Origin of the sequence: Mesorhizobium sp. WSM4306 (assembly GCF_007003975.1) — a bacterium.
GTDB lineage: Bacteria > Pseudomonadota > Alphaproteobacteria > Rhizobiales > Rhizobiaceae > Mesorhizobium.
This window is the reverse complement of the sequence record NZ_VFTC01000001.1, coordinates 166,378-391,058: the sequence shown is the minus strand read 5'-3', so window position 1 is coordinate 391,058 and position 224,681 is coordinate 166,378. Positions and strand designations below refer to the sequence as shown.

Below are 224,681 nucleotides of genomic sequence, written 5' to 3'. Positions count from 1 at the left end.
GGCGCCCGAGCCTGCGCCAAGCACCGAGGCCGCACCATCGGGTGGCAGAGTTATCATGCAGCTGGCACCACCTGCGCCAGCAGCCGATGCCGCGCGGGCAAGCCGTGTCCAGGGGACCGCCGAATCCAAGCTGGTGGCGCCGCAGCAGCCTTCCACGTTGCCGGCCGACCAGATTGCGCCGCAGGAGCCAAACCGCGACCGCGTCGAGGATTTCAAAACCAATCCGGTGCATGCAGCCCTTCAGGATCCGGTCTCGACCTTCTCGATCGACGTTGACACCGCTTCCTATTCCTTCGTGCGCGGCTCTCTGAAGCAGGGCTACCTGCCGCAGGCCGACACGGTGCGGGTCGAGGAGATGGTCAATTACTTCCCCTATGACTGGAAGGGTCCGGATTCGGCCTCGACGCCGTTCAACTCGACGGTCAGCGTCATGCCGACGCCGTGGAACGGGCACACCAAGCTGATGCACGTCGCCATCAAGGGTTTCGACATCAAGCCGGTCGAGCAGCCCAAGGCCAATCTGGTGTTCCTGATCGACGTCTCGGGCTCGATGGACGAGCCGGACAAGCTGCCGCTGCTCAAGTCGGCTTTCCGGCTGCTGGTCAGCAAGCTGAAGGCTGACGACACCATCTCGATCGTCACCTATGCCGGTGACGCCGGCACGGTGCTGATGCCGACCAAGGTCACCGAGAAGGACAAGATCCTCAATGCCATCGACAATCTGACGCCCGGCGGCTCGACGGCCGGCGAGGCGGGCATCAAGGAAGCCTACAAGCTTGCCCAGCAATCCTTCGTCAAGGACGGCATCAACCGTGTGATGCTGGCCACAGACGGCGACTTCAATGTCGGCCAGACTGATGACGAGGACCTGAAGCGGTTGATCGAGCAGGAGCGCAAGACCGGCGTCTTCCTGTCGGTGTTCGGCTTCGGCCGCGGCAATCTAAACGACCAGATGATGCAGACCATCGCCCAGAACGGCAACGGCACCGCCGCCTATATCGACACGTTGGCCGAGGCCGAGAAGGTTCTGGTCGAGGATGCCTCCTCGACGCTGTTCACCATCGCCAAGGACGTCAAGATCCAGGTCGAGTTCAACCCGAACAAGGTCTCGGAATACCGGCTGATCGGCTACGAAACCCGCGCCTTGAACCGTGAAGACTTCAACAATGATCGCGTCGATGCCGGCGATATCGGCTCCGGCCATTCGGTCACCGCCATCTATGAGATCACGCCGAAAGGCAGTGGCGGCGAGCAGATGGATCCGCTGCGCTACGGCCAGGCAACGGTCAACAATGGCGGCGTCGCCAATGCCGACGAATATGCCTTCGTCAAGATCCGCTACAAGCTGCCGAACGAAGATGTCTCGAAGCTGATCACCACGCCGGTGACGTCGGCCAACGAGGTCCAGTCCTTCGACCAGGCCAGCACCGACCAGCGCTTCTCCGTCGCTGTCGCCGCCTTCGGCCAGAAGCTGCGCGACGAGGATGCGACCGCGAAGTTCGGTTACGACAAGATCATGGAGATTGCCACCGCCGCCCGAGGAGCCGACCCGTTTGGGTACAGGTCCGAGTTCCTTTCGCTTGTGCGCCTTGCCTCGGCGCTGGGCGGTAACCGGTAGTGGCAATACAGCCGGTTCCTTTCAGACGGGGGTCGTTCTGATACGGGGGAACCGGCTACGGGCGGGTGAGGCAGGCCGGCGAGGGAAACCTTGCCGGCCTTTTTTCGGATCAATTGATATTCAGGTGATGCCGGCCTGCGAATGGAGGTTCCCTGCGCTTCCGGTGCTCACGTACTTCAAGTGCGCTCCGCTCCGGTTCTCGGGAACCACCATTCTCGGCTCGGCCTGACCTGAATCTCAACAGATCCTAACGATTGCTCGGTCGATCGTTAAATTGCGTTGCTATTCCAGAACGTGATCGCAATTCCCTTGATGCTATTCCATGGCTCGAGACTGGGCTTGAGGGGGCCGGAAATTGCAGATCATGAACATTGGCAACACGACGCCGGCGGTTAGAGACACGCAGGCGTCGGGATCGGCGGCGTTGTCGCCGGAATCCAGGCGCATCAGCGACGATGTCGCACAGGCCCGGAACACCGCCATGTCGGCGCTGAACAACGACCGCTTCCGCGTCATGCTGGAGCAGATCGGCAATCCGCAGTCATCGGGTGACCTGGTGACGATGGCCGGCAATGGCGACAGCAACGCACAGGATTTCAGGACCGCGCAGTCGCGCTACGCTGAAAACAGCGAATAAACTCCAGATATCAGGCTCGGCTGCGGCGACGTTCGCGGCGGGCTTCGCTGGTCTCGGCGGTGTTTTCCGTCGCCACCTTGTTGCGCATCGGGCCGATGCGCTCGACGATCGTCTCGACGGTTGGGCGTTCGGATTTGGTGTGCGCGTCGAGCGCCTTGCGCATGGCGGCAAGGTGCTGGAACGAGGTGCCGCAGCAGCCGCCGACGATCTTGGCGCCGGCATCGACCGCCAGCCTGACATAGTCTGCCATCAGTTCCGGCGTGCCGGAATAGTGGATCTCCGTGCCGCGGAATTCCGGGATGCCGCAGTTGCCCTTGACGATGACCGTCGCCTCCGGCTTGGCCTCGGTCATGTCGAGCAGCGACGCCAGGATGTCGGAGGCGCCGACACCGCAATTGGCGCCGACGCCGAGCGGGTTTTGCGACAGCCCGTCGATGACGCCATGGATATCCCTGGGCAACAGACCCATCATGGTGCGGCCGGCGGTGTCGAACGACCCGGTATAGGTGTAGGGCAGGCCGGCGCGGATGGCGGCTTCGGCGGCAGCGCGGATTTCATCCGGCGCCGACATGGTCTCGATCCAGGCGACTTCGGCGCCGCCTTCCTTCAGACCTTCGATCTGCTCGGCGAAGGCCTCGACCGCCTCGTCATAAGTCATGGCGCCGAGCGGCACCAGCAACTCGCCGGTCGGGCCGACCGAGCCAGCCACGATGACTTTTCTGCCGGCCTTGTCGGCGACAGCGCGGGCAATCTCGGCGGCGCGCTTGTTCAGCGCATGCACGCGGTCCTGGGCATGGTGCAGCTTCAGCCGGTGGCGGGTGCCGCCGAAGGAGTTGGTGAGGATGATGTCGGCGCCGGCATCGACAAAATTCTGGTGCAGGCTGGTGATGGTGTCAGGCGCTGACTCGTTGAGCAGCTCGGGCGCTTCGCCTGCCTCCAGTCCCATGGCGAACAGATTGGTGCCGGTGGCGCCGTCCGCCAGCAGCACGCCCTTTTCGGCCAGCAATGCGTCGATGGGATTGGTCGTGGTCATCGGATCGGCTTTCAAATCTTCGAATGGAATAAGGATATAAAGAAGTCTTTATGTCCAGTCAATGTGTTTGCGGCCCGCGGTCGCCGCGCTGCGAACCTTTCCGGGGCGTTGACGATCAGGCAGAACCCGACGGAAACGACGCGCCGGCCAGATTGCGCGCGAAGGCGGCTGCTTCGTGCGGGTTGACGTCGGCGGCGCGGATCAGATTGTCGAAATGCCGGGTCAGCGCCTGCACCGGCTGGGTGGCATTCAGCACCACATACATGTCGCCGACATAGATGGCGGCGCGGTAGGGACCGAAGATGGTCAGCGGGATCGAGTAGCGCATGCGGCCGTCATAGAGAAACAGGCGGAAGGTCGGGTAGAGATCGTCAAGCAGCGTCGCCATATGGGCGAGCTGCTGCCGCCGGTCTGCCTCGGGAAACCGATCCCAGACGCCGAGGCCGCGGGCAAAAATCTCCAGCGTGTGGCGCGGCATGCAGACCTCCATATCGGTCTCCGGGCGCCTGTTGTACTCGATGCGGTACTGGGTCTCGCTGGCCTGCGCCAGACGGCTGCGGTTGGTGATGTTGGCTTCGTAATCGACCAGCTGGCGTGTGCGCAGCAGGTCGGGAATGCCGGCCGGCACATAGCGGATCTTGGTGCCCGCGGCTTCCGCAAACCATTTGGCCAAGAGCGTGCGGTCGAAACCGTCGGGCGCCTCCTCGATCTCCAGGCTTTCGCGAATTTCGCCGGTGACGCCTTCGTCCTGGCTCAGCCCAAGCAGCCAATCCAGAGACACTTTGAATTCGGCGGCGATGTTGAGCAGCGTTTCGGCGCGCGGCAGCCGCGTCGAAGCGCCGGACATCAGTTGCGACAGCGCCGACCGATCGATGCCGACTGCTGACGCGAAGGCCGACTGGTTGAGGTCGGATCGTGTCAGGAGCAGCTTCAGACGCTCCCGAAAGATGCCCGACAGGTCCCGTTTGTCCACTGTTCGTTCTCCGCGCTCTTTGAGGAAAAATTTGCGCCAGAGCCGCCGAATCAGGGCTCCAGGCGTAAATGAATCCCTAAGGTTGTTTACAATGTGTAACATGTGCAGTCAAAAATGCGCAATCGCAACATTTTGTACACTTTGTCTCGTTGAGTGGAATCGCTTCTCCTGACACTATGCTGTCAGGAACCAATTGGGGTTCCGGCGACTGAAGGACAGTGGTCGATAGCATGGCAGGCAAGAGCATCAAGCGACGCAACGCAGCGGCCATCGAATGGCCGACCGTGATCCTCGCTTTCTTCTGTTACGGAACATGGCTTGCTGTCGGTCTGCTGTTCTGGCCCTCTTATCCAATCCTGGCTCTCATTCTCCTCGGCTTCATCCTGGCCTTGCAGTCGTCAATCATGCACGAAGTGCTGCATGGCCATCCGACGCGCAGCGCGCTGATCAATGAAGCCTTCGTCTTCCTGCCGATCGGCCTGGTCTGGCCGTTCCGTCGCTTCAAGACGCTTCACTTGCGCCACCACGCCGACGAGCGACTGACCGATCCGCTCGACGATCCCGAGAGCTATTACCAGGCGCTGTGGATGCATGACGATCTGCCGCCGACGATGAAATTCCTGCTCAAGATCAACAACACCATGGTCGGCCGTTTCTTTCTCGGCCCATGGCTGTCCTGCATCGGTTTCTTCATCGACGACGCCAAGCAAATGATTGCCGGCGACAAGGTGATCGGCAAGGCATGGCTGCTGCATGCGATCGGTCTCGCCATCGTGCTGCCGGTCGTGCAGTTCGGCTTCGGCATCCCCGTATGGCTCTACATTCTGGTGCCGGTCTGGCTCGGCCAGTCGCTGATCGCTGTCCGCACCTTCGCCGAGCATCAGTGGTCCGAGCACCCGGAGGGCCGCACGGTGATCATCGAGCGCTCGCCGCTGTCGTTCTTGTTCCTCAACAACAATCTGCACTTCGTCCATCACAAGACACCGACGGTTGCATGGTACAAGCTGCCGAAGCTGTTTCGTGACCGCCGCGACGAGTGGCTGCGGATGAACAATGGCTATGCCTACCCGAACTATTTTGCGCTGATCAAAGCCTACGCCTTCAAGGCCAAGGAGCCGATCGTTCACCCGGTGCTGCGCCGCCAGGCCGAGCCGGGCAGGGCGTTCAAGCCGCGCGTCAGGGCGCGCAGCATTAGCGGGCTCGGCAGCGCGCCGGTTCCCGCCGAGCCGCCCAAGGAATAATCCGGGGCATCCCAGGACCCGTGTCGGCCAATTCTGATTGGACGCCGCGTTTTTGCGATCCTTTCCTGTGACATGATGATTGAGTGTCGGCATGAGTGACTTGGTTGCGGCTTTGCCGATGTATGACTGGCCCGAAGTGCGCAACGAGGTCGATGCACAATGGGCCGGGTTGCGCGAGGCTTTCAGGCAAAAGGGCATCGATGCGCCGCAGGCCATCGTGCGCCGCAATGGTGACCTGCCGCCGGTGCCGGGCGGCATCCACGACGCCGAGGGCAGACTGATCGCGCCCGATCCGGCAACGCTGTCGCCGAACGAACTCGACCGTCACCAGCTCTGGCTGCATCCGGCGCTGCTGTTCGCGCAGACCTGCTGGGGGCCGATGGAACTGGGCCTGTCCAGGCAGGTGCAGGTGGTCGGGCAGCCGAGCTACGACGCTTGCGAGGGCGGTCAGGGCGAACTCTATTCGAGCGCGCTGGTGATGCGGACAGGCGAGGGGCCACAGGTTCGTTCGCCTACGGACGGCAAAGCCTTGCTGCCGCTCGATCTCATGCGTGGCAAGCGCTTCACCTTCAACAGTCTCGATTCGATGTCGGGCGTCATTGCGCTGACGCGAGACCTGCAAGCGGCCGACGAAAGTCTCGATATCTTTTCGTCGCGCAGCGAGAGTGGCGGCCATCGCGGTTCGATCATCGCGGTTGCCGAGGGCAAAGCGGACGTCGCCGCGATCGACTGCGAGAGCTGGGCGCTGGCGCAGCGTTTCGAGCCTGCCGCCCAGAAGGTGGCGGTTGTCGGCTGGACGGCGCGGCGCAAAGGCCTGCCATACATCACTGCCAGGACGACGCCGGAAAAAACAGTCAGGGCGCTGCGCGAAGCCCTGGCCGGTCTAGCCGAGCAGCCTCGCATCCAACGGGTAGGTTGAAAGCTGCTGGTTGCCGGGCGCAACCGTTCGCTAACTCTGCCCGTCGATAGACCCGGCCCGAGGCCGATCTTTACGCGACCATCACCATCTTCGTGCAGCCTGCACGGGACTTCGCCGGATGGTGCATATGGCCGCCGCAACTGTGCAGAGATGGACGTTCCGAGCCGTGTTGCTGGTCCTGGGACTGGCGGCCATACCGTGTCTGCTCTTTCCGCAGATGGCGATCGTCGCGGCGATGAGCATCGTCGGCATCCCGATCGCCATACTGATGGCGCTGATCCCACCGGTGTTTCTGTTCGTGCTGTTGACCTGGGCCATCAGCTTTCGCATTCCAGCTCGGCTGGCCTGGCTGACCAGCCCCTTGATTGCGGCGGCGCTGCTTGCCGTGCCACCTTTCCTGATCAATAGATCGATGGACCAGACCACGACGGCGCTGGTGTCGGGCGACCACGACCAGGTTCTGCGGCCTTTCCAGACCGGGACACTGGCGGTTCGTTCCGATCAATCCGTCTTCTGGACGAAAACCCAGACGCATTGCGACGATTTCTGCATGCGCGCGCTGCTGACCGGCAGCGTCCAGCGCATCATGGTGCTCGACTACGACAAGGACATGCCCGAGGTCGATTTTTCGGCCACTGCCAGGACCTTCCACATGGAGCACCGAGCTTCTTGTCCGCTGGTCGAACTCATCGATGCGCGTCTCCTCGATCTCGGTGGTCCCCGGGATTTCAAAGCGCCTAAAGCCTCGGAGCGCATGCGGATCGAGATTGCCAAGGGCAATTGCCTGATCGAGGCCGAGGCCCCGCTGTCGGAAGCCGATACCGTGGTCAGCACCAGGCAGGTCAAGCGCGGGCTGGACGACTATCAGGGGCTCGATCCGACGGCAGACACGATGTCGGTCTACCGCATCTCCGTGCAGAGCAAGGTGGGAGGCCGTTTTTCCGAAGTCTATCGATCGACCAGCGTTGCTTCCTATCGGCTGCTGCCGTTGCTCTTGCCAAGCTACGTGACGGGCTACCAGTTCGATATTCGCATCGGCTTCCCGCGATTGCTTCGGCTCACCCACCTCGACCGGTTCGGCCCACGACCCGACTGGAGCGGGTTCGTCGTCCACGCGCTCGGCATGAAGCTTGCGCTGCCGGCTGGTTCGGCGGATGCCGCCGTTGTCCTGGCTGCGAAGCTCGGTCAGCCTCAGCCGATCGACGCCGTCACCAATTCCCTCGCCGAGGATTTCTTCAGCAGGCTGGGTGACAATCGGACTGCGTCGCAGGACGATATCGATCTCGCCGTAGCCGTGCTCAACGACAGGCGGTTGGACATCCCAAGGCATGTCTACATGGCCGCCAGTCATGCGAAGGACGCGACGCCGCAGAGTATGGCGCGGCTTGCCGAAGTGCTCTTCGCGAGGCTGTTCGAGCTGGACATCAAGGTCGGCAAAGTCGGCAACATCGATGCACGGCAAGCCGGCGACCTGGCTCTCGCTATCCAACACCTGCCGGACGACGTGATTCCGGCGCATCGTGCCGACCTCGAAAGGTTGGCGAGGGATATGCCCCGGCGCGTGGCCGCCTATCGTGCCTTGACGAGGTTGTCGGCGCTCGGTGCCGATGCCATCCCGACGATGCTCTATCTGATCGACGACGCTGCGCTGCAGCCACGCGACAAGGGCAATTTTTGGCAGCATTCCTATCTGGCTGGCGTGCTGGGCCTTTGCCAACTTGGAGAGCGGGGCGCACCCGCCGTGGAGCCATTTCTGGGGCGTATCCGGGCGGGAACCATCCCGCTTTATGCCAGCTACGGCGACTTGGCGATCAACACGCTGGCCGGCATGGGTGCCGACAAGGAGCGGACCTGGCAGGCTGTCTCGGCCAAGGACCAGACCATTGGTCGGGGGCGGTTCGATAGCGTCTTCGACCGGGCAAAGCGCAAGATCGACTGCGATTACTGAGAGCTCCGCCGTCAGTCAGCCGAGCAGCCTCGCATCCAGCGGGTAGGTTGAGAGCTGCTCGTTGCCGGTCGCGGTGATCAGGATCTGCTCCTCGATCTTGACGCCCTCGTGTCCGCCAAGCCTGCCGATATAGCTTTCCGCGCACAGCACCATGCCCGGCTCCAGCACGCCGTCGGGCGTGCCTGGCGTCCAGTCGCTGGCATGCGGTAGTGTCGGATACTCGTCGGCCAGACCGACGCCGTGATAGAGCACGCCGTAGCGGGTCGGGAAGCAGTCTCCGGGCGGAACCACCGAGCGTTCGACGAGGTCGCGGAAGGACATGCCGGGCTGCATAAGCTCGGTGTTGTGGGCGATCTGATCGGCGGCGATGCGGAAGAGGTCGCGCTGCTCGTTCGACGGCCTTTCGTCGCCGCATAGCCAGGTGCGCGACAGGTCGGCGCAGAAGCCGTAGGGGCCGATCAGGTCGGTATCGAAGGCGACGAGGTCACTTGCTTCGATGACCCTCGATGAGCATTCCTGGAACCACGGATTGGTGCGCGGCCCTGACGCCAGCAGTCGGGTTTCGATCCATTCGCCGCCGCGCGCAACGTTGCCGCGATGCAGCTCGGCCCAGAGTTCGTTTTCGGAAATGCCCGGCTTCAGCGCCGCTTCCATCTCGCCCATCGCCGCCTCGCAGGCGACGATGGCGCGGCGCATGGCGAGGATCTCGTCGGGCGACTTGATCAGCCGCGCGTTTTCCATCACCGCTTCGCCATTGCCGATGGCAATACCAAGCCGGGCGAGCTCCTCGACGCCTTCGGGATTGATGTGGTCGACGGCGATGCGGCTGTTGCCGCCGCCATGCTCCCTGACCAGATCGGCGATGCCGGCGGCCCAGCGACGGACCTTCTGGTCGGTCAACTCGCCGCCATAGAGATACATCCACGACACCGCCGGCCGCACCTCGTCGACAACGCCGGAATGGTCGGAGAGATGCTCGCAGGAGAAATAGTCGAACAGCACCACAGGTCCTTCAGTGGCGACGAAGCAGTGGCGGGTCGGGTTGTGCGCGACCCACAGCTGCATGTTGGTCGAATCGGTGGCGTAGCGGATGTTGACGGGATCGTAGAGCAGGGCGCCGGCATAGCCACGGCGCTTCAGTTCGGCGCGGATGCGGCCGAGCCGGTATTGACGCATCGCGTCAAGGTCGGGTGCTGCGATGGCTGCCGCGGCCCACTCGGCCTCGGCCAGCGCGCCATAGCCCAGCACGTGCTGGTTCAGCGACGCCGCCTTCTGGCGCGAGGCATCGCGCAAGGCCTCGACCGAGCCGGGCTCGAACGGCATGATCTTGCGGTGACGACCGAACCCCTGCTTCTCCACCCGAGGCCTCCCTGCCGATGCTATTGTGGTGCTGCGCCTGCCGCGGCCGTTACCTTCTTCAACCGCGTGACCGTCACTATGCGGGTTGGCGGGTCGCTGCCGAACAGCTGCGGCACAGCAAGCTGCTGCGGCGGTCCATCTGCCACATAGCCAGCCTGATCCAGCAGCTCGAGGACGGCGCCGACATCTTCCTTGTCGTTCGTCGTGACAAGCACTGCCGGCTCTTTCAGCAGATGGCTGAAGTCCGGCAATTCCTCATCGAGGACGATGAGATCGGGATCGATCAGACGCAGATTTCCCAACCAGTGCCAGCTCGATACCGTTGTGCGGATCGGTCCGTTTGCCGTCAGCTGAGCGTAAAGCGCCGTGTAGTCCATGCGCACAACGCTGCCGCGGCTGTCACCGCCATAAAGATGCGCATACCAGGTCAATGGCAACACAAGGATGGCAAGCGTCGCGCCGACAAACACGGCGATGTCCTGCACCTTCCTGCCGCGGTCTCCCCTGGCGTCCATGTGTATGGCCAGTGCTGTGGGCAGCAGCACGAGTATGGGAAGCATCCAGCGATCGCGAAATTGCGTGGCGCCGCTCGCAAGGACGAGCACGATGGTGATGGCAAAGGCAAAAGCGATGGTGCGCCATACCAGCTTTTCGGCCCATGGCGGCGGTTGCAGGGATGGCGCCGGCCTGTTCCTTGCGATGAGAAAAGCCACCGCGAATATGCCGGCCGGCAGCCCGGCGAAATTCAGCATCGCCTTGCCGAGTCCCCATACTCCAGTGAGCGCCTTCTGGATCACACCATTTTCCCTTGCCATGCCGAAGCCGCCGGCGTGCGACAGCAGCTGGTCGGTGTGCGTCAGGCTCCAGTAGAATGTCGGCAGGCAAAGCAGCACAGCCACCGCCACGCTGATCAAAAACCTGCGATTCAGCACGACGCCGCGTGTTTCGCGCAGCGAAAGCGTCGACAGGATCAGCGCGGCGAGAAAAATCACATTGTTGTATTTCGACAGGATCGCGGCAGCGATAGCCACACCGAAAAGCACATAAGCTAACAGCGATCGGCGTTGCACAAGTTCGACGAGCGCAAGAAACAGCACCACTGAAAAACAGAAGGCGGCAATCGAGTGGGTGAGGGCATGCTGCATCTCCCACACCATCTGCGGAAACAACAACAGGCCGAACATGGCGGCGGCGCCAGCCCGGCTGGAATAGCCGAGACGGCGGACAGCGATGAAAGCGGACGCCAGCGCCACGCCGATCAGAAGATACTTCACGATCTTGAGCGCGAGTATGTTCGTCCCGAGCACGCCGGCGACCAGGCGGGCAAGCCACGTATAGAGAGGCGGCTGCGAGCCGCCATAGCCGGCCCAGAGGTAATGCATGTACATCAGCTGTTCGGAATCGTCGACGCCGACGCCGGTTCCCACGATGTGGGACAACAGCGCCATCACCACGATCTGGACGAGGCAATAGACCGCGAGACAGGCCAGCGCGGCGTTGAAAGGACCGACCTTGCCTTCGCACAGCCAGTCCGTCCATTTTTCTAGATACTGCAAGGGGATCGTCTTCTCATCGAGGGAAAAGCCTGCGGCCACTGCCGATGGCCCCTTACACGATCTCACACACGCTGTCGCCTTTTTAGGTCCGCATCTTCTCGCCGCTGGGGTCGAAGGGCGCCTCGACATTGATGCGGGCGGAACGCCGATGGCCGAGGATCTCGATCTCGAACAGGCCGGCACGTTCGTCCTCGGCCAGCGCTGCCGGCACATAGCCTTGCGCCATCGACTTCTGCACGGTGTGCGCATAGCCGCCCGAGGTGACCCAGCCGACCACGCGCCAGTCGCCATCGACGATGCCGCGTACGGCGGACGCGCCTTCCGCCGCCTTGGAGCCGCGGACCTCCTTGCCCGCTGTGTCGAAGCGCGGCGCGCCGTAACCATGCGGCTTTTCAACCGTGCCATAGTCCTTGCTGACCTTGGCCCAGATCGGCTCATCGCCCATCACATCGGCGTCGGTCGCATCGACGATGAAGGAGACGCGGCGCAGCTTCGGCCCTTCCGCCTGTTCCTTGGCGGCGGCCTCGCGGCCGATGAAGTCGTTCTTCTCGAGCTTGATGAAGCGGTCCATCGAGCCTTCGAACGGCCCGTAGATCGGGCGCAGCTCGCGGAACCAGGTCGGGAAGTTCTTTTCCAGGCGCATGGAGAGCAAAGCGCGCATGCCGAAATCGACCAGGCCGAACTCCTCGCCGGCGTCCTTGATGGCCTTGTAGACCAGACGCTGATAGGCCGGCGCCATCCAGATCTCGTAGCCGAGATCGCCGGTATAGGTGATGCGGTTGACCATGCAGGGGGCGCCGCCGACCGCCATTTCGCGGAAATCCATGAAGCGGAAGGCCTTGGTCGAAATGTCGACATCGACCAGCTTCTGCAGCAGGTCGCGCGATTTCGGACCAGCGATGGAGAGACCGACCAGCGTCTGGTCGAAGCGATGGATGCGCACCGATCCATCCCTAGGCAGGTGCTTTTCGAACCAGCGCATATGGTATTTCTGCGCCGCGGACGAGCCCCAGATCATGAAGCGGTCTTCACCGGCCTTGGCGATGGTGAAGTCGCCGATCAGCTTGCCGAATTCGTTGATCATCGGCGTCAGCACTATGCGGCCGATCTTCGGCATGCGGTTGGTCATCAGCCGGTTGAGGAAATCCTCAGCCGCAGGTCCCGACACTTCGTATTTGGCGAAGTTGGCGATTTCGGTGACGCCGACCTTCTCGCGTGTGGCGCGGACTTCCTCGCCGATAGGGCCGAAATCGTTGGAGCGGTGGAAGGAGACGATGTCCTTCGGCTCCTTGCCTTTTGGAGCAAACCACAACGGGGTTTCGAGGCCCCAGCTGTCGCCCATGACGGCGTTGTTGGCGAGCATGGTGTCGTAGAGTGGCGTCGTCTGTGCCGGGCGCGCCGCCGGCAGCTCTTCATTGGGGAAGCGGATGGAGAAGCGGCGCGAATAGTTTTCGCGCACCTTGGCGTTGGTGTAGCGCAGCCCAGCCCACTCGCCGAAGCGGGCGACATCCATGCCCCAGACGTCGAAGCCCGGATCGCCATGCACCATCCAGTTGGACAGTGCGAGGCCGACGCCGCCGCCCTGGCTGAAGCCGGCCATGACCGCGCAGGCGCACCAGAAATTGGTCAGGCCCTGCACCGGGCCGACCAGCGGGTTGCCGTCGAGCGCGAAGGTGAAGGGGCCGTTGATGATCTGCTTGATGCCGGCCTTCTCGATGCCGGGGAAATGCTTGAAGCCGATCTCCAGCGATGGCGCGATACGGTCGAGGTCCGGCGGCAGCAGTTCATGGCCGAAATCCCACGGCGTGTTGACCGGCGACCACGGCTTGCAGGCCTTTTCATAAGTGCCGAGCAGGATGCCGTTGCGCTCCTGGCGGGTGTAGATCTCGCCCTTGAAGTCGAGCACGCCGATCATTTCGCGGCCGGTCGACTTGTTGAACTCCTCGACCTCCGGCATCGGCTCGGTCAAGAGGTACATGTGCTCCATCGCCAGCACGGGCAGTTCGACGCCGACCATGCGGCCGATCTCGCGCGCCCACAGGCCGCCGCAGTTGACGACATGCTCGGCATGAACCGTGCCCTGTTCGGTGACGACGTTCCAGGTTCCGTCAGGCTGCTGCGTCAGGTCGACGACGCGGTTGCGCAGCACGATCTCGGCGCCAAGCTTCTTGGCCGCCTTGGAATAGGCGATGGTGGTGCCCGAGGGATCGAGATGGCCTTCGACCGGATCCCACATGGCGCCGACGAAATTTGTCTCGTCCATCAGCGGGAACATCGCCTTGGCTTCGGAGGGCGTGATCAGCTCGGTGTCCATGCCGAGATAGCGGCCCTTGGCGTGGGCCAGGCGCAGAAAATCCATGCGCTCGGGCGTATCGGCCATCATGACGCCGCCGGTCAAATGCAGCGAACAGGACTGGCCGGAGATCTCCTCGATCTCCTTGTAGAGCTGGACGGTGTAGGCCTGCAGCTTGGCCACGTTCGGGTCGCCGTTCAGTGTATGGAAGCCGCCCGCCGCATGCCACGACGAGCCGGAGGTGAGCTCCGAACGTTCGATCAGCATAATGTCGGTCCAGCCGGCCTTGGCCAGATGGTAAAGAACCGAGCAGCCAACGACGCCGCCACCGATAACAACCGCTTTGACGTGAGATTTCATGAAGATGGATCCGTTTTTAAAGAGACTGAATCGATTGATCGAGGCGTGAAAACAAAGCGCAGATCGGACGCGGTGGTGCTTTCGGCCAGCCTGCCATCAAGCGCGGCAAGGATGGTTTCACAGACGGAAGTACGGTGTTTCAGGACGTCATGGCTCCAGACACGCAGGATGGAATAGCCCTCGGTGCGCATGAAGTCGTCGCGGCGGCGATCATATGAGCTGTCAGCGTGTTGGTGACCATCGATCTCAACGACAAGCCAGTTTTCGCGGCAAGCGAAGTCTGCGTAAAACGGGCCGATGGAAAACTGACGTGTAAAGCGATAGCCGCCAAGCTTGCGTGACTTCAGTTCAAGCCAGAGCAATGCCTCCGCCTGGTTGCCCGCCTGTCTGAGAGTACGCGCTCGCTTCGTTGTTCCTGTTTTGCGGCGGCTGCGGGTTGCGCGGAGGGCTTCTCCCACTCCGTCGCCGCTTCGCGGCGCCACCTCTCCCCCCTCCGGAGGGAGAGGAAAGGAGCCAGCCTTCAGAAGCTCGCGCCCTTCCTCTCCCCCGTCGATCGGGGGGTCCGAAGGACGGGCGAGACCCGTGGCTCGCCCCGGCAGGGTGTCGAGCGAAGCTCGACGGAGTGGGGGTCGACTGTTCATCAAATCCATACGAATGGTCAGCACATCAAACCAGCACGCCAATCAGAAATCGGTCGGCGCGCCGCCTTCGGAGCGGCGTTTTTCGACGAAGTCGTTGAGCTCTTCGCGGATCGCCGGGTCCATGTAGGGTTCTTCGTAGGACGCCAGCCGTTCCTTCCAGACCTTGTTGGCCTTTTCCAGTGCGGTCGGCGAGCCGGCTTCGGCCCAGGTTTCGAAATTGCGCCAGTCGGAGAGGATGGGCGAGTAGAAGGCGTTCTTGTAGCGGTCCTGCGTGTGCTGGGTGCCGAAGAAATGGCCGCCTGGGCCGACCGACTGGATGGCGTCGAAGCCGAGCGCCTCTTCGGAAAGGTCGAGCGGGGTCAGGAACTCCGCCACCATCTGCAACAGGTCGATGTCGAGAATGGTCTTTTCGTAGGAGCAGCGCAGGCCGCCTTCGAGCCAGCCGGCGCCGTGCATCATCAGATTGCCGCCGCCCTGGATGGCGCCCCACAGCGAAAACACGCTTTCATAGGCGGCCTGCGCGTCGACCGTGTTGGCGGCGCAGGTGTTGGAGGTGCGGTAGGGGATCTTGTAGCGACGGGCAAGCTGGCCGCCGACCAGCTGCGCCTTCATGTATTCGGGCGTGCCGAAGGCCGGTGAGCCGGACTTCATGTCGACATTGGAGGTGAAGCCGCCATAGCCGACCGGCGCGCCTTTGCGCACCATCTGGGCAAAGGCGATGCCGGACAGCGCCTCGGCATTCTGCTGCACCAGCGCGCCGGCGATGGTGACGGGCGCCATCGCGCCCGACAGGGTGAAGGGCGTGACGACGACGACCTGGCCCTTGCTCGACATCTGGATGATGCCTTCCATCATCGGCACGTCGAGCTTCAGCGGCGAATTGGTGTTGATGATGGTGAAGACGGATGGCTCTTCCAGCATCTGCTCATGGCTGATGCCACGCGCGATGCGGGTGATCTCGATGCCGTCGACATTGCGTTCCTTGCCGAGCGAATAGATGTGGAACACCTTGTCGGTCAGCGTGGCGAGGTCGCGGATGCATTCGAGGTGACGCACCGACGGATGGATGTCGGTCGGCTCGACCGGATAGCCGCCGGTGCAGTTCAGGATGTTGTGCATCTGCGCCAGCCGCAGGAAATTGCGGTAGTCGGCCTGATTGCCCGGGCGGCGGCCGCGATCGAGGTCGGAACAGTTGGGCGCCGAGGCCATCATCGACAGGATCAGATTGTTGCCGCCGAAGCGCACATTGTGCGCCGGGTTGCGGGCATGCAGAGTAAACTCCGACGGGCAGTTCGAGATGAGATCGAGGATCATGTCGCTGTCGAAGCGGACCCGCTCGCTGCCCGCGGTCACGTCAGCGCCGTTTTCCTTCATGATGCGGCGGGCTTCGTCGTGCAGCACGTCGACGCCGATCTCCCGAAGCACGCGCAGCGAGGCGAGGTGGATCGATTCCAGCTCATCGTCGGAGACCAGCTTGGTCGGCGTCAGCGGGTTTCTCAACTGTCGAAAAGCCGGCTGTTCGAAGGCGGCCGAGCCGCCGGCGCGCTTGCCCGCACGGCCACCACGACGGGCGCGGTCGGTTGCCAAAGGCGGTTCGGCTGGATGCAGGGCGGCGGTCATGATGGTCCTCGTACGATGCGGGTAGCGGGCGGCATAATGAACCGGCGGCTGTCCGGCCATTGCGGAGGCGGCGACCACTAGGACGAGGGAAGCGACATCCCGGAACGGCAGTTGAATAGCTGACAACCTTGCGGAGGATTGGCGGACAGGACGCGCCCACCACGGCCCTTGGCGCAAGTTGATTTCATCCGCGGCCCTTCCTTTCCCTGAATCGAACCGCTAGCTCAAGTGATTTGCCGCAGGGCCGGCAATTCACTGGGAAGACAGCATGGCCGCGACCGGTTCGAGCGATGGCGAAGCGGAGACGCAATGGGCAGCGCTTGCCGGCGTCACTGCGGCACTGGCCATGTTCGGGGCGGCGCAAGGCCTAAGCTATCCGCTGTTTACGCTTTTGATGCAGCGCCAAGGTATGTCGCCGGCGTTGATCGGCCTTTCCGCGGCGATGATGCCGGTCGGCCTCATCCTGTCGGCGTCCTTCGTGCCGGCCGCGGTGCGGCTGTTCGGCGCCCGCAATCTCGCCGTAGGTTGTTCGCTGATCGGAGCGCTGTGCTTTCTAGGTATCGGCTATCTGCAGGACTGGGTCGCCTGGTTCGTCATCCGCTTTCTTGTCGGCGCGGTCATCAACCCGCTCTATGTGCTCGGCGAAGTGTGGGCGCTGTCGCTGGCACCGCCGTCGCGCCGCGGCCGGGTGATGGGGGTGTTCAATGCGCTGATGGGTGCCGGCTACGCGGCCGGGCCGCTGATCCTGATCACCGTGGGCGCCTCGGGATGGCCGCCTTTCATTGCCGCGATCGCCGGTTTTGGGCTCTGTGCGCTGATCCTGCGCGCGGTGTCCTCGAAGCTGACCGGTTTCGAGGATGACGGCCAGCCGGCCAGCGGCCTTTTCGGCTTTGCCACGCTGGCGCCGGCACTGCTTCTGGCGGTGCTGGTTTCAGCGGCGGTGCAGCAGAGCACCTATGCGCTGATCCCGGTGTTCGGCGCCGGCTATGCGCTTCCCGAGGCAAAGCTCGCGGCGCTGGTGACGGCGCTGTCGGCCGGCAACATCCTTCTGCAGATCCCGCTCGGGCTGATGGCCGAACGTTTCGGCGGCCGGGCGATGATCGTCTTTTGCGCACTGGCGACAGCAGCGTGCGCGCTGTCGCTGCCGGTACTCATCACCACGCCGCTGGTCTGGCCGGTGCTGGTGGTCATGGGTGCGGTCGGTTACGGCGTCTACACCATGGCGCTGGTCGAGCTCGGCAGCCGCTTCAAGGGAACAGTGCTGGTCGCCGGCAACGCCGCCTTCGCCTTGATGTGGGGCGCCGGCGGCATTGTCGGCCCGCTCGGCGCTGGTGCCTTGATGCAGGTCATCGGCCCGCTCGGCCTGCCGGTGGTCATCGCCGGCCTCGACGCACTGCTGGTGAGCTTCGCGCTCTACCGATCCTTCAAGCGCCAAAACTCCTGACAGGGGTTGTCTGGAGCAGGGGCTAACCCCCATCAGTCTCGATGACCCAACGTCACCATCTTGAATAAAACCGCCTGGGACGCGATGTAGGCAGGGCCGCCCGCCAATAGCTTGGAGACCATGCGTGACCCAATCGACGATAAAACGCCAGACCGAGACCGCCGCCGAGGATAATTTCCTCTGGCTGGAAGATCGGACCAGCAAGCAATCGCTCGACTGGGTGCATCGCCAGAACGAGGTCACGGTCGGCGAACTGCAGGGCGATCCGTCCTACCAGGCGGCGTTCGAGACGGCGCTCGACCTGATGACAGCGGAAGACAACATCGCCGTGGGCGCTGCGCTCAACGGCCACGTCTATAATTTCTGGCAGGACAAGACCAATGTGCTCGGTCTGTGGCGCCGCACCTCGGTCGCCTCCTACAAGACCGAGAAGCCCGACTGGGAGACGATCATCGACTTCGATGTCCTGTCCGCCAAGGAGGGTGTGAAATGGGTGTTCAGCGGCGCCAGCCGTCTCTATCCCGACTTCAATCTATGCCTGGTGGCGATGTCACCGGATGGCGGCGATGCCAGCGAGATGCGCGAATTCGACATTGAGGCCAAATCCTTTGTCGAGGCGGCTTCAGCGCCCCAGCCTCCAAATCCGGCTTTTCCTGGCTGGACAAGGACACCGTCCTTGTCTCGGCCGCCTTCGAGGAAGAGGACAAGACCCAGTCCGGCTATCCGCGCGTCGTCAAACTTTGGAAGCGCGGCAGCCGCCTGGAAGACGCGACGCCGATCTTCGAGGCGGAGAAACAGGATCTCGCGGCCGGCGTCGGGGTCGAATATGACGGCGACAGGCAGTATCTGTTTCTGGCCCGTGCGATCGCCTTCTTCTCCTCGCACAGTTTTCTGCGCCTGCCATCGGGCGAAAACCGGCGCGTCCCGCTGCCAGACGATGTCACCGATACGGCCTTGTTCAAGGGTCGGTTTGTATTCGGCGTGCGCAGCCCGTGGACGGCGCCCGATGGCACTGAATGCTTGCCGGACGGCCTCTATTCCCTGGATTTCGAACGCTGGATCGACACGGACGAACTAGGGCCTGTCGAAACCATGCTCGAGCCGGCGCATCGGGTGTCGATCGCGGGACTAACCCGCACGCAGGACCGACTGTTCATCAACCTGATGGACAATGTGCGCGGCAAGGTCATCGTCGCCGAGCGCAAGGGGGAAGGCTGGTCGATGAAGCCGGTGGCGCTGCCTGAAAACGGCAATGTCGGCATCGCGCACGCCGAGCATTTCGGCTCCAGCGTCTCCTTCTCCTTCACCGATTTCCTGACGCCGAGCTCGATCATCTGGTCGGACGACGATGGCGAGATGCTGACGACCGTGAAGTCGCAGCCAGCGCGTTTCGATGCCGCGCCCTTGGTCTCCGAACAGTTCGAGGCACGCTCGAAGGACGACACGATGGTCCCGTATTTCGTCGTCAGGCGACGCGACCAGAAGGGTCCGGTGCCGACGCTGCTTTATGCCTATGGCGGCTTCGAAGTGCCGCTGCTGCCCGGCTATGCCGGCGTGCGCGGCAGGCTGTGGCTGGAAAAGGGCAACGCCTATGTGCAAGCCTGCATCCGCGGTGGTGGCGAATTCGGCCCCGCTTGGCATCAGGCAGCGCTGAAGGGCAACCGCCAGAATGCCTTCGACGATTTCGCCGCGGTGGCGCAGGATGTCGTCGAACGTGGCATCGCAACAGCCGGTTCTCTCGGCATCCAGGGCGGTTCCAATGGTGGTCTGCTGACCGGCGTTTCCCTGACGCAGCATCCCGAGCTGTTCGGCGCCGTCATCATCGAAGTGCCGCTGCTCGACATGCTGCGCTACACCGAACTGCCGCCCGGCTCCTCGTGGATGGGCGAATATGGCGATCCGTCGAAACCGGAAGAGGCCAAGTGGCTGGCGGCTTACTCGCCCTATCAGCATGTCTCGGGCGACGCTGCCTATCCGCCGGTTCTGTTGACGACGTCGACCGCCGACGACCGCGTCCATCCCGGCCATGCGCGCAAGATGGCGGCGCGGCTGCAGGAAGCCGGCCACGACGGGACGCTGTTCTTCGAGGAGACCGAAGGCGGCCATGGCGGGCGCGGCGATCGCCGGCCGCAGGCGGCGCAGACGGCGATGAAGTATGTTTTCCTGCAAAAGGCGTTGTCCGCCAAGGCCTAGACCCCTCGTGGGCCAAGCAAAGGATGGTTCACCTCGACCAGCCTTTGCTCTAAGGTGCCGGCCATGGCTCTTGTCAGGATCTTGGTCAGCGCCTTTGGGGCTCGCGTATTTCGGGTCGCGGTGACACCGTCACCGCGCACGCTGCGCGCCGAGCTTTTGCGCCTGTGCGCCCGCATCGGCTATTCACCGCCTGCCGTCCTCTGACGAGTTCGCCCCGGCGCCGCCGGAATGATTTCAGAGGAAAGATCCAGACATGACCTATCAGAACTATTCGCTGAAGCAGCTTCAGCAGATCGACGCCGCGCATCATCTGCACCCCTTCACCGACCACAAGGAATTGCGCGTGAGCGGCTCGCGCATAATCACTCGCGCCAACGGCCCGTTCATCTACGATGCCGATGGCACCGAGATTCTCGACGGCATGGCCGGGCTGTGGTGCGTCAATGTCGGCTATGGCCGTGACGAGCTGGCCGACGCGGCCTATGCGCAGATGAAGGAACTGCCTTACTACAACTCCTTCTTCAAATGCTCGACGCCGACGCCGGTGCTGCTGTCGAAGAAGCTCGCCGAACTGGCGCCCAAGGGCATTGCCCAGGTGTTCTACGGCTCCTCCGGCTCGGAGGCCAACGACACGGCGCTGCGGCTGGTGCGCCACTATTGGGCACTGGAAGGCAAGCCGGAGAAGAACCGCATCATCTCGCGCAAGATGGGCTATCACGGCTCGACTGTCGCCGGCACATCGCTGGGCGGCATGGATCTGATGCACAAGCAGCTCGGCGGTGCTGTCCCCAACATCGTCCATGTGATGATGCCCTATGCCTATGAGCTGGCTCTGCCTGGCGAAAGCGACCATGATTTCGGCCTGCGCGCCGCCAAGGCGGTGGAGGACGCCATCCTCCAGGCCGGCGCCGACAAGGTTGCCGCCTTCATCGGCGAGCCGGTGATGGGGGCGGGCGGAGTGAAAATCCCGCCGATGAGCTACTGGCCGGAAGTGCAGCGCATCTGCCGCAAATACGATGTGCTGCTGATGCTGGACGAGGTCATCACCGGCTATGGCCGCACCGGCGAATGGTTCGCCGCGCAAACATTCGGCATCGAGCCCGACACCATCACCACGGCCAAAGCGCTGACCTCAGGCTATCAGCCGCTTTCGGCGCTGCTGGTCGGCGACCGCATCGCGGCGACGCTGGTCGAAAAGGGCGGCGAGTTCTATCACGGCTATACCTATTCGGGTCACCCGGTGGCCTGCGCGGTGGCGCTGAAGAACCTGGAAATCATGGAGCGGGAAGGCCTGGTCGATCGGGTCAAGAACGACACCGGACCTTACTTCGCCCAGGCGCTGCAGGAGCGCATTGCCGGCCACGATCTGGTCGGCGAGGTGCGTTCGATCGGCCTGATGGGAGCGATCGAGATCGTCAAGGACAAGACGACCAAGGAGCGCTTCCTGCCGGCGGGCAGTGCCGCGGTCACCGTCCGTGACCACGCGATCGCGCAAGGCATGATGCTGCGCGCCACCGGCGACACAATGATCCTGTCGCCGCCGCTGATCTGGACGCGCGACACGATCGACATGGCTTGCGAACGCATCGCCAGGGCGCTGGATCTGGCACAAGCCGATTTGCGCAAGAAGTAGGCGGAACGATCGCCGGGCGCCCTGCGGTCAGGGCGCTCCGGCAACTTCGTGATTTCAGGGAACGATAGCCGCCATCGCGCGTAGTGTCTGGGCCGGCAGGATCGGCTGCAGTTGAGGGGTTCATGAAAAAGATCACGAAGACACTGCGCACGCGAGGAGCGAGCGCCATAGGAGCCGACCTGATGCTGGCGCCACTGGTGATGGCCATGCGCCTGCCGCTGATGGCAGCCGACGCACAAAACGGCAGAGGCCTTGGCTCCGAGACTGCACGCGCCATCAATGAGAAAGCCGCGGCTGTTGCCGAAGGCGCGTTTGCCGCGCAAATGGCGCTGTTCCAATCGGCGGCGCGCTTCTGGCCGGAGGTTTTTTCCGGCCGCACGCCGTCGCTGTTCAACGGCATAGCCGTGGAACGGTCGATCAGCGCGGCGCTGAAGCCCGCCAGCCGCGCGGTGAAAGCGAATTTCCGCCGGCTGTCGTCAAAGGACTAATTGAGGCGAAACCGGTTTCCGGTTTTGCGGCGCCTGCGCTAGAATCCCGCAAGGCAGTCAATGCCGATGGGGGACATGATGGCCGTACAGCCGCTTAACCAGCCCGCTGAAATTCCACCCGAACTCGATCGCTGGAACTGGGGCGCGTTTTTCCTCAATTGGATCTGGGGCATCGGCAATAGCACCTTCATCGCGTTGCTGATGTTTGTCCCGCTGGTCAACATCGTCATGCTCTTCGTGCTGGGCGCCAAGGGCAGCCGTTGGGCTTGGCAGAATGTGTCCTGGCGCGATGCCGAGCATTTTCGAAGGGTGCAACGCAACTGGGCGATCGCCGGGTTCAGCCTGTTCGTGGTCTCGCTTCTCAGTATCGCGGCCGTAGCTCTCGTCGTTCCTCGCATGATGAAGAACAGCGACGCCTACCGGCTAACCATGGAGACGGTGCGCGCCGATGACCGCGTCAAGTCCGCACTGGGCGAAGATATTGACGCCGGCTATTGGGTGGTCGGCAGCGTTCAGGTCGTCGGAGACAGCTCGGGCGACGCGCAACTCAGCATTCCCGTCCACGGCAGCCATGGATGGGGCTGGGTGATGTCGCATGCCGTGCGCAGCGCGGGAAAATGGAACCTGCGCCTGCTTGTCATCATGGCCGGAGGGGCGCCGATGGTGCTCATTGACGAGGATCACATCGGCAGTCCTGGTGCGGCAACCAAAATATAATTGGAAGTCGCAGCAATAGTTCCCAGAAACGCAAAAACCGCGCCCCATCGGGAACGCGGCTTTGCCAGATACGCATGGCGTTTCGCTAACAATACACTTGCGAAACTTACGGGCTCCGGTACGCGAGACCTGATCCGGAGCGCCGGGCGGATGCGATATGTCCGCCTCGCTGTCCGTTGTATAGGCACATCGTTACCGTCGGGTTATCGAGAGCTTAAGCAAATCTAAATTTGCAATTTTTCTGCGCAATAAAAATCGAGAAAAACGTTGCAAAATTCGAAAGTTATAGAGAAGTGCCGCGAAGGAAATTTATGATGCCGGAAAAATCGGCGCCGCCATTTCCCTGGGCGTTGAACAACGCATAAAGCTGGGCTGCTTCGGCCCCCATCGGCGTCACCGCGCCGGCACTTTGGGCGGCTTCCTGCGACAGTTTCAGGTCCTTCAGCATGAGTGCCACGGCAAAGCCGGGCTTGTAATCCCGGTTGGCCGGCGATGCCGGCACCGGACCGGGCACCGGGCAGTAGGTGGTCAGCGACCAACACTGGCCCGACGAGGTCGAGGCGACGTCGAACAGCGCCTGATGCGAGAGGCCCAGCTTTTCGGCCAGCACGAAGGCCTCGGCAACGCCGATCATCGAAATGCCGAGCATCATGTTGTTGCAGATTTTTGCCGCCTGGCCGGCGCCGTCATCGCCGCAATGGACGATGCGGCCGGCCATCGGCTTCAGGATCGGTTCAGCCTTGGCAAAGGCGTCCTTGGCGCCGCCGGCCATGAAGGTGAGGGTGCCGGCGGCAGCACCGCCGGTACCGCCGGAGACCGGCGCGTCGACCGAATGCAGCCCATGCTTCTTGGCCACCGCATGGGCCTTGCGGGCAGAGTCGACGTCGATGGTCGAGGAATCGATGAACAACGCGCCTTGCTTAGCCTTGGGCGCGATATCGTCATAGACCGATAGTACGTGTTTGCCGGCCGGCAGCATGGTGATGACGACATCGGCGTCTTCCACCGCCGCCAAGGCATTTGCCATGACGGTGACACCATGCTCGCGCGCTACCGCAAGATTCTCCGGGATCAGGTCGAAGCCGTTCACAACATGCCCCGCCTTGACCAGATTGGCGGCCATTGGATTGCCCATGTTGCCGAGGCCGATGAAGGCGATGGTGGTCATAGCGGTGCTCCTTGATCTGGGTAAGGCAGTAGGCAGTAGGCAGTAGGCAGTAGGCAGTAGGCAGTAGGCAGTAGGCAGTAGGCAGTAGGCAGTAGGCAGTAGGGTGGTCTATTCAGGTGCGAGTTTGAGAATAAGTTGGCGAAGCATCTTTCCGATGGCTTCGGTAGCCAGCAGCAGGTGACCAGCTTCATCGTGCGTGGCAAGGCCAATACGTTCAGCAATCTGGAGATGCGTCTCGAACTCCTTCAGCGACCCTTGGGCTATCCTGAGAAATTGCTGATAGGAGCCTCGGTTGTCTCGGCCATAGCCCTCCGCGATGTTTGCAGGGATAGAAGTTGCTGAGCGGCGGATTTGACTGGTCAGTCCGTACAGTTCCTCTTTTGGCCACTTCTTAGTCAACGAGTAGGTGGCGACGGCCAAATCCATCGCTTGCTGCCATACGATAAGGTCCTTGTACGAATTGATCGCGCCGGTCATCTTTCGCTACTGCCTACTGCCTACTGCCTACTGCCTACTGCCTACTGCCTACTGCCTACTGCCTACTGCCTACTGCCTACTGCCTACTGGCTACCGGCCGATCAGTGCCCGCGCTATGATCACGCGCATGATCTCGTTGGTGCCTTCGAGGATCTGGTGGACGCGCAGGTCGCGGACCAGTTTTTCGATGCCGTAATCGTGCAGATAGCCATAGCCGCCATGCAGTTGCAGCGCCTCGTTGGCGACGTTGAAGCCGATATCGGTGACGAAGCGCTTGGCCATCGCCGACCATTTGCCGGCGTCCGCCGCCTTGCGGTCGAGTTTCGAGGCAGCGGCGTAGAGAAAGATGCGCGCTGCCTGCAATTCGGTCTCCATGTCGGCCAGCCGGAACTGCAGCGCCTGGAACTGGTTGATCTTGGAGCCGAAGGCCTTGCGCTCGCCTGTGTAGGCCAGCGCCTTGTCGAGCGCCGATTGCGCGCCGCCGAGCGAACAGGCCGCGATGTTGAGGCGGCCGCCGTCGAGCCCGGCCATGGCGATGCCGAAACCGGCGCCTTCACCCGACAGCAGATTTTCAGCCGGCACCTTGCAATCTTCGAAGATGACCTGGCGGGTCGACTGCATGTGCCAGCCCATCTTGTGCTCGTTGGCGCCGAAGGCGAGGCCGGGCGCATCCTTGGGCACGACGAAGGTGGAAATGCCCTTCGGACCATCGGCGCCGGTGCGCGCCATGACGACATAAAGGTCGCTGTCGCCGGCGCCGGAAATGAACTGCTTGGCGCCGTTGAGCACATAGTCGTCGCCGTTCTTCACCGCGCGCGTCTTCAGCGCCGCGGCGTCGGAGCCGGAGCCCGGTTCGGTCAGGCAGTAGCTTGCCAGCCATTCCATTGACGTCAGCTTCGGCAGGAAGCGCTGGCGCTGCTCGTCATTGCCGAAGCGGTCGATCATCGACGCCGCCATGTTGTGGATCGAGATGAAGGAGGAGAAGGCTGGATCGGCGTGCGCCAGCGCTTCGAAGATCAGCACGGCGTCGAGCCGGCCGAGTGCCGAACCGCCGACATCGTCCCTGACATAGATGCCGCCGAGGCCAAGCGGGCCTGTCTCGCGGATCACATCGGCGGGAAAGTGTTTTGCCCGGTCCCATTCGAGTGCATTGGGCGCGACGCGATCGGCGGCGAAGGCCTGCGCCATCTCCTGGATGGCGCGCTGCTCCTCGTTGAGTTCGAACTGGCTGGTGCTCGCATCGACCGCGGCGTCCATGGCGTGCTCCCTGTGTTTCCCATTGCTGGGGGTTGGCTTGCTGGCCTGTTGTTTTTGGCTTTGCGCGCCGCCCAATCTAGACCAATGATGCCGCCGCGCAACCCGGCCTGCCGCGCAGCGGCTGTGCATGAATGGATCAACGGAGCAGAGAGTGCCGACATATTTCGATGAACTGCTCGATCGCTTCCATGCCTATCTCCGGGGCGTGGACAATGCGCTGGTGCGGGACGCTGTCGCCCGAATCGACTGGACAATGCCGGCCCGTGCGCTCGAACCGCATAGACAGCCGTGCCTCGATCAGCTCGACCGAATCGCTGAACTGGCGCCGCCGGATGCGCAGCCTCTGGTGCGGCTACTGGCGGAGCACCGTAACGATCTCCGCTGGGGACAGACCTACAACGCAGCGGATTTCGGCGAGGCGTTCCTGCAGAAATATGGCTGGCTGGAGGTTTTTGGACTGCGCGGTCATTTCGCCAATGACGAAGTCGCGGCCGGCCTGCTGATCCTCGGACCTGATATTACCTATCCCGACCACCATCATATTGCCGAGGAGATCTACATTCCGCTGACCGGCGGCACCGAATGGCGGATGGGCGAGGGCGACTTTCATGTCCGACAGGCGGGCGAGGTGATCCATCACGCCTCCAATGTCAGCCATGCCATGCGCACCGGCGACGAGCCGCTGCTGGCGCTCTACATCTGGCGCGGCGGGCCGCTGGCACAGAAGTCGACCGTTCCCGGCGCGCAGGGCAGGGGCTGAGCCATGGCCAAAGCAATCATGCTGCAAGGCACCGGCTCGGATGTTGGCAAGACGGTGCTGGTGGCGGGGCTCTGCCGCGCGGCAAGGAATCGCGGGCTGAGGGTCAGGCCGTTCAAGCCGCAGAACATGTCGAACAACGCCGCCGTTGCCGACATTCCCAGCGACAACCGCGCCGGCGGCGGCGAGATTGGCCGTGGGCAATGGCTGCAAGCGCTGGCCTGTGGTGTGCAGCCGACCGTGCATATGAATCCGGTGCTGCTCAAACCCCAGAGCGACATCGGTTCGCAGGTGATCGTGCAGGGCAAGGTGTTCGGCGAGGCGCGAGCGCGCGACTACCAGACTATGAAAGCAGGGCTGATGGACGCCGTGCTGGGCTCCTGGGGCAAGGTCGGTGAGGGCGCCGATCTGGTCATCGTCGAAGGGGCGGGCTCGCCGGCCGAGATCAATCTGAGGGCCCGCGACATCGCCAATATGGGCTTTGCCACGCGCGCCAATGTGCCGGTGATCCTGGTCGGCGACATCGACCGCGGCGGCGTCATCGCCTCGGTCGCCGGTACGCATCTGATCCTGCCGGAGGAAGACCGGCGCATGATCGTCGGCTACCTCATCAACAAGTTTCGCGGCGACGTCTCGCTGTTCGACGACGGCATCAGGGCGATCGATCAATTCACCGGCTGGCGGTGTTTTGGCGTCGTGCCGTGGCTGAAGGCGGCGGCGCGATTGCCTTCGGAGGATTCCGTCGTGCTCGAACGTCTCGCGTCCGGCGAGAAGCGGGCGTTGAAAGTCGCCGTGCCGATGCTCGGCCGCATCGCCAATTTCGACGACCTCGATCCGCTCAATGCCGAGCCGCAGGTCGAAGTGGTGTTCGTGCCGCCGGGGCACCGCTTGCCGGAGGATGCCGGCCTGGTGGTCATTCCCGGCTCGAAATCGACGATCGGCGATCTCATAAAGTTCCGCGAGAATGGCTGGGATCGCGATCTCCTCGCGCATCGCAAACGCGGTGGCCATGTCGTTGGTATCTGCGGCGGCTTCCAGATGCTGGGCCGCATGGTGCGCGACCCCGACGGCATCGAAGGCAGCGTCACCGAGGCCGAAGGGCTCGGCCTGCTCGACATAGAGACGGTGATGGAGCCGGAAAAAACAGTGCGCAATGTCAGCGCCCGCTCGGTGCCGTTCGGCCTGCCGCTCGAAGGCTACGAAATCCATCTCGGCCGCACCACGGGGCCGGACACGGCGAGGCCGTCCGCCGTCATCAACGGCGCCGATGACGGCGCCATATCCGCCGACGGTAAGGTTTTCGGCACCTATCTGCACGGCCTATTTTCCGCCGACGCCTTCCGGGCCGCGTATCTTGCCGGCCTTGGCGTCAAGGGCGGCGGCATCGACTATCGCGCCGAGGTGGAAAAGGCGCTGGACGACATCGCAGCCGAGCTGGAGACCCATCTCGATTGTGATGCCATCTTCGGGCTGGCCAGGTAGGTGAGCAGCAAGCCGCATACCTTTGAGATTGAAGCTCTCCCATAGGTCGTCATCCACGGGCGGAGCAAGGAGCGTAGCGCCGCGGCGCAGACCCGAGGATCCATGCCGCGACAGATGAGCGCCGCTGCGGTGCAGAATTTTGCTCCGTTGCATTCCACGGTCAAGGTCACGGAATGGATCCCAGGGTCTCCGCGACGGAGCTTCGCTCCTGCTTCGCCCTGGGATGACGAAGTTCAAACTTCGGCGGCAAATCTCAGGTCCGCAGCGCTTCCGACTTACGCCTTCTCGCCGGCCTTCGGCCAATACGTGCCAAACGACCAGACATTGCCTTCCGGGTCGCGGCAGATGAATTCGCGGCTGCCGTAGTCGCGGTCGGTCAGTTCCTGGATGATCGTGGCACCGGCCTTTTTGGCCCGGGCATGGGCGGCGTCGGCATCATCGACGGCGACATAGATCGACTTGCCGCCGCCGGAGCCGGGCTCGCCGACCATCTTGCCGTAATCGTCGCTGCGCGCCGTGCCCAGCATGATCAGGGAGGAACCGAAAGTGAGTTCGGCGTGGTGCACGATGTCGCCCTCGCCATAGCGGGCGCGGACCTCGAAGCTGAAGGCCTCGCACAGCCAGTCGATCATTTTTCCTGCATTCTTGTAGCGCAGCGCCGGGTAGAGCCGGGGTGCTTCATTGGTGGCTGGCATGAAAATCTCCTTCAATCGGGTTGGTCGACAACCCACTCTGTTCGAAGGCGGCTCGCCGGTCTTGAAGAAATGTTACCTCAGCGCCGTTGGCGGATCGCCGGCGAGCTGGCGAAACTCGCGCACCAGATGCGCCTGGTCGGCATAGCCGCAATCGGCGGCGATATCGGCCCAGTCGCTTTGGTCCTGCCGAGACAGGCCGAGCGCCCGGTTGAAACGCACGATGCGCGACAGCGTCTTCGGCCTGATGCCGGTCGCATCGGAGAACTTGCCGGCGAGATGTTTGCGGCTCCAGCCCAGTTTCTCGGCGATGGTCGAAATGCGGGTCCGGCCGCCAGATGTGACGATGCGTTCATAGGCCCAGGCAATTTCAGGCGACGTATCGGCGGCATGCCCGAGACGGGTGGCGACGAAGGCCTCGGCAAGGTCGAAACGCGCCGCCCAATCCGATGCATTGCCAAGCCTTTCGCGCAGCGCCATGCCCTCGGGGCCAAGCACATCGTCGAGCGCGACCATGCTGTCGGTCAGCTCGCTCATAGGCAAGCCGAAGAAGCGGCGGGCGCCGAGCGGGGTGAAGTTGATCTGCACGCAGCAGCAGGCGCCGAAGGACTCGATCATTACCGGGCCGGCAAACAGGCCGGCGGCGAAACTGGCGAAACGGTCATTATCGCCGGGGTTGCGGCCGAGCCCGATGGCGAACGGCTCGGCGAAGCTAACCACCAGCGGCACGGTCAGCGAGGCATATTCGATGTTGCGGAAATGGCCGGGCGCGGTTTCGCGATAGCCGCAAATGTCCGACACAATGCCCTCGAGCGCGGGCGGCGGAGCCCGCCGGCGCATCTCGAACCGCCCGGCGATGGAGAGGTCCTGTTCCTTGCGGCGCTGCATCTCGATCGGCATAGGCCATCCTTTGCCGATCAAATCTAGCAGAGCCCCGATCCGAATCAAAAGGGGCCGGAATCAAAAGCGCCCGGCTTTTGGCCGGGCGCCTCGGTTACCTGAGAGTTGGATGCTCAGGCGCCGCGCATCATGCAGCCGGCGGCAAGCACGATGTAGGCGATGAGCATAATCCAGACCGATGCCACGGGAATAAACGCAAGAACGCCAAGCGCGGCGAGCACGCCGATGATGGCGATAACAAGGGAAATAATGAAAATAAGCTGAGTGGGTGCACTAAGATTCATGTGTGGTCCCTCCAACATGATTCGTACGACCACATTCTATCAGGGCGTGGGCTTATACACCAATTAGCTGGCGCAATGGGTTTGCCGGATCGGCCAGCAGCCTGATCGCCAGCGCCAGGCAGATGATCACCAGCAGCGGCTTGATCAGCCGTGCGCCGATGCGGATGGCAAGGCTGGCGCCGAGGCGCGCGCCAAGGAACTGGGCGACGCCCATCATCAGCCCGATCTTCCAGTATATGACGCCGGCCACGGCAAAGACGACGAAGCCGCCGATGTTGGAGGCGAAATTGAGCAGCTTGGTGTGTGCGGTTGCCTTCAGCACGCCGAAGCCGGCGAGGCTGACGAAGGCCAGCATGTAGAAGGAGCCGGCTCCCGGCCCGAACAGGCCGTCATAAAAGCCGACCAAAGGGGCAACGGTCAGTCCGAACAGAAAGGGCGACAGGCGCTCGGCGCGGTCGACATCGTTCATGTTGGGCTTCACGGCGAAGTAGATCGCGATGGCGATCAACAGCAGCGGCAGCAGCGCCCGCAAGAGGTCGCCCGGCACGAAGGCCGCCAGCAAGGCGCCCACGGCACTGCCGGCAAAGGCGAGAAGGGCTGACGGCAGCTGGCGCCGCAATTCGACATGGCCATTCAAGGCGTAGTGTATGGTCGCCGAGCCGGTGCCGAAAATGCCCTGCAGCTTGTTGGTTCCGAGTGCCGCGGCCGGCGGGAAACCGGCTAGCAGCAGCGCTGGAATGGTGATCAGGCCGCCGCCACCGGCTATCGAATCGACAAAGCCGGCTGCAAAGGCGGCGAAGGCGAGCATGACAACGGTCTGGGCAGCGAGGTCGATCATCGGGATTTTCTGAGCATTCCGGCGGGAAAGGTGGCGCCGCGCCTTCGACCACGGCAACCCGCTTTGCGCAAGGCCGATTTCGCGCTACCTCTATCAGGGCGCGTTGCGCTTGGATTTCCTGTGGTGCATGTCATTATCCCAAAGCCGCTGCGCAGTTTTGGGTCATATGCACTGGGGCGGGCTCGGGGAAGGGACACTGTTGGCGATGGCATTGCTCGATCAGATACGCTCGATCTTCGATGGCGACCCCGGCGTGCGCAAGGTGGCCGACGACCCGGTGCTGTCGGCGGAACTGCTGATGTTGTTTCGCATGATCCTCGCCGACGGCTCGGTGTCGGAGAGCGAGATGGTCGCCTTCCGGCGCATCTGCAAGGACGCTTTCGGCATCCCGGAAACCAGCATCGACGCGGTCATCGAATATCTCAACGAGTTCGGCTACGAGACCAACGGCTCGCAGGCCATCGCGCTGTTTCGTGATCTCGATGTCGAACGGCGCAAGCTTTTGGCACGCCACATGGCGGAAATCGCCAAGGCCGATTCGAAACTGGCCGAGAGCGAGGTGCGGCTGCTGCGCCGCACGCTCGACCTGCTCGACATCAGCCCGGTCGATATGGTGAAGCCGGAGGAGTAAGCCGGCCGCCTGGCCGCTAGCCTTGTTCCTGTAATCTCCGTGCAATCGCCCGATGCAAATCCGGGGCTGCCGCGACCAGCGCCTTGGCCGCCTCCGACTGCGGATGATCGAGCACGTCGCTCGTCTTGCCGCGCTCGACGATCCTGCCGTCATGCATGACCAGCACCTCGTCGGTGATGGCGCGGGCGACGGTCAGATCGTGGGTGATGAAGAGATAGGCGATGCCGAGCTTCTGATTGAGCTCGGCGAACAAATCGAGGATCTGGGCGCGGATCGAGACGTCGAGTGCCGAGACCGGCTCGTCGGCGACCACCAATTTCGGGCGTGTGATGATGGCGCGGGCGATCGACAGGCGCTGGCGCTGGCCGCCGGAGAATTCATGTGGATATTTGTCCATGTCGCTCACGCCGAGGCCGACTTCGTGAAGCGCATGCGCCACCATCTCGCGGCGCTCGGCAGGCGTCGGCTTTTTCTCCAGCACATGCAGCGGCTCGGCCACCAGTTTCTCGACCCTCAGGCGCGGGTCGAAGGAACCGTAAGGGTCCTGGAACACCACCTGCATGTCGCGCCGCGCTGCTTTGAGCTCCGCCTCGCTCCTGCCGGTGATGGTCTCGCCGCGAAAGCGGATCGTTCCCGATGTCGATTTGTCGAGCGCCAGGATCATGCGCGCGAGCGTTGACTTGCCGCAGCCGGAGCGTCCGACCAGCGCCACCGATTGACCGGGCGCCAACGACAGGGAGACGTCATCGACAGCGCGGATTGGCGTCGGGCGTTGGAACAGGGAAGTGCGCCGGCCGGAATAATCCCGCGTCACGCCTTCGACCTCAAGCAGCGGCTTGCTCTGGCTCACTGCATGGGTTTTGGGGCGCGCCGGCACATGCATCGAGGCCAGCGCCAGCTGGCGCGTGTAGGGATGCAGCTGTTCCGACAGTGTGCGTGCAGTGTCACCGGTCTCCATCACCTCGCCATGGCGCAGGACGGTGATACGGTCGGCCATCTCGGTCACGACCCCGAGGTCGTGCGAGATCAACAGCAGGCCCATGCGGTTTTCGCTGACAAGGCCGCGCAGCAAATCGAGAATCTGCGCCTGCAGCACCACGTCGAGTGCCGTCGTCGGCTCGTCGGCGATAAGTAGCTTGGGTTTCAGCGCGCAGGCGATGGCGATGACGACGCGCTGGCGCTGGCCGCCGGACAGTTCGTGCGGATAGCGAGACAGCGGGAATTTCGCTTCGGGCAGGCCGACCCGGTCGAGCATTTTACGAGCACGGTCTTCGGCGTCGGCGCGGCTTGCCTTGGTGTGCCAGCGTATGCCTTCGGCGACTTGTTCGCCGATGGTTTTCACCGGATTGAGCGCCGTCATCGGCTCCTGGAAAACCATACCGATATCGTCGCCGCGCAGCGCGCACATCTGGTCCTCGGTGGCCGCCAGGATGTCGATGCCGTCGAAAGAGACGCGCCCGCTGGCGCGCGCCGCGTATGGCAGAAGCTGCATGATGGTCAGCGCCGTCATCGACTTGCCGGAGCCGGATTCGCCGACCAAGCCCATCACCTTGCCGGGCGCAACAGAGAGTTCGACCGCCTTCAGGATCGGCGTGTCGCCGATCATAAGCGACAGGTTTTCGATCTCCAGCAGGCTCATCGCTGCCGCCGCGATTTTGGGTCGAGTATGTCGGCAATGCCGTCGCCGAGCAGGTTGAGCCCAAGCACGGTGATGACGATGGCCATGCCCGGGAAAATCGCCATCCACGGCGCCACCACCATTCGCGTCTGGGCGTCGAACAGCATGCGGCCCCAGCTCGGCATTGGCGGCTGCGCGCCGAGGCCGACATAGGACAGCCCGGCTTCCGCGAGGATGCCGAGCGCGAACTGGATGGTGCCTTGCACCAGCAGCAACGTGGCGATGTTGGGCAGCACGTGCTCGATTGTAATCTGGGTCTTGCTCTTGCCGGCGGCGCGGGCGGCGAGGATGAATTCGCGCGGCCAGATCGCCAGCGCGCCGGCGCGGGCGACCCGCGCAAACACCGGGATGTTGAAGATGCCGATGGCGATGATGGCGTTGATCGCGCCCGGTCCGAAGATGGCAGTGATCATGATAGCCGACAGCAGCGCCGGGAAGGCGAAGACGAGGTCGTTCAGCCGCATCAGCGCCTCGTCGACAAAGCCGCCGCGTGCGGCGGCGAAGGCGCCGAGCGGCACGCCGACGCCCATGCCGATGCCGACCGCGACCAACGCCACGGCGATCGAATTGCGGGCGCCGACCATGATCATCGACAGGATGTCGCGGCCGAAATGATCGGTGCCGAACCAGTGCGCCGAAGAGGGCGCGAGCGTCTTTTCCGAGATCACCAGCTTGGTCACGTCGTAAGGCGTCCAGATATAGGAGATGAGTGCCATTGCCACCACCAGCACAGTGATGGCGAAGCCGATGAGGAAGGAGCGGTTGCGGAATGCCTTGGCCAGGATGCTGCCAAACGTCTCCTCTGGGATGTCGATGTGCAGCGTCATTGCCGGCCTCGCAGGCGGGGGTCGACGATGGCGTAGGAGACATCGACGACGAGGTTGACCGCAATGACGGCGACGACCAGCAGCATGACGATGCTTTCGACGACAATCAGGTCGCGCTGGGTGATGGCCTGGAACACCAGCCGTCCCAGACCGGGCAGATAGAAGACGTTTTCGATGATGATGGTGCCGGCGAGCAGGAAGGCGAATTGCAGACCCAGAATGGTCAGCACCGGGATCATCGCATTGCGCAGCGCGTGCCGCCACAGCACGGCGCGGTAGGGCAGGCCCTTGGCGCGGGCGGTGCGGATATAGTCCTCGTTCAGCACTTCGATCAGCGCCGAGCGGGCGACGCGAGCCAGGATCGCCGCCTGAGGCAGAGCAAGTGCTACGGCCGGCAAGAGCAGCGATTTCAGCGCCGGCCACACACCGGCGCTCCAGCCGGGAAAGCCGCCGGCCGGCACTAGCCGCAGCCAGACGGCAAACAGGTAGATCAGCATCAGCGCGAACCAGAAGTTCGGCACGGCGACGCCGAGCTGGGCCGCGCCCATGGCGATGGTGTCACCGGCCCGGCCGCGCCGGCTGGCGGAATAGAGCCCGACCGGAATGGCAATGATGGTCGACAGCGCCAACGCGATCAGCGCCAGCGGCAGTGAAACCGCCATGCGTTCGCGGACAAGGTCGATGACCGGCACCGAATAGGTGTAGGAGCGGCCGAAATCGAGGCTGAGCAGGCCGCCCACCCAGTGCAAATAGCGCAGGACAAGCGGCGCGTTGAGGCCCATCTGGTTACGCAGCTGCTCGACCTGTTCGGCGCTGGCGTTGAGGCCAAGCATCAACCGCGCCGGGTCGCCGGGCAGGATTTCCAGCACGGCGAAGACGACCATCGAGGCCAGGATCAAGGTGGCGATGGCGATGGCGAGGCGTTTTAGGAGGTAGGCGGTCAATCCGTCCACTTCACCTTGGTCAGGTCATTCGCCTGGATCGGCGCGTTCTCCCACAGGCCTTGCAGCTTGGCATCCCACACCCCGACCTTCGGCAGTTCGTAGAGGAAGCCAACCACGGCATCGTCGGCCAGGATCTTCTGCGCTTCGCCGAGCAGCGTGTTGCGCTTGGCGTCGTCGGAGGTGAGGTTCAGCTCGGCGATGATCTTGTCGAAGGCCGGGTTGTCGTAGTTGAAATAATAGTCCTTGCGCGAATAGATATCGATGTCGTTGGGCTCGGTGTGGGAGACGATGGTGAGGTCGTAATCCTTCTTGGTGAACACCTGATCCAGCCACTGCGCCCATTCGACCGGAATGATCTCCAGATCGATGCCGACATCGCGCAGTTGCGAGGCGATGATCTCGCCGCCGAGGCGGGCATAGGAGGGCGGGGGCAGTTTCAGCGTCGCCTTGAAGCCGTTCTCAAACCCGGCCTGCTTCAACAGTTCCTTCGCCTTGTCGACATTGTGCGGATAGAGGCCGGTGAGGTCGACATAGGCCTTGCTGGCGGGCGACATGTGCGAGCCGATCGGCACGCCGAGGCCGGCCGAGGCGCCGTCGATGATCGCCTTGCGGTCGAGCGCGAAGGCAATCGCCTGGCGTACCTCGAGCTTGTCGAAAGGCGGCTTCTTATTGTTGATCGACAGGATGGTCTCGCCCTCGGTCGAGCCGATCACCACATGGAAGCGCGGGTCGTCCTTGACCTGCGCGACGCTGTCGGGATCGAAAAAGGGGAAGGCCTGGATGTCGCCGGAGAGCAGCGCCGGCACGGCAGCCGCGGCATCGGGAACGATGCGGAACTCGGCCTTGTCGAGGAATACCGGGGCACCCCAGTAGGTGTCGGATTTCACCAGCGTGATCGATGAGCCCTTGGCCCAGCTCTGGAATTTGAACGGGCCGGTGCCGATCGGCTTTTCCTTGTTGGTGTCGGCGCTCTCCGGCGCCACGATCACCGCGTCGCCCCAGCCCATATTGTAGAGGAACGACCCTTGCGGGTTCTTCAGCGTCACCTTCACCGTCGCCGGATCGACGACTTCGACCGTGTCGATGGCAGCGAAGAGGCCCTTTTGCGCGTTGACCGAATTGTCCGCGCGGGCGCGGTCGAGCGAGAATTTCACGTCGCTGGCGTCGAAATCGGTGCCGTCATGGAATTTCACGCCGGTGTGCAGCTTGAAGGTGTAGACCTTGCCGTCATCGGAAATGGCCCAGCTCTCGGCGAGATCCGGTAACACTTCGCCGTTCGGGCCGATGCGGGTCAGGCCCTCGAAGACGTTGGCATAGAGCACTTCGTCGATCGCCGCGGCGGCACCGGCGGTCGGATCGAGATGCGGCGGTTCGAGCGGAATGCCGATGACCAGGTCGGTGCGCGCGGCAAATGCCTGACTGCCGGTTGCCAGCGCCAACAGCGCGGCGGCAAGAATGGTTTTCCACAATTTCATCGTGCAACTCCCAAATGCTCGAACCCTGGTGCGATAGAAGCGTGATTTCGAGGTGGAGTAAATTGCGTTTCGTGCTCTGTGGTGGCGCCGGGAGGAATGTTTTTTCAGCGAAGCCGATGGTTCAGCCGGCAGCCGTGCCCCGGAGCAGCACGTTGAGCCCGATTGCCATCACCTTGGCCGATTCCACCATGTCCGAGATACCGACCCATTCGTCGGGCCGGTGGGCGAGATCGAGAATGCCCGGACCATAGGCGATGCAATCGTAGAGGTGGCCGATGCGGGCAATGTGCTTCTGGTCGTAAGTGCCTGGCGAAATAATATAATCCGGTTCGCGGTCGAAGATCGCCATGATGCCTTGCGCCACCGCCTTGACCACCGGCGCATCGCGTTCGGTCATCAACGGCAGCACCTCCATCAGGTCGCGGATTTCGTAGTCGAATTTTTTGCGCTCGCGCTTCAGCCGGTCGAGGATATCGGTCACCTCGCTTTTGACCGTGGCAAGATCTTCCTCAAGCAGGAAGCGGCGATCGATGGTCAGCCGGCAAGCATCGGGCACGTTAGGTGAGGGCAGGCCCGGGCGGAAATCCTCGGTCTGGCCGCCATGGATCGAATTGATGTTCATGGTCGAGCGCTTTGCCCCTTCGGGGACGACAGGCATGCGCGTCACCTTGCGGTCGAGCGCTGGAAACAGTTCGTCCTCGAAGGCCTGCAACACCGCGCCCATGTGGCGCACCGCATTGTCGCCTAGGAACGGCATCGAGCCATGCGCGATCTCGCCCTTGGTCTCGATCTCCGCCCACCAGACGCCGCGGTGACCAAGGCAAATACGGTCCTTGTTCAGCGGCTCCGGGATGATGACGTGGTCGACCTTCGGTTTCGAGAAATAGCCGAGCTTGGCCAGATGAGCGACGCCGCCGAAACCGCCGGACTCCTCGTCGACCGTGCCTGAGATTTCGATGGCGCCGGGAAAATCGGGGAAAACCTCCATGAACGCTTCGGCCGCGATGATCGAGGCGGCGAGGCCGCCCTTCATGTCGCAGGCGCCGCGGCCGTAAACCTTGCCGTCCTTCACCATGCCGGCAAAGGGATCGACGCTCCAGCCTTCGCCGGCTTCGACGACATCGATATGCGAGTTGAAATGGACGCAGGCGCCGGGCGAGCGGCCGTCGAAGCGGGCGACGACATTGACGCGCGGGTAGCGCTCGGTGTCGCCGGGCGTGCCTTCGGCACGGATGAACTCGGTTTCGAAGCCGCGCTTGCCTAACCGGGCAGCGATGTATTCGGCGCAAGGACGATAAGCTTCGCCCGGCGGGTTGATGGTCGGGAAACGGATCAGGTCGGCAGTGAGCTGGACCAGATCATCGGTGCGGGCGTCGATCGCCTTGAGGAGTCGTTCGTTCATGCCGGGAGTTGAGCAGGCAAGGGGATGGTTTTGCAAGCGTCACGCCAATGGCGTCGAAACTACGTGTCGCCGCAGCAACTATAGCGGGAAAATCGTTCAAATTCGCTGCTTTAGATTGGCGATTTTATCAAGGAGTGTGTGTTAGATCACTCACCTGTCGTTAAAAAGATGAAAAATCGCGTGATGACAGAGCAGGCAAGGGGCATCAAAGGGGTTTGATCTCATGACTAAAATCGTTCTCATGGCGGCAGCTTTTGCGGCGATGCTGTTTGGCACGTCCATCGAAAGCAGGGCCGCTTCGCTGGTGGCCAGCATCGACGTCTCATCGCAGACCATGACCGTCAGCCAATACGGCCAGGTGCTTTATCGCTGGAGCGTGTCCACCGCCCGCAGCGGCTACTTCACGCCGCGGGGCACCTATCGGCCGCAGCGGACGGCGCGGATGTGGTATTCGAAAAAATACCACATGTCGCCAATGCCTTATTCGGTGTTCTTCCATGGCGGCTACGCCATCCACGGCACCGGCGCAGTCCGGCAGCTTGGGCGCCCGGCCTCGCATGGCTGCGTGCGGTTGCACACGGCCAACGCCGCGATGTTCTATTCGATGGTGCGGGAAGTCGGCTTCGGCAACACCCGGATCGTGGTTACGAACTGATGACCTAAGATTGACGCTGCCGCTGGCCGGCAGCGTCCTTTGCCTGACCGCGCCGGCGGCGGCGCCGGCCTGAGATTTCCCACCTTTTGTGGAACCACATCCACTGGCCTGGGTCCTCGCGCACCCAGCGCTCGACCACGTCGGCGAGCAACTGCGTGGTGGCGGCAACGTCGACGCTGCCGCTGTCGTTGCGCGGCAAGGTCAGCTTGTCCTCGATCTCGAGGCGGAAACGGTTGCCCGGCAGCCTGACGCAGCGCGCCGGGTAGACGTCGCAGTCATAGTGGCGGGCGAGCATGCCCAGAACCGGATTGCTCTGGCACGGGCGGCCGAAGAAGGTCGTCTCCAGTCCGCTTGAGAATTTCTGGTCGACCAGAACGCCGATATTGCCGCCGTTCTCGAGAATGGACGCCAGCGCGAAGGAGGCGCCGGTGGAGGAGGGCAACAGAGCGCCCATGCTCGAACGGCGGGTCGAGTGGATGTAGTCGGCGAGGTACGGGTTGTTGGGCGGGCGAAACAGCGCCGTGATCTGCATGCCGAAGGTGGCGGCCGCCACCGGCAAAAGCTCGAAATTGCCGAGATGGCCCGTAAACAGGATATGCGGCTTTTCTTCGCCGGCTATATCGAGGAAATGCTCTGCGCCCCGAACCTCGATGCGGCCGGGCTTTGTCGCCTTCGGATCGTAGTCGAACAGCGCGTCGAGGAAGATGTATTCGGCGGCGAGCCGGGCCATGTTGCCCCACATGTCGGAGGCGATGGCCTCGATCTCGGCGTCGCTCTTGTCGGGGTAGGCTAGACGCAGATTGTTGATGGCAACGCGGTGGCGTCCGACCCGCGGGCCGATGCGGCGGGCGGCGCGGTCGGCGAAATTGAGCGCGCTGTCGGCCGGCAGCAGACGCAGCAGCGAGATGATCGTCATCGCCGCACGCGCCACCAGCCAGTGCTCCATCTGGCGCAGTCTTCGGCCATAGCGGAACATGAAGTCCCGGCGGGCTTTCTTGAACACCTTGCCGACCATTGGCCTAGGAGACGCGCAGGATGATCTTGCCGAACACGTCGCGGCCTTCCATGCGCTTCAGCGCGGCGTCGATACCGTCGAAGCCGACTTCGGTGTCAATGACCGGGACGACCTGTCCGGCCGCCATCTTCTGCATGGCGTTGGCCATGTTCTCCATGCGGCAGCCGAAGGATCCGAGCAGCTTCAATTGCTGCTGGAAGAGCTGCATCAGGTTGATCTGCGTCGACACGCCGGAGGTCGAGCCGCAGGTGACCAGGCGGCCGCCGCGCTTGAGGCAGAGCATCGAGGCGGCAAAGGTGTCGGCGCCGACATGTTCGAAGACGACATCGACGCCCTTCTTCTTGGTTAGCTTGCGCACGACGCCCTCGAAACGGTCGTCGCGGTAGTTGATGACGTGGTCGGCGCCGAGCGCCCTGGCCTTGTCGATCTTGTCGTTCGAGCCGACCGTGGTGATGATGGTGCAGCCCATGCGCTTGGCCAGCTGGATGGCCGCCGAGCCGATGCCAGAGCCACCGGCATGGATGAGGATCGTCTCGCCGGGCTGCAGCTTCGCATTGTCGAAGAGCATGTGCTCGACCGTGCCGAAGGTGACGGGCGCGACCGCCGCTCCGACATCGGTCACGCCGGGCGGGGCAGGGACCAGCAGGCGCGCCGGCAGGTTGATCTTCTCCTGGGCAAAACCGTCGAGATGGAAGCCGTGCACGCCCGATACATGTTCGCAGAGATTGTCGCGGCCTTCGCTACAGGCACGGCAGAGGCCGCAGGTGCGGGCGCCATAGATCGACACCAATTGCCCGGGCAGCAGGCTGGAAACGCCGGGACCGACGGCCTCGACTTCGCCGGAGGCTTCAGCGCCGACGACCAGCGGCAGCTTGCGCTTGGCAAAGGCCATGCCGCGCCAGCCCCAGACGTCGATGTGGTTCAGCGCCACCGCCTTGATGCGCAGTGTGACCTCGCCCAGTGCGGGCGGCGGCGGGGGCGGCAGGTCCACCGTTTCAAGACGGCGATCCTCGATAAGTTGCAGTGCGCGCATAAGGCCTGTCGGTTCTGTTTGAGCGGAAGGGCTCGCTTAGACCGGTTCCCGCGCCATGACAAGGCAGGTGTTCTGGCCGCCGAAGCCGAAGGAGTTCGACAAAACGGTGCCGACTTCGGCATTGCGCTTCTTGTTCGGCACCACGTCGAGCACGATCGCCGGATCGGGATTGTCGTAGTTGATGGTCGGCGGAATGACGCTTTCGCGCATGGTCATCAGAGAAAATGCCGCCTCCACAGCACCCGCCGCCGACAGCGTATGGCCAATCATCGACTTGTTCGACGAGACCGGCATGGAGCCGAACCGCTCGCCGAACACGGTCGACAGCGACAGATGCTCCATCTTGTCGTTTTCCGGCGTCGAGGTGCCGTGGGCGTTGACGTAGTCGATCTCGTCTTTGCTGAGGCCGGCATCGGCAAGGGCTGCGCGCACGGCGGCGATTGCCGGCGAACCGTCGGGCTTGGAGCGGGTGCGGTGGAAATCGTCGGCTTTTTCGCCGCAGCCGCGCAGGATGCCGAGAACGCTGGCGCCACGGGCAAGGGCAGCCTCGAGCGATTCCAGCACCAGCGCGCCGGAGCCTTCGGCGAGCACAAATCCGTCGCGGTCCTTGGAAAAGGGTTTTGAGGCCTTTTCCGGGATGTCGTTGTGGGTCGACAGCGCCGACAGCAGCGAAAAGCGGATCAGCGCCTCGGCGGTGGCCGAGCCGTCGGCGCCGATCGACAGCGCCCGGTCGCATTCGCCGCGGCGGATTGCCTCGACGCCGAGCTGGATGGCCGTGGCGCCTGATGCGCAAGCGGTCGACAGCGTGATCGGCAGGCCACGCGTGCCAAACCGGTCAGCCAGCCGGTCGGCGATCGCGCCGAACTGCGTCGTTGCGAAAGTATCTGTTTCCTTCAGCCCGCGCGCCACCCTGAGCAGCCTTTCGGCGCCGGCGCCCTGGCCGTCGGAATTGTAGAGCGAGAAGCGATCGTGCCAGTCGAGCTCGACCGGCGGCGACGCAAGGAAGAGCGGGCCGCCGAAATCAGAGGAGTCGAGGCCGGATTCGGCCACGGCCTCATTTGCTGCGGTCTCAGCCAACTCGTAGGTCAGCAGGCTGGCGCCCTTCGAGCTTGAGTCGAGGAAGTCGACCATGCCGGAGATGCGGGTGTTGAGGTGGTCGACGGGAAAGCGAGTGATCGGGTGGATGCCCGATTTGCCGGAGGTCAGCGCTGCCCAATTATCTGCCTTGCCGACGCCGAGCGAGGTCACCACGCCGATGCCGGTGACGGCGACGATCGGCCTGCCCATGTGATCTCTGAGATTGGCCATCCGGAACCTCTTAACTTTGCAGCATGATCGCGCAGCGCCGCCTCAGGCGGTGTTGACCAGCGCCATGCCCTCGAATTGGTGATAGCCGATCGCCGTTGCAAGCACGGTCTCTGGGATGCCTTCGAACGGCTTCTCGGTCGCGGCGTCGAAAACGGGGTAGGCGGCCTTGCGGTCGACTGCCAGTGCGGCGAGCGCCACAGCGAACGGAAACTGCGCTTCCTTCATATGCCCGGTCAGCGTCGCGAAACCGCGCGCCGATATCGCCGGATTGGCATCGAGCGCTGCCTTCTCGGCAGATGTTGCTGTATGCGCGCCGGAAGCGCCGGACATGGCAAGCAGCTTACCGTTCGGGAGTGCTGCCTGTTTGAGCAACGCCGCGATCTCGGCGTCGAGTTCGCCGCGCGAGCGCCGGGCGCGGCCGGAGACGACCGGTCCGAGCTCGGCATAGATCTTGCGGCCGCGGCTTGTCGCGTGTTCGCGCTGTTCCAGCACCAGGAAGGCGCCGCCGGAGCCGGAGACCAGGCCGCCACCCTCGGCACCCTGTCTTTGCCAGACCGGCTTCCATGGGCCGCGATGCAGATAGCCGGCCAGTTCATACCCCAGCAGCATGTCGGAATGTTCGGTCTGGAAGGCGCCGCCGACCAGAATATGCGTCGACTGTCCCGAGCGGATACGCGCGGCAGCCGTCTCGACGGCGGCGACACCGGCACCTTCCTCGCCCATGAAGGTCCTGGACGATCCGGTGACCTTGTGGACGATGGAGATGTTGCCGGCGAGCAAATTGGAAAGCTGGGCCAGAAACAGGGTCGGCCGCAATTCGGTGGTCAGCTTCTCGTTCAGCAGCACGTCGCGGTCGTTGCGGCTTTCCGAAGCGGCAAGGATGGCGGCATCGACCGCCTCGTCGCGCTCGCCGCCGCCGGCGGCCACCACCATGTCCATGGTCGTGCAGAGCTCGTCATTGCCCTTGATGCCGGCGTCGTCCAGCGCAAGGCCGGCGGCATAGGTGCCGAGCCGCTGCCATGTCTCCATCTGCCGCTGGTCGCCGCGCTTGGCGATCTGCAGGTTCCAGTCGATCTCGGGCAGCGGATGGACGGTGTAGGGCGCAAAGCGCGCGGCTTCGAGCACCGGCTGCAGGCCTGGCTGCGCCAGCTTCTGCCAGTGGGCGTCTGGGCCTTCTCCCAGCGAGGAGACAAGGCCAATGCCAGTGATGACGACGTCGCGGGGGCTGCTCATGAGCGGCTTTGTGGGTCAGGCGGCGCGGCCCGTCAAGGCCGCGCGCTTGCCGATATCAGGCGTTCTTGGCAGCGACCAGCGCGTCGATCTTGGCGCACAGGTTCTTCATGACGAAGTAATCGTCGGTCGAGGCCTTGCCGTCATTGACTTCCTGGGTCCACTTTTCCAGCGGCACCTTGATGCCGAATTCCTTGTCTATGGCAAAGACGATGTCGAGGAAATCCAGGCTGTCGATGCCGAGATCGTCAATCGTGTGGCTCTCGGGGGTGATGGTGTCGATATCGATCTCGCTGGTGTCGGCAATGATCTTGGCGACTTTGTCGAACGTGGTGGACAAGGGCTCTTCCTTCGGTTGCGGGCGGAATCTGTCCGCATCTGGTTTGGGCGCTGTCTAATCGGTTTTTCCCGGCAGGAAAAGGCCTGATGCGCCGGGCGCAGATGGGATGGCCTTCCCATAAAGACAAGAAGGGCCGCCCAATAGGCCGGCGGCCCTTCCGATTGACGTAAAGTCAGCTCAGTTTTCGCGAAGCTTGACGATGTCGTTGAGCAGTCCGCCCGTCCCGTTGTGGACGGTCAACCGCTCGACCTTGCCGGCGATGGTTTCCAGGGCCTCAAGCTCCTTCAGCCGCAGCATCACCGGGTTCTCGGCCATCACCCTGGCCGTGTTGAGGAGGGAACGCGTTGCGTTCGTCTCCTCGCGGCGGCGGATGACGTTGGCCTCGGCCTGCTTTTCGGCCGAAACCACCTGGTTGAGGATTTCGCGCATCTCGCCCGGCAGGATCACATCCTTGAGCGCGATATCGCTGACCTCGACCCCGATCGCGGCCATGTCGGCACGGACCTTGGCCGCCGCCTCCTCATCGACCGTCACCTTCTTTTCAAGGATCTGGTCGAGCGTCAGCGCGCCAAGCGTCTTGCGGAAGGCGTACTGCAGGGCGCGGTAGAGGGCTTCGGAGAAGTCCTTCACCGTGCTCACCGCCTTGACCGGGTCGACGACCTGGTATTCGGCGGCGATGTTGACGCGGATCGTCACCCGATCCTTGGTCAGCACTTCCTGCCCGGCGACATCAAGCGACTGGCGCTTGAGGTCGACGACCTTCACCTGCACCATGCGCCCGACATTCCAGAACGCATGCACGCCGGCGTCAAGCGTGCGCACCAGCACACCGTCGACGAACAGCAGTCCGGCCTGGCCATCGACGACCGGATGGACGGACATCAATTCCGTCTTCCTGCTTTGGCCGAGCCGGCGCATGAGCGCCGGATCGATGGCGAGATCGACTGCGGTGTCGACCAGCGTCACCTTCCACGGCCCGGCATCCGTCCACAGCACCAGCTTGCGGTCCGGCGCGAGGGCGGCGTGCAGATTGCCGTCGCGCTCGATGACGGCGACCTCCGTGCGTCCGGTGCGAACGACAGTGAAATGACGCGCGGCCACATCCGGGAGCTTGTCGAACAACGCCTTCTCGTATGCCGAAACGAATTCCGGATTCTTCAGATCGTGCCGGGACACTTCAAGGTTGCCGCGCCGGTTGGCGAGCGAATGCTCGCCCGGCAGCAGGACAGCCTTGATCTCCCCCCTGTAGAGGGTGAGGGCACGTTCGTTTTCCCTTACGAGGACGCGCTCGCGTCCAAGAACCTTGTCGAGAATAGTCGTCATTGTCTTACTCCTGTCGGGCATGGCCCCATGCGAGGCGTCACGTCATGCTTCGATCTTCCCTTCGTTTCTCGTTTCAAATCGTCTCGTACTTCCAGCCCGGCATGAATGATCCGGGGACCGGTGACATCGATCCGTGGCGGGCCTTCGGGAGCGGATCGCGGGGTAGCGAAGCGGGCTCGGCAAGCCTTGGCCTCCCTTGCCGGCGACACTGCGCCTTGATCATCACCGCGGGCCTGGCCGCGAGCCGATGGCGTCGGATCTTTCGATCTGCCTTGGCCCGAAGACTTCGGCGGCTCGTCAGGTCTTCAGCATTCCGGTCCCCGGACCGTTTTTCAGATAACACCACCCAAAGGTGTTGGCTTATCAGGCCAATGGAGAAGGATTCGAACCTTCGACAATCAGATTAACCGTCTGATGCTCTACCCAACTGAGCTATCCGTGGTGTGGATGAAGGGACTCGAACCCTCGACCTCCGGACCCAAATCCGGCGCTCTCACCTCTGAGCTACACCCGCAATCCCTCCACCCGAAACGGCGCCGTATGCAGGGCGGCAAAGCCGCCTGCACGGGCGGAGACGAAAGCTCCAACCGTTGTGCTCGCTTCGGTTTTCGTGACCGGGAGCGCGCCTATAGACCCTGCGACGGGTTGTCGCAAGCGGCATTGTGGCGGCTTCTTTGCGGCTTCTTTCGGTGGTGGCATTTCGGCAACAGTGCGCGGGGCCGACGGGCTTGTCAGAAAGTGACGCGGCCGAGCACGCGCAGGCCGTCGCCTTGCAGCTCGACCACCACCGCTTCGCCTTCGCGCGGCGACACGCCGGTCAGCGCCACGATGTTTTCGAGGTGCGTGACCATGACCAGATTGTCCGAGCCGGTATAGGCGCGGATTTCCTTCACGACCGCGGCAAGCTGCGCGGCCTTCTCGGTCGGATCGCTCTGCAGCAGATCGAGCGGTGCGAAAGGCTCGGGGTCGGCTTCGAAAGCGATCCGGGCGGTGTCGAGGCAGCGGCAGTAGCGGCTGGATAGCACGCGCTCAACAGGGGCGGCGCGGGCGCCGAACAAGGCGCCGATCTTGTTCGCCTGCTGCTTGCCGCGCGCCGACAGATTGACCTGGGTGGCGCAGTTGTCGATGTCGAAATTGGCCGGATCGGTGGTGCCGGTGACCAGCGCATGGCGCAGCAGCACGACACGGCCGCCGTCACGCAGCAGCGCCCAGCCGGCGTCCGTCGCATGGGCGACGGCGGGGAGAACAAGCAGAAATAGCGCCAGCACAAATCGAATCATCTGAAACCTTCCGAGAGCCGGATGTCGGCCCCGGTCATTCGCATATAGGGATCGGAAAGCCGCCACAAAGACAAGCGAAAGGCGGACGCTCCATCCGCAACTTCACTTTTTCGCCATCTGCTTCTTCGCCAGATCGATCTTCTGGTCGGTGAGCGAGATTGGGATCGTGTAGCCGGCTTCAGTAAAGCCCTGCTTGGCGTTCTCGAAGAATTCGATTGCCTTGAGGTATTCCGGCTTGCCCGCGCCGTAGCTGGCGCGGTTCCAGTGGACGTCACCGAGATTGTTCTGCTCGAAGGCCCACTGCAGCGGCTGGCTTTCGCGCGTAAACACCTTCAGCGTCGCCGTGAACGCCGCTTCGGCGTCGTTGAGATATTTGTCGGTCCGCTGGAGATTGCCGAGGTTGAGCAGGCTCATGCCGATGCCATTTTGAGCATTGGCCCAGTCGACCGGTGCCGCCTCGAGGGTGAGTATTTCAAGCGCTGCCCGCCGCGCATCGATCGAATCCTGCAGGGTCTTGGCATCACCATTGCTCATGCTCAGCCAGTGCAGCGTCGAGCCCAGGCCGGCCTGGGCCAGTGCCCATTGCCGCGGGTTCGTCTCGCGCTTGTACTCGCGCAACGCATTGCCGTAGGCGTCGACCGCATCGCTATAGTGCTCGGGCTTGTCGGTCACGCCGCCCAGCAGCTGCAGCGTGTTGCCAAGATTGTAGTAGCTCATAGCCCAGTCCTGCGGGAACTTCCGCCTGACATACACCTGCCGAGCGGCTTGGAAGGCCGCGGCCGACTGTTCCAGCTTGGCCGCATCACGCGTCCGCTGACCAAGCGTCTGATAGATCGAACCGAGATTGTTCTGGGCCGACGCCCAGTCCATCGGGAAGCGCTGGCGGGTGAACACGGTCAGCGCGTCGTCGTAAGCAGCCGCTGCTTCGTCGAGCGTGGCCGTGCCCATATCGAAGCGGGCAACACCGCTCAGCGCATTGCCGAGGTTGAGGCGACTGGTGGCCCAGGACACCGGGAAGGTTTCGCGGGTTCGCACTTCGAGTGCGGCGCGAAAAGCGTCGGCCGCCTCATTGATCTTGGCCTTTTCGTTGAGCTGGATGCCGAGCGTAACCAGCGTGTTGCCGAGATTGTTCTGGACCATCGCCCATTCCACGGGAGCTTTCTCGCGCGTGTATTCCTCGAGCGCCAGGCGGTAGGCGGCTTCCGCGTCCTTCAGATGCTCGCCGCCGGGCTCGCGCTCGGAAAGGGCATAGAGCGCCAGGCCGAGATTGTTCTGCGACGCGGCCCAGTCGAGCGGCAGCTTGTCGCGCGGGCGCTTCTCCAGGGCGGCGCGCATGGCCACCACCGCATCGTTGAGGCGCTTCGGATCGCTTTCGCGCTCCCCTATCTTCAGCAGCACGTTGGAAAGGTTGTTCTGCGCCGCAGCCCAGTTGCGATCGTCTTTCTCGCGCTCGAAGACGACAAGTGAATCGCGGAAGATCTGCGCCGCCTCGTCCAAATGCGTGGTCTCGGTTTCGCGTTCACCGATGGTTTGCAGCACAACCGCCATGTTGTTGCGAGTGATTGCCCAATCGCGATTCTGTTCACCATCAGGAATGAAGTTGAGGATGACACGGTAGGCTTCGATTGCCTGCTGCAGCGCATCGAGATCGCCGGAAGCTGAGCCATGAGCGTTGAGCGCCTCGGCCTCCTGGTTCTTGTAGTTCCAGCGCAGCTTGTCGTCCCATTTCTCGACCAGCGAAAACGCCTTGGCGTAGTCACTGGCGGCGGATTTGTAGTCGAAGACCAGCGCGGCGGCGTCGGCGCGTTTGGCGTAGACGGCGGCGTCGGCAATGCGCTTTTGCTTGACCAGATCCTCGGCCTCGTCAACTGCACCGCTGTTTTCCTCGACCCGGCCGACCGCGTCATCAAGGAATTTGCGTGCCGTCACCATGGCGCCCTGGTTGATGGCCTTGTCGGCGGAGGCGACGAGGCGCGAGATTTCGGGGTCGTCAGTGCGCAGCGCCGCGCGTTCGGCCATCATCTTCTTCAGGCGCTCGGCCTGGCCGTCCAGCACCTTCTGCAGGTCGTTCGGATCTTCGGGGATCTTTTCCGTGCCGAGCGCCTTGAGCACGCCGTAGAGCGCGTCGAGCGGCACACCGTCCTGAAGCGAGGCGAGTTCCACCTGCGCCCGCTTGGGGTCGGGCAGGTCCGAAATGGTCAGCAGCAATTGCCGCCTCTCGCCGGTGATCAGCCCGTCATCGCCGGTCGGCTCCGGCGGCGCGACGCCGAAATAGAGCAACCGGCGCAGGCTCTCGCTGACCCAGGGGCGCTGCTTAGCCTTGGTGTCGAGATAGACTTCTTCGGTGACCATGCGCATGACCGAGCCGAATTCCGTACCCTTCATCGCCGTGAGATGGCGCAGCAGGGCGGTTGCGTAGGGGCTGTTTTCGCCGGCGGCGCCGTCGAGTGCCGGGCGGCCCGGTTCGGCGGCAAAGCCCACCACCGTGCCGAGGCTCGCATCGTCGGCCGAGGCATTGCCGAGCGCCTTGGCGCCGCGCACCGGTTCCAGCCCGCCGGTGCCGATGGGCTCGGCGGAAGCCGTCGGCGCCCGGCGCACGACCGCGTCGGCCGGAAACGGATTGGTGCGGCAGGCGTCGAGCAGCACGATCGTCACCGGCACGGTCTTCTTCAGCTCGTCCATGACGGTGGAAATCGGCACCAGCGCCTCACCGGCATTCTTCAGCGAGGAGAGATCGGCGTCGACCGGCACAAGATAATTCTCGCCGCCGGCTTCGATGCCGTGGCCGGAATAGTAGATGAAAGCGACATCAGCGCCTTCGGCGTCCTCGACGAAGCGGTCGAGGTCGCGCTTCAGCTTGGCGGCATCGCGGTCGGTGACATTGCGGGCGTCGAAGCCGAGGTCGGTCAGCATCTTGGCCACGTCTCGGGCGTCATTGGCCGGATTGGCAAGGGCCGCGATATGTTCGTATTTCGACTGACCGATGATCAGCGCCACGCCCTTGAGGCTTTTGGTCTCAGTGGCCTCAGCCACAGATACGGCAAGGCAAAGCAGCACGGTGACGAAAGCCGCCAGCTGCCGGACAAGATTGCCTTTCGAGGTGGCAACAAAGGCCATTTGTCGTGTCGTCCGCCCAATGCTCCAAACCCTCTATAAGCCTGCCGGCCGACGATGATCAAATTCGGGCGCGATTGCGCCGCGACCATGGCTCGCTTATCCCTCGGGAAATGTCGCCGCTTACCGAAACCGTCCTCTTCGTCTTCAGTCTTGTCGCGCTCGGCTATATCGCCGGGTGGACCGGCTATCTCAGGCCGGCGAGCGGCGACGGCATCTCCGAATTCGCCGTCAACGTGGCGATGCCGCTGCTTCTGTTCCAGACGATGGTGAGGTCCGACTTCCACGGCGTGGCGCCATGGCCGCTGTGGTTCGCCTATTTCGCGGCAGTCGCCATCACCTGGGCCGCCGGCCATCTGGTCACCACGCGCATTTTCGGCAGGGATGCCCGCGCCGGTGTCGTCGGCGGCGTGTCGTCGGCGTTTTCCAATGTTGTGCTGCTCGGCGCGCCCTTTATACTCGGCATATTCGGAGCGGATGGCTTCGAGGTGCTGTCTCTGCTGGTCTCGGTGCATCTGCCGATCATGCTGATGGCCTCGATCGTGCTGTTCGAAGTGTTCGGCCGCGGCAGTGGCGAACCCATGCATCCCTGGCGCGTTGTCCGTAGCTTCCTCAGGCGGCTGTTCATGAATCCGTTGGTCATCGGCATTCTGGTGGGGCTTGCATGGCGCATCACCGGTGCGCCGCTACCTGATGTCGCCATGCGCCTGGTCGATGCGCTGGCCGCTACGGCGGCGCCGGTGGCGCTGTTTGCCATGGGGCTCAGCCTGCGCCGCTTCGGCATTTCGGGAAATGTCAGGCCGGCGCTGGTGCTTTCGGCACTGAAACTTTTCCTGATGCCGGCGCTGGTGCTGGTCTTCGTCTGGCTGCTCGGCCTGCCGCCGCTGACGGCCAAGGTGGCTGTGATGGTCGCCGCGATGCCATCCGGGGTCAATTCCTATCTGATCGCCGTGCAGTTCAACACTGGCCAGGCGCTGGCGTCGAACCAGATGACCATCGCCACGGCTTGTGCCGCTTTCACGACGACCTTCTGGCTGACAGTGGTGGTTCATGTCTTTGGTTAGGGGCTAACTTGCGTGCGGCTCTCGTCTTGCGCTGGCCCAACCCCTATATGCCATCTTGCAATTGCTTGCGGGGCTTGCCCTAGGTAAAGAGCAGTGGCTCCAGCGTGCCGGCACCGCCGCCTTGTGCACGCTCGTCAAAGAGATCCAGAAACCGGCCCGTCAGTGCGCCGAACGGAGGCTAGACCATGCTTCAGAAAACCAGCCATTTCATGCGCCAGGCCAATCTCATCAACGGCGAATGGGTGCAGGCCGACAGCGGCCAGACGGTGGACGTCAACAACCCGGCCACCGGCCTCAAGATCGGCACCGTGCCGAAGTCGGGCAAGGCGGAAACCCGCCGCGCCATCGAAGCCGCCGCCGAGGCCTTCAAGACCTGGCGCAAGACCACTGCGCTCGAACGCTCGAAGCTCTTGCGCAAGCTGCATGACGCGATGATGGACAATCAGGACGTGCTGGCCGAACTGCTCACCATCGAGCAGGGCAAGTCGCTGGCCGAATCCAAGGGCGAGATCGGCTCTGCCGCCGCCTACATCATGTGGTTCGCCGAAGAAGGCCGCCGCACTTATGGCGACGTCGTGCCGTCGCCGTGGGGCGATCGCCGCATCCTGGTGACCAAGGAGCCGGTCGGCGTCATCGCCGCGATCACGCCATGGAATTTCCCATCCTCGATGCTTGCCCGCAAGCTCGGCCCGGCGCTTGCCGCCGGCTGCACCGCCGTGGTCAAACCGGCCTCGCAGACGCCGTATTCCGGTCTTGCCTGGGGCGCGCTTGCCGAGGAAGTCGGCTTCCCCAAGGGCGTCGTCAACATCCTGACCGGTTCGGCTGCCGAAATCGGCGACGAGATCTGCGCCAACCCGCTGATATCGAAGATCACCTTCACCGGCTCGACCGAGGTCGGCAAGATCCTGATCCAGAAGTCGTCGGTCACCGTCAAGAAAGTGTCGATGGAACTTGGCGGCAACGCGCCGTTCCTGGTCTTCGACGATGCCGATCTCGACCGTGCCGTTGCCGGTGCCATCACCGCCAAGTACCGCAATTCCGGCCAGACCTGCGTTTGCACCAACCGCTTCCTCGTGCAGGCCGGCATCTATGACAAGTTTGTCGAGAAGCTGGTCGCAGCCAGTAATGGCCTGAAAGTTGGCTCGGGCCTGGAAGAGGGCGTCCAGCAGGGACCGCTGATCGACGTGAAGGCGGTCGAGAAGGTCGAGGAATTCATCGCCGACGCCACGTCCAAGGGCGGCAAGGTCGTTGCCGGCGGCAAGCGCCATGCGCTTGGCGGCTCGTTCTTCCAGCCGACCGTCATCGCCAACGCGAAGCCTGACATGCGTTTCATGAAGGAAGAGATCTTTGGCCCGATCGCCCCGGTGTTCAAGTTCGAGACCGAGGAGGAGGCCATCGCGCTCGCAAACGACACCGAGTTCGGCCTTGCCGCCTATTTCTACACCGGCGATCTCGGCCGCGCCTTCCGGGTCATGGAGGGTCTGAAATACGGCATGGTCGGCGTCAATGAAGGCCTGATCACCACGCCGGAAGCGCCGTTCGGCGGCGTCAAGGAATCGGGCCTCGGCAAGGAAGGCGGACATCAGGGTATCGAGGACTATCTCGACACCAAATATGTCTGCCTCGGCGGCCTCGGCCTCTAAACCATTGACGGGCAGGGGCAGGCCGCGTGCCTGCCCTTGCCAGACCACGTTCAGCCGGCCTAGAGCGGTTCACCGTTTCACGGAAACGTCAAACCGCTCTTTTTCTTTGTTTGATGCAATTCCTGACGGAAAAACCGTTTCACACTTTTCCTGGAATTGCTCTAAGTCCGTAGATCGACGAATTAGCATTTGGGCATAGCGATGAAGGACGGCGAAGTCTTCGGCACGACGCAGGCGGGCGAATCCGTCCGTCGTTTCACCATCCGTGGCGGCGGTATCAGTGCCAACATCATCGGGCTCGGGGCGATCATTCAGGATCTGCGGCTCGCCGGCCACGATGCGCCGCTGGTGCTGGGCTATGACCGCTTCGAGCCCTACGAAACCGACCGGGCCTTCTTCGGCGCGGTCGTCGGCCGTTATGCCAACCGCATCCGCGACGGCCGCTTCACCATCGCCGGCCAGCGTTACCAGACCGAACGCAATTTCCTAGGCAAGCACACGCTGCATGGCGGTTCGCGGGGTTTTTTCCACCGACCATGGACGGTTTCGCTGCACGGCCGGGATTTTGTCACGCTGACGCTGCACGATCCCGACGGCACGATGGGCTTCCCCGGCGCGCTCGACGTCACCTGCACCTACCGGCTGAAGATCCCCGGCACGCTCTCGATGGAACTGACGGCGACCTGCGAGGAGCCGACGCTGTGCAATCTGGCGCAGCATTCCTACTTCAATCTCGACGATGGCGGCACCAGTGACATCCTCGACCACCGCCTGATGCTGAATGCCGGCGCCTACACGCCGGTTGATGGCGAGATGATCCCGACCGGCGTCGTCAAGCCTGTCGACGATACCCCTTTTGACTTCCGCCAGGCGCGGCCGCTGCGCATGGAAACGGAGGGCGAGCAGCTCCCCTACGACGTCAATTTCTGCCTTGCGTCCAGCCGTGGTCCGCTTCACCAGGTGGCGTGGGCGCAAGGCGCCAATTCAGGCGTCGAGATGGAGGTCTGGACCACCGAGCCTGGCCTACAGCTTTACACCGGCCAATATGTCACGCCGACCTCAGGCGGCCTGGACGGGCGGCGCTACAAGGCATTTTCCGGCTTTTGTCTGGAAGCACAGGCCTGGCCCGATGCGCCGAACCGGCCCTATTTCCCGCAGGCCACGCTGTGGCCGGGCCAGATCTATCATCAGGTGACGGAATACCGCTTCCGCCTACCTTGAGAACTCAACTGTCGAACGCCGTCCTAAGCGTCTCGAACGGCGCCAGGGCGCCGCGGACCTGCACGACAGCGGCGGCAACGCGATGGGCGCGTTGCACGGCCTCTGCCGGCGCGTGGCCGGCAAGCCGGGCGGCGAGATAGCCGCCATTGAAGGAATCGCCGGCGCCGGTGGTGTCGACCGGGGTGGCGACATGCTGGGCCGGAACCGGCTGCAGGGTTCCGCCAGTGGCGATCAATGCCGGCTCCTCGCCATTCTTGACGACGACTTCGCCGACCAGTTTTCCAAACCGCGCTGCGGTCGCTTGCGGCGCGGTGTCGCCGAACAGCATCTGCTCGTCCGGGAAGGTTGGCAGCGCGATGTCGGTGACGGCAAGCGCATCGAGGATCGCAGCTTGCGCCTCTTCGCGACTCTGCCAGAGGCGCGGCCGGTAGTTGGGGTCGAAGGCGACCAGCGAACCGGCAACGCGGGCCTTGGCCACCGCTGCCAGCAACGTCTTGCGTGCGGCGGCGTCCAGAATTGCCAAAGTGATTCCGGAAAAATACACAAGAGCCTGGTTTTCAAGGCTTTTTGCCAAGGCAACCGGGTCCGAGGCAAGCCGTCTGGCCGCCGCGTCGCTGCGCCAATAGGTGAAGGCGCGTTCGGCGCCGGTCAAGGTGATGGCGTAAAGGCCGGGCCGGGCACCCGGGATGACCGGGCTGGCGCCGATGCCGATGCCGTTTTCTGCGAAAAAGGAAATCTGACCCTGCGAGAACGGATCGTCGCCGAAGGCAGAGACGTAAGTGGCGGGCCTCTCGCCGCTCAGCGCATGCAGTGCCCACAGCGTGTTGAACGTGTCGCCGGCAAAGCCCATGCGCCAGTTGGGCCCGGTCTGGCCGGACAGTTCGAGCATGCATTCACCGATCGAAGCGACGCCGTCTGCTGCCATAACTCTCCCTCGGGTTTGGTTTCGGTCCTGTAGCTTTTTGCGGCCGGCAGCGCCATGCTTGGCGGCGGCGGTTTTTTGCGCCAGAAGCGTTTTCCCACAGCAGCGGCGGGACGCGAACTGCTTCCCGTGACGTTATGTTTGAAGAGGAACCGGTTTGGCATCACTATGGCGTTATCTTCTTGCGGGCCTTGGTCTGGCCGCCTTGCTGGCCGGCATACTGGCGATCGTCTATCTGACCGCGCCGCAATCGGCGCCAGGCCCGGATATTTCGCGCTCGAAGAAAACGGCGAACGGCTTGTTTGTCGCCAGTTTCCAGCCGGAGCGGGGCGTTATCAAACAAGGCGAGCTGCAATCCTGGCTGCTCACCCTGAAGACGGTCAAAGGCGATCCTGTGGAAGGTGCGGCGATCTCGGTCTCCGGCGGCATGCCGCAGCACAATCACGGCCTGCCGACCAGTCCGCAGGCGACCGACTATCTGGGCGAGGGGCGATACCGCATCGAGGGGCTGAAATTCACCATGAGCGGCGTGTGGCAGTTGCGCTTCGCCATTTCAGCCGCAGCCGGTTCCGACACGGTCGTCTTCAACGTGGTGCTGTGACCAGATGAACCGCCTGTTGCGCTTTCTGGCACTGGCGGCGGTTTTGCAGGTTGCCGCCTGCGGCAAGCCGGATTTTTCCGATGCCGAGAAGAAGACCATTGCCGCGCTGGCGCTGAACGCCTTGCCGGCGCTGAAGCCCGATGCCACCAACCGCTTTGCCGACGTGCCGGCCGCAGCGGCTTTGGGCTCCACTTTGTTCTTCGACCAGGGCATGAGCCATGACGGCAACGTGTCGTGCTCGACCTGCCACAAGATCGACCGGCAGTTCCAGGACGACCTGCCGCAAGCCATCGGCGTCGGCCGCACCAACCGGCGCTCGATGCCGCTGGCCGGTGTGGCGCGCAATCCGTGGTTCTTCTGGGATGGACGGCGCGACAGCCTGTGGGCGCAGGCGCTGACGCCGCTGGAAAACCCGCTCGAGCAGGCGGGAAACCGCGCCGCCTTCGCGCATTACATCCAGAAGCGTTTCGGCGCCCGCTACGAGCGCATCTTCGGGCCGCTGCCTGACCTTTCCGCTGTGCCGGCCAACGCCAGCCCGCTTGGCAATGAAGCCGAGCAAGCCGCATGGAAGGCGATGACTGCGGCCCAAATGGACGACGTCAACCGCGTCTTTGCCAACATCGGCAAGGCGATCGCCGCCTTCGAACGGTCGATCGAACCGGCGCAGACGCGCTTCGACCGTTTCGCCATCGACCTGGCGTCCGGCGCCAAGCCGAAAGCCGACGATGCCTTTTCGCCGGAGGAAATGCTCGGGCTGAAACTGTTCATCGGCAAGGCCAATTGCGTGACCTGCCATAACGGTCCGCGCTTCACCGACAACAGTTTCCACAACACCGGCGTGCCACCGGTCAAGGATTTGCCGCTGGATCGCGGCCGCTTCGATGCAGTGGCGCAGGTTGAAGCTGATCCGTTCAACTGCTTCGGCGCGTTCCGCGATGGTGACGCCGGCGCCTGCGGCGAACTGCGCTTCATGGTCAAGGACGCGCCCGAACTGATGCGCGCCTACAAGACGCCGTCGTTGCGGGGCGCGGCGACGAGGCCGCCCTACATGCATGCCGGACAGTTCTCATCGCTGGAGGAGGTGGTGGCGCATTATTCGGCGGCACCCGCTGCTGTCGAGGGCACCTCAGAGGTCCACCCGCTGCAGCTGTCGGACCGCGAGCGCGCGGCGCTGGTGGCGTTTTTGAAGACGCTGTCGGACTGAGGAGTCAGCGGTCCTTCACCGTCTCCATCGCCACGAAGGTCGAGGTCTGGGCGACGTGGGGGAGGGCCGAGATGCGCTCGCCGAGCACGCGGCGGTAGGCGGCGATGTCGGTGGTGCGGACTTTCAGCAGATAGTCGAAGCTCGACGCCATCATGTGGCATTGCTCGATTTCCGGCACGGCCTGCACCGCGCGGTTGAACGCGTCGAGGGCGGCCGAGCGCGTATCCGACAGTTTGACCTGGACGAAGGCGACATGGCCTTCGCCCATGCGCTCGCGATCGATGATCGCCTGGTAGCCTCTGATGTAGCCGTCCTTCTCCAAGCGCTTTACCCGCGCCTGCACCGGCGTCTTCGAGAGGCCGACCTTGCCGGCCAGCTCCGACATCGACAACCGCCCGTCGCGCGCCAGCGCCGACAGGATGTTTTTATTGATGCGGTCCAATTGGTCTTCTGTCACCGACATTGCAGTCCATTTGATGGAAATTGATCGCAATGATAGATCGATCGGCCTGTCATGTCGATTTCTTTAGACCGGATGAAAATACGGCTCTGTGCTAGCTTGCGCCATTCGGTCCGGCGACCGCCGGCCCGCTCCCAGATGCTCGCTCCGCAGGGACCGCCATGCCGCTCGACACCATCCGCCAGCAGATCCGCGCCAACTACCTGCCCGACGAAGACGCCGCGGTGAAGAGGCTTGCCGAAGCAACCGGGCTTTCCAGCGAAGACCGCGATGCGATCTCGGCCCGCGCTGCCGATCTGGTGCGGGCGGTGCGCGGCTCGTCCGACCCGCGGCTGATGGAGGTTTTTCTCTCGGCCTATGGCCTTTCCACCAAGGAAGGCGTGGCGCTGATGTGCCTGGCCGAGGCGCTGCTGCGCGTGCCCGACACCGAGACCATGGACGACCTCATCGCCGACAAGATCGCGCCGCATGACTGGTCGGCGCATTCGGGCGGTTCGAGCTCGATCTTCGTCAATGCCTCGACCTGGGCGCTGATGCTGACCGGCCGTGTGCTCGACGAGGGCGAGGGCGGCATCGAAGGCACGCTGCGCTCGATGGTTCGGCGGCTGGGCGAACCGGTCATCCGCAAGGCGGTCGCCGCCGCCATGCGCGAGATGGGCGAGCAGTTCGTGCTCGGCCGAACCATTGCCGAGGCGATCAAGCGCGGCCGGCCGATGATCCAGAAAGGTTATCTCTATTCCTTCGACATGCTGGGCGAGGCGGCCCGCACCGAGGCCGACGCGCTGCGCTATCTCAAGGCCTATGCCGACGCCATTTCCTCGCTCGATTCAGGCTCGAACGGTCCGGATATCCGGCAGAACCACGGCATCTCGGTCAAGCTGTCGGCGCTGCATCCGCGCTATGAAGAGGCGCAGAAGGAAAAGATGCTGCCGGTGATGGCTGAGCGGCTGCTGTCGCTGGCGCTGGCCGCGCGGCATTCGCGCATGGGCCTCAACATCGACGCCGAGGAAGCCGACCGGCTGGATCTGTCGCTGGATGTCATCGAACGCGTGCTGTCCGAACCGGAGCTCGCCGGCTGGAACGGCTTTGGCGTCGTCGTCCAGGCCTATGGGCCGCGTGCGGCCTTCACCATCGACTGGCTCTATGCGCTGGCGAAAAAGTACAACCGCAACATCATGGTGCGGCTGGTCAAGGGCGCCTATTGGGACACCGAGATCAAGCGGGCCCAGACGCTCGGGCTTTCCGGCTACCCCGTTTTCACCCGCAAAGCCAACACCGATGTTTCCTACGTCGCCTGCGCCAAAAAACTGCTTGGCATGACCGACCGCATCTATCCCCAATTCGCGACCCATAACGCCCACACCGTTGCCGCCATCCTGTCGATGGCTGACAGCCGCGACGCCTTCGAGTTCCAGCGTCTGCACGGCATGGGCGAGGCGCTACACGAGACGGTGCGCAAGTCCGAAGGCACGCGCTGCCGCATCTATGCGCCGGTCGGCGCGCACTCCGATCTGCTTGCCTATCTGGTGCGCCGCCTGCTCGAGAATGGCGCCAATTCCTCCTTCGTCCACCAGTTGACCGACGAGGATGTCGAGCCGGAGGATATTGCACGTGATCCGCTCGAAACGGTCGAGAACCAGGGTCCGGCCGCCAATCCGGCAATCGCGCGTCCGGCGACGATCTTCGGCGCCGCCCGCCGCAATTCGAAGGGGTTCGACATCACCGATCCGGTGACGCTGGCGGCGATCGACAAGGCCAGGGCGGCCTTCGCCGGGCCTGAGCGCTGGCATGCCAAGCCGATCACGCGTGCGGCCGGCTACGGCAAGCAGCGCCCGGTGATCAATCCGGCAAGACCCGACGAGGTCGTCGGCACGGTCAGCGAAGCCGCCGCCAAGCAGGTCGCGACGGCCGTGCGCTTTGCGGTGGAGGCGCAGCCTGCCTGGGCAAAGCGGCCCGTCGCCGAGCGTGCCGCGATCCTCAACCGCGCCGCCGATCTCTATGAGGCCAATGCCGTCGAGTTCTTCGCGCTCGCCACCCGTGAGGCCGGCAAGTCACTGGCCGACGGCGTCGCCGAAGTACGCGAAGCCGTCGACTTCCTGCGCTACTACGCTGCCGAGGCAGCGAACAACGAAGCGGGCACCGAGGCGCGGGGCGCCATAGTCTGCATCTCGCCTTGGAATTTCCCGCTCGCCATCTTCACCGGCCAGATCGCGGCCGCGCTCGTCACCGGCAATTCGGTCATCGCCAAGCCAGCCGAACAGACGCCGCTGATCGCCTTCCGCGCCGTCGAACTGTTGCGCGAAGCCGGCGTGCCGGAAGACGTCATCCAGCTTCTGCCTGGCGATGGCCCGTCGGTCGGCGCGCCGCTGACTGCGGATCCGCGCATTGCCGGCGTCTGCTTCACGGGCTCGACCGAGGTTGCAAAACTGATCGAGAAACAGCTCGCCGAGACGGCCGCGCCCGACGCTATGCTGATCGCCGAGACCGGAGGCCTCAACGCCATGATCGTCGATTCCACCGCACTGCCCGAACAGGCGGTGCGCGACATCCTGGCGTCTGCCTTCCAGAGTGCCGGCCAGCGCTGCTCGGCGCTGCGCGTGCTCTATGTGCAGAAGGACGTCGAGAAGAAGATGCTGGAGATGCTGAAGGGCGCCATGGAAGCACTCACCATCGGCGATCCCTGGCAGATATCGACCGATGTCGGTCCGGTCATCGACGACGAGGCACAGAGTTCGATCCGCGAGTATTGCACCACGATGGGCATTCAGGGGCGGCTGATCGCCAAGCTCGAAGCGCCGAAAGATGGCCGCTTCGTCGCGCCGCATGTGTTCCGCGTCAAAGGCATCGAGGAGATGGAGCGCGAAGTGTTCGGCCCGGTGCTGCATGTCGCGAGCTTCGAAGCCGACGGGATCGATGCCGTCATCGCCGCCATCAACCGCAAGGGCTATGGCCTGACCTTCGGCCTGCACACCCGCATCGAGGGCCGCGTCCAGCATTTCGTCGACGGCATCCATGCCGGCAACATCTATGTCAACCGCAACCAGATCGGCGCCGTCGTCGGCTCGCAGCCCTTTGGCGGCGAGGGGCTTTCGGGCACCGGGCCGAAGGCCGGCGGTCCGCACTATCTTCGGCGTTTCCGCAAGGGACCGGAGGCCGGCACCGAGATTACCGACGGCCACAAGGTGACGGCGACCGAGCTCGCCGACAACCTGCCTGATCCGAACCTTGGCGGCTGGTCGACGCGGCCGGACCGCATCGCCATTCTGAGAAAGCATCTGCGCGGCAAGGGTGCGGCAGCGATAGGCGCTGCCGCCGGCATCGATTTCGGCCAGGTCGATCTGCCCGGACCGACCGGCGAGGCCAACACGCTGTCGCTGTCGCCGCGCGGCCGGGTGCTGTGCCTCGGACCTGACGCCGACACGCTGCTTGCGCAGACGATCCAGGCGCTGGCCGCCGGCAATGCGGTGCTGGCCGTGGCTCCGGGCGCGCCGGCAGCCCTGTCGGCGCTGACCGGTAAAGGCCTGCCGCTGGCGGCCATAGACGGCCGGCCCGACCCGGTCGAGGCGCGTTCGCTGCGCGTCGATGTTGTCGCCTTCTCGGGCAAGCCGGAAGCAGCCCGCATCGTGCGCAAGGTCATCGCCAACCGGAGCGGCCCGATCGTGCCGCTGGTCAGCGAAGTGCTTAACCCGGCGGCCTATGCGCATGAACGCGCCGTCTGCGTCGACACCACCGCTGCCGGCGGCAATGCCAGCCTGCTGGCGGCGGCGTAGGGGACTTTTCGTGGCTCGCTTGCTTGCGTCGGGTTGCAAGGATATGCGCTGATATAGACAGCAACTCGAGTGGGCCAGGCCGAACAGATGGAAGAGAAGCGCCCACCGTTTGAGCTACCACGCGTGGCCGTGGTCATCACCTGCTACAATTACCGGCCCTATGTCGAACAGGCGATCCGTTCAGTGCTGGCGCAGACCTACCGGAATTGGGACTGCGTCATCGTCGACGATGCCTCGACCGACGGCTCGGCCGAGCATGTCCGCCAACTTCTCCAGTCAATCGGCGACCCGCGCCTGCGTCTCCTGGTGCGGCCACAAAATGGCGGCCAACTGGCGGCCTTCCGCGACGGCTTTGCCGCTGCTGACGCGCCTTTTGTGACGTTCCTTGACGCCGACGATGTCTGGCTGCCGAATTTTCTCCTGGCGCATATTTCGGCCCATCTCAATGCAGTGCGCTCTGCGGCGCTGTCCAGTTCGGACGTGTTCCTGGTCGAAGGCGACCGAACATTGCTGGGCGGCACCTATGCCCTGCTGCGCAAGCCGCGTCCGAAGCCGGATGGCCTTGGGACCATCATCCCGGCCGGCAAGCAGCTTGGCGAGATGGCGCCCGATCTCGCCTATACATCGGATCATCCGGTCACCTATTTTGGGCCAGGGGTCTATGGCTGGATGTGGGCGCCGACATCATCGATGGTTTTCAGACGTGGCGCACTGGAACCGGTTCTGGCGTTCCCCTTCAAGACCAGGATAGGGACTGACTATCTAGCTGCAACATGCGCGCATCTGTCGGCCGGCAGCCTGCTCTTGTCGGAATGTCTGGGCCTCTATCGTCTGCACGGCGCCAACGCATCTGCCGGCGTCTCCTATGCCGGAGGCCATGTGCAGCAATCGGCGGCCTATCGCAGGCATGAGATCCCGTTGGGTACGGATGTTCTCGACTATGTGCTCGCCAATGCGGAGCGGCTCGGTGCCGTCAATGGCCGCGATTTCGTGCCTGGATTCCTGGCGCAGCACATCAGACGCTTTGGCCGCCTGGGAGATGATCCGCGCGTGAGGCCTTTTCTGGATCGCAGAAGCCGGTTGCGATGGCTGCGCAAGCGCGTCACCCGCTCTTTGCGGCGATTGTTTGGTCGGGCCTGACAGTGGGCAGCCCTGAATGCGGCTGCCCTGAGGCTAAAATATCTCAGGCGCCCTCGACGACCGAGAAGCCTTCGAACTGCGGATGGCCGAGATAGTGCACCTTCGAGGTGCCGGCGTTGCGGTGGGCCGCGCGGAAATTCTCGGATTTGGTCCAGGCGACAAAATCCTCGTGACTTGCCCACACCGTGTGCGAGGCAAACAACGTGTAGCCCTCGGTCTCGTTGACCGGGCCGCGCAGCAAGTGGAATTCCCTGAAGCCTTTCATCTCCGAAAGGCTGGAATCGCGGTTCTTCCAGACATCCTCGAAGGCGGCCTCCGAGCCATTCTGGACCTTGAAACGGTTCATGGCGATGTACATTGGCTTCCTCTTGAATTGGTGGACAACATTTGGCGAAGGTCTACGAGGTGCTTAGAACGGGCCGATCCGCGCCCTGAACACCCAGCTTGACATGCCGGTCTCGGGTGGAATGGGCGGGAACGGGGCCTGCTGGCGTACCAGTTTCAAAGCGAATTGGTCGAGTTCTGCGGATCCTGAACTTTCGGCAAGCTGCAGGTCGCTGATGCTGCCATCGGCCATGACGACGAAAACGACCCTGGCATTGTTGAGAGCCTTTTCCTGAATCTCTTTCGAAACACGGCGGTTGGCGCGGGCAAGCTTGTTTTGAACTTCAACGCTGTAACCGGATTCCATCGCATTGCCGGCTGCGCCCTGTTTTTTACCCTTGCTGGCCGCCGCCAGCGCGTCACGTTCCTCGCCATCTGTCGCGCCAGCGTCTACCGATTCTGATGGGCTAGGCCTCGGGCTCGGGACCGGGGCCTTGGCATCAGGCAAATCAACAGGGGGCTCGTCGGCGGGCGGCGCCTCTGAACTTTGCGGTTGAACGGCCGACGATGTCGGCTTCTCAGCCGCTGGGGCGACACTTTGATCATTCGGGATCGCGGCCGTCAGTGTATTTGGAGCGACGATTGCCTGTTTGGCGGCTTCCGGCGCAGGCTTGGGTGCCGGCGGCTCCTTGACGGGTTGGGCCGCCTCGGTTGACGGCGCGGGTTGAACGGCCTCGGGCTTGGCCGGCTGCGGATCGGCCACCAAGGCAACATCGATCGCGTCAGGCGGCAGGTTTTTCAAAGCGGTGCCGACGACGTCGGCGCCCGATTGTTGGGAGCCTTCGGCTTGTATCGCATCTCCGGTATCGAACGTTCCGGCGGGTGCGACCAGGAAAGCGGCCGCAGCCGCCGCGTGCAGCAGGCAGGAGGCAACAATCGCCACCGTCCATTTGCGATCGGCCGCCGGCCGCGCAAGCGGCACGGGGGGCGCAATCGCCAGTTCGTTGCCGGCGTCGGGGAGGGGGTTGATGTCCTGCATGGTTCGCGGCCAGACCTGCCGCGAGCGAGGCCGGATTGTCAAATCAAGATCGGTTGCCGGCCATGGCAATGGAGCAGAGACCGGCCATCCCGCAGTGTTCTCAGGGAAGGTCGGATGCAGGCCCACCTCAGACGCCGAATGCGATACCGGTCTTGGTTTCGGTCTTCAGACCGCTCATGCAGGCTCCCGGCTCCACGCCGGTGCCGGCGCATTCGGTGGCGCTGTTGATCAGTACGCGGCTGAGTTTGGTGCAGTCGGTGCCGGCGAGGTCGAAGCGGGTCACCTTGGTCTTGCCGGCCGGGAGCTCCTTGAAGTCCAGCACGCTCAGGCGGTCGACGACACCGGCCTCGTTGAACAGCGCGATCTCGAAGGCCGCCTTGGACAGATCGGTGCCGAGCGCATTGTTGACGACGAAAGTCAGGCGGCAGCCCTTGTCGGAGGGCTGCGCGGCATTGAGCTCGAGGCTGAGTTGCGGCGCCGGCGCGGACTGCGCCCACGCCGGCACCAAGCCAAGCGACATCGCCAGCGTCGAGGTGAGGAGACGAAGCGATGTCGTCAACTTTATCATTGACATCAGCCTCCAAAGCGCATGGTTGCGGCCAGCTTCAGCGTGATGCCGGGTTCGTAGATGACGGCGGTGGTCCCGCCGTTCAGCGGGTTGGTGTATTTGACATCGAACAAATTGTCGGCGCGGAAGTCGACCTTCAAATTGTCGGTTGCCTGGTAACTGGCGAAGGCGTTGACCAGCGTATAATCCTTGGCCACGGGATTGCCCTTCGGCTTGCCGTTGTACTGCACCTCGCCGCCGACGGTCAGCCTGTCTTCGAGGAAACGGAAGCCGAGCTGCCCGGTGACCTGCGAGGACGGGATAGTGGCAAGGTCGGCCCGCTCACCTTCATAGGAGATGGTGTGGCCGTTGATGATGGAGGCCGAGAGCCCGGCATAGCCCCAGGCGGCATCGTAGACGCTTTCCAGTTCGAAGCCGTTGATCTTGGCCTGGGCGAAGTTCTGGTACTGGAAGCAGATCGGGATGCCGGGGCCAAACGGGCAGCCGCTGGTCGGGTCGAATGCCGACAGCGTCACGCCCTCGATATAGTCGTCGACATCGTTGTGGAAGTAGGCCGCCTTGAGCCGGAACGCGTCGCCGGATTCCAGGATGTCGTTCAGCTTGTAGTTGACGCCGAATTCGGTGGTCTTGCCGGTTTCAGGCCGCAGGTTCGGGTTGGGCAGGAACGGGAAGGTGACGCCGGCCGGATGGTTGCCGCTGATCAGCGTTTCGGTCAGCGACGGCGAGCGGTAGCCTTCGGCGTAGGTGCCATAGAATTGCAGGCCGGCCAGGCTGGCGCTTTCGAAGGGCGAGACGCCAACGGTGATGCGCGGCGACAACCTATCGCCTGAGGTTTCGTTGTCCGAATCCTTCAGGCTGTAATTGTCGTAGCGCAGGCCGGTGATGACTTCGAGCCAGTTCCAGCTCAGCTTGTCCTGGATGTAGGCGCCCGAGACGTTGCGCTTGCCCGACGGCGTATAAAAACTGTCGCCGCCCGACGTGCCGCCGGTCTCGACATTGTCGCCGACCCAGTCGCCGCCATAAGTCAACTCATGCGCGATGCCGGCGGTCTGGAAGCGCGACGTGTTCCAGATGTCGATTCCGGTGGTGCCGACATCGAAGGTCGATGTCGAGCCTGCCGGCAGCACGACGGGGAGACCGGTGACCGGATCGAACCGGTTTTGCGGCACAAGCGTGGTCAGGTCGAGATTGGTCTTGTTGTAGGAGGCGTTGATGTGGAGATCGAGCCAGCTCTTGGCGTCGTCGGTGATATTGTAGCGGGCGGTGAAGGTGTTCGACTTCAGCTCGACGTCATTCGCGGGCACGCCGCCGCTGGTTTCCGTCCAGCCATCGCTCGAACCAACCCAGCCGAGCTTCAATTCGCTGTTTTCACTCGGGCGGATGGTGGTCTTGAGCAGGCCGCTCAGCACGTCGAAGCCGGTGCCGGCGACGGTGTCGCCGCTGCCATTCTTGTAGTCGCCGTAGTCGCGGTAGACGATGTTTCCCAGGACGTCCCAGTTGTCGTTGAATTTGTAAGCGCCGCTGGCGCTGGTGGTCCAGCCCTTGCCGTTGCTTTCGTAGCGCCCCGTGACGGAGCCGGCCCAGGTCTCTACGGGCTTCAAGAAGTCCTCAGCATCCTTGGTGTCGAAGAAGACGACGCCGCCAATGGCGCCGGAGCCATAGGTGTTGGCGACCGGTCCGCGGATTACATCGACGGATTTGATGAGTTCGGGATCGACATAGAAGGTCGACTGCGTGCCGTGGTCGGAGCGCTGGAAATTCTGCCTGGCGCCGTCGACGATGACCGCGACGCGGCCGAAATCCTGCAGGCCGCGGATGTTGATGCTGGAGCTGACGCGCCGTGCGTCGGCTTGCACGGTAACGCCCGGCACGCCGAGCAGCATTTCGTTGGGTGTCGTCGCCATACGGCGTTCGAGCTGTTCCTGGTCGACATGGCTGGCGGAAGCCAGCGATTCGATCGCCGTCTCGCCGGTACGGCTGATGACGAGGATCTTGTCGAGCAGCGTTACGCCGGCGGGTGCAGGCTTGGTGTCCTCGGTCTTCTTGGAGGGGTCCGCCTGGTCAGCGGCTGGCTGAGCGGTTTGTTGAGCGCTGGCCGGCGTCGTCAGCAGCGCAATCACTGCGACCCCTGCAAGCAAAATGGCCACTGCCTTTGCCATAGGCCGATGCGCCGGATCGGCGTTTGCCAGATCCAGTCGTTCACGATTTGCCAACCCCATTGCCCCAACTCCAAATCCAGGTTCGATGCTGGCTGGCGGTGGCGCTCGCTGGCATTTTTCATTTCGTCCGGCGTCTTAAATGTTGACTCATTTGGTCCGGTAATGCATTGACTAATAAACATGACTATTCGAGTCAAGAAATGAATCGGCATTTTGCAACGCCTAGCCAGACGCCCGGCACAGGAAAGGGATCGACAGAGATGAACACCCACAATCCCAGTGACTTCCGCTACCGCGTCCGCCGTTCCGAGGAGGCGCCAACCCGTTTCGACCGGGTGCCGCTGGCGGTGCGGACCTTGTCGTCCAACACGCTGTTCCAGGGCGAGCACGAGATCGGCATCGAGCACCATGGCGCGCTCTATCGGCTCAAGATCACCCGTCAGGGCAAGCTCATCCTCAACAAGTGACGAACCAGACAGGCCAACACACCAACTAGGGCAGACAGGTAAGCAGGACATGGACCAGCGCGTAAAACCCGCTCCGCATGAAATCCGACGGGCGCGGGCAGATAATCCGAAAGCGCGCGAGCGCGATCTTGCCGCCGAGCTTGGCATTTCGGAGGCCGAACTGGTCGCCGCGCATTGCGGCGACGGCGTCGTGCGCGTCGAGCCGCGGGTCAACGATCTGCTGTCCGGTCTCGAAGCCGTCGGCGAGGTGATGGCGCTGACCCGCAACGAAAGCGCGGTGCACGAGAAGATCGGCGTCTACGACAAGGTCGTGCCCGGCACGCACAATGCCATGGTGCTGGGCGAAAACATCGACCTGCGCATCTTTCCGAAAGTCTGGGCGCATGGCTTTGCCGTGGAAAAGCGCGACGGCGGCGACATCCGCCGCAGCCTGCAATTCTTCGACGCGGCGGGCGATGCCGTGCACAAGGTGCATCTGCGGCCGGCGTCCAATCTCTACGCCTACCAGAAGCTGGTGGCGGCACTCGAATCATCGAACCAGGAGCCGACCGCTTCTGTCGCAGGTTTGGCCGAGGACGACGCCGAAACCCCAGGCGCTGCGGCCAGCATCGACGATTTGCGCGACCGCTGGAGCCGGCTGACCGACGTGCATCAGTTCTTCGGCATGCTGAAGGCGCTGAAACTCAGCCGCCGCCAGGCCGTGCGCATGGTCGGCCAGGATTATGCCTGGCTGCTCGACAATGACGCCGTCAGCGCCATGTTCCACAATGCGGCCGCCGGCGGCATGCCGATCATGTGCTTCGTGGGGAACCGCGGCTGCATCCAGATTCATTCCGGCCCGGTCAAGTCGATCAAACCGATGGGTCCCTGGATCAACGTGCTGGACGAGACCTTCCACCTGCATTTGCGCACCGATCACATCCAGGAGGTCTGGGCTGTGCGCAAGCCGACCAAGGACGGTCATGTCACCTCGCTCGAAGCCTATGGCGCCGACGGCAAGATGATCATCCAGTTCTTCGGCAAGCGCCATGAAGGCGAAGGTGAGCGCGACGACTGGCGGTTCCTCGCCGAAAACCTGCCGCGCATTCCAAGCCCGACCGCAGCCTGAGGACGACGACGATGAATTCACTGTTCAGGCTGTTGGGCCCAACGGTTGCCGCGGCCATGGGCCTTTCGCTGCTTGCCGCCGCGCCGGCGCGGGCCAGCGAGGCTGTGGCCGTGTTTGACGATACGTCGCGGATCGCGGCGATCGGCGGCTCCATCACCGAGATCGTCTACGCGCTTGGCGAAGAGGGCCATCTCGTCGCCCGCGATTCGACCAGCCGCTACCCCGCCGCCGCGATGGCGCTGCCCGACGTCGGCTACATGCGCCAGCTGTCGGCGGAAGGTGTTCTGTCGGTCAATCCGTCCGGCATCCTGGCGCTGCATGGCAGCGGCCCCAAGGAAGCGGTCGATGTGCTGAAGAAATCGAGCGTGCCGTTCATCGACGTGCCCGAGCACTACAGCCATGACGGCATTCTGGAAAAGATCCGCATCGTCGGCAAGGCGCTCGGCGTCGACGCCAAGGCCGAGACGCTTGCTGCCGAGACCAATGCCAAGCTGAAGGCGGCCGAAAAACAAACGGCATCGATCAAGGAGCGCAAGCGCATCCTGTTCGTGCTGTCTATCCAGGGCGGCAAGATCCTCGGCGCCGGCAGCGACACTGCCGGCGACGGCATCATCAAGCTTGCCGGCGCGGTCAATGCGGTCGAAGGCTTTTCCGGCTACAAGCCGATGTCCGACGAGGCCATCGTCACCGCCAGGCCCGACGTGATCCTGGCAATGAAGAATGCCGGACCGCCGATTGCAGAGGCTGAGCTGTTCGCCATTCCGTCGATCACTTCGACGCCGGCCGGGGAAGGCCGTAAACTGATCCTGATGGACGGCAGCTATCTCCTTGGCTTCGGGCCGCGCACGGCCAACGCCATCCACGATATCGCCGTCTCGCTCTATGGCAGTCAGGTCACGGACTGAGCGGATGGTGGATCAGTCGATCGCCGGCGCGGCGGGCAAGTTGGTGGCCGAAGGCGATCGTTCGGGGCGCGCGCGTCTGGTTATTTTGCTTCTGTGCCTGGTGCTTGCGCTTTCCATGTTCCTGTCGCTGACATCGGGCGCCTCCGATGCGTCGGCCGTCGGCGTCATCCGGGACTGGCTGACCGGCGCCGTGCCGGCCAATGCCGCGCTCGGCGCTCGCGACCGGCTGATCGTCTACGCCATCCGCATGCCGCGCGTACTGCTCGGCGTGCTCATCGGGGCGGCACTGGCTGTGTCGGGCGCGGTGATGCAGGGCCTGTTTCGCAATCCGCTTGCCGATCCCGGCTTGATCGGCGTTTCCGCCGGATCGAGCCTCGGCGCGGTTGCGGTCATCGTGCTCGGTACGACCTGGCTGGCGCCGCTCACTTTGGCGCTCGGCAGCATGGCCCTGCCGCTCGCCGCCTTTTGTGGTGGCCTTTCGGTGACGCTGGTGCTCTACCGTGTCGCCACACGGCAGGGGCGGACCTCGGTGGCCACCATGCTGCTTGCCGGCATTGCACTGGCTGCCCTTGCGATGGCGTTGACCGGCATCCTCATCTTCATGGCCGACGACCGGCAGTTGCGCGACCTGACCTTCTGGCAACTCGGCTCGCTTGGCGGTGCAACCTGGCCGAAGATCGCCTCCGTCGGCCCAATCATCGTTCTGGCCCTGGCGGCAATGCCGTTCATGGCCCGCGGTCTCAACGCGCTGGCGCTGGGTGAGGCGACGGCCGGCCATCTCGGCATTCCGGTCCAGCGCCTGAAATACACCGCGATCGTCGGCGTCTCGGCGGCAGTCGGCGCCTCGGTCGCGGTCAGCGGCGGCATCGGTTTCGTCGGCATCGTCGTGCCGCATCTGTTGCGGCTGCTGATCGGCCCGGACAATCGCTATCTCTTGCCGGCATCGGCGCTGCTCGGCGCCTCGATGCTGCTGATTGCCGATGCCATCGCCCGCGTCATCGTGGCGCCGGCGGAACTGCCGATCGGCATCGTCACGGCGATCGCCGGCGCGCCGTTCTTCCTCTGGATCCTGCTGCGCAAACGCGGCGTAGTCGACTTGTGAGACTTGAAACCTGTGAGGCTGGCATGATCGAAGCACGCGATGTCTCGGTGGCGATCGGCGGCAAGCGCATCGTCGCCAATGTCGATTTTACCGCGCGGCCGGGCGAGATCGCCGCCATTGTCGGACCCAATGGTTCGGGCAAGACGACCTTTCTGAAAGCCTTGTCAGGCGATCTGTCGTTTACCGGAACGGTTGTTGTCAACGGTCGCGACCTCGTCGCGATGAAGCCGGTGGAGGCCGCGACAGCGCGCGCCGTGCTGCCGCAGGCAACGACATTGTCCTTTCCCTTCACCGTCCGGGAAGTGGTCAGGCTCGGCCTTGTCGGCGGTCGTTCCGGCGTGTTGCCGGGCGAACACGGGAGGCTGCCTGAGCGGGCGCTGGCGCGGGTCGATCTCGACGGCTTTGCCGGCCGCTTCTACCAGGAGCTTTCGGGCGGCGAACAGCAGCGCGCGCAGCTGGCACGCGTGCTGTGCCAGGTGTGGGCGCCGGTGCTCGACGGCAAGCCGCGTTATCTCTTCCTCGACGAGCCGGTATCCAGCCTCGACATCAAGCACCAGCTGATCATCATGAACATCGCCCGCGATTTCGCCCGGCGCGGCGGCGGCGTGATCGCCATCCTTCACGACCTCAATCTGACGGCCATGTATGCGGACCGGGTTTTCGTCATGCATCGCGGCCGGCTCGCCGCCAACGGCTTGCCGCAAGAGGTGCTGAGCGACGATCTGATCGAGAAAGTGTTCGATTGCCGGCTGCGTGTCGGCGTGTTGCCACCGGGAAACGTGCCGTTCATCCTGCCGCAGTCAGCCGCCTAGAATCTCAGGCGGCCGGGGCGCGGCGTTCCAGCATGTCGATGCCGAGCAGATGGCGCACATTCGGGCGCGCTGCCACCATGTCGGCAATCGTGTAGCGGGAGAGCACGGCGAAAAATGCGTTGAGCGCCTCACGCAGCGCCGAGTTGAGGGCACAGCTGTCGACCAGCGGACATTCGGCCGCGTCGTTCTCGAAGCACTCGGCCATGGCGAAGCTCTCTTCGGTCACTCGCACGACGTCGAACAGGTTGATCTGCTCGGCGGGACGGCCAAGCCTGACGCCGCCATTGCGGCCGCGCACCGTCTCGACCAGACCATGCTCGACCAGCGGCTGCAGGATCTTGAACAGAAAAAGCTCCGACACCGAATAAGCGGCCGCAATCTCCGGAATGCGGCTCAGCCGTTCGGTGTTTGCCGCGCAATACATCAGGATGCGCATGGCGTAGTTGGTCTGGCGCGTTAGCCGCATCTCATTCCTCACCCAAGTGCTGGCGCATTGGCACTGCACCAGATTTTAGATTTGTGCTGGTGCGGCTTTCTCACCGGGAGTTTCGGATTCGCCCACACTGGCCTCTTGGGAATATGGCCTATACCTTGGAACAATTCCAGACTGGGATTGCATGATAGATGAATATTCCTGTCAACTTTGTGTGCGTAATCGGCATGTCTTGAGGCAAAATCGGCCGTCCGGTCATGTCACGGGCCGAAACAGTCCCTAAATACCCCTGAGATCGACGAGGATCGGCCCACAATGTCTCAATCGGCTCCGTCCCTGGCGTCCGGCTCTTTCGACACCGAGGCGGGCGCCAAGCTTTCCGCTCTGCGGTGGACAAAGTTCCTCGCCACGGCAGCACTAGCGCTTTGCGTCGTGGTCTTTGCCGTCGCCAAATCGTTCGAGGGCACTTATCCGTGGTTGGGCTTTGTCGCGGCCTTCGCGGAGGCGGCGACCATCGGCGGCCTGGCAGACTGGTATGCGGTGGTGGCGCTGTTCAAGCGACCGCTCGGCCTGCCGATTCCGCACACCGCCATCATCCCGGCGAACCAGAACCGCATCGCCGACAATCTCGGCCGCTTTATCGAGGTCAATTTCCTGGCGCCCGACCCGGTGCGCAAAAAACTCGCCGAGGTCGATTTTGCGGTGCTTGTCGCCGACTGGCTGACTGACGCCGAACGCTCTGCCGGCCTGTCGCGCTTTGTCGTGCGGCTGGTACCGCAGACGCTTGCGGCAATCGAGCAATCCGGCCTGCGCGGTTTCGTCACCAGCCGCATGCTGGAGCAGATCGACAAGGTGCCGCTGGCGCCGCTGGCGGCCGAGCTGCTGTCGGCGCTGACCGACGACCGCCGCCACCAGAAACTGTTCGATGAGTTCACCCGGGTGATCGGCAGGTTCCTGAACGACGATGAGGCGCTGGCGACCATGCGCGAAAAAATCCGCGAGGAATTGCCGTCACTGTTCAACCTGTTCCGCGCCGACGCTTATCTGTTGAAGAAAATCGTCGCTTCCGCCGGTTCGCTGCTCGACGAGGTGCGGGCCGATCCCGATCACCCGATGCGCGCCGAATTCGACCGTTTCGCGCATAGCTTCATCGAGCGGCTCAGGACCTCGAAGCAATATGCCAAGCGGGCCGAGAAACTGAAGCGCGATTTCCTGGCACGGCCGGAGGTCAAGGCGCTGGCCGGCGACATGTGGCAGAGCCTCAGTCTGTTCATAGAACAGGACGCCAAGGCGGAGAATTCGATTGTTCGCGAGCACCTCGCCAACATGTTCGTGGAGGTCGGCCGCCATCTTGCCGGCGATCCGCAGATCAGGGCCGACATGAACCAGGGCTTTGTCGTGGCGCTGGTCTCGTTCGTGGAGAGCCAGAAGAGTGGCGTGTCGACATTCATCGCCGACCAGGTCAAGCGTTGGGACCTTGCCCAGCTGACCAGGCTGATCGAGATGAACATCGGCAGGGACCTGCAATATATCCGCTTCAACGGCATGATCATCGGCGGCCTTGCCGGCCTGGTGCTTTACACGGCGGAGCTGTTGTTCCTCGCCGGCTGAAGCGGGCGCTTCGCCTTTGCACCGCCAAATTGCGTTGCGCGGGCGAATGGACACGCGGCGCGCGAGTGCTATTGTCCACAACAGGGTTCAGCATTTGCGCAAACTGGGGAGCAAGCGACCAATGGCCAAACAACCCGAATCCGATTCTTTCCTTGGTATGTTCAGCCGCTTCGGCCGCGACCTGAAGGTGCCGAATGTCGAGGCGATCCTCGCGCATCACCTCAAGAACCTCGAGGCGCTGGAGAAATCGGCACGGGCGGGGGCTGCCGGCGCGACCTCGCTTCTGTCCCGGCAGCGCGAGATGCTGCAGGACACGCTGCGCGAAATCAGCGACATGGCGCAGAACTACAAGGTGCCGGGCAATCCGCAGGAACTGATGTCGAAACAGGCGGAGTTTGCCAAGAAATCCTTCGAGGCGGCGCTGAAGAATGCCGGCGAAGTGGCCGAGCTGGTGAAGAAATCCGGCACCGAATCCGTCGAAATCCTGCGCGATCGCATCAAGGAAGCGATGGAGGAAATCCGCTCCGGTTACGAGAAGAAGAAGTGATCTTGGGCACAGCCTGACCCGGCGCCCACCGCCTCTGCACAGACGGCCGTTTGCGGCGCATGGCCATGGATGAGGCGTACCGTTCGGCGGAAAATGACGGAACGGAATCGCAACAGGCGAATTGACAGGGGCGGTCGGTTCGTGGTCCGAGGCATTTGGAGCCATCGGGAAAGCAGGAATGACGGAAATACGGCCGAAAACGCCGCCGACCTTTGAGCAGCTAAGGGCGATGGCCGGGCAGGAGCTCGGCGTGTCGGAATGGACGACGATCGACCAGAGCCGCATCAACCAGTTCGCCGAATGCACCGGCGACCATCAGTGGATTCACGTCGATCCGGAGCGCGCCAAGCGGCAAAGCCCGTTTCGCACCACGATCGCGCATGGCTATCTGACGCTGTCGATCATCGGCGCACTGGCGCTCAATCTGGGCGTCGTGCCCGAAAACACGCAGGCCGCCTTCAACTACGGCTTCGACAAGGTGCGTTTCCTGGCGCCGGTCAGGGTCGGCGCACGAATCAGGCTGCGCTCGACACTTTTGTCGGTGGAGGACAGGGGGCCGGGCCAGTATCTGATGAAGGCCGCCAACACCGTCGAGATCGAGGGTGAGCAGAGGCCGGCTTTGACCGCCGAAACGCTGGTCATGCTCTATGAGCGCCGCAAGCGGGCTGCAACTTAAGCACCCTACCTTCGATCACGATGGCTGTTGCCGCGACGATGACCTGCCGGCGGCGCGGGCCGACAGCAGCGCCAGGAACAGTGCAGCCACCGCCAGGGCTGTCGCCGTCTGAAAGGTGACCTGCATGCCGTGGGCGGCTGTCGCTGAGGCCAACTGACTCTCCCGTCCTCCAGCCGAGGCTACCGCAAAAATGGCGCCCATCAGCGATGCGCCGGTGATCAGGCCGAGATTGCGTGACAGATTGAGCAGGCCGGACACGACGCCGCGCTCACCGGCGGCGACACCGCTCATGACGGCGGCGTTGTTGGATGTCTGGAACAGGGCGTAGCCGAAGCAGGTGACGGCGATCGGCATGACATAGCTGGCAATGCCGAGTTTTGTCGCGGCGAGCGACAAAAGGAAAGTGCCGGTGGCGAGGCCGAGCAACCCGGCAACCATCATCCGGTGCGTGCCGAGGCGATCGGTGAGGCGGCCGGCGATGAGCGCCGAGAGCGCCGATACCAGCGGACCGGTCGACAGCACCACGCCGACCATCGCGGCGTTGAGCCCGAGCCCGCGCGACAAATAGAACGGCGCGACCACCAGGGTCGCCATCATCACGGTGGCGACGATGAGGTTCATGGCGAGGCTGGCACTGAGCCCGATGTCGTACAACCGGGCAAGCCGGATCAACGGATTCTTCGCCCTCGTTTGCGCAACGCCGAACAGAACGACGCCGATGCCGGCGGCGATCAGCAGGCCGATGTTGGGCGTGCCGAAATGGCCCCGGCCGAGCGTCATCGCCAGCGCATAGGCGGCGAGCGTAAAGGCGAGCAGCACGGTGCCCACCGCATCGAAGCTGCCTCGATCGACTTCGGTAGCCTTGCCGCGGGCAGGCAGGGCCAACCAGGCGAGGGCGAAGGCCGCGACGCCGAGCGGGATATTGACGAGGAAGATCGCCCGCCAGCCGAAGCCGGCGATGAGAAGGCCGCCGAGCGACGGGCCGAGCGTCGTACCGATCGCCGACATGGCACCGAGCAGGCCCATGGCGCTGCCGGTTCTCTCCTTGGCTACGGTCTCCGCGACAAAGGCCAGCGTCAGCGCCATCATCAGCGCCGCGCCAAGCCCTTGCACGGCGCGCGCCGCGATCAGCAGCCAGAGCGTCGGCGCCAGGCCGCAGAGTACCGAGGCCAGCGTGAACAGCGCGATGCCGCCAAGCAGCAGAGGCCGGCGGCCGAACATGTCGGCCAGCCGTCCGGCGCTGACGATCAGGGTGGTGATGGCGAGCAGGTAGGCGAGAACCACCCATTGCACCGACTGGAACGACGCGCCGAAGGCCTGCATCAGCGATGGCAGGCCGACGCTGGCAATGCTGGTTCCAAGCGACGACAGCAGCGTGGCCAGCGACAGGCTTGCCAGCGCCAGGACTGCGGACTGGACCTGCTGCGGCGCCGATGCGCGTTCGTTTCCAGTCTGTTCGGCAATTGCCATAGCGATCTCCTTCTTTCCGGTCCGGGAAACGGACCTGTTGGAGATCTAATTTCTTCAGCGGCATGGCGAAAGGCGCAGCATTTGCATCTTATTCGTGCATCAAACGCCATGTCATGTGTTACAATCCGCTGATGACATCGCCCGATCTCAATCTGCTGTTCGCGCTCGACGTCCTTTTGGCCGAAGGCAGCGTGGCGCGCGCCGCTACCCGGCTGCGGCTCAGCCCGTCGGCGATGAGCCGCACGCTGGCGCGACTGCGGGAAGCAACCGGCGATCCGCTGCTGGTTCGCGCCGGCCGGGGCCTGGTTCCGACCCCACGCGCGCAGGAATTGCGGCAGCAGGCCGGCCGCGTCGTTGGGGATGCCGAGGCGTTGCTGCGCCCTGCCAGGCTTCTCGATCTTGCGAAGCTGGACCGGATCTTCACGCTGCGCACCAATGAAGGGTTCGTCGAGGAGTTTGGACCTCGTCTTGTCGCCCTCATCCAAGCCGAGGCGCCCGGCGTGCGGCTGCGCTTTGCGCCCAAAGCCGACAAGGACGCCGCCTCGCTGCGCGACGCTGCGATCGACCTGGAAATCGGCGTTGCAGGCGAAACCGGACCTGAAGTGCGCATACAGGCGCTGTTTCGCGACCGCTTCGTCGGCGCGGTGCGAGCGGGTCACCCCTTGAGCGAAGGCGTGGTGACGCTCGAACGCTATGCCGCCGGTCGCCACATCAGCGTTTCAAGGCGCGGCCGGGAGAGGGGACCGATCGATGAGGCGCTGGCACAGCTTGGCATGCAACGGACCGTGGTATGCATGGTTTCCGGTTTCTCGGCAGCACTCGCCATGGCGCGCGCTTCCGGTCTGATCGCCAGCATCCCCGAACGGCATACGCAAGGCGCACGCGCCGGCATGGTCAGCTTTCCACTGCCGGTCGCAACCGTCGAGGTCACCATCTCGATGCTGTGGCATCCGCGGCTCGATGCCGACCCGGCGCAACGCTGGCTGCGCGACTGCGTGCGCGAGGTCTGCGCGGCCTCTCGGTGAGCGATCAGCGCGTCATTGCCGTCTCAAGCACTTTGAAAATCCGCTCGTCTCCGCACTGGGCAACGTTGAAGCGCAGGAAGCGGCTGGCGGTGCCCGACAGGCTGAACGCATTGCCCGGCGCCAGCACGATGTTGTCGGCAAGTGCGCGGCGGGCGATGTGGGCCGCATCGACACCGTCAGGCAGGCTGCACCACAGGAACAGGCCGGCGGGCTGGTCGATCCAGGGGGTGATGCCGATCGCCTTCAGGCGCGCGCCCGTCTCGCCCATGGCGCGGGAAAGGCGCGCCCGCAGCAGATCCATGTGCTTGCGGTAGCTGCCGTCCCTGAGCAGCGCCAGCACCAGCTCGGCCGCCAGCCGGCCGCCGCCGAAAGTGGTGGCGATCTTGAGGTCGGTGAGCTGTTCGATCCAGTCGCGCGGTGCGGCGATGAAGCCGCAGCGCACAGAGGCCGACAGCGTCTTGGAGAAACTGCCGATGTGGACGACGCGGTTGAGGCCGTCGAATGCCGCCAGCCGGGGCGCGGGACTGTGCTCGAAATCCGCGAAAATATCGTCCTCGACAATGGTCAGGTCCGACTGGTCGGCGAGCTTCAACAGCCGGTGCGCCGTGACCGGCGACAGGATCGCGCCGGTCGGGTTGTGGATGGCGGAATTGGTGATGTAGAGGCGCGGCTTGTGCTCGGCTAGCGCCTGCGCGAACAGCTCGATGTCCGGCCCCGATTGCGTGTAGGGAACGCTGACGACCTTGGCGCGGTGGGCACGCAGCAGCGCGTGAAAATTGAAATAGCAGGGATCGTCGACCAGCACGGTATCGCCGGGCTCGATCAGGAACCGGCACAGGAGATCGATGGCCTGCGTGCCGGATTCCGTCAGCATGATCTGCTCGGGGGAGACGTCGATGCCATACCCGGCCATACGCCGCGTCAGCAATTGCCTGAGCGGCGGCAGGCCGAGCGGCGTGCCGTAATCGGCGAGGTCGACATCGTCGGCTCGCGCCACAGTGCGCAGCGCCCGGCGCAAGGCGGACTGCGGCATCCACGCGGCCGGCATCCAGCCGCAGCCGGGTTTCAGCATTTCGGCACCGGCTTCCAGGGACTGGCGCGACACCCAGAGCGGGTCGACCGCACGGTCGAGCCGCGGGCCGATCTCGGCCAGCGACAAAGGCGCCAGCGACCCGGCGGCATAAAAGCCTGAGCCCGGCCGCGAGCGGATCGCGCCTTCGGCGGCAAGCCGCTCATAGGCCTCGACGACGGTTGACTTGGACACCTGCATGGCTTTGGCGAAAGCGCGGATCGAAGGCAATCGCGCGCCCGGCGTCAGGCTGCGCGCGGCAATCCGCTGACGAATGGTCGCCATGACAGTTTCGACCAGCGTGGTCGCGGCAAGGGCGTCTGCACGGTTGGTTTCGAGAGCGAGTTCGGTCATCTGTATTGCTCAATCGACCATTACAGTTTTGAAAAATTGTACCGCATTGTCTCTGGCAGTTCCATACCCTCCGGCCCGATAGAGGGCGGAAGCAATGGAGCCTGGAATGGACAAGAGCGCGAGCGGCTGGGTGAACGGATTCGTGGGCGTGTTGATCTTCAGCGGCTCGCTGCCGGCGACGCGTGTGGCGGTGGCGGATTTCGATCCGACCTTCCTGACTTCGGCCCGCGCGGCGATTGCCGGACTGCTCGGTCTGGCGATGCTCGTCCTGTTCCGGCAGAAACGCCCTGAGCGCGGCGACTTTGTGTCGCTGGTGATCGTGGCCCTTGGCGTGGTTGTTGGCTTTCCCTTGCTGACGGCGCTGGCGCTCAAGCACGTAACCTCTGCCCATTCCATCATCTTCGTCGGTCTGCTGCCGCTGGCCACTGCGATCTTCGGCGTGCTGCGCGGTGGTGAGCGTCCGCGGCCTGCCTTCTGGCTGTTCTCGTGCATCGGCAGCGCGCTGGTCGCGGGCTTTGCCCTGATGCAAGGCGTGACGGCGTCACCGGTCGGTGATGGCCTGATGCTGGCCGCCATCATCGTCTGCGGACTGGGCTACGCGGAAGGAGCCGCGCTGTCGCGCCGGCTCGGCGGCTGGCAGGTCATTTGCTGGGCGTTGGCGATCTCGCTGCCGATCATGCTGGTGCTGACGTTCGCGACGCTGCCGCCATCCTTTGCCGCGGTCGGATCAAACGCCTGGATCGGGCTCGCCTATGTCTCGCTGTTCAGCATGCTGATCGGCTTCGTGTTCTGGTATCGGGGTCTGGCGCAAGGCGGCATCGCCGCCGTCGGGCAGCTGCAACTGCTGCAACCCTTCTTCGGCCTGGCCCTGGCGGCGACACTGCTGCACGAACAGGTCAGCCCGCTGATGGTGGTGGTCACGCTCGGCGTGGTGGCCTGCGTGTTCGGCGCGAAGAAGTTTGCGCGCTAAGTTTACTGCTGTGCTCACTGAGGCGGCTTGCGTATGTACTCTAAGCCAGGACATTCGGAGGAGTCGGCGGCTTTCTCGCGATCCTCATAACGCTTGACGAATTTGCGCCCCGTCCACTCAAAATCTTGACGCACGCACACGGCATTTTCGGAAGGTTCCACCCAGGCAACCCTCATTAACCGACTTCCCACGTGGTATTCCAAATCCAACTGGTAGCCCCCCGGAATCCAAAAGAGCTGACCGGTCCGCAAGTCAATCATGCGCGCAGCAATGCAAGCGGTACCGCAATTGACCAGTACGACGGAGAAGTGGCCGGCGAAATCGGCGCCGTGTTTCATTGCTTCGCGAATATCCGGTTTAACTGCCTTCACCCAAGAATCATTAGGGTGAATTTGGATGTTCTTCGCAGCCTTCTTTTGAAAAATCTTTGCCGGAAAATCTTCAAACCGCAGGGTGGATTCCTTCGCCGTTTCCGGATTGTTGGAAGTGGAGGCGCCCTGACTTGGCGCCTGGACCCCATCCGCAACTCCACTGTCCTGTGCCCAGGCACTGAGCGTAGCCCACAGCAGCAAAAGGCAGAGCAGAAAAAGTCTCATTTCCGGCCTTGGTGAAGACACAGGATGGCATCAACCTATGCGTGTTCTTTGGTTTATATCTACTCAAGATTGTATGACAGTCTTGCTTTGGTTGTAAAGCTGTAGAGCAAATCTTTTTGTCGGATGGCTATCCGAACTTCGTCACCACCCCAATGCCGATCCCCTCAAAACCGCCCATCGCCATCAAGGCCGCCGGCGCCTCGTCGAGGCTGATCTTCTTGCCGACCAGCAGTTCCGGCTTGAGCTTGCCGGTGCGGATCATCTCCATCATCGCGGGGTAGCGGTAGGCCTGCATGCCGTGGCTGCCGAGGATTTCGAGCTCGAAGGCGATCACCTTGTCCATCGGCACTTGCGGGCGGGCATGTTCGCCCAGCATCAGGCCGACCTGCACGTGGCGGCCGCGCCGGCGCAGATTGGAAATCGAGTTGAACGATGTCGTCGGGTGGCCGAGCGCGTCCATCGACATATGCACGCCGCCATTGGTGATCTGCTTGACCGCCTTGACCACATTCGGCGTCTTGGCCGCATTGATGGTGGCCACGGCGCCGATCTTTTTGGCGAACTCCAGCTTTTCGTCGGTGAGGTCAATGGCAATGACATTGGCGCCCATGGAACTGGCGATCATGATCGCCGACAGGCCGACACCGCCGCAGCCATGCACCGCCACCCATTCACCCGGCGTCACTCGCCCCTGGTCGACGATGGCGCGAAACGAGGTGACGAAACGGCAGCCAAGGCTGGCGGCGGTGGCGAACTCCATCTCCTCGGGCAGGCGCACGAGATTGGTGTCGGCATGCTCGATGGCGACATATTCGGCGAACGAGCCCCATGCGGTGAAGCCCGGCTGGAACTGATGCTCGCAGACCTGATGATTGCCCGATGTGCATTCGAAACAGCGGCCGCAACCGCCAACGAACGGCACGGTGACGCGGTCGCCCGCTTTCCAGCGTGTCACCCGCTTGCCGGCAGCGACGACGATTCCGGCCAGTTCGTGGCCCGGTACATGCGGCAGGGTGATGCCGTCGTCATGGCCCATCCAGCCATGCCAGTCGCTGCGGCAGAGCCCCGTCGCCTCAACCTTGATGACGACGCCTTCCGGCGCCGGCTTCGGATCGGGCACGGTCTGGATTATCGGCGTCTCGCCAAATTTTTCGAAGACGACGGCTTTCATCGGGTGGTCCTCATGCTCTGCGGCAGCAACATTGCGCTGCTATTCCGCATCTATCTGATTCTCGGGCGCTGCCTTCTGAAAGGCCGGCAGCGCCATGCAGGCGGCGTGGATGCGCGAGATCGTCGGGTAGGGAGTCAGGTCGACGCCGAAGCGGGCGTTGCTGGCGATCTGGGCAACCAGGCAGATGTCGGCCAGGCCCGGCTCGTCGCCGTGGCAGAATGTGCCGGTCTCTGGCGACGAAGCCAGAATCTTTTCAAGCGGCTGAAAGCCTTCGTTCACCCAGTGCCGGAACCAGTTGACGACGTCCTGGTCGCCGGCGCCGAACAAAGTGCGCAGCGAGGTCAGCACGCGCAGATTGTTCACCGGGTGGATGTCGCAGGCGATCATCTGCGCCAGCATTCGCACGCGGGCACGGCCGAGCGCGTCCTTCGGCAGCAGCGGCGGTTCGGGATTGGTCTCGTCGAGATATTCGATGATCGCCAGCGACTGCGTCAAAAGCGTGCCGTCTTCAAGGATCAGCGCCGGCACCAGCGCTTGTGGATTGACGGCGCGGTAGGCTGGCTCCAGATGGTCGCCATGACGCAGATGATGCGGCACGTACTCGTAGGCCAGGCCCTTCATCTCCAGCGCGATGCGCGCGCGGTAGGAGGTGGAGGAGCGGTAGTAGTTATGGAGGACGAGATCGCTCATCGGATCACGGCTTGCCGATGGGATCTTGGCCGACGGTGATCTCGATCGTGCCGATGCCGTCGACGCCGCCGGTCATCGTCTGGCCGGGCGCCACCGCGCCGACGCCGGCCGGCGTGCCGGTGAAGATCAGGTCGCCCGGCTGTAGTGCAACCGACTCGCTGCAGATCGAAACGATGTCTGATATCGGCCAGATCAGCTCGGCGAGGTCGCCGTCCTGTTTCACCGCGCCGTCGACGGCGAGCCAGATGCGGCCCTTTTGCGGATGGCCGGATTTTGCCGCAGGGACCAGCGGCCCGCACGGCGCCGAGCGGTCGAAAGCCTTCGACCAGTCCCAGGGCCGGGCTGCCTTCTTGGCCTCGTCCTGAAGGTCGCGGCGGGTGAGGTCGATGCCGACGCCGTAGCCCCAGATATGGTCGAGCGCCTCAGCGCGAGGAATGCGGAAGCCGGCCTTGCCGATCGCCGCGACCAGCTCGATCTCGTGATGCAGGTTTTTGGTCAGCGGCGGGTAGGGGATCGTGCTGCCGCTGTCGACCACCGCATCGGCCGGCTTGGTGAAGAAGAAGGGCGGGTCGCGCTCGTCATTGCCGAGTTCGCGGGCGTGGGCGGCGTAGTTGCGGCCGACGCAGAAAATGCGGCGCACCGCAAAACGGGCCGGCGAACCGGCAATGGCGACCGACGGGGTAGCGGGCAAGGGAAGGACGAAGTCTGTCATGCCAGGTCTTTCTGCTTCAGCTGCCGGCACATTTGACCGATTTGAACCGCCGGGCAAGGCATGAGCGTCCGCAAAAGCGCCGGCTCGGCCTTGATTGTTGGAAGAAGTCGGCTTCGCCTCATTTGCCTGAAAAGTCGGCTCCGCCTCCGGGGTTAAGATGGCGATAGACTATTTGCCAATAAGCTGGCCATACCAGCGGGAGTATCGTGCCTAGGGAGGACTGAAACGAGCCCCATGACAGCAATCAACGATCGTGCCCGGTTCCTGATCATCGACGACCACCCGCTGTTTCGCGAGGCGCTGCACAGTGCCGTGCAGATGGCCTATCCCGAAGTCGACACGGTGGAGGCGCGTTCGATCGCCGAGGCGCTCGATCTTCTGGGTGGGATAAAGCCGTTCGATCTGGCGCTGCTCGACCTGTCCATGCCCGACGTGCAGGGTTTCGAAGGGCTGCTGCAGCTCAGGACCCGCCATCCAAGGCTGCCGGTGGTGGTGGTGTCAGGCCACGAGGAGCCGAAAATCATCTCCGAGGCGCTGTCTTACGGGGCGGCGGGCTTCATTCCGAAATCGGCGCGCAAAAGCGATCTTGCCGCCGCCATCCGCTCGGTGATGGAGGGCGCCATCTATGTGCCGGAAAACTACGAGGGACAGCCGCCGGACGCCGACAGCATAGACCGCGCCGACATGGTGCAGCGGCTGGCGAAACTGACGCCGCAGCAACTGCGGGTGCTGCAGATGCTGCGCCAGGGCCTGCTCAACAAGCAGATCGCCTACGAGCTGCAGGTCGGCGAAACGACGGTCAAGGCGCATGTCTCGGAGATCCTGCGCAAGCTCAATGTGTACAGCAGGACGCAAGCGGTGATCGAGGTGTCGAAGCTGGACAATGCGGAGCTGTTTCGGGATCAGGCGGGGTTTTGAGGGGGTATAAATCCCGTTCAGTTTGATCGCCTGAACGTGCCTGACACCATGTCGGCGCGCGTAAGTGTTATTCTCCGTATCCTGTCGGCGTAAGGCTGGTACCCGATGTGTATCGAATGACGCTCCTCGTCATATCTATCCCAAGGGCCATATTCGCCCAGAACTGGGTCGCTATGGGACTTGCCGCTTTTCGAGGGGGCGCCAAGGATGCTTTGAACCTCCCATCGGCCTAGCGAAAAGGGAATGTCGAGCAGCGATTGATCGAAATCGTCTGACTCTACAAATATGGTGTTTATTGTTTCGTCGTTGTCGCAAGTGAACGAAAATCCGTGGCGACCGGCTTCATAGTTTATGCTTTGCTCCGGCAGGTCATCATCAATCGATCGTTCAAAATCCCAATCTTTGAATGGCAGCGAGGTCAAAAGGTGCGTTGCCGGTTTTCCTAGGTAATCAAGAAGGCGCATCAGCCACCCCTAAGCCAGCAAATGCGCCAGCAGCGCCCTTAGCTGCGCCGGCTTCAGCGGCTTGCGCATTAGCTCGATGCCGGCGGCGCGGGCGGCTTTGGCTACGGCTTCGGAGGCGTCGGCGGTGACGATCAGGGCCGGCACGGCGCGGCCGAGATAGTCGCGCACTTCGGCTATTGTTGCGGTGCCGAGGTCGCCGTCGTCGAGATGCTGGTCGGCAATGACGATGTCGGGCACCCAGTCGGTATCGCCGAGCAGGCTCAGTGCATCCTCGGTCGAGGTCGCGGCGCGCACCAGGCATTGCCAGCGCTCGAGCAGGAAGGTCATCGCCTGCAACACATCGGCGTCGTTTTCGACCAGAAGAACCTTGGTGCCGAACAGGCCGTAACCGCGCGGACGCTCCATCTCGGCAAGGCTGGCGATGGCGTCGGCGCTGGCGCCGATGCCGACCGGCACGTCGATGTGGAAGATCGTGCCGCGTCCGACCTTCGAGGAGAACGTCACGGGATGGCCGAGCGCGGCGGCCATACGCCGCACGATGGCAAGGCCGAGCCCCAGCCCGCCGCCGGAGATTCCGGTATCGGCCGGAAAGGCGGAGCCGCGATGGAACTCCTCGAACACTGCCTCGCGCTGGTCTTCAGGAATGCCGCAACCGGTGTCGGCGACATCGATGCGGATGGTGTCGCCGCGATGCCTTGTGCCGACCAGCACGCCACCCGAACGGGTATAGCGCAGCGCATTGGACAGAATGTTCTGCAGGATGCGGCGCAACAGCGTGCGGTCCGAACGCACCACCGCGCTGACCGGGCGGAACTTCAGCGCCAGGCCCTTCATCTCGGCCACCGGCAGGAAATCCGAGCGCAGCGAGGAAAACAGCGTCTCCAGATTGACGTCGCCAATGTCGGGCTGGACCACGCCGGCATCGAGCTTGGAAATGTCGAGCAGCGTGCGCAACAGGTCTTCCATCGTCTCCAGCGAGCGCTCGACCTGGCGGACGAGTTTCTTGCCCTCGTCGCTGGTCTGCACTTCGGCCAGCGCCGAGACCGAGAGGTGGGCGGCGTTGAGCGGCTGCAGCACGTCATGGCTGGCGGCAGCGAGGAACCGGGTCTTGGACAGGTTCGCCAGCTCGGCGTTTTCCTTGGCGGCGCTGAGGTCGATGTTCGACTGCTCCAGCCGGCGCAAAGTGGAATGCAATTCTTCGGTGCGGATGCGCACCCGGTTTTCCAGCGAAATCGCAGTCTGGAACAGCGAGAAGGCGTTGCCTTGCTGGTCCATCGAGCGCTCGACGCGGCTGACCAGGGCGGCGTTGATCTTCTTCAGCCTGTCGACGTCGTCGATGTCCCTGAGCGGCATGGGCCTATTCCGCCGCCTGGCGTTCGCCGAAAGCGATGCCGGTGAAGGTCTGGTTGAGGTGCATCGAGCGGTACTGTTCGCCATAGGTGCCGAAGCCGATGACGTTGCTGGTCCGGTAAAGCTCCGAAATGTCGCGGAAGACCTGGCGGTTGCGTGCATCGAGCCTTCGCAGCACGCAATCGAAACCGAGGATCATGTCGATGCCACCCAGCCGCTCCTCGACGTCGCGCAGTGCGGCACGCGTCGATTCCACCATGTCCTTGGGCTGGGCGATGGACAGCACAACGCCGTCGTCGATGGCGCAGAAGAACGACAGCGAGCCGTCGGGATGCATCTTCTGGATCGAGCGGCAGTAATATTCGCCGCCCACCTTCACCACCACCGGATGCGAGGCGAAGCTCATCGGCGTCAGGGTCTGCGCGACGATGCCGACCGAGGCGGCATATTCCTCGGCCGCATTGGTGGCGTTGAATTCGCGCACGGTGCGGTGGTCGGGATCCGATGCCGTCACCACCAGCTTCTCGTCTGTGGGGACGAAATTGTCGGTCTTGAAGACATGGAAGGGAATTTCGGTTGATATCAGCACGATGATGGCGCTGTCGGAAGCCACCTTCCCGTTCGAGATCAGCCTGGTGGTTTCGAATTTCAAATCGTCGCCCGCCGAACCGCCGATCAGCGGGATGTCGTCCAGCCCCCAATGGATGGCCGAGGTCACCGCTTCCTCGGCAAAGGACAGGCCGTCGATGAAGCAGAGCGCGAAGGTGCTGTTGGAATGGCAACTGCCGATGCGCCCGCGCAGCAGGCGCCGCAAGGCCTCGACTTCACTGGTGATCCTGTCCATGCCCGACGAGGAGAGATTGTCGACCATGGCGCTGACCGCGCAGAATGACGCGGAAGGAAGCAGAAGAGCCAGCACATGGCCTTCCTCCAGGCCCTCCGGGGTGATCTCGCCGGCGGTCGAACAGGCGGCATAGGCCAACGTGGGCGCATGGGTCTTCAGCGCTTGCGACAGGGCGGCAGCGTCGACCAGGCTCTGCGAGAAGAACAGCAGCGCAAAGCCTGCGTTGATGGCAGCGGCCTCGGTGGCGACCGCCCGGGCGAATGCATCCATGTCAGGCTCGTCTGTGGTGAGCGCCGACAGACCGGATGCATAGCTCGTCCGTGAACTGGCCAGCAGCTTTCTCCGCATTCCTCCGACGCATTTTGGTGTGCGCCTGTTTTTATGTCTTTTGGCGCCAGCGTCGATGGTATTGTTGCCTTCAATCCGCGCTTTGGCAATGGGGCGGACGGGCTCATGATTTTCGTTTTGTCCATGTCCGAAAGTACAATGAGCACCGTGTGTTTTTTGCGTGTTGTGCGGTGTACGAATAGCGCATGGCCGAGCGCCAAAGCCGCATCGGCAGCATGATTACCGAGGTTATACCCAGGGAGGATGCATGTCGGACGTTTCGTTTGTCGTGAACGGAAAACGGGTCAGCGGCGCTGCCGAGGACCGAACGCTTCTGGTTCATTTCCTGCGCGAAAATCTTGGTCTCACCGGAACGCATGTCGGTTGCGATACCTCGCAATGCGGCGCCTGCGTCGTGCATGTCGACGGCAGGGCGGTGAAGTCCTGTTCGATGCTGGCCGTGCAGGCCTCCGGGTCGACCGTGGTGACGATCGAAGGGCTCGCCAACGGCGCCGACCTGCATCCGGTGCAGGCTGCGTTCAAGGAACATCACGGTCTGCAATGCGGCTTCTGCACGCCGGGCATGATCATGACGGCGACCGACATGATCGCGCGTCATCCCGAAGGCCTCGACGAGGCAACGGTTCGCACCGAGCTCGAAGGCAACATCTGCCGCTGCACCGGCTACCACAACATAGTCAAGGCGATCCTCGCCGCATCGAAGACGATGGCGAAGGCGTCGAAGGGCAAGGCGAAACAGGCAGCTTAGGCAGTAGGCAATAGGGGGTAGGGCAAGACGGCGATGCGACACCGCGGCCCTATTTCCCTACTGCCTAATCCCTACTGCCTATTCTCTTAAATTCCGGAGGAATTCCTATGGGCATTGAAGGTATTGGCGCACGCGTTGCGCGCAAGGAAGACAAAAGGTTCATCACCGGCGCCGGCCGTTATGTCGACGACATGGTGGTGCCCGGCATGAAGCATGCCGCTTTCGTGCGCAGCCCGCACGCGCACGCGCAGATCAAGAAGATCGACGTCAAGAAGGCGCAGGCCATGCCCGGCGTCATCGGTGTCTTGACCGGCAAGGAACTCAAGGCCGACGGCATCGGCAACCTGATCTGCGGCTGGATGATCCACTCCAAGGACGGCTCGCCGATGAAGATGGGGGCCTGGTCGCCGCTCGCCGTCGACAAGGTGCGCTATGTCGGCGACGCCATCGTCATCGTCGTGGCGGAAACCAAGGGCCAGGCGCGTGATGCGGCCGAGGCCGTCGAGATCACCTACAAGGAATTGAAGGCGGTGGTCGATGCCACCAAGGCGCTGCAAAAAGGCGCCCCGCAGGTCCATGCCGAGGCCGAGGACAATCTTATCTTCGACTGGGAGATCGGCGACGCCAAGGCGACCGATGCTGCGATCAAAGCCGCTGCCCATGTCACCCGCATGAAGATCGTCAACAACCGGTTGGTTCCCAACGCCATGGAGCCGCGTGCCGCCCTTGGCCACTACGACAAGGCCGAGGACCACTTCACCTGCTGGACAACCTCGCAGAACCCGCATGTCGCGCGGCTGGTGATGAGCGCCTTCTACAATGTCGCGCCGGAAAACAAACTGCGCGTCATTGCGCCCGATGTCGGCGGCGGCTTCGGCTCGAAGATCTACATCTACCCGGAAGAAATCGTCTGCCTGTGGGCATCGAAGAAAACCGGCGTGCCGGTCAAATGGGTGGCCGACCGCACCGAAAGCTTCCTTACCGACGCGCATGGCCGCGACCATGTCTCGACGGTCGAAATGGCGTTCGACAAGAACAACCGGATCACCGGCTTCAAGGTCGACACCATTGCCAATCTCGGCGCCTACATGTCGCTGTTCTCGTCCTGCGTGCCGACCTATCTCTACGCGACGCTGCTGTCGGGCCAGTACAACATCCCGACGATCCACGCCAATGTGCGCACCGTCTACACCAACACCGCACCCGTCGATGCCTACCGTGGGGCAGGGCGGCCGGAGGCGACCTATCTGCTGGAACGCACCATGGAGACGGCGGCGCGCGAACTCGGCGTGTCGCCGGCCGAACTTCGGCGCACCAACTTCATCACCACCTTCCCGCATCAGACGCCGGTGATCATGAATTATGACGCCGGCGACTATGGCGCTTCGCTCGATGCGGCGACAAAGGCGTCCGACTATGCCGGCTTTGCCAAGCGCAAGACGGCGGCCGCCAAGCAAGGCAAGCTGCGCGGCATCGGCATGAGCTGCTACATCGAGGCTTGCGGCATTGCGCCGTCGGCGGCGGTCGGTTCACTCGGCGCCGGCGTCGGTCTGTGGGAATCGGCCGAAGTGCGGGTCAACGCCGTCGGCACGATCGAAGTGCTGACCGGCTCGCACAGCCATGGCCAGGGCCATGAGACGACCTTCGCGCAGTTGGTCAACCAGCGTTTTGGCGTGCCGATCGACTCGGTCTCGATCGTCCATGGCGACACCGACAAGGTGCAGATGGGCATGGGCACCTACGGCTCGCGCTCGGGCGCCGTCGGCATGTCGGCAATCGCCAAGGCGCTCGACAAGGTCGAGGCCAAGGCCAAGAAGATCGCAGCGCATCTGCTCGAGGCCGACGAGGGCGACATTGTCATCGAGAATGGCGAGGTCAAGGTTGCCGGCACCGACAAGAGCCTACCCTGGTTCCAGGTGGCGCTTGCCGCCTACACCGCCCACAATCTGCCGGCAGGCATGGAGCCCGGCTTGAAGGAAACAGCCTTCTACGATCCGGCGAACTTCACCTTCCCGGCCGGCTGCTACATCTGCGAGGTCGAGATCGATCCGGAAACCGGCACGACCGAGATCGTCCAGTTCGTCGCTGCGGACGATTTCGGCAACATCATCAATCCGATGATCGTTGAGGGCCAGGTGCATGGCGGTATCGCCCAGGGCATCGGCCAGGCGCTTCTGGAGGGTGCGCATTACGACGCCAGCGGGCAGCTGCTGACCGCGAGCTATATGGATTATACGATGCCTCGCGCGGGCGATCTGCCGTCGTTCAAGGTCTCGACCTCCAACACGCCGTGCCCGAGCAATCCGCTCGGCATCAAGGGCTGCGGCGAGGCCGGCGCGATCGGCTCGCCGCCGGCAGTCATCAACGCCATCACCGACGCCATCGGGATTGTCGACATTGCCATGCCGGCCTCGCCGTCGACGGTGTGGGCGGCGATTAGGGCGGCGAAATGAGTGAGTAGGGAGTAGTGAGTAGCGAATAGGGAAGCACGCAGCAGCGACCATTCCCTACCGACTACTCCCTACTCACTACTGCCTAACCACTTCAGGGGAGGATCCCATGTACGCAGTCAATTACCACCGCGCCGCCTCGGTCGCTGACGCCGCCAAGCTGATGAAAAGCGGCGACGCCAAGCTTTTGTCGGGCGGCATGACACTGATCCCGGCGATGAAGACACGGCTTGCCGCCCCTTCCGACCTGGTCGACCTGTCGCGAATCAAGGATCTGCAGGGCGTCAAGGTATCGGGCAAGACCGTCACCATCGGCGCCGCCACCACCCACCACGACGTCGCCAATGACGAGAAGCTGCGAAAGGCCTGTCCGGCGCTGGCGCATCTGGCGTCGCTGATCGGTGATCCGGCGGTGCGCCACAAGGGCACGATCGGCGGTTCGGTCGCCAACAACGATCCGGCCGCCGATTATCCGGCGGCACTCCTGGCGCTCGGCGCCACCATCGTCACCAACAAGCGCGAGATCGCGGCTGCGAAATTCTTCACCGGCCTGTTCGAGACGGCGCTGAAAGACGGCGAGATCATCACCGCGGTCAGTTTCACCGCGCCGGCCAGGGCGGCTTACGAAAAATTCCGCAATCCGGCCTCGCGCTACGCGATCGTCGGCGTGTTCGTGGCCAAGGGCAAGGACGGGGTCAGCGTTGCCGTCACCGGCGCCGGCGATGAGGGTGTGTTCCGCTCCAAGGAGATCGAGGCCGCACTGGCGAAGAACTTTGCCGCATCGGCGCTCGAGGGCTTGAAAGTGCCGGCGAAGAACTTGATGACCGACATTCACGCTTCGGCCGAATACCGCGCCAGCCTGATCGCAGTGATGGCAAAACGCGCGGTGGCGGCCGCCAGCGCCTGAGTTTTTCTGACATGAGTGACTGGAAAGGGGCCTTCGCGGCCCCTTTTTATACGCTCAAGCTTACGCTCGCCTGGCTGCTCGTCGGCTTTCCGCTGCTGTGGGGGTTCTGGATGACCATCAACAGCGCCATGGCGCTGTTCCAGTAGCGGTCAGCGAGGCGGCATCAGGCCGCTTCGCCCTTGTTCTGCGCCGCGAGATAGCGGCGCAGGCCGGCTTCGCCGCGCGGCGTCGTCCAGCGATGGTTCCAGGCAAAGGCCGGCCTGAGCAACGGCGCCAGGAATTTGAGGATCGGCCTCTCGACCGTCACCTGCCAGACGAGATCGACGTGGGTGCCGGTTCCCGAAGGCGACAGTTCCGCTCGCCACAAGCCATCGAAATCGCCGAAGGTCTTGACCACCACCAGCCGGCCGGGCTCGAGCTCGGCCGCCTCGACGATGAAGTTCAATTCATAGGGCAGGGCGCCGCGCGCCCGGGCTTTGGCGCGCGAGCCGACGACGCCCTTGACCTTGCGGTCGAGCGGCACGACCTCCTTGTAGACGTCGCCCCACCACATCGGCAGCAATTCGGCATCGGAGAGTACGTCCCAGACCTGTTGCGGCGTCGCCTCGGGAATGTCCCAGCTTTCGTTGAAGCGGAAGACGTTGCTTGGCATGGTGTTTCGCCCCCGGCTGGCGGAAGCCGTTATATTAGCCTTGGCTTGCTTGTGGCGCCAGAGCCGCCTGTGTCAGCCGGCGATCTGCCTGAGGTAGTAGCGCACCGCCTTCTTGCCGCCATGGATCACCGCGCCGCCGACCTCGGCAAAGCCGAGCGCGGCGTGGAAGGCGTCCGAAGCCGGATTGGGCGGGTCGGCATTGACCTCGCAGGTGACGATGCTGTGGCCGGCGCGGGCGGCCTCTGCGAACAGATCCTCATAGAGCCGGCGGGCATGGCCGCGGCCGCGGGCCTCGCCGGCAACGACGACGCGGTCGACATAGACGAAGCGTGGATAGCGCGATCGGAACCAGAGGAAATTCGGGCTGTCGTAGCGGGCATCCTGATCGAAGGTCATGATGAAGGCTTCAAGCGCGCCGATGCGCCTGATGTAAAACGCTTCGCCAAGCAGGAAGGACAGCCGTTCGGGTTCGAGCCATGACAGTTCGGCCGCATGCTCATTGTTGAGCGCGAGGGTCGCCGGTTCGTCCTGGGGCGAGACGCGGCTGATCGGCGCGGCCGTCATGTCCTGGCCGCCGCAATCGTCGCCGCCACCAGCGCCGCGTCGGTCACCGTGGTGCGGTACTCGCGGTCGAGATCGGTGCCGCCCATGCCGACTTGCGGATTGCGGTAGGCCATTGCACTCGGTACGTCCTTGAGTGAGGCGAAATGCATTTCGGCAAGCCCGGTTTCAGCCAGCACCCCTCCGATATTGTCGGGGTCGAGCGCGCCGCAGCCGAGAATGATGATGCGGCTGCCGGCCTGGCGGACCAGCTCCGCCAACAGGCCGGCGCCCTCCACCGCGGTGTCTCTCTGGCCGCTGGTCAGCACGCGGCCGACCTTGCAGCGGATCAGCGCTTCCAGCGCCTCGGCGGGGTCGCGAGTCATATCGAAGGCGCGGTGGCAGGTGACGGCGAGCGGACCGGCCGCCTGCACCAATGCGCCCATGCGCGCCTCGTCGATGGTGCCGTCCGCATTGAGGCAGCCGACGACGACGCCGGCGACGCCGAGATCGCGAAGTGCTGCGACATCGGCGAGCATCGAGCGGTATTCGGTCTCGCTGTAGAGGAAATCGCCGCCGCGCGGCCGCACGATGACATGGAAGGGAATGGTCGCGCTCTCGAGTGCGGCGCGCACCGTGCCGAGGCTGGGCGTGATGCCGCCTTCAACCAGGCTGGCGCAGAGCTCGACCCGGTCGGCGCCGGCGGCCTGCGCCGCCAGCAATCCGTCGATGCCTTCGACGCAGATTTCGATCAGGGGGCGAGCATTTCCGGCCAAGGGGCGATCCTTCGTGATTACAGACGGCCAGCCCTAGCATCGGCTCGGTTGCCGGGAAAGCGGAACAGCCAATCGCTGCTTGGGCCAGCCGGCAACCCGGCCGCTTTTATTGGCGCAGCACCGTGTTCTTGGCGCCTTGCTCGACCTGATCGATGACCAGGAGCTTGACCGGGCCGTCGCCGATATTGGTCGCCTGGTGCCACTGGCCGATCATCTCGACGATGAAATCGCCAGTCTTGTAGGTGTTGCTGTTGCCGGTCTCGACATTCGTCACCTTGAGCGTTCCGGCCTCGACATAGGCGTAGCGGGCAAACGGGTGCTTGTGCACCGGCAGCGTGGCGCCCACCGCAATATCGTAGGTCGAGACCAGCACCTGGACATTTTTCTGCGGCAGCACGATCGGCTGGCCGGAGGCGGTCTGGGTGCGATCGGCCAGGGGCGTCACGACGACCGGTGGGCTGGAACTGTCCAGTGCCGCAGCAGGGTTTGCAGACAACGCTGCCGTGAGCAGCAGTGCCGATGCCAGAATCTTTCGCATGGTTCCTCCGATTTCTGCCGTCACGCCGCGCGGCGCCAAAGTTCTACCTGTCGTCAGTTAGCGATTGATGGAGACATAAATTCATCCACCCGTGCCATCATCCATCATCGTATTCGTGAGTTTCTCATAGATGTTGCTGCATGTCTGAGACCGCGGGCAGTGTTTTACGATGAGCACCGGGACGGCAGTCAGTGCGGCGGCGACCAGCATTTGCAGGAAGAGAGAAGGCTCGAACCGTTTGCCGAACAAGGCCCGGCAAGCGAAGTAGAGGCTTTGCGCCAAGGATGCCCAGACAAGGACATGCAACAGCGTGCTGGTCGCTCTCGCATAGGGCGTTATGTATCCGTCGGGAAAGCCAACCATCCCAAGGTCGACGAGCCATTGCAAAGCCAGCAGGCAGGACAGACACGCCCATAGAACGAGCGTTGCGCGGACGCCCAGGGATTTGCTGCGATCAACGCTCATATGCAATCGAAGCACAACTGGGCGCTGCCTTCCAGAGCGGCTGCTGCGTGCCTTGGAGCGGCGCCTATTTTAGCGTCCGCAGCGTGATGGAATAGCGGTGCCCGGCGACCGGCGGAATGCTGTGTTCCCATTCGTGACGCGCCGGACCGTCCATGAGATCGACGGACCTCGGCCCGACCTCGATCGTCTCACGGTCCCATTTCACGCCATTTTTACAGCGCAGCCGAAAGCTGCACGGCGCCAGCAGCGACACCGCCGGCGACAAGTTCGAGGCGCGGCACGCCGGCCACTTTCATTGCTATCCTCCTATTCTTTAGACCGACGGGTTGATGCCCGCAGCCCTTAACTTCGCGCCGAGATTTGCGCGGGTCGCGCAGGCAGCCTTGTCGCCGGCGACGCATTTGTTGTTGGCATCTTTCCAGTCCAGAAGCGCCGTGTTGATCCAGCTACCAGGCGCGCGAGTTATCCCATAGGGTGTCGGTGGCGCACCAGCAGCGACCGCTGCCACGGCGGCGGTTCCCTGGCCGTGAGGCGCGCGTTTCCATCCACTCAGGATAAGGCAGTTCTTCATGTACTGATCTTCGGCGGCTAGGTTGCCGAGAGCATTGCCAATCCCGGCCCCTGCCACAAAGCCCGGAGATCCGATGGCAATATAGCCTTGGTCTACCGACCCCTTGTGCATCTCGCATTGAGCATGGGCGACGTCGAAACTCGGCCCGTAACCGATCTGCATATAGTCTGCTTGATTGCTAGTCTGACAGCCGCACAGCGCGGCACTGGCACAAAGTGCCATCAAAGCCTTTATTCTCATCCCCCAGCCCTCCCACGGCTTAGGGTTAAGCATCTCTTAAAGTGAATATTTGTGCAAGGGTGTCTCGCGCTGCACTGGTAAACGCGGCAGCCAAGTGTAGCAAAGTCCGCAACGGTCTCGCGCACGCAAGAGTATGACCGCACGAATGGCGAGGCATTGTTTGCTTGATGGCGGTCACCGCGTATTTCGAGGCCGGATCGGTGGTAGGGGCACTTTCGAGGGCAGGGAAGGCGCGCTGGTCTGAGGCAGCGCGTCCGTCGATGTCATCGTGGGCGCCAGACCATCATTGAAGCGAGGGTCGCTAGAAGGCAACCACGGGGAAGTCCGCGGGAACCCCAAGATACACCTGTCCGAAGGTCCCATATCGAAGCTCCGAGGCGAAGACATGGTGTCTCATCGTCTGAACATCCCGGAAGCAACGTTCTAGCGGGTTGGTGGCTCGAAACGCCGTCGTTCCCGCGATGCTGCAGGCCAGATCTACCGCCTGGACGGCGCTGCTCATCGCGTGGGCCATCGCGAGCAGGATGTCCGCCTTCTGCTCCAGCGAGTGGGCGTCGCCGTCGATGCATCGACGCCAGGCTTCGCTCAGTGTGTCAAGAAGCAACAAGCGCCCTGAGCGCAGGATCGCTTCCGCGCGGCCCAGCTGGATTTGGGCCAACGCGCGTTCCTTCAGTGGGCCGCTTGATGCCACCGGAGTCTTGGTCCGGGCCAGTTCGGTCACCTCGTCGAGAGCTCGTCGCGCCACCCCCAGCATTGGCGTCGGGATACCGGACGCCGCCGCGCCCACGAGCGGGAGTCGATACAGCGGGCCCCGATAGTGCGAGCCTGGCTCGAAGTCCGGCACCATCGGGAAGGTCCTGCACTTGGGCACGTACATGTCGGTCACCGAGATGTCGTGGCTGCCCGTGCCCCGCATCCCCATGACGTTCCACGTATCGATGATTTCGCACTCCTCGCTGGGGAAGTAGACCATGCGCACCTCGGGCTCGCCTCCGGCGGATTCGTCGTCATCCACGAGGACCGTCGACGAGATCCAGTCGGCGTCATGACAGTTGCTGACGAACGGCGCTCGACCGGAGATGCGGTAGCCGCCATTGGTCGACGTCGCCTTCAGTGGGCGGCCGAACTGGGCAGCGATGAGGATGTCGGCTCCGCGGCGGTAGATCTCCTCGGCTCCCTCGTCGGGGAGACGACAACAAAAGAAGGCCCAGTCCAGAGGGTTCTCCAGAGTCCACGCCGCGGCAGAGTCGTAGCGACCGACTTCCTCACCGACGAGGGCCCGAGTGACGGGGTCGGTTTCCAACCCCCCGAGTGAACGGGGAGTTGTCATTCGCAGGAGGCCCGTCTCGCGCAGTGCATCCAAGACCGGCTGGGACAGGCGTCGTTCGCGCTCTGCTTCCTCGCTGTGCTCCCGAATGATCGGAGCGATCTCCCGCGCCGCGTCGATCAGCGACGTGTCGGGCTCCCAATGCATATGCCTTGTTCCTTGCGTCAAGGTAAGTCCGGTCATCACGCTCGCCTCCCGTTCGCCGGAGCGATGTTCTGGTTGATGTGGAAGAGGTTGTCCGGGTCATAGGTCGCCTTTACGGCTGCGAGCCGCTCATAGTTGGCGCCATAGTTTGCGGGCGCACGGTGGTGGTCGTCGCCGGACATGAAGTTGACGTAGCCCCCATCGCTGCCCGAGTGGGGATGAATAGCCGCGTAGTAGTCCTTCACCCACCGGATGTTGGCCTCGCTATCGGCAGGGTCGGACCATATTCCGACAACGACCGGCGCAAAGTTCTTGTCCCGGTGTCCGAAGGCGGTCTCGTCGGCGCCGACCCGTTGCGCCGCACCGTTGATCGGATGCAGATGCATGCTCGAGCTGATGTGCGGTGTCTTCTTGCCGTGCTCGACGTGAGCAGCGATCGCCTCGTCGGTAAGCTCGGTGATGAAGTCAGCCTTCCAGTAATGCTGCATGCCTTTTGGAACCATCCCGTCGAAGGCGCTTTGCAGAGCCGGGAACGGCATAACGTCGACCTGCTCGGCTTTCACTTCGGCGACGTCGCGTAGCGGCTTGAGTACTCGCTCAGCCTCCTCGTGTGGGCCGTTCCAGCAAGTGACCAGTACACAGAACAGGTCTCCGACCCGGTCCTTGGGGATAAACGGCAGGTCGGGCGCGATCTGCCAGCCGAAAAAGCATCCGAGCTGCTCAGGCGCTTGCGCAATGAATTCGCGGTAGCACTGCAGGACCGCCGCGGCATCGTCGAACTCGTAGAATATGGGGCCGCCCACGATGTCACCGACCTCGTGGAGCTGAAACTCGAAGCTGGTGACCACACCGAAGTTGCCGCCGCCGCCGCGCAAGGCCCAGAACAAATCTTCGTTCTGATAATCGCTCGCGGTGACTTGCCGACCATCGGCGAGAACGACATCGGCCGACAGCAGGTTGTCGATGGAGAGACCGACGCCGCGGGTCAGATAGCCGATGCCGCCGCCCAGCGTCAGGCCACCAACCCCGGTCGTCGAGATGATCCCGCCGGGCGCCGCCAGGCCGAACGGGTAGGTCGCATGGTCGACATCACCCCACGTCGCGCCGCCCCCGACCCGGGCGACCTTCTTGATCGGGTCGACTCGAACGTCTTTCATCTTCGACAGGTCGATGACCAGACCGTCTTCCACCGTGCCGAACCCGGGAACGCTGTGGCCCCCACCACGAATTGCCACGTCGAGGCCGGCGTCGCGGCCAGCAGCGACCGCGGCCATCACGTCGGCCGAATCCACGCACTGGATGACGGCGCGGGGCTTGCGGTCATGCATGGCGTTGTAGACAGCGCGAGCCTCGTCGTAGTCAGAACCCGAGCGGGTGATGACGCGACCTCGCACCGTTTCGGTCAACGCCTCGATTTTGTTGCTCATTGGGCGCTCCTCTGCTCCGTCTCGCAAAAGGATGCGCCCTCGGGCGTTCCGAAAGCGTTCCCTCTCAACCGGACTCGCTCAGAAGGCCGGTTGCTGCCCGGAACGCCGGGAGATCATGGCCCGACGGAATGGTCTCGATGAGGTCCGCAAGTTGCTCACGCAGTGCCTGGTCGGGGAATCGACTGGCGAAGGAGTGGAGCGACCGAAGCTCCAGCCAGCCTGCCCCTTGAGCGCTGGCGGTCTCGACGGCACTGCGCAAAGAAGCAGCGGCGGCTTCGGTTTCCCCGCTGCGATAAGCCAGCTCACCATCGACTCGCCACAGCTCGGCCTCGAGATAGCGCTGGTTCCACTTGTGTGACCACGAAAGCCCCTCGCGCGTGGCGGCTCGTCCTTCGCGGAACTCGCCGACCATGCCGCGAGCTCGGGCGAGAAGAAGGAGTGTGTAGGTCAGGTGGAGGGTCTCCCCTTCGCTGCGCGAGCGCGCCACCGACCGCACGATCTTCTCGATGCCCCCAGTCGATCCCTCGCAGACGTCCAGCCAGCCCCGAAGGGCTTCCAGGACGACCATGAGGTAGCGCTCCGAATGACGCTTCCAATGACGGTCGGCGTCGGCGAGGAGTTCGGCGAGGCGGGCGCGATCTTCGGATTCGGCCGCGATGATCGCCGCGTAAGTGATGACGTACCACAACGTCATCAGACGATTGAGATCGACAGCCAGCTCAAGAGCGGATCGGGCTGTCTCGTCGGCCTTGCCGGCATCTCCGGCCCACAGTTCGACCCAGGCCAGCCGTACGAGGCAAACCGCCTTCGGGTCCTGAGCATACAACGCCAGATGCTCGTGGCGATGGGATACGTCATAGGCTTCGATAGCGCCATCGAGATAGTGGCAGGCTCTGGCCAGATCGCCCCGCCAGAACGCGCTCACGCCGAGGAGATATCGCCCCTCTGTCCCGGCCATCGCGTCATGACTCTCATCGTCGAGGAGGGCCCGGGCGAGTTCATCGCAATCGTCGAAGCGGCAGCCCTGCAGCCGGGCGAGACCGAGGCCACGGAGGATCGGGGGGTCCACGGGTCTGTGCAGCTTGCGGCAAAGCGAAAGGGCTCTCTCGTAGAGTTGGTGCGCACTGTTGGACCCGTAGCCCTCCAGGGCAACAAGGGGGGATCCGAGGGCGATCCGGATGTCGAGTTCGAGTGCATCGCGGTCGGGTGACGGTGGCAGGTCGGCGAGCAGTGCGAGCGCTCGCCGAAACATGGTGACCGCTTCTTCGAGGGCCGACACGGCCACCGCTCGGCCCCCCGCCACGCGGTAGGCATCGATGGCCGGTTCGACCATGCCGGCCTGGTCATAGTGTGCGGCCAACTGCGGGCTGGCCGCGTCGATGTCCTTGTGGCGCTCGACCGCGATCGCCTCGGCGACGGCGCGGTGGAGTTGACGTCGGCGAGCCGGGCTGACCATCTCCAGGGCAACCGCCCGAAGCTTGTCGTGGCCGAAATCGTAAGTGAGCCCCTGATCTCGGATGATCCGACGACGCCAGAGTTCGTCGACGTGGTCAACCAGCTCGTCTTCATCGGTCCCGGTGGCCGAGACCAGCAGACCGACCGAGAAGGGCCGACCGATGACGGCCGCCACTTCGGCGAGTCGCCGAGCGCCGTCAGTCAGTTGGCCCAGTCGAGCGCGCAGTACCGCCCGCATCGTCGGAGTGAGCACTGCCTGACTTCCGTCAGAGGAGATCCCGGCTCGGAGCGCTTCGATGACGAAGAGTGGATTGCCTTCGGTCTCGCTCCAGAGTCGTGCCGCCAATTCCGGATCAATCGTGTCTTCACCGCGTAGCCGAGCAGCGAGCCTCGCAGTGGTGGTTTCGTCGAGTCGGTCGAGTGACACGGTGGCCACTGCCTGGTCGTGGCCCAAGGCGTCCACGAGACCAACGAGGGGATGATGCTGTGGGATCTCCTCCCACCGGACAGTACCGACGATGAGGACTGGTGCCGCATGTCCGGAACGAACAACGAAACCGATCAACTCAATGGTCTCGGCGTCACACCACTGCAGATCGTCGATGATCAGCAAACGCGGGCGGTCGCCAGCCACGATGGCTCGGCTTACAGCATCGAACAACCGATGGCGCTGAGCCACGTCGCCCGACTGTTTCGGTCCAGTTGGCTGGGAAACGTCGCGGAGTTCGGGCAGGAGACGAGCGAGCTCGGCCCTCCAGACCGTGTCGAGCGTGTCGATGTGGCTTCGGATAGCATCCGATCGGAGCAGGTCGACGACGGGACCCCACGGCGGTCTACCCGCAGCCTCGTACGCACGAGCCGATGCCACCACGTGTCCGTCTGCTCGAACACGACGGCCGAGTTCCAGTGCGAGACGGGACTTTCCGATCCCCGGTTCACCGGTCACCAAGAAGAGATGTGCCCCACCCTCCCGCGCGGTGTTCCATGCCTCGATGAGCCGGTTCCATTCGAGGTTGCGGCCGACGAAAGGCGATTCGGCGATGGGTAGGTCCTTGCCCTGCACTTCGTCGCGGTTCGGTGCGCCGGCCCGAAGCTGTTGGTACATGGCCCCGATCGCCTCGCCCGGTGCCACCGCAAGGTCGCGCTCAAGCACCTCCGCGTACCGGTGGTAGCAGCGCCGCGCCGCGGCTCTATCGCCAAGCGCGAGATGTGCTTCCATTTGAATTCGAGCGGCCGCTTCGTCGGTCGGCTCCAGGTCGATGATGCGTTGGGCATGCCTGATCGTCGCTTGGTGGTCGTCGCGTCCCGCGGCCTCTTCAGTCAGCCGCACGAGGGCCCCATACGCCTCAGCTCGAAGTTTGGCTCGCTCGTCCAGGACCCAGTCGTCATAACAAGCTGGAAGGAGATCGCCCGAATAGAGGCGCGCGGCGAGCTCGAAATCACCGGCCGCCATGGCATCGCGGAACCTCAGCACGTCGACCTCGGTCGGCCCAGTCGGAATCCAGCGCACAGTCTCGTTGTCGATCTCGACGAATTCACCGATATCGGGAAGGGAATGACGGAAGTCGTGGAGCAGCTTCCTGAGGTTGGTGCGCGCCTGACGCTCGTCGGAGTCGGGCCAGAGCTCGAACGCGAGTCGTGAACGGTGCTGCGGGTCTCTCCGTAACGCGATCAACGCCAGAAACCGTTGCAAGCGAAGAGAGTCGAAGGCACGAAGACGGCGACCGTCCAAGATAATCTCGACTGCACCAAGAAGTCGGACCTCCAGCCGTGCCGGCACTAGTTCGCGACCAGCGCCTCTCGTGTCGCTCGGCGTACGAATTCTCTGGTTGCGCTCCATCTCCAAAAGTCCGCTGTCTCCTCACGCCGGCGACAACAAGCCGATCCGGGAGCTGAGGAGTGTCGATTCCCGCGCTTCCGGGCTGGAACCGCGGGATGTGTTGTGGTGTTCACAACCCGTTCGCCCCCAGCCGTTCGCCCCAGAAGTTTAACGGAGTTGATCTGCGACTTGAACTGGGATGCTTGGATTCATCCAATTGAGCGCCAGCACTGAAACCTCAGAGTTCCACGTAAAGCGGCTATCTTCTTGGCCTTCGGACGGCGTTGGCGTGCAGCATCGCGCCATAGCGTAGAGAAGGCGGTGGCTCCCCGGGCCGGATTCGAACCAGCGACCAACCGGTTAACAGCCGGTTGCTCTACCACTGAGCTACCGGGGAACAGAGGCTCTTCAGCAAGTGGCGCAGCCTATAGCAAACCCCTTTCGGCTTTGCAAAGAAGCATTTCGCATTTTTTAGCGCTTTTTGATGCAATGGTTTTTGGCAATCGCCCGATGACACCACATATGAGCGGTTTCGGGCGCCGTCCGGCCCTGGTCGGCGGAACCGAAAGGGCGATTGCAGCCTTTACCGCATACGGCTTTAACTGATGGCAACCGGATCGACGTTCGACATGACTGCAGCAGGCGAGAACCAGGCACCGGCGCGGAAAATTTCGGTGTTCGGCCGCGAGTTCACCATGCCGCGCTCACGCGGCCTCAGGATCGCCATCGGCGTCGTGCTGGTGTTTTTCGGCATTCTCGGCTTCCTGCCGATTCTCGGTTTCTGGATGATTCCGCTCGGCCTTCTGGTGCTTTCCTACGAGTTTTCCGCGGTGCGCCGCCAGCGGCGGCGGTTCGTCGTCTGGTGGGAACGACGCCGGCGGCCGGGTTGAAAGGCGCGGGTTCCCGGCTCAACGCTCGCTGCGCTTTTCCAGCCCCTCGCAGATTTCCTTGAGGACGGCAGCCGCTGAAGCCAGCCGCGCGCGATCGTGCGGCGAGAGCCGGCTTGCGCCCTCGATGGCGAGGCGGTCGATCGCGTAGCGCACAAGCTTTTCGCAGCGCAGCAGCGACAATCTGCCCGATGTGCCGGATTCCCTGTCTGCCGCGGCCCGACGCATGGATTACCTCCATCTTCCGCTACGTAGAGCCATGGGTTCGAGTTTCGTCTGCCGCTCGATCATGCTTAATGACCGGCTAATATGCTGACGTGCCGAGCGATTAAACCGCTCGGGAACCACGTTGCGGAGGCTGACGCGGAAAGCGGGCCGGAATGCTGCGCGGACGCTTGACGACCTTTCGCCGTCACCATATTGAGTTCGCTCGCCGGGAGCGACGAGGCCTCGTGGCGGAGTGGTTACGCAGAGGACTGCAAATCCTTGCACCCCGGTTCGATTCCGGGCGAGGCCTCCAGTTGCTTCAGCTCCCGCGCGGCGGGGGCTTGAGTTCCGGTCGAATGCGCCGCAGTGTTGGCGCGGCAAGCGCATTTCAGCGCGTTGGTTTTTGACGGATTGGTTGGGATATGAGCGCTGATTTCTCCGAACTTCGCGTCAAGATGGTCGACGGCCAGGTCCGCACCACCGACGTGACAGACGCAGCATTGCTCGATGCCATGCTTGCCGTACCGCGCGAGGCATTTGTCGGGGCTGGCCAACAGGCTCTTGCCTATATTGACGGGGATATCCGCATTTCCGACGGCGCCGACGGCAGCGGTGCGCGCTACCTCATGGAGCCGTCGCCGCTGGCCAAGCTTTTGCAGCTGGCCGAGATCGACGCCGGCGATTCGGTGCTCGATGTCGGCTGCGGCACCGGCTATTGCGCAGCACTCCTGTCCAGGCTGGCAAAATCCGTCATTGCGCTGGAAAGCGATGCCGCGCTGGCAGAGACGGCCAAGGCCGCACTCTCGGCGCAGGGCTGCGACAATGTCACTGTGGTCGCCGGGCCGCTGCCGCAAGGCTATGCCGCCAAAGCGCCGTACAATGTGATTCTGATCGGCGGCAGCGTCGAGGAAGTGCCGGGGGCCCTGCTCGGCCAGCTCGCCGACGGCGGCCGTCTGGTCGCCGTCGAAGGGCAGGGCAATGCGGGTGTGGCCCGCTTGTTTTTCAAGGCAGGGGGGGTTGTAACCGGAAGACGGGCATTTAATGCGGCAATTAAGCCACTACCGGGATTTGAACGTATTCACGCGTTCGAATTCTAAGTGATTTTGCCTTGCAGCAAAGGCGCTGTCATGTTGGCTTGCGATTGGACAATCGTTGCTGATTTGGTTAACCGGTGTTTCGGGAGGCCGTCAGCGGGGGAACGATAAATCGACGCGGCGCTGGCTGATCCCTTGGGATGGGCTGGCGTGGCGTGGTTCCCGTGCAAAACGAATGAGGGATTTAAAGTGCCGTCCTTAGCCAAAAGCTTGTTTGCTACCGTCCTTATTTCCGCGACAGCGCTTTCGCCGATAGCCGCCTCGGCGGAAACCATTCTCGGCGCGCTTTCCAAGGCCTACCAGAACAATTCGTCACTGAATTCCGCCCGTGCGGGCGTGCGCGTCACCGATGAGGGCGTGGCGATCGCCAAGTCGGGATACAGGCCGGTCATTACCGGGAGTGCGGACGTCGGCTACGCCAGCCGGCACCTCAACGGTTCAAACGCTGGCACTCGTCTGACAACCGGGAGCTTCGGCGTCGCCATCAATCAGATGCTGTTTGACGGATTTCAGACCAAGAACAACGTCGCGGCAGCCGAGGCGCAGGTCAAGGCGTCGGTCGAGAGCCTGCGCAACACCGAAGAGAATACGCTGTTCAACGCGGCAAGCGCCTACATGGATGTCATCCATGACCGTCAGGTGGCGGTGCTGACCGAACAGAATTTGCAGTTCCTGACCGAGCAGGCGCGCGCGGCGCGCTCGCGCTTTGAGGTCGGCGAAGGCACGCGCACCGACGTGGCGCAGGCCGACGCCTCGCGCTCGGAGGCGGTGGCGCAGTTGAGTGCGGCTCGCGCGCAGGCGCTGGCCAGTGCCGCAACCTATCGCCAGATCGTCGGTGACGAGCCGGGCAAGCTCAAGGCGGCGTCGCCATTGGCGAAGCTTTTGCCGAGGAGCCTCGATGCGGCGATCGACATCGCGGCGACCGAACATCCGGCCATTCTTTCTACCGAGCATCTGGTCGACGCGGCCGCATTTCAAGTGAAGTCGCACGAAGGTGCGCTGCTGCCGCAGCTTTCCGCTTCCGCCGGCGTTTCGGACGACTACTCCAAAAACTCGCCGGAAACCTTGACGTCGCAGAATGGCACCACCCGTTCCGCCAACATCGGTGCGACACTGACCATTCCGATCTATTCGGGTGGCCGCACCTCGGCCCTGGTCCGCCAATCGAAGGAATCGCTTAGCCAGGCTCGCATCGAGGTCGATGTCAGCCGCGACCAGGTGCGTCAGGCGGTGACATCGGCATGGACGCAATACACCTCTGCACAGGAGAGCGTCGCGGCCAACCGGCAGGTGATCGCCGCCGCGCAGTTGGCTTTGAACGGCGTTATCGAAGAGCGCAATGTCGGCCAGCGCACCACGCTCGATGTGCTGAACGCCCAGAACGATGTCATCAGCGCCAAGATCAACCTTGCCACTTCCGAGCGCGATGTGGTGGTGGCGAGCTATGCCATCCTTTCGGCCATGGGCCGGCTGTCGGTCGAGCGTCTCGCCTTGCAGGTGACGAAGTACAAGCCTGAAGAGCACTACAGAGCCGTCAAGGACAAGTGGATCGGCCTGCGCACGCCGGACGGCCGCTGACCGCGCCAGGCGGTTTCAAGTCCCACCAGGATTAGAGTGTCGGAGCGCCGCGCATCTCAGGGATGCGCGGCGCTACCCTTTTGTGGCGACAGGATCTTTTCCGAAAGAAGGTTTTCGGTTCGCAGCCATGTCTAAATTGTTGAAATCCCGCGTCTCCCGAGATTGGGGATTCTCCGATGGCGATCCGTCGGCTACGCTGTCGCCATGATTCGTGCCCGGCTTTGTCGGACAGGAATCTGCAAAACGGGTCACAAGGGCGGCGGATGTGACGATGGCGACGGCAAGCAGCGCGCAGCGCGAACCTTCCATGGAAGAAATACTGGCTTCCATCAGAAGGATCATCGAAGACAGCGACACCGGCCGCAAGCAGCCGGGTGACGCCGATGAGTTGCGTCAGGACCTTGTGCCCGCCGCCGGGCCGCCGACGGATGTCGAGGCCTTCCGCAGCGAGCTGCACAGCGCGGCCGAAAGCAAGAAGCCGGTGACCCTGGCCGAGGTGCAGGCGCAACTGGCCGAACCTGCCGTGGCACGGCTGGAGCCGCGCTCCGAGCCGGCTCCGGTGAAGCCGGCCACGCCGGCAAATCCTGCTCCTACCACCGTCGCGCCCCCCACGCATGCGCCGATGACCCTGGCGGAAGTGAGCGCCAGAATAGCCAGCGAGTCTGCCCCGGCGGCCAGGGCAGAAGCGCCGGCCCGGCCAAAGGCGGAAACCACCGATTCCATCGTCACCGATTGGCGACGCGAAATTGCAGCCGTGGGCAGTCAGACAAAGCCCGCCGATGTGGCCAAGCCGCTAGACGTCAGGCCGCAAGAGATCAAGCAGCAAGAGATCAGGCAGCAAGAGATCAGGCAGGAAGAGACCGAGAAGCGGCAGGCCGCTGCTGCGGAGATCGAGGCTTTCGAAGACGATCTCGCGGCCGAGCCGGCTTTCGAGCCGGGCCCGTCGCGCAGCGAGCAGGCGCGCCAGGCCGATGCAACACCGGTTCGCCCGGCGATCGTTTCGGAACACACCGGACGGCAGGTCGCCGCAGCCTTCGGCGAGCTCTCCGACGCCTTTGCCAGCCGCAGCAAGAAGACCTTCGACGAGATGGCCGAGGAAATGCTGCGGCCGATGCTTCAGGATTGGCTGGACAACAATCTGCCGACGCTGGTCGAGCGCCTGGTGCGCGAGGAAATCGAGCGCGTCGCGCGCGGCGCGCAGTAATTCCGCCGATCCCGAAGAGGAAAGCGCGGCCTTGAGCTTTTTCTGAGCTTCAGCTTCCCTTGGCTGCTGTGGCAAAAGCGATCAGGTTGCCGTCGATAGCCGCGGCAATGAAAACACGGGCATGGCTTTCCCGTTGACCGGGGCGACGCCTATTTGCCGGTGAAGGACCAAGCCGCCCGCGGTTGACTTGGCCAAGACCTTCCGATTTACACCGAACCAGCAAAAAATCCGACAGCGCGGACCATTTTCCCATGCTTGAAAAGACCTACGACGCCAAGACCGTCGAGCCCAAGATCGCCAAAATCTGGGAAGAGGCGGACGCCTTCCGTGCCGGGGCAGGTTCGGAGGAGGGGGCCGAGGCCTTCACCATCGTCATCCCGCCGCCCAACGTCACCGGCTCACTGCATATGGGCCATGCGCTCAACAACACGCTGCAGGACATCCTGGTGCGCTTCGAGCGCATGCGCGGCAAGAACGTGCTGTGGCAGCCCGGCATGGACCATGCCGGCATCGCCACGCAGATGGTGGTCGAACGCCAGCTGATGGAAAAGCAGATCCATCGCCGCGATCTCACCCGCGAACAGTTCATCGAAAAGGTCTGGGAGTGGAAAGCCGAATCCGGCGGCGCCATCTTCAACCAGCTGAAGCGGCTCGGCGCCTCGGCCGACTGGTCGCGCGAACGCTTCACCATGGATGAGGGCCTGTCCAAGGCCGTGCTGGAAGTGTTCGTCACGCTCTACAAGGAAGGCCTGATCTATAAGGACAACCGCCTTGTGAACTGGGACCCGAAGCTGTTGACGGCGATCTCCGACCTGGAGGTCGAGCCGCAGGAGGTCAACGGCAATCTGTGGCACTTCCGCTACCCGATCGAGGGCGAGGCGTTCGATCCGGAAAATCCTCGGACATTCATCACCGTGGCGACCACCCGCCCGGAGACGATGCTGGGCGATACGGCGGTCGCCGTGCATCCGGACGACGAGCGCTACCGGCATCTGGTCGGCAAGAATGTCGTCCTGCCGATCGTCGGCCGGAAGATCCCTGTTGTGGCTGACGAGTATTCCGATCCGGAAAAAGGCTCCGGCGCGGTCAAGATCACGCCGGCGCACGACTTCAACGATTTCGAGGTCGGCAAGCGCCACAAGCTGCCGGCCATCAACATCCTGACCATCGAGGCGGCCATCAAACTGAAGGACAACGAGGACTTCCTCGCCGGCCTTGAGATCACGCCGGAGCGGCAGGCCGTCTGGGACGAGCTCGACGGTCTCGACCGTTTCGTCGCGCGCAAGAAGATTGTCGAGCTGATGGAGGCCGGCGGCTTCCTCGACAAGGTCGAGCCGCACCGCCACGCAGTGCCGCATGGCGACCGCGGCGGCGTGCCGATCGAGCCGTTCCTGACCGAACAGTGGTATGCCAATGCTGCAGAACTCGCCAAACCGGCGATCGCCTCGGTGCGCGAAGGCCGCACCAACTTCGTGCCGAAGAACTGGGAAAAGACCTATTTCGACTGGATGGAGAACATCCAGCCCTGGTGCATTTCGCGCCAGTTGTGGTGGGGCCACCAGATTCCCGCCTGGTACGGGCCGGATGGGCGCGTCTTTGTCGAGAAGACCGAGGAAGAGGCGCTGGCCGCTGCCATCGAATATTATCTGGCGCTGGAAGGGCCGTGGAAGGCCTGGGTCGAGGACAAGCTTGAGAATTTCAAGCCGGGCGAGATCCTGACCCGCGACGAGGATGTGCTCGACACCTGGTTCTCCTCCGCACTGTGGCCGTTCTCGACGCTTGGCTGGCCGGATCACACGCCGGAGCTGAAGACCTACTACCAGACCGACGTGCTGGTGACCGGCTTCGACATCATTTTCTTCTGGGTCGCCCGGATGATGATGATGGGCCTGCACTTCATGCATGAGGAGCCGTTCCACACCGTCTATGTGCATGCGCTGGTGCGCGACAAGAACGGGCAGAAGATGTCGAAGTCGAAGGGCAACGTCATCGATCCACTCGACCTCATCGACGAGTTTGGCGCCGACGCACTGCGCTTCACGCTGACGGTGATGGCGGCGCAGGGGCGCGATGTGAAGCTCGATCCGGCGCGCATCGCCGGCTATCGCAATTTCGGCACCAAGCTGTGGAACGCGACGCGCTTTGCCGAGATGAACGAGGTCGCGCGCAACGATGATTTCTGGCTGAACGACGCCAAGCTGCCGGTCAACCGCTGGATCCTGACCGAGCTGACCAGGGCGTCGCACGCGATCACCGAGGGCATCACCTCATATCGCTTCAACGAAGCGGCGGGCGCTGCCTACCGCTTCGTCTGGAACCTGTTCTGCGACTGGTATCTGGAACTCTTGAAGCCGGTGTTCATGGGCGCCGACGAGGCGGCCAAGGCCGAAAGCCGCGCCTGCGTCGCCTTCGTGCTCGATGAAATCTACAAGCTCCTGCACCCGATGATGCCGTTCATGACCGAGGAATTGTGGGCGCAGACGGCAGGCGAGGGCGGGACGCGCGCAACGCTGCTTTGCCACGCCGCCTGGCCATCACCGGACTTCGAGGACGCGGATGCGGCCGCCGACATCAACTGGCTGGTCGATCTGGTCTCCGGCATCCGCTCCGTGCGTTCGGAAATGAACGTGCCGCCGGCAGCGATCGCGCCGCTGGTGGTGGTAGGCGCCAGCGCCGAGACCCACCAGAGGCTGGAACGACATGCTTCCGCCATCAAGCGGCTGGCGCGGGTCGGCGACATCTCGCTGCAGGACGCAGCACCCAAGGGCTCGGCCCAGATCGTGCTCAACGAAGCAACCATCTGCCTGCCGCTCGGCAGCCTGATCGATCTTTCCGCCGAGGCGGCGCGCCTGCAGAAGGAACTGGCCAAGGTGACCGAGGAAATCGCGCGGCTGCACAAGAAGCTGTCGAACGAACGATTCGTCGCCAGTGCGCCGGAAGAGATCGTCGCAGCCGAGCGCGAAAAACTCGACGAATACCGCGATCAGCAAGAGAAGCTTTCGGTGGCTTTGACCAGGGTGCGCGACGCCGGCTGAGTTGCCGGATTCGCGCGCCCCGCCGCATACTTCGCAGCGGCGCTTTTGGCCGAAAAACAGGCATTCCGTTGCGTGAATATTGACGTAAACGGAAAGTTTTGGCCCCATTGTTGCCATAATGTAACAATCAGGCCAAATAGCCCCGAAAGGGCTTGTTTTTGAGCTTTTTGTGACAGGTTTCACATAGTTTTTCGCCGATTTACCCCCGGAAAGCCGTTTTTCGGCCTGGCTTTTGGATCTGCCGCTGAGCCGGACAGGCAGCCGGCTCAAGTGTACAAGTACGTTATCTGAATTCATTGTTGCGCCGTTAACCCGAATTGGTTCTAGCTTGACGCACTAGTATTTCGGGGAGGACCTCCATGAACAATTTGCGTTTGAAAACACTGCTGGGGGCGGGGTGTTTTTCGCTGGGTCTGATCGGGTCCGTGCACGCCGGCGGCATCGAGCGCGGCGGCTACGACATCGACCTTCTGTTCGATCCGGCACCCTTCGCCACGGAAGCCGAGGCGACCTATGTGATGCCGGAGCGTAAGCTCAAGAACGCGGTCGATACCGATCCGAGTGACGGCAATCTGACATTCCTGGGCAGCACGGCGAAAGACAGCAAGAGCTACTGGGTGCCGCGCATCGGCGTCAAGGCCGAGGTCGTCAAGGGCGTCGACTGCATGTTCGACTATTCCCAGCCGTGGGGCGCGCACACAAATCCGGGTCTGTGGGCCGGATCCGAGTCCAACATCGAAACTGACATCAAGAGCAACAACTACGCCGGCACTTGTTCTTACAAGATGGATGCCGGCAAAGGCCAGGTTCGCTTCATAGGCGGCGTCTACTATCAGGAAGTCTATGGCTTCAAGGAAGACCTGGTGTCGCCGCTGGTGCCCGACTTCGGCGGTACTGGTCGTGTCGATCTGAAGAGCAGCGGCTGGGGCTGGCGCGCCGGCATCGCCTATGAAATTCCTGACATCGCGTTGCGCGCGAGCCTCGTCTACAATTCGAAGGTCAAACTCGACAATATCTCGGGCACGCTGGATCTGACGAATGTTGGCGTCCCCGCTTTCCCGATCTACGGCTCGACGCAGTACATGCCGGATGTGGTGGAGTTGAAGCTGCAGTCGGGTATCGCGCCCGGATGGCTCGCCTTCGGCTCGATCAAGTGGGTTAACTGGAGCGTTCTGCAAAGTGTTCCGATCTGCCCAGTAGGTGTTCCATCTTCAGCTTGTTTCACCAACGGTCCGGGACAGGTCACCTCACTCGACCTGATGTATCGTGATGGTTGGACGGTTTCCGGCGGCGTTGGACACAAATTCAACGACCAGTGGAGCGCGGCCGGCCAGCTTTCCTGGGATCGTGGCACATCACACGGCTACGGCTCGCAGACCGACACCTGGACGCTGGGCGGCGGCGTCGCCTACACGCCTTCGCGCAATATCGAAGTGCGTCTGGCCGGCGCGGTCGGCGTCCTGACCAGCGGCCATTCAGGGGTCGTGAATGGCGACAACGGATACCAAGCCGGCACCGACGTCAGCTATGATTTCGGCAACGATCTGGTCACGGCCATTTCTGGCGGCGTCAAGATCAAGTTCTAAGGCTCTGAAAATCCACACAAAAGGCCGGGCTTTTGCCCGACCTTTTTCGTTGAGGCACGGTGCCGTGCCGCCACGCGCTGGCGTTGCAAATCCCTCATCACTTTCGCCTCTCGCGATTGTGACGTTTTGGCAACAGTTCCCGGCCAACGCCTGCGCTACGACCCTGTCCGAAGAAATTGCCTATTTCCCGCCATAAACCCGGCGCACCTCGAATTTGTCTCGGGACACGCGCCAGAAGGCTCGGCGATGAGGCAGGCCGCACCGCCCGCGGCAAGGAAGAGTATGGACGCCAGAGTCATTTCCAAGGCCAAGCTGCCTAGCCGCCATGTGACCGTCGGCCCGGCGCGTGCGCCGCATCGCTCGTATCTCTATGCCATGGGCCTGTCGGCGGCCGAGATCGCGCAGCCTCTGGTCGGCGTCGCCTCCTGCTGGAACGAAGCGGCACCTTGCAACATCTCGCTGATGCGCCAGGCACAGGTCGTCAAGAAGGGGGTCGCGGCCGCCAACGGCACGCCGCGCGAATTCTGCACCATCACCGTCACCGATGGCATCGCCATGGGCCACCAGGGCATGAAGTCGTCGCTGGTGTCGCGCGATGTCATTGCCGATTCGGTCGAACTCACCATGCGCGGCCATTGCTACGACGCATTGGTCGGCCTCGCCGGCTGCGACAAGTCGCTGCCCGGCATGATGATGGCCATGGTGCGGCTCAACGTGCCGTCGATCTTCATCTATGGCGGCTCGATCCTGCCCGGCAGCTATCGCGGCCGCCAGATCACCGTGCAGGATGTGTTCGAAGCCGTCGGCCAGCATTCGGTCGGCACGGTCAGCGACGCCGAGTTGCTCGAGATCGAGCAGGCCGCCTGTCCCTCGGCCGGCTCCTGCGGCGCCCAGTTCACCGCCAACACCATGGCCACCGTCGCCGAGGCGATCGGCCTGGCGTTGCCCTATTCCTGTGGTGCGCCGGCGCCTTACGAGATGCGCGACCGCTTCAATTTCGCCTCCGGCGAAAAGATCATGGAGCTGATCGCCAAAAACATCCGGCCGCGCGACATCGTTACGCTGAAGGCCCTGGAGAATGCAGCGACCGTGGTTTCGGCCACCGGCGGCTCGACCAATGCGGCTTTGCACCTGCCGGCCATCGCGCATGAGGCAGGGATCAAGTTCGACCTGTTCGACGTCGCCGCGATTTTCGAAAAGACCCCCTACATCGCCGACCTCAAGCCGGGCGGTAAATATGTTGCCAAGGACATGTTCGAGGCCGGCGGCATTCCGCTGCTGATGAAGACGCTGCTCGACCACGGCTACTTGCATGGCGATTGCCTGACCGTGACTGGCCGTACTTTGGCCGAAAACATGGAACATGTTGCCTGGAATGATAGCCAAGATGTGGTCCGTCCCGCCAACCGACCGATCACCCAAACCGGCGGTGTCGTGGGCTTGAAGGGCAACCTTGCCCCCGAAGGCGCGATCGTGAAGGTCGCGGGCATGACGGAGCTGAAATTCTCAGGCCCGGCACGCTGTTTCGATTCGGAAGAGGAATGTTTCGAGGCTGTCACGCACCGCAACTACAGGGAAGGCGAGGTTCTCGTCATCCGCTACGAAGGTCCGCGCGGCGGCCCGGGCATGCGCGAGATGCTGTCGACGACGGCGGCCCTCTACGGCCAGGGCATGGGCGGCAAGGTGGCCCTCATCACCGACGGCCGCTTCTCGGGCGCGACGCGCGGGTTCTGCATCGGCCATGTCGGGCCCGAAGCTGCCGTCGGCGGACCGATCGGGCTCTTGAAAGACGGCGATGTGATCTCGATCGACGCAACCAAAGGCACGATCGAGGTCGACCTGTCCGAGGCTGAACTGGCGACGAGGGCGAAGGCTTGGAAGGCGCGCACGACCGACTATCAGTCGGGCGCGATCTGGAAATACGCACAGACGGTAGGGCCTGCCCGCGACGGCGCGGTCACCCATCCCGGCGGTGCCAAAGAAACACATTGCTATGCGGATATCTGAGTTGTTGAGGTCGTCTGTCCTTCCGGCACTGGTCGCTGTTGCGATCTTTGGCGCCGTGGGCCAGGCCATGGCCTTCGACGACAAGGTGTTCGACGACAAGACCGGCGTGAAGCCGCAATCGAGCCCGTGGGCCGTGTTCCAGTTCGGCTTCTCCGCCTACAAGAGCGGCCACAAGGAACAGGCGGTCGAGGCCTATAAATACGCCGCCGAAAACGGCCAGATCGGCGCCACCTGGAAGCTCGCGCGCATGTATGCCGAAGGCGACGGCGTGACCCGCGACGACTATGCGGCCTTCAAATTCTTCTCCGAGATCGTCGATCAGGATGTCGAGCCAGGATCGCCGGAGGAAAGCTATGTCTCCGACGCGCTGGTGGCGCTGGGCGACTATCTCAGGACCGGCATACCCGGCAGCCCGGTCGAGGAAAACGAGGTCGCGGCGCAGGAATATTACATGCGCGCGGCCGCCAATTACCGCAATCCGAACGCCCAGTTCGAGATGGGCCAGATGTTCCTGAAGGGCGAGGGCGGCGTGAAGGCCAGCGTCAAGCAGGCCGGCCGCTGGTTCCAGCTTGCTGCCGAAAAAGGCCATGCCGGCGCCCAGGCGACGCTCGGCAATCTTCTGTTCCAGAGCGGCAAGATCGTGCGCGGGCTGGCGATGATGACGGCCGCGCTCGAACGCGCCTCGCCAGCCGACCAGCCGTGGATCCGCGGCATGCAGGAAGAGGCGTTTGCCGCCGCCGGCGAAGCCGACCGCCGCACCGCCATATCGCTGGCCGACGATATTCTCACCAAGGGCGGCGGCGACCAGTAAGGTTGCCCGCCTCAAAACAATCGGAAAATCAGTTCTCGGTGGGTTCCGCCGGCACCGCTCTGTGTACCGGCATCGAGATTGGCGTGACGTGCAGGTGAGGCTTCATCGTGCTGTCAGGGCAGGTGTCGCCGATCTTCGTCCATGAGGTGTTGTTGAGCACGAGGTCGCAGCGGGCCATGTGGCTCTGGTCGGAAACCGTCAGGCAAGCGACCTGGCCGATCTCGTACGACTTGCCATTGGCCAGACACTGCTGGTCGGCGAAGGCCGCTGCGGGTGCAGCCATGGCAAATGCCAGGCCGATTGGACAAAGAAGGAATCGTATGGTCATGGAACCCCAGCCGACATGCTGATTTCCGACTGAATGGCGCGATTGTGGCGATATCAGGGTTCGGCAGCTATCAGGCCGGCAGCAACGTCAGATCGATCGCCACCGGCACATGGTCGGACGGTTTTTCCCAGGCGCGCACGTGCTTTTCGATCGAGGCTGAGGAAAAGCGGTTGGCGGCTTCGGGCGACAACAGCAGATGGTCGATGCGAATGCCGTTGTTCTTCTGCCAGGCGCCGGCCTGGTAATCCCAGAACGTGTAGACGTCGGCAGCGTCGGTGACGGCGCGCACCGCCTCGGTGAAGCCGAGATTCTTCAGCCGCCGGAAGGCCTGCCGCGTCTGCGGCTGGAACAGCGCATCGCCAAGCCAGTTCTCGGGGAAGCGCGCGTCGATAGGTTCGGGGATGACATTGTAGTCACCGGCGAGCACCAGCGCCTCTTCCAGAAGCAGGCGCTGCTCGGCCCAGCGCTGCAGCCGCTCCATCCAGGACAGCTTGTAGGGGAACTTCTTGTCATCATCGATCGGGTTGCCGTTGGGCAGATAGAGCGAGGCGACGCGCAACGCGCCCTGATCGGTCGAGAACACGCCCTCGATGAAGCGCGCCTGCTCATCCGTGTCGTCGCCCGGCAAGCCTCTGATGACCTCGTCGAAGGGCAGCTTCGACAGCAGAGCGACGCCGTTAAAGCCTTTCTGGCCGTGGGTTTCGACATTGTAGCCCAGCGCCTCGATCTCGGCGCGCGGGAACTGCTCGTCGACCGTCTTGATCTCCTGCAGGCAGACGATGTCGGGCTGGCTTTCGGTCAGCCAATGGGTGAGGTTGCCGAGGCGGGCGCGAACGCCATTGATGTTCCAGGTGACGATTTTCATGGCGGCCTCAGGGATGTTCGGGCGGGAGACGTTCGACAAGCCCGATCGTATTGCCTGCCGAGTCCTTTAGAAAGGCCATCCACTCGCTTTCCCCCGCTGGCCCGAACGTGCCTTCGGTATCGTGGTGGACAAGTGCGGGCGGTGCGGTGAAGGGAACGCCGGCGGCTTTCGCATCAGCGTGGAAGGCTTCGAGCCCTGTTATGTCGAGATAGACGGTGCCGGCCGGCACGCCGTCGGTGAACAGCAGCCGCACAGGGCCGGCCATGATGAAGGCCATGCCGGGCGGATCGTAGCGGGCGTGAACACCCAGGCCGAGCACGTCGCGCCAGAAGGCCAGGGTCACGTCGAGATCGCGCCCGGCCGACAGCGCGACCTGACGGACCGCGCCGATCGCAGGCATCTGATTAAATGGAGAAACTGGTGCCGCAGCCGCAGGAGGCGACTGCATTCGGGTTGCGGATCTGGAACGACTGACCCATCAGATCGTCGACGAAGTCGATCACCGAGCCGCCCATATAGACCAGCGAGAGGTCGTCGATCAGCACGGTGGCACCGTCCTTCTCAATGGCGACGTCGTCGTCGTTGCGGGTATCGACCAGGTCGAACTTGTAGGAAAAGCCGGAGCAGCCGCCGCCTTCGACGGAGACGCGCAGCGCCGTCTTGCCGGCTTCGCCAGACACGATTTTCGCAATCCGCCTGGCGGCGGAGTCGGTCATTTCGACTTTCATGGCAGTCTTGGCATCAGCGCCCATGGGCGTCACCTTGCTTTCGGTTTCACATGATAGGTATGAAGCGGGAAGGGGCAAGTCAACTGCGGCGGCATCAGCCATGACAAATGAGCTTGGCGACATTGGGTTCGGCTATCGGCCGCGCGCGGCCTATGCCAGCGATCCGGCCAAGTCGCGCGGGCGGCTCTACGACGAGGTTGAGAGCCCGACCCGCACGCCGTTCCAGCGCGACCGCGACCGCATCATCCATTCCACCGCCTTCCGCCGATTGAAGCACAAGACGCAGGTGTTCGTGGCGCATGAAGGCGACCACTATCGCACCCGGCTGACGCATTCGATCGAGGTGGCGCAGATCGCGCGGGCTTTGGCGCGAGCATTGCGCGGCGACGAGGATCTGGCCGAAGCAGTCGCCCTGGTCCACGATTTCGGCCACACGCCGTTCGGCCATACCGGCGAGGACGCGCTTAACGAGCGGATGTCCCAATGGGGCGGCTTCGACCACAATGCGCAGTCGCTGCGCGTGGTGACGCGGCTGGAGCGGCGCTATGCCGAGTTCGACGGGCTGAACCTGACGTGGGAGACGCTGGAAGGCCTGGTCAAGCACAATGGCCCGCTGACCGATGCCAAGGGAAAAGGCCTGAAGGGCCCGGTGCCGCAGGCAATCCGCGATTATTCCGAACTGCACGACCTCGAACTCGACCGTTTCGCCGGCATCGAGGCGCAGTGTGCTGCGATCGCCGACGACATCGCCTACAACACCCACGACATAGATGACGGCCTGCGCTCCGGCTTCCTGACGCTGGACATGCTGGAAAAGGTTGCGCTGCCGGGATCGATCCTTAGAGGCGTGCGCGCACGCTATCCCGGTCTCGACGACGTGCGCACCGGCCATGAACTGATGCGCCGTCAGATCACCATGATGGTCGAGGATGTCATCGTTTCGACCACCGCCAATCTGGAGCGCATAAAGCCTGACAGCGCCGAATCGGTGCGGGCGGCGGGCGAGACGATGGTGACGTTTTCGGCCGGGATGGCGGCGACCGAGAAGGAATTGAAGGCGTTTCTCTACAAGCACCTCTACCGGCACGATGAGGTGATGCGCGTGCGTGGCGACGCCGAGCAGATCGTGCGCGACCTGTTCGATGTCTATTTCGCCGATCCGCGCGCCATGCCGGACGGCTGGCGCGAAGGGCTCGACCGGGCCGAGGATCGCATCAAGGCGCGCAGCGTCGCCGATTTCCTGGCGGGGATGACGGACACCTACGCCTTGAAGGAACACCGCCGTCTGTTTGACCATACGCCCGATTTAAGCTAGGGCGGGCGCGATTTGCCGGCCAATGAGCCGGTTCTCCTGCACAGTCCGCCAGAGCAAGACCCATGAACATCTTCGCCGATTTCAGCGCGCGAATCACAAAAGCCGTCGAAGCGCTTGATTTGAAAGACAGTAATGGCGTTTCGCCCGACCTGTCGCGCATCGCCGTCGAGCCGCCGCGCGACGCCAGCCATGGCGATCTCGCCACCAATGCGGCGATGGTGCTGGCCAAGCCGACCGGACAGAACCCGCGCGCGCTGGCCGAACGGCTGGTGGAAGTGCTGCGCGCTGACGCCGATGTCGCTGGCGCCGATGTCGCCGGCCCGGGCTTCGTCAATCTCAGGCTCAAGGACGCTTTCTGGCAGGCGCATCTGACCGCGCTGCTCGGCCAGGGCCGCAACTATGGCCGCTCTACCATCGGTGGTGGCCGCAAGACCAATGTCGAATATGTCTCGGCCAACCCGACCGGGCCGATGCATGTCGGTCATTGCCGAGGCGCGGTGGTCGGCGACACGCTGGCCAATCTGATGGCCTTCGCCGGCTACGACGTGACCAAGGAATACATCATCAACGACGCCGGCTCGCAGATCGACGTGCTCGGGCGTTCGGCGTTTCTGCGCTACCGCGAAGCGCTGGGTGACGACATAGGCGAGATACCTGCCGGTCTCTACCCCGGTGATTACCTGGTTCCGGTCGGTCAGGCGCTGGTCGCGGAATTTGGCCGCAAGCTGTTGCAGATGCCGGACGACGAGGCGCTGGCCATCGTCAAGGATCGCACCATCGATGCGATGATGGCGATGATCCGCGCCGATCTGGCGCTGCTCAACGTGCATCACGACGTGTTCTTCTCCGAGCGCACGCTGCATGCCGACAACGCCAAGAAGATCCGCTCGGCGATCAACGATCTGACGCTGAAGGGCCATATCTACAAGGGCAAGCTGCCGCCGCCCAAGGGCGAGAAGCCGGACGACTGGGAAGACCGCGAGCAGACCTTGTTCCGCTCGACCGCGGTCGGCGACGATATGGACCGGGCGCTGGTCAAGTCCGACGGCTCGTTCACCTATTTCGCCGCCGACGTCGCCTATCTCAAGGACAAGGTCGATCGCGGCTTTGTCGACCTGATCTATGTGCTGGGCGCCGACCATGGCGGCTATGTCAAACGGCTGGAAGCGCTGGCGCGGGCGATTTCCGGCGATGATCTGAAGCTCCAGCTGACCGTGCTGTTGTGCAATCTGGTGAAGCTGTTTCGCGACGGCGAACCGGTTCGGATGTCGAAGCGGTCGGGTGACTTCGTGACACTGCGCGAAGTGGTGGAGGAGGTGGGTCGCGATGCGATCCGCTTCATGATGCTCTATCGCAAGAGCGATGCGCCGCTCGACTTCGACTTCGCCAAGGTCACCGAACAATCCAAGGACAACCCGGTGTTCTACGTGCAGTACGCCTCGGCCCGCTGCCATTCGGTGTTCCGGCAGGCGAGCGAGCAGCTTGGCGAAGCCAATTTCGACCGCAACAGCCTGGCGACCGCCTCGGTATCGCTGACCGACGAGGGCGAGATCGGGCTGATCCGGAAGCTGGCTGAATATCCCCGGCTGATCGAATCCGCGGCTCTTGCGCTGGAGCCGCATCGGCTGGCATTCTACCTCTACGATCTGGCCTCCAGCTTTCATGGCCACTGGAATCGGGGCACCGATAATCCAGACTTACGTTTTGTTAAGGTTAACGACCGACAATTGACGCATGCCAGACTAGGGCTGGTGCAGGCTGTTTCGGATGTTTTGACCTCCGGCCTGACGCTGATTGGGGCTGATGCGCCCACCGAAATGCGTTAGGTTTGACTAAAACACCTGTCACCATTTGCCCACATTGCGCTGGTAAGGGCCAACCCTACGCGACGTCCATGGCGTCCGAATGAGTGCGAGTTCGGGAACAATAATGGCAGACAGAACCCAGCTGAGAGCAGCCGACAACAACGACATCGCCGAGGATGATCCGTTCGCGGAACTGACCAGGATCATGGGTTTCGATCCACGCCAGCCGGTCAAACCACAGGCGCCGGTCGTCCAGAAGGTTGCGGACGAGGGCGATTTCGACATCGACCTCGAGAAGGAGTTGATGGGCGAGTTCGGCGACGACCTCGCCTCCATGGAGGCTAGCCAGCCAGCTCCCGAGGTTCACCAGCCTGCCGCCGAGATTCGCGAGCCGGCTTTCGAAACCGCCGATGCCGCGATGGACGACGTGCTTGCCGCTTCGCTGGACCATGATTTCGTCTTCGAAGATGCCGCCGATCATCATTTTGGCACTCCCCCGCAGGCCGCGGCTTCTGCCGTCGAACCTTCGTTTGCTCAGCCCGCATTTAACGAACCTGAGTTCGATGACGATTTCGACACTGCCGTCGCCAGTTCGCTGGAGAACGTGTCGCCGCTCGAAGACGATCTGCCGATGGACGACGAGCTTGCCGCGTCGCTCGAGCAGGGATTGCTGCTCGATGACGATGCGACCGATGACGTCGCCCATGGCGTCGATGTCGCCGAGGTTGCTGCTGCGCCTGTTGACGATGTCGCGTTCGACGATGATTTCGACAATGCCGTCTCGATGTCGCTGGAAGACGAGCTGACGCTGGACAGAAATGTGCCGGCGCAGGACCAGTATGCCGCTCCCGGAACCCAGGCGCCGGTCGTCGACGCCGGCGACCACGCTGTTGCCGACGAGGATTTTGCCGGTCATTTCGACGACGCAATGGCCGATGTCGACATGGATTTCGCTGCCCGGGATTTCGCTGGCCAGGATTTCGAGCCTCAGGCTTTCGAAGCTCAGCCTGTTGAAGCCGAGGCTCCGGAAGAGCGCGATCTGGATGTCAGCGATCTGGAAACCAGCGCCCCGGTTGAGATCGATGCGCCGGAAGCCGATGAGATGCCGGCCTGGGCTGCGGAGGCTAGCCCCTCCGATGAGGCCGCGCACGAAGCGTTCGACGATTTGGACCTGAGCATCGACGACGCGGTTGCCGACCACGAGCCGGCTGCCGAGGTCGCCGCCGCTCCGGTCCAGCCAGCGCCGGTTCAGGAAGCTCCGGTCGCCCATGCCTATGTGGCGCCCGCCGTTGTGGCGACCTCGGCTGCGCCGGCCGCTGACGAACGGACTTTGGAAGATGAACTCAACGCGCTGCTTGGGGCGATGACCACACCACGGCCGGCGCCAGTCATCGAGCCCACAAGGGCCTATGAGCCTGTCGTCGCGGTGCAGCGGTCCGCTGCGGCGCCGGCGGCTCCTGCCGACAATCTCGACTGGGACCTGGACGAACACGCGCCTGCGCAGGCTCCTCAAGCCGCCGCGACCCAGAACGATGCCGAGTTCGACGATCTGCTTGCCGGTGACCTCGAGGGCCATGAGCCCGAGATCGAATTCGACGATCATGCCTTCGATGCGGCCTTGGCCAAGGGCATCGATCTCGGTGATGACGACACAGCCGCGCCGGTCGCTGGCGATTGGCGCTCGACGCCGCCGGAGCCGGCGCGTTCGTGGAGCCGCGTGACCCCGACCCCCGCCCAGCCTTCCTTTGCAGCGCAGCCGCAACCTTCTTTTGCAGAACAGCCTTCCATGCCTGCGGCAGCCGCGCCAACCTATCGCGACCAGCCGGTCGCGGCGGCCGCCTATGTGGCGCCGACGCCGACGCGCCAAGCGCCGCCTCAGGCTTATGACGAGATGCCGGATGTCGAGACGGTCGATGTGCCGGAGCGCGTGGTGGCGATCGCCGACGACCTCGATATTCCCGAGCTCAACTTCCAGGAAGACGAGCCGGCGGCCTATGACGATATCGACGCCGAATTCGCCGGCCTGCTCACCGACATGAACGCGGTGGAAGTGGCGCAGCCACAAGCTGCGGCGCGCAATGCCGGCTATGATGACGATTCCTACAGCTCCGGCTTCAATTCTGGTCATGAGCTCGACCAGCGCGCCTATGCCGCGCGGCCGGCCGAAGTACTTGCGGCGACGAAGAATGCCTACGCCGGTGCAGCCGGTGGCTTCGACATGGGCGATCTGCCCGGCAGCCAGCCGGTTTCGCGGGCCGACGATTTCGCCGTCGACGAACTCGACTACGATCCGGACCTGGACGAAGCGATGGCCGTGCCGGGCCTGGCGGAACAGGAAGCCGCAAAGCCGCGCCGGAGCGGCCTGTTTATCGCCGCGGTCGTTGGTGCGGTAGCTGTTATCGGTGGCCTCGGTGCCTTTGCCCTGTCCTTTGGCGGCAAGGGTGGCAGCGACGCCCCGGTGATCGTCAAGGCCGACAACGCCCCGATCAAGGTCAAGCCGGAAAATCCGGGCGGCGCTGTCGTGCCGAACCAGGACAACAAGGTTTATGACGCGGTCGCCAAGGGCACCAAACCGGCCGAGCCGGTGCAGGAGAAGCTGGTCACATCAACCGAAGAGCCGGTCGATGTGAAGGCAAAGGAGCCGGAGAGCCGCGTTGTCGATCTGTCGCCCGACGAGACCGACGCTGCCCCGGGCACCGATGCCGCCGGAAACCCCGACGCTGCCGGCAATCCCGATGCGGCTGCAGCCCCCGCGCCCAAATCCGAGGACCGCATCGCGCAGGTTCTGCAGGAAGCCGACAAGAACCCCGATACGGTCGCCGTTGCCCCGCGTAAGGTGCGGACCATGGTAGTCAAGCCTGACGGCTCGCTGGTGGCACGCGAGGATCCGGCGCCCGCCGCGCCGCAGGTTGCGGCGGCCGAGCCGCTTGACCCGGCGCCCCAACACGTCGCCCCCTCAGCCGATGCGGAGCAGACCGGGACCGTGGCGCCTGCCACCGATCAGGCAAATAGCGACCAGGCAAGTGCCGAGACCGCCAAGCCGATCAAGCCGGTGAAGCCGGCGGCTGCGCCGAAGGTTGAGACGCAGTCCGCCAATACGCCGGATACGGTTGCCGTGGCGCCGCAGCGCCCGTCCGACCAGCCGGTCGACGTGGTCGGCGAGGTCAAGCCCGATCAGGTTGCCTCCATTCCGGCGGCGGCTTCGACTTCAGGCGGCGGGTCGTGGTCGATGCAGATTGCTTCGCAGCCGACGGTCGAAAGCGCCCAGGCCAACTATGCCGACCTGCAGCGCCGCTATGGCAATGTGCTGGCCGGCCGCACCGCCAACATCGTCAAGGCGGAGATCGCCGGCAAGGGCACCTTCTACCGCGTCCGCGTCCCGGCGCAGTCGCGTAACGATGCGATCAATCTGTGCACCAGCTACAAGGCTGCTGGCGGCAACTGCTTCGTGTCGCGCTAAGAGCTGATCAAATCATCAAAGCCGGCGCGTTCCCAAGGTGTCGCGCCGGTTTTTTCATGTGGATGGGCGAGGGGTTTAGGCGCTTGCCGCCCGGGGTGATTCCCTTTGACGGCGCAAAGCCCTAAACTCACGGGATGACCGAATCAAAATCCATGATCCTCGGCTGTGCCGGGAAATCGCTCACCCGCGAAGAAATCCGTTTCTATCGCAATGAATGCCCGTGGGGCTTCATCCTGTTTGCGCGCAACATCGGCGAGACCGAGCAGATCCGCGACCTGGTCGCCGAGATGCGCGACTGCATCGGGCGCCCCGATGCGCTGGTGTTCATCGACCAGGAAGGCGGCAGGGTGCAGCGGCTGCGGCCGCCTTTGGCGCCGAATTATCCTGCCGGCGGCGCGCTCGGCGCATTGTGGCGCAAGGATCATGATGCCGGCACCCGCGCCGCCTGGCTGATGGCGCGGCTGCACGCCTTCGATCTCTTGCGCTATGGCATCTCGGCCGATTGCCTGCCGGTGCTGGATGTGCCGGTCGAGGGCGCCAGCGACGTTATCGGCGCGCGCGCCTATGGCAAGGAGCCGCGCCCAGTCATCGAGCTTGGCCGCGCCGCGGCGGAAGGCCTGATGTCGGGCGGTGTGCTGCCGGTCATGAAGCACATTCCGGGCCATGGACGCGCCTTTGCCGACACGCATTTCGAACTGCCTGTTGTAGATGCCTCGCTGGGCGACCTGCAGCGGCATGATTTCGCCCCGTTCCGGGAGCTTAGCCATCTGCCGATGGCGATGACGGCGCATGTCGTCTACAGCGCCATCGATCCGAACAACCCGGCGACCACATCGGGCAAGGTCATTGACGAGATCATCCGCCGTCAGATCGGCTTCGACGGGCTTCTGATGAGCGACGACACTTCGATGAAGGCACTTTCTGGGGATTTCCCGACAAAGGCGGCCGCGATCCTTGCGGCGGGCTGCGATCTGGTCCTTCACTGCAATGGCGTTTTCGAGGAGATGGCGGGCATCGCATCGCGAACCACAGGACTTGAAGGCACGTCGCTGGAACGCGCCAACCGGGCGCTGACCTATATAAGGGATCGTGACCGGGCCGACGAAACCGAGATACGCGCCGAGTTTGCCACCTATTTCGACGCGGTGGCCTAGACCAAAAGGAAGCAAGGCTAAGTGGCGGAAACATTGGACAGCAAGGCTGCGAAGGCCGCACCGATGGACCGTCTGTGGGCCGAGAACGACGATTCACGCGTCACCGGCGATCCGTCGCTGGTCGTCGATGTCGCCGGTTTCGAAGGTCCGCTCGACCTCCTGCTGCACCTTGCCCGCACCCAGAAGGTCGATCTGGCGCGCATTTCGATCCTGGCGCTGGTTGAGCAATATCTGACCTTCGTGGAGACGGCGAGGGCGCTGCGGCTCGAGCTTGCCGCCGACTACCTGGTGATGGCAGCGTGGCTCGCCTTCCTCAAGTCGAAGCTTTTGATCCCCAAGCAGCCCGGCGAGGAAGGCGAAAGCGGCGAGGAACTGGCGGCGGTGCTGCAGTTCCGGCTGAAGCGGCTGGAAGCCATGCGCGACGCGTCGGCTAGGCTGGTCAACCGCAACCGGCTCGGCCGCGACGTGTTCGCGCGCGGCATGCCGGAAATGGTCATCGTTGAGAAGCGCAACGCCTATTCGGCCTCGCTCTACGATCTGCTCACCGCCTATGCCCAGCAGCGCCAGAAGCAGGCAATCACCAATGTGACGATCACCAGGCGCGGCGTCTGGTCGCTCAAGGATGCGCGCGACATCCTGGCCCGGCTGATCGGCTCGCTGCGCGACTGGACGACGCTCGACAGCTTCCTGATCGAGTATATGACGAGCCCCGAAGAACGGCGCACGGCGATCGCCAGTTCCTTCGCCGCGACACTGGAACTGGTGCGCGAGCGCCAGATCGATGTGCGGCAGGAGCAGGCGTTTGCGCCGATCTATCTGCGCGACCACCGGGCATCGGCAATCAAGGCAGTTGAGGTGGCATCATGAGCGAGCGCGCCAACGCTTCGGTCATTCCGTTCAAGGTCGAAGAAGAGACGGAGGAGGGCATTGTCGCCCAGGACCCGACTGAGACCCACAATTCGTCCCAGAACTCGGCCCAGAACTCGGCCATGAATCCCGGCGAACGGCTGCATATGGCGGAAGCCGTGCGCATGGCCGAGGCGATCGTGTTCGCCAGCGCCGAGCCGGTCAGTGAAAAACAGCTCGCAGCCAGACTGCCCGACGGCATCAACATTGCCGCCGCCATGGCCGAGTTGCAGCAAATCTATGCGCGGCGCGGCGTCAATCTGGTCCGGGTCGGCGACGCCTGGGCGTTCCGCACCGCCGGCGATCTCGCCTTCCTGATGAGCAGGGATACCGTTCAGCAAAGGAAGCTCTCACGCGCGGCGCTCGAAGTGCTGGCGATCATCGCCTACCACCAGCCGGTGACGCGCGCCGAGATCGAGGACATCAGAGGCGTCGAGACGTCGAAGGGCACGCTCGATACGCTGCTCGAAACGGAATGGGTGCGCATGCGCGGCCGCCGCCGCACGCCCGGCCGTCCGGTCACTTACGGCACGACGGACACTTTCCTCGATCATTTTGCGCTCGAGGAGATCCGCGATCTTCCCGGCATGGACGAGTTGAAGGGGGCGGGGCTGCTTTCCGGCCGCATGCCGTCGAATTTCGCCATCCCGCTGCCGCCGGCCGATCCAGACGCGCTGACCGAGGATGAGGACGCGCTGACCGACATCGACCTCGAGGAACTCGGCCTGCTGACGCCGCGCGTCACGGAAGATTGACCGCAAGCCGCTGTCAAAAAGCTGCATTGCTGCTGTAGATGCGCCGATTGGTAGCGGGCAGCTTTGCCGAAAATGCGTGACATAAGCCGCGCCTTCATAAACTTTGTCGCGGTTGTGTTTGAATCCCAACGCGAAAACGCATAGATCATCGCCAGGGAAAACATTCGAGAGAGAGTTACAATGGGTTCATTTTCGATTTGGCACTGGATGATCGTGCTGGTGATCGTGCTGCTGGTGTTCGGCCGCGGCAAGATTCCCGAGCTGATGGGCGACATGGCCAAGGGCATCAAGAGCTTCAAGAAGGGCATGGCCGACGACGATACCGCCGATGACAAGCGCACCGTCGAGCACCGCCCCGACGAGACCGTTTCGGCAGTGAAGGAAAAGGCCAGCAAGAGCTGAGCTTACGGTTTCTAGTCGGAACGGATTGCCATGTTTGAAGTCGGCTGGACCGAAATGCTGGTGATCGCGATCGTCATGATCGTGGTCGTCGGACCCAAGGATTTGCCCAATATGCTGCGCACCTTCGGCCGCACGACGGCGAAGCTGCGCGCCATGGCATCCGACTTCCAGAAGCAGTTCAACGAGGCGCTGAAGGAAGCCGAACTCGACGACGTCAAGAAGTCGGTCGATTCCTTGAGGGGCCTCAATCCGATGGCCGACATCAGGAAGCAGCTCAATCCGTTCGAACAGGCCGCCGCCGATGTGCGCTCCGGTGTCGACGCGGTGATGAAGCCGAAGCCGGCTGCCGATCCGTCAACGCCGGCGGCAGAGACGCCGCAAGCTGCTGAACCACTCAAGAATGGCGCGACGGTGCTGCCGGGCGTTAGCGCGCCGGACGCAGTCCCGCTGGCACCGATCTTCCCGGCCATGACGGACGAGTCGGTGGTAGCGCCGGCTCCTGCAACGGCGGCCCCACGGAAGGCGCCTGCAAAGAAGGCAGCGGCATCCAAAGCGCCGGTGGTCAAAAAGGCGGCAATCAAAGCGGCACCGGCAAAGGCGGCACCTGCAGCCAAGGCTGCGGCCAAGCCGTCAGCCGCGCCCGCCAAGGCGACAGCCGCCAAGTCGGCTGCTGCACCAAAGGCAGCTACAAAGGCTGACCCGAAGCCTGCGCCGGCCAAAAAGCCTGCGCCCAAGAAGACGGCCGGAGCCGCCAAGTGAGCATTACGGACAGCGAAAAGGACGAGATCGAGAAGTCGTCGGCTCCGCTGATGGAGCATCTGATAGAACTGCGCCGGCGGCTGATCTGGTCGATCGGCGGCTTCTTCGTCGCTTTCCTCGTCTGCTTCTTCTTCGCCAAAAAGCTGTTCAACCTTTTGGTCATCCCGTTCAAATGGGCGACGCAATGGGCAGGGCTCGATCCGCACAAGGTTGAGCTGATCTATACGGCGCCGCAGGAATTCTTCTTCACGCAGGTCAAGCTCGCCATGTTCGGCGGCATGGTCATCGCCTTTCCGCTGATCGCCACGCAGATCTATAAATTCATCGCGCCCGGCCTCTACAAGAACGAACGCAACGCCTTCCTGCCCTTCCTGATCGCCTCGCCGATCCTGTTCCTGATGGGCGCGTCGCTGGTCTATTTCTTCTTCACGCCGATGGTGATGTGGTTCTTCCTCGCCATGCAGCAGGCCGGCACTGACGAACAGGTGCAGATTTCGCTGCTGCCGAAAGTGTCGGAATATCTCAGCCTGATCATGACGCTGATCTTCTCCTTCGGCCTGGTATTCCAGTTGCCGGTGGTGACCAGCCTGATGACACGCGTCGGCATGCTGTCGTCGAAGGCGCTGGCCGAAAAGCGCAAATGGGCGATCGTCATCGCCTTCGTCGTCGCGGCCGTGCTGACGCCGCCCGATCCGATGAGCCAGATCGGTTTGGCCATCCCGACTATCCTGCTTTACGAAGTGTCGATCTGGGCGGCCCGGTTCATCGAGCGCGATCAGGTCAAGCAGAAGCTGGCGCGCGAGAAGCAGGAAGCTGCCGAAGCCGTGGCCGAAAAGGCAGCGAAAGCGTCCTCGACCCAGGCTCCCTCCTAGCCGCACCGTTCTGGTGTCCGCGTCTGCGGAAAAACGCGACGGTCGCTGAACGCTCGTCTTGCATCGATCAAGGATGCGGTTTACGCCCTCTGGCCTAGCTCAGGAGCGTACTACCCATGCTTGATATCAAATGGATTCGCGACAACCCGAAGGCCCTTGTCCAGGCACTGGCCAAGCGCTCGTGGTCGGCTGACGAGTCGCAGTCCACGGTCGATGATCTGATCGCCAGGGACGAGGCGCGTCGCGAGCATGTCACCGAATTGCAGACCAAGCAGGAGCGCCGCAACGCCGCCTCGAAGGAGATCGGCAACGCCATGCGTTCTGGCGACGCAGCCCTTGCCGAAAAGCTCAAGGCCGAAGTCGGCGACATCAAGACCTTCATCCAAAATGGCGAGGCGCGCGAGCGCGAGCTCGACAAGGCGTTGAACGACGCGCTGGCGGTGCTGCCCAACGTGCCGCTCGATGACGTTCCGGTCGGCAAGGACGAGCACGATAATGTCGTCAGGCATATTGTCGGCGAGATACCGACGCGGCCGAACTGGGTGAAAGAGCATTTCGAGATCGGCGAAGCGCTCGGCATGATGGATTTCGAGCGGGCGGCAAGGCTGTCGGGATCGCGCTTCACCGTCTTGAAGAGCGGGCTGGCACGCATGGAGCGCGCCATCGGCCAATTCATGCTCGATTTGCATACGACCGAGCACGGCTATGAGGAAATCATTCCGCCTCTGATGGTCAAGGACGAAGTCCTGTTCGGCACCAACCAGCTGCCGAAATTCGAGGACGATCTGTTCTTCACGCCGCATGGCGATGGCCGGCTGGGCCTGATCCCCACAGCGGAAGTGCCGCTCACCAATCTGGTGCGCGAAGAAATCACTGCGCACGAAAAACTGCCGCTGCGCTATACGGCGCTGACGCCGTGCTTCCGCTCGGAAGCGGGCTCGGCCGGGCGCGACACACGCGGCATGTTGCGCCAGCACCAGTTCTATAAGGTCGAGCTGGTCTCGATCACCGACCAGGAGTCTTCGCTGGCCGAGCACGAGCGGATGACGCAATGCGCCGAAGAAGTGCTGAAGCGGCTGGAACTGCCGTTCCGCACCATGGTGCTGTGCACCGGCGACATGGGCTTTGGCGCCCGCAAGACCTACGACATCGAGGTCTGGCTGCCCGGCCAGAACGCCTATCGCGAGATCTCGTCCTGCTCGGTCTGCGGCGATTTCCAGGCCCGGCGCATGGACGCCCGCTACAAGGACAGAGACGGCAAGGGCAACCGCTTCGTGCACACGCTGAACGGTTCGGGCACCGCCGTCGGCCGCGCGCTTATTGCTGTCATCGAAAACTACCAGAATGAGGATGGCAGCGTAACCATTCCTGAAGTGCTGCGGCCTTACATGGGTGGTCTGGCGAAGATCGAATCGAAATAATGCGCATTCTTCTGACCAATGATGACGGCATCCATGCCGAGGGCCTGGCGTCGCTCGAACGCATCGCCCGCACGCTGTCGGACGATGTCTGGGTGGTGGCGCCGGAGCAGGACCAGTCCGGCTATGCGCATTCGCTGTCGATCTCGGAGCCGCTGCGCCTGAGGAAAATCGGCGAGAAGCATTATGCCGTGCGCGGCACGCCGACCGACTGCGTCATCATGGGTGTGAAGAAAATCCTCCCCGGCGCGCCTGACCTGATCCTGTCCGGCGTCAATTCCGGCGCCAACATCGCCGACGACGTCACCTATTCCGGCACGGTCGCCGGCGCCATGGAAGGCGCGCTGCTCGGCATCCGCTCGATCGCGCTCAGCCAGGGCTATTCCTATGTCGGCGAGGATCGCGTTGTTCCCTACGAGACCACCGAGACGCTGGCACCGGCGCTGCTGAAAAAGCTCGTTGCCATGCCGCTGCCCGACGGCGTGCTGCTCAACGTCAATTTTCCCAACTGCCTGCCTGACGAGGTCGCCGGCACTGTGGTCACCTCGCAAGGCAAGCTGGTGCACAGCCTGTGGGTCGACGAGCGCCGCGACGGGCGCGGCCTGCCTTATTACTGGCTGCGCTTCGGCCGCGAGCCGGTCGAGGGCAAGCAAGGCACCGATCTCCATGCTCTGCGCAACCGGCTGGTGTCGGTGACGCCGCTGCAGCTCGACCTCACCGCGCATGAAATCCGCGATCAACTGACCAAAGCTCTGTCTGATTAAGGTTTTGGCATGAAGAAGGTTTTTGCATGAACTTGCCGCTCGACGACCGCGAGGGTTTTGCCGCTTTCCTGCTGCGCCTGCGTGGCCGCGGCGCGGTGCCGAAGGCGCTGATCGCCGCCTTCGAGGCGACGCCGCGGCGCGGCTTCCTCAATGGCCAGTACCATTCCATCGCCTGGTCGGACGGCATGCTCCCGATCGAATGCGGTGAGGCGATCGAAGGCGCCGACCTGCAGGCGGCGGTGATCGCATCGTTGGCAATAGAGCCCGGCAACCGTGTGCTCGAGATCGGTACGGGGTCGGGCTACACGGCGGCGGTGATGTCGCGGCTGGCGGCGCGTATCGTCAGCGTCGATCGCTACAAGACGCTGGCCGAACAGGCGAAGCAACGCTTCGAGGCGCTCGGCATCGGCAATGTCGTCGTGCGCCAGGCGGACGGTTCGAATGGGCTTGCCAATGAAGGGCCGTTCGACCGCATCGTCGCCTGGGCGGCATTCGACAGCCTGCCGCGCTTCCTGCTCGACCAGTTGTCGTCCGGCGGCATCGTCATTGCGCCGATCGGGCCGGAAGAGGGCGAGCAGGTGCTGGCCAAGCTGACCAAGGTCGGCAGCCGTTTCGAGCGCGAGGATATCGGCACGGTGCGCCTGCAGCCGATCCTGCGCAGTGTCGCGGCAGTGATCTAGGTGCATTGATATTCAGGTGAGGCCGGACTGCAAATGGCAGCTTCCTGCGCTTCCGGTGCTCACGTACTTGAGTACGCTCCGCTCCGGTTCTCAGAATCTGTCATTTTCGACTCGGCCTGACCTGAATCTCAACGCACCTTCGGCGGCTTCGAAAATGTTTTAAGAAAATTTGCGTCGGATTCTATGGGGTTAACCCGCCAGTAACATTAACGCGCTTTAATCATGACCAGTGTGTACCGGGTCTGTGCGGGTTAGTGCGATGCAATTCAGTGTTTTGAAGGCAAACGGGCGTACTCTGTCGCGGGGTTGCGCTGTTCTCATGCTAGCCGGCGTGGCGGCGGGGTGTAGCTCCCAGGCCTCGCGGTTCAACGGTGTCGACGACGTCTTCACCTCCTCGACCAACAATCAACGCGCCATCATCGACAAGCAGAGCACCGCGCAGCCCTATCCGGGCGACGTGGCGGCCGAGCCGATCGCTGCTGCACCCGTCGATGGCAGCCATAGCCAGTCGGTCAGCCGCTCCAGCCTGGAGCCGGTCACGGTGCAGCAGCTGCCGCCGCCAAGCCAGCCGGCGGCGGCGCCGATGCGCACCGCTTCCGCACCGGCGCTTGCGCCTGCACCGCATGTCGACAGGACCATGACGACCGGCGCCGTCCAACCGGCGAGGCCGTTCAAGAATGCTGGTGAGCCTTACGCAGCGAAGCCGGCCGCCGGCACGCCGCATGCCACCGAGATCGTGGTCAGGGATGGCGAGACCATTTCCGGCGTCGCACAGCGCTATCACGTGCCGGCCGATGTGATCATGAAGGTCAACGGCTTGAGCGCCACTAAGGGGCTGAAGACCGGCCAGAAGCTCGTCATCCCGGCCTATGCCTATTCGAGCAAAGGCACCGAGCCGAAGCTTGCCGACGGCAAGCCTGCGAACAGCCCCAAGGCACCGGCGCCGGAGAAGGTCGCCGTGCTGCCGCAGCAGCCAAAAGTCAAGGACGGCAAATCCGCCGCGCAGGTCGACGCTTCGGCCGCCGCGAACAAGCCGAAGACCGACAAGCCGGCGCAGACTGCCGCCGCCGCACCAAAGGCAGGCGCCGGCACCTATACGGTGCAGCAGGGCGATAGCCTGTCCTCCATCGCACGCAAGACCGGCGTCGGTGTCGTCGCGCTGAAGCAGGCAAACGGTATGCAGGACGGCCTGCTCAAGATCGGCCAGACGCTTAAGGTTCCGGCCGGCGGCACGGCAACGGTCGCCAGCGCCAAACCGGCAAAGGTCGATCCGGTGACAACGGCCGCCACCCAGCCGGCGGCAAAGCCGACGGAGACGCTGGCGACCTACACGCCGCCGAAGAAGGACGCCAAGGTCATCCAGCAGGCCGAGGACGAAGACGCCGTTGCGCCGGATGCCACCGGCATCGGCAAGATGCGCTGGCCGGTGCGTGGCCGCGTCATCTCCAGCTTTGGCGGCGGCAAGGACGGTGTCGACATCGCCGTGCCGGAAGGGACGCCGGTCAAGGCGGCCGAGAATGGCGTCGTCATCTATGCCGGCGACGGCCTCAAGGAATTCGGCAACACGGTGCTGGTGCGCCACGAAAACGGTCTGGTCACCGTCTATGGCCACGCCAGTTCGATCGAGGTTCAGCGCGGCCAGAAGGTCAAGCGTGGCCAGGAAATCGCGCTGTCGGGCATGAGCGGCACCACCGACTCGCCGAAATTGCACTTCGAAGTGCGCAAGAACTCGGCTCCGGTCGATCCCTCGGGCTATCTCGAATAGCCGAGCTGTTTCGAATAGAACAATAAACGATTGCACGCCGTCTGACCTCCAGTCCGGCCCGCCGGCTCAGCCCGCTCCGCAAGGGGCGGGCTTTTTCAGCTTTGGCGGATCGATGTCAGTCGTTGAGCGGCTTGCCGAGCCGGCCGGCCAGATCCTGCGTGAACTGCCAGGCAACGCGGCCGGAGCGGCTGCCGCGCGTCGTTGCCCATTCGAGCGCTTCGGCGCGCAGTTGCTCTGGGTCGATCTCCAGCCCGTGATGGCTGGCATAGCCGTTGATCATGTCGAGATATTCGTCCTGCGAGCATTTGTGGAAGCCGAGCCACAGGCCGAAACGGTCGGACAGCGAGACCTTCTCCTCGACTGCCTCGGACGGGTTGATGGCGGTCGAGCGCTCATTGTCGATCATGTCACGCGGCAGCAGGTGCCGGCGATTCGACGTGGCGTAGAAGATGACATTGGCCGGACGGCCTTCGACACCGCCCTCGAGGGCTGCCTTCAACGACTTGTAGGAGGTGTCGTCATGGTCGAATGAGAGGTCATCACAAAACAGGATGAAGCGGAAGGGCGCCGCCTTCAGCAGGTTCATCAGCTTCGGCAGCGTGTCGATGTCCTCGCGGTGGATTTCGATAAGTTTGAGCGGCAGGTCGGATTTGGCTTTGGCATTAATCTCGGCATGCACGGCCTTGACCAACGAGGATTTGCCCATGCCGCGCGCACCCCACAAAAGCACGTTGTTGGCGGCGTGGCCGGCAGCGAAGCGCTCGGTGTTTTCGACCAGAATGTCGCGCACGCGGTCGACGCCGCGGATCAGGCCGATGTCGACGCGGTTCACCTTGCGAACCGGCTCGAGATAGCCGGGATCGGCCTGCCAGACGAAGCAATCGGCCGCGGCGAGGTCGGTTTGCGGCACCGGCGGCGGGGCGAGGCGGGAGACCGCCTCGATGAGGCGGTCGAGCTTTTGGTTCAGGGCCTCGATGGTGCTGTCTGTCATGTCTCGGTCTTTTGTTTGTTCGGCACGAACGTGCGCGGGGGCGGAAATCGTCCTGATCCGGGCGAGATAGAAACGGGTTCCAAGCTTTTGTTTGAGCATGATCTTTTGCGAAAACCACGCCCGCAATCCGGGAGCATGCTCTAACACGGGTCAACCGGCCGGAAAAGCAGCCGAAAGCCGGGCCGTCCAGTTGCATTGGCAACTTTACCCACTATATTCCGGCCAAATTTGGCGAGGCCCGCCTTGTGGCCCTTTTCGTATCCAGGAGTTCTTGATGTTCGTCACACCGGCATACGCCCAAGCCACCGGAACTCCGCTTGGTCCGTTCGGGGATATCGGCATGATACTCCCGTTCGTGCTGATCTTCGTGATCATGTATTTCCTCATCATCCGACCGCAGCGCGCGCAGCTGAAGAAGCGCCAGGAGATGCTCTCGGCGGTGCGCCGTGGCGACACGGTCATCACCGGCGGCGGCTTCGTCGGTAAGGTGACTAAGGTGATTGACGACCATGAGCTCGAGATCGACCTCGGCGGCGGCACCAAGGTGACGGCGCTGCGCTCGACGATTGCCGATGTGCGGGTCAAGGGTGAACCGGTGGCCAACCAGAACGCCAAGAAGTAAGCCCAGAACAGAACCGGATTTTAGGGCAGGGTAGACCAGCAACGGGCAACGCCATATGCGGTTTTCGCGCCTTACGAAGATCCTGATCTGGCTGGCGGTTGCGGGCGTGGTGGTGTTGGGCGTGCTGCTCGGCGCGCGCTCCCTGAAGCCTGACGGCACGCTCGATGATCTTCTTGCCTGGCTGCCCAAGCGGCACGCGAGCTTTGAGCAGCTGGGCGGTTCGCAGTTGCTGCTCGAGGTGGATAAGGACGATCTGATCAAGTCTCGTCTCGAGACGGTGCGTGACGACATTCGCACGCTGCTGCGCGACGCTCGGGTTGGTTACAAGGGGCTTGGTCAGTCCGGCCGAGAGGTGCATCTCAACATTAGGGATACAGCACAAGTCGATGCCGCAAAGACAGCCCTGAAGATATTCACCGATCCGGTCGCCGGGGACAATCCGGTCCAGGAGATGGCGCTCGACGAGCCAGAGCCGGGGCTGCTCAAACTTACGATGACGGATGACGGTTTGAAGCTGCGGACGTCGATGGCGCTGGCGCAATCGATGGAAGTCGTCGAACGCCGGGTCAGCGACGGCATCGGTGTCGAACCGATCGCGAAGCCGCAAGGCAACGATCGCCTCCTTGTTCAGGTGCCCGGCTTGAAGACGCCAGCCCGGCTTACCGACATTTTGGGGCAGCCCGGCAATTTGACCTTCCAGATGGTCGATACGACGATGCCGGTACAGGACGCCATCGATGGCCGTCCGCCGGCCGGGTCCTCGGTGCTTTATTCGCAGGACGATCCGCCGGTTCCGTATCTGGTCGAAAACCGCGTCATTGTTTCCGGCGACAACATCGTCAATGCCCAGGCAACCTACAACTCGGCCATGAATGAGCCGGTTGTATCGTTCGCCTTCGATGCCAAGGGTACGACGCGTTTTGCCCAGGCGACCTCACAGAATGTCGGCAGACCCTTTGCGATAATCCTCGACAATCAGGTGCTTTCGGCGCCCATCATCCGCGAGCCTATCCTTGGCGGTACCGGTCAGATATCAGGCAACTTCACCAAGGAGAGCGCTCAGGTTCTTGCCCTGCTTCTGCGTTCGGGCCCGATGCCGGCAAAGCTGAAAATAGTCGACGTGCGAACGATAGCGCCCGGCGGCGTTCAGAATTAGAATGGAAACCGACAGAGGCGATTGACGCTGAAACCGCTGCCAGCGGCAGCGCCGAATTGACCTTAGCGCGCTCGACAATCGACGATGTGCAGGGTAAGGGCGAGCCGGTGGCAAATAACAACGCCAAGAAATAACCGAATTGTCGGCGGAACGATCCGCCAGTATGCCCTGACGGACGACGCCATATGCTATATTTTTCGCGCCTGAAGATGATCCTGATCTGGCTGGCCGTGGCCACCACGTTCATCCTTGCCGCGCCCAACCTTTTCCCCGCCAGCACATTGGCGCAACTGCCAAGCTGGGTGCCGAAGCGGCAGATGACGCTGGGTCTCGACCTGCAGGGCGGCTCGCATATCCTCTTGCAGATGGACCAGAACGATCTGGTCAAGGCGCAGCTGGAGACGACGCGCGACGAAATCCGCACGCTGCTGCGCGACGCGAAGCTGGGCTATACCGGTCTCGGCGGCACCGGCAAAACCGTGCAGGTGCGCATAACGGACCCCAATCAGATTGATGCCGCCAAGACGGCGCTGAAGCCGCTGACAGATCCGGTCGCCGCCGGCCTGTTCACCGGTGGTTCCATCCAGGAAATGTCGCTGGATGATTCCGAAGCCGGCGTGCTCAAGTTCACCGTCACCGATGCCGGCGTAAAATACCGCACCTCGGCCGCATTGGCGCAGTCGATCGAAGTCGTCGAGCGTCGCGTCAACGAACTCGGCACCACCGAGCCGATCGTGCAGCGGCAGGGCGACGACCGCGTGCTGGTCCAGGTGCCGGGCCTGCAGGATCCGCAAAGGCTGAAGGAAATCATCGGCCAGACCGCCAAGATGACCTTCCAGATGGTCGACACCTCGATGTCGGTGCAGGATGCGCTCAATGGCCGCCCGCCGGCAGGCTCCTCGGTGCTCTATTCGCAGGACGATCCGCCGGTTCCGTATCTTGTGGAAAACCGCGTCATCGTTTCCGGCGAAGATCTCGCCAAGGCGACGGCCACCTACAACTCGCAAACCAACGAGCCGGTGGTTTCGTTCACCTTCAATTCGCGCGGCGCGACCCATTTCGGCCAGGCGACGCAGCAGAATGTCGGCAAGCCATTCGCCATCATCCTCGACAATCAGGTGATTTCGGCGCCGGTGATCCGCGAACCGATCCTCGGCGGCAGTGGCCAGATTTCTGGGAATTTCACCGCCGAAAGCGCCAACGATCTTGCCGTGCTGCTGCGCGCCGGCGCGCTGCCGGCAAAGCTGACCGTGATCGAAGAGCGCACGGTGGGCCCGGGCCTTGGCCAGGATTCGATCCATGCCGGCAAGGTCGCCGGCATTATCGGTTCTATTCTCGTCGTCGCCTTCATGTTCGTCGCCTACGGCTTCCTCGGCTTCCTCGCCAACATTGCGCTTGCCGTCCACGTGGCGATGATCGTCGGTCTGTTGTCGCTGCTTGGCGCGACGCTGACCTTGCCCGGCATTGCCGGTATCGTGCTGACCATCGGCATGGCGGTCGATTCCAACGTGCTGATCTATGAGCGTATCCGCGAGGAGCGACGCGCCGGACGCTCGGTGATCCAGGCGATCGATACTGGCTTCTCGAAGGCGTTGGCGACCATCGTCGATTCCAACGTGACGTCGCTGATCGCCACCGTGGTGCTGTTTTATCTCGGCACCGGCCCGGTCAAGGGCTTTGCCATCACCTATGCCATCGGCATCCTGACCACGGTGTTCACCGCCTTCACCTTCACCCGTCTGCTGGTGTCGATCTGGCTGCGTCGCGCGCGCCCGAAGGAATTGCCGCGTGCGCCGGTGACCTTCATTCCGCCGGGCACGAAGATCCCGTTCATGGGCATCCGCCGCTGGACCTTCGCGCTGTCCAGCCTGCTGTCGGTCCTGTCGGTTGTTGGATTCCTGACCATCGACATCAATTACGGCATCGATTTCAAGGGTGGCTCGATCATCGAGGTGCAGTCCAAGCAAGGCGACGCCGATATCGGCGATATCAGAAGCCGGCTGTCGGAGCTCAACATCGGTGAAGTGCAGGTGCAGCAGTTCGGCGCCCCCAACGACGTGCTGATCCGTGTCGGCACCCAGGAAGGCGGCGAGAACGCCGAGCAGACCGTCATCGACAAGGTGCGCGGCGAGCTGCAGGACACTTATGATTTCCGCCGCGTCGAAGTGGTGGGCCCCACGGTTTCGGGCGAACTGGCCAAGCAAGGCACCATTGCCATGCTGGTCGCGCTGATAGGCATCCTGGTCTATGTCTGGTTCCGCTTCGAATGGCAGTTCGCGGTCGGCGCCATCGTGGCGACGGTGCACGATGTGGTGATGACGCTCGGCTTCTTCGTCATCACCGGGCTCGAGTTCAACCAGTCGTCGCTGGCGGCGATCCTGACCATCATCGGCTATTCGTTGAACGATACGATCGTCGTTTATGACCGCGTCCGCGAGGATCTGCGAAAATACAAGAAGATGCCGCTGCCGCAATTGTTGAACAACGCCATCAACGAGACGCTGTCGAGAACGACGCTGACTTCGGTGACGACCATCCTGGCGCTCTTGGCGCTGGTGCTGTTCGGCGGCGAGGTGATCCGTTCGTTCACCATGGCGATGCTGTTCGGTGTCGTCTTCGGCACCTATTCGTCGATCTTCATCGCAGCACCCTTGCTGATCCTGTTCAGGCTAAGACCGCAGGCGACGGTGGACGAGGAGAAGCCGGTTGGTGGCGGCAAGGCCGTGGCGACCTGACGGCCGCTCACGTGGCAAAAGGCATTGTCATTCGCGAGGCGCATTTCCCCGGACGGGCGCCGATCGAGGCCTATGGCAATGGCGGCTTCCGCTTCGCCGATATGTCGCATCGCGGCTCGCTGCTGTGCCTGCCCTCGGGCATCCATGGCTGGGAGCCGGCCGATCCGCTGGCGCTGACCGCGGCGGATTTCGATCTGCTGCTGGCCGAGGCCGGCAAGGTCGAGATTCTGCTGGTCGGCACAGGCAAGGATTTGCGACCCTTGCCGGCAGCACTTCGGGCGGCGCTGAAAGCGGCTGGCATTGCCTCCGATCCGATGTCGACGGGAGCGGCGGTGCGGACCTACAATGTGCTGCTTGCCGAAGACCGCGCCGTGGCCGCAGCGCTCATCGCCGTCGACTGACGTGACCGATACCGCCAACATCGTCATGGAGGCGGTGCGCGCCGGCGACCATGACCGTTATGTCAGCGCGCTCTATGCACCTGCCGACAAGCGCCAGGCGCTGTTTTCGCTTTACGCCTTCAATGCCGAGATCGCATCGGTTCGTGATCGCATCCATGAGGCGCTGCCGGGCGAGGTGAGGCTGCAATGGTGGCGCGATGTCATCGCCGCCGAGGGCGCAGCAACGGGCAACCCGCTCGCCGACGCGTTGAAGGCGACTGTCTCCGCCCATGGGCTGCCGAAAGCTGCCTTCGACAACATGCTCGAAGCCCGCATCTTCGACCTCTATGACGATCCGATGCCATCGCGCACCGATCTCGAAGGCTATTGCGGCGAGACGGCCGCGGCGCTGATCCAACTGGCGGCGATGGTGCTCGATCCCATCGAGGCGCCGCGTTTTGCCGAACTGGCGGGCAGGGCGGGATGCGCCCAGGCCATGACCGGCCTTTTGCTGCTGTTGCCGCTGCATCGACGGCGCCGCCAATGCTTCGTGCCGGCCGATATCCTCGCCGCGGCAGGCTCGTCGCCGGAAGAGTTTGTCAGCGGCGATGGCGGACCAGGTGCTGCGCGGGCTGTGTCCGCGATGGTCGCGCTGGCGCAGGAGCATCTCGGCGCTTTCGAGCAAGGAGCGTCGGCCCTGCCGGACACGCTGCTTCCGGCATTTCTGCCGCTGGCGCTGACCAGCGCCTATCTCGGCAAGATGGCAGATGGTCGTCGGTCGCCGCTGGCCGGCGTAACACGGCTTTCGGCGTTGCGCCGGCATTGCCTGTTGCTCAGACGCGCACTGCGGGGTTGGCCACCCATTTGACGTAAACGTCAATCGTGCTAGAGATTCTTCGGCCCGAAATCGTCGCCAAAAGACGCGACCGGTCCGGAGGAGATTCCTGTTCATGAGCCTGCCTGTGCTGGTTGCACTCGTCGTTGTCGGCATTGCACTGTCGGTGCTCGCCGTGCATTTCACCGGCGGCAGCAAGATTGCGACGCTTGCCGGCGCCGATCGGGCGCTCAGCCGGTTTGCCGATGATTTTCCCGACGAGAAGGCAGCAGCCGTGCGCCTGACTGCGGATAGCAGGACGGCGTTCCTCGATCTCGGGCAAGGGCGCTGCGGCATCGTCCACAGCGTCGGCGACTGCTTCTTGACCCGCATCGTCACGCCACACGATATCCTGGCCCTCGACGTCGACGAGGCCGGCGCGGTCGCGCTGAAGCTGGCCGACTTCACCTGGAAGGGCGGACGCTTCGCCTTTGCCGACAGAGCTGCCGCCAAGGCTGTCGCGGCAGCGCTTGGGCCGCAGAAACCGGGCCTGGCGAAGGAGGCCGCGTGATGGCCGACTACAATTTTCCTGAAGTGACCCAGCTTGCCATTCCATTCTTCGTCGCCGCGATCCTGATCGAGCTCTGGCTGGTGCGCACCGGCCGTGCCAAGGGCTCGTTCGAGACGCGCGACACGCTGACCAGCCTGATGATGGGCACTGGCAATGTCGTTGCCGGCCTGCTGCTCGGCGTCGTTTCCTACTGGGCGCTGCTGTGGCTGTGGCAGTTCCGCGTCTTCAATCTCGGCCTGTCGGTATGGGTGTTCCTGGCTGCCTTCCTGCTCGATGACCTGCGCTACTATGTCTATCACCGCATCGCGCACCGGGTGCGCTGGGTGTGGGCCGAGCACGTCAACCACCATTCCAGTCAGCACTACAATCTGTCGACGGCGCTCCGGCAAAGCTGGACCGGGTTGTTCACCTTCATGTTCGTGCTGCAGGCGCCTTTGGTGCTGCTCGGCTTTCATCCGGCCGTCATTGCCTTCACCTTCGGATTCAACCTGGTCTGGCAGTTCTGGATCCACACCGAGGCGATCGGCAAGATGTGGGGCTGGTTCGAATTCATCTTCAACACGCCCTCGCATCACCGCGTTCACCACGCCACCAATCCGCGCTATCTCGACGCCAACTATGCCGGCACGCTGATCATCTGGGACCGCATGTTCGGCACCTTCGTCGAGGAGTTGGAGGAGGACCGGCCGCGCTACGGCATCGTGAAAAATCTCGGCACCTTCAACCCGCTGAAAGTGGCGTTCCACGAATGGATCGGCATGTTCAGGGATGCTTTTGCGCCGGGACTGACGATGCGCGATCGGCTCAACTACCTGATCAAGCCGCCGGGCTGGAGCCATGACGGCTCGCGCGAGACTTCGGCGAGTTTGAAGGCTGCTTATGTCAGGAGGAACCCGGGCGAGGCTGGGAAGCCGGGGCTGCCGATTGCGACGGCCGAGCCGGCGGAGTAGTTCGCGCCTCAAGATGGATCGTTGGATCCGCCCTCGCGCATCATCGTTTCGTAGTCGCGTCCGCCGTAGAAGACATTGACGATAAATACCCTATCGCCTTCGATGACATAGGCGATGACGGCTGAGTGCTCAAACGGAACCGTCCTTAGTCCCGGCATGATATCGTCGCGCGAGCGACCGCCGCGAGGGGCGTTGCCGATGCTTTGGCAGCGGTCTTCGATGCGCAGCACGAATCGCAGAGCCGCGTCGAGACTTCCGCCAGCCTCGACTATGTATTTCAAAATGTTGGTAAGATCGTTGCCGGCGCTATCGCGATACTCGATTTCAAGCCGCTGAATCATCAACACGGCTCGAATATTGCTCGGCGAATTTCTGGAGCCGGTCGCGAACTTCTGCGCCGGTAAGGTTCGGCCTCGTGTCCTCGATCGAAGCTTTTACGCGCGCCCTGATCGACGCCATCCGTTCGGCATGTTCCTCCTCTTCGCGCTGGAACGCTCGAAGTGCGGCACGAATGACCTCGCTAGCCGACCCGAAAGAGCCGTCCTCGACCTTTTCGCGGATCATGCGCGCCATGGCAGGAGTGACGGTTACAGACAGTTTCTCGGCGGATTCCATGGGGACGGTTCCTCGACAATAAGTAGGATAGTATCCTACTTCCTGCCGACGGTCCATCCGAAGGGCTCACTATTCGGCTGCTTGCGCCTGCGCCGGCAATCCCAGCCACTCCCTGCAATCAGCCCGCGCACGCGAGGTGATGGCATGCCGCTTGGCCACCGTCTTGTCCTTGCCGCGCAGGCGCTTGCCTTCGGTCTTCGGCGCTTCCACCGGCGGGAACAGGCCGAAATTGACGTTCATCGGCTGGAAGGAGCGCTTCCCCGGTTCGTCGTCGGAGACGATGTGGCCGCCGGTAATGTGATTGAGCAGCGCACCGAAGGCGGTGGTGATCGGCGGCAGCGATGGCGAATGGCCGAGCCGCTCGGCGGCGGCAAAGCGGCCGGCGAGCAGGCCGATCGCGGCGCTTTCGACATAGCCCTCGCAGCCGGTGATCTGGCCGGCAAAGCGCAGGCCGGGCCGCGATTTCAGCTGCAATGAGGCATCGAGCAGGGTCGGCGAATTGATGTAGGTGTTGCGGTGCAGGCCGCCGAGGCGCGCGAAATCGGCGTTTTCCAGGCCCGGAATAGTGCGGAAAACGCGCACCTGCTCGGCATGCTTCAGCTTGGTCTGGAAACCGACCATGTTGTAGAGCGTGCCCAGCGCATTGTCCTGGCGTAGCTGCGCCACCGCATAGGCCTTGACCGTCGGATTGTGGGCATTGGTCAGTCCCATAGGCTTCATCGGTCCGTAGCGCAGCGTTTCGACGCCGCGCTCGGCCATGATCTCGATCGGCAGGCAGCCATCGAAATAGGGCGTGCCTTCCCACTGCTTGAATTCAGTTTTCTGGCCGTCGACCAGCGCCTGCACGAAGGCGAGATACTGCTCCTTGTCCATCGGGCAGTTGATGTAGTCCTTGCCGGTGCCGCCGGGGCCGACCTTGTCGTAGCGCGACTGGAACCAGCAGGTGTCCATGTCGATGGTGTCGAAATGGATGATCGGGGCGATGGCGTCGAAGAAGGCCAGCGCATCGGCCCCAGTCGCCTCGGCGATCGACTGGGCAAGCGAAGGTGCTGTCAGCGGGCCGGTGGCGATGATCGCCTGGTCCCATTCCGCCGGCGGCAGGCCGGCCACTTCCTCGCGCTCAATGGTGATCAGCGCGTGGGCTTCGAGCTTTTTCGTCACTGCCTCGGAGAAGCCGTCGCGGTCGACGGCGAGCGCGCCGCCGGCCGGCACCTGGTTGGCGTCGCCGGCGCTCATGATCAGCGAGCCGGCCAGCCGCATTTCGGCATGCAGCAGGCCGACGGCGTTGTTTTCGGCATCGTCGGAGCGGAAGGAGTTGGAGCAGACGAGCTCGGCCAGCCCGTCGGTCTTGTGCGCATCGGTGCCGCGCACCGGGCGCATCTCATGCAAAATGACGGGAACACCGGCTTGCGCGGCCTGCCAGGCGGCTTCGGAACCGGCGAGGCCGCCGCCGACGATATGGATGGGATTTTTGCTCATAAGCGCCGGAATAATCGCTTGGCGCGCTGTTGGCAATTGGCCGGCTGCGGCTTGGACTGTTGCCGTCCCCTAACCACTGCGCCGGACCGTCTGTTTACACGGCAGGAAAATAGGGATATTTCATATCCTTAATATAAGCTTGATTGGTATCGACCCGGAACCCATTGATGATCCTGAAAAGCCAAGTCGAATGGGCGCTGCACTGCTGCGCCATTCTCGCGGGCCTGCCTACGGGGCGCTACCTCTCGACAAAAGCGCTCGCCGAATTCCACGGCCTTCCCAAGGAGTATCTTTCCAAGGCGCTGCAAAGCCTGTCGCAGGCCGGCCTGGTCGACACGACGCTCGGTCCGTCAGGCGGATACCGGCTGGCGCGGCCGCCGGCCGAGCTGACTTTCCTGGAGATCGTGGAAGCGGTGGAGGGCAAGGCCCGCACATTTGTGTGCACCAACATCCGCGAAAACAATCCGTGCCGTCCGCAGGGCTATTGCGAAAGCGGTCCCTGCGCGGTGTCTCGCATCATGTGGGAAGCCGACGAGGCCTGGCGGGCAAAACTGCGCAGCGTCAGGCTTTCCGATCTCACCGAAGCGCTGGCGCAGGAAATTCCGGCGGACCTTTGGAAGAACAGTTTCGAATGGGTGCTAGAGCGCGCCGGCTGAGCCCATGAGCCTCGCTTGCGGCTGGTCAGTCGTTGCCGGCAATACGACGGCATAGCTCTGCGGCGACATTGCCAGGGAAAGACCATTCGCCTCGCAATGCCGATGGACAGTGTCGATCACTTCATTCCTCGCAAGCAACCGGTCGGCCGGACCGGCCACGCAAAAGAACAGGTCCACCCCGATTGCCGCCGCGTCGATGTCCTTGAGGGCGACAAGCGGTGCCGGGTCCTTGACGATCCGCTCGCAGTTTCCGAGAGCCTCGCGCATAGCTCCCTCGATGACATGCGGCGCCTGTGTCCTGGCGATCCGCACGTTTACGCTGATCAGCTGTCTCTCGTCGGGACGGCTGAGATTGGTCAGGCTGACCTTCGCCAACACACTGTTGGGCAGGACGACAATGTTGTTGGCACCGGTAAGCAGATGCGTGGAGCGCCAGGTTGTTTCGACGATGCGTCCTTCCGTGCCGTCGCCCAGCATGATCCAGTCGCCGAGCGTGTAGGGACGCCCCAGCGTCAGCGCAATGCCGGAAAAGACGTCGCCAAGCGTGTTCTGCAGCGCAAGCCCGACAATGATGGCAACCACGCCCGACGTTGCCGCCAGCGTCGCTATGGGAACGCCGAAGACGAAACCAGTTATCGACAGCGCCACGCCGAGATAGATGACAGCGATGACCAAGTCCTGGAGCAGCCGCGCTTCTCGCGGCCGATGTTCCACGACGATATAGAGGCGCACAAGGCCGACAAGCGTCCAGGCAAGGTGTATCCACCAAAGGGTGCGCGCCGCCTTCGCCAGATACGCGCCCTGAAGATCGGTCTCAGCCAGCCAGTGCGGCAGGATTCCGCTGAGCCAGAGCACCGCGGTCATGCTGGCGAAGAACAGGATCTGGACGATCAGGCGTGCCATCGGGCGCGCACGGCCCTGGAAATACCAGACGACAATGCCGGCAAGCCCCAGCAGATTGATCAAGACCAGAGGCAGATGATCGACGAACATGGGTCCCCGATAGGATACGGCTTCACAGGCAGGGCCGGGCGCCAGGATGGCGTCCGGCCCTTTCGGCCTACTTCGTGACCGTATAGGTCAATTCTTTCTGGGCGGTATCGACCACGAAGACTGCCAGCAGCTTTGCGGGCTTCGTCTTGGAGCCGTTCTCGCTCACGCTGTGGCGGTCGCCCGGCATCTCCGAAAAGCTCTCGCCGGCCTTGTAGACCTTCGCCGGATCGTCATTGACTTGGCTGCGGATGGAGCCTTCCAGAACCGTCGCGTAGATGAAGGCAGAGCTCGGATGGGTGTGCGCCTCGGAGACGCCACCGGGACCATATTCAACCAGGATGCCCTTGATGCTCTTGCCTGGCACATTCGGCAGTTCATGTTCATAGACAAGCGTGACTTTGGCGGCCTTTTCGCCGGCGTGAGCATCCTTGGCTCCGGCCGGGTTGGCCAGGGCTGCCGTCATGATGACGGCTGCGGCGATGGACTTGATCATTTCGAAACTCCTTTTCTTGTCTTGCGCAATGCGCTGCGCCTGGGCTGAGGCGCAGCCTGACGGTCATTTCCGCGCCGAAGTGGCGAACCACTGCTCGAAGCTGATGTGGCCAAGGCGGGGATCGTTGTCGGAGACGAGCGAATTGTCGTTCAGCCTGGCGCCGAAATAGAGCGCCTCCGGATCGGTCACGACCTTGCGGGGATCGCCGGAAGCCTTGAGGTAGCGAGCGACGAGCTCGCTCATACGCACGCGCTCCGGGCCGGAAATCTCGATCGTGCCGTTGATCGGCGCGGCGAGTGCGACAGTGGCCATGGCATCGGCGACATCGTCTGATGCGATGGGCTGCACATAGGCCGGCGACAGGTGCACGGCCTCGCCGACCGCGCCGGATTTGGCGATGGCGGGCAGGAATTCCATGAACTGCGTGGAATGAACGATGGTGTAGGGAATGCCGGAAGCCTTGATCAGCTTTTCCTGGGCGAGCTTAGCGCGGAAATAGCCAGCGTCCTGCAATTGCTCGGTTCCGACAACAGAGAGCGCGATATGGTGCTTGACGCCGGCAGCCTTGTCCGCCGCAAGCAGGTTGCGGCCCGAAATCTCGAAGAAGTCCATCGCGGCCTTGTCCTCGAAAGAGGGTGAATTGGCGAGATCGATGACGACCTCGGCGCCGGCGAGCGCGTCCTCGAGGCCTTCACCGGTGATGGTGTTGACGCCGGTGTTCGGGGCGGCGGCGATCACCTCGTGGCCCTTCCTGCGCAGGCGTTCAGCTGTCTTGGAACCGATGAGACCGGTGCCGCCGATGATGACGATTTTCATGATGCTCTCCATTTGCAGTAGCGCTTGTCGCGCCGCGTCGATTGATGGATGGGTTGGACGAGGGGTTAGTTCAGGCCGGCCTTGTCGAGGCCGTAAAATTTGTCCGCCGTACCGGGCACGGTCTTGAAGGCGACGTTGAGGCGATTCCAGGCATTGATGGTCATGATCGAGAAGGTCAGGTCGGAGATTTCCTTCTCCGAAAGCTGCCCGCGCACACGCTCATACAGATCGTCGGGAATGCCGCCTTCGGGCAGCTTGGTGACGGCCTCGGTCCAGGCGAGGGCGGCGCGCTCGCGCGGAATGAACAGGGTCGATTCCCGCCAGACGGCTACATGGTAGAGCCGCAGCTCGCTCTCGCCGTGGATCTTTGCTTCCTTGACATGCATATCGAGGCAGAAGGCGCAGCCATTGATCTGCGAAGCCCTGATGTGGACGAGATCTCGGATCTTCTCCTCGATGGCGCCGTGCGCCTCGGCCATGCTGAGGTCGGAAAGCTTCTTGAACAGCTCGGGCGATTGTTGGGCGGCGTTCAGGCGCTGTGTCATGGCTAGTCCTTTTGAAGGTTTGAGGATATTTTGTGTCCTTAAGGACAATTAATATCCATAATAGCTGGACAGTAAAGCACCTGCCGCCTAGGATGCGGACATAAGGCATATGTCGAAAGGTAATGAGGGTAAGGATGGACGTCGTATCGGCGTTGCGAACGTTCCTGCGGGTGGCTCAGACAAGGTCCTTCTCGGCGGCCGCGATCGACCTCAACCTGACGCAGCCGGCCGTATCCCGTCAGGTCTCCGCGCTGGAAGCGCATCTGAAGACCCGCCTTCTGCATCGCACGACGAGCGCGCTTGCCTTGACGGTGGAGGGCGAACAGATGCTGCCGATGGCGCTGCGTGTGGTGGAAGCGGTCGACGCGCTGAGCGAAGCGAGTGGCACTGAGGGCGCAACCGTATCGGGAAAAGTGCGGCTTAGCCTTCCCACGCCGCTCGGGTTGTTTATCGGCGATCGCCTTGCAAGGCTGCTGGAGAGCCATCCATCTCTTGCCGTCGAACTGATCTTGCGGGAGGAACCCTCGGATCTCGTCGCTGATGCCATCGATCTCGAGGTGCGCCTCGGCCCGGTCGGCGACAGCAGCCTGATCTGCCGCCGGATCGGCTGGACGACTGCATTTCTCGTGGCCTCGCCATGCTATCTCGAGGGACGGGATACGCCGCAAGCGCCGCAAGACATCAGGGATCACCGCTGCATTTGTTACAGCCGTGCCGGCGATGGCCGGTCATGGTCGTTCTCCGATGGGGCGGACGATGTTGTTCTGCGGGTTGAGCCTCGCCTGGTCGCCAACAATTCAATGGCGGTTCATCGGGCAACACTTGCCGGGGCCGGGCTTGCGGTGCTGTCCCATATCCTGGCCGGGCCGGACATCGAAGCCGGCAGGCTGGTCAAGGTGATGCCGGATTTTCCGCCGACGCGGCTGCCGATCAATGTCGTCTATCCATCCCGCAAGAACATGCCGCTGCGGGTGACGACGGTGCTCGACTTTCTTGTCCAGTCCGTCCGCGACGATGCTTTGATGGCGGCATGAGCGCCTTGGTCGACTGCTTGCTCAGCTGAAGCCTGCCCCAGAAACAACAACACCCGCCGGGGGAGGATCCGGCGGGTGTCGTTTTGGGGGCCGATCCTCGGGAGGAGGTGGGGATCGGCCGTATTCGTCATCGCCGGGGAGGAGGTCGGCTTTGACGAAATTCCTTTCGCCGGATGAAGGGGGCGAAACCCCTGGAAGACGAACTACGCTCGCTTCGGGAAGACGAACTACGTTCACTTTGGAAACAGCGCCCGCCGCGGGAGGAGGTGCGGCGGGCGCCGTTTTGGTGGTCAACCCTCGGGAGGAGGTGAGGGTTGGCCGTATTCGTCAGGGTCGGGGAGGAGGTCGACCCTGGCGAAATTCTGCCGTTAGATGGTCGCCTTGCGGGCGATGATCTTGATCTCGTCGCGGACGATGCCGAGATCATGGAGCTGACGGTTCGAAAGGCGACCCAGCTCGGTAACGGTGTCGCGATAAACGCGCCAGTTACGATAGTTGCGGATCAGGTTCATTGTCGTTCTCTTTTTCAAATCTGGTTCGGACCATTTGCGATCCGAAGAGGATTAGACCGCCTTGCGGGCGACGTAGTGGATGTCGCTGCGGCTGATGCCGAGGTCGGTCAGTTCACGGTTCGACAGGCGGCTCAGCTCGGAGACGGTGTCCCGGTAGCGGCGCCAGTTGCGGTAGTTGCGGATCAGGTTCATGGTAGTACTCGTTTCGTCTTTCTTCGGATCATTCCGTTTGTGTACGAATGGAAAATAGGTGGGACTATATCGATTTAAAAGTGCCATTGACGCATGGCAGCAATGCAAATTGTGCAATGCAACATTAACGCACGTTCACGGCTTAGACATAAAGAAACCCGAATCGGAAAATGTCGTAGCGTCAGCGGTTTGACCGCATCGGCTGACAAAAGGCCGAAACTGGGGGAGAAGCGGCATGGCGAGCTATTCGTCACGGGTGAGGACGGATATCGGGCGTTGGCTGCAGGCCGGCCTGATCGACGCGAAGACGGCCGATGCGCTGAGGCGCGATATCGACGCAAACGAACGCAAATCGCTGAGCTTCGGCACCATCCTGGCGATGATGGCGGCGCTGCTGTTCGGCGCCGCCATCCTGCTCTTCGTCGCCGCCAACTGGGAGGCCATCCCGCGGCTGGTGCGCGTCGCAGCACTGTTTGCCGTCATTCTCGCCGGCTATGTCGGCGGCGCCTTGCTGAAGAACCGCGACCAGGCGGCGATCGGCGAGGCGCTGTGGATCGTGGCGGCCGCGGCCTTCGGCGGTTCGATCGCGCTTATCGGCCAGATGTACCATCTCGCGGGCGACGAGGCCTCGGCCATTGTCACCTGGGGCATCGGCACAGCACTTGCCGCGGTGGCGTTGCGCTCGAACCCGCTGACCGTCGCTGCCGTGGGCATATCCGTGGCCTGGCTGTTCGTGCGCGAGTTCGACTTCTACAACCGCACCGAATTCCCGAATTTCTTCGTCATCATGGCACTGGCGCTGTTTGTCGTCTCGTTCTGGACGCGCAGCCAGCCGGCCCGACATCTGATCATTCTCTCGGTTATCTTCTATATCGCGGTGCGCGGCATGGACCAAAACACGCTGCTGCTGGCCATCCCGCTGGTCGTGGTGTCGGCGTTGCTGTTTGCCGCGGCAATCTTCGCAGCTGATCCGGTCGAGCGGGTTCTGCAGCTCGGCGGGCGGCTGCCATTGCATGCCTTGATCGGCTTTCTGACAGGCTTAGCAATGATTCAGTTCGAGCTTGGCGATCACAGCACCTTCAACGGCGGCTTTGCCATCGCCTCGGTCGTGGCACTGGCCGGCATTGCCGCGGCGGTCATGCTGGGCGGGCGCGAGAGCAGGGGGCTGCGCTGGGTCGCCTATGCCGGCTTTGCCTTCGAACTCGCCGTCATCTACGTGGTGACACTGCAGTCGATGCTCGACACGGCCGGCTTCTTCCTGGCCGCGGCGGTGCTGTTCGGCATCCTGGCCCTCGTCATCATCCGCGTCGAAAAACGCATGAAGGCCCCGGAAGGAGCGGCAGCATGATATCGGGAAAGAAACTTGTCATCTCGGCGCTGGTGCTGGCGCTGGTGCAGATCGGCTTCCTGAGCTGGATCATCGCCGGCCGGGCCGCGATACTGCGCAACGGCAAGGAGGTCTTGCTGAAGATCGAGCCGGTCGATCCGCGCGACCTGTTGCGCGGCGACTATGTTATCCTCGGCTACGAGATATCGCGCCTGCCGGTGAAGCTGATCGCCAACATTCCGGCCGGACAGCTCAGCACCGAGAACACGCCGATCGTGGTCCGGCTGAAGCCGGGCGCCGACGGCTATTGGCATGCGACCACAGCCTGGTTCGGTAAGGCGCCGATGCCGCCGGCCGCCGACGAAGCCGATATTGTCGGCCAGGTCGCGCCGGGCTGGACGCTTGATCCCGAATCCACAATCGCACCGCAATATGGCATCGACCGTTTCTACCTGCCTGAGGGACAGGGCATCGCGATCCAGAACGACATGCGAGTGCGGCCATTCGGGGTGCGCATCGCGCTCGCCGCCAATGGCGAGGCGCAGATCAAGGCGCTGATGGACGGCGACAAGACAATGTTCGAGGAACCGCTCTACTAGAATTCACTCAGGGCACGGATTTCGGTAAACATCGATCGCTTCGCCCCGACGCATTCAGACCAGGCCGGGCGAAGTACGATGACGATTACGCTGACGTCGCGCGAAGACATCAATCTCGATGCGGTTTTGCGCGTCGCCTGGAAAAACGACACGGTCGCCATCAGCGACAAGGCCTTGCAACGCATTGCCGAATGCCGCGCCTCGTTCCTGAAACTCATCGAGTCCGATCCGCCGCCGATCATCTATGGCGTCACCACCGCCATGGGCGAGCTGGCGAGCCGCAAGCTCGAACGTGACGAGCGCGACCGCCATGCGCGCATCAAGGCTTTTGCTGCAGCCACCTCCTTCGGCGAGCCGTTGCCTGAGCGCGTCGTCAGGGCAATCGTGCTGGCCCGGCTGACCAATTTCATCGAAGGCAATGCCGCCACCACGCCGCGTATCGCGCAGGCTGTCGCGGCGATGCTGGATGGCCGACCGATGCCGGTGGTTCCGTCGCAGGGGCAGGGCGGCGCCGGCGAGATCCTGGCGCTCTATCCGCTGTTTGCCGAGCTTACCGCAGGCTTCGACCTGGAGGTGAAGGAACGCGGATCGCTGATCAATGGCTCGCCTTGCGCGGCGGCCCTCGTGGCCGATGCGGCCCTGGCGGCGCGGCGGCGCATCGCCATGGCGCACAAGGTGTTTGCGCTGTCGATCGAAGCGTTTCGCGCCCCGCTTGAGCACTACGACGCCGCGCTCGACGGGCTCTGGGGCGACGAACACGAGGCGGCAGCCTTGCGCGGCTTGCGGCAGTTTTTGGTCGGCGCCGGCGACGGGCGACGCAATTATCAGGCGCCGGTCAGCTACCGCATCGTGCCGCGCGTGCTCGGCCACGCGCACCGGGCGCTGGCGGGCGCCGAGCAGGCGGCCATCGTGTCTCTGGCTTCGATATCGGACAATCCGGTCTACATTCCGCCCGACGAGGCGCATCCGCTGGGGCGCTGCATCTCCACCGGCGGCTATCACAATGCCATGGCGACGCCGGCATTGGACGATCTGGCAGCCATCTGGGCCGATCTCTGTCTGCTTTGCGACCGCCACGCCTCAAAGCTGCTCAACGGCAAGGTGTCGTTGCTGCCGGACCTGTTGATGACCGGGCGGCATTGGGCCGACAGCGACGGCCACGGCAATGTCGGCTATGTGCCGATGGCGATCACCGGCTATCTCGAACAAGCCAAGCTCGCGGCGCAGCGCACCTTCATTCCGGGAACCGAATCGGCCGGCGCCGGCCAGGACGACGTCGCCACCACGGCGTTCTTCGCCTGGACCAAGGAGGCGACCGCCGGCCGCTGCCTGGATGCGGCGATGGCGATGCTGGCCATGATCGCCTCGCAGGCGCTGTACGTGACTGAACGTGCCGCGCCGCCGGCGCTGCAGGACTTTGTCGCGGATATCAGGAACATCGTGCCACCGGTCGACGCCGACCGGGTGCTGGGACCTGAACTGGCGAAATTGGCGGAGTGGTTCACCGGGCAGGTGTTTGAAGCGTAGGGCGTCGCGCCTGTCCTCCTATGCCAAGGCTTCGGAGGACATCCTTTGCTCTGACGAGCCTCAGGTGGCCTGCCACCCGAAGCTCGTTGGAGCGAAGGGTGGTGCGGGTAGAGGGACTCGAACCCCCACGCTTTCACGCCAGAACCTAAATCTGGTGCGTCTACCAATTCCGCCATACCCGCGTGGCCCGGCAATCCCATGTAGCCATCATTCTGTCAATGTGGGGGCGAAAATGGTGCCCATTCGCTGCAACGCGAAGATGGTTGAAAATTAGCCTCGCCTGTGACAAAAGGCGTGTCAAATGTGACGGGACGCGCCGATCCGCTTCTGCAGAATGTGATAAGAAGTAGGAAAAACAAAGACTTATTCACATCTTGGAACGCAGTTTGGAAGAATTTGAGCCGTAATTTCGGTCAAATCGCCAGGTTCCGTACCAAAAGCCATTCCCGGCAAGATTGTACCGGCAGGCTGTGAACGGCAGAAGGCCGTGGCAGTCTCTTTGGTGAAGATAAAGGTTTTACGATGCAGGTCACCGAAACGCTCAACTCCGGTCTCAAGCGCGAGATCAAGATCACCGTGCCGGCCGGTGATATGGAAGCCAAGCTGATGGCGCGGCTGTCCGACGCCCGCAACAAGGTCCGCATCAACGGCTTCCGTCCCGGCAAAGTGCCGGTCCAGCACCTGCGCAAGGTCTACGGCAAGTCGTTCATGGCCGAAGTGGTCAACGAGATCCTCAACGATTCGACCCGTTCGATCATCACCGGGCGCGGCGAAAAGGCCGCCATGCAGCCCGAAGTGATCATGACCGAGGACGAGAAAGAGGCCGAGAAGATCCTGGCCGGCGGCGCCGACTTCGAATTCCGCCTCAACTACGAGGTTATCCCGGCGATCGAGATCAAGGATTTCTCCGACATCAAGGTGACGCGCCAGGTGTTCGAAGTGCCGGACAGCGAGATCGACGAGCAGGTCCAGCGCGTCGCCGAATCGGCACGCAGCTTCGAGCCGAAGACCGGCAAGGCCGCCGAAGGCGACCGCGTTTCGATCGACTATGTCGGCAAGATCGACGGCGAGGCCTTCTCCGGCGGCGCCGGCACCGACCAGCCGCTGGTTCTGGGCTCCAAGGAGTTCATCCCGGGCTTCGAGGACCAGCTGATCGGCTCAAAGGCCGGCGACGAGAAGCAGGTCACGGTGACCTTCCCGGAAAACTACCAGGCAGCGCATCTGGCCGGCAAGGAAGCCACCTTCGAGGTCACCGTCAAGGAAGTGTCCAAGCCCGGCGCGCTGGAAATCAATGACGAGATGGCCAAGAACCTAGGCCTGGAATCGCTGGAGCGCCTGCGCGACGTGGTGCGTGGCCAGATCGAGAACCAGTTCGGTTCGATGACGCGCCAGAAGGTCAAGCGCCAGCTGCTCGACCAGCTTGACGCTGCTTATTCGTTCGAGGCGCCATCGAAGCTTGTCGATGCCGAGTTCAACAACATCTGGACCCAGGTCAACCGCGATCTCGAAGCCGCCGGCCGTACCTTCGCCGACGAAGAAACGACAGAAGAAGAGGCACGCGCCGAATATCTGCGCCTTGCCGAACGCCGCGTGCGTCTCGGTCTGGTTCTGGCCGAAATCGGCGAGAAGGCCGGCGTCACCGTTTCGGACGAGGAACTGCAGCGCGGCCTGTTCGAGCAGGTGCGCCGCTACCCGGCCAACCAGCAGCAGGAAGCCTTCGAGTTCTACCGCAGCAATCCGGAAGCGCTGAACACGTTGCGCGCGCCGATGTTCGAGGAGAAGGTCGTCGACCATCTGCTCGGCCAGATCTCGGTCACCGACGTCAAGGTCAGCAAGGAAGAGCTGATGGCAGACGACGAGGAGACCGACACAGCCAAGGCCAAGCCGGCGAAGAAGGCCGCCGCCAAGAAGGCCGACAAGGCTGAAAAGGCCGACGACGCGGAAGAGCCCAAGAAGAAGGCCGCGCCGAAGAAGAAGGCTGCCAAGGACGCCGAATAAGCGCTTGACGACAAGATCAGAAAAGGCCGCCCTCGAGGCGGCCTTTTTCGTTGTGGCGGATGTGCCTTGAGCCACCGCAGATCACCTAAACGTTTGTACGGTCGACCTGTTCTACCTGCCGGCCAGATTCTGTGGTACACAGGTGCCGCAATTCCATTTGGGGGGAGAAGCGGAGAATCCGTTCTGTCGTGCAACGCGCATGCTGGCGGTATCGGCATGCGCAGATCGTCTCGGGCAAATTTGACGATCAGGGAGGAAATGCCATGCGCTTGATTGTGTTTTTCGCTGCCGTATCTGTTGCAACCTTCATCGCCAATCCATCGCGGGCACAGGATGCTGCGGCGGGCGAGAAGGTCTTCACCAAATGCAAGGTCTGCCACGTCGCAGACCAAGACACGAACAAGATCGGTCCTTCATTGCACGGCGTTATCGGCCGGACGGCCGGCACGCATCCGGATTTCAAATATTCCGAGGCCATGATCGCGGCCGGCAAATCCGGCGTCAAATGGGATGAACCCACGCTGACGACCTACCTTCACGATCCCAAGGCCATGGTCAAAGGTACGAAGATGGCGTTTCCCGGCCTCAAGAAGGACGAGGATGTCGCCAATGTCATTGCCTATCTGAAGCAATTTTCCCAGTAGCTTGGCTCTTCGGTCGGCCAGACTGCCCTTTTCCATTGATGGTCGTCTCAAATGTCGGTCAAGGAAAGCCTTAGGGATACCGGCGTTCGCCGCTCGGAAACGACGGTCGGTGATTTCTTTGCGCTCTTGAAGCCGCGGGTCATGGCGCTTGCCGTCTTTACAGCTTTCGTCGGTCTGATGGTGGCGCCCGGCGCGATGAACCCGGTGATCGCCGTGGTCGCAATAGCTGCGATTGCGGTTGGAGCGGGAGCGGCCGGGGCGCTCAATATGTGGTACGACGCGGACATCGACGCGCTGATGTCGCGCACCTCAAAGCGGCCGGTTCCGTCAGGCCGCGTCGCGCCCGGCGAAGCTCTCGGCTTCGGCCTGGTGCTTTCCGCGTTTTCGGTCATGACGCTCGGCGTGCTGGTGGGATGGCTCGCCGCGTCGCTGCTGGCCTTCACTATCTTTTTCTACGCCGTCATCTATACGATGTGGCTGAAGCGCTCGACGCCGCAGAACATCGTCATCGGTGGCGCGGCGGGTGCCCTTCCGCCGATGATTGGCTGGGCGGCGGCCACTGGCGCCATCGGCATCGAGAGCCTCATCCTGTTCCTGATCATTTTCCTGTGGACGCCGCCGCATTTCTGGGCGCTCGCGCTGTTCAAGGCCGGCGACTACGCCGCAGCCGGCATCCCGATGATGCCGAACGTGGCCGGCCAGGCCTCGACCAGAAGGCAGATCTTCGCCTATTCACTGCTCCTGGCGCCAATCGGCGTGCTGCCCTGGGCGTTCGGATTCACGAGCGGGTTCTATGGGGTTGTTTCGGCCACGTTGGGCTCGGGTTTCATCTGGTCCGCCTGGAAGGTTCTGGTCATCCCCGACAAGGAGATGAAGCCGGCAAAGGCGCTGTTTGCCTATTCGATCTTCTATCTTTTCGCGATCTTTGCCATGCTGCTTGCCGACACCATCGCGATGCGCGCGTTCATGTCAGCCGGAGGTTGACCGGGTCGAGACGGCGATTTGGTGATTGCTGCACCGAAACGTTGCACATCAGCTCACGATGGCAGAGCACAGAATCCCAGGACCAGCAGAGCGACGACGCCAAGGCCGAGCAGCAGAATGGTTTTTCCGTCCATGACCTCCACCTTCGATTGGATAGGATATCGAAGAAGGGCCGCAAGAGCCAGCGCATGACCTTCCGAGCCTTTGTGACAAAAGGGCGACAAGTTCCAGGCAATCGAGTATGTTGATTTCGGTGCAGGTCGCGGTTTTGCGTGGCCAGTCATGCAGAACGTCAGCACCGTGAAACCGCGACCGTACCGGACCTGGTCTGGAGGAACGGGCATGGCAAGTTTTCACGTGATTGCAGGCGCCAGCGAGACGCTGGAACACACTAGAATTCGAAAAATCGGTATTTCCGATCTTTTCGATGCGCTCAAGCGCGGTGTTGACGATTTCATGGTCAAACCGTCGCACATTGCCTTTCTCTGCTTGCTCTATCCGCTTGTAGGCGTCGTGCTTGCTGCCTGGACTTCGGGCGCCAATGCGTTGCCGCTGTTGTTTCCGCTGGTGTCCGGCTTTGCGCTGATCGGTCCATTTGCGGCGATCGGCCTCTATGAGATCAGCCGCAGACGAGAGGCTGGTCTCGACACCTCCTGGAGGCACGCTTTCGAGGTCAGGAATTCTCCGGCCGTGCCGGCCATCGCGGCGGTCGGGATCATGCTGTTTGCCATCTTCATCGCCTGGCTTTTGACAGCGCAGATGTTCTACCAATATCTGTTCGGCCCGGCTCCGCCAGAATCGATATCCGGCTTCATCAATGAGATATTTGCCACCGGACGCGGTTGGACTCTGATTATCCTGGGGCACGCCATCGGCTTCGTCTTCGCGGTGGTGGTGTTGTGTACGACGGTCGTCGCCTTCCCATTGTTGCTCGACCGCGATGTCGGCGCCTACGAAGCCATCCACACCTCGGTGCGAGCGGTGCTGGCCAATCCGATCACCATGGCTGTCTGGGGACTGATCGTCGCCGTCGCCCTGATCATCGGCTCGCTGCCGGTGTTTGCCGGGCTGGCGGTGGTGCTGCCGATCCTTGGTCATGCCACCTGGCATGTCTACCGCAAGGTCGTGGAATCGCCGGCGCCGGTCAGGCCGACGAGTTGACGATATCCGGCTGGCTGCACCGGCGAGAGTGCCGGTGCAGCCGGTTGATTTTTTCAGTAGGCAGCGTGGCTGAAGCGGGCGTGACGTGCGTCCATGGTCAGGTTGCGGAAATCCTTGCCGCTCACATGCACCAGCGTCCTGTGGTCGCCGCCCTCGAAATAGATGTCGGCGGCTTCGCCGAGGCTGTCGTCGAGGATTACCGGGACATCATAGGCCGCGCCGATCGGTGGAATGGCGCCGGTATCACAATCGCCGAAGAGTGAGACCACCTCGTCTTCGGTGGCGAGTCCAAGACGCCTGTCCATGACGTCCTGCAGTGTACCGAGCTCGATTCTATGCGTGCTTGGGACCACGGCCAGCGCATAACCGAGTTCGTGGTGAACGACCACCGATTTGGCCATCATGCTGCCGGGCACATGCGCGGCAATGGCGGACTGCCTGCTTGTCGATGTGCGATGATGGGCGACGGTGTCGTAGGAGATTCCTCTCCTGTCAATGTAGTCCTTCAGTCTGTTTGCGATCGTCATCTTCGGCCTCCCTGCTGGAGTTCGCGGCGCATTGGAAACGAAGGCAATCATTCTCCTCCGATCGTTTCCGATAATAGCAAGATGGATCAGCCGCCGCTTGTTTCAAGGCAGCAGCAGCTCGACCCGGATCGCAGTCAGGATCCTGCGGTTCCTGACTGGAAATGCCGCGGGCGAAGCCTCAAATCCGGATAGCGCGTCAGGGGCCGGCGCCGAAAAACGATATCCGGGTGAGAAGCGTGTAATCCGATTCGAAGAGCATCATCGCCACGAACACCAGTATCAGAACCGGCGGCAGGATGATCGCATAGGTCAGTGCCAGCCGCTCCCAGGCCATGTGCATGAACACGGCGACGATCAGCCCCGCCTTGAGGATCATGAAAATCAGGATCAGCGACCACCTGAGATAGCCGTGAATGCCTAGATAATCGACCATGTAGGAGCAGGTGCTGAGGATGAACAGCCATGCCCAGACCACCATATAGAGCTTGATCGGGTGTTCCTGATGAACCTCCGCCTGGGCGACGCCGGTCGTTGGCCCTTCATGCGCATGACCAGCGTGCAGTACGGGTTGCCCCAGGCCGTTTGCAGTTGCTTCAGCCATGTCAGCCTCTCACCAAAGATAGAAGAATGCGAAAATGAACACCCAGACCAGGTCGACGAAATGCCAGTAGAGCCCCATGATTTCGACGTTTTCGTAGCGACCCCTGCGGCTGGTGAAGAAACCGGGACGTCCGACGTCGTAGTCTCCACGCCAGACCTTTCGGGCTACGATGATGAGGAAGATCACCCCGATCGTGACATGCGTGCCGTGGAAGCCGGTGATCATGAAAAAAGTCGAACCGAACTGCGCCGCGCCCCACGGATTGCCCCAGGGCCGTACCGCTTCGGTGATCAGCTTGGTCCATTCGAAGGCTTGCATGCCGACGAAGGTGGCTCCCAGCGCTGCCGTCAAAAGCATGAGGATTGCCGTTTTGCGGCGGTCGCGGCGATAGCCGAAATTGACCGCCATGGCCATCGTTCCGCTGCTCGAGATCAGCACGAAGGTCATGATGGCGATGAGGATCAATGGAATGTCCGAACCGCCGATACGAAGCGCAAAGACCTCGCTTGGATTGGGCCATGGCACGCGCGTGGAGATGCGAGCGGACATGTAGGAAAGCAGGAAGCAGCCGAAGATGAAGGTGTCGCTGAGCAGGAAGATCCACATCATGGCCTTGCCCCAGGACACGTTCTTGAACGCGCGCTGATCCGAGGACCAGTCGGCGGCGATGCCTTGCAAGCCTGCGGGCCGCGCCTGCGTCTGGTTGGTATGCGTCAGTGCCGTCTCTGCCATGCTCCTTGACCTCCTAGGTCAGTAACTGTCGGCAAATGTCGATGAACGTCGCGGCCCAGCCGGCCAGAAGCGCGAAGATGGCGAGCCAGATGAAGAGCAGGAAATGCCAGTACATGGCGCAGAGTTCGACGCTGAGGCGAAGCCGCTCCGGCCGTGCTCCGTTCCAGGCGCCGGCGGTTGTCCTGCTCAGGCCCACCAGCCCGCCGACTATGTGCAGGCCGTGCATCCCGGTTATCAGGTAGAAAAAACTGTTGGCCGGATTGGAGGCCAGAAAATAACCGTCGGCGGTCAGGTCCCGCCATGCCATGAGTTGCCCGACGAGGAAGGCGATCGCGGTGAGCCCAGCCGCGGCAAGGCCGAGCCTGACCGTGTCCATCTGGCGTTTGCGCGCTGCGACCGAGGCGCATTGAAGCGCGATGCTGCTCAGGACCAGCATGCCGGTGTTGAGCCAGAGCAGGCGTGGCATGGGCAGCGGCTGCCAGTCCGACAGCGCCATACGCATGAAGTAGGCGCTGGTGAACAGCGCGAACAGGCAGCCGACGACGGCGAGGAAGACACCGAGGCCGATCTTGGCGGTCGGCAGGCCCGACCGGTCGAAGGCGACAAAATCTCCCGCCGCACCTTGCTCGAGCCATGGCTTGGTCATCAGCCGCTGATGCGAGAGCCACCAGCCGGCAAAGCCGGCGATCACGAGCAGGAAGACCAGGATGACGCTCATGCCGGCTCCCTGGACGGGCCGAATGTGCCCGGCATGTTTTGCGGAATGAAGTCCTCCTTGGCGCCCGGCACGCTGTAATCATAGGCCCAACGATAGACGATCGGCAGCTCCTTGCCGAAATTGCCATGCGCCGGAGGTGTCTGCGGCGTCTGCCATTCGAGTGTCGTGGCCCGCCATGGATTGCCACCAGCCTCGCGGCCATGGCGGATGCTCCAGATCAGATTGAACAGGAACACGATCTGGGCAAAGCCGACGATGAACGCCATGATGCTGATGAACGAGTTCAGGTGATGCGCCGACTCGGTCATGACCGTCACGTCGGTCATCTCGGCGTAGCGCCGCGGCACACCCATCAGGCCGATATAGTGCATGGGAAAGAAGATCAGGTAGGCGCCGACGAAGGTGACCCAAAAATGGAACCGGCCCAGCGTCTCGTTCAACATCCGGCCGGTGACCTTCGGGTACCAGTGGTAGATCGCGCCGAAGATAACGAGGATCGGGGCAACACCCATGACCATATGGAAGTGGGCGACAACGAACATCGTGTCCGACAGCGGGACGTCGACGACGACGTTGCCGAGAAACAGCCCGGTCAACCCGCCATTGACGAAGGTGACGATGAAAGCCATGGCAAAAAGCATCGGTATGGTGAGATGGATGTCGCCGCGCCACAGCGTCAGCACCCAATTGTAGACCTTGATCGCGGTCGGGATGGCGATGATCAATGTCGTGGTGGCGAAGAAGAAGCCGAAATAGGGGTGCATGCCGCTGACATACATGTGGTGCGCCCAGACCACGAAGCTCAGCGCGCCGATGCCAACGATGGCCCAGACCATCATACGGTAGCCAAAAATGTTCTTGCGCGCGTGGGTGCTGATCAGATCGGAGACGATGCCGAAGGCCGGCAGCGCCACGATGTAGACTTCGGGGTGGCCAAAGAACCAGAACAGATGCTGGAACAGGATCGGGCTGCCGCCATTGTGCTGCAGCTGTTCGCCCATCTCGACGACTGCGGGCATGAAGAAGGAGGTGCCGAGCGCGCGGTCAAGCAGCATCATCACGCAAGCGACGAACAGCGCCGGGAAGGCGAGCAGCGCCATGACGGTGGCGGTGAAGATGCCCCAGACGGTCAGCGGCAGGCGCATCAGCGTCATGCCGCGCGTGCGGCCCTGCAGCACCGTCACGACATAGTTCAGGCCGCCCATGGTGAAGCCGATGATGAACAGGATCAGCGAGACAAGCATCAGAATGATGCCCCATTCCTGGCCGCCGGGTGTGCCGGTCATGATGGCTTGCGGCGGATAGAGCGTCCAGCCGGCACCGGTCGGCCCACCAGGCGCAAAGAAGCTCGACACCAGAACCAGCACCGCAAGCAGGTAGATCCAGTAGCTCAGCATGTTGACATAGGGAAAGACCATGTCTCGGGCGCCGACCATCAGCGGGATCAGGTAGTTGCCGAAGCCGCCGAGGAAGAGTGCCGTGAGCAGGTAGATCACCATGATCATGCCGTGCATGGTGATGAACTGGTAGTAGGCCTCAGGGGTGATGAAATCGAACGTGCCGGGGAAGCCGAGCTGCAGGCGCATCAGCCAGGACAGCACCAGCGCGACCAGGCCGATGGCCGTTGCGGTTGCCGAATACTGGATGGCGATGACTTTGGCGTCCTGCGAGAAGACGTATTTCGTCCACCAACTGTGCGGATGGTAGAGTTCCATTTCCGCGACCTCGGCGGGCGGGACGGCATCTGCAGGCGTGATATCGACCATAGGAGCACCTCCGTGCCCTTTTCAGCGGGACCCGACAGTTTCGAGTTTTGCCGCAACTTTCAAAGCTGACACCGTCGCGTTGCCCGGCGCCTGTTCCGCCGAGCCCGTCTGCTGGGGCGCCGACAATTGCGCGAACGTCTGTTGCTGGTCGAGCCAGGCGACATAGTCTTCCTGGGTGTCGACCATGACGATGCCATGCATCATCGGATGCCCCTGGCCGCACAGTTCGGCGCACAGGACCTGGAACGTTCCGGTCTTGGTCGGGGTGAACCAGAAATAGGTGACCGAGCCCGGGATCATGTCCATCTTGGCGCGGAATTCCGGCACGTAGAAATCGTGCAACACATCGATCGAGCGCAGCAGCATCTTGACCGGCTTGCCGACCGGCAAATGCAGGTCGGCCGCTTCGACCACGACATCGTCCTGGCCGTTCGGATCCTTGGCGATCACGCCCAGCGGATTTTCAGCGGTGACGTCACGGGTGTCGGATGTGCCGAGCTTGCCGTCCTTGCCGGGCAAGCGGAAACTCCACTGCCATTGCTGGCCAACGACTTCGACCACGGTTGCGTCGCTTGGAACGTTGACGAACTGGCTCCAGACGAACAGCCCGGGGACCAGCATGGCGGTGACACCCACTCCGGTGACGATCGTCAGCCACCATTCGAGCCGCTTGTTCTCCGGTTCGTAGGCAGCCCGGCTGCCTTCGCGATGACGGAAGCGGAAGACGCAATAGGCCATGAACAGCACCACGGCGGCGAAGACGACGCCGGTGATCCAAAAGGTGATGATGATGGTGTTGTCGATATAGTCCCAGTTGGAGGCAATCGGAGTCCACCACCATGGGCTCAGGAAGTGGAACAACACCGAGCCCAAGACGATCAAAACGAGTACAACCACGATGGGCATGTCCCGTTCCTCCGGGTATTTCAGGGGGCGCGAAGCCGTCCCGGGAAAATACCAAATGCATCATGCGTGATTTGCAATCGAAATTCTAGAGCCGGCTGTGGAAGGGGCAAAAAATCGCTTTTGCGGCGGCGGTCCATGCCTGGCTGGTGACACCGGATCAAAGCGCCTTGATGACGAAGCATCCGGCCAATAGCAGCACGACACCAGTGAGCCGCATGCCTGAGACGAACCGCTGCGGCAGCCGAAACCAACCGAATGTATCGACGAAAATGCTGGCGACCTGCTGGCCAGCCACCGTCAAGCTGACGGCCGCCGCAGCACCAATGACGGGGATGGCGGTGAAGATCGTCGTGACATAGGTGGCGCCGGCGAACCCGCCGAGCCAACCCCACAAGGGCATCGACGACAGGTCCGCAAGGCGAGGGCGAGGCGCCTTCGTCAGGACAAGCGTGGCCAGAAGCACCGTGGCCATCGCCAGCATCGCCACCAGGAATGAGATGGTGCCGACGGCAAACGGCGCGCCGCCAAGGTCGTGCCTAAGCAAGGCGTTGACCGCACCTTGCACCGGCAGCACGGCGCCTGCCAGCAGCGCCAGCCCGATCCAGCCCAGCTTCGAAGGCGCGAGATTGTCGGCCGCGCCCTTCTGTCCGAGAACGATGAGGGCAGCACCAACAAGCACGATAAGCATGCCAAAGGCTGGCCCGGGGAGCAGTCCGGCTTCGGGAATCCCCAGCCAGCCGAATGTGTCCAGGGCGAAGGATGCAAGCATCTGCCCGGCGATGACGAGGCCGACGGACACAACAGCGCCGAGGCGAGGGAACAGAAGAATGGTCGAAACGACATAGAAGGCCGAAGCCATGCCGCCAATCGCGTGCCACCATTCGGTCTTGCGAACGGCGAACAGTGCCGGCGTCGTTCCGGTAAGGGCTGTGATCGACAGCAGCACGATGGCGCCGACCGCGAGCTGAAGCGTCGTCGCGGCAAAGGGCGAGCCGACCGCCTTTGACAGTTGGGCGTTGGCGCCAGCCTGCACCGCGAGCAGACTGCCTGCGACAAGCGCCAGGGGTATGAAGAGGATTTCCACGATATCATTCCTTGAATTTGAGGCGTGCGACCGTTGCGACGGCTTATATGGCGTGCGCGGATTCGCAGATCGATCTGCCGATTTGCCCATTTGCTGTGCGTTTCTGCAGGGCCCTGTCGGGATTTTAGCTCGCAACTTCGGTGTTTTCCCTTATCTTTCTGCAAGAATGCACAGCTCACGCGACCAAATCGACTGGGAAGATCTGCGTATGGTGCTGGCCGTCGCTGAGGGCGCTTCGCTGGCGGCGGCAGCGCGGATCCTGGGCGTGAACCACACCACTGTGCTGAGGCGCGTCAACGCGTTCGAAGCGCGGCTTGGCATCCGTCTTTTCGATCGGCTGCCGACGGGCTATGCGCTCACCGCCGGCGGCGAAGAGCTGCTGGGTGCGGCGCGCACAATGGCCGAGACGGTCAACGAACTGACGCGCAAGCTGTCGGGGCAGGATCTCAGGTTCGAAGGCACGTTGCGGGTCACCACCACCGACACGCTGATGGCGTCGGTGCTGCCGCCGATCCTGGCGGCGTTTCGTAATCGTCACCCCGGCATACGGGTCGAGGCGATGACGCAAAACTCCATCGCTAATCTGGCGCATCGCGATGCCGACGTGGCGATCCGGCCGGTGTCGCAGCCGCAGGAAATTCTGGTCGGCAGGCGCATTTCGGGCGTCGCCTTCGCCGCCTACGCGGCGCGCGCCTATGCCGAGACGCTGCCGGCGGAGCCGAGATTCGGCGCGCTGCGCTGGATCGCTCCCGACGACAGCCTCGCCAACACGGGCGTCGCCCGCTGGATGCGGTCGTCACTGCCGGATGCCGAGATAGCCATGCGCGCCGATTCCCTGGTGACTATGTCTCACGCCGCCGGGGCCGGCATGGGGATCGCCGCATTGCCCTGTTATCTCGGCGACAGCCTGCCCGGGCTTGTGCGGGTCGGAGGGCTGATCGAGGAGATCGGCTCGGCGCTGTGGGTGCTGGTGCATGACGATCTGCGCCGCACGGCGCGCGTGCATGCCTTCACCAAATTCGTCTCCGGCGAATTGCAGCAGCGGCGCGATCTTCTGGAAGGCAGGCTCGGCGGCGGCGCGCGTGAGGCGCGCGCCAACTGAAGCGCGTGCGTTCGGGATCAGCCCGCAAAAAAGCCAGAGGCATGTGATCACGAAGCGGTGACGGCCGTAACGAAGGCTCGGCAGGCTGCGAAGACTGGATGAAGGCGCCGGGCGAAACATTTGCGGCGCGCCCCAGCCGAAATCTGGGCGCGATCCGACAACCTCTCAAGGAATTCGCGATCATGATAAATCGGCGTACTTTCTCCACCGCGCTCGTCGCCGGGGTGGCGACGGGCCTATTGGCCGGCTCCCACACGACGTCAGCGCAGACTGCCCCAAAAGTTCGCAATGTCGTTCTGGTCCATGGCGCCTATGCGGATGGCTCGTGCTGGTCGGAGGTGGTTGGCCTGCTGCAACAGGCCGGCCTCAACGCAACCGTTGTCCAGCATCCGCTGACCACGCTGGAGGCTGGCGTCGAGGTAACGCGCCGTGCGATCGCACTCCAGGATGGACCGACGGTCCTTGTCGGGCACTCTTTTGCCGGCATGATTGTCACCGAGGCAGGGATGGATCCAAAGGTCTCCTCGCTCGTCTATGTCGCGGCGCGCGCGCCGGATGCGGGCGAAGATTACACGGCGCTCGCCAAGACTTTTGCGGCGCCGCCCGCCTCCGCCGGGCTCGTCTGGTCCGAAGGCTATGGCAAACTCAACGAGGAGGCTTTCCTGCGGGATTTCGCCGGCGATATTCCTCGCGCAAAGGCGCGCATCCTCTACGCTGTCCAAGGGCCGATCTCTGACAAGCTTTTCACAGGAAAGACAACGCAAGCGGCCTGGCGCTCGAAGCCAAGCTGGTATGCGGTCTCGACCGAGGATCGCACGATCAACCCGGATCTCGAGCGCTTCATGGCAAAGCGCATGAACGCAAAGACCATTGAAGTGAAGGCAAGCCATTTGTCGTTGATCTCTCACCCCGACGTGATCGCCGGGCTCATCTCGCAAGCAGCCGGGTCGCTCAGCTAGCGGGATTGGCCGGATCTGGGGCGGCATGGTGGCGGCCTCGCCGCGTGACCTGCCTGGCGAGGCGCCTTATGACCCCGTGGCCCGACAAACAGGCACCGCGTCATTTACATCCTCGCCTTGAACGCTAAGCTCCTCTGCCTAACCCATCTCTAGCTTCAGACCGCATTCGCCGTGACAGGAACCTCATGACATCCGATAACAAAGCGCGTGAACATTTCGCCACCGATCTCGCGCAGCGCGCCGGCGAGCTCGGCCTGAAGTATTTTCGCGATCTCGACAATCTCACCATCGAGAGCAAGGGCCATCAGGATATGGTTTCGCAGGCCGACCGCGAGGTCGAGCTGTTCATCCGCGCGGCGATAAAAGCTGCCTTCCCGGGCGACGGCATCGTCGGCGAGGAACATGCCTCGGTCACCGGGTCGACCGGGCATGTCTGGGTGATCGATCCGATCGACGGCACTGCGAATTTCGTGCGCGGCATTCCGGCCTGGTGCGTGGTCATCGCCTGCGCCAAGGATGGCGATACCGTCGTCGGCGTCATCCACGAGCCCTCGACCGGGGAGACCTTCCATTGCCGCAAGGGCGGTGGCGCGTTTCTCAACGGCAAGCCGATGAAGGCAAGTGCCGCCACCAACCTGACCGAAGGTTCGGTCGGCACCGGCTTCTCCAACCGCGCCGAGATGCAAAATATCGTTACGCTCATCCGCTCGCTGATTGCCGAAGGCGGCGTGTTTTTCCGCAACGCTTCGGGTGCGCTCATGCTCGCCTATGTCGCTGCCGGCAGGTTGCTGGGCTATGTCGAGGAGCACATGAACGCCTGGGATTGCCTGGCCGGCATGCTTTTGGTGGAAGAAGCCGGCGGCACAATCGTCAAGCCGGACCCGAGGACCGTTTTGGAAAAAGGCACGCTGGTTATCAGCGCCGGCAACGGTGTGTTCGCCCAGATTCGCGACCTCTGCGTCGAACCCTTCAAGCTTTGATCAGGACCGGTCCGCGCTCCGGAAAGCCGATTCCGACGGCGTCGCCCCCCTGAAACGGCGCATCGACGTTTCGCGACAACACGAACACGTCGCCAAGCGCCGTGGCAACGACCAGTTCGAGATGGCTGCCGGTATAGGTGACCTTTGCGAGCGTGCCTGCGATCGTCTGCGGCGCGCCGGCAGGACCGATCTCGATGCGGCTTGGACGGACGGCCAGCTTCGCAGGGCCGGCTTGGTGGCCACGCGCCGGCAGTTTCAAGGCAAGCGTGCCTAGCCGGACGGTAGCTTCGTCCCCTTGCACCGCGACCACCTCGCAATCCAGGATGTTGGCTTCACCGATGAAGTCGGCAACGAACGCGTTGGCTGGCGCGTCGTATAGTTCGCGCGGCGTACCGTCCTGCGCGACCACCGCTTTGTTCATGACGATGATGCGGTCCGAAACCGCAAGCGCCTCTTCCTGGTCGTGCGTGACGTAGACCACAGTCAACCCGAGCTTGGTCTGGATCTCCCTGATTTCCTCGCGCACATGCCGGCGCAGCTTGGCATCTAGGTTGGAGAGCGGCTCGTCGAACAGCAGCACTAGCGGTTCGAGCACCAGTGCGCGCGCCACCGCTACGCGCTGCTGCTGACCACCCGACAGTTCGCTGGGCAGGCGCGCCCCGAAATCGGTCAGGCCGACCAACTCCAGCCCGGCGCGGGCGCGGGACGCGGCCTCCTTCTTGTCGTGGCCGGAGAAGCGCAGGCCGTAGGAGACATTTTCCATCACCGTCATATGCGGGAACAACGCATAGGACTGGAACACCATGGACACGTCGCGGTCGGTGGCCGGCAAGCGCGTTACGTCGTTGCCGCCGATGAGGATACGGCCGCTGGACGGCATCTCCAGGCCGGCGATCATGCGCAGCGTCGTCGTCTTGCCGCAGCCGGAAGGTCCCAGAAGCGTCACCAGCTTGCCGGCCTCGATCGCAAGCGAAATGTCGTCGACCGCCGGCGTGCTGGCGCCTGGATAAGTCTTGGTGACATTTTCGAAGGTCACTGAGGCAGCGTTGCCGCGAATTTCGGCCATCACCCGGCTCCTACTATTGTTGTCGGGCCACTTGCCGTTCCCGGCAGGCTGACATTGGTGCGCACGCTCCAGCCGCCGTCGCCCTTCTGGATGCCGCGCCGGCCGATATTGCGGCTGCCGACGACCAGTTGCATCAGGCCGATAACCACCAGCATGACGACGATCAGCACCGTCGAATAGGCGATGGCGATGCCGTATTCATTGTTCTCGACGCGCCCGACGATGTAGCTGGTCGAAAGATCGTAACGCGCACTGACCAGGAAGATGACGGCGCTGATCGCGGTCATGGCGCGCACGAAGGAATAGACAAGCGCCGCCAGCATCGCCGATCTCAGCAAGGGCAGGATGACGCGTCTGAAGGTCTGCCAGGAGTTGGCGCCAAGCGTCAGCGAGGATTCATCCAGGCTGCGGTCGATCTGCGACATCGAGGCGACGCCGGCGCGCACGCCGACCGGCATGTTGCGGAAGATGAACGACAGCACGAGGATGATGCCGGTGCCGGTCAGTTCGATCGGCGGCACGTTGAAGGCTATGATGTAGCTAACGCCGATGACGGTTCCCGGAATCGCGAAAGACAGCATGGTGGCGAATTCGAAGGCATTCTTGCCGCGGAAATTCTGGCGGACGAGGAGATAGGCGGTCAGAAGCCCGATGCCGGCGGTCAGCGGCGCCGATATCAGCGCGATCTCCATCGTCGTCCAGAACGAACTCCACGCCGACCCCGACCAATGGATGCCGAATTCATTCCAGCTGACGGCGAACGCTTTCTTGTAGTGCTGCAGCGTCAGGCTCTGATCGACCCCCCACAGCCTGACAAAGCTGCCGTAGAAGATCACCGCGTAGACCAGCACGGTGAACGCCGTCCACAGGCCGGCGATGACATAGAGCGCACGTGTCAGCCCGTTCGGCAGGCGCGGATGGACGCCGGCGTCGCCCTTGCCGGTGACGGTGGTATAGGAACGCCTGCCGATCCAGAAACGCTGCGCATAGAAGGCCCCAAGCGTGAAGCCCAGCAGCACCAGCGCCAGGATCGCAGCAAGTGCGGCATCGTTCTGCGCGCCGACAATGGCGAAGAAGATTTCCGTCGACAGGACGTCATAGTTGCCGCTCAGCACCAGCGGATTGCCGAAATCGGCCATGCTTTCGATGAAGCCGAGCAGGAAGGCGTTGGCGAGGCCTGGCCGCATCAGCGGCAGGGATACGGTCCAGAAAGTCTGCCAGCGGCTGGCGCGGAGCGTCTGCGAGGCCTCTTCCATGGATGGGCTGACGCCTTCCACAACGCCGATCAGAACCAGGAAGGCGATCGGGGTGAAAGCGAGAACCTGGGCGATAAGCAGGCCGGGAAGGCCATAGACCCAGCGTGTCGGCTGGATGCCGAAGACACCTGCGACGCTCTGGGTCACCGCGCCCGACAGGCCGAACAACAGGATGATGGCAAGGCCGATGACGAAGGCCGGGGTGATGATCGGCAACACAGTCAGCGCACGCAGCAGCTTGCCATAGCGGAAACCCGTGCGTGTCACGACAAGCGCGAACACCAACCCCAGAAACATGGTCAGCAGGCCGACGAGCACGGCGAGCAGCAGCGAGTTCCAAGCAACGCCGCAACGGTTGCCACCGGCGAGACAGTCCAGGCTCCACAAGCGCGAACTGAGCAGCTTGGCTAGGAACACGACAAGCGAATAGCCACCGTCGTCGGTCTGCATGGCGTTGGCCAGCATCATCAGGATCGGCATGAAGATGAAGATGGAAACCACCGCGACGACGAAGCCGATCGAGCTGACGACGAATACGTCGCCACCGACGGCACCGCGCGCGGCAATGCCAAGGGTGAGCAGAAACAGAAAGGCGCCACTGACCAGAAGGGCGCCGTAGCCCATGCCGAATTGGCGGTCGCCAAGATCGCCGAACAGGCTGGTCAGCCAGCTGAACTGCCAGCCGTGCAACCCGATAGCGAAGCCCTGGAACAAAAGCCAGCCAAAACCGGCAGCGCCGCCAATGACCAGCAGCCGACCAAAAACCGGATCGGATTTGTTGCGACCCCACAGCAGCAGCGGCGCCGCCAGCAGGAAGCCGAGCGGCGCCAGCCACAGTTTTTCGCCCTTGAGGGCCAGAACCAGCGCTGGAGCGAATTTGCTATCGACCGGGTAGCCGTCGAACAGCCAGGAAAAACCGAAGAACCCGTCTTCGATGCCGTACCAGGGCAGCAGGGCAAAGCCCACCCAGCCGATCGCCATCCAGAGGACGACGATCGGTTCGAGCGGCCCGCGGGTTTGGCGAAAGCGCATCTGCTATTGCGGCAGCGACGCGACCTCTTCGTCCCATTTTTTCAGCAGGCGCTTGCGCTCTTCGCTCGATCCATACTTCTTGAAGTCGTAGTCGATCAGCTTGATGGCAGCGAGGTCCGGCGCCTTGTCGGAGGTTTTTGCCGCCTTGTTCGACGGAACCTGGAACGACCCCGCATCCTGCGCCGTGGACTGGACATCGGCCTCGAGCGCCCAGTCGTAGAATTTTTTCGCGGCCTCCATGTTGCGGGCGCCCTTGATGATCGATTCCGAGCCAATCTCGTAGCCGGTTCCCTCGCAAGGGGTGACCGGAACGATCGGGAATCCGGCGACGACCTGCGACACGGCGTCGTGGATGAAGACGATGCCGATCGTGGTCTCGCCAAGCCCGGCGGCCTTGATCGGCGCCGAGCCCGACTTGGTGTATTGGTTGACGTTCTTGTGCAGGGCTTTCAGGTACTCGAAACCCTTGTCCTCGCCGAACAGCTGAACGATGGTCGCCAGCATGTTGTAAGCTGTACCTGAGGAATTCGGGTTGGCGACCTGGATATGCCCCTTGTACTCCGGCTTGGTCAGATCGGCCCAGCATTTCGGCTCGGGCAGATTGTTCTTGGCGAGCAGATCCTTGTTGTAGCCGAAGCCCAGCGCGCCGGAGTAGATGCCGACCGTGCGGTGGCCGGATGTTTCAGCCTGCTTGATCGCCCAGGGCTGCAACTGGTCGAGCAGGGGCGATTTGTACTCCTCGGTCAGACCTTCCTCGGCCGCCTGCAGGTGTGGATCACCGGTGCCGCCCCACCAGATGTCGCCCTTGGGATTGGCCGCCTCGGCGCGCAACTGGGCATAGATTTCGCCAGCGCTCTTGCGGGTCATGTCGACGGTGATGCCGGTCTTTTCCTCGAAGGCCCGCGCCGTCTGCTGACACCAGACCTCGTCGACGCCGCAATACATGGTCAGGCTTTCGGCGGACGCCAATGACGACGCGCCCCACATGCCGGCGGCAAGGATACCGGCGCCGAGAATCGCCCTTTTTATCATGTTGAATTCCTCCCTAGGTTATTTGCCGACTTATGAAACCCAGATAGGCGGAAAATTCAAGTTGGAAGGTGGCTGGCAAGTTTTTGCTTCGAAATACAGCCGAATTTGATCTTTCTGCGGTGCCGCGACCCGCAGAAAGCAAGTGGACTGCGGCTTGCCTGGCTTAGATCAACAACAGGCCCTTCATCGAGGCATTGGCCTTCTTGCCGATGATGATGTGGTCATGGACGGCGATGCCGAGCGGCTTGGCGCTGTCGATGATCTGCTTGGTCATTTCGATGTCCGCGCGGGAAGGTGTGGGATCCCCTGAAGGGTGGTTGTGGACCAGGATAACGGCGCTGGCCGAGAGCTCCAGCGCGCGCTTGATCACTTCGCGCGGATAGACCGGCGTGTGGTCGACGGTGCCGACCTGCTGCACCTCGTCGGCGATCAGCACGTTTTTCTTGTCGAGGAAGAGGATGCGGAACTGTTCGCGGTTCTCGAAAGCCATTGCCGAGCGGCAGTAGGCAAGAAGCTGCGTCCAGTTGGACAGCACCTCGCGGTCGCGGACCTCCGTGCGCGCCATGCGCTGCGCGGCAACGGCAATCACCTTCAGGTCGACCGCCACGGCGGGGCCGATGCCCTTCACCTCCTGCAGCAGCGCCACCGGCGCGCCGAGCACTTCGCCGAATGTGCCGAAGCGCGCCAAAAGGGCTTTGGCGATAGGCTTGGTGTCGACGCGCGGGATCAGGCGAAACAGCAGCAGCTCGAGAAGTTCGTAGTCGGGCAGGGCGTCGGCACCGCCCGCAACGAAGCGCTCGCGCAAGCGGTCGCGATGGCCATGATAATGCGGCTTCTCGGTTGATTTGTCTTTTAGCGCCTTGTCCTTCGCCGGCGGTTCAATCCACCGCTCGGAGAAGAACCCTCGTTCGTCGTCATTGCTCTTCCCCATCCATCCCCCCGAAGGCTTCGGCATAAGACTAGAGCGACAGGCCGGCAGCGGTCGAGTGCTTTTCGAAGACGGTGTAATGCCGGCGGTGAACGGACTGCGCCTGTCGTATCGACCGAGGCCTCAGAGAATCAGGCGGCTGCGGTGATCCGCCGGCGCTTCATTCGGCCGGCGTGGTTCGATTGCGCGTCCATGTCGACCCGTCGCAGGACGGCGCCGAGATCGTCAACGGCGTTGCCGACCGCATGCGCCGGGAGATCTACCGCAACATCGGCCTCGAAGAGCTGCTTCACCCGGCTGTTGTCGGCTAAGGTCGCCAGCCACAAGAACAAGAAACACAAACGGGCCGGCGCTGTGCCGCCGGCCCGTTTGCGTATTTGCATCGCTAGGCCGGCAAGCCGGGGCGGTCGAGCTTGTTCGGCGACAGCGTGAAAATCTCGCAGCCTGTGTCGGTGACGCCGATCGTGTGTTCGTACTGCGCCGACAGCGAGCGGTCGCGCGTCACCGCCGTCCAGCCGTCCGACAGCACTTTCACATGTGGCCGGCCGAGATTGATCATCGGCTCAATGGTGAAGATCATACCCGGCCGCATCTCGACGCCTTCGCTCGACGTGCCGTAGTGCAGGATGTTGGGCGCGTCATGAAACAGCTGGCCGACGCCATGGCCGCAGAAATCGCGCACCACCGAACAGCGCTCGGCCTCGGCATAGGTCTGGATGGCAGCGCCGATGGCCCCGGTGCGGACCCCGGGCCGAACGGCCGCGATGCCGCGCATCAGGCATTCATGAGTGACTTCGAGCAGGCGTTCGGCGGCGCGCTTGATGGTGCCGACCGGATACATGCGCGAGGAATCGCCGTGCCAGCCGTCGAGGATGTAGGTGACGTCGATGTTGACGATGTCGCCGTCCTTCAACGGCTTGTTGTCGGGAATGCCGTGGCAGACGACATGGTTGATCGAGGTGCAGGACGATTTGGTGTAGCCGCGATAGTTGAGCGTCGCCGGCAGCGCGCCATGGTCCATGCCGTATTCGAAGACGAACCGGTCGATGGTCTCGGTGGTGACGCCAGGCTGGACCATCGGCACCAGCTCGTCGAGGCAGCGCGCGGTGAGATCGCAGGCCTTGCGCATGCCGGCAAAGCCTTCTTCGCCATAGAGGCGGATCTGGCCGGTGTTCCTGAGGGGTGCCGTGGCGGCGTCGAGATAAGTGACCATTGTGTCCGTTTTTGCCTGTAAGCGGGCTATGCATATCAGCCCGTCCGAAAATCTTCCCAGATTTGGCACCGGAAGCCGCAAGGTTCAAGGAAGAAAGCGTTAAAGTGCGCGCCTGGGCGCGCTTTAACGCCCGAAGCTGCGACCGCAGAGACGACACATTTTTGCGCGACATCAGGTCAAAGCAACTTTTGACGACGAACGGCGTTGGGGCGACACCAGTTCGGGAGACTTGGAAATGGACAGATTGCAATTCGAGGTGCCGGTGCGCATCGCGCCCGCGCCCGGGCTGCCGGTAGAGGAGATTTACAGCGTCGAACAGGCGCTGGATGTCCTGCATGAGTGGCCAAGGAAGCGACAGGGCAAGGTCTATGAGGCGGCGTTCAACGCTTGCTTCGGCGCCACGGTGGATGTCGTCAAGATCGAGGACGCCTGCCGTGCGTTCATGGCGTTCTGCCGGGTCAGCGGCCTGCTGGCCAGAGACATGATGGTCACGGCAAAGCGCGGCGGTGGCGAGGCGAGGGGCCTGCGGATTTAGCGCCTTTTTTTGATCCGGAGGCTGACCACCCGACTCGCTCGGATCGACGCGGACTCCGCGCCGTTAAGGTTCCGTTTCCGACTTCACAGCTAGGCATGACGCCATAGAGCAGCGTCTGATTCGTTGCGTCCGTGTCATGGTGCAGAATATGTCCTCAGCAAATGTGCGCCCCTTTCCGCTAGACCGGCAAACCATGCTGGTGCGCGAGGTGGCGGCCAGGCTGGGCAGGTTGCATGGCGACACGGCCAATTCCTTCTGGAAGGCCACGGCGCGCGAACTCCTCGACAAGGCGATCGCCGCCGGCAGCGACGCGGCTTCGGCCGCCAACGATGTCCGCCGGTTTTTTGCCGCCGTCCAGGACGAGATGCATTTCAAGGCGAATGATGCCGCACCGGGGCAGCGCCAGACGCGCACCCGGCTCTAAGTAGAACCACACTGACACGCTCATCACTGCGTGGCGGGCACCGACGACGCCAGCCGTGGACCGGTCTCGGCGTCGACGATCTCGGGCTTGGTGCTGTCGATCGTGCCGTCCCAGCCACCGCCCAGCGCCTTGTTGAGCGCGACATAGTCGGTGGCGATGGCGATGCGGCTTTGCAGCAGATCGTCCTCGGCCGAATAGAGCGAACGCTCGGCGTCCAGCACGTCGAAAAGGCTGGCTTCCCCTGATTTGAACAGCGTGCGCTCGAGATCTGCGGCCTCGCCATAGGATTTCACGGAAGCGGCGCGGCCAGGCCCCTCGGCGATCCCGGTGCCGGCGCGGTCCGAATCGGCTATGCCTGCGCCATGCAGGAAACGTCTCTCTACGTCCCGGTGAAGCGGTTTCTCGAGAGCCTGGAATTCACCGTCAAGGGCGAAGTCGGCAATTGCGATATCGTGGCGCTGCGCGACGGCGAGCCGCCGGTGCTGGTCATTTGCGAACTCAAACTGCAGTTCAATCTGGAACTCGTCCTGCAAGGCGTCGATCGCGCCGCGGCATGCGACGAGGTGTGGCTGGCGGCGCGCATGTCGGCGCGCGGCAAGGGCCGCGAGCACGACCGCCGTTTTCGCGCGCTCTGCCGTCGGCTCGGTTTCGGGCTGTTAGCAGTCAGCGCCAAAGGTGATGTCGAATTGCTGCTCAGTCCAGCCGCTCTGCCGCCGCGCCGTGACCCGAAGCGGCGCTCACGGCTGATGGAAGAGCACCGGCGCCGGCGTGGCGATCCGGTGGCTGGCGGCGGTTCGCGCGCGCCTGTTATGACCGCTTACCGGCAGGATGCGCTGGCATGCGCCGCCGCCATGACCGACGGCCCGAAACGCCCGCGCGATCTGAAAACGATTTCTCCGCGCGCGGCCAGCATCCTCTTGGACAATGTCTATGGATGGTTCGCCAGGGCCGAGCGCGGCGTCTATGCGCTGACCGAAGGTGGCCATGCGGCGTTGCAGCGCTGGCCGCAGGTGGCGCACGACCAGGCGTGAGGATTTTTTCGCAGTGCCTGCGGCGTTACTCCCTGGCGGCGCTCAATCGCCGGTAGGAGACGCCATCGAACCTTGCCGTCACAAAGTCGGTGGCCGACATTTTTCGTTTGCGGCCGTCGCTGCAGCTGTAGAGCGGCCAACCGGCATCGCTGCATTCGCTGGCGGAGCAAAAGCGGGCTAGGCAATTTCCGACGGTCACCCGGAAGCCGCCAGTGCCTGCAAAACCCTGCAGCAGGCTGCCGTCCGCCGCGCGCCATGTCCGTGCCCTGAATTCGGCGCGCAGGAGCCATGGTTCTAGCGGGACCGCCAGGCTGTTCCGGTCGGCGCTTCCTGCGAGAGCGAGACGGCTGCGTGCCATGCCCGATGTGTAGGCGGTTACAAGGTCCGATCCGACTGAGTAGGCCGAGGCTATGCTGGTGTTATCGAGTACATGGGAGATTTTCTCACCCGCTTCTGCCCGCTGCACCAACAAGGCCGTAAAGAGGAGTAAGGCAAAGCAGGCTTGCAGACCATTCCCGCCGCTGGCCTGCCGCCGGTCCGCCCGCGATGTCTCCCAAGCCCGCATCCTGCCCGATCCCGCCCGTGGCGCGCCTGCCACAATCCTCCGTCATCGATGAAGGCACAATGACGGCTAACCCCTGACATCCGCCAACACGGCGTTGCCAAGGGCGGATGCATCACGGCAGGATGCTTGTTCGTCGGTTCCTATTCAAGGCCCTTGGCGCGGTCCCAGGCTTTCGACCACATCCTGAGCGACTTCTGGTCGAGGGCCTTCGGCAGATGCAGGTGCGCCATCGCCCAGCGAAAGCCTGCTGATCGCCAGGGATTTTCTGTCACCGGTTGCGACGAAGGATCAGGCTGGCACGCTGCGCCCGCCCGCCGACCTGCTTGCCTCCTCGCTCATCCATGACGAGCACCCGACCGGCTGGGCGGCCTGGCTGCGCAGCGCCGGCGTTGAGCCGAACGGCACCTGGCGCGGCAGCAATTTCAGCGACTGCGACTTGGTGCTTGCGGCCGCCGAGTGGCCAGGCGTGGCGCTGGGCAGCCTGTTCCTGGCGACGCCGTCGCTGACATTAGGGCTGCTCGTGCAGCCGTATGACCATGTCCTGGATGCCGGTCGCGGATGGTATGCAATCTCGACCCAGGATCGCTTGCGGGACGTCGACGTGCTGCGGACTTGGGATTGGTTGCGCCGACAGGCGACGTCGGCCTCGCTCGCCGATTCGTGACCGCGTGACCGTTGCACAACTGCGTCGCAAGATGCGAATTGGCGATACGACGTTCTACTTGGATGCCGCCATGCCCCTAGGCAAGATTATGCTCTGCGCTGCTGCAATGACTGTTGCCGCTACAAATTTCGCCGACGCCCGGCCTGACACGCGCAAAATGACGTGCGCGCAGACCCAGGCGACGATCCAGAGCCAGCATGCCGCTGTGCTGTCCACCGGACCAAACACCTATGACCGCTATGTCCGCCAATTCGGCAATGAGTGTGATGCTCCTTCCTTGCCAATGGCTGAGTATGTGCCGGCCAGTGACGGCCAATGCAGGGTTTATCGGTGCGAGGAGGCGTCGCCAATGGTTCCGAACTGATAGGCGGCGCCGGTTTCGCTGGGGATACCGGCCGATGATGCTTACTTGACCTGTTCGACCTCAGGAGCAGGTGCCTGGTCGGTCGAGGGCACCGGCGTGCAATCTTGCCCCTTGCACTCCTCGACGTGGTCCTCGGCCGGCGGCAAGCAATTTTGCCCCTCGCAATGAACCGGCGGCTGCTCTGGTACCGCTGCGGCGTTCGGCGAAACAGGCTGATCTTCGGCGCGAACCGACACTACGCCTGCCAGGCCGATCACGGCCGCGCATAGAAGCGCTATTCGAAGCAAGTTCATTCCCGACCTCCACGGCTGAGAGCGAATGGAACTTACACTTTCGAACAGACGCCGACATACCATCACCCGCGAACGACGTTAACAGCACGTTTCCATCCCAGCGATGTCCTGCGGCTGTCTGTTGGACAAGCTACCGGGATGTGACGCGCCCGCGCCAGCGGGGTGCGGCTTGCGGGCCTCTTAACCTAGGCGGCGCGCCGTTGGGGGATTTGGAGACCCGGACGGGCTCGACGAGGGTCCACGGCGGTCACAATGGTGTGGTGGTGATCGCAGTAGACACGATCCGGCGAAGTTGCCCCTGCACAAAAACGGTAGCCGCCAGGTACTGACGGGTCTTCGCTCACCGGGAAGCGGCACTGATGGACGCCGAGCTGAATGAGGGGAACGTCTCTCGAAGTTAGTCTGACATTTTCAGGCATGATGGTTTTCAGGTTCCTTGGTTCATAGCCATTGCTGGCTGACAGCCGCAGTGCGACCCGTCGGGCGAGCTTCTCTCATTTTGGAGGGCTTTGGATCACCATATGGTGCTGGTCGCACCGTCAATGAAGCCCGGCGCCCTGCTTTTGAAGCCAACAGTTTGCGACTTAAGGCCACACCTGCGCCGACGCGGAGGTGCATTTCGGGTCCACAGACATCAAACCATAATCAAGTCAGTGAAATATCTGGTACGCCCAAGGGGAATCGAACCCCTGTTACCGCCGTGAAAGGGCGGTGTCCTAACCGCTAGACGATGGGCGCGCTCAGACGAAGCGGCTTATAATTGCGTTGTTGCCAACCGGCAACCCATCAGCCGCCGGATGCGACAACTTTTTTCGAAAGCGGCGAGAACGGGTGTTTCGGTGAGCCAGCGCAGGTTTTCTGGTGTCGCGAGGCGCACCCTCGAAAATTAGGCGGAAAGCCTCGTGCAATCGTCATCCACGGGCGGAGCAAGGAGCGTAGCGACGCGGCGCAGACCCGAGGATCCATGCCGCGACTTCAACGCGTTGCTACGGTGCAGATTCTGCTCCGCTGCCTGCGCGCCGCTTCGCGTCGCTACGCCCAAGGATGACGAAGTCGCGGAGGCTTCGACTACCCGCGCCTACGGCAGCGCCAGTTCCAGTCGCGCTCGGGGCCGACGTCGACGTGGACGGATTCGGTGTGGCAGTAGGTGCCGACGCCGCCACGGCCGGGCATGGTCCTGATGTAGCTCGCCAGCTCCCATTTGGAGACGCCGGGAACTTGGATGTCGGCGGCGGCGCAATACATGTGCAGCGAATTCTTGGCGCCGTTGGCGCGACGGTTGCGGGCCGGGTCGCGATAACCGGAGGTGACCATCATCTTGCGGCCGTAGTGACCTTCGATCGTCTTCAGCACGCGCACCAGCGACGGCTTCAGGCAGGCGACATCGACGCTTTCGTTCTGCTTCAACAGGCCGTTGGGCGCCAGCCGGGCGAGGCCGGCGGCCGAGGCCACCTGATAGGCGCCGCCCGAGCCCTCATCCTCGTTCAGGTCAACGTCGCTTTCGTCGTCGATGCCGGATTTGCGCTTGATTTCGAACAGCGCCGTCTGGCGCACGCCGGGCAGCGCATCGGCGCCGGTGATATGATTGCTGCTGTCGTCGCCGAGCGAGGCCAGCTGCAGCGGCTTGTCGGCCGAACTGGCCGAGGCCAGCGTGACGATGGGCTTTGCCGGTGCTGCCTTGGGCTGGGCAGCACCCGCAGGCTGTTCGCCCGGGCGGGATTTGATCAGCGGAGCGGGTGCAGCCGAGGCTGGTGCTGTGCTGAACAGCGAAGCGAGGAAGCCCTTCTTCGGCGTGTCGACCTGCTGGGGAGCCGCGGCCGTCACGTAGACCTCATTGGTCGCAGGGGCAGTGGCCGTCGGTTTCGGTGCGGTCACGCCGGCATCGGCTGCGGCAATCTTCTGCGCCGGGTCGTCGGTTGCGGCCGCCGTCTGCGCCGGCTGTTGCAGCGCCTGCGGCGTCTGGCCGACGATGGTGTCGGGGCGGGCGGGTACGTTGACGGGGAAGCCGGTGCCGGGCTTGGCCAGCGGCACATAGGCGACCTGCTCGGGCAACGTCGCATCGCCCGCGGCCGTCATCATCATCTGTGGCCCCGTCGAAGTGATCTGCGCGGTCGATGTGACCTGCGCGGTCGAATCGGCTGGCGTCGCAGGGCTGGTGCCGGAAGCCGCGGCGATGTCAGAAGCGGTGGCGTTGTAGCCGGGCATGCCGACGGACATTGTCGGGTCGCCGGCGGAGGTGCAGGACGCCAGAAGCACGGAGAAAAGCGCTGCCGCTATAGTGCGACCCTCTCTCCCCGCGAGACGCGATCCTACTGATTTCAAAACTAAATTCCCCCTCGGTGCCCGGTCGGCCTGCTATTGGTGCGGGGTCGAAACATTCACGTCCAATAACCCTGTGTTCCCAAACCGGAAACGAGACTTGTGTCAATTCTGCAAGCCTCTGAATTAATCGCTCGTTGGAGGTGAATTGAGGCTACTTGATGGTTGACGACACCATTTCGCCCCGTTTTGCCGGCCCGTCAACTCACCAGACATTACAGTCCGTTACACTCGCACCTTCACATAGGTGCCGGGGGCATCACCCAGGGTTTTCATATGCTTGCCCGGTTTGCGGGCGGGAACGAGGGTGTCGTCCTGGGTCTCGATCCAGTGCTGCCAGTGCGTCCACCAGGAGCCGGGATGCTCTACCGCATTGGCGAACCACAGGCCAAAATCGCCCACCGGCTTGCCGCCGGTCCAGTACTGATACTTCTTGGCCGCCGGCGGATTGACGACACCGGCGATGTGGCCGGAGCCGGCCATTACATACTCGACGTCGCCGCCGAAATATTGCGAACCGAGGAACACCGAAAGCGCCGGCGCGATGTGATCTTCCTTCGACGCCAGATTGTAGACCGGGATGGTGACATCGGCGAGCGACACAATGCGCCCGGCGAGCTCCATCACGCCGCGCGTCAGATTGTTCTCGAGATAGCAGTTGCGCAGATAGAAGGAATGGTTGGCCGCCGCCATGCGGGTGGAATCGGCGTTCCAGTAGAGCAGGTCGAAGGGCAGGGGATCCTTGCCGCGCATGTAATTGTTGATGACATAGGGCCAGATCAGGTCGCCCGAGCGCAGCATGTTGAAGGCGGTCGCCATCTTGGTGCCGTCGAGATAGCCCTTCTCATTCATCGATTTCTCGACCGCCGCCACCTGGTCCTCGTCGACGAAGACTTTCAGGTCGCCGGCATGGGTGAAGTCGACCTGCGTGGTGAAGAAGGTCGCCGACTTGATGCGGTTGTCGCCTTCCTGCGCCAGCAGGGCGAGGGCGGCCGCCAACAGCGTGCCGCCGACGCAGTAGCCGATGGCGTTGACCTCCTTCTCGCCGGTCGCCTTCTCGATCGTGTCGAGGCCGTATTGCAGGCCCTCTCGGATGTAAGCTTCCCAGCCCTTGGCGCCGTGGCGCTCGTCGGGATTGATCCAGGAAATGACGAACACGGTGTGACCCTGCTCGATCGCCCAGCGGATGAAGGATTTCTGCGGGTTGAGATCGAGTATGTAGTATTTGTTGATCCAGGGCGGGCAGATCAGCAGCGGCCGCTTGAGCACGGTCTCGGTCGTAGGATCGTACTGGATGATCTCGGCGACATCGCTGCGGCCGACCACCTTGCCGGGTGACGTCGCGACGTTCTTGCCGATCTCGAAGGGCGAATAGTCGGCTTGTCTCAGCTTCAAGTCGCCCTTGCCGGCGGCTATGTCCTCGGCCAGCATCTTCATGCCGCGCACCAGGTTTTCGCCATTCGAGGCGACGGTTTCGCGAAACAGCTCCGGATTGGTCAGGATGAAGTTCGACGGCGAGATGGCGTTGGACACCTGCTTGACGTAGAAGCTCGCCTTGTGGCGGGTGTGGTCGTCGAGGCCTTCGGCGTGCTCGACAAGGTCGGCCGCCCAGCGCGAGGTGACGAGATAGGCCTGTTTGAGGAAGTCGAAGAACGCGTTGCGGCCCCATTCAGGGTCCTGGAAGCGCTTGTCGCCGCGCTCTGGCTTGACCGCATCGTCGGGCGCCTCGGCATTCGGGCTGATGCGCTGGATGGCGTTTCCCCAGACCGTCATGTAGCCGGCGAACAGCCGCGTCTGCGCTTCCAGCGCGCGTTGCGGATCGGCCAGCCAGTATTCGCTGAGCTTGGAGAAGGTTTTGACCATGTCGACCACGGGTTCGGCAACGTGATCGCGCACCTCGCCCTTTTCGCGCGGCTCGGCCCAGGCGGAGGCCGCCTTGCCGGCCTGCTCGACCATGCGCGCCATGTTCAACGCGAAGCGTTCCGGGTCTTTCACCAGATATTGCTCGACGGTCGAAGATTGATCATCTTCCGCTTTGCTCGAATCGGGTGCTTTGGACATGGCTCGCGGGGTTCCTCCCGAGGCGTTTTCTTGACATATTATCATGGGACATCTGACCGGGTCCAATGCGCTGTACCCCGGCTGCCAGGAAAACAATATGACGATTAACACCGGCAAGACCATTTTTTCGGGGGCAGGCCGCTTTTGCCGCATCGCCGTGGCGACAGCTTTTCTAGCGCCAGGATTGTTGGCAGCAGGCGGTTGCACAAGCGCCAACACGGGCAACGGGATGAATGTCGGCCTGACCCAGGGCGCGCAGGACACCGGCTCCTATCCAAACCTCAACATCCCGCCGCAGGTAGCGGCAAAGCAGCTGACCCCTGAGGAGACCCAGGCCAAGCTTGCCCTGCTGAAGGGCGAACAGCAGGGGCAGCAGAGCAAGGGCGGCGGCGGTGTCCCGTCCACCAGCCCGGCGGCCCTGAACTCGCTGGCGAAGAACCATGGCAAGGATACGCTGAAGCAGATCGAGGCCAAATGCGATCCCGCCCTCGACCCTACCTGCAAATAGGGTTATATGGCGCGCCGAAAGCCCACCTTTGCCAAGGTCCGCTTTGCCAAGCCAACTCTGCCAAAGCCAATTCTAATCGTCTGGAACTGACATGGAAGAATTTCACAAGGTCCGCCGGCTTCCGCCTTACGTGTTCGAGCAGGTCAACCGGCTGAAGGCCAGTGCCCGTTCGCGCGGCGCCGACATTATCGACCTTGGCATGGGCAATCCGGACCTGCCGACGCCGAAGGCGATCGTCGACAAATTATGCGAAGTGGTGCGCGATCCGCGCACGCATCGCTATTCCTCCTCGCGCGGCATTCCCGGCCTGCGCCGCGCCCAGGCCGCCTACTATCAGCGCCGCTTCGGGGTGAAGCTCAATCCCGATACCCAGGTGGTGGCCACGCTCGGCTCGAAGGAAGGCTTCGCCAACATGGCGCAGGCGATCACCGCGCCCGGCGACGTGATCCTGTGCCCCAACCCGACCTATCCGATCCATGCTTTCGGCTTCATCATGTCTGGCGGCGTCATCCGCTCGCTGCAGGTCGAGCCGGATGACGGCTTCATTCCGGCGCTCGAGCGCGGTGTCCGTCACTCGATCCCGAAGCCGCTGGCGCTGATCCTCAACTATCCGTCGAACCCGACGGCGCTGGTCGCCTCGCTCGATTTCTACAAGGACGTCGTTGCCTTCGCCAAGAAGAACGACATCATCATCCTGTCGGACCTTGCCTATTCGGAAATCTATTTCGACGGCAATCCGCCGCCTTCGGTGCTACAGGTGCCGGGCGCCATCGATGTCTGCGTCGAGTTCACCTCGATGTCGAAAACCTTTTCCATGCCGGGCTGGCGGATGGGCTTTGCCGTCGGCAATGAGCGGCTGATCTCGGCGCTGACCCGGGTGAAGTCTTATCTCGATTACGGCGCCTTCACGCCGATCCAGGTGGCGGCGGCATATGCGCTGAATGGCGACGGCGCCGACATCGCCGAAGTGCGCGAGGTCTATTTGAAGCGCCGCGACGTCATGGTCGACGCCTTCAGCCGCGCCGGCTGGACCATTCCCGCACCGGCGGCCTCGATGTTTGCCTGGGCGCCGATCCCGGAGCCGTTCAAGCATCTCGGCTCGCTCGAGTTTTCCAAGCTCCTGATCGAGCACGCCGACGTGGCGGTGGCGCCGGGCATCGGCTTCGGCGAGCATGGCGACGATCATGTGCGCATCGCACTGGTCGAAAACGAGCACCGGATCCGTCAGGCGGCGCGCAACATCAAGCGCTTCCTGGCGTCCAGCGCCAAGCAGCCGAACAATGTGGTGCCGCTCGCCGCGCATCGCTAGAGCAGTTCACCGTTTCACGGAAACGACGATCTGCTCTAACTCATTGTTTTTGACGCAATTCCGGACGGAAAACCGTTTCACACTTTTCCTGGAATTGCTCTAAGGTCGCCGCACATCTTAATTGAGCAAAGTTTGAGGGGCGTCGCCGGACATGGCTGAAGCGTTGCGTGTTGGAATTGCGGGTCTCGGCACTGTCGGCGCCTCGGTGGCGCGCGTGCTGCGCGACAAGGCGGCCGAATTGACGCGCCAGTGCGGCCGCGATGTGATCGTGACTGCCGTTTCGGCCCGCGATGCCAAGCGTGACCGCGGCGTCGATCTCGGCGCCGCCAAATGGTTCGACGATCCGGTCAAAATGGCGCAGACCGCCGAGATCGACGTCTTTGTCGAACTGATCGGCGGCGACGAAGGGGCGGCGCGCTCTTCGGTCAAGGCAGCTCTTGAAGCCGGGCGCCATGTCGTCACCGCCAACAAGGCGCTGTTGGCCAAGCATGGCGTGGCGTTGGCCGAAATCGCCGAGAAGAAGGGCGTGCTGCTCAACTACGAGGCGGCGGTCGCCGGTGGCATTCCGGTCATCAAGACGCTGCGCGAGGCGATGGCCGGCAATTCGGTTAACCGCGTCTTCGGCATCCTCAACGGCACCTGCAACTACATCCTGACCCGCATGGAGGCCGAGGGCATTTCCTTCGACGCCTGCCTGAAGGACGCGCAGCGGCTGGGCTATGCCGAAGCCGATCCGACCTTCGACATCGAAGGCCATGACACGGCGCACAAACTGTCGATCCTGACCAGCCTGGCCTTCGGTACCAGGATCGCCGCCAACGACATCTACATGGAAGGCATTTCCAACATCAGCCAGGCCGACATCCGCGCCGCCGGCGATCTCGGCTACCGGATAAAGCTGCTCGGCGTCGCACAGCGCACCGACAGCGGCATCGAACAGCGCGTGCACCCGACCATGGTGCCGACAGCCTCGGTGATTGCGCAGGTGCATGGTGTGACCAATGCGGTGGCGATCGAAACCGACATTCTGGGCGAACTTCTGCTCTCCGGCCCTGGCGCTGGCGGCAACGCCACCGCCTCGGCGGTGGTCGGCGACATCGCCGACATTGCCAAGAGCCGGCCGGGCTTCCAGCACGGTCCGGTTTTCGGCCTGCCGGCCAAGGAATTGCGCCCATACAAGAAGGCGCAGATGCGCAGCCATGCCGGTGGCTATTTCATCCGGCTTACCGTGCACGATCGCATTGGTGTGTTTGCCGCAATCGCCAAGCGCATGGCCGACAATGATATTTCGCTGGAATCGATCGTCCAGCACGCGGCCGGGCCGGAAACCGACGCGCAGAAGACAGTGATCCTGGTCACCCACGAGACGACCGAAGCGGCGGTGCGTAAGGCTGTCGACGGCATCACCAAGGACGGCCATCTCACAGACAAGCCGCAAGTTATCCGCATCGAGCGGGCCGGCTAGCTCCAGTCATATTTTTCGTTTAATCGATTGATATTGCTGCAATTTTAAAAAATTGATGCGGCAAGTCTTGCCGTTGTCATAGAGCTTTGACACAAGAAGCGCGCCCCTGGCGGAGGCGCATTGTGAACGAGGACTTCTCCCGATGAATGTGGCTCAGAACATAGTCGCCGGTCTCGACCGGATACTCACCATGGAACTCGTGCGCGTCACCGAGCGCACCGCGGTCGCCGCCGCCAGATTGCGCGGGCGCGGCGACGAGATGGCCGCCGACCAGGCCGCGGTCGACGCCATGCGCCAGGAGCTCAATCGCCTCGCCATCAAGGGCACGGTGGTGATCGGCGAGGGCGAACGCGACGAGGCGCCGATGCTCTATATCGGCGAAGAAGTCGGCAGCGGCATCGGTCCGGCGGTCGATATCGCGCTCGATCCGCTCGAAGGCACGACGATCTGCGCCAAGAACCTGCCCAACGCACTGGCCGTCATCGCCATTGCCGAAAAGGGCAGCCTGTTGTTTGCGCCCGATGTCTATATGGACAAGATCGCTATCGGTCCGGGCTATGCCGAAGGCGTCATCGACATCGATGCCTCGCCGGCCGAAAACATCGCCAGCCTGGCCAGGGCCAAAGGCGTCGCGGTGTCCGAGATCACCGCTTGCATTCTCGACCGGCCCCGCCATGAAAGGCTGATCGAGGCGGTTCGCGCCACGGGTGCGGCGATCCGGCTGATCGGCGACGGCGACGTCGCCGGCGTCATCCACACCACCGATCCGGAGGAGACCGGCATCGACATCTATCTCGGCACCGGCGGTGCGCCGGAAGGCGTGCTGGCCGCGGCGGCGCTGCGCTGCACCGGCGGCCAGATGCAGGGCCGGCTGATCCTCGACACACAGGAAAAGGTGGCACGCGCGGCAAAAATGGGCATTGCCGATCCGAAGCGGATCTACCGCGCCGAGGACATGGCGCGCGGCGACGTGCTGTTTGCCGCGACCGGCGTCACCGACGGTAACATGCTGGCCGGCGTGAAGTTCGGCAGCAATTCCATCACCACGCACACCATCGTGCTGCGCTCGTCGTCGCGCACCGTGCGCGAGATCAAGGCGCGTCACCAGGATCTGGAAAAGTTTTGAGACTTTCCTGTTTAGCCGTCGCATATTGCCGGAAATGATAATCTGCAGACGACGCCTCCTATGACGGGCGACAAACGCCTTTTCCTCGATGTCAGGCAGTCGGCGACCGGTGTTTCCTGGGAACACCGGTTGAGCGAACGGCAGGACATGACGGCGCTTGCCATCGCGCAGGGCCACGGCGTGCCCGACATTGTCGCGCGCGTGCTGGCCGGGCGCGGTGTCACCGCCGACCAGGCCGAGCGCTTCCTCGATCCGACGATTCGCGACCTGTTGCCGGACCCGGCCTCGCTGACCGACATGGACAAGGCCGCCGCTCGTATCGCCGAAGCGGTCATGGCCAAGGAAAAAGTGGCGATCTTCGGCGACTACGATGTCGACGGCGCCGCCTCGTCGGCGCTGCTCAAACGCTTCCTGACGCACTTCTCCGTGCCGTCTGAAATCTATATTCCGGACCGCATTTTCGAGGGCTATGGGCCCAATCCGGAGGCCATGCGCGAATTGGTCTCGCGTGGCGCGACGCTGATAGTCACCGTCGATTGCGGCACCAACAGCGCCGTCTCCATCGATGCGGCCAAAGCCGCAGGCGCCGATGTCGTGGTGCTCGATCACCATCAGGTCGGCGGCGCGCTGCCGGAGGCGACCGCAGTCGTCAATCCCAATCGCGAGGACGATCTTTCCGGACAGGGCCATCTATGCGCAGCCGGTGTCGTCTTCCTCGCCCTGGTGCAGACGGCGAGGATCCTGCGCAGCCGTATGCCCGATGCCGCGCAGCCGGACCTGCTGTCGCTGCTCGACTTGGCGGCGCTCGCGACGGTTTGCGACGTGGTGCCGCTCATCGGCGTCAACCGCGCCTTCGTGGTCAAGGGGCTGCAGATGGCGCGCCAGCAGAAGAATGAGGGGCTGGCCGCCCTGGCGCGGGTGTCGCGCATCGGCGAGCCGATCAGCACCTTTCATCTCGCCTATCTGATCGGGCCGCGCATCAATGCCGGCGGCCGCATCGGCGACGCAGCCCTTGGCAGCCGGCTGCTCGCCACCGACGATCCGGTCGAGGCAGGCACGATTGCCGAGACGCTCGACCGGCTCAACCAGGAACGCCAGCAGATGGAGTTGGAGATGCTGGCCGCGGCGCGTGCCGAGGCCGATGCCGAGCTTGCCGGCGGCAATGGCCCTGCCGTCATCGTCACCGCGAGCACCAGCTGGCACCCCGGCATCGTCGGGCTGATCGCTTCGCGGCTGAAGGATCACGCGCGGCGGCCGGCCTTCGCTATCGCCTTCAACGCCAATGGCATCGGCACCGGTTCGGGCCGTTCGGTGTCGGGCTTCGACCTCGGGCGGCTGGTGCGCGAAGCGGCCGATGCCGGACTGATCGTCAAGGGTGGCGGCCATGGCATGGCGGCCGGCATCACGGTGGAGCGCGCAAAGCTCGGTGAACTCCGGGCCTTCTTCGAGGAGCGCGCGGCGGCCGAGGTGTTTCGGTTGCAGGACGAGGAAAGCCTGGCCATTGACGGCGCGCTTGCCGCCGAAGGCGCTAACCTTGCTCTCCTCGATGCGCTGGAAAAGGCCGGACCGTTCGGCGCCGCCCATGTCGCGCCGGTGTTCGCGTTGCCGCGTCATCGGTTGGCCGATGCTCGTGCTGTCGGCACCAACCACATCCGGGCCGACCTCCAGTCGGAAAGCGGCGGCCGCATCCAAGCCATCGCCTTTCGATCCGTTGATACCGCGCTCGGCGAATTCCTGTTCAAGAACCGCGGCAAGACGATCCATGTCGCCGGCTCGTTGTCGGGCAATTACTGGAACGGGAACCGCACGGTGCAGTTCCGCATCACCGACGCGGCAAAGGCCTGAGATTGCCGAATTCGCCTAAGCCAGAACCGTCTGCAGCCGCTTCAACTCGTTGATCTGCGCCTTCGTCGCCTGATAGCCGAGGCTGATCGCCTCGTCGGCGCGGTGGAATTCGGTCAGGCCGATATGGCTGAGCTTGGGCTGCAGCGACATGTCGGGCGGGTCGCCGGCCAGTCTTGCGCGCGAAATCCGATCCTGGATGATGTTGAAGGCCTCGACCATGACACCGGTGATGCCGAGGCGCGTCTGGTGCGCTTGGTGGTCGGGGTCGGCCTGGCCCGGCCGGGGCGCGTCCTTCTCGATGAACAATTCGCCGGCGCTGTGCTTGATGACGGCGGCACGGCCGAACAGATCGTAGTGAAGGTTGACCGCGACGACCAACGGCTGCTCGTAGGCTCGGCAGACCGAAACCGGCACCGGGTTGACCAGCGCACCGTCGACCAGCACGCGGCCGTTACAATTCACCGGCTCGAACACGCCGGGCAACGCATAGGAGGCCCGCATGGCGGTGATCAGCGAGCCGCTCGACAGCCATATTTCATGGCCGGTGCGGATTTCGGCGCCAACAGCGACGAAGGGTTTCGTCAGGTCCTCGAAGCGGATGCCGGCCATGTGCTCGCGCAGCCTGGCGTCCAGTTTCATGCCGCCGAACAGGCCACTGCCGCGCAGATTGAGATCGAGCAGGCCGAAGAGGCGGCGCTTGGTCAGGCTGCGTGCGAATTCCTCGAGCTCGTCCAGCTTGCCGGCGATGTAGCAGCCGCCGACCAGCGCGCCGATCGAGGTGCCGGCGATCATCGAGACTTCGATGCCAGCCTCGTCGAGCGCGCGCAGCACGCCGATATGCGCCCAGCCGCGTGCGCAGCCGCCGCCCAGCGCGAGCGAAATGCCTGTCTTCCCCGCAGGTTGCGGGTCAGGCACGCCGCCGGACGATGAGGGGCCATTGGCCTCCCGCGCGTCTGGTCTGCTACGCAATGACGCCCATTCGAGCATCATGATCTCCCTTGTCCCATGTCCGTTCTAAAGGAAGGACGTTTGAAAATAGTGAATATGAGTGGCTTGTGACTGTTGAATGGTTCACTTCCGATACGTCTGGTCCGCATCGAACAGCATCTTACTGCCATCGTCGGCAAGGGTTGCCTTGCCGTCGTTGAGCCCCACCGTCCGATAAAAACATGAACGCCGGCCGGTGTGACAGGTTGCGTCGTGGCCCAACACTTTCACGCGAAGCCATAAGGCGTCCTGGTCGCAGTCGGTCCGCATCTCGACAACATGCTGAAAATTGCCGGAGGTCTCGCCCTTCTTCCACAGCGCGTTGCGCGAGCGCGACCAGTAATGGGCAATGCCGGTCTCCAGCGTCAGCGCCAGCGCCTCGGCATTCATATGCGCGACCATCAGCAGGATGCCGTCCTCGGCATCGGTGACGACCACGGTGACGAGACCGGCCGCATCGAAGCGCGGCGAAAGGACTACGCCTTCCTCCAGCGCTTTCTTGTCTGCCGGAGCTTCGGGAAATTGCAGTGCCGACATTACCGGTCCTTGTTCGATCCAAAGATATTCAGGGGAGGCCGGGCCCGCAAAATGGCTGCATCCTACGCTTCCGGTGCTCACGTACTTAAATACGCTCAGCTCCGGACCACGGAAACCACCATTTTCGACTTAGGCTACGCCTTTGGCAGGTGTTGGCAGACGGTTAGCCGCGCACCATGGTGACGAAACGGACCTGCTCTTCTGGCGTATCCTTGAAAACGCCGGTGAAGGTCGAGGTCAGCGTGGTGGAGCCCTGCTTGCGGATGCCGCGCATGGCCATGCACATATGCTCGGCCTCGAGCATGACGGCAACGCCGCGCGGGTTGAGCACGTCCTGGATGACGCCGGCGATCTGCGCGGTCATCGCTTCCTGGGTCTGCAGGCGATGGGCAAAGATGTCGACGACGCGCGCAATCTTGGACAGGCCGACCACCTTGCCGTCGGGCAGGTAGCCAACATGCGCCTTGCCGATGATCGGCACCATGTGGTGCTCGCAGTGCGAGTGGAACTTGATGTCCTTGACGATGACGAGGTCGTCATAACCGGCGACTTCCTCGAAGGTGCGGCCGAGCTCCTCGGCGGGGCACATGTCGTAGCCGTTGAACATTTCGAGGAATGCCTTGGTGACGCGCTTCGGCGTGTCGATCAGGCCCTCGCGCTCCGGATTGTCGCCGGTCCAGCGCAGCAGCGTGCGAACGGCGGCCTCGACCTCGGCCTCGCTCGGCCTGTGGGTGACCGGCTTCTCCAGATAGTCGGAGGGGGGCATGATCTTCTTGATGACGGCATCCATTAAAGGCGTCTCCCGTAGTTCCTCTCTCAGGAGGAACGAGTTGAACGGACCACGACCTTTCGGGTGTTGGAAACCCGCCCGGTTTCCAGCCCGCAAGCGGCGTGAACGAATGGGCAAGGACGGCGGCTTTGCGTTGCCTTGTCGATACCCGACTGCCAGCATTATATATGGTCGTGCCCAGCGAATGAAAGACGCCATAGCGGCAATCGCTGTTCGCTTGGCGGCGACGGATTGGAAAAATATGATTGACGATGTCTACAATGCGAAAATTCTGGGTTTTGCCGGAAACATCGCACGCATCGGCCGGCTCGATCATCCCGACGCGACGGCACGTGCCCATTCCAAATTGTGCGGCTCAACGGTAACCGTCGATCTCAAGATGGATGACGGCGTCGTCACCGATTTCGCCCATGACGTGAAGGCCTGCGCGCTCGGCCAAGCCTCGTCCTCGATCATGGCTCAGCAGGTCATCGGCGCCAGCGCCGACGAACTGCGCGCGGTGCGCGACACCATGCTTAAGATGCTCAAGGAAAACGGGGCGCCGCCAGAAGGCCGCTTTGCTGATCTCAGATATCTGGAACCCGTGCGCGACTATAAGGCGCGCCACGCCTCGACCATGCTGACCTTCGATGCGGTCGTCGATGCCATCGGCCAGATCGAGAAGAAACGCGCCGAACAGGCGGCTTGACCCTATCCGTCCTGCGCCCGTCTGCTTTCGGCAAATTCGCTTCTCACCCAGTCGGCAAAGGCCTTGGCCGGCTCCGGCAGATTCTTCAAACTTTTGGCAACCAAAAAATAGGCCCCGGAGGCGACGTCAAGTTCGAAGGGCTTGACCAGCGCGCCCGACGCAATCTCCTCGCCGATCTGCAAAAGGTCGCCCAGCGCCACGCCGTGGCCGAGCAGGGCCGCCTGCTTCGACAGCGACACATCCGCCAGCATCGGGCCGCGCGCCGGAATGGCGTCGGCGGCCACCCCGGCCGCTTCGAACCAGCGCGCCCAGCCTTGACGGTTTTCCTCATGCAACAGCGTGTAGCGGGCAAGGTCGAGCGGCCTTTCGAGAGCCGGGCCCGACGCAAGCAAGGCCGGCGACAGGACTGGTGAATCCACGGTCGAGGCAAGCCATTCGGCCTCGCTGCGCGGCCAAGAGGTGGCGCGTGCGCTGAAGCGCAGGGCAAGTTCGGGCTGATCGCTGCGGAACTCGATCGGCCTTGGGTCGACCTCGAGGGAAACGTCGATATCGGGCCGCAACTGGCTGAAGCGGTTGAGCCGCGGCAACAGCCATACCGAGGCCAGCGATGGCTCGACGCTGACGCGAACCACGGACTGCGCCGGGGCCGCCACCAGGTCCGAAAGCAGCCTGTCGATGTCGTCGAAACTCCTGACCAACTGATCGAGCAAGCGCTGGCCGGCCTCGGTCAGCTCGACGCGGCGGTGATGGCGGTGGAACAAAGGCCGGCGCAGGAACTGCTCGAGTTCGCGGATCTGCCGGCTGATGGCGGCCTGCGAGACGAACAGTTCCTCGGCGGCCCGGCTGAAACTCAATTGCCGGCCGGCTGCCTCGAAACTCCGCAACGCCGTCAGCGGCAGCCGCCCGCGCTTCATTCGCATAACCCAAAGTTATCCGAAGCGGAAATTATACTCGTTTGAAGGCGAAGACCAGTGGGCGTCTAATCCGTCTCACAGGAGACACGGATATGATCCAGTTTCTGGAAATCTTCGGCGATGTGATGCGGATCGCGACGTTTCAATGGCATGGCGACAGGCGGCATCACGCCCCGCGCATCGAGGAAAGGCCGGCCACCCGCTGGGCGGCTCCAGCCGAGCGGCATCCCTTTCGCCGCTCGCGACCCTGAAGCCGACAGGGAAGCAAGTGAGTGAACGGGGATTGCGTTTGCCTGCCGAAGCTCACATCTATCGGCTTGGAAGCGCAAGCCGATCCCGCAAAATGGGTTCGGGATCACGTTCAGAAAGAGATCGCCGTGGGCGACCAGCACCGGCATGTGCATGCCACCGGACAGACCCAGCGCGGGCGCAACTGGCCCGGTCCCTGGCGCAGGACGCCTGGCCGCATTTTCGGCACGTCGCTGGTGCGGCTGTACCAGCTGACGCTGTCCGGCTTTGTCGGCAATTCCTGCCGGCATCTGCCGACCTGTTCCGAATACGCGCATGAGGCGATTGCCCGACACGGCCTGTGGGCCGGCGGCTGGATGGGACTGTTTCGGGTGCTGCGCTGCGGGCCGTTCGGAACGCATGGCATAGACCGTGTTCCGGAGGTGCTCTCCCCACGCTATGTCTGGTTCACACCTTGGCGTTATTGGCGGATCGGCAGGAAACGCGGCGAAGCCTGACGGCGGCGCTCTTGGCCCCTGATTCAGATCGCCAAGGCCGCATTTCTTTACGATCCGGTAGGGTTAATAACGGCCTGCACAAAGACTGCGCATTTGAGTCAAAATCGAGCCAAGACACTTCGTTAGGCGCCTCCTGTCATTCCCAGGAGAGCTCACATGCGTCGGATCGAAATCCATCCCTTCATCATTGCCGCGGTCCTGTTCCTGCTGGCCTGGTTCCTGGGGTTTCCGATGCGGGCGCAATCGGCGCCGCTTGGCGATGTCGCGTGCACCCTGATCCAGGACGCGGCGAGCGGCGAGACGCTCTATCAGAATGGCGTCTGCGACCGGCGCGTCAGTCCGGCGTCTACTTTCAAAGTGCCCTTGGCATTGATTGGTTACGACAGCGGCATCCTGATCGACGCGCATACGCCGCGCTGGGACTACAAGCCTGAGTTCAAGGCGGTGAAGCGCGACCACAAAACCGTCGACCCGACGGTCTGGGAGCGCGACTCGATCGTGTGGTACTCGCGCGAGATCGTGCGCCGGCTCGGCGCGAAAAGTTTTGCCGACTATGTCTCGAAATTCGGCTACGGCAACATGGATGTCTCGGGCGATGCCGGCAAGGACAACGGGCTCACGCAATCCTGGATTAATTCCTCGCTCGAGATATCGCCGGTCGAGCAGACAGCGTTCCTGCGGCAGCTGCTTGCCGACAGAATGCCGGTTTCTGCCAAGGCGCACGAGATGACCAGGGCTGTCCTGCCAAGTTTTAAGGCCGGCGACTGGACGGTGCAGGGCAAGACCGGCAGCACCAGGCTCGGCAACAGCAAGGACAAGCGATCGCTCGGCTGGTTCGTCGGCTGGGCCGAAAAGGGCGGACGCCGGATCGTCTTTGCTAGGCTTGTCGTCGATACCAAGCCGATCGACACGCCGAAAGGCCCGGCGACACGCGCGGCTTTCCTGAAGGATTTGCCGCAGCTGGTGAAGTGATATTGCCTTGGCTTAAACGCTTCGGCGAGCACGGATGAGGTGGCCGCCGGACTTGGCAGTCGTTGCCTTCGGAGCTCTGGAAAAGCGGGCGAAGATATCGCTGCTTTCGAGATCTTCGATCTCATCGAAGCCGAGTTCGTCCAAAGATTGCGCCAATTCATGGGGGACGAAGAAGCTGATCCAGGGCTCGCCGACAGCGGCGACGCGGGCTGCATGGAAGGAGAGGGCAGCCCGTCCCGCCGCATCGCGGTTCTCGGCCGGCTCGCTATAGTCGAAGACGACCTCCGAACCGGGCATGCCGGCAATCCAGGACAGGGTGCTGAAGATTGCGTCCTGGGTCAGATAAGGGACGACACCCAGCCAGATGAAAAAACCTGGCTCGGCCGGTTTTAGACCGGCCGATGCCAGCTCATCCGCAGGGCGCTGGCGCTCGAAATTGACCGGCACGAACGTTGTGGCCGGCGGCTCAGCTAGGCCGGCATCGGCGAGGCATTTGCGTTTCCAGGCCTGTGTCGCCGGGTGATCGACTTCGAAGACGGCGAGATCGGGATACGGATTGCGCAGCGAAAACGTGTCGAGGCCGGCGCCAAGCACCACCACTTGCGGGACGCCCCGTCGCACCGCCGACGCCAGCCAGTCTTCAGTAAGGCGGGCACGTGCGGCCACGAACAGGCGCATGCGCCGGCCGTGCTCGTCTTCCTTCTCGAGTTCCTGCGCTGCGGGCGCGGCTTCCCTCAGAATCGCGATCGCGTAGGGATCGCGAAACAGCGCCGCCTGCGGTGAGAACTGGTGGAGGGCCCGCATGCGCGCGACGCCCAGGGCAGTTCGGCTGGGTTTTGCGTCTTCCATGCCCGGGATTCCAACCTCGTGTCGGGGAAATTCGCAAGCCTGTGCGATTGGCCTGCGACATCTGTCGCGCCAATTCCTGACGGCTGCGCCAATGACGGCTCTTTACCTGATGCCGCGTGGCCTCTAAAACCCGCCCGCTGCCGGATGCCTCCGGCTTCACACCACGACCACCCGCGCTCGTTTGCGGGACTGGATAGGAGATACCTGATGCTGAATTCCGTTTCCCTGACATTTCCCGATGGCTCCGTTCGCGACTACGACGCGGCGATGACCGGTGCTGGGCTGGCCGAATCGATCTCGAAGTCGCTGGCCAAGAAAGCCGTCGCCTACGCCATCGACGGCACTGTGCGTGATCTTTCCGACCCGCTCGGCAAGTCCGGCAAGGTCGAAATCATCACCCGTACCGATCCGCGGGCGTTGGAACTCATCCGCCATGATGCGGCGCATGTGCTGGCGGAAGCCGTGCAGGAGCTATGGCCGGGAACGCAGGTGACCATCGGCCCGGTGATCGAGAACGGATTCTACTACGACTTCGCCCGCAACGAGCCGTTCACGCCGGACGATTTCCCGGTGATCGAGAAGAAGATGCGCGAGATCATTGCGCGCAACAAGCCGTTCACCAAGGAAGTCTGGTCGCGCGACAAGGCGAAAAAGGTGTTTGCCGAGAAGGGCGAGCGCTACAAGCTCGAGCTGATCGATGCCATTCCCGAGGACCAGGATCTCAAGATCTATGCCCAGGGCGACTGGTTCGACCTCTGCCGCGGCCCGCACATGGCCTCGACCGGGCAGATCGGCAATGCCTTCAAGCTGATGAAGGTGGCCGGCGCCTATTGGCGCGGCGATTCGAACAACCCGATGCTGACCCGCATCTACGGCACGGCCTGGGCCGAGCAGGCTGAACTCGATGCCTACCAGACGATGCTGGAGGAGGCGGAGAAGCGCGACCACCGCAAACTCGGCCGCGAGATGGACCTCTTCCATTTCCAGGAGGAGGGACCGGGCGTCGTCTTCTGGCACGCCAAGGGCTGGAAGATGTTCCAGAACCTGGTCAACTACATGCGCCGCCGCCTCGACGAGCAGGGCTACCAGGAGGTCAACGCACCGCAGGTTCTGGACAAGAGCCTGTGGGAGACGTCAGGCCACTGGGGCTGGTATCGCGACGCCATGTTCAAGGTAACAGTGGCCGGCGACGACACCGACGACGACCGCGTGTTCGCGCTGAAGCCGATGAACTGCCCGGGCCATGTGCAGATCTTCAAGCATGGGTTGAAATCCTATCGCGATCTGCCCGTAAAGCTTGCAGAATTCGGCAATGTACATCGCTACGAACCGTCCGGCGCGCTGCACGGGCTGATGCGTGTGCGCGGTTTCACGCAAGACGATGCGCATATCTTCTGCACCGAGGATCAACTCGCTGCCGAGTGTTTGCGCATCAATGACCTGATCCTGTCGACTTATGCCGATTTCGGGTTCGACGAGGTCAGCGTGAAGCTGTCGACGCGGCCTGACAAGCGCGTCGGCACCGACGAGGCCTGGGACCACGCCGAAGCGATAATGAACAGCGTGCTGGATACGATCCGGACGCGGTCGGGCAACCGCATCAAGACCTCGATCAATCCGGGCGAGGGCGCCTTCTATGGGCCGAAGTTCGAGTATGTGCTGAAGGACGCCATCGGCCGCGAATGGCAGTGCGGCACCACGCAGGTCGACTTCAACCTGCCGGAACGCTTTGGCGCCTTCTACATCGGTTCGGATTCGGAAAAGAAGCAGCCGGTGATGGTGCATCGCGCCATCTGCGGCTCGATGGAGCGCTTCCTCGGTATCCTGACCGAGCACTATTCCGGCCATTTCCCGCTGTGGTTCGCGCCGCTGCAGGTGGTGGTGGCGACTATTACTTCGGATGCCGACGACTATGCGCGAAAGGTTGTCGCACAGCTGAAGGCGGCGGGGCTTATCGCCGAAGCCGACCTGCGCAACGAGAAGATCAACTACAAGGTCCGCGAGCATTCGCTGGCCAAGGTTCCGGTGATCCTCGTCTGCGGCAAGCGAGAGGCGGAGGAGGAGACGGTCAACATCCGCCGGCTCGGCTCCCGCGACCAGGAATCGCTCAAGCTGACCGATGCGCTCAAGTTGCTGTCCGACGAGGCCACTTCGCCCGACCGCAGACGGCGCGCGGCCTGATCCATCGATATCTCCAGGAATGGCGGTGGAGCGATCCACCGCCATTTTCACATGCCTGTCACGCCAACCCTGTAACGAGCCCCCATGCTCAAGCTGAAAACGCGGGAAAGACCGTTTCCCGAGCTCTCCTATGCCAATGCGAGCCAGCCGGCGCTGACGCGCTGGTTCATCCATTCCATCGAAGGCCTGTCGGGGCGCGACCGCTATGCTGCGCTCTACGACTTCTGGCGCCGCCAGGTGGCGCCGACGGGCGAACGCGTGTTCAGCCGCATGCTGGAGCTGATCGACGTCAAGGTGCGCAGCACCGATCAATGGCCGCCGGCGAAGCTGCCGGACACGCCGCTGGTGATCGTCGCCAACCATCCGTTCGGCATTGGCGACGGCATTGCCGTGCTGTCTCTGGTCGAGCAGCTCGGGCGTCCGTTCCGGGTCATGATCCACAAGGATCTGCTCAAGATCCGCGAGATGGAACCGTACTCGCTGCCGATCGACTTTTCCGAGACCAAGGACGCGGTGAAGAACAATATGGCTGTGCGCCATGAGGCGGTGCGGCTGTTGAAAGAGGGCGTCACCATCGTCGTGTTTCCGGCCGGCGGCGTCGCCACCGCGCCGAAAGGCTTTGGCCGGGCGCGCGACCTGCCGTGGAAGATGTTTCCCGCGCGCCTCGTGCAGGATGCCAAGGCCTCGGTGGTGCCGATGCATTTTTCGGGTCAGAATGGGCGGCTGTTCCACCTGGTCAGCGGCCCGATGAACATGGCCGAGCGTGAAGGGCGGGTGGCGAAATTCGTCGGCAGGGCGTCGCTGACGCTGCGCCTTTCAATGCTCATCCGCGAATTCGCACGGCTGTCCGGCAAGGCGATCGACGTTCGCGTCGGCAACGTGCTGCGCTGGGACGAACTGGAACCGCTGCGCGACCGCAAGACCTTGCTCGAGCGTCTGCATCGCGGCGTCTTCGACTTGGCGCCGGCGGCCCAGCCGCGCGGTCGCGTCCATTTCCTGCCGCGCCTGCGCAAGGCCGCCTGAGAAACGCTAACTAGGGCGTGTACTCATAAACGACGATCAGTCGATCAACGTTTCGACCAATCTCGGCCCTTTGCTCAATAGCTCCTAGGGCAGTGGGAGCGGTTTGTCGCTGAGTGTACGCAAGTAGGCGATCAGGTTGACCCGTTCGGTCTCGTCCGGGACGCCAGGCACCTCCATGTAAACGCCCGGCGTGGTGAGCATGGGCTCAAGCAGATATTTGTTCAGGTCCTCGTACGTCCATACACCCTCCAAGCCCAGCAAGGTGTCGGAGTAACGCATATTTGCCATGGATGCCTTGTCGCGGCCGACGACGCCCCATAAGTTCGGTCCCGTTTTGATCCCTCCCTGTGGCTCGGCATTGTGGCAACCGTGGCACACATGTGTGAAGTAGGTTCGGCCTTTCTCGACATCGGCAGCAGCCAACTTCATCGAGATCGGGGCTGGTGTTGGCAAGACGACGCCGTGCGACATGAGATAGTCAGCGATTTCGCGTTGCCCCTTGAATTTTGCCAGATGGAGCGGTGTCTTGCCGTCCTTTGTCTTCGCATTCACGTCCGCGCCGGCCTCAACCAGTGCTTTCACGCAATCGAGACAACCGAGATTGACCGCGATGTGGATAGCGTTTTCGCGGCTGCGCTTCGAATTTGGATTTGCGCCCCCGTCCAGCAACAGATTGATCAAATCGATCCTGCGTTTTGCCAAAGCCAGCATAAGGGCAGGACCCAAACGCGGGTCCGGGACGGCGTTGACGTTGGCACCGCGTTCCACGAGCAGTTTTGCCGCCGCAAAATGCCCGCCCCTGACCGCAAGATAGAGTGGTGTCGCGTGCCCATCGCTCTCATCGACGCCGGCGCCTGCATCGAGCGCCGCCGTGATCGCCGCGACATCGCCCTTCGTGGCGGCGTCGTGAATATCGGCGGCGTGCGATTCAATCGGCATGTGTGCAAGCAGTAGTGGAATGAAGAGCAAGGACATGCGCATTTGGCATCTCCCAAGGCAATCCGCAGTACGCGTCATGCTTTCAAGGCGGCAAAAACATACCACGAATGCCTGATCGTAGCCACTCCAACCGGTGCCTAGAAACGAATCGCAAGGTCCATCCGTCCGGCTGTGGCTTCGGGTTTATGAGTCCACGATCTAGTCGGCGCCTTCCTCGGGATCGATCGCCGAGGCCTCCGTGGCCAGCACCTCGATCTCCTGGTTCTGTCCGGCGACGACGGTAAAATCCTTCTGGTAGATGCGGTCGCGGTTCTTGGCGATGATGGTGTATTGGCCTTCGGCCAGCACCATCGAGGCGAAGGCGCCGACGGCTTCCTTGATCGGGTCGCCGGATTCGTTGAGCAGCGACCAGGATGTATCGGCGATAGCTTCGCCGCCGGTCTCGCGCACCAGCTTCATGGTCATCTCGGCCGCACGATGCTCGACCGTTGCTTCGGTCAGCTTGCCGGCCTCGACGCGGATGTCGGAGCGAATGACGGCATTCACCGCGCCATAGGTCGAGACGACATGGTAGACGCCGGCGTTGAGCCGCACGACGCTGTTCGGCTCGACATCGGGGATGATCAAGGCGCGGTCGCCATTGGCCTCGGCGGTGCCCTCATAGATGGAAAAGCGCAGCTTTTTCGGCGGAATGCGTACGCCGCCCGACAGCACCGCATCCAGCTTAAGGCCGCCGGCATCGAGCACCAGGCTCTCGCGCTTGGCGTCCTTGCCGACAGTGATGCGCTTGGTGGCGCCGGCGCGTCCGTAGGACGCATGGACGAGATAGCTGCCGGGTTGGAGCTGGAATACGGCGGTCCCGCCATGCGCCGAAGCGACCATCGGCAGCTTGCCGTCGCTGGAGGCTTCGGGCTTGAAGACGCGCCAGACAATGCCGCGGGTGATGTCGGCGCCCTTGTCGGTGAGCTGCGCCGACAACGTTATGGCGCCACCGCCACTGAGCGCCAGCGACGTCTCGCTCTTGGGCGATGTATAACTCGAAATATCGGGGAGTTTCAGATTGGAGATGCCGTCGGCATTCTGCGCCATGGCCATTGAAGCCGGCACCATCAACAGCGCGGCGGCGAGCCAGATCAGGAAAAGGCGCAATGTCCCCTCAAACATGCCTTGCGTTGAAGCCCAAGGCGGTGGCAATTTCAAGGCTTAAGAGTCCGATCCGCCTTGGCAACAGGCTCTTTCGTCCGGCGCGTCCGCGCCAATTGCCCGAGCCGCCCCGATCCGCGATGGCGCGCTTCAGCTCAAAATCGAATGCTTAAGGAGACCAGGCCCCCATGGTGTCGCCGATCATCGACTTCCTGCTGACCCGAAATTCCGCGCCGATCCCTGAGTTGAAGGAACCGGCGCCCAGCGATGCCGATATCGCGATCATGATCGCGGCTGCAAGCCGCGTGCCCGATCACGGCCGGCTGAAGCCCTGGCGCTTCATCCTCTATCGCGGCGAAGCGCGCCTCGAGATAGGCAGGAAGCTGGCCGCCCTTGCCGAACAGCGCGAAGGGCCGCTGCCGGAAAACCGCCAGAACCAGGAACTGGCGCGGTTTTCGCGTGCGCCGCTGGTGATCGGCGTGGTCTCGGTTCCGAAGGACAACCCAAAAATCCCGCAATGGGAAATGTTCCTGTCCGGCGGCATGGCGGCGATGAATCTGATGATCGCGGCCAATGCGCTGGGCTATGGCACCAACATGATCAGCAACTGGTATTCCGACGTGCCTGAGGGCAGGGCGCTGCTGGGACTGGCGCCGCAGGAGCGCGTCGTCGGCTTCGTCCATATCGGCACCTATCAGGGACCGGGGCCGGAACGGCCGCGGCCCGATCCGGCAAAACTCTATGCGGACTATACGGGGCCGTGGAACGGCTGAATGGTCCGCAAGCCATCGTGACCGGTTCAGGGTGGCTTGCCAGACGTGTGTGGCAGGTTCGACGATTCTGTGGGTTCCCTAGCCGCGCACACGCGAAAAGCGATGCCCTTCATCCAAACACACGCTAAGAGGGCGGCTTCGGTGATGCGCTGGCGCATCGACCCTGGGGTTGCGGGGCGTCGGCGGCATGAAGAAACGAGACTCGATGGGGGTGACCAAGGCCGACGATTTCGTCGTCAGCAACCAGCTGGTCAGCCTGATGCTGGCGCAGGCGTCGGAGAACCAGTATCTCGCCGCGATCTTCGATGACCTGCTCGACGAAGAGGGCTCCGAAATCTACATGCGTCCGGTCGGCGACTATGTCGCCATCGACCAGCCGGTGACGTTCTGGGCGATCGCGGAATCGGCGCGGTTGCGTGGCGAGATCGCCATCGGTTGCCGGCGCGTCCGCGCCACGCAGACCGATGCGCGGGCGCTGGGCGGCGTCACCGTCAACCCACTGAAGTCGGAAGCGTTGACCTACCTGCCGGAGGACCGGGTCATCGTCCTGGCGCGGGACTAACCCCAGCCGCCTTGGCGCGAGCCAGAAGCCGTTCGGCCAGCCGCAAATGCGGCCGGTCGTACATCTTGCCGTCGATGCCGACCACGCCAGGGTTTCCGGCCGCCTCAAAGGCGGAGACGATCGCCTGCGAGCGTTCCACCGCCTCGGCCGATGGCGTGAAGGCGGCGTTGATGACCGGCACTTGCGCCGGATGGATCGCCATCTTGCCGGTGAAGCCGTCGCGCTCGGCTTCCATGCACTCCGCCTGGAAGGTGGCCATGTCGCGGAAGTTCGGAAAGACGGTGTCGATGGCCGCGACCTCGGCGGCGCCGGCAGCGAGGATGGTCATGGAGCGGGCAAGACGGAAGACGTCGGTATAGCGGCCATTGTCGTCGCGCGCGGCGCGCGCACCGATCGCAGCCGACAGATCTTCCGCACCCCAGGTGAGGCCGGCAAGCCGGGCGCTTGCCCCCGCATAGCTCGCGGCGGCAAGCACGCCGGCAGCGGTCTCGGTGATGATCGGCAGGATTTTTATGCCGCCGTCCGGCAATCGGTTTTCGGCTTCGTGCACGCGCAGCTTTGCGGAGAGCTGCTGCACGTCCTGGCCGCTGTTCGACTTCGGTAGCATGATGCCGTCGGGTTTGGCCGAGACCAGGGCGGCCAGATCGTCGTCGGTCAATCCGCTCGAGAGATCGTTGACTCTGATATAGATGGCGGAGCTTGTCTGCTGCCTGTTGCCGGCAATGAAGCAGGCCGCGATGCCGCGTGCCGCCACCTTGTTTTGTGGCGCGACGGAATCCTCGAGGTCGACGATGACCACGTCGGCGCCGGCGCCAAAGCCTTTCTCCAGCTTCTTTTCGGAATCGCCGGGCACGAACAGCAGCGAGCGCATCAGGCTGCCTTTTTCATCATCATCGCCTGGCGCATGCATTTGGCGACGAGCACGTCGTTCTGATTGTAGGCGCGATGCTCGAACTCGACGATGCCGCGGTCGGGCTTCGATTTCGATTCCCGGACCGAGAGCACCGTCGTCTCGACACGGATGGTGTCGCCATGGAAAACCGGGTGCGGAAACACCGTCTCCTTCATGCCGAGATTGGCAACCGTGGTGCCCACGGTGATGTCATTGACGGAGATGCCGATCATCAGGCCGAGCGTGAACAGTGAATTGACCAGCGGCGTGCCCCATTCGCTTTTGGCGGCGAAGTCGAAGTCGATATGCAGCGGCTGCGGGTTCAGCGTCATCACCGAAAATAGCATGTTGTCGCTCTCGGTGACGGTCTTGCGCAGTGTATGCCGGAAGACATGGCCGACGACGAACTCTTCGAGATAAAGCCCGGCCATCGTTGTTCTCCTCTGCTGCCCGACGGTTGATAGGCGCTGCCCATGCCACCCGCAAGCCAGTTAATAAACATGGTGAACCGTTCGTAAACCTTTTCTGCCTAGGGTCATTCCTGGGGCCGGAAGCTTTCCGGCAAGGGGCGCAAGCAGGCAGTATGGTTGTCTCGCATTTTCTCAAATGGATCTACACCGCCAAGGTATCGGAGCGTGCGGCCGCGGCGAGCGCGCTCGCCAGGGCCTATATCAACGCTGAACTGCCCTTTGAGGACCGCTGCGCTGCGGAGGCGGCGCTGACGCTGCTGCTTGACGACGCCTCGTCGAAGGTGCGGCTGGCGCTGGCCGAGGCACTGTCGATGAGCCATCACGCCCCGCTGCAGATCATCAGTGCGCTCGCCTCCGATCAGCCGGAAGTGGCAGCCCTGGTGCTGGCGCGCTCGCCGCTGCTCACCGATGCCGACCTGATCGACCGTGTTGCTGCTGGTCACAAGGCGACGCAAAAACTGATCGCCGACCGGCCGGTCGTTTCAATGGCGGTTGCCGCGGCCATTGCCGAGATCGGCGAACCGGAAGCGTGCGCCGCGCTGCTCGCCAATGACGGCGCCGATATAGCGTCGCTCAGCTTTCGCCGCATGGCCGAGCGGCATGGCCATATCGCGCATTTGCGCGAGGCAATGGTCACCGATATCAGGCTGCCCGCCGACTGCCGGCACATGCTGCTGGTCAAGCTCGGCGAAACGCTGAAGGGTTCACCGCTGGTGATGGCGCTGATGGGGGCGGCCAGAGCCGAGCGCGTCACGCGCGATGCCTGCGTCAAGGCTTCGGTGCGGCTGGTCGAAGGCACGCGCACGGAGGAACATGCCGCACTCATCGAACATCTGCGCCTGCGCGGCGACCTGACCGCAAGTTTCATCATCCGCACCATTGCCCATGGCAAGGTCGACTTTTTCGGATCGACTCTGGTCGCGCTCAGCCAACAGTCGGAGCAACGGGTGCGGGCGCTGCTTGCCGGCGGACAAGACGTTGCGCTGCAGGCGCTGTTTCGCGGCGCCGGCCTTGCGGCTCCCACCCACGCCATCATCCTGCGGGCGCTCAAGATCTGGCGCGAGGTCGCCAATGGCAAGCGCGTCGCCGGCGTCCAGGAAGTCAGCTGGCTGATGCTGAAGGAACTCGGCGGCCAGTCCACCGAGGGCGATCTCGCCGGCCTGGTCAAGTCGATCCATCTCGACGCGCTGCGCGAAAACGCGCGTGGGCACGCGCTGGCGATCGCAGCGGCATAACTTCCTAATGCATGTCGCCCAGAAGTGTGCTGCGGTTCTGGGATAACGACATGCATCAAAACAAAGACTTAAAGCGCGTCGCTTGAATCCGTTTCAGCGCGACGCGCTTTAGCCGCGATCCTTGGCGAAAAAATCCGGGAAATCCTCGATCGCGGCGGCGATGATGCGCAGCGAGGCTGCGATCTGCAGCGTGTCGGCACTGCCGCTGCGCTCGCTGAGACCGGCTGCGTATTGCCGGGCGACAGCGATTGTTGCTGTCTGGGGATCGCCTGGTGCGCGAAACAGCAGTTCACGTGCCAGTCCGCGCAAGAAATTGCCGATCGAGAGCGCGGTTTCGGAAGGAATGGCCGGGCTTTGCTGCGCGGTGCGCAGGCGCAGGATTTCGAGCCCGACGGTGACGGCGGCGACGCTGCCGCCGAGGATGGCATCGCCTTTCCTGCCGGCATTCTGCAAGAGCGGCATCAGCTGGTTGATGCGGTCATAGGCCAGGCTCTCGAAGGCCGAACGCCGCGGAACACGCTCATGCAGGCAAAGCCGGGCCAGGTCCTCACGCATGGCGCGCACGATGCGGTTGGCCGCGAGCCATGGGTCGGCGGGCAGCACCACGATGAAGACGCCGATCGCCAGCAGGATGCCGACCAGCACCGACGCCGAGCCGGCGAAGAACGGGCCCGGAGCATAGGTCATCGCCTGATGCGGGCTGAGGAAGGCCAGGAAATTGATGGCAAAGGCGGTCGCCACACCAACAGTGCGCGGATTGGCCATGCCCAGCGCCGTCGGTATCAGGATCGGCACGACAAACAGCGTGAACCAGCCGAAGCCGGGCAGGGCAGGCAGCGCGACCTGGCCGACAAGGAAGGCAAAGGGCAAAGCCAGCAGCGTTCCCCTGAAGAAGCCCCATGACACCTGCACCGGGTCAGGCCGGGCGGCGAAAAGACTGGAGACGACAGCAACAAGAATGACGGTGCCGGCCGCGTCGGACCATTTCGTCGTCAGCCAGAAGGCGGCGACCGCCAGCGTGGCGAGGGCCGCGCGTATGGCATTGCGAAAAGCGCCGGGGTAGTCGCGGTGCACCACCAGCGCGGGCTGCTGCCTGTTGCCTTGACCAGGACGGGTCACCGGTGCGTGCAAAGCGTCGAGGCCGCGCAGCACCTGCTTGAAGGCTTCGGCGAAATCGGCGGCGATGGTGAGGCGCGTTATGGTTCCGACCCTGTCGTCGCCTTGATCGGTCGAGGCGTCGGGCATTTGCCGGGCCTTGCCGGCAATCGCGTCGAGCCGCGTCACCCATGGTGACGTGTCGTCCAGCGCCTCGGGCGTGGCTGCAAGTTCGCTGACCAGCGACTGCAGTTCGGAGCGCACCGGGATGAGTGCTGCGTTTTTCGGCGCGGCGTGCGAATGCAGCGCGCGCGCCGCCGACAGCGCCGACAGGAGCTGGCCAATGGTGCGCCGGACCGGATGGGCGCGGGTGGCGAAGCTCGGCGCTTCGAGCCGGGCATAGGTGCGCATCTCGGCCAGCGTCTGGGCGTCGCTGATCAGCTTGCGATGCAGGCCGGCCAGCGTCGCCGGGTCGCCGCCGGAAAAAGCGCCGCCGGCATAGATGGCAAGGTCGAGGATGCTGCGCTTCAGCCTGGAGATGATGGCCTCGGCCGCCAGCTTGGGCAGGATCAGCCGGCTGGTCAGCCCGGCGCAGACAATGCCGAGAACGATCTCGGCGCAACGCGCGACAGCGAGATCGACGATCACATGCGGTTGGCCGAAAGCCGGCAGACCGATGATCATTGCGGTATAACCAGCAAGTGCGGCGCCATAGGCTTCCGGGTTGCGCAGCAGCGACGAAACCAGCGTGCACAGGCCGATCCAGACGGACAGGGCAGTCACCAGAAGCCATGGATTGGCGCCGAAAATCGAGCTGATGCCAATCGCCGCAAGCCCGCCGGCCAGCGTGCCGAGCAGCCGGTAAAAGCCTTTCGCCAGCACCATGCCGGCGACCGGCTGGGCGACGATGAAGACCGTCATCATCGCCCATTGCGGGTGGTCGAGTTTTAGCGCGTAGGCAACGAGAAGCGCGATCAGGCCGGCCGAAACGGTGCGCAGCGCGAAAATCCAGTCCGAGCGTGTCGGCTGAGTCAGCCCCGCCAAACTGGCTTCGAAATAGCTCTTCAGCCGTGCCCAGATCACAAGCTGGTCTCCGTATCGGAAGCGCAGGCTAGGCCGGCTGACGCTCAGATATCCAGCACTTCCGTTGCGGCGAATTCGGCGCGTTCCTGGATGAAGCGGAAGCGGGCCTCAGGCTTGGTTCCCATCAGCGCATCGACCGCATCCTTGGTCGCCGCCACGGCATCGATGACATCGACCCTGAGCAGCGTGCGCTTCCTCGGGTCCATGGTGGTTTCCTTGAGCTGCGCGGCCATCATCTCGCCCAGGCCCTTGAAACGGCCGATCTCGACCTTGGCGCGGCCGGTGAACTCGGTGCGCAAGAGCTCGTCCTTGTGCGCATCGTCGCGGGCGTAGGCGACCTTGCCGCCTTGCCGGATCGAATAGAGCGGCGGCACCGCCAGATAGAGATGGCCGCCATTCACCAGGTTCGGCATTTCCTGGTAGAAGAAGGTGATCAGCAGCGAGGCGATGTGGGCGCCGTCGACGTCGGCATCGGTCATGATGATCACGCGGTCATAGCGCAGATCCTCGTCGCGGTATTTTGAGCGCGTGCCGCAGCCGAGCGCCTGGATCAGGTCCGAGATCTGCTGATTGGCGGCCAGCTTATCGTTGCCGGCGCTGGCGACGTTGAGGATTTTGCCGCGCAGCGGAAGGACCGCCTGGCTGGCGCGGTCGCGCGCCTGCTTGGCCGAGCCGCCGGCCGAGTCGCCTTCGACGATGAAGAGTTCCGCACCCGCCGCGGCATTCTGCGTGCAGTCGGCGAGCTTGCCGGGCAGCCTGAGCTTGCGCACCGCGCTCTTGCGCGACACTTCCTTTTCCTGGCGCCGGCGCACCCGCTCGTCGGCGCGCGCGATCACCCATTCCAAGAGCTTGGAGGCTTCCTGCGGATTGTCGGCCAGCCAGTGGTCGAAGGGATCGCGGATGGCGGTCTCGACAATGCGAATGGCCTCGATCGTCGCCAGCCGATCCTTGGTCTGGCCGACGAATTCCGGCTCGCGGATGAACACCGACAGCATGCCTGCCGCCGAGATCATGACGTCTTCGGAGGTGACGATCGAGGCGCGCTTGTTGCCGACGAGGTCGGCATAGGCGCGAAGCCCGCGTGTCAGCACATTGCGGAAGCCGGCTTCGTGCGTGCCGCCTTCGCCGGTCGGGATGGTGTTGCAGTAAGAATTGATGAAGCCGTCGCCGCCGAACCAGGTCACCGCCCATTCCAGCGAGCCATGGCCGCCCTGCTTCTCGCTCTTGCCGGCGAAGATTTCGCGCGTCACCTGGAAGTCGTCGCCGAGCGACGCCTTGAGGTAGTCCTTCAGGCCGCCGGGGAAATGGAATTCCGCCTTGGCCGGCGTCTGGTCCTTTTCCTTGATCAGAGACGGATCGCAGCTCCAGCGGATCTCGACACCGCCGAACAGATAGGCTTTCGAGCGCGTCATGCGATAGAGCCGCGCCGGCTCGAAGGCCGCGCCCTTGCCGAAGATCTGCTCGTCGGGATGGAAGCGGATCTTGGTGCCTCGGCGGTTGTGTACTTCGCCGAGCTGCTCCAGCCCGCTCACCGGAACGCCGCGAGAGAATCTTTGGCGGTAGAGCTGGCGGCCTCGCGCCACTTCGACCTCGAGATGGTCCGACAGCGCATTGACGACGGAGACGCCGACGCCGTGCAGGCCGCCCGAGGTCTCATAAACCTTGGAGTCGAATTTGCCGCCCGAATGCAGCGTCGTCATGATGACTTCGAGCGCCGGCTTCTTGAATTTCGGATGCGGATCGACCGGGATGCCGCGTCCATTGTCGGTAACGGTCAAAAACCCGTCGGCCGAAAGCTCGACGTCGATGAAGGTGGCATGGCCGGCGACCGCCTCGTCCATCGAATTGTCGATGACCTCGGCGAACAGATGGTGCATCGCCTTGTCATCGGTGCCGCCAATATACATGCCGGGACGGCGCCGCACCGGCTCCAGCCCTTCCAGCACCTCGATGTCGGCAGCGCTGTAGCCTTCGCTGCCATCCTTGGTCGCAACAGGGCGTTTCGCGGCCTGCACCAGCGGATCGGCTGGGCGCGCCGGTGTCCGGGTCGGTTGCGGCTGCTTTTCCAGATTGCCGAAAAGATCGTTGTTGTCGTCCATGCCTGCCATAGAATCCGGTGCCGCGAATCACCCGTCGATACTGCCACGCTTTTCAGCGCCAAGCGACGGAAGTTCCTGTTACGTTCGGGGATTTAACCCCTTCTTATCCTAAAACCTTTCGATAACCAAGCCGGCGGAAATAGGTCCGTGCGGACCGGCCGGGATTCCTGAATCTTTACCAAAGCGGCCTAGTGTGGGCCTCAATAAACAAAAGACCACCAGGTGTCAGGGGTTAGTTGTGAGGGGCAAGGCCATAACCATGATCGGCATCGCCGCCGTCTTCGGCGCGATCTCGATCTTTGCCGCGGATTTCTGGGTCAAGAGCCAGGCCAGGACCGATGCCGAGGAAAAGACGGCGGCGATCCCGGCGCCCGTGACCCCAAAAGTCGAGTTCAAGACCATTGTGGTGGCCAACGCACCGTTGCGTTACGGCATGGAACTTGATCGCGCACAGCTCACCGAAATCCCGTGGTCGGAAGCGTCGGTGCCGCAGGGCGCCTTCACCACCATCAATGCGTTGCTTGCCGAAGGCAGCCGCGTTGTGCTGTCGCCGATCGAGATCAACGAGCCGGTGCTGCTCAGCAAGCTGTCGGGGCCGAACGGCCGCGCGACCCTGTCCAACATGATGACGCCCGGCATGCGGGCGGTGACCATCCGCACCGACGAGATCGCCGGTGTCGGCGGCTTCGTGATGCCGGGCGACCGCGTCGACGTGGTGCTGACACGCGATGCCGGCGAAATCCAGGAAGTGGCCAAGAATGCGCAAGGCGCGGCCGGTTCGACCGTTACCTCCGAAATCGTCGTCGCCGACGCCAAGGTGCTGACCGTCGGGCAGGGCGCCGACGAGCGCCAGACCACGCCGCAGATCGCCAATTCCGTGACCATCGAGGTGACGACCGACGGCGCGCAGAAAGTGGCGCTTGCCCGCACCGTCGGCACCTTGTCGCTGTCGCTGCGCTCCTCCGCCGACGGCGGTGCCGCAAAGGACGGCGTCACCACCATCTCATCCTTCGGCGGGTCGGTCGCCTCCGGTGTCCAGGCTGCGGCCGGCGCGCTGTTCACTGCCGCGACCAAGGAGCCTGAGAAGCCGAAATTCAAGACGATCATCGTGACGCGCGGCACGCAGGTCGAGGAATACCAGGTTCCTGCGCGGGACCAGCCATAACTGCCGGTGGGGACCGGACGAGGGACGGGACAGATGTCGGGACTTCATGCATATCGGGTGACGAAAGGGCTGCGCCCAATGCGGGCGCTTGCGATGGCGGCTTGCCTCGCCGCGGCCGCAATGCTCGGCCTCAGCGCGCCGGCCAGGGCCGACAACGACATCGTCTACGTGTCTTCGACCAAGAATGCGTCGATCAAGGTGGCCAAGGGCAAGCCGAAGACGATCATGACCAATGCCGCCTTCTACCAGATCGTCATCGGCGATCCGGAGATCGCCAACGTCAATCCGCTGACCGACAAATCTTTCTATGTGCTGGGCAACAATCTCGGCACCACCGGCATCGCGCTGTTCGACGAGAACAAGCAGCTGGTCGGCACCGTCGACATCGAGGTGACGCTGGATACCGACCAGCTGGCCAGCACCATTCGCGCCAGCGTGCCGGACGCCAAGATCAAGGTCGGCTCGGCCAACGGCCGCGTCGTGCTGTCGGGCGAGGCGGACGACGCGGTCGCCGCCGAGAAGGCGAGCAAGATCGCCAGCCGCTTCTCCGGCAATGAGGAAGTGATCAATTCGGTCAACATCTCGTCCTCGCAGCAGGTTCAGCTCAACGTCCGCTTCGTCGAGATCAACCGGCAGGCCGGACAGGATCTCGGCGCCAAGTACAGCGCCAATTTCGCTTACGGCCTTGGCGGACGCGACGTCACCATCGAGCCTGGCTCGGTGCCGGCGGCGGGCAATGGCGAGATCATCGGCCGGCTGCTGTCGAACGGCCTGTCGATCGACGTTGCCATCAAGGCGCTGGAGGAGCGCGGCCTTGCCAGGCGGCTGGCCGAGCCGAACCTGATCGCCCGTTCGGGCCAGACGGCAAGCTTCCTCGCCGGCGGCGAGTTCCCGATCCCGGTCTCCGAGGACAATGGCAAGATCTCCGTCAGCTACAAGAAATACGGCGTCAGCCTGGATTTCACGCCGACCGTGCTGAAGGACGGGCTGGTCAGCCTCGACATCGCGCCGGAAGTCTCTTCGATCGATGCCTCGGCCTCCTACAACATCGGTGAGATTTCGGTGCCGGGCTTCATCGTGCGGCGCGCCAGGACGTCGGTCGACCTGAAGAACGGCCAGAGCTTCATGATCGCCGGTCTGCTGCAATCGCAGAACGATATCACCACGTCGCGTCTTCCCGGCCTCGGCAAGCTGCCGGTGCTCGGCTCGCTGTTCTCCTCGAAATCCTATCAGCGGCGCGAGACCGACCTGGTGATTATCGTCACCCCCTATCTGGTCAAGCCGGTCGATCCGTCGAAGAAGTTGCTTGAGCCGACCGACGGCACGCAACCGGCCAGCAATGTCGACTATTTCCTCAACAACACCGAAGAAGTGAAAACGTCCGACGCCAACCGTGCAATGGCAATGGCCAGCGGCAGCACGGCACAGCCGGCGCCGGTCACCACGGTCGGGCATTTCCTCGACCTGCCGAAGGATTGAAGCCATGCGCGTGGGACCATGCATTGCCCTGCTGTTCGCCGGCCTCGCCGGCGGCTGCACCAGCGACGACTATATCCGCAGCGAGGGGCCGACGACGGCCGCCGGCAACGCACAAGCCGCCAATACGGCCATGCAGATGGTCGATCCCTGGAAGTACGGCGTCCAGAACACCAGGCTGCTGGTGCCGGCGCAGCGCAGTGAGGCGGCGGTCAACGCCGCCGATCAGGCGGCTGCCGCCAAGGCCGTGCAACCAACAGCGACAACCGATTGATTTGCCTGGCGATTTGACCGGGAACGACCTGACAGGCTGACAAAATGGCAAGCGGCATCAAGACCAAGAAAATCCTGCTGGTGTCCAGCGACCGGACCTTTGTGCAGGATACGCGCACGGCATTCGCGGCCTCGGAGGTGATCCAGCTTTCGACCGTCGAGAAGAACATTTCCGAACTGCGCGGCGAGGTCCAGGAAGCCGATTTCGGCGCGCTTATCGTCGACATGGATGCGGCAAAGCTGGAAGAGATCGAGTCGCTGCAGCGCATCATGCGCCGGCTCGAAGGCCGGGTTCCGGTCGTCGTCGTCACCCAGGAGTTCAACGCCGCCGCGGTGCGCATCCTGGTGCAGCTCCAGGTCGCCGATTTTTTGGTCAAGCCGATCACCACCGCGGACCTGGTCCGTTCTGTCATCCGTGCGCTGCAAGGCCCGGGGCGCGAGGAAAACACCGAGTCGCAGATCTACACCTTCATGCCGGCTGCCGGCGGCGTCGGCACCACGACGCTGGCGCTGCAGACCGCCTTCCAGCTGCATCATTCGGTGACGCGCGGCGCGTCGACCTGCGTGGTCGACCTCAATTTCCAGCAGGGCGCCTGCGCCGAATATCTCGACCTTGAGCCGCGCTTCGACATCACCGAAATCGAGAACCAGCCCGAGCGCCTCGACCGGCAGCTGCTGGATGTGATGCTGTCCAAGCATGCCAGCGGGCTCTGCGTGCTGGCCGCACCCACGCATCCATCGGAAATGCGGTCGTTCAAGACCGATGTCGTGGTGCGCATGCTTGATCTCGTCTCGGCCTATTTCGACAATGTCGTCATCGACATGCCGCGCACCTGGTTTCCGTGGACGGAGACGGTGCTGCTCGGCTCCAACAAGCTCTACATCGTCGCCGAAATGACGGTGCCGTGCCTGCGTCACACACAACGGCTGATCCAGGCGGTCTACGAGACGGCCGGCAAGGAAGTGAAGCCGAATGTCATCGTCAACCGGTTCGAGCAGAAGATGTTCGACAACGGCATCAAGCAGGCGGATGTCCAGGAAATCCTCGGCGAGCATTTCGTCGGCGGCATCTCCAACAATTATCGGCTGGTGCGCGAAGCGGTCGATCGCGGCGTGCCGCTGCACGAGATCGACCCGAACGCCAATGTCGTCAACGATCTGAAGAAGATCATCCTGCCGGAGGAAGCCGTGGCGACGCCGGAGAAATCGCGCTCGCTGTTCGGTATCGGCAGGGGCCTCCTGAAGAGGAAAGCCGGATGACCAGCCGCTTCTCGACCCTGCAAAACCGTGACGTCCGCCCGCTGAAGCCGGCCGATGCGGCGCCGGTTGCACACCACGCCGTGGTCATTCCGACGATCCGCAAGGCCTTGCCGCCGAAGCCGGATACGACACCGGGAAAAAGCGCCAACAAGGTGCTCGACGCCCGCGTGCGCATCCACCGTCTGCTGCTCGAGGAAATCAACCTTGTCGCGCTGGAGCGCCTGCCCAAGGAAGAAATGCGCCGGCAGGTGCAGGAATTCGTGTCGGAAAAGACCCGCCAGGAGCGGATGGCGATCAACACCGTCGAGCTCGAGTCGCTGGTCGACGACATCGTCGACGAGATGGTCGGCCTCGGTCCGCTGGAGCCGCTGCTCAAGGACCCCGACATCAACGACATCCTGATCAACGGCCACCAGAACTGCTTCGTCGAAAAACGCGGCAAGCTGCAGCAGGTCCACATCCCGTTCAAGGATGAGGCGCACCTGTTGCGCATCATCAACAAGATCGTCGCCGCCGTTGGTCGCCGGGTCGACGAATCGCAGCCGATGGTCGATGCCCGCATGCTCGACGGCTCACGCTTCAACGCAGCCATTCGGCCGGTGGGCGTCGACGGGCCGCTGGTGTCGATCCGCAAGTTTTCCAAGAACAAGCTCGGCCTGCACAAACTGGTTGAGTTCGGCGCCATCACCCAGAACATGGCCGAGGTGCTGGCCGCCGCCGTGCATGCCCGCAAGACGACCATCATCTCCGGCGGTACCGGCACCGGCAAGACGACGATGCTCAACGCGCTGTCGGCCTTCATTCCGGAAGACGAGCGGCTGATCACCATCGAGGACGCGGCCGAACTGCAATTGCAGCAGCCGCATGTCGCGCGCATGGAAACGCGCCCCGCCAACATCGAAGGTCATGGCGAGCTGAAACAGCGCGATCTGGTCAAGAACGCGCTGCGTATGCGCCCCGACCGCGTCATCCTCGGCGAGTGCCGCGGCGAGGAGGCCTTCGACATGCTGCAGGCGATGAACACGGGCCATGAAGGTTCGATGGCGACCATCCACGCCAACACGCCGCGCGACGCCATTTCACGTCTCGAGCAGATGCTGGGCATGACCGGCATGCCGATGACGGTGCAGTCGATCCGCAGCCAGATCGCCAGCGCGCTCGACCTTATCGTCCAGCTGACGCGCCTGTCCGACGGCAAGCGCAAGGTTACCAGCGTCGCCGAGGTGACCGGCATGGAAGGCGACGTGATCCAGATGCAGGAGATATTCCGCTTCGTGCGCACTGGCATGGAAGCCGACGGCACCATCCTCGGTCACTACGAGGCGACCGGCATTCGCCCGCGCTTTCTTGAGGATCTGCGCAATATGGGCATCGAATTCCCCGGTAAATATTTCGAACCCGGCCGACCGCAGGAGTAGGCTTGTGTTCGAGAGTTTCAGCCCGATCTATGTCGTCTATGCCGCGGCAGCGCTGACCGGCATCATGATCGCCGAAGGCTGTTATCTGCTTTATGCCGGCCGTAGCGACAAGCGCCTGGCCATCAACCGGCGCATGAAGCTGCAGGAAAACAAGATCAGCCAGGAACAGGTGCTGATCCAGCTGCGCAAGGAGCGCGGCCTGGACGCCGGCACCTCGCTGTTCTCGCCCGATCGTTTTCGCGCCTTGCGCACGCAGTCGGGCATGGTGATGCCGTTGCCGAAATTCCTGATGATCACGACGGGCGTGGCGCTGGCGATGATGCTCACCGCGCTCTGGTACGGTCTGCCGCTGCTGCTCGCCATCTTGCTGTTTGTGATGCTCGCGCCACTGCTGCCGGTGCTGGTGCTGCGTGCCAAGCGCAGCCGCCGGGTCAAGCGGTTCGGCGTGCAACTGCCGGAAGCGCTGGAGTTGATCACGCGCGGCCTTAAAGCCGGGCATCCGGTTCCGGTGGCGATCTCCATGGTGTCGCGCGAGATGCCCGATCCGATCGGCACAGAGTTCGGCGTTATCTCCGACGAGGTAACCTATGGTTCCGACCTGGTCTCGGCGTTGAACTCACTGTTCGACCGGGTCGGCCAGGAGGATCTGCCGCTGTTCGTTACGGCGGTGTCGATCCAGACGAGTTCGGGCGGCAATCTGCGCGAGATCCTCGATGGGCTGTCGACGACCATCCGCGAGCGCGGCAAGCTGCGCCGCAAGGTGCGCGCCATTTCGACGGAAGGCCGTATGTCGGCCTACATCCTGACGGCGGTTCCGGCGCTGCTGTTCGCCGCAATCATGGTGCTGATGCCGCAATTTTACAGCCAGGTCTGGGATGTGCCGAAGACCTGGTACCTGCTGGGCGGCTCGGTGACATGGCTGATGCTGGGCAACATCATCATGTTCAAGATGTCGAACTTCCGGTTCTGAGATGGAACAGGTGATCCAGTTCCTCGCCTCGCTGGCGCCGACCTCGATGATGCCGGTGGCCGCGCTGCTCCTGGCATTGGGCGGCGGCGCGGTGGCATGGCCGCTGGTGTTGGCCAAAGGCGACCGCAACGATCTCAAGCGCCGGCTCAAGGTCGACGACAGGAAGGCTCCCGAACAGCTCGAGGCGGCGCCGAAGAAGAGCCAGAGCGTCGTGCGCGAGAAGGCGGTGAAGCGGGCGCAGGAATTCTACGCCAAGAGCGATCCGGAAAATGTCGCCCGGCTGCGCATGAAGCTGATCCAGGCGGGCTACATGGAGCCGCGCGCAGTCGGCACGTTCTTCCTGATCCGCTTCGCCTGCCTCGTGGGCGCAGCGATCGGCGCGTTCCTGGTCAACCAATGGATGGCCAGCGCCGATTCCACCGCGACCAGCCGCTGGGCCTTCATCATCCTGTCGGGAGCCGCCGGCTATTTCGCGCCCGGCCTGGTGCTCAGCCAGAAGGTGCGGGAAAAGATGCGCGAATACCGTAACGGCTTTCCCGACTTCATGGATTTGATGATCGTCTGTTCCGATGCCGGCATGAGCATGGAAGCCGGCATCGAGCGCGTCTCGAAGGAACTGGCCAAGACCTATCCGTCGCTCAGCCAGAACTTGCAGTTGGTGTCGCTGGAACTGAGGGCTGGCCGCAGCCTCGACGATGCCTTGAAGGCGCTCGCCGACCGCCTCAGCCTTGACGAGGTGCGCTCCTTCGCCACGCTCCTGCAGCAGTCCAAGGAACTCGGCACCAGCCTCGCCGGGGCGCTGCGTGTGTTCTCCGACGAAATGCGCCACAAGCGCATGTCGCTGGCCGAGGAAAAGGCGCATGCCTTGCCGGCCAAGATGTCGGTGCCGGTGGTGGTGTGCATCCTGCCGGTTGTGCTGATGATCGCCGTCATTCCGATCATCGTCAAAATGACGGCGGTTCAATAGATACCAAGAGGGCTGCCGGGCGGCTTTCTGCGGTTACTCACTTCAACTACGCTCTGCCTGGATTTCGCAACCCGGCCAATCTGGTCGCTTTGTGACCTTCCTCGTCTCAGGCCAAATCCAAAAATGAGTGAGAAGCCCATGCGAACGCTGTTGAGCACCATCTTCCTTGGCCTCGCCGCCATCAGCTTGTCGCCCGCCCGAGCCGCGGTCACTGATTGCGGCGATGCTGCCGCTTTGGTGCAGCAGGCCTATCCCAAGGCCCGAAAGAGCGCAGACGGCGCCTCGTTCACGCTCGAACCCCGTACCAGCATCGCCCTGACGCTCCCGGATACGCCGTTTGGTCTGGTCTGCAAGATATGGCCTGCCCATGACGACCTGCTGTTGGTCGCAGTGCCGCTGATCGACAGGGACCAATCCCGCGACGACCGACATATCGGCGATATCGAGCTTCTGGTCGTCGACAGGAACAGCCTGCAGGTGCGCCAGCGCCTGCTGCAGCCCGAGCTCATGAATGACGATGCCATAGCTATCCGCGACATCGAATTCGATACCGGCCGCTATGAGCTGGCGCCCAAAGTCACGGCCTTCGGCCTGCGCATCGACATGGCAAACAATTCGCAGCCCAATCCCTTCAGAGAAACCGACTTGCGGCTCTATGCCCTTGACGGCGATGCCTTGTGGACGGTGCTCGACGGCCTCGCCGTGGCCGGCTTTGGCGGCGAAGGCGATACCAATTGCGCCGGATCTTTTTATTCCAGCCAAGTCAGCCTGGCGATGAGCCCGGCGAGCCACCACGGCTATCACGACATCACCGTGGTCGAGCAGATGGATACCGACCAACCTTCTCCCGACAAGAATGGCGAGTGCCAGTCCCACCCGGGCAAAGCAGTGAAGCGGACCTACCGGCTGCGCTACGACGGCAGCCGCTATCAGTTCCCGGCGGGGCTCAAGGCCCTGGAGCCAGACTAGCCCTCGGCTGGTTAATGGACGGTGTGCCGGAAACCAAATTTTCAGCGCATTTCAGCACCGAAGCTTAATCGCTCTCCTGTACAAATGATCCTCAGAGAACGACCCGGTAAATCGGGCGATTGGGGCAGGGGCATGCGTCACAGAAGTTTCACGGCAATGGCCGCGCTAGCGGCCGTCTTGGCGGTCAGCGGTTGTACGACTGAGAACGTCGACAAGACCAAGACCACATCGATCCAACCGGCGGCAAATGACGTCAGCACGTCCGACCTGGCGCAAGGCAAGGCGCAGTTCCGCGACGCCAATTACGGTCTTGCCGAACAGCATTTCCGCAAGGCCGTGGAGCTGAAGGCCGACAGTGCCGAGGGATGGATGGGGCTGGCTGCCTCCTATGATGAGCTCGGTCGCTTCGACTTCGCCGACCGCGCCTATGACCAGCTGTTGAAGGTTGCCGGGCGCAAGCCGCAGATCGTCAACAATATGGGCTATTCGCAACTGCTGCGCGGGAACAAGAAGAGGGCGAGGGCCTTGCTCATGGAAGCCAGGGCGGGCATGGCCGACCCGACCGTGGTCAACGCCAATCTGGCGCTGCTGAACAAGGGGTGAGGCTCCGCAACCGGGGTTTGCGGTATCGGCCGCGATCCATCGACGGTTTGTAAACCCTGTCGGAAAGTTGCACTGGAAGCCTGGCCAAAAACGGTATCTCGACGCGACCGCTCGCCTATGATGCGGCACAACCGACGATCCTGAAGGCTGTCGTTCAACCCATGCTTGATTTCAGTTCGCTCCTGCTGGCAGCTGCGCTATCGGGCACATGCCTGAGCATTACCATGTTTGGGATCTGGTTCACGGCGCCGCGCGCGCGCTTCGTGTTGACGGTAGCGTGCGGCATTCTGGTGCTTGTGGCCCACGTCATCGTCTTCTGGCGCTACACCAGGCAGCCCAGCCCCTTGCTTTGCCAGTCGGCGCTGGCGCTGCTCAGCCTTGGTTTCATGACCCTCTCGCTTTCGGCCATGCAGTATCTCGACGCACGCAATTACAGTCGCGCCGTCCTGCCGACCCTGCTTGCGATGGCTGTCTGCGCCGGTGTGACCTATCTCGGTTTCGACGGTGTCGGCTTCATCCTCACCTACACGACGGCAACAGTGCTGCTCGCCTCGATCGGGGTGATGTTCTGGATCAAGGGCGGTCATGATCGCGGCATTCTGCTGGTGGTTTCGGCCTTGAGCGGTGTCTGCGGGCTGTCCTTCGGGCTCTGCGGCGCGGTGCTACTGGTCAAGGGCCAGTGGGTGCTTGGCGTCGCGCCCGACAATTGGGCCGAGCGGCTGAATTCCGTCGTCGCGGTAGCCTGCATGACGGCGCTCGGCGCGCTGACGCTGTCGCTGCACCATTTGCAGGCGCAGATCGAGTTGAAGGCCGAAACCTTGACCGACCCGCTGACCGGTCTGATGAACCGGCGGGCTTTGAATTCACTCTATGGCGAGCGCGTCTTCGGACCGTTCATGTCGGTCGCTATGTTCGACCTCGATCATTTCAAGCGGACCAACGATGTCTATGGCCATCCGGTCGGTGACCGGGTGCTGTGCCGCTTCGCCGCAATCATCAAGAAGTATGACAGGGCCGGCGTCCACGCCTTCCGGCTGGGCGGCGAGGAGTTCGCGCTGGTCATATCGCGGATGACTGAAAACAAGGCCTACGATCTCGCCAGCAAGATCGGCGTCGCCTTCGGTACGGAAGTGGTGCCGACACCGCGCGGTCCGCTGCGCAGCAGTGTCAGCGGCGGCATCGGCTTCGGCGCGGAGGGCGGCAGCAGCCTCGACGAGGTGCTGGCCGAGGCCGACAAGGCGCTCTACGCGGCCAAGCACGCCGGGCGAAACCGCGTGCTTGTCCACGACCCTAACAGCAAGGCCGACGGGCCGGCCTTGCGTTCTGCCTGACAGGCCAGAGTGTTACTCGGCGGCGCCGAGATATTCCGAGAGCGGCGGGCAGGAGCAGACGAGGTTGCGGTCGCCGGCGACATTGTCGATGCGCGACACTGGCGGCCAGTACTTGGCTGATGTATCGGCGTCTCCGGCAGGGTAGGCCGCTTCCAGCCGTGAATAAGGATGCGTCCACTGGCCGGCAAGCGTTTCGGTCGCCGTGTGCGGCGCGTTGACCAGCGGGTTGTCCTCGAGCGGCCATTCACCCTTCGCCACCTTGGCGGCTTCGCCAGCGATGGCGATCATTGCCTCGCAGAACCGGTCGAGCTCGCGCTTGGGCTCGGACTCGGTTGGCTCGACCATCAGCGTGCCGGCGACCGGGAACGACATGGTCGGCGCATGGAAACCGTAGTCGATCAGGCGCTTGGCGATGTCGTCGACACTGATGCCGGCGCTTTCCTTGAGCACGCGGGTGTCGAGGATGCATTCATGCGCGATGCGATCGTGCCTGCCCTTATAGAGAAGCGGGAAGTACGGCGCGAGCCGCGTCGCCACATAGTTGGCCGAGATGATCGCCGTCTCCGTCGCCTGCTTCAGGCCGGCGGCGCCCATCATGCGGATATACATCCAGGTGATCGGCAGGATGGAAGCGCTGCCGAACGGGGCAGCCGACACGGCATGCGCCGAGCCTTCGGTGACATGACCCGGCAGATAGGGTTTTAGATGCGCCCTGACGCCAATCGGGCCGACACCCGGACCGCCGCCGCCATGCGGAATGCAGAAGGTCTTGTGCAGATTCATATGGCAGACATCGGCGCCGATGTCGGCGGGCCGCGCCAGGGCGACCAGCGCGTTGAGGTTGGCGCCGTCGAAATAGACCTGGCCGCCATGCTCATGGATCAGGGCGCAGAGGTGGCGCGCGCCTTCTTCGTAGACGCCGTGCGTCGAAGGATAGGTGAACATCAGCGCTGCGAGATTCTTCGAATGCTCGTTGGCCTTGGCCCGCATATCGTCCATGTCGATGTTGCCGTCCTCAAGGCAACGCACGACGACGACGCTCATGCCGGCCATGGCCGCACTCGCCGGATTGGTGCCATGCGCGGAGGAGGGGATCAGGCAGATGGTGCGATGGCCTTCACCGCGCGCGCGGTGATAGGCGCGGATGGCGAGCAGGCCGGCATATTCGCCCTGGCTGCCGGCATTGGGCTGCAGGCTGACGGCGTCGAAGCCGGTGATCTCCGACAGCCAGCCCTCGAGTTCGCCGACCATGGCGCGATAGCCGGCCGTATGGCTGACCGGCGCGAAGGGATGCAGATTGGCGACGCTCGGCCAACTCACCGGCATCATTTCGGCCGCCGCGTTGAGCTTCATGGTGCAGGAGCCCAGTGGGATCATGGTGCGGTCGAGCGCCAGATCCTTGTCGGCCAGCCGGCGCAGCAAGCGCATCATGTCGGTCTCGGAGTGGTTCTCGCGGAAGACCGGCTGGGTCAAAAACTCCTTGCCGCGCGGCTTGCCGGGCATCGCGCCGGCTTCGGCGGTGCCTGGCTTGGCGCCGAATACGGCGGCGATAGCTTCCAGATCTGCCTCGGTCGAGGTTTCGTCGAAGGCGATGCTCACGCGGTCGGCATCGATAACACGCAGCAACCGGCCACCCTTTTCAGCGGCAGCCGCAATCGAAGCAGCCTTGCCTTTCACTTCGGCCGTCACCGTGTCGAAACGGTGTAAGCCGAGCACCGAAACGCCTGATGCCTTCAGGCCTGCCGCGAGGCGATTGGCGAACTCATGGATGCGCGCAGCAATTGCCTGCAGCCCGGCGGGGCCATGCCAGATCGCATAGGCCGTCGCCATGTTGGCGAGCAGCGCCTGCGCGGTGCAGATGTTGGAGGTCGCCTTGTCGCGGCGGATGTGCTGTTCGCGCGTCTGCAGCGCCAACCGGTAGCCGGGACGGCCCTTGCTGTCGGTGGACTGGCCGACGAGGCGGCCGGGCATCAGCCGGGTCAGTTTGTCGGAGACGGCGCAATAGGCGGCGTGAGGGCCGCCAAAGCCCATCGGCACGCCAAAGCGCTGCATCGGGCCGACGGCGATGTCGGCGCCGAGCTTGGCCGGGGCATCGGTCAGCGTGAGCGCGAGCGGATCGGCGATGAAGACGACGACCGCACCGGTGGCGCGGGCCTTGTCGATCGCCGCCTTGTGGTCGCCATAGACGCCAAACGTATCCGGCCAGGAGACCAGCAGCGCAGCGGTGTTGTCGTCGATGGTCTCGCCATCGACCTCGATGCCGAGCGGCTCGGCGCGGGTGCGCACGACGTCCAGCGTCTGCGGGTGCGGCGTGCCGGCCAGCGCCACCTTGGTGCGCTTGTCGCGGTGATAGCGCAGCGCGATGCCGACCGCTTCGGCGACTGCGGTCGCTTCATCGAGCAGCGAGGCCGATGCCACCGGCAGGCCGGTCAGTTCGGTGACCAGGGTCTGGAAATTGAACAGCATTTCCAGGCGGCCCTGGCTGATCTCGGCCTGGTAGGGCGTGTAGGCGGTGTACCAGGCCGGGTTCTCGAACAGGTTGCGCTGGATGACCGGCGGCACATGGACGCCGTGATAGCCGGCGCCGATGAAGCTCTTCAGCACCGTGTTCTTCGCCATGGTCGCGGACAATTCGGCCAGGGCTTCGGCTTCGCTGGCCGGTGCGGGCAGGGTCAGCGGCAGGTCGAGGCGGATCGACTGCGGCACGGCCTGGCTGATCAGCGTCTCGACGGAGGGAACGCCGATCACGGCAAGCATGGCTCTGACATCATTGACATCAGGGCCGATATGGCGGGCCGAGAAGGGGATAAGTGCTGCGGTCATGGCAATAGGTCCTGATATCAACCGATATGGGCTTTGTAGGCGGCCTCATCCATGAGGCCGGCGAGCTGGCTTTCGTCGGCGAGCTTCATCTTCCACAGCCAGCCGTCGCCGGTCGCTGCCGAGTTGACCAGCGACGGGTCGGACGACAGCGCGCCGTTGGCGTCGGTGATCTCGCCGTCGACCGGCGCATAGACGTCGGAGGCCGCCTTGACGGATTCGACGACCACGGCGGTATCTCCCTTGCTAAGCTTCGTGCCGACTTGCGGCAATTCGACGAAGACGAGATCGCCAAGCTGTTCCTGCGCATAGTCGGTGATCCCGACGGTGGCGATGCCGCTCTCGACGCTCAGCCATTCGTGATCTTGTGTGAAATAGGTTTTTGCCATCGGGATTTATCCTTTGCGGTAGCGATGAGGAGTGAAGGGCAAGGAACTGATATCGATCGGGATTTTCGTCCCGCGAACGTCGGCGAAGAGTTTTGTCCCTGGCTTGGCCAGGGGAGTTGACGCGTATCCCATGGCGACGGGGTGGCCGGCCGAAGGGCCGAAGCCGCCTGATGTGACATGGCCGGCCGGATTGCCGTCGGCGTCGAACAGGGCAGCGCCGGCGCGCACCGGCTGGCGGCCTTCCGGCTTCAGGCCGACGCGCTTTTGCGCCGCGCCACGCTCTAGGATCGCCCGCAAGGCGTCGGCACCGATGAAGGATCCGCTGGCACGGAGATCCTTGGGGATCGCCCACATCAGGCCGGCACTGGCCGGATCGACTTCCGGCGTAATGTCCTGGCCATGCAGGCAGAGCCCGGCCTCCAGCCGCAGCGAGTCGCGGGCGGCAAGGCCGATCCACAGCACACGCTCATCTTCGAGCAATTTTGCGACCAGAGTCCGCGCATCCGCTTCCGGCAGGCCGATCTCGAATCCGTCCTCGCCGGTGTAACCGGAGCGGCTCATGAACCAGTTCTGCTTCGGCTCGATGCCGTGCATGAACAGCAGCGAGCCGGTCTCGATGCCGGCGCGGGACAGAGCGGCCCAGGCTTCGGGCCCCTGGATGGCGAGAAAGACGCGGTCAAGCGCCTCGACCTTCACATCGAAATCCGCGGCCAGCGCGCGCAAATGCTTCTCGTCCTCGACAGCATTGCCGGCGTTGGCGACCACCATGAACCTGGTATCGCCGAGCCGGGTGACGATCAGGTCATCGATGATCCCGGCGGCTTCGTTGAGGAAAAAGGTGTATTTGGACTGCGAAATCCCGAGCGCGCCGGCATCGAGCGGGCAGGCGCGGTTCAAGAGCGCGACAACGCCCGGGCCGCTGACTTCGAACAGCTTCATATGCGAAATGTCAAACAGGCCGGCATGTTCGCGGGTGTGGAGGTGCTCCTTCATGACGCCGGCCGGATAGGTCAGCGGCATCGACCAGCCGGCAAAGGCGCCAAAGCGCGCGCCGACGGCGGTGTGCAGGTCCTCGAGGGGAAGGTGTTTGGTATCGTCGCCCGTCATGTCATCTCCAGAGTCGCACGCAATCGGCCGCTGCTGGCGACCAGTCCGTGCCCCTCTGTCTGAAGCCTGAGAGACTCGCGCAACCGGAACTCTGTCGGCGACGCTTACACCTTCGGCGCGGGGGCAAGCCCCGACTTTCCAGAGTGTCTTTCCCGTCTACGGTTCTTTTGCCTGAGAGATTTCGGGCGATTTCCCCTTCGGCGGCAGCTCGCGCTGCTCTCTCCCGCAAACAGGTAGGACTCAGACCCTGAGCCCTCGACGCGCCATCCATAGCTTGTCGGCGACACGTTGTCACCTGCCAGCGACATCTAAGGCGCGTCGCGCTTTAGATGTTTGGTTTGATGCATGTCGTTCTCCCCAAAACCGCTGCACACTTTTGGGCGACATGCATTTGCCGACAAGTCTTCGCTAACCACGCCGTTTTCCGGTTTTTCAAGACACTGCTGATAGTTTGGTGGGCAACTGCGTTGGGCACGGCGGACGGGATTGACAGATGAGCGAACGGATCCAGAGCGCACCGGGGGCGGGGCTGACTTCGAAAGATCGCATCACGGCGGAAGATGTCGTCATGTTGCGCCGCGAAGTGTTCGCCGATGGCGTGGTGAGCCGCGGTGAGGCCGAGGCGCTGTTCGCGCTTGACGCCACGGCCAGGGACAAATCCCCGGAATGGCCTGAATTCTTCGTCGAGGCCGTCACGGATTATATCGTGCACCAGGAAAAGCCGGCGGGCTACATTTCCGAGGACAATGCCGACTGGTTGATCCGGACAATCTCGCGCGACGGGATGGTCGATAGTCTCACCGAGCTGGAGCTCCTGGTGCATGTGCTGGAGAGGGCGAAATCGTCGCCGGGCCGGCTGTCCGCCTATGCGCTGGAACAGGTCGCCCATGCCGTTGTGGATGGCAAGGGACCGCTGATATCAGGTGGCGCGCTGGTTCCCGGGCTGGTCGCCAAGGCCGAAGTCGATCTGTTGCGCCGCATCCTCTATGCCTATGGCGGCGACGGTAACATTGCCATCACCCGCCCCGAGGCCGAGGTGCTGTTCAGGATCAACGAGCAGACTTCCGCCGCCGACAACGATCCGTCCTGGAACGAGCTGTTCGTCAAGGCGCTCGCCAATTTCGTCATGTGTTCGGCCGGCTACGAAGCGCCGACGCGCGAGGCTGCCTTGCGCCGTGACAGCTTCTTCGAACAGGCCGAGTCTGAGATTGGCGGCTTTTTCAGCCGGATGGTGTCGGGCGGGCTCGCCGGCATCATGGAGGCCTATCGTTCGCCCGGCGATATCGAGGCCGAGTGGGAATCGAAGAACCGGGCTGCCGAAGCGTTAGCGCGCCGTGCCGAAACGATCGATGCCGGCGAGGCGAAATGGCTGGCCGAGCGTATCGGCACCCACCGCCCGCTGCACGACAATGAACGCGCGCTGCTGACTCTGATCAAGCATGCCTCGCCGGAGATTCACCCGGCGCTCAAGCCACTGCTCGACAAGGTTGCGTGAACTCGATCGGCAGGCTCAATCAAATCCCGCCATACCAGTCGTAGCCATTGTCCTCCCAATAGCCGCCGCGGCCGCCACCGACATTGGTGAAACTGTCGACCAGTTCGATCTTGTAGAGATATTTCGGCATCTTGTAGCCGAGCTGGCGCTCGACGCGCACGCGCAGCGGCGCGCCGTTTTCGACCGGCAGCGGTTTGCCGTTCAAGCCATAGGCCAGGATCGTCTGCGGATGGCGGGCATCGATCAGGTCGATGGTGCCGTAATATTTGATCTCGCCGGAGAGGCTGCGGTCGATCGTGTCCAGGCAATGGAACATGACGTAGCGGGCCTCAGGCTTGACCACGGCCTGGTCGAGCACCAGCGACAGCGGCGTTCCGGTCCATTTGGCGATGCAGCTCCAGCCTTCGACGCAGTCATGCCGGGTGATCTGGGTGCGGCTCGGCATGTTCTGCAACTGCTCGCGGCTGAGCGAGAGCGGCTTTTCAACCAGGCCCGTCACTTCCAAACGCCAATCGGCGAAATTGTTGGCGAGCAGGCCTTTGTAGGTGTCGTCGTCGGGCGCGGTGACGCCATTCGGCCGCTGCGGCTGGCGAATGTCGGCCTCGGAAAACTCCGGCGCCAGCGCGTCGCGACCGGCCAGCAGGCGCTGCGCCCGATAGGTCAGGCCGTTGGCGTTTTCGAGGAAGCTGCGTAGGCCGTCGCCCATGCCGAGCTGGCTATCAAAGGCATCGCAGCCCGACAGCATGATGCCGGAAACACCGAGGCTGGCGCCGGTCAGGAACTTTCTGCGGCTGATCTGGAATTTGGCCATGTCAGGCGCTCCTCTTCGAGGCTTCGTCACCATGCGCCGGCGGGTCGGTGCGGTACCAGCCGGTGATGATCGAACGCAGTTCGTTGATCGGGCCGGCAGCGAGGATCATCAGCATGTGGATGATGAAAAATCCGACCAGCAGCACCATCACCGTGAAATGGATGGTGCGCGCTGTCTGCCTTCCGCCGAGCACCTCATTGAGCCAGGGCAGCACCGAGTTCATGCTTGGCGACATCGCAAGACCGGTGATGATCATCAGCGGTAACAACACGAACAGCACGCCGCCATAGGCCATTTTCTGCAGCGTGTTGTATTCGCGGGTGTGGTGAAACCTCAGCTTGGCGTGGTCGATGATGTCCTGCGGCAGCCGCTTGATGTCGTCCAGCCGCGGCGCCAGATCTCGGCGCAGATGGCCGTTGACCAGGCTGGCGACTAGCCAGACGACCAGGGTGGTGGTCAGTATCCAGGCGAAGAAGAAATGCACGACGCGGGCGGTGCCGAGGTCGTAGTAGGACGGGATCGTTGCCCAGGACGGGAAGGCGCGTGACGTCTGCTGTCCCGCTGGCCCCGACCAGCCGAGCACGCCGGTGGTGTCGAAGCGATGGCCGAAGATTTCGGTGTAGCCGCGCGGCCCGGTCGCGGTGTTTTCGGCGCCGATGGCAAAGACAGTGTTGTTGTAGCCGAAGCCGGACTGCTTGCCGATATAGAGCTGCGGGCGGGCGCCGAAGATTTGCAGGCCAGACAAAAGCATGAAGAACAGCGAAATGGCCCACAGCCAGTGCGTCAGACGCGTCCAGCGCGATTGCCGGTAGATCAGCGTCGTATCCTTCGGCGTAGTGGCATCAGGCCCGATGCTGGGCTGGGTCATGGCAACGGATTCCATGTTTCCTGGTCTCCTGGCTGCGCGATCTCGCGCTTGTCGTTCTCCTCCCAATACGTCGCTACCGAAAGCGATGTTTCATGCGATCACGTTTTTATTACGGGCAGATTCTTATTGCGGACCCGAATTGCCGAGGCTGACGGCCAAGTTGACCACGGCAGCGACGATGACGGTGTTGAAGAAGAACGACAGGATCGAGTGGACAAGCACGACGCGGCGCATATGCGAGGTGGTTATCGCTGTGTCGGCGGTCTGCGCGGTCATGCCGATCACCGTCGCGAAGTAGAGGAAATCCCAGCCATCCGGCCGTTTGCTGCCGGGAAAATCGAGCCCGCTGACCGGCATCTTCTTCTTGGTCTCGGCATCGATCGCGTCGCCGTCCATCCAGTAGACATGAGCATAGTGAAGCGCCGCCAGGGAGTGGATGGTGAACCAGCCGAGCGGGATCGACAGCATGGCGACGCCAAGCTCGATAGGGTCACGCCCCTTATGATTGATCAGCAGAAACAATAGGATAATGGCGATGGCGACGACGCCCAGCGTAATGGCAAAGATGCCCAGCACCGGCAGGTCGACCTCGCGCGCATTCTTGCTGAGATAGCGACCGGACAGCAGCGGCATCTTGGCGAGGACGAGTGCGATGAAGACGACGAAAAAGGCGTCGGCAGCGATCGAGACGGAATAGGCAAGCGGCAAGCCCGCAATCAGCGCGATAACCAATGCCGGCAGGCCGACACAGGCCGACACCAGGAATTGCTTGTGCCGGTGCAGCGGGTTCGTGATCGGGATGTCTGTCGTCATGGCCCGGCGCCCTGGAGCCGTTTCTAGCCCGGTGTGACGGATTTCAGCGCTCGCCGCAAGATGCGATCGAGTTCGCCGAGAAAGCGCGAACGGTCCTGCGGCGCAAAGCTGGCATTGTAGCCCTTGCTCTCGCCGGTCTCGCGCAAATGCTGCTTCAAATCGCGCATCGCCACCGCCATGCCGATGGTTTCGGGCGTGAACGGGCGCCCGGTGGGCCCAAGCACATGCGCGCCGAGCGCCACGGCGCGGGCAGCAAGCGGGATGTCGGCGGTAATCACGATGTCGTTGGATTTTGCGTTGTCGACAATCCAGTCGTCGGCGGCGTCAGCACCCTTGGAGACGACGACGTTGCGGATCATCGGATCGCGCGAGGGACGAAGCCCGCCATTGGAGACGTAAGTGACGACGACGCCATGGCGCTCGGCGACCTTTTCGACCTCGGCTTTCACCGGGCAGGCGTCGGCGTCGACGTAGATCTGGGGAGGGTCGACACTAGTCGCGTTCATAGCGTGTGAACTTCAAATTATAACCGCGCGGCTCGGCGCCGGGCGGTTCCTCGGCCTCGGTGTCATAGACGTAGATTTTCCCAGTACAAGCAAATCCGACATGTAGGCCGATGGTGCGGATCATATCGGTCGCTTGATCAGAGTTATAAGCCCAGACGCTCATGCCAAAGAAGGCGGGTCCCGCGTCGGCAGTTCCGTACTCCGCGTTTGGAGACACCACTTCGCCGTCGGCCAGCAGCGTGTAGTGATGAAAGTCGGTTCTCACCCGCCCATGGCGGAGCTTCAACTTCCAGTTTTTGAAGCCCCTGAGATTCATCAACTACCCGGTAGCAATACGCGGTGGCCTGGGGAGAAGGGCTAGCGTCGCAAGCCAGCCCTCTCGTTTTCATTCAGGCCGGCAGCGCGCCCGATTTCTTCGCCGTCCAGGTGGCGATATAGTCCATCAGACCGGGGTTGAGGCAGTCATAAGGCTCGAGCCCGATCGACTTCAGCTGGCCGCGAATGCCGTCCATCCGCTTGGGGTCGACACCGGATTCGATGATCGACGACACGAAAGCGGTGAAGCCGGGCGGTGACCAGCCGTCCTCCTGGAAACGCTCCGGATGGATGAAGGTCAGGCCCTTGAACGGATGATCGCGCTCGACCGGGCCATGCATGTGGACGCCACAGCCGGTGCAGGCATGGCGCTGGATGAGCGCTGAGGGATCAACCACCTTCAGCTTGTCGCCGTTCTCGGTGACGGTGACGTCGCCGGTGCCGGCGACCGCCACGACCGAGAACACCGCGCCTTCTGGTTTCCAGCACTTCGTGCAGCCGCAGGCGTGGTTATGGGCGATCTGGCCCTTGACCTTTACCTTCACCGGCTTGCTGGTGCAGGCGCAGACCAGCGTGCCGCCGGCAAAGCTCGCGCTTTCCCTAGGCAAGCCATTGTCGATTTTCGGATGCAGTTTTTCCGGCATTTTCTTCCTCCCTTGTTGAACCCGTGCAACTTCAGTCGCTGGCCCTTCGGTCGGCGGCTTTTCTCCTCAGTAAACCACTACGCTTCGGATCGACTTGCCCTCATGCATGAGGTCGAAGCCCTTGTTGATGTCTTCCAGCTTCAGCAGATGGGTGATCATCGGGTCGATCTGGATTTTGCCGTCCATGTACCAGTCGACGATCTTCGGCACGTCGGTGCGGCCGCGCGCGCCGCCAAAGGCCGTGCCCATCCAGGTGCGGCCGGTGACGAGCTGGAACGGCCGGGTCGAAATCTCCTGGCCAGCGCCGGCGACGCCGATGATGACCGACTTGCCCCAGCCGCGATGCGAGGCTTCCAGCGCCTGGCGCATCACCTTGGTGTTGCCGGTGCAGTCGAATGTGTAGTCGGCGCCGCCGATCTGGTCGGCGCCGCGCTTGGTCATGTTGACGAGGTGAGGGACGATGTCGCCGTCGATCTCCTTCGGATTGACGAAATGCGTCATGCCGAAACGTTCGCCCCATGCCTTCTTGTCGTTGTTCAGGTCAACGCCAATTATCATGTCGGCGCCGGCGAGCTTCAGGCCCTGGATGACGTTCAAGCCGATGCCGCCGAGACCGAAGACGACGGCGGTTGCGCCTTGCTCGACCTTGGCGGTGTTGATGACAGCGCCGATGCCGGTGGTGACGCCGCAGCCGATGTAGCAGATCTTGTCGAAGGGAGCGTCCGGATTGACCTTGGCGACCGCGATCTCGGGCAGCACGGTGAAGTTCGAGAAGGTCGAGCAGCCCATATAGTGGAAGATCTTGTCCTTGCCGACCGAGAAGCGCGACGACCCATCGGGCATCAGCCCTTGGCCCTGCGTGGCGCGGATGGCGGTGCACAGATTGGTCTTGCGCGACAGGCAGGAGGGGCACTGGCGGCATTCCGGCGTATAGAGCGGGATGACATGGTCGCCCTTCTTGACCGACGTGACGCCCTTGCCGACATCGACGACGACACCGGCGCCTTCATGGCCGAGGATCGCCGGGAACAGGCCTTCGGGATCCGCGCCCGACAGGGTGAACTCGTCAGTATGGCAGATGCCGGTCGCCTTGATCTCGACCAGCACCTCGCCCTCGCGCGGTCCGTCGAGGTCGACCTCCATGATCTCAAGCGGCTTTCCGGCGGCGACAGCGACAGCGGCGCGGGTTTTCATCAGGCAGTTCCTCCCAAGGCGATTGGTCTTCAGGCTTTCAGGATTTTTATACTGTTTCAACCCGATTTGGCGACCAAATATGGCGCAAATCTTTGCCCAGTCGTCGGCGAGCCCGGCCTT

The 224,681-nt window shown here is 63.1% G+C and carries 210 protein-coding genes, 6 tRNA genes, 3 pseudogenes and 1 riboswitch (1 of these 220 running past the window's edge); of the genes and pseudogenes, 107 read left to right on the top strand and 112 right to left on the bottom strand.

The annotated features are described in order from the left end of the window. Both FJV77_RS02010 and FJV77_RS02005 read left to right on the top strand, forming a co-directional pair. A protein-coding gene (locus FJV77_RS02010; RefSeq protein WP_142865180.1) for a VWA domain-containing protein crosses the window boundary here: on the top strand, positions 1-1,618 show its 3' portion. Its footprint begins 521 nt before the window's first position; 1,618 of the gene's 2,139 nt are visible here — the last part of the coding sequence; its start codon lies off the left edge, out of view; it ends in the stop codon at positions 1,616-1,618. Between the two features lie 364 nt (positions 1,619-1,982). Further along, the gene (locus FJV77_RS02005; RefSeq protein ID WP_142865179.1) at positions 1,983-2,255 is read left to right on the top strand and encodes a hypothetical protein; all 273 of its coding nucleotides are present in this window, start codon (positions 1,983-1,985) and stop codon (positions 2,253-2,255) included. 10 nt (positions 2,256-2,265) lie between these two features. Here FJV77_RS02005 and bmt read toward each other — a convergent pair whose 3' ends face one another. Continuing rightward, complete coding sequence (gene bmt, locus FJV77_RS02000; RefSeq protein WP_185970169.1) at positions 2,266-3,288, bottom strand: betaine--homocysteine S-methyltransferase; 1,023 nt, start codon at positions 3,286-3,288, stop codon at positions 2,266-2,268. Positions 3,289-3,403: 115 nt separating this feature from the next. After that, entirely contained in the window at positions 3,404-4,261 is an 858-nt protein-coding gene (locus FJV77_RS01995; protein ID WP_142865177.1) for a helix-turn-helix transcriptional regulator, read from the bottom strand. A 230-nt stretch (positions 4,262-4,491) separates the two neighbouring features. On the opposite strand from FJV77_RS01995, the gene FJV77_RS01990 reads away from it, so the two are divergent. From FJV77_RS01990 to FJV77_RS01980, 3 genes are all read left to right on the top strand, one after another. Further along, positions 4,492-5,502 (top strand): fatty acid desaturase, encoded by a 1,011-nt coding sequence (locus FJV77_RS01990; protein WP_185970168.1) that lies wholly within the window; start codon positions 4,492-4,494, stop codon positions 5,500-5,502. Positions 5,503-5,593: 91 nt separating this feature from the next. Continuing rightward, complete coding sequence (locus tag FJV77_RS01985; protein WP_142865176.1) at positions 5,594-6,421, top strand: PhnD/SsuA/transferrin family substrate-binding protein; 828 nt, start codon at positions 5,594-5,596, stop codon at positions 6,419-6,421. 127 nt (positions 6,422-6,548) lie between these two features. After that, positions 6,549-8,369: a hypothetical protein gene (locus FJV77_RS01980; protein ID WP_142865175.1), complete on the top strand. Its 1,821-nt coding sequence runs from the start codon at positions 6,549-6,551 to the stop codon at positions 8,367-8,369. A 15-nt stretch (positions 8,370-8,384) separates the two neighbouring features. Here FJV77_RS01980 and FJV77_RS01975 read toward each other — a convergent pair whose 3' ends face one another. The 5 genes from FJV77_RS01975 to FJV77_RS01955 form a co-directional block, all read right to left on the bottom strand. Next, the gene (locus tag FJV77_RS01975) at positions 8,385-9,692 is read right to left on the bottom strand and encodes a Xaa-Pro peptidase family protein (RefSeq protein WP_142865512.1); all 1,308 of its coding nucleotides are present in this window, start codon (positions 9,690-9,692) and stop codon (positions 8,385-8,387) included. A 56-nt stretch (positions 9,693-9,748) separates the two neighbouring features. Then, entirely contained in the window at positions 9,749-11,284 is a 1,536-nt protein-coding gene (locus FJV77_RS01970) for a glycosyltransferase family 39 protein (protein ID WP_246691112.1), read from the bottom strand. Positions 11,285-11,366: 82 nt separating this feature from the next. After that, a complete protein-coding gene (locus tag FJV77_RS01965) occupies positions 11,367-13,937 on the bottom strand; it encodes an FAD-dependent oxidoreductase (RefSeq protein WP_142865173.1) in 2,571 nt (856 codons plus the stop codon). Next, positions 13,934-14,395: a DUF559 domain-containing protein gene (locus FJV77_RS01960; protein ID WP_348643806.1), complete on the bottom strand. Its 462-nt coding sequence runs from the start codon at positions 14,393-14,395 to the stop codon at positions 13,934-13,936. Before FJV77_RS01960 ends, FJV77_RS01965 begins: the two co-directional genes overlap by 4 nt. Positions 14,396-14,620: 225 nt before the next feature. Continuing rightward, positions 14,621-16,198: a trimethylamine methyltransferase family protein gene (locus tag FJV77_RS01955; protein WP_142865171.1), complete on the bottom strand. Its 1,578-nt coding sequence runs from the start codon at positions 16,196-16,198 to the stop codon at positions 14,621-14,623. Positions 16,199-16,466: 268 nt separating this feature from the next. Between FJV77_RS01955 and FJV77_RS01950 the strand changes: the two genes are divergently transcribed. From FJV77_RS01950 to FJV77_RS01925, 5 genes and pseudogenes are all read left to right on the top strand, one after another. Continuing rightward, a complete protein-coding gene (locus FJV77_RS01950; RefSeq protein ID WP_142865170.1) occupies positions 16,467-17,642 on the top strand; it encodes an MFS transporter in 1,176 nt (391 codons plus the stop codon). A 124-nt stretch (positions 17,643-17,766) separates the two neighbouring features. Further along, positions 17,767-19,835, top strand: a pseudogene (locus FJV77_RS33210) (prolyl oligopeptidase family protein). 253 nt (positions 19,836-20,088) lie between these two features. After that, the gene (locus FJV77_RS01935) at positions 20,089-21,468 is read left to right on the top strand and encodes an aspartate aminotransferase family protein (protein ID WP_142865169.1); all 1,380 of its coding nucleotides are present in this window, start codon (positions 20,089-20,091) and stop codon (positions 21,466-21,468) included. A 122-nt stretch (positions 21,469-21,590) separates the two neighbouring features. Continuing rightward, on the top strand, positions 21,591-21,956 hold the full coding sequence (locus tag FJV77_RS01930; RefSeq protein ID WP_142865168.1) for a hypothetical protein: 366 nt from the start codon (positions 21,591-21,593) through the stop codon (positions 21,954-21,956). A 75-nt stretch (positions 21,957-22,031) separates the two neighbouring features. Beyond that, positions 22,032-22,673 (top strand): cytochrome c oxidase assembly factor Coa1 family protein, encoded by a 642-nt coding sequence (locus FJV77_RS01925; RefSeq protein ID WP_246691111.1) that lies wholly within the window; start codon positions 22,032-22,034, stop codon positions 22,671-22,673. Between the two features lie 283 nt (positions 22,674-22,956). Here the strand turns inward: FJV77_RS01925 and mmsB are convergent, their stop codons facing one another. From mmsB to FJV77_RS01905, 3 genes are all read right to left on the bottom strand, one after another. Beyond that, positions 22,957-23,841: a 3-hydroxyisobutyrate dehydrogenase gene (gene mmsB, locus FJV77_RS01920; protein WP_142865167.1), complete on the bottom strand. Its 885-nt coding sequence runs from the start codon at positions 23,839-23,841 to the stop codon at positions 22,957-22,959. Positions 23,842-23,949: 108 nt separating this feature from the next. Then, entirely contained in the window at positions 23,950-24,318 is a 369-nt protein-coding gene (locus FJV77_RS01915) for a four helix bundle protein (RefSeq protein ID WP_142865166.1), read from the bottom strand. A gap of 90 nt (positions 24,319-24,408) precedes the next feature. Then, complete coding sequence (locus FJV77_RS01905) at positions 24,409-25,575, bottom strand: isobutyryl-CoA dehydrogenase (protein WP_142865164.1); 1,167 nt, start codon at positions 25,573-25,575, stop codon at positions 24,409-24,411. 151 nt (positions 25,576-25,726) lie between these two features. On the opposite strand from FJV77_RS01905, the gene FJV77_RS01900 reads away from it, so the two are divergent. Together FJV77_RS01900 and FJV77_RS01895 are read left to right on the top strand one after the other, a co-directional pair. Continuing rightward, entirely contained in the window at positions 25,727-26,335 is a 609-nt protein-coding gene (locus FJV77_RS01900) for a dimethylsulfonioproprionate lyase family protein (RefSeq protein ID WP_142865163.1), read from the top strand. A 3-nt stretch (positions 26,336-26,338) separates the two neighbouring features. After that, positions 26,339-27,814, top strand: coding sequence for a cobyric acid synthase (locus FJV77_RS01895; protein WP_142865162.1), 1,476 nt, complete (start codon positions 26,339-26,341; stop codon positions 27,812-27,814). Positions 27,815-28,089: 275 nt separating this feature from the next. Here the strand turns inward: FJV77_RS01895 and FJV77_RS01890 are convergent, their stop codons facing one another. The 4 genes from FJV77_RS01890 to FJV77_RS01875 form a co-directional block, all read right to left on the bottom strand. Beyond that, positions 28,090-28,509 carry a VOC family protein gene (locus tag FJV77_RS01890; protein ID WP_142865161.1) on the bottom strand — a complete coding sequence of 140 codons (420 nt, stop codon included), beginning with the start codon at positions 28,507-28,509 and terminating at the stop codon, positions 28,090-28,092. A gap of 72 nt (positions 28,510-28,581) precedes the next feature. Then, positions 28,582-29,406, bottom strand: a complete 825-nt coding sequence (locus FJV77_RS01885; RefSeq protein WP_142865160.1) for an AraC family transcriptional regulator — start codon at positions 29,404-29,406, stop codon at positions 28,582-28,584. Between the two features lie 113 nt (positions 29,407-29,519). Beyond that, positions 29,520-29,690: a hypothetical protein gene (locus FJV77_RS01880; RefSeq protein ID WP_142865159.1), complete on the bottom strand. Its 171-nt coding sequence runs from the start codon at positions 29,688-29,690 to the stop codon at positions 29,520-29,522. 52 nt (positions 29,691-29,742) lie between these two features. Then, positions 29,743-30,528 (bottom strand): TSUP family transporter, encoded by a 786-nt coding sequence (locus FJV77_RS01875; protein WP_142865158.1) that lies wholly within the window; start codon positions 30,526-30,528, stop codon positions 29,743-29,745. Positions 30,529-30,727: 199 nt separating this feature from the next. On the opposite strand from FJV77_RS01875, the gene FJV77_RS01870 reads away from it, so the two are divergent. Continuing rightward, positions 30,728-31,159 (top strand): TerB family tellurite resistance protein, encoded by a 432-nt coding sequence (locus FJV77_RS01870; RefSeq protein ID WP_142865157.1) that lies wholly within the window; start codon positions 30,728-30,730, stop codon positions 31,157-31,159. 16 nt (positions 31,160-31,175) lie between these two features. On the opposite strand, the gene FJV77_RS01865 is transcribed toward FJV77_RS01870, so the two are convergent. The 5 genes from FJV77_RS01865 to FJV77_RS01845 all read right to left on the bottom strand — a co-directional run bounded on the left by FJV77_RS01865 (position 31,176) and on the right by FJV77_RS01845 (position 37,485). Continuing rightward, complete coding sequence (locus FJV77_RS01865) at positions 31,176-32,798, bottom strand: dipeptide ABC transporter ATP-binding protein (protein ID WP_142865156.1); 1,623 nt, start codon at positions 32,796-32,798, stop codon at positions 31,176-31,178. Beyond that, entirely contained in the window at positions 32,795-33,664 is an 870-nt protein-coding gene (locus FJV77_RS01860) for an ABC transporter permease (RefSeq protein WP_142865155.1), read from the bottom strand. The genes FJV77_RS01865 and FJV77_RS01860 overlap by 4 nt, the downstream gene beginning before the upstream one ends. Continuing rightward, positions 33,661-34,608, bottom strand: a complete 948-nt coding sequence (locus FJV77_RS01855; protein WP_142865154.1) for an ABC transporter permease — start codon at positions 34,606-34,608, stop codon at positions 33,661-33,663. Before FJV77_RS01855 ends, FJV77_RS01860 begins: the two co-directional genes overlap by 4 nt. Next, entirely contained in the window at positions 34,605-36,083 is a 1,479-nt protein-coding gene (locus tag FJV77_RS01850) for an ABC transporter substrate-binding protein (protein ID WP_142865153.1), read from the bottom strand. The genes FJV77_RS01855 and FJV77_RS01850 overlap by 4 nt, the downstream gene beginning before the upstream one ends. A gap of 121 nt (positions 36,084-36,204) precedes the next feature. Further along, on the bottom strand, positions 36,205-37,485 hold the full coding sequence (locus tag FJV77_RS01845) for an acetylornithine deacetylase/succinyl-diaminopimelate desuccinylase family protein (protein ID WP_142865152.1): 1,281 nt from the start codon (positions 37,483-37,485) through the stop codon (positions 36,205-36,207). Between the two features lie 223 nt (positions 37,486-37,708). Between FJV77_RS01845 and FJV77_RS01840 the strand changes: the two genes are divergently transcribed. Then, positions 37,709-38,140, top strand: a complete 432-nt coding sequence (locus FJV77_RS01840; protein WP_142865151.1) for a L,D-transpeptidase — start codon at positions 37,709-37,711, stop codon at positions 38,138-38,140. A 4-nt stretch (positions 38,141-38,144) separates the two neighbouring features. Here FJV77_RS01840 and FJV77_RS01835 read toward each other — a convergent pair whose 3' ends face one another. The 10 genes from FJV77_RS01835 to FJV77_RS01790 form a co-directional block, all read right to left on the bottom strand. Continuing rightward, positions 38,145-39,155: a lipid A biosynthesis lauroyl acyltransferase gene (locus tag FJV77_RS01835; protein ID WP_142865150.1), complete on the bottom strand. Its 1,011-nt coding sequence runs from the start codon at positions 39,153-39,155 to the stop codon at positions 38,145-38,147. A 4-nt stretch (positions 39,156-39,159) separates the two neighbouring features. After that, complete coding sequence (locus FJV77_RS01830; protein WP_142865149.1) at positions 39,160-40,188, bottom strand: zinc-binding dehydrogenase; 1,029 nt, start codon at positions 40,186-40,188, stop codon at positions 39,160-39,162. A 36-nt stretch (positions 40,189-40,224) separates the two neighbouring features. Continuing rightward, positions 40,225-41,496, bottom strand: coding sequence for a beta-ketoacyl-ACP synthase (locus FJV77_RS01825; protein WP_142865148.1), 1,272 nt, complete (start codon positions 41,494-41,496; stop codon positions 40,225-40,227). A 42-nt stretch (positions 41,497-41,538) separates the two neighbouring features. Then, positions 41,539-42,729, bottom strand: coding sequence for a beta-ketoacyl-ACP synthase (locus FJV77_RS01820; RefSeq protein ID WP_142865147.1), 1,191 nt, complete (start codon positions 42,727-42,729; stop codon positions 41,539-41,541). Between the two features lie 55 nt (positions 42,730-42,784). Further along, positions 42,785-43,066, bottom strand: coding sequence for an acyl carrier protein (locus FJV77_RS01815; RefSeq protein ID WP_006335407.1), 282 nt, complete (start codon positions 43,064-43,066; stop codon positions 42,785-42,787). Between the two features lie 177 nt (positions 43,067-43,243). After that, positions 43,244-44,389 carry a slipin family protein gene (locus FJV77_RS01810; RefSeq protein ID WP_185970167.1) on the bottom strand — a complete coding sequence of 382 codons (1,146 nt, stop codon included), beginning with the start codon at positions 44,387-44,389 and terminating at the stop codon, positions 43,244-43,246. Positions 44,390-44,757: 368 nt separating this feature from the next. Then, positions 44,758-44,826: transfer RNA gene (locus FJV77_RS01805), tRNA-Asn, on the bottom strand. A gap of 2 nt (positions 44,827-44,828) precedes the next feature. Then, positions 44,829-44,903 (bottom strand) — tRNA-OTHER (locus FJV77_RS01800). 217 nt (positions 44,904-45,120) lie between these two features. Further along, complete coding sequence (locus tag FJV77_RS01795; protein ID WP_142865146.1) at positions 45,121-45,669, bottom strand: histidine phosphatase family protein; 549 nt, start codon at positions 45,667-45,669, stop codon at positions 45,121-45,123. 102 nt (positions 45,670-45,771) lie between these two features. Continuing rightward, complete coding sequence (locus FJV77_RS01790; RefSeq protein WP_142865145.1) at positions 45,772-48,786, bottom strand: caspase domain-containing protein; 3,015 nt, start codon at positions 48,784-48,786, stop codon at positions 45,772-45,774. A gap of 110 nt (positions 48,787-48,896) precedes the next feature. Here FJV77_RS01790 and FJV77_RS01785 point away from each other — a divergent pair, with 110 nt between their 5' ends. From FJV77_RS01785 to FJV77_RS01775, 3 genes are all read left to right on the top strand, one after another. Beyond that, complete coding sequence (locus FJV77_RS01785) at positions 48,897-49,847, top strand: AEC family transporter (RefSeq protein WP_142865144.1); 951 nt, start codon at positions 48,897-48,899, stop codon at positions 49,845-49,847. Between the two features lie 185 nt (positions 49,848-50,032). Beyond that, positions 50,033-51,490, top strand: coding sequence for an NAD-dependent succinate-semialdehyde dehydrogenase (locus tag FJV77_RS01780; protein WP_142865143.1), 1,458 nt, complete (start codon positions 50,033-50,035; stop codon positions 51,488-51,490). A 195-nt stretch (positions 51,491-51,685) separates the two neighbouring features. Continuing rightward, positions 51,686-52,711 carry an aldose epimerase family protein gene (locus FJV77_RS01775; protein ID WP_142865509.1) on the top strand — a complete coding sequence of 342 codons (1,026 nt, stop codon included), beginning with the start codon at positions 51,686-51,688 and terminating at the stop codon, positions 52,709-52,711. A gap of 4 nt (positions 52,712-52,715) precedes the next feature. On the opposite strand, the gene FJV77_RS01770 is transcribed toward FJV77_RS01775, so the two are convergent. Then, positions 52,716-53,636 (bottom strand): sugar kinase, encoded by a 921-nt coding sequence (locus FJV77_RS01770; RefSeq protein ID WP_142865142.1) that lies wholly within the window; start codon positions 53,634-53,636, stop codon positions 52,716-52,718. A gap of 154 nt (positions 53,637-53,790) precedes the next feature. On the opposite strand from FJV77_RS01770, the gene FJV77_RS01765 reads away from it, so the two are divergent. Beyond that, the gene (locus FJV77_RS01765; protein WP_142865141.1) at positions 53,791-54,234 is read left to right on the top strand and encodes a FixH family protein; all 444 of its coding nucleotides are present in this window, start codon (positions 53,791-53,793) and stop codon (positions 54,232-54,234) included. Positions 54,235-54,238: 4 nt separating this feature from the next. Continuing rightward, positions 54,239-55,438, top strand: a complete 1,200-nt coding sequence (locus FJV77_RS01760; protein WP_142865140.1) for a cytochrome c peroxidase — start codon at positions 54,239-54,241, stop codon at positions 55,436-55,438. A 4-nt stretch (positions 55,439-55,442) separates the two neighbouring features. On the opposite strand, the gene FJV77_RS01755 is transcribed toward FJV77_RS01760, so the two are convergent. Continuing rightward, positions 55,443-55,895, bottom strand: a complete 453-nt coding sequence (locus tag FJV77_RS01755; RefSeq protein WP_142865139.1) for an Lrp/AsnC ligand binding domain-containing protein — start codon at positions 55,893-55,895, stop codon at positions 55,443-55,445. 164 nt (positions 55,896-56,059) lie between these two features. On the opposite strand from FJV77_RS01755, the gene putA reads away from it, so the two are divergent. Next, positions 56,060-59,668, top strand: a complete 3,609-nt coding sequence (gene putA / locus FJV77_RS01750; RefSeq protein ID WP_142865138.1) for a bifunctional proline dehydrogenase/L-glutamate gamma-semialdehyde dehydrogenase PutA — start codon at positions 56,060-56,062, stop codon at positions 59,666-59,668. Between the two features lie 123 nt (positions 59,669-59,791). Beyond that, positions 59,792-60,808, top strand: a complete 1,017-nt coding sequence (locus FJV77_RS01745) for a glycosyltransferase (RefSeq protein WP_246691110.1) — start codon at positions 59,792-59,794, stop codon at positions 60,806-60,808. A gap of 43 nt (positions 60,809-60,851) precedes the next feature. Here FJV77_RS01745 and FJV77_RS01740 read toward each other — a convergent pair whose 3' ends face one another. From FJV77_RS01740 to FJV77_RS01720, 5 genes are all read right to left on the bottom strand, one after another. Further along, positions 60,852-61,166 (bottom strand): antibiotic biosynthesis monooxygenase, encoded by a 315-nt coding sequence (locus FJV77_RS01740; RefSeq protein ID WP_142865136.1) that lies wholly within the window; start codon positions 61,164-61,166, stop codon positions 60,852-60,854. A gap of 51 nt (positions 61,167-61,217) precedes the next feature. Further along, positions 61,218-62,171 carry an energy transducer TonB gene (locus FJV77_RS01735; RefSeq protein ID WP_142865135.1) on the bottom strand — a complete coding sequence of 318 codons (954 nt, stop codon included), beginning with the start codon at positions 62,169-62,171 and terminating at the stop codon, positions 61,218-61,220. A 127-nt stretch (positions 62,172-62,298) separates the two neighbouring features. Beyond that, the gene (locus tag FJV77_RS01730; protein ID WP_142865134.1) at positions 62,299-62,739 is read right to left on the bottom strand and encodes a hypothetical protein; all 441 of its coding nucleotides are present in this window, start codon (positions 62,737-62,739) and stop codon (positions 62,299-62,301) included. A gap of 5 nt (positions 62,740-62,744) precedes the next feature. Then, entirely contained in the window at positions 62,745-64,898 is a 2,154-nt protein-coding gene (locus tag FJV77_RS01725; protein ID WP_142865133.1) for a TonB-dependent hemoglobin/transferrin/lactoferrin family receptor, read from the bottom strand. Then, entirely contained in the window at positions 64,856-65,110 is a 255-nt protein-coding gene (locus FJV77_RS01720) for a hypothetical protein (protein ID WP_142865132.1), read from the bottom strand. The genes FJV77_RS01725 and FJV77_RS01720 overlap by 43 nt, the downstream gene beginning before the upstream one ends. Before the next feature lie 48 nt (positions 65,111-65,158). On the opposite strand from FJV77_RS01720, the gene hemP reads away from it, so the two are divergent. From hemP to FJV77_RS01695, 5 genes are read left to right on the top strand one after another with little or no spacing between them, the layout of a single operon-like run. Further along, the gene (gene hemP / locus FJV77_RS01715; protein ID WP_142865131.1) at positions 65,159-65,365 is read left to right on the top strand and encodes a hemin uptake protein HemP; all 207 of its coding nucleotides are present in this window, start codon (positions 65,159-65,161) and stop codon (positions 65,363-65,365) included. A gap of 49 nt (positions 65,366-65,414) precedes the next feature. Then, positions 65,415-66,473: a hemin-degrading factor gene (locus tag FJV77_RS01710; protein ID WP_142865130.1), complete on the top strand. Its 1,059-nt coding sequence runs from the start codon at positions 65,415-65,417 to the stop codon at positions 66,471-66,473. Between the two features lie 11 nt (positions 66,474-66,484). Continuing rightward, positions 66,485-67,378, top strand: coding sequence for a hemin ABC transporter substrate-binding protein (locus tag FJV77_RS01705; protein ID WP_142865129.1), 894 nt, complete (start codon positions 66,485-66,487; stop codon positions 67,376-67,378). A 4-nt stretch (positions 67,379-67,382) separates the two neighbouring features. After that, on the top strand, positions 67,383-68,480 hold the full coding sequence (locus FJV77_RS01700) for an iron ABC transporter permease (RefSeq protein ID WP_142865128.1): 1,098 nt from the start codon (positions 67,383-67,385) through the stop codon (positions 68,478-68,480). A 23-nt stretch (positions 68,481-68,503) separates the two neighbouring features. Beyond that, entirely contained in the window at positions 68,504-69,292 is a 789-nt protein-coding gene (locus FJV77_RS01695; protein ID WP_142865127.1) for a heme ABC transporter ATP-binding protein, read from the top strand. A 4-nt stretch (positions 69,293-69,296) separates the two neighbouring features. Here FJV77_RS01695 and rirA read toward each other — a convergent pair whose 3' ends face one another. Then, positions 69,297-69,758, bottom strand: coding sequence for an iron-responsive transcriptional regulator RirA (gene rirA, locus FJV77_RS01690; protein ID WP_142865126.1), 462 nt, complete (start codon positions 69,756-69,758; stop codon positions 69,297-69,299). Between the two features lie 282 nt (positions 69,759-70,040). Between rirA and FJV77_RS01685 the strand changes: the two genes are divergently transcribed. From FJV77_RS01685 to FJV77_RS01675, 3 genes are all read left to right on the top strand, one after another. Beyond that, positions 70,041-71,336 carry a DUF445 domain-containing protein gene (locus FJV77_RS01685; protein WP_142865125.1) on the top strand — a complete coding sequence of 432 codons (1,296 nt, stop codon included), beginning with the start codon at positions 70,041-70,043 and terminating at the stop codon, positions 71,334-71,336. Between the two features lie 121 nt (positions 71,337-71,457). After that, complete coding sequence (locus FJV77_RS01680) at positions 71,458-71,883, top strand: phasin family protein (protein ID WP_142865124.1); 426 nt, start codon at positions 71,458-71,460, stop codon at positions 71,881-71,883. 178 nt (positions 71,884-72,061) lie between these two features. Further along, positions 72,062-72,559, top strand: a complete 498-nt coding sequence (locus FJV77_RS01675) for a MaoC family dehydratase (protein ID WP_142865123.1) — start codon at positions 72,062-72,064, stop codon at positions 72,557-72,559. Between the two features lie 15 nt (positions 72,560-72,574). Here the strand turns inward: FJV77_RS01675 and FJV77_RS01670 are convergent, their stop codons facing one another. Further along, the gene (locus FJV77_RS01670; RefSeq protein ID WP_142865122.1) at positions 72,575-74,029 is read right to left on the bottom strand and encodes an MFS transporter; all 1,455 of its coding nucleotides are present in this window, start codon (positions 74,027-74,029) and stop codon (positions 72,575-72,577) included. 131 nt (positions 74,030-74,160) lie between these two features. Between FJV77_RS01670 and FJV77_RS01665 the strand changes: the two genes are divergently transcribed. Then, on the top strand, positions 74,161-75,054 hold the full coding sequence (locus tag FJV77_RS01665) for a LysR family transcriptional regulator (protein ID WP_142865121.1): 894 nt from the start codon (positions 74,161-74,163) through the stop codon (positions 75,052-75,054). 4 nt (positions 75,055-75,058) lie between these two features. On the opposite strand, the gene FJV77_RS01660 is transcribed toward FJV77_RS01665, so the two are convergent. Continuing rightward, positions 75,059-76,477, bottom strand: a complete 1,419-nt coding sequence (locus tag FJV77_RS01660; protein ID WP_142865120.1) for a PLP-dependent aminotransferase family protein — start codon at positions 76,475-76,477, stop codon at positions 75,059-75,061. 106 nt (positions 76,478-76,583) lie between these two features. Here FJV77_RS01660 and FJV77_RS01655 point away from each other — a divergent pair, with 106 nt between their 5' ends. After that, positions 76,584-77,447, top strand: a complete 864-nt coding sequence (locus FJV77_RS01655) for a DMT family transporter (protein ID WP_142865119.1) — start codon at positions 76,584-76,586, stop codon at positions 77,445-77,447. Positions 77,448-77,461: 14 nt separating this feature from the next. On the opposite strand, the gene FJV77_RS01650 is transcribed toward FJV77_RS01655, so the two are convergent. From FJV77_RS01650 to FJV77_RS01635, 4 genes are all read right to left on the bottom strand, one after another. Continuing rightward, the gene (locus tag FJV77_RS01650) at positions 77,462-78,043 is read right to left on the bottom strand and encodes a hypothetical protein (RefSeq protein WP_142865118.1); all 582 of its coding nucleotides are present in this window, start codon (positions 78,041-78,043) and stop codon (positions 77,462-77,464) included. 127 nt (positions 78,044-78,170) lie between these two features. Further along, complete coding sequence (locus FJV77_RS01645) at positions 78,171-79,214, bottom strand: zinc-dependent alcohol dehydrogenase family protein (RefSeq protein WP_142865117.1); 1,044 nt, start codon at positions 79,212-79,214, stop codon at positions 78,171-78,173. A gap of 39 nt (positions 79,215-79,253) precedes the next feature. After that, the gene (gene maiA / locus FJV77_RS01640; protein WP_142865116.1) at positions 79,254-79,904 is read right to left on the bottom strand and encodes a maleylacetoacetate isomerase; all 651 of its coding nucleotides are present in this window, start codon (positions 79,902-79,904) and stop codon (positions 79,254-79,256) included. 4 nt (positions 79,905-79,908) lie between these two features. Continuing rightward, positions 79,909-80,616 (bottom strand): fumarylacetoacetate hydrolase family protein, encoded by a 708-nt coding sequence (locus FJV77_RS01635; protein ID WP_142865115.1) that lies wholly within the window; start codon positions 80,614-80,616, stop codon positions 79,909-79,911. A 234-nt stretch (positions 80,617-80,850) separates the two neighbouring features. Here FJV77_RS01635 and FJV77_RS01630 point away from each other — a divergent pair, with 234 nt between their 5' ends. Beyond that, a complete protein-coding gene (locus FJV77_RS01630; RefSeq protein ID WP_142865114.1) occupies positions 80,851-81,534 on the top strand; it encodes a response regulator transcription factor in 684 nt (227 codons plus the stop codon). A gap of 17 nt (positions 81,535-81,551) precedes the next feature. Here FJV77_RS01630 and FJV77_RS01625 read toward each other — a convergent pair whose 3' ends face one another. Genes FJV77_RS01625 through FJV77_RS01615 form a run of 3 tightly spaced genes read right to left on the bottom strand, consistent with a single transcriptional unit; the run spans position 81,552 to position 84,462 of the window. Beyond that, positions 81,552-81,998, bottom strand: coding sequence for a hypothetical protein (locus tag FJV77_RS01625; RefSeq protein ID WP_142865113.1), 447 nt, complete (start codon positions 81,996-81,998; stop codon positions 81,552-81,554). A 9-nt stretch (positions 81,999-82,007) separates the two neighbouring features. Further along, on the bottom strand, positions 82,008-83,351 hold the full coding sequence (locus FJV77_RS01620) for a hybrid sensor histidine kinase/response regulator (protein ID WP_142865112.1): 1,344 nt from the start codon (positions 83,349-83,351) through the stop codon (positions 82,008-82,010). 4 nt (positions 83,352-83,355) lie between these two features. Continuing rightward, positions 83,356-84,462 (bottom strand): FIST signal transduction protein, encoded by a 1,107-nt coding sequence (locus tag FJV77_RS01615; protein WP_246691109.1) that lies wholly within the window; start codon positions 84,460-84,462, stop codon positions 83,356-83,358. Positions 84,463-84,787: 325 nt separating this feature from the next. Between FJV77_RS01615 and FJV77_RS01610 the strand changes: the two genes are divergently transcribed. The 4 genes from FJV77_RS01610 to FJV77_RS33205 all read left to right on the top strand — a co-directional run bounded on the left by FJV77_RS01610 (position 84,788) and on the right by FJV77_RS33205 (position 88,791). Beyond that, the gene (locus FJV77_RS01610) at positions 84,788-85,288 is read left to right on the top strand and encodes a (2Fe-2S)-binding protein (protein ID WP_142865110.1); all 501 of its coding nucleotides are present in this window, start codon (positions 84,788-84,790) and stop codon (positions 85,286-85,288) included. Positions 85,289-85,395: 107 nt separating this feature from the next. Continuing rightward, positions 85,396-87,741 carry a xanthine dehydrogenase family protein molybdopterin-binding subunit gene (locus FJV77_RS01605; protein WP_142865109.1) on the top strand — a complete coding sequence of 782 codons (2,346 nt, stop codon included), beginning with the start codon at positions 85,396-85,398 and terminating at the stop codon, positions 87,739-87,741. Positions 87,742-87,847: 106 nt separating this feature from the next. After that, positions 87,848-88,645, top strand: coding sequence for a xanthine dehydrogenase family protein subunit M (locus tag FJV77_RS01600; protein ID WP_142865108.1), 798 nt, complete (start codon positions 87,848-87,850; stop codon positions 88,643-88,645). Positions 88,646-88,656: 11 nt separating this feature from the next. After that, a complete protein-coding gene (locus FJV77_RS33205) occupies positions 88,657-88,791 on the top strand; it encodes a hypothetical protein (protein WP_281408558.1) in 135 nt (44 codons plus the stop codon). 17 nt (positions 88,792-88,808) lie between these two features. On the opposite strand, the gene FJV77_RS01595 is transcribed toward FJV77_RS33205, so the two are convergent. From FJV77_RS01595 to FJV77_RS01545, 11 genes are all read right to left on the bottom strand, one after another. Continuing rightward, positions 88,809-89,297: an SRPBCC family protein gene (locus tag FJV77_RS01595; protein WP_142865107.1), complete on the bottom strand. Its 489-nt coding sequence runs from the start codon at positions 89,295-89,297 to the stop codon at positions 88,809-88,811. Positions 89,298-89,369: 72 nt separating this feature from the next. Further along, complete coding sequence (locus FJV77_RS01590) at positions 89,370-89,861, bottom strand: GNAT family N-acetyltransferase (RefSeq protein ID WP_142865106.1); 492 nt, start codon at positions 89,859-89,861, stop codon at positions 89,370-89,372. Continuing rightward, entirely contained in the window at positions 89,858-90,613 is a 756-nt protein-coding gene (locus tag FJV77_RS01585) for a copper homeostasis protein CutC (RefSeq protein ID WP_142865105.1), read from the bottom strand. The genes FJV77_RS01590 and FJV77_RS01585 overlap by 4 nt, the downstream gene beginning before the upstream one ends. 106 nt (positions 90,614-90,719) lie before the next feature. Then, the gene (locus FJV77_RS01580) at positions 90,720-91,151 is read right to left on the bottom strand and encodes a cupin domain-containing protein (RefSeq protein ID WP_142865104.1); all 432 of its coding nucleotides are present in this window, start codon (positions 91,149-91,151) and stop codon (positions 90,720-90,722) included. Positions 91,152-91,232: 81 nt separating this feature from the next. Further along, entirely contained in the window at positions 91,233-91,616 is a 384-nt protein-coding gene (locus tag FJV77_RS01575; RefSeq protein ID WP_142865103.1) for a hypothetical protein, read from the bottom strand. Between the two features lie 64 nt (positions 91,617-91,680). Next, on the bottom strand, positions 91,681-91,821 hold the full coding sequence (locus FJV77_RS01570; RefSeq protein ID WP_246691108.1) for a hypothetical protein: 141 nt from the start codon (positions 91,819-91,821) through the stop codon (positions 91,681-91,683). Positions 91,822-91,929: 108 nt separating this feature from the next. Next, positions 91,930-92,427: a hypothetical protein gene (locus FJV77_RS01565; RefSeq protein WP_142865102.1), complete on the bottom strand. Its 498-nt coding sequence runs from the start codon at positions 92,425-92,427 to the stop codon at positions 91,930-91,932. A gap of 301 nt (positions 92,428-92,728) precedes the next feature. Continuing rightward, complete coding sequence (locus FJV77_RS01560) at positions 92,729-93,901, bottom strand: acyl-CoA dehydrogenase family protein (RefSeq protein WP_185970165.1); 1,173 nt, start codon at positions 93,899-93,901, stop codon at positions 92,729-92,731. Positions 93,902-93,936: 35 nt separating this feature from the next. After that, positions 93,937-95,325, bottom strand: coding sequence for an FAD-binding oxidoreductase (locus tag FJV77_RS01555; RefSeq protein ID WP_142865100.1), 1,389 nt, complete (start codon positions 95,323-95,325; stop codon positions 93,937-93,939). A 64-nt stretch (positions 95,326-95,389) separates the two neighbouring features. Then, the gene (locus FJV77_RS01550) at positions 95,390-98,512 is read right to left on the bottom strand and encodes an AAA family ATPase (protein WP_210246341.1); all 3,123 of its coding nucleotides are present in this window, start codon (positions 98,510-98,512) and stop codon (positions 95,390-95,392) included. A gap of 409 nt (positions 98,513-98,921) precedes the next feature. Next, positions 98,922-98,996 (bottom strand) — tRNA-Asn (locus FJV77_RS01545). A gap of 232 nt (positions 98,997-99,228) precedes the next feature. Between FJV77_RS01545 and FJV77_RS01540 the strand changes: the two genes are divergently transcribed. Then, positions 99,229-99,489, top strand: a complete 261-nt coding sequence (locus tag FJV77_RS01540) for a hypothetical protein (RefSeq protein ID WP_142865508.1) — start codon at positions 99,229-99,231, stop codon at positions 99,487-99,489. Between the two features lie 18 nt (positions 99,490-99,507). On the opposite strand, the gene FJV77_RS01535 is transcribed toward FJV77_RS01540, so the two are convergent. Next, positions 99,508-99,714, bottom strand: coding sequence for a hypothetical protein (locus FJV77_RS01535; protein ID WP_142865098.1), 207 nt, complete (start codon positions 99,712-99,714; stop codon positions 99,508-99,510). A 218-nt stretch (positions 99,715-99,932) separates the two neighbouring features. Here FJV77_RS01535 and FJV77_RS01530 point away from each other — a divergent pair. From FJV77_RS01530 to FJV77_RS01495, 8 genes are all read left to right on the top strand, one after another. Beyond that, positions 99,933-100,006, top strand: a tRNA-Cys gene (locus tag FJV77_RS01530). Positions 100,007-100,115: 109 nt separating this feature from the next. Beyond that, positions 100,116-100,790: a protein-L-isoaspartate O-methyltransferase gene (locus FJV77_RS01525; RefSeq protein WP_142865097.1), complete on the top strand. Its 675-nt coding sequence runs from the start codon at positions 100,116-100,118 to the stop codon at positions 100,788-100,790. A gap of 186 nt (positions 100,791-100,976) precedes the next feature. Further along, a complete protein-coding gene (locus tag FJV77_RS01520) occupies positions 100,977-102,365 on the top strand; it encodes a TolC family outer membrane protein (RefSeq protein WP_142865096.1) in 1,389 nt (462 codons plus the stop codon). A gap of 271 nt (positions 102,366-102,636) precedes the next feature. Then, positions 102,637-103,569, top strand: coding sequence for a PopZ family protein (locus FJV77_RS01515; RefSeq protein ID WP_142865095.1), 933 nt, complete (start codon positions 102,637-102,639; stop codon positions 103,567-103,569). Between the two features lie 251 nt (positions 103,570-103,820). Next, entirely contained in the window at positions 103,821-106,604 is a 2,784-nt protein-coding gene (locus FJV77_RS01510) for a valine--tRNA ligase (RefSeq protein WP_142865094.1), read from the top strand. Positions 106,605-106,963: 359 nt separating this feature from the next. Next, positions 106,964-108,190 carry an OmpP1/FadL family transporter gene (locus FJV77_RS01505; RefSeq protein ID WP_142865093.1) on the top strand — a complete coding sequence of 409 codons (1,227 nt, stop codon included), beginning with the start codon at positions 106,964-106,966 and terminating at the stop codon, positions 108,188-108,190. A gap of 282 nt (positions 108,191-108,472) precedes the next feature. Beyond that, on the top strand, positions 108,473-110,197 hold the full coding sequence (ilvD, locus tag FJV77_RS01500) for a dihydroxy-acid dehydratase (protein ID WP_142865092.1): 1,725 nt from the start codon (positions 108,473-108,475) through the stop codon (positions 110,195-110,197). Next, positions 110,184-111,008, top strand: coding sequence for a tetratricopeptide repeat protein (locus FJV77_RS01495; protein WP_112564806.1), 825 nt, complete (start codon positions 110,184-110,186; stop codon positions 111,006-111,008). Before ilvD ends, FJV77_RS01495 begins: the two co-directional genes overlap by 14 nt. A gap of 28 nt (positions 111,009-111,036) precedes the next feature. On the opposite strand, the gene FJV77_RS01490 is transcribed toward FJV77_RS01495, so the two are convergent. From FJV77_RS01490 to erpA, 4 genes are all read right to left on the bottom strand, one after another. Continuing rightward, entirely contained in the window at positions 111,037-111,291 is a 255-nt protein-coding gene (locus FJV77_RS01490; protein WP_246691107.1) for a hypothetical protein, read from the bottom strand. A gap of 115 nt (positions 111,292-111,406) precedes the next feature. After that, complete coding sequence (gene xth, locus FJV77_RS01485) at positions 111,407-112,201, bottom strand: exodeoxyribonuclease III (protein WP_142865090.1); 795 nt, start codon at positions 112,199-112,201, stop codon at positions 111,407-111,409. A gap of 7 nt (positions 112,202-112,208) precedes the next feature. Continuing rightward, positions 112,209-112,601, bottom strand: coding sequence for a glyoxalase (locus FJV77_RS01480; RefSeq protein WP_142865089.1), 393 nt, complete (start codon positions 112,599-112,601; stop codon positions 112,209-112,211). A gap of 4 nt (positions 112,602-112,605) precedes the next feature. Further along, positions 112,606-112,953, bottom strand: coding sequence for an iron-sulfur cluster insertion protein ErpA (gene erpA, locus FJV77_RS01475; RefSeq protein WP_142865088.1), 348 nt, complete (start codon positions 112,951-112,953; stop codon positions 112,606-112,608). 76 nt (positions 112,954-113,029) lie between these two features. On the opposite strand from erpA, the gene FJV77_RS01470 reads away from it, so the two are divergent. From FJV77_RS01470 to FJV77_RS01410, 13 genes are all read left to right on the top strand, one after another. Then, positions 113,030-114,244, top strand: coding sequence for a deoxyguanosinetriphosphate triphosphohydrolase (locus FJV77_RS01470; RefSeq protein WP_142865087.1), 1,215 nt, complete (start codon positions 113,030-113,032; stop codon positions 114,242-114,244). Positions 114,245-114,306: 62 nt separating this feature from the next. Beyond that, the gene (argS, locus tag FJV77_RS01465; RefSeq protein ID WP_142865086.1) at positions 114,307-116,070 is read left to right on the top strand and encodes an arginine--tRNA ligase; all 1,764 of its coding nucleotides are present in this window, start codon (positions 114,307-114,309) and stop codon (positions 116,068-116,070) included. A 103-nt stretch (positions 116,071-116,173) separates the two neighbouring features. Then, a complete protein-coding gene (locus FJV77_RS01460) occupies positions 116,174-119,509 on the top strand; it encodes an SPOR domain-containing protein (RefSeq protein ID WP_142865085.1) in 3,336 nt (1,111 codons plus the stop codon). A gap of 134 nt (positions 119,510-119,643) precedes the next feature. Next, positions 119,644-120,663: a beta-N-acetylhexosaminidase gene (gene nagZ / locus FJV77_RS01455; RefSeq protein ID WP_142865084.1), complete on the top strand. Its 1,020-nt coding sequence runs from the start codon at positions 119,644-119,646 to the stop codon at positions 120,661-120,663. Between the two features lie 63 nt (positions 120,664-120,726). Then, entirely contained in the window at positions 120,727-121,530 is an 804-nt protein-coding gene (locus tag FJV77_RS01450) for a ScpA family protein (RefSeq protein ID WP_142865507.1), read from the top strand. Beyond that, a complete protein-coding gene (scpB, locus tag FJV77_RS01445) occupies positions 121,527-122,324 on the top strand; it encodes an SMC-Scp complex subunit ScpB (protein WP_142865083.1) in 798 nt (265 codons plus the stop codon). The genes FJV77_RS01450 and scpB overlap by 4 nt, the downstream gene beginning before the upstream one ends. A 180-nt stretch (positions 122,325-122,504) precedes the next feature. Beyond that, the gene (locus tag FJV77_RS01440) at positions 122,505-122,726 is read left to right on the top strand and encodes a twin-arginine translocase TatA/TatE family subunit (RefSeq protein ID WP_023667688.1); all 222 of its coding nucleotides are present in this window, start codon (positions 122,505-122,507) and stop codon (positions 122,724-122,726) included. Between the two features lie 30 nt (positions 122,727-122,756). Then, on the top strand, positions 122,757-123,485 hold the full coding sequence (gene tatB / locus FJV77_RS01435; RefSeq protein WP_142865082.1) for a Sec-independent protein translocase protein TatB: 729 nt from the start codon (positions 122,757-122,759) through the stop codon (positions 123,483-123,485). Next, the gene (gene tatC / locus FJV77_RS01430) at positions 123,482-124,357 is read left to right on the top strand and encodes a twin-arginine translocase subunit TatC (protein WP_142865081.1); all 876 of its coding nucleotides are present in this window, start codon (positions 123,482-123,484) and stop codon (positions 124,355-124,357) included. Before tatB ends, tatC begins: the two co-directional genes overlap by 4 nt. A gap of 116 nt (positions 124,358-124,473) precedes the next feature. Next, positions 124,474-125,778 carry a serine--tRNA ligase gene (gene serS, locus FJV77_RS01425; protein ID WP_142865080.1) on the top strand — a complete coding sequence of 435 codons (1,305 nt, stop codon included), beginning with the start codon at positions 124,474-124,476 and terminating at the stop codon, positions 125,776-125,778. Next, complete coding sequence (gene surE, locus FJV77_RS01420; protein ID WP_142865079.1) at positions 125,778-126,539, top strand: 5'/3'-nucleotidase SurE; 762 nt, start codon at positions 125,778-125,780, stop codon at positions 126,537-126,539. Before serS ends, surE begins: the two co-directional genes overlap by 1 nt. Positions 126,540-126,565: 26 nt before the next feature. Continuing rightward, positions 126,566-127,219, top strand: a complete 654-nt coding sequence (locus FJV77_RS01415) for a protein-L-isoaspartate(D-aspartate) O-methyltransferase (RefSeq protein WP_142865078.1) — start codon at positions 126,566-126,568, stop codon at positions 127,217-127,219. Positions 127,220-127,478: 259 nt separating this feature from the next. Beyond that, the gene (locus tag FJV77_RS01410) at positions 127,479-128,984 is read left to right on the top strand and encodes a LysM peptidoglycan-binding domain-containing M23 family metallopeptidase (RefSeq protein WP_142865077.1); all 1,506 of its coding nucleotides are present in this window, start codon (positions 127,479-127,481) and stop codon (positions 128,982-128,984) included. Between the two features lie 115 nt (positions 128,985-129,099). Here the strand turns inward: FJV77_RS01410 and FJV77_RS01405 are convergent, their stop codons facing one another. Next, entirely contained in the window at positions 129,100-129,975 is an 876-nt protein-coding gene (locus FJV77_RS01405) for an ATP-binding protein (RefSeq protein ID WP_142865076.1), read from the bottom strand. 274 nt (positions 129,976-130,249) lie between these two features. On the opposite strand from FJV77_RS01405, the gene yajC reads away from it, so the two are divergent. From yajC to FJV77_RS01370, 7 genes are all read left to right on the top strand, one after another. Beyond that, positions 130,250-130,597: a preprotein translocase subunit YajC gene (gene yajC, locus FJV77_RS01400; protein ID WP_112564772.1), complete on the top strand. Its 348-nt coding sequence runs from the start codon at positions 130,250-130,252 to the stop codon at positions 130,595-130,597. Between the two features lie 55 nt (positions 130,598-130,652). Continuing rightward, entirely contained in the window at positions 130,653-131,753 is a 1,101-nt protein-coding gene (locus tag FJV77_RS01395) for a hypothetical protein (protein ID WP_142865075.1), read from the top strand. Between the two features lie 185 nt (positions 131,754-131,938). After that, the gene (secDF, locus tag FJV77_RS01390; RefSeq protein WP_142865074.1) at positions 131,939-134,488 is read left to right on the top strand and encodes a protein translocase subunit SecDF; all 2,550 of its coding nucleotides are present in this window, start codon (positions 131,939-131,941) and stop codon (positions 134,486-134,488) included. An 11-nt stretch (positions 134,489-134,499) separates the two neighbouring features. After that, positions 134,500-134,889 carry an Mth938-like domain-containing protein gene (locus FJV77_RS01385; protein ID WP_142865073.1) on the top strand — a complete coding sequence of 130 codons (390 nt, stop codon included), beginning with the start codon at positions 134,500-134,502 and terminating at the stop codon, positions 134,887-134,889. Between the two features lie 25 nt (positions 134,890-134,914). Beyond that, the gene (locus FJV77_RS01380) at positions 134,915-135,736 is read left to right on the top strand and encodes a phytoene/squalene synthase family protein (protein WP_142865506.1); all 822 of its coding nucleotides are present in this window, start codon (positions 134,915-134,917) and stop codon (positions 135,734-135,736) included. An 82-nt stretch (positions 135,737-135,818) separates the two neighbouring features. Further along, positions 135,819-136,253 carry a hypothetical protein gene (locus FJV77_RS01375; RefSeq protein WP_142865072.1) on the top strand — a complete coding sequence of 145 codons (435 nt, stop codon included), beginning with the start codon at positions 135,819-135,821 and terminating at the stop codon, positions 136,251-136,253. Then, positions 136,253-137,203 (top strand): sterol desaturase family protein, encoded by a 951-nt coding sequence (locus FJV77_RS01370; protein WP_185970164.1) that lies wholly within the window; start codon positions 136,253-136,255, stop codon positions 137,201-137,203. The genes FJV77_RS01375 and FJV77_RS01370 overlap by 1 nt, the downstream gene beginning before the upstream one ends. An 8-nt stretch (positions 137,204-137,211) precedes the next feature. On the opposite strand, the gene FJV77_RS01365 is transcribed toward FJV77_RS01370, so the two are convergent. The 3 genes from FJV77_RS01365 to trmFO form a co-directional block, all read right to left on the bottom strand. Continuing rightward, entirely contained in the window at positions 137,212-137,544 is a 333-nt protein-coding gene (locus tag FJV77_RS01365) for a type II toxin-antitoxin system RelE/ParE family toxin (RefSeq protein WP_185970163.1), read from the bottom strand. Next, complete coding sequence (locus FJV77_RS01360) at positions 137,528-137,818, bottom strand: type II toxin-antitoxin system ParD family antitoxin (protein ID WP_142865070.1); 291 nt, start codon at positions 137,816-137,818, stop codon at positions 137,528-137,530. The genes FJV77_RS01365 and FJV77_RS01360 overlap by 17 nt, the downstream gene beginning before the upstream one ends. A gap of 69 nt (positions 137,819-137,887) precedes the next feature. Further along, complete coding sequence (gene trmFO / locus FJV77_RS01355) at positions 137,888-139,297, bottom strand: methylenetetrahydrofolate--tRNA-(uracil(54)-C(5))-methyltransferase (FADH(2)-oxidizing) TrmFO (protein ID WP_142865069.1); 1,410 nt, start codon at positions 139,295-139,297, stop codon at positions 137,888-137,890. Between the two features lie 167 nt (positions 139,298-139,464). On the opposite strand from trmFO, the gene FJV77_RS01350 reads away from it, so the two are divergent. Continuing rightward, the gene (locus FJV77_RS01350; protein ID WP_142865068.1) at positions 139,465-139,953 is read left to right on the top strand and encodes an Rrf2 family transcriptional regulator; all 489 of its coding nucleotides are present in this window, start codon (positions 139,465-139,467) and stop codon (positions 139,951-139,953) included. Here FJV77_RS01350 and FJV77_RS01345 read toward each other — a convergent pair. The 4 genes from FJV77_RS01345 to FJV77_RS01330 all read right to left on the bottom strand — a co-directional run bounded on the left by FJV77_RS01345 (position 139,936) and on the right by FJV77_RS01330 (position 142,800). After that, on the bottom strand, positions 139,936-140,946 hold the full coding sequence (locus FJV77_RS01345; protein ID WP_142865067.1) for a mechanosensitive ion channel family protein: 1,011 nt from the start codon (positions 140,944-140,946) through the stop codon (positions 139,936-139,938). The genes FJV77_RS01350 and FJV77_RS01345 overlap by 18 nt on opposite strands. A gap of 67 nt (positions 140,947-141,013) precedes the next feature. After that, on the bottom strand, positions 141,014-141,439 hold the full coding sequence (locus FJV77_RS01340; protein ID WP_142865066.1) for a cupin domain-containing protein: 426 nt from the start codon (positions 141,437-141,439) through the stop codon (positions 141,014-141,016). 63 nt (positions 141,440-141,502) lie between these two features. Continuing rightward, positions 141,503-142,255: an SDR family oxidoreductase gene (locus FJV77_RS01335; protein WP_142865065.1), complete on the bottom strand. Its 753-nt coding sequence runs from the start codon at positions 142,253-142,255 to the stop codon at positions 141,503-141,505. Between the two features lie 65 nt (positions 142,256-142,320). Beyond that, positions 142,321-142,800, bottom strand: a complete 480-nt coding sequence (locus FJV77_RS01330; protein ID WP_142865064.1) for a carboxymuconolactone decarboxylase family protein — start codon at positions 142,798-142,800, stop codon at positions 142,321-142,323. A 134-nt stretch (positions 142,801-142,934) separates the two neighbouring features. On the opposite strand from FJV77_RS01330, the gene FJV77_RS01325 reads away from it, so the two are divergent. Continuing rightward, positions 142,935-143,834, top strand: a complete 900-nt coding sequence (locus FJV77_RS01325) for a LysR family transcriptional regulator (protein ID WP_142865063.1) — start codon at positions 142,935-142,937, stop codon at positions 143,832-143,834. Between the two features lie 368 nt (positions 143,835-144,202). Here the strand turns inward: FJV77_RS01325 and FJV77_RS01320 are convergent, their stop codons facing one another. Then, positions 144,203-144,346 (bottom strand): DUF1127 domain-containing protein, encoded by a 144-nt coding sequence (locus tag FJV77_RS01320; RefSeq protein ID WP_142865062.1) that lies wholly within the window; start codon positions 144,344-144,346, stop codon positions 144,203-144,205. Positions 144,347-144,397: 51 nt separating this feature from the next. After that, entirely contained in the window at positions 144,398-144,538 is a 141-nt protein-coding gene (locus tag FJV77_RS01315; RefSeq protein ID WP_006335194.1) for a DUF1127 domain-containing protein, read from the bottom strand. A 235-nt stretch (positions 144,539-144,773) separates the two neighbouring features. Between FJV77_RS01315 and FJV77_RS01310 the strand changes: the two genes are divergently transcribed. From FJV77_RS01310 to FJV77_RS01300, 3 genes are all read left to right on the top strand, one after another. Further along, positions 144,774-145,886, top strand: coding sequence for a DUF2157 domain-containing protein (locus FJV77_RS01310; protein WP_142865061.1), 1,113 nt, complete (start codon positions 144,774-144,776; stop codon positions 145,884-145,886). Next, positions 145,883-146,464, top strand: a complete 582-nt coding sequence (locus tag FJV77_RS01305) for a GDYXXLXY domain-containing protein (RefSeq protein WP_142865060.1) — start codon at positions 145,883-145,885, stop codon at positions 146,462-146,464. Before FJV77_RS01310 ends, FJV77_RS01305 begins: the two co-directional genes overlap by 4 nt. Positions 146,465-146,542: 78 nt before the next feature. Continuing rightward, complete coding sequence (locus FJV77_RS01300) at positions 146,543-147,991, top strand: aromatic amino acid lyase (RefSeq protein WP_142865059.1); 1,449 nt, start codon at positions 146,543-146,545, stop codon at positions 147,989-147,991. 99 nt (positions 147,992-148,090) lie between these two features. Here the strand turns inward: FJV77_RS01300 and FJV77_RS01295 are convergent. Beyond that, a tRNA-Leu gene (locus FJV77_RS01295) sits at positions 148,091-148,173 on the bottom strand. A 340-nt stretch (positions 148,174-148,513) separates the two neighbouring features. On the opposite strand from FJV77_RS01295, the gene tig reads away from it, so the two are divergent. The 4 genes from tig (at position 148,514) to FJV77_RS01275 (ending at position 152,778) form a co-directional block, all read left to right on the top strand. Then, entirely contained in the window at positions 148,514-149,989 is a 1,476-nt protein-coding gene (gene tig / locus FJV77_RS01290) for a trigger factor (protein WP_142865058.1), read from the top strand. Positions 149,990-150,252: 263 nt separating this feature from the next. After that, on the top strand, positions 150,253-150,633 hold the full coding sequence (locus FJV77_RS01285) for a cytochrome c family protein (protein ID WP_142865057.1): 381 nt from the start codon (positions 150,253-150,255) through the stop codon (positions 150,631-150,633). Positions 150,634-150,684: 51 nt separating this feature from the next. Then, positions 150,685-151,617: a heme o synthase gene (locus FJV77_RS01280; RefSeq protein ID WP_142865056.1), complete on the top strand. Its 933-nt coding sequence runs from the start codon at positions 150,685-150,687 to the stop codon at positions 151,615-151,617. A gap of 342 nt (positions 151,618-151,959) precedes the next feature. Next, positions 151,960-152,778, top strand: a complete 819-nt coding sequence (locus FJV77_RS01275; RefSeq protein ID WP_142865055.1) for a DUF2189 domain-containing protein — start codon at positions 151,960-151,962, stop codon at positions 152,776-152,778. A gap of 53 nt (positions 152,779-152,831) precedes the next feature. On the opposite strand, the gene FJV77_RS01270 is transcribed toward FJV77_RS01275, so the two are convergent. From FJV77_RS01270 to FJV77_RS01240, 7 genes are all read right to left on the bottom strand, one after another. Further along, positions 152,832-153,305: an aminoacyl-tRNA deacylase gene (locus tag FJV77_RS01270; protein ID WP_142865054.1), complete on the bottom strand. Its 474-nt coding sequence runs from the start codon at positions 153,303-153,305 to the stop codon at positions 152,832-152,834. Positions 153,306-153,501: 196 nt separating this feature from the next. After that, positions 153,502-153,906: a cytochrome C oxidase subunit IV family protein gene (locus tag FJV77_RS01265; RefSeq protein WP_142865053.1), complete on the bottom strand. Its 405-nt coding sequence runs from the start codon at positions 153,904-153,906 to the stop codon at positions 153,502-153,504. Positions 153,907-153,915: 9 nt separating this feature from the next. Further along, complete coding sequence (locus FJV77_RS01260; RefSeq protein ID WP_142865052.1) at positions 153,916-154,638, bottom strand: heme-copper oxidase subunit III family protein; 723 nt, start codon at positions 154,636-154,638, stop codon at positions 153,916-153,918. A 13-nt stretch (positions 154,639-154,651) separates the two neighbouring features. Beyond that, positions 154,652-155,356, bottom strand: coding sequence for a cytochrome c oxidase subunit 3 (locus FJV77_RS01255; protein ID WP_142865051.1), 705 nt, complete (start codon positions 155,354-155,356; stop codon positions 154,652-154,654). Next, positions 155,353-157,122 (bottom strand): cytochrome c oxidase subunit I, encoded by a 1,770-nt coding sequence (gene ctaD, locus FJV77_RS01250; protein WP_142865050.1) that lies wholly within the window; start codon positions 157,120-157,122, stop codon positions 155,353-155,355. Before ctaD ends, FJV77_RS01255 begins: the two co-directional genes overlap by 4 nt. A 21-nt stretch (positions 157,123-157,143) precedes the next feature. After that, positions 157,144-158,028, bottom strand: a complete 885-nt coding sequence (locus tag FJV77_RS01245) for a cytochrome c oxidase subunit II (RefSeq protein ID WP_142865049.1) — start codon at positions 158,026-158,028, stop codon at positions 157,144-157,146. A 157-nt stretch (positions 158,029-158,185) separates the two neighbouring features. Continuing rightward, positions 158,186-159,112: a DMT family transporter gene (locus FJV77_RS01240; RefSeq protein ID WP_210246342.1), complete on the bottom strand. Its 927-nt coding sequence runs from the start codon at positions 159,110-159,112 to the stop codon at positions 158,186-158,188. Between FJV77_RS01240 and FJV77_RS01235 the strand changes: the two genes are divergently transcribed. From FJV77_RS01235 to FJV77_RS01225, 3 genes are all read left to right on the top strand, one after another. Then, a complete protein-coding gene (locus FJV77_RS01235; RefSeq protein ID WP_142865047.1) occupies positions 159,096-160,214 on the top strand; it encodes a LysR family transcriptional regulator in 1,119 nt (372 codons plus the stop codon). The genes FJV77_RS01240 and FJV77_RS01235 overlap by 17 nt on opposite strands. A 179-nt stretch (positions 160,215-160,393) precedes the next feature. Beyond that, positions 160,394-161,173, top strand: a complete 780-nt coding sequence (locus FJV77_RS01230; RefSeq protein ID WP_142865504.1) for an alpha/beta hydrolase — start codon at positions 160,394-160,396, stop codon at positions 161,171-161,173. Positions 161,174-161,358: 185 nt separating this feature from the next. Then, positions 161,359-162,153 carry an inositol monophosphatase family protein gene (locus FJV77_RS01225; RefSeq protein ID WP_142865046.1) on the top strand — a complete coding sequence of 265 codons (795 nt, stop codon included), beginning with the start codon at positions 161,359-161,361 and terminating at the stop codon, positions 162,151-162,153. Here FJV77_RS01225 and FJV77_RS01220 read toward each other — a convergent pair. From FJV77_RS01220 to radC, 4 genes are all read right to left on the bottom strand, one after another. Next, a complete protein-coding gene (locus tag FJV77_RS01220; RefSeq protein ID WP_142865045.1) occupies positions 162,143-163,219 on the bottom strand; it encodes an ABC transporter ATP-binding protein in 1,077 nt (358 codons plus the stop codon). The two genes, FJV77_RS01225 and FJV77_RS01220, sit on opposite strands and share 11 nt — an antisense overlap. After that, positions 163,219-165,507, bottom strand: a complete 2,289-nt coding sequence (locus FJV77_RS01215) for an iron ABC transporter permease (RefSeq protein WP_142865044.1) — start codon at positions 165,505-165,507, stop codon at positions 163,219-163,221. The genes FJV77_RS01220 and FJV77_RS01215 overlap by 1 nt, the downstream gene beginning before the upstream one ends. A 3-nt stretch (positions 165,508-165,510) precedes the next feature. Beyond that, positions 165,511-166,539: an ABC transporter substrate-binding protein gene (locus tag FJV77_RS01210; RefSeq protein ID WP_142865043.1), complete on the bottom strand. Its 1,029-nt coding sequence runs from the start codon at positions 166,537-166,539 to the stop codon at positions 165,511-165,513. A 163-nt stretch (positions 166,540-166,702) separates the two neighbouring features. Beyond that, entirely contained in the window at positions 166,703-167,470 is a 768-nt protein-coding gene (gene radC / locus FJV77_RS01205; protein ID WP_142865042.1) for a DNA repair protein RadC, read from the bottom strand. Positions 167,471-167,652: 182 nt separating this feature from the next. On the opposite strand from radC, the pseudogene FJV77_RS01200 reads away from it, so the two are divergent. Next, a pseudogene (locus FJV77_RS01200) lies at positions 167,653-167,778 on the top strand (oxidoreductase); the annotation flags it as partial. Between the two features lie 74 nt (positions 167,779-167,852). Here the strand turns inward: FJV77_RS01200 and map are convergent. Next, positions 167,853-168,680 carry a type I methionyl aminopeptidase gene (map, locus tag FJV77_RS01195; protein ID WP_142865041.1) on the bottom strand — a complete coding sequence of 276 codons (828 nt, stop codon included), beginning with the start codon at positions 168,678-168,680 and terminating at the stop codon, positions 167,853-167,855. 235 nt (positions 168,681-168,915) lie between these two features. On the opposite strand from map, the gene FJV77_RS01190 reads away from it, so the two are divergent. Together FJV77_RS01190 and FJV77_RS01185 are read left to right on the top strand one after the other, a co-directional pair. Beyond that, entirely contained in the window at positions 168,916-169,215 is a 300-nt protein-coding gene (locus tag FJV77_RS01190; RefSeq protein ID WP_142865040.1) for a DUF982 domain-containing protein, read from the top strand. A 148-nt stretch (positions 169,216-169,363) separates the two neighbouring features. After that, on the top strand, positions 169,364-169,639 hold the full coding sequence (locus FJV77_RS01185; RefSeq protein ID WP_142865039.1) for a DUF6074 family protein: 276 nt from the start codon (positions 169,364-169,366) through the stop codon (positions 169,637-169,639). 23 nt (positions 169,640-169,662) lie between these two features. Here the strand turns inward: FJV77_RS01185 and FJV77_RS01180 are convergent. Beyond that, positions 169,663-169,941: pseudogene (locus FJV77_RS01180) on the bottom strand (TolC family protein); the annotation flags it as partial. Between the two features lie 60 nt (positions 169,942-170,001). On the opposite strand from FJV77_RS01180, the gene FJV77_RS01175 reads away from it, so the two are divergent. Next, positions 170,002-170,670, top strand: a complete 669-nt coding sequence (locus FJV77_RS01175; RefSeq protein WP_142865038.1) for a DUF2161 family putative PD-(D/E)XK-type phosphodiesterase — start codon at positions 170,002-170,004, stop codon at positions 170,668-170,670. Positions 170,671-170,695: 25 nt separating this feature from the next. On the opposite strand, the gene FJV77_RS01170 is transcribed toward FJV77_RS01175, so the two are convergent. Then, on the bottom strand, positions 170,696-171,235 hold the full coding sequence (locus FJV77_RS01170; RefSeq protein ID WP_246691106.1) for a hypothetical protein: 540 nt from the start codon (positions 171,233-171,235) through the stop codon (positions 170,696-170,698). Between the two features lie 244 nt (positions 171,236-171,479). Here FJV77_RS01170 and FJV77_RS01165 point away from each other — a divergent pair, with 244 nt between their 5' ends. Next, positions 171,480-171,899, top strand: coding sequence for a LysR substrate-binding domain-containing protein (locus tag FJV77_RS01165; protein WP_142865037.1), 420 nt, complete (start codon positions 171,480-171,482; stop codon positions 171,897-171,899). A gap of 4 nt (positions 171,900-171,903) precedes the next feature. Further along, complete coding sequence (locus FJV77_RS01160; protein WP_348643798.1) at positions 171,904-172,263, top strand: hypothetical protein; 360 nt, start codon at positions 171,904-171,906, stop codon at positions 172,261-172,263. A gap of 956 nt (positions 172,264-173,219) precedes the next feature. On the opposite strand, the gene FJV77_RS01150 is transcribed toward FJV77_RS01160, so the two are convergent. The 3 genes from FJV77_RS01150 to phaC form a co-directional block, all read right to left on the bottom strand. After that, positions 173,220-173,294, bottom strand: a tRNA-Glu gene (locus FJV77_RS01150). 330 nt (positions 173,295-173,624) lie between these two features. Then, on the bottom strand, positions 173,625-174,773 hold the full coding sequence (locus FJV77_RS01145) for a YcbK family protein (RefSeq protein WP_246691105.1): 1,149 nt from the start codon (positions 174,771-174,773) through the stop codon (positions 173,625-173,627). Positions 174,774-175,100: 327 nt separating this feature from the next. Next, positions 175,101-176,936, bottom strand: a complete 1,836-nt coding sequence (phaC, locus tag FJV77_RS01140; RefSeq protein WP_142865035.1) for a class I poly(R)-hydroxyalkanoic acid synthase — start codon at positions 176,934-176,936, stop codon at positions 175,101-175,103. 43 nt (positions 176,937-176,979) lie between these two features. Between phaC and FJV77_RS01135 the strand changes: the two genes are divergently transcribed. The 5 genes from FJV77_RS01135 (at position 176,980) to recJ (ending at position 183,189) form a co-directional block, all read left to right on the top strand. Continuing rightward, complete coding sequence (locus FJV77_RS01135) at positions 176,980-177,444, top strand: hypothetical protein (protein ID WP_246691104.1); 465 nt, start codon at positions 176,980-176,982, stop codon at positions 177,442-177,444. 91 nt (positions 177,445-177,535) lie between these two features. Then, positions 177,536-178,753: an LL-diaminopimelate aminotransferase gene (locus FJV77_RS01130; RefSeq protein ID WP_142865034.1), complete on the top strand. Its 1,218-nt coding sequence runs from the start codon at positions 177,536-177,538 to the stop codon at positions 178,751-178,753. A gap of 151 nt (positions 178,754-178,904) precedes the next feature. Next, positions 178,905-180,218 carry a homoserine dehydrogenase gene (locus FJV77_RS01125; protein ID WP_142865033.1) on the top strand — a complete coding sequence of 438 codons (1,314 nt, stop codon included), beginning with the start codon at positions 178,905-178,907 and terminating at the stop codon, positions 180,216-180,218. A gap of 142 nt (positions 180,219-180,360) precedes the next feature. Next, on the top strand, positions 180,361-181,344 hold the full coding sequence (gene glpX, locus FJV77_RS01120) for a class II fructose-bisphosphatase (RefSeq protein ID WP_142865032.1): 984 nt from the start codon (positions 180,361-180,363) through the stop codon (positions 181,342-181,344). A gap of 60 nt (positions 181,345-181,404) precedes the next feature. Continuing rightward, entirely contained in the window at positions 181,405-183,189 is a 1,785-nt protein-coding gene (recJ, locus tag FJV77_RS01115; RefSeq protein ID WP_142865031.1) for a single-stranded-DNA-specific exonuclease RecJ, read from the top strand. Positions 183,190-183,204: 15 nt separating this feature from the next. On the opposite strand, the gene FJV77_RS01110 is transcribed toward recJ, so the two are convergent. From FJV77_RS01110 to folE, 3 genes are all read right to left on the bottom strand, one after another. Further along, entirely contained in the window at positions 183,205-184,176 is a 972-nt protein-coding gene (locus tag FJV77_RS01110) for a patatin family protein (RefSeq protein ID WP_142865500.1), read from the bottom strand. Between the two features lie 84 nt (positions 184,177-184,260). Beyond that, positions 184,261-184,713 (bottom strand): phosphoribosyl-AMP cyclohydrolase, encoded by a 453-nt coding sequence (gene hisI, locus FJV77_RS01105; protein ID WP_142865030.1) that lies wholly within the window; start codon positions 184,711-184,713, stop codon positions 184,261-184,263. A gap of 163 nt (positions 184,714-184,876) precedes the next feature. After that, positions 184,877-185,503 carry a GTP cyclohydrolase I FolE gene (folE, locus tag FJV77_RS01100; RefSeq protein WP_142865029.1) on the bottom strand — a complete coding sequence of 209 codons (627 nt, stop codon included), beginning with the start codon at positions 185,501-185,503 and terminating at the stop codon, positions 184,877-184,879. A gap of 241 nt (positions 185,504-185,744) precedes the next feature. Here folE and FJV77_RS01095 point away from each other — a divergent pair, with 241 nt between their 5' ends. Continuing rightward, positions 185,745-186,191 carry an iron-sulfur cluster assembly scaffold protein gene (locus FJV77_RS01095; RefSeq protein ID WP_142865499.1) on the top strand — a complete coding sequence of 149 codons (447 nt, stop codon included), beginning with the start codon at positions 185,745-185,747 and terminating at the stop codon, positions 186,189-186,191. Positions 186,192-186,193: 2 nt separating this feature from the next. Here the strand turns inward: FJV77_RS01095 and FJV77_RS01090 are convergent, their stop codons facing one another. Next, entirely contained in the window at positions 186,194-187,105 is a 912-nt protein-coding gene (locus FJV77_RS01090; RefSeq protein ID WP_142865028.1) for a LysR substrate-binding domain-containing protein, read from the bottom strand. Between the two features lie 65 nt (positions 187,106-187,170). Further along, the gene (locus tag FJV77_RS32615; RefSeq protein ID WP_185973484.1) at positions 187,171-187,503 is read right to left on the bottom strand and encodes a hypothetical protein; all 333 of its coding nucleotides are present in this window, start codon (positions 187,501-187,503) and stop codon (positions 187,171-187,173) included. On the opposite strand from FJV77_RS32615, the gene yidD reads away from it, so the two are divergent. Together yidD and blaOXA are read left to right on the top strand one after the other, a co-directional pair. Continuing rightward, positions 187,483-187,851 (top strand): membrane protein insertion efficiency factor YidD, encoded by a 369-nt coding sequence (gene yidD, locus FJV77_RS01085; RefSeq protein WP_142865027.1) that lies wholly within the window; start codon positions 187,483-187,485, stop codon positions 187,849-187,851. The genes FJV77_RS32615 and yidD overlap by 21 nt on opposite strands. Positions 187,852-188,007: 156 nt before the next feature. Next, entirely contained in the window at positions 188,008-188,823 is an 816-nt protein-coding gene (gene blaOXA, locus FJV77_RS01080) for a class D beta-lactamase (protein ID WP_142865026.1), read from the top strand. Between the two features lie 12 nt (positions 188,824-188,835). Here blaOXA and FJV77_RS01075 read toward each other — a convergent pair whose 3' ends face one another. Further along, complete coding sequence (locus FJV77_RS01075) at positions 188,836-189,672, bottom strand: SAM-dependent methyltransferase (RefSeq protein ID WP_142865025.1); 837 nt, start codon at positions 189,670-189,672, stop codon at positions 188,836-188,838. 207 nt (positions 189,673-189,879) lie between these two features. Here FJV77_RS01075 and thrS point away from each other — a divergent pair, with 207 nt between their 5' ends. Next, positions 189,880-191,853 carry a threonine--tRNA ligase gene (gene thrS / locus FJV77_RS01070; RefSeq protein WP_142865024.1) on the top strand — a complete coding sequence of 658 codons (1,974 nt, stop codon included), beginning with the start codon at positions 189,880-189,882 and terminating at the stop codon, positions 191,851-191,853. A gap of 84 nt (positions 191,854-191,937) precedes the next feature. Continuing rightward, positions 191,938-192,876 carry a GNAT family N-acetyltransferase gene (locus tag FJV77_RS01065; protein WP_142865023.1) on the top strand — a complete coding sequence of 313 codons (939 nt, stop codon included), beginning with the start codon at positions 191,938-191,940 and terminating at the stop codon, positions 192,874-192,876. Between the two features lie 84 nt (positions 192,877-192,960). On the opposite strand, the gene FJV77_RS01060 is transcribed toward FJV77_RS01065, so the two are convergent. Continuing rightward, the gene (locus FJV77_RS01060; protein WP_142865022.1) at positions 192,961-193,857 is read right to left on the bottom strand and encodes an ankyrin repeat domain-containing protein; all 897 of its coding nucleotides are present in this window, start codon (positions 193,855-193,857) and stop codon (positions 192,961-192,963) included. A gap of 156 nt (positions 193,858-194,013) precedes the next feature. Beyond that, on the bottom strand, positions 194,014-194,979 hold the full coding sequence (locus tag FJV77_RS01055) for a hypothetical protein (protein ID WP_142865021.1): 966 nt from the start codon (positions 194,977-194,979) through the stop codon (positions 194,014-194,016). Between the two features lie 167 nt (positions 194,980-195,146). Between FJV77_RS01055 and FJV77_RS01050 the strand changes: the two genes are divergently transcribed. Continuing rightward, complete coding sequence (locus FJV77_RS01050; protein WP_142865020.1) at positions 195,147-195,731, top strand: nitroreductase; 585 nt, start codon at positions 195,147-195,149, stop codon at positions 195,729-195,731. Between the two features lie 187 nt (positions 195,732-195,918). Further along, positions 195,919-196,293: a hypothetical protein gene (locus tag FJV77_RS01045; RefSeq protein WP_246691103.1), complete on the top strand. Its 375-nt coding sequence runs from the start codon at positions 195,919-195,921 to the stop codon at positions 196,291-196,293. Here the strand turns inward: FJV77_RS01045 and FJV77_RS01040 are convergent. Together FJV77_RS01040 and FJV77_RS01035 are read right to left on the bottom strand one after the other, a co-directional pair. Beyond that, positions 196,271-197,164: a CoA ester lyase gene (locus FJV77_RS01040; protein ID WP_142865019.1), complete on the bottom strand. Its 894-nt coding sequence runs from the start codon at positions 197,162-197,164 to the stop codon at positions 196,271-196,273. The genes FJV77_RS01045 and FJV77_RS01040 overlap by 23 nt on opposite strands. Then, positions 197,164-197,616 carry a MaoC family dehydratase gene (locus FJV77_RS01035; protein WP_142865018.1) on the bottom strand — a complete coding sequence of 151 codons (453 nt, stop codon included), beginning with the start codon at positions 197,614-197,616 and terminating at the stop codon, positions 197,164-197,166. Before FJV77_RS01035 ends, FJV77_RS01040 begins: the two co-directional genes overlap by 1 nt. A gap of 152 nt (positions 197,617-197,768) precedes the next feature. Between FJV77_RS01035 and FJV77_RS01030 the strand changes: the two genes are divergently transcribed. Next, complete coding sequence (locus FJV77_RS01030; protein WP_142865017.1) at positions 197,769-198,890, top strand: DUF2336 domain-containing protein; 1,122 nt, start codon at positions 197,769-197,771, stop codon at positions 198,888-198,890. A gap of 108 nt (positions 198,891-198,998) precedes the next feature. Here FJV77_RS01030 and FJV77_RS01025 read toward each other — a convergent pair whose 3' ends face one another. Both FJV77_RS01025 and parE read right to left on the bottom strand, forming a co-directional pair. Next, positions 198,999-201,068 carry an FUSC family protein gene (locus FJV77_RS01025; protein WP_142865016.1) on the bottom strand — a complete coding sequence of 690 codons (2,070 nt, stop codon included), beginning with the start codon at positions 201,066-201,068 and terminating at the stop codon, positions 198,999-199,001. Between the two features lie 44 nt (positions 201,069-201,112). Beyond that, complete coding sequence (parE, locus tag FJV77_RS01020; protein WP_142865015.1) at positions 201,113-203,167, bottom strand: DNA topoisomerase IV subunit B; 2,055 nt, start codon at positions 203,165-203,167, stop codon at positions 201,113-201,115. A 259-nt stretch (positions 203,168-203,426) separates the two neighbouring features. Here parE and cpaB point away from each other — a divergent pair, with 259 nt between their 5' ends. The 10 genes from cpaB to FJV77_RS00970 all read left to right on the top strand — a co-directional run bounded on the left by cpaB (position 203,427) and on the right by FJV77_RS00970 (position 213,599). Then, positions 203,427-204,332, top strand: a complete 906-nt coding sequence (gene cpaB, locus FJV77_RS01015) for a Flp pilus assembly protein CpaB (protein ID WP_142865014.1) — start codon at positions 203,427-203,429, stop codon at positions 204,330-204,332. Positions 204,333-204,410: 78 nt separating this feature from the next. After that, complete coding sequence (locus tag FJV77_RS01010; protein ID WP_246691102.1) at positions 204,411-205,811, top strand: type II and III secretion system protein family protein; 1,401 nt, start codon at positions 204,411-204,413, stop codon at positions 205,809-205,811. Positions 205,812-205,815: 4 nt separating this feature from the next. Next, positions 205,816-206,082: a hypothetical protein gene (locus tag FJV77_RS01005; protein ID WP_142865012.1), complete on the top strand. Its 267-nt coding sequence runs from the start codon at positions 205,816-205,818 to the stop codon at positions 206,080-206,082. A gap of 44 nt (positions 206,083-206,126) precedes the next feature. After that, positions 206,127-207,341: a response regulator/pilus assembly protein gene (locus tag FJV77_RS01000; RefSeq protein WP_142865011.1), complete on the top strand. Its 1,215-nt coding sequence runs from the start codon at positions 206,127-206,129 to the stop codon at positions 207,339-207,341. Next, a complete protein-coding gene (locus FJV77_RS00995) occupies positions 207,338-208,759 on the top strand; it encodes a CpaF family protein (RefSeq protein ID WP_112564632.1) in 1,422 nt (473 codons plus the stop codon). Before FJV77_RS01000 ends, FJV77_RS00995 begins: the two co-directional genes overlap by 4 nt. Positions 208,760-208,763: 4 nt before the next feature. Next, entirely contained in the window at positions 208,764-209,729 is a 966-nt protein-coding gene (locus FJV77_RS00990) for a type II secretion system F family protein (protein WP_142865010.1), read from the top strand. A 1-nt stretch (position 209,730) separates the two neighbouring features. Continuing rightward, entirely contained in the window at positions 209,731-210,696 is a 966-nt protein-coding gene (locus tag FJV77_RS00985; protein WP_142865009.1) for a type II secretion system F family protein, read from the top strand. Positions 210,697-210,834: 138 nt separating this feature from the next. Beyond that, positions 210,835-211,665, top strand: a complete 831-nt coding sequence (locus tag FJV77_RS00980) for a hypothetical protein (RefSeq protein ID WP_142865008.1) — start codon at positions 210,835-210,837, stop codon at positions 211,663-211,665. Between the two features lie 132 nt (positions 211,666-211,797). Beyond that, positions 211,798-212,268 carry a hypothetical protein gene (locus FJV77_RS00975; protein WP_142865007.1) on the top strand — a complete coding sequence of 157 codons (471 nt, stop codon included), beginning with the start codon at positions 211,798-211,800 and terminating at the stop codon, positions 212,266-212,268. Between the two features lie 224 nt (positions 212,269-212,492). Further along, positions 212,493-213,599: a diguanylate cyclase gene (locus tag FJV77_RS00970; RefSeq protein WP_246691101.1), complete on the top strand. Its 1,107-nt coding sequence runs from the start codon at positions 212,493-212,495 to the stop codon at positions 213,597-213,599. Positions 213,600-213,611: 12 nt separating this feature from the next. On the opposite strand, the gene gcvP is transcribed toward FJV77_RS00970, so the two are convergent. Genes gcvP through gcvT form a run of 3 tightly spaced genes read right to left on the bottom strand, consistent with a single transcriptional unit; the run spans position 213,612 to position 217,915 of the window. Next, positions 213,612-216,422 carry an aminomethyl-transferring glycine dehydrogenase gene (gcvP, locus tag FJV77_RS00965; RefSeq protein ID WP_142865005.1) on the bottom strand — a complete coding sequence of 937 codons (2,811 nt, stop codon included), beginning with the start codon at positions 216,420-216,422 and terminating at the stop codon, positions 213,612-213,614. Between the two features lie 17 nt (positions 216,423-216,439). Beyond that, positions 216,440-216,808, bottom strand: coding sequence for a glycine cleavage system protein GcvH (gene gcvH, locus FJV77_RS00960; RefSeq protein WP_142865004.1), 369 nt, complete (start codon positions 216,806-216,808; stop codon positions 216,440-216,442). A 6-nt stretch (positions 216,809-216,814) separates the two neighbouring features. Next, positions 216,815-217,915: a glycine cleavage system aminomethyltransferase GcvT gene (gene gcvT, locus FJV77_RS00955; RefSeq protein ID WP_142865003.1), complete on the bottom strand. Its 1,101-nt coding sequence runs from the start codon at positions 217,913-217,915 to the stop codon at positions 216,815-216,817. A 149-nt stretch (positions 217,916-218,064) separates the two neighbouring features. Further along, positions 218,065-218,151, bottom strand: a riboswitch (glycine riboswitch). A 257-nt stretch (positions 218,152-218,408) separates the two neighbouring features. On the opposite strand from gcvT, the gene FJV77_RS00950 reads away from it, so the two are divergent. Next, positions 218,409-219,410, top strand: a complete 1,002-nt coding sequence (locus FJV77_RS00950) for a hypothetical protein (protein ID WP_142865002.1) — start codon at positions 218,409-218,411, stop codon at positions 219,408-219,410. A 19-nt stretch (positions 219,411-219,429) separates the two neighbouring features. Here FJV77_RS00950 and FJV77_RS00945 read toward each other — a convergent pair whose 3' ends face one another. The 7 genes from FJV77_RS00945 to FJV77_RS00915 form a co-directional block, all read right to left on the bottom strand. Next, a complete protein-coding gene (locus FJV77_RS00945) occupies positions 219,430-220,221 on the bottom strand; it encodes a molybdopterin-binding protein (RefSeq protein WP_142865001.1) in 792 nt (263 codons plus the stop codon). Position 220,222: 1 nt separating this feature from the next. Beyond that, complete coding sequence (locus tag FJV77_RS00940) at positions 220,223-221,089, bottom strand: cytochrome b/b6 domain-containing protein (protein WP_246691125.1); 867 nt, start codon at positions 221,087-221,089, stop codon at positions 220,223-220,225. A 123-nt stretch (positions 221,090-221,212) separates the two neighbouring features. Next, positions 221,213-221,902 carry a DUF1345 domain-containing protein gene (locus FJV77_RS00935; RefSeq protein ID WP_142864999.1) on the bottom strand — a complete coding sequence of 230 codons (690 nt, stop codon included), beginning with the start codon at positions 221,900-221,902 and terminating at the stop codon, positions 221,213-221,215. Positions 221,903-221,925: 23 nt separating this feature from the next. After that, a complete protein-coding gene (locus FJV77_RS00930; RefSeq protein ID WP_142864998.1) occupies positions 221,926-222,408 on the bottom strand; it encodes a YaiI/YqxD family protein in 483 nt (160 codons plus the stop codon). After that, positions 222,395-222,724 carry a hypothetical protein gene (locus tag FJV77_RS00925; protein WP_142864997.1) on the bottom strand — a complete coding sequence of 110 codons (330 nt, stop codon included), beginning with the start codon at positions 222,722-222,724 and terminating at the stop codon, positions 222,395-222,397. Before FJV77_RS00925 ends, FJV77_RS00930 begins: the two co-directional genes overlap by 14 nt. A 73-nt stretch (positions 222,725-222,797) precedes the next feature. Continuing rightward, on the bottom strand, positions 222,798-223,367 hold the full coding sequence (gfa, locus tag FJV77_RS00920) for an S-(hydroxymethyl)glutathione synthase (protein ID WP_142864996.1): 570 nt from the start codon (positions 223,365-223,367) through the stop codon (positions 222,798-222,800). 66 nt (positions 223,368-223,433) lie between these two features. Continuing rightward, complete coding sequence (locus FJV77_RS00915; protein ID WP_112564606.1) at positions 223,434-224,561, bottom strand: S-(hydroxymethyl)glutathione dehydrogenase/class III alcohol dehydrogenase; 1,128 nt, start codon at positions 224,559-224,561, stop codon at positions 223,434-223,436. Between the last annotated feature and the right edge of the window lie 120 nt (positions 224,562-224,681).

What these genes read in the sequence shown, in the direction of transcription:
- FJV77_RS02005 (WP_142865179.1), top strand. Translation starts at nt 1,983, where the DNA reads ATGAACATTGGCAACACGACGCCGGCGGTTAGAGACACGCAGGCGTCG.
- bmt (WP_185970169.1), bottom strand. Translation starts at nt 3,288, where the DNA reads ATGACCACGACCAATCCCATCGACGCATTGCTGGCCGAAAAGGGCGTG.
- FJV77_RS01990 (WP_185970168.1), top strand. Translation starts at nt 4,492, where the DNA reads ATGGCAGGCAAGAGCATCAAGCGACGCAACGCAGCGGCCATCGAATGG.
- FJV77_RS01985 (WP_142865176.1), top strand. Translation starts at nt 5,594, where the DNA reads ATGAGTGACTTGGTTGCGGCTTTGCCGATGTATGACTGGCCCGAAGTG.
- FJV77_RS01980 (WP_142865175.1), top strand. Translation starts at nt 6,549, where the DNA reads ATGGCCGCCGCAACTGTGCAGAGATGGACGTTCCGAGCCGTGTTGCTG.
- FJV77_RS01975 (WP_142865512.1), bottom strand. Translation starts at nt 9,692, where the DNA reads ATGCCGTTCGAGCCCGGCTCGGTCGAGGCCTTGCGCGATGCCTCGCGC.
- FJV77_RS01965 (WP_142865173.1), bottom strand. Translation starts at nt 13,937, where the DNA reads ATGAAATCTCACGTCAAAGCGGTTGTTATCGGTGGCGGCGTCGTTGGC.
- FJV77_RS01955 (WP_142865171.1), bottom strand. Translation starts at nt 16,198, where the DNA reads ATGACCGCCGCCCTGCATCCAGCCGAACCGCCTTTGGCAACCGACCGC.
- FJV77_RS01950 (WP_142865170.1), top strand. Translation starts at nt 16,467, where the DNA reads ATGGCCGCGACCGGTTCGAGCGATGGCGAAGCGGAGACGCAATGGGCA.
- FJV77_RS01935 (WP_142865169.1), top strand. Translation starts at nt 20,089, where the DNA reads ATGACCTATCAGAACTATTCGCTGAAGCAGCTTCAGCAGATCGACGCC.
- FJV77_RS01930 (WP_142865168.1), top strand. Translation starts at nt 21,591, where the DNA reads ATGAAAAAGATCACGAAGACACTGCGCACGCGAGGAGCGAGCGCCATA.
- FJV77_RS01925 (WP_246691111.1), top strand. Translation starts at nt 22,032, where the DNA reads ATGATGGCCGTACAGCCGCTTAACCAGCCCGCTGAAATTCCACCCGAA.
- mmsB (WP_142865167.1), bottom strand. Translation starts at nt 23,841, where the DNA reads ATGACCACCATCGCCTTCATCGGCCTCGGCAACATGGGCAATCCAATG.
- FJV77_RS01915 (WP_142865166.1), bottom strand. Translation starts at nt 24,318, where the DNA reads ATGACCGGCGCGATCAATTCGTACAAGGACCTTATCGTATGGCAGCAA.
- FJV77_RS01905 (WP_142865164.1), bottom strand. Translation starts at nt 25,575, where the DNA reads ATGGACGCCGCGGTCGATGCGAGCACCAGCCAGTTCGAACTCAACGAG.
- FJV77_RS01895 (WP_142865162.1), top strand. Translation starts at nt 26,339, where the DNA reads ATGGCCAAAGCAATCATGCTGCAAGGCACCGGCTCGGATGTTGGCAAG.
- FJV77_RS01890 (WP_142865161.1), bottom strand. Translation starts at nt 28,509, where the DNA reads ATGCCAGCCACCAATGAAGCACCCCGGCTCTACCCGGCGCTGCGCTAC.
- FJV77_RS01885 (WP_142865160.1), bottom strand. Translation starts at nt 29,406, where the DNA reads ATGCCGATCGAGATGCAGCGCCGCAAGGAACAGGACCTCTCCATCGCC.
- FJV77_RS01880 (WP_142865159.1), bottom strand. Translation starts at nt 29,690, where the DNA reads ATGAATCTTAGTGCACCCACTCAGCTTATTTTCATTATTTCCCTTGTT.
- FJV77_RS01875 (WP_142865158.1), bottom strand. Translation starts at nt 30,528, where the DNA reads ATGATCGACCTCGCTGCCCAGACCGTTGTCATGCTCGCCTTCGCCGCC.
- FJV77_RS01865 (WP_142865156.1), bottom strand. Translation starts at nt 32,798, where the DNA reads ATGAGCCTGCTGGAGATCGAAAACCTGTCGCTTATGATCGGCGACACG.
- FJV77_RS01860 (WP_142865155.1), bottom strand. Translation starts at nt 33,664, where the DNA reads ATGACGCTGCACATCGACATCCCAGAGGAGACGTTTGGCAGCATCCTG.
- FJV77_RS01850 (WP_142865153.1), bottom strand. Translation starts at nt 36,083, where the DNA reads ATGAAATTGTGGAAAACCATTCTTGCCGCCGCGCTGTTGGCGCTGGCA.
- FJV77_RS01845 (WP_142865152.1), bottom strand. Translation starts at nt 37,485, where the DNA reads ATGAACGAACGACTCCTCAAGGCGATCGACGCCCGCACCGATGATCTG.
- FJV77_RS01840 (WP_142865151.1), top strand. Translation starts at nt 37,709, where the DNA reads ATGACTAAAATCGTTCTCATGGCGGCAGCTTTTGCGGCGATGCTGTTT.
- FJV77_RS01835 (WP_142865150.1), bottom strand. Translation starts at nt 39,155, where the DNA reads ATGGTCGGCAAGGTGTTCAAGAAAGCCCGCCGGGACTTCATGTTCCGC.
- FJV77_RS01830 (WP_142865149.1), bottom strand. Translation starts at nt 40,188, where the DNA reads ATGCGCGCACTGCAACTTATCGAGGATCGCCGTCTTGAAACGGTGGAC.
- FJV77_RS01825 (WP_142865148.1), bottom strand. Translation starts at nt 41,496, where the DNA reads ATGGCCAATCTCAGAGATCACATGGGCAGGCCGATCGTCGCCGTCACC.
- FJV77_RS01820 (WP_142865147.1), bottom strand. Translation starts at nt 42,729, where the DNA reads ATGAGCAGCCCCCGCGACGTCGTCATCACTGGCATTGGCCTTGTCTCC.
- FJV77_RS01810 (WP_185970167.1), bottom strand. Translation starts at nt 44,389, where the DNA reads ATGACGACTATTCTCGACAAGGTTCTTGGACGCGAGCGCGTCCTCGTA.
- FJV77_RS01795 (WP_142865146.1), bottom strand. Translation starts at nt 45,669, where the DNA reads ATGATTCGATTTGTGCTGGCGCTATTTCTGCTTGTTCTCCCCGCCGTC.
- FJV77_RS01790 (WP_142865145.1), bottom strand. Translation starts at nt 48,786, where the DNA reads ATGGCCTTTGTTGCCACCTCGAAAGGCAATCTTGTCCGGCAGCTGGCG.
- FJV77_RS01785 (WP_142865144.1), top strand. Translation starts at nt 48,897, where the DNA reads ATGTCGCCGCTTACCGAAACCGTCCTCTTCGTCTTCAGTCTTGTCGCG.
- FJV77_RS01780 (WP_142865143.1), top strand. Translation starts at nt 50,033, where the DNA reads ATGCTTCAGAAAACCAGCCATTTCATGCGCCAGGCCAATCTCATCAAC.
- FJV77_RS01770 (WP_142865142.1), bottom strand. Translation starts at nt 53,636, where the DNA reads ATGGCAGCAGACGGCGTCGCTTCGATCGGTGAATGCATGCTCGAACTG.
- FJV77_RS01760 (WP_142865140.1), top strand. Translation starts at nt 54,239, where the DNA reads ATGAACCGCCTGTTGCGCTTTCTGGCACTGGCGGCGGTTTTGCAGGTT.
- putA (WP_142865138.1), top strand. Translation starts at nt 56,060, where the DNA reads ATGCCGCTCGACACCATCCGCCAGCAGATCCGCGCCAACTACCTGCCC.
- FJV77_RS01740 (WP_142865136.1), bottom strand. Translation starts at nt 61,166, where the DNA reads ATGTACATCGCCATGAACCGTTTCAAGGTCCAGAATGGCTCGGAGGCC.
- FJV77_RS01735 (WP_142865135.1), bottom strand. Translation starts at nt 62,171, where the DNA reads ATGCAGGACATCAACCCCCTCCCCGACGCCGGCAACGAACTGGCGATT.
- FJV77_RS01730 (WP_142865134.1), bottom strand. Translation starts at nt 62,739, where the DNA reads ATGATAAAGTTGACGACATCGCTTCGTCTCCTCACCTCGACGCTGGCG.
- FJV77_RS01725 (WP_142865133.1), bottom strand. Translation starts at nt 64,898, where the DNA reads ATGGCAAAGGCAGTGGCCATTTTGCTTGCAGGGGTCGCAGTGATTGCG.
- FJV77_RS01720 (WP_142865132.1), bottom strand. Translation starts at nt 65,110, where the DNA reads ATGCCGATTCATTTCTTGACTCGAATAGTCATGTTTATTAGTCAATGC.
- hemP (WP_142865131.1), top strand. Translation starts at nt 65,159, where the DNA reads ATGAACACCCACAATCCCAGTGACTTCCGCTACCGCGTCCGCCGTTCC.
- FJV77_RS01710 (WP_142865130.1), top strand. Translation starts at nt 65,415, where the DNA reads ATGGACCAGCGCGTAAAACCCGCTCCGCATGAAATCCGACGGGCGCGG.
- FJV77_RS01705 (WP_142865129.1), top strand. Translation starts at nt 66,485, where the DNA reads ATGAATTCACTGTTCAGGCTGTTGGGCCCAACGGTTGCCGCGGCCATG.
- FJV77_RS01700 (WP_142865128.1), top strand. Translation starts at nt 67,383, where the DNA reads ATGGTGGATCAGTCGATCGCCGGCGCGGCGGGCAAGTTGGTGGCCGAA.
- FJV77_RS01695 (WP_142865127.1), top strand. Translation starts at nt 68,504, where the DNA reads ATGATCGAAGCACGCGATGTCTCGGTGGCGATCGGCGGCAAGCGCATC.
- rirA (WP_142865126.1), bottom strand. Translation starts at nt 69,758, where the DNA reads ATGCGGCTAACGCGCCAGACCAACTACGCCATGCGCATCCTGATGTAT.
- FJV77_RS01685 (WP_142865125.1), top strand. Translation starts at nt 70,041, where the DNA reads ATGTCTCAATCGGCTCCGTCCCTGGCGTCCGGCTCTTTCGACACCGAG.
- FJV77_RS01680 (WP_142865124.1), top strand. Translation starts at nt 71,458, where the DNA reads ATGGCCAAACAACCCGAATCCGATTCTTTCCTTGGTATGTTCAGCCGC.
- FJV77_RS01675 (WP_142865123.1), top strand. Translation starts at nt 72,062, where the DNA reads ATGACGGAAATACGGCCGAAAACGCCGCCGACCTTTGAGCAGCTAAGG.
- FJV77_RS01670 (WP_142865122.1), bottom strand. Translation starts at nt 74,029, where the DNA reads ATGGCAATTGCCGAACAGACTGGAAACGAACGCGCATCGGCGCCGCAG.
- FJV77_RS01665 (WP_142865121.1), top strand. Translation starts at nt 74,161, where the DNA reads ATGACATCGCCCGATCTCAATCTGCTGTTCGCGCTCGACGTCCTTTTG.
- FJV77_RS01660 (WP_142865120.1), bottom strand. Translation starts at nt 76,477, where the DNA reads ATGACCGAACTCGCTCTCGAAACCAACCGTGCAGACGCCCTTGCCGCG.
- FJV77_RS01655 (WP_142865119.1), top strand. Translation starts at nt 76,584, where the DNA reads ATGGACAAGAGCGCGAGCGGCTGGGTGAACGGATTCGTGGGCGTGTTG.
- FJV77_RS01650 (WP_142865118.1), bottom strand. Translation starts at nt 78,043, where the DNA reads ATGAGACTTTTTCTGCTCTGCCTTTTGCTGCTGTGGGCTACGCTCAGT.
- FJV77_RS01645 (WP_142865117.1), bottom strand. Translation starts at nt 79,214, where the DNA reads ATGAAAGCCGTCGTCTTCGAAAAATTTGGCGAGACGCCGATAATCCAG.
- maiA (WP_142865116.1), bottom strand. Translation starts at nt 79,904, where the DNA reads ATGAGCGATCTCGTCCTCCATAACTACTACCGCTCCTCCACCTCCTAC.
- FJV77_RS01635 (WP_142865115.1), bottom strand. Translation starts at nt 80,616, where the DNA reads ATGACAGACTTCGTCCTTCCCTTGCCCGCTACCCCGTCGGTCGCCATT.
- FJV77_RS01630 (WP_142865114.1), top strand. Translation starts at nt 80,851, where the DNA reads ATGACAGCAATCAACGATCGTGCCCGGTTCCTGATCATCGACGACCAC.
- FJV77_RS01625 (WP_142865113.1), bottom strand. Translation starts at nt 81,998, where the DNA reads ATGCGCCTTCTTGATTACCTAGGAAAACCGGCAACGCACCTTTTGACC.
- FJV77_RS01620 (WP_142865112.1), bottom strand. Translation starts at nt 83,351, where the DNA reads ATGCCGCTCAGGGACATCGACGACGTCGACAGGCTGAAGAAGATCAAC.
- FJV77_RS01615 (WP_246691109.1), bottom strand. Translation starts at nt 84,462, where the DNA reads ATGGATGCATTCGCCCGGGCGGTCGCCACCGAGGCCGCTGCCATCAAC.
- FJV77_RS01610 (WP_142865110.1), top strand. Translation starts at nt 84,788, where the DNA reads ATGTCGGACGTTTCGTTTGTCGTGAACGGAAAACGGGTCAGCGGCGCT.
- FJV77_RS01605 (WP_142865109.1), top strand. Translation starts at nt 85,396, where the DNA reads ATGGGCATTGAAGGTATTGGCGCACGCGTTGCGCGCAAGGAAGACAAA.
- FJV77_RS01600 (WP_142865108.1), top strand. Translation starts at nt 87,848, where the DNA reads ATGTACGCAGTCAATTACCACCGCGCCGCCTCGGTCGCTGACGCCGCC.
- FJV77_RS33205 (WP_281408558.1), top strand. Translation starts at nt 88,657, where the DNA reads ATGAGTGACTGGAAAGGGGCCTTCGCGGCCCCTTTTTATACGCTCAAG.
- FJV77_RS01595 (WP_142865107.1), bottom strand. Translation starts at nt 89,297, where the DNA reads ATGCCAAGCAACGTCTTCCGCTTCAACGAAAGCTGGGACATTCCCGAG.
- FJV77_RS01590 (WP_142865106.1), bottom strand. Translation starts at nt 89,861, where the DNA reads ATGACGGCCGCGCCGATCAGCCGCGTCTCGCCCCAGGACGAACCGGCG.
- FJV77_RS01580 (WP_142865104.1), bottom strand. Translation starts at nt 91,151, where the DNA reads ATGCGAAAGATTCTGGCATCGGCACTGCTGCTCACGGCAGCGTTGTCT.
- FJV77_RS01575 (WP_142865103.1), bottom strand. Translation starts at nt 91,616, where the DNA reads ATGAGCGTTGATCGCAGCAAATCCCTGGGCGTCCGCGCAACGCTCGTT.
- FJV77_RS01565 (WP_142865102.1), bottom strand. Translation starts at nt 92,427, where the DNA reads ATGAGAATAAAGGCTTTGATGGCACTTTGTGCCAGTGCCGCGCTGTGC.
- FJV77_RS01560 (WP_185970165.1), bottom strand. Translation starts at nt 93,901, where the DNA reads ATGCATTGGGAGCCCGACACGTCGCTGATCGACGCGGCGCGGGAGATC.
- FJV77_RS01555 (WP_142865100.1), bottom strand. Translation starts at nt 95,325, where the DNA reads ATGAGCAACAAAATCGAGGCGTTGACCGAAACGGTGCGAGGTCGCGTC.
- FJV77_RS01540 (WP_142865508.1), top strand. Translation starts at nt 99,229, where the DNA reads ATGACTGCAGCAGGCGAGAACCAGGCACCGGCGCGGAAAATTTCGGTG.
- FJV77_RS01535 (WP_142865098.1), bottom strand. Translation starts at nt 99,714, where the DNA reads ATGCGTCGGGCCGCGGCAGACAGGGAATCCGGCACATCGGGCAGATTG.
- FJV77_RS01525 (WP_142865097.1), top strand. Translation starts at nt 100,116, where the DNA reads ATGAGCGCTGATTTCTCCGAACTTCGCGTCAAGATGGTCGACGGCCAG.
- FJV77_RS01515 (WP_142865095.1), top strand. Translation starts at nt 102,637, where the DNA reads ATGGCGACGGCAAGCAGCGCGCAGCGCGAACCTTCCATGGAAGAAATA.
- FJV77_RS01510 (WP_142865094.1), top strand. Translation starts at nt 103,821, where the DNA reads ATGCTTGAAAAGACCTACGACGCCAAGACCGTCGAGCCCAAGATCGCC.
- FJV77_RS01505 (WP_142865093.1), top strand. Translation starts at nt 106,964, where the DNA reads ATGAACAATTTGCGTTTGAAAACACTGCTGGGGGCGGGGTGTTTTTCG.
- ilvD (WP_142865092.1), top strand. Translation starts at nt 108,473, where the DNA reads ATGGACGCCAGAGTCATTTCCAAGGCCAAGCTGCCTAGCCGCCATGTG.
- FJV77_RS01495 (WP_112564806.1), top strand. Translation starts at nt 110,184, where the DNA reads ATGCGGATATCTGAGTTGTTGAGGTCGTCTGTCCTTCCGGCACTGGTC.
- FJV77_RS01490 (WP_246691107.1), bottom strand. Translation starts at nt 111,291, where the DNA reads ATGGCTGCACCCGCAGCGGCCTTCGCCGACCAGCAGTGTCTGGCCAAT.
- xth (WP_142865090.1), bottom strand. Translation starts at nt 112,201, where the DNA reads ATGAAAATCGTCACCTGGAACATCAATGGCGTTCGCGCCCGCCTCGGC.
- FJV77_RS01480 (WP_142865089.1), bottom strand. Translation starts at nt 112,601, where the DNA reads ATGCCTGCGATCGGCGCGGTCCGTCAGGTCGCGCTGTCGGCCGGGCGC.
- erpA (WP_142865088.1), bottom strand. Translation starts at nt 112,953, where the DNA reads ATGGGCGCTGATGCCAAGACTGCCATGAAAGTCGAAATGACCGACTCC.
- FJV77_RS01470 (WP_142865087.1), top strand. Translation starts at nt 113,030, where the DNA reads ATGACAAATGAGCTTGGCGACATTGGGTTCGGCTATCGGCCGCGCGCG.
- argS (WP_142865086.1), top strand. Translation starts at nt 114,307, where the DNA reads ATGAACATCTTCGCCGATTTCAGCGCGCGAATCACAAAAGCCGTCGAA.
- FJV77_RS01460 (WP_142865085.1), top strand. Translation starts at nt 116,174, where the DNA reads ATGGCAGACAGAACCCAGCTGAGAGCAGCCGACAACAACGACATCGCC.
- nagZ (WP_142865084.1), top strand. Translation starts at nt 119,644, where the DNA reads ATGACCGAATCAAAATCCATGATCCTCGGCTGTGCCGGGAAATCGCTC.
- FJV77_RS01450 (WP_142865507.1), top strand. Translation starts at nt 120,727, where the DNA reads ATGGACCGTCTGTGGGCCGAGAACGACGATTCACGCGTCACCGGCGAT.
- scpB (WP_142865083.1), top strand. Translation starts at nt 121,527, where the DNA reads ATGAGCGAGCGCGCCAACGCTTCGGTCATTCCGTTCAAGGTCGAAGAA.
- FJV77_RS01440 (WP_023667688.1), top strand. Translation starts at nt 122,505, where the DNA reads ATGGGTTCATTTTCGATTTGGCACTGGATGATCGTGCTGGTGATCGTG.
- tatB (WP_142865082.1), top strand. Translation starts at nt 122,757, where the DNA reads ATGTTTGAAGTCGGCTGGACCGAAATGCTGGTGATCGCGATCGTCATG.
- serS (WP_142865080.1), top strand. Translation starts at nt 124,474, where the DNA reads ATGCTTGATATCAAATGGATTCGCGACAACCCGAAGGCCCTTGTCCAG.
- surE (WP_142865079.1), top strand. Translation starts at nt 125,778, where the DNA reads ATGCGCATTCTTCTGACCAATGATGACGGCATCCATGCCGAGGGCCTG.
- FJV77_RS01415 (WP_142865078.1), top strand. Translation starts at nt 126,566, where the DNA reads ATGAACTTGCCGCTCGACGACCGCGAGGGTTTTGCCGCTTTCCTGCTG.
- FJV77_RS01410 (WP_142865077.1), top strand. Translation starts at nt 127,479, where the DNA reads ATGCAATTCAGTGTTTTGAAGGCAAACGGGCGTACTCTGTCGCGGGGT.
- FJV77_RS01405 (WP_142865076.1), bottom strand. Translation starts at nt 129,975, where the DNA reads ATGACAGACAGCACCATCGAGGCCCTGAACCAAAAGCTCGACCGCCTC.
- yajC (WP_112564772.1), top strand. Translation starts at nt 130,250, where the DNA reads ATGTTCGTCACACCGGCATACGCCCAAGCCACCGGAACTCCGCTTGGT.
- FJV77_RS01395 (WP_142865075.1), top strand. Translation starts at nt 130,653, where the DNA reads ATGCGGTTTTCGCGCCTTACGAAGATCCTGATCTGGCTGGCGGTTGCG.
- secDF (WP_142865074.1), top strand. Translation starts at nt 131,939, where the DNA reads ATGCTATATTTTTCGCGCCTGAAGATGATCCTGATCTGGCTGGCCGTG.
- FJV77_RS01380 (WP_142865506.1), top strand. Translation starts at nt 134,915, where the DNA reads ATGGAGGCGGTGCGCGCCGGCGACCATGACCGTTATGTCAGCGCGCTC.
- FJV77_RS01375 (WP_142865072.1), top strand. Translation starts at nt 135,819, where the DNA reads ATGAGCCTGCCTGTGCTGGTTGCACTCGTCGTTGTCGGCATTGCACTG.
- FJV77_RS01370 (WP_185970164.1), top strand. Translation starts at nt 136,253, where the DNA reads ATGGCCGACTACAATTTTCCTGAAGTGACCCAGCTTGCCATTCCATTC.
- FJV77_RS01365 (WP_185970163.1), bottom strand. Translation starts at nt 137,544, where the DNA reads ATGATTCAGCGGCTTGAAATCGAGTATCGCGATAGCGCCGGCAACGAT.
- FJV77_RS01360 (WP_142865070.1), bottom strand. Translation starts at nt 137,818, where the DNA reads ATGGAATCCGCCGAGAAACTGTCTGTAACCGTCACTCCTGCCATGGCG.
- trmFO (WP_142865069.1), bottom strand. Translation starts at nt 139,297, where the DNA reads ATGAGCAAAAATCCCATCCATATCGTCGGCGGCGGCCTCGCCGGTTCC.
- FJV77_RS01350 (WP_142865068.1), top strand. Translation starts at nt 139,465, where the DNA reads ATGATCCTGAAAAGCCAAGTCGAATGGGCGCTGCACTGCTGCGCCATT.
- FJV77_RS01345 (WP_142865067.1), bottom strand. Translation starts at nt 140,946, where the DNA reads ATGTTCGTCGATCATCTGCCTCTGGTCTTGATCAATCTGCTGGGGCTT.
- FJV77_RS01340 (WP_142865066.1), bottom strand. Translation starts at nt 141,439, where the DNA reads ATGATCAAGTCCATCGCCGCAGCCGTCATCATGACGGCAGCCCTGGCC.
- FJV77_RS01335 (WP_142865065.1), bottom strand. Translation starts at nt 142,255, where the DNA reads ATGAAAATCGTCATCATCGGCGGCACCGGTCTCATCGGTTCCAAGACA.
- FJV77_RS01330 (WP_142865064.1), bottom strand. Translation starts at nt 142,800, where the DNA reads ATGACACAGCGCCTGAACGCCGCCCAACAATCGCCCGAGCTGTTCAAG.
- FJV77_RS01325 (WP_142865063.1), top strand. Translation starts at nt 142,935, where the DNA reads ATGGACGTCGTATCGGCGTTGCGAACGTTCCTGCGGGTGGCTCAGACA.
- FJV77_RS01320 (WP_142865062.1), bottom strand. Translation starts at nt 144,346, where the DNA reads ATGAACCTGATCCGCAACTATCGTAACTGGCGCGTTTATCGCGACACC.
- FJV77_RS01315 (WP_006335194.1), bottom strand. Translation starts at nt 144,538, where the DNA reads ATGAACCTGATCCGCAACTACCGCAACTGGCGCCGCTACCGGGACACC.
- FJV77_RS01310 (WP_142865061.1), top strand. Translation starts at nt 144,774, where the DNA reads ATGGCGAGCTATTCGTCACGGGTGAGGACGGATATCGGGCGTTGGCTG.
- FJV77_RS01305 (WP_142865060.1), top strand. Translation starts at nt 145,883, where the DNA reads ATGATATCGGGAAAGAAACTTGTCATCTCGGCGCTGGTGCTGGCGCTG.
- FJV77_RS01300 (WP_142865059.1), top strand. Translation starts at nt 146,543, where the DNA reads ATGACGATTACGCTGACGTCGCGCGAAGACATCAATCTCGATGCGGTT.
- tig (WP_142865058.1), top strand. Translation starts at nt 148,514, where the DNA reads ATGCAGGTCACCGAAACGCTCAACTCCGGTCTCAAGCGCGAGATCAAG.
- FJV77_RS01285 (WP_142865057.1), top strand. Translation starts at nt 150,253, where the DNA reads ATGCGCTTGATTGTGTTTTTCGCTGCCGTATCTGTTGCAACCTTCATC.
- FJV77_RS01280 (WP_142865056.1), top strand. Translation starts at nt 150,685, where the DNA reads ATGTCGGTCAAGGAAAGCCTTAGGGATACCGGCGTTCGCCGCTCGGAA.
- FJV77_RS01275 (WP_142865055.1), top strand. Translation starts at nt 151,960, where the DNA reads ATGGCAAGTTTTCACGTGATTGCAGGCGCCAGCGAGACGCTGGAACAC.
- FJV77_RS01270 (WP_142865054.1), bottom strand. Translation starts at nt 153,305, where the DNA reads ATGACGATCGCAAACAGACTGAAGGACTACATTGACAGGAGAGGAATC.
- FJV77_RS01265 (WP_142865053.1), bottom strand. Translation starts at nt 153,906, where the DNA reads ATGGCTGAAGCAACTGCAAACGGCCTGGGGCAACCCGTACTGCACGCT.
- FJV77_RS01260 (WP_142865052.1), bottom strand. Translation starts at nt 154,638, where the DNA reads ATGGCAGAGACGGCACTGACGCATACCAACCAGACGCAGGCGCGGCCC.
- FJV77_RS01255 (WP_142865051.1), bottom strand. Translation starts at nt 155,356, where the DNA reads ATGAGCGTCATCCTGGTCTTCCTGCTCGTGATCGCCGGCTTTGCCGGC.
- ctaD (WP_142865050.1), bottom strand. Translation starts at nt 157,122, where the DNA reads ATGGTCGATATCACGCCTGCAGATGCCGTCCCGCCCGCCGAGGTCGCG.
- FJV77_RS01245 (WP_142865049.1), bottom strand. Translation starts at nt 158,028, where the DNA reads ATGCCCATCGTGGTTGTACTCGTTTTGATCGTCTTGGGCTCGGTGTTG.
- FJV77_RS01235 (WP_142865047.1), top strand. Translation starts at nt 159,096, where the DNA reads ATGAAGAGGATTTCCACGATATCATTCCTTGAATTTGAGGCGTGCGAC.
- FJV77_RS01225 (WP_142865046.1), top strand. Translation starts at nt 161,359, where the DNA reads ATGACATCCGATAACAAAGCGCGTGAACATTTCGCCACCGATCTCGCG.
- FJV77_RS01220 (WP_142865045.1), bottom strand. Translation starts at nt 163,219, where the DNA reads ATGGCCGAAATTCGCGGCAACGCTGCCTCAGTGACCTTCGAAAATGTC.
- FJV77_RS01215 (WP_142865044.1), bottom strand. Translation starts at nt 165,507, where the DNA reads ATGCGCTTTCGCCAAACCCGCGGGCCGCTCGAACCGATCGTCGTCCTC.
- FJV77_RS01210 (WP_142865043.1), bottom strand. Translation starts at nt 166,539, where the DNA reads ATGATAAAAAGGGCGATTCTCGGCGCCGGTATCCTTGCCGCCGGCATG.
- radC (WP_142865042.1), bottom strand. Translation starts at nt 167,470, where the DNA reads ATGGGGAAGAGCAATGACGACGAACGAGGGTTCTTCTCCGAGCGGTGG.
- map (WP_142865041.1), bottom strand. Translation starts at nt 168,680, where the DNA reads ATGGTCACTTATCTCGACGCCGCCACGGCACCCCTCAGGAACACCGGC.
- FJV77_RS01190 (WP_142865040.1), top strand. Translation starts at nt 168,916, where the DNA reads ATGGACAGATTGCAATTCGAGGTGCCGGTGCGCATCGCGCCCGCGCCC.
- FJV77_RS01185 (WP_142865039.1), top strand. Translation starts at nt 169,364, where the DNA reads ATGTCCTCAGCAAATGTGCGCCCCTTTCCGCTAGACCGGCAAACCATG.
- FJV77_RS01175 (WP_142865038.1), top strand. Translation starts at nt 170,002, where the DNA reads ATGCAGGAAACGTCTCTCTACGTCCCGGTGAAGCGGTTTCTCGAGAGC.
- FJV77_RS01170 (WP_246691106.1), bottom strand. Translation starts at nt 171,235, where the DNA reads ATGCGGGCTTGGGAGACATCGCGGGCGGACCGGCGGCAGGCCAGCGGC.
- FJV77_RS01145 (WP_246691105.1), bottom strand. Translation starts at nt 174,773, where the DNA reads ATGTCCGTCGGCATGCCCGGCTACAACGCCACCGCTTCTGACATCGCC.
- phaC (WP_142865035.1), bottom strand. Translation starts at nt 176,936, where the DNA reads ATGTCCAAAGCACCCGATTCGAGCAAAGCGGAAGATGATCAATCTTCG.
- FJV77_RS01135 (WP_246691104.1), top strand. Translation starts at nt 176,980, where the DNA reads ATGGGACATCTGACCGGGTCCAATGCGCTGTACCCCGGCTGCCAGGAA.
- FJV77_RS01130 (WP_142865034.1), top strand. Translation starts at nt 177,536, where the DNA reads ATGGAAGAATTTCACAAGGTCCGCCGGCTTCCGCCTTACGTGTTCGAG.
- FJV77_RS01125 (WP_142865033.1), top strand. Translation starts at nt 178,905, where the DNA reads ATGGCTGAAGCGTTGCGTGTTGGAATTGCGGGTCTCGGCACTGTCGGC.
- glpX (WP_142865032.1), top strand. Translation starts at nt 180,361, where the DNA reads ATGAATGTGGCTCAGAACATAGTCGCCGGTCTCGACCGGATACTCACC.
- recJ (WP_142865031.1), top strand. Translation starts at nt 181,405, where the DNA reads ATGACGGGCGACAAACGCCTTTTCCTCGATGTCAGGCAGTCGGCGACC.
- FJV77_RS01110 (WP_142865500.1), bottom strand. Translation starts at nt 184,176, where the DNA reads ATGCTCGAATGGGCGTCATTGCGTAGCAGACCAGACGCGCGGGAGGCC.
- hisI (WP_142865030.1), bottom strand. Translation starts at nt 184,713, where the DNA reads ATGTCGGCACTGCAATTTCCCGAAGCTCCGGCAGACAAGAAAGCGCTG.
- folE (WP_142865029.1), bottom strand. Translation starts at nt 185,503, where the DNA reads ATGGATGCCGTCATCAAGAAGATCATGCCCCCCTCCGACTATCTGGAG.
- FJV77_RS01095 (WP_142865499.1), top strand. Translation starts at nt 185,745, where the DNA reads ATGATTGACGATGTCTACAATGCGAAAATTCTGGGTTTTGCCGGAAAC.
- FJV77_RS01090 (WP_142865028.1), bottom strand. Translation starts at nt 187,105, where the DNA reads ATGAAGCGCGGGCGGCTGCCGCTGACGGCGTTGCGGAGTTTCGAGGCA.
- FJV77_RS32615 (WP_185973484.1), bottom strand. Translation starts at nt 187,503, where the DNA reads ATGCCGGTGCTGGTCGCCCACGGCGATCTCTTTCTGAACGTGATCCCG.
- blaOXA (WP_142865026.1), top strand. Translation starts at nt 188,008, where the DNA reads ATGCGTCGGATCGAAATCCATCCCTTCATCATTGCCGCGGTCCTGTTC.
- FJV77_RS01075 (WP_142865025.1), bottom strand. Translation starts at nt 189,672, where the DNA reads ATGGAAGACGCAAAACCCAGCCGAACTGCCCTGGGCGTCGCGCGCATG.
- thrS (WP_142865024.1), top strand. Translation starts at nt 189,880, where the DNA reads ATGCTGAATTCCGTTTCCCTGACATTTCCCGATGGCTCCGTTCGCGAC.
- FJV77_RS01065 (WP_142865023.1), top strand. Translation starts at nt 191,938, where the DNA reads ATGCTCAAGCTGAAAACGCGGGAAAGACCGTTTCCCGAGCTCTCCTAT.
- FJV77_RS01060 (WP_142865022.1), bottom strand. Translation starts at nt 193,857, where the DNA reads ATGCGCATGTCCTTGCTCTTCATTCCACTACTGCTTGCACACATGCCG.
- FJV77_RS01055 (WP_142865021.1), bottom strand. Translation starts at nt 194,979, where the DNA reads ATGTTTGAGGGGACATTGCGCCTTTTCCTGATCTGGCTCGCCGCCGCG.
- FJV77_RS01050 (WP_142865020.1), top strand. Translation starts at nt 195,147, where the DNA reads ATGGTGTCGCCGATCATCGACTTCCTGCTGACCCGAAATTCCGCGCCG.
- FJV77_RS01045 (WP_246691103.1), top strand. Translation starts at nt 195,919, where the DNA reads ATGAAGAAACGAGACTCGATGGGGGTGACCAAGGCCGACGATTTCGTC.
- FJV77_RS01040 (WP_142865019.1), bottom strand. Translation starts at nt 197,164, where the DNA reads ATGCGCTCGCTGCTGTTCGTGCCCGGCGATTCCGAAAAGAAGCTGGAG.
- FJV77_RS01035 (WP_142865018.1), bottom strand. Translation starts at nt 197,616, where the DNA reads ATGGCCGGGCTTTATCTCGAAGAGTTCGTCGTCGGCCATGTCTTCCGG.
- FJV77_RS01030 (WP_142865017.1), top strand. Translation starts at nt 197,769, where the DNA reads ATGGTTGTCTCGCATTTTCTCAAATGGATCTACACCGCCAAGGTATCG.
- parE (WP_142865015.1), bottom strand. Translation starts at nt 203,167, where the DNA reads ATGGACGACAACAACGATCTTTTCGGCAATCTGGAAAAGCAGCCGCAA.
- cpaB (WP_142865014.1), top strand. Translation starts at nt 203,427, where the DNA reads ATGATCGGCATCGCCGCCGTCTTCGGCGCGATCTCGATCTTTGCCGCG.
- FJV77_RS01010 (WP_246691102.1), top strand. Translation starts at nt 204,411, where the DNA reads ATGCGGGCGCTTGCGATGGCGGCTTGCCTCGCCGCGGCCGCAATGCTC.
- FJV77_RS01005 (WP_142865012.1), top strand. Translation starts at nt 205,816, where the DNA reads ATGCGCGTGGGACCATGCATTGCCCTGCTGTTCGCCGGCCTCGCCGGC.
- FJV77_RS01000 (WP_142865011.1), top strand. Translation starts at nt 206,127, where the DNA reads ATGGCAAGCGGCATCAAGACCAAGAAAATCCTGCTGGTGTCCAGCGAC.
- FJV77_RS00995 (WP_112564632.1), top strand. Translation starts at nt 207,338, where the DNA reads ATGACCAGCCGCTTCTCGACCCTGCAAAACCGTGACGTCCGCCCGCTG.
- FJV77_RS00985 (WP_142865009.1), top strand. Translation starts at nt 209,731, where the DNA reads ATGGAACAGGTGATCCAGTTCCTCGCCTCGCTGGCGCCGACCTCGATG.
- FJV77_RS00980 (WP_142865008.1), top strand. Translation starts at nt 210,835, where the DNA reads ATGCGAACGCTGTTGAGCACCATCTTCCTTGGCCTCGCCGCCATCAGC.
- FJV77_RS00975 (WP_142865007.1), top strand. Translation starts at nt 211,798, where the DNA reads ATGCGTCACAGAAGTTTCACGGCAATGGCCGCGCTAGCGGCCGTCTTG.
- FJV77_RS00970 (WP_246691101.1), top strand. Translation starts at nt 212,493, where the DNA reads ATGTTTGGGATCTGGTTCACGGCGCCGCGCGCGCGCTTCGTGTTGACG.
- gcvP (WP_142865005.1), bottom strand. Translation starts at nt 216,422, where the DNA reads ATGACCGCAGCACTTATCCCCTTCTCGGCCCGCCATATCGGCCCTGAT.
- gcvH (WP_142865004.1), bottom strand. Translation starts at nt 216,808, where the DNA reads ATGGCAAAAACCTATTTCACACAAGATCACGAATGGCTGAGCGTCGAG.
- gcvT (WP_142865003.1), bottom strand. Translation starts at nt 217,915, where the DNA reads ATGACGGGCGACGATACCAAACACCTTCCCCTCGAGGACCTGCACACC.
- FJV77_RS00950 (WP_142865002.1), top strand. Translation starts at nt 218,409, where the DNA reads ATGAGCGAACGGATCCAGAGCGCACCGGGGGCGGGGCTGACTTCGAAA.
- FJV77_RS00945 (WP_142865001.1), bottom strand. Translation starts at nt 220,221, where the DNA reads ATGGCCAAATTCCAGATCAGCCGCAGAAAGTTCCTGACCGGCGCCAGC.
- FJV77_RS00940 (WP_246691125.1), bottom strand. Translation starts at nt 221,089, where the DNA reads ATGACCCAGCCCAGCATCGGGCCTGATGCCACTACGCCGAAGGATACG.
- FJV77_RS00935 (WP_142864999.1), bottom strand. Translation starts at nt 221,902, where the DNA reads ATGACGACAGACATCCCGATCACGAACCCGCTGCACCGGCACAAGCAA.
- FJV77_RS00930 (WP_142864998.1), bottom strand. Translation starts at nt 222,408, where the DNA reads ATGAACGCGACTAGTGTCGACCCTCCCCAGATCTACGTCGACGCCGAC.
- FJV77_RS00925 (WP_142864997.1), bottom strand. Translation starts at nt 222,724, where the DNA reads ATGAATCTCAGGGGCTTCAAAAACTGGAAGTTGAAGCTCCGCCATGGG.
- gfa (WP_142864996.1), bottom strand. Translation starts at nt 223,367, where the DNA reads ATGCCGGAAAAACTGCATCCGAAAATCGACAATGGCTTGCCTAGGGAA.
- FJV77_RS00915 (WP_112564606.1), bottom strand. Translation starts at nt 224,561, where the DNA reads ATGAAAACCCGCGCCGCTGTCGCTGTCGCCGCCGGAAAGCCGCTTGAG.